Source organism: Peribacillus glennii, from assembly GCF_003429105.1.
Classification (GTDB): Bacteria; Bacillota; Bacilli; order Bacillales; family DSM-1321; genus Peribacillus; species Peribacillus glennii.
On record NZ_QVTD01000003.1, the window covers coordinates 1,209,878 to 1,440,563 of the forward strand.

The following is a 230,686-nucleotide window of genomic DNA, read 5'->3' on the forward strand; positions in this document are numbered from 1 at the left end:
GAACTCCGCGCGGACAAGCCCGTCTATTTATACTGCCAAAGCGGACTTAGAAGCGGCAGGGCAGGACAAATGCTGCACCGGAAAGGATACAAAGAACTGTATCACCTAAAGGGCGGCTTCAAACAGTGGAGCGGAAAAATAAAGAGAAAGAACTAATCAAAATAGGAATCAATCCCAGGTGCGCCAACGCGTTACCACACCGGAGGACTGATCCAATAAAAGCCCTTGTCAGCTGACAAGGGCTTTTGCTTATTACGCTTGATAGCGAAGAACAGGCTTTCGGGCTGCAAGTGTTTCGTCCAAACGTTTAATTACCGTGGTATGCGGTGCTTCCTGGACAACTTCCGGCGTTTCTTCCGTTTCTTTTGCTATCTGGATCATGGCATCGACGAAAGCATCCAAAGTTTCTTTCGATTCCGTTTCCGTCGGCTCAATCATCATGCATTCCTCGACATTAAGCGGGAAATAGATGGTTGGCGGGTGATATCCGAAATCCAACAACCTTTTGGCAATATCCAGGGTGCGGACGCCCAACTTCTTTTGGCGCCTGCCGCTTAACACGAATTCGTGCTTGCAATGCCTATCATATGGAAGATCAAAGTAAGGAGCCAGCCTTCTCATCATATAATTCGCATTGATCACTGCGTTTTCTGTGACAGCCTTAAGGCCATCCGGCCCCATTGAACGGATGTACGTATACGCACGTACATTGATGCCGAAATTTCCGTAATAAGGCTTTACACGGCCAATGGATTGCGGCCGGTCATAATCAAGAAAATAATGGCCGTCCTTTTCAGTCACCAGCGGTTTTGGCAGGAAGGGAATTAAATCGCTTTTCACGCCTACCGGACCGGATCCCGGACCTCCCCCGCCATGAGGGCCGGTGAATGTTTTATGAAGGTTTAAATGGACCACATCAAAGCCCATGTCTCCTGGACGGGCTTTGGATAAGACGGCATTTAAATTCGCTCCGTCATAATAAAGCTTGCCCCCGGCGTTATGGACGATTTCCGCCATCTCTAAAATATTTTCCTCGAATAAACCAAGTGTGTTCGGATTTGTCAGCATCAATGCGGCTGTATCATCACCAACAACTCGCTTCAAATCTTCAAGATCAACAAGTCCGTTCTCATCCGATTTTACCGTAACGGTTTCGAAGCCGGCAACCGTTGCAGAAGCAGGGTTTGTTCCATGGGCAGAATCCGGGACAATCACTTTTGTGCGGTCCGTATCGCTATTTGCTTCATGATAAGCGCGGATCATCATTAACCCTGTCCACTCTCCATGCGCACCTGCTGCCGGCTGGAGCGTAACCTGATCCATGCCGGTAATTTCAATCAAGTGTTCCTGAAGGTCATACATTAATTCTAAAGCACCTTGTACAGTCCGTTCATCCTGATACGGATGTACATGGGCGAAGCCATTCATCCTTGCAACATTTTCATTGATTTTCGGGTTGTATTTCATCGTACAAGAACCAAGCGGATAAAAACCGGAGTCCACTCCATGGTTACGATGGGAAAGAGCTGTATAGTGGCGCATAATGTCCAGTTCCGAAACCTCAGGCAATGCAGCCGCTTCTTCGCGGATATATTCAGATGGAAGAATATCTTCCATTGCAACAGCTTCCACATCCATTTCCGGAAGGCTAAAGCCGATTCGCCCCGGTGTGCTGATTTCAAATATTAATGGTTGATCCTGTTTATTCATGGCCATCCCCCAATTCTTCCGCTAATGCATCAATTTCGTCCTTCGTACGCAGCTCCGTAACCGCCACAAGCATATGATCCTTAAGTTCCGGGTAGACTGTTCCCAGATGGAAGCCGCCAATGATTCCGCTCTTGAAAAGCCGATCATTGACTTGTGTATATGAAGCAGGAAGCTTTACAACAAACTCGTTGAATGAAGGGCCGTCAAATATGACATCCAATCCTTTTGCCTTTAACGCTTTTTTGGCATAATGTGCTTTTTGAATGTTTTGCACTGCCATTTCCCTGACACCTGTTTTCCCTAGGGCAGTCATTGCCACCGAAGCAGCCAGGGCATTTAGCGCCTGGTTCGAACAAATGTTGGAAGTCGCTTTATCACGACGGATGTGCTGTTCGCGTGCCTGCAATGTCAGAACGAATCCACGCTGGCCGTTCTCATCCACTGTCTGGCCGACAAGCCTCCCCGGAACCTTCCTCACCAATTTGTTTGTTACCGCGAAATATCCACAGTGCGGACCTCCAAAGGCTGCAGGAATGCCAAAAGGCTGGGCGTCGCCTGCCACAATATCGGCACCAAGCTTGCCGGGAGGCGTAAGTGCACCAAGTGCAAGAGGGTTGCTTGAAACAATAAACATCGCTTTTTGGGTGTGTACGATTTCTTCAATTTCTTTAAGCGGCTCGATTCTCCCGAAAAAATTTGGGTATTGGACGATCACACCGGCAATTTGGTCACTGATTGACTCCTTCAGGGCCTCGATATCTGTTATCCCGTCCTTATAAGGGATTTCAATAACCTCTACGTATTGCCCCTTTGCATAGGCTTTGATTACGTCCCTGGATTCCGGATGGACCGCTGCGGACACAAGTATTTTTTTACGGCGTGTCTGTCCTGCGCTTAACATCGCGGCCTCCGCTAGCGCAGTACCCCCGTCATACATGGATGAATTGGCTACGTCCATGCCTGTCAATTCACAGATCATTGTCTGGAACTCAAAGATTGCCTGAAGCTCCCCCTGTGAAATTTCCGGCTGATATGGCGTATAGGCCGTATAGAATTCAGAACGTGAAATCACATGATCCACAATAACCGGTGCGTAATGGTCATAAACACCGGCCCCAAGGAAGGAAGCATGGCTTTTTACATCGGCATTCTTCGCCGCTAATTTTGTCATTTCTTTTAATAAGGAAGATTCCGATTTTGCTGGTTTAATATTGTATTCTCCCTTATATCTAACACTTTCCGGTATATCTTGGAACAGTTCATCAACAGTTGCGACACCAATCGCATCGAGCATTTCTTGTTTGTCTTGGTCCGTCATCGGTAAATAGCGATGTTTCATAGGAATAACCCTTCCCCTCTATTTTTTAGGTCGTTTATAAAAAGGTGTGGCAACCACTTTCGCTTTGAGTCGTTTAGAACGGATTTCCACTTCAACCTCCGTGCCGAGATCCGTAAACTCTTTCTTTAAAAGAGCCAAACCGACATTTTTCTTCAATGTAGGAGATTGGGTTCCGGTTGTCACTTCACCGGCCAATTCACCAGCTGAATAAACCCGATAACCATGCCGCGGGATTCCTCTGTCAATCATTTCGATCCCCACAAGCTTACGAGGGGCACCTTTTTCCTTTTGTTCGGTAAGCACCGCTTTTCCAAAGAAGTCGGCATTCTTATCTGTTTTGACTGCAAAGCCAATCCCAGCTTCTATTGGAGTGATATCAGCGCTCAACTCCTGGCCGTAGAGGGGTAGCTTAGCTTCAAACCGCAGTGTGTCCCTGGCACCAAGGCCAATTGGCTGAATTCCTTCTTGCTCTCCGGCTTCGAGAAGCTGTTTCCATAGCGTAACGGCATCCTCGCTCCTGCAATAAATCTCGAATCCGTCTTCCCCTGTATACCCTGTTCTCGACACCAGCGCATTGATTCCATTCAGGTCTACTTGATCTTTGAATCTAAAAAAACCAATTTCACTTAAATCAGTATTTTTAGACAATTTTTGCAGCACTATTTCAGCTAATGGCCCTTGAATCGCCAGCTGTGCAATTTCCGAAGAAATGTTGTTCAGTTCCACGTCTTCGACAATATTTGCCTGAAGCCAATTGAAATCCTTGTCAATATTGGCTGCATTGACTACCAGAAGATAGTTGCCCTCGCTTTTTTTATAAACGATCAGGTCATCCACGGTCCCGCCATTTGCATAGCACATAGCGGTATACTGTGCTCCTCCTGCCGAAAGCTTCAAAACATCATTGGTCAGCATCCTCTGCAGAAAAGCTATACTCTCCGGGCCTTTTACTTCGATTTCCCCCATATGCGAAACATCGAATAAGCCCACTTTCGTTCTGACGGTCTCATGTTCTTCCTTAATACTGGAAAACTGGACTGGAAGCTCCCAGCCGCCAAAATCAATTGTTTTTCCCCCGTTTTTCTTATACACCTGATATAGCGGCGTTCTTTTTAATTCAGACATCAAATTCCCTCCTTCATTCATGTGTTTCGGAAATCCCCGAAAAAACTGAAAAAAAGGACAGAGAAACTCCTCAAAAAATTGAGCAGTTCTCTGTCCCGGTACCTGAAAGTTTACCTAGAAAAGGTTTTCCCCTTTGGTGGCCCATCGTAATGGACGCTCTCCAGAGCTGCGTCCGGCAAGAGTACTTTTGCCTGAGAGATTCACTTATAAAGCTTGCTCCTTCGGCGCTACGCAGGTGTAGTCTCTCCCCTTGCCTTCATCCGCTTATAAATTTTTTTTGATTGGCCATACTAAAAAGAAAACTTGGCCTATCAACGAGCCTGGCAACACATGAAAAAAACAGGCCTGGATAATCCAAGTCATCTTAACTATTTAAAAGTTACTTTCATCCTACCATTAAGGACGATTTATCTGCAATCTTTTTTATAATGAAAACATAAAAAACTGGTGTTTAATCATAAGAAACACCCTTAATGTTCGTCTTTTAATAGATTAAAACGATTTCATCATGACTTCCGTTTATTTTATCCGTTTTTTTTACTTTAGGAGGTGGCATCATGAAAATAAACATAACTTCCGATACAGCATGGGGAGATGAATTCCTGGAAAGAATCAATGAAGACGGCCCCTGGGCGAACTGGGAGCTGTTCAAAATGGCTGTCCAAATAGAAGAACATCTGGCCATTCCCGAATTCGAAGGCCTGCAGGCACCAAAGCACCTTCCTCAGCTAAAGCCTCTTCCACACCAATTGGAGGCTGCAAAACAGGTTGTTGAAAACATGAATGGCAAAGCAATCCTGGCTGATGAGGTAGGGCTTGGAAAAACGATTGAAGCCGGACTTATTTTAAAAGAATACATGATTCGCGGACTCGTCAAGAAAGTATTGATATTAGTTCCTGCATCGCTGGTTACACAATGGGCTTTCGAAATGAATACAAAATTCCATATTCCCGCTGTGGTTCAGCACAAAAGCTATGTCTGGGATTCTTGCGACGTGATCGTTTCATCCATTGATACAGCAAAAAGAGAGCCCCACAGGACAATTGTCTTCAACCAGGAATACGATATGATCATCATTGATGAAGCTCATAAACTAAAAAATAATAAAACAAAAAATTATGCATTCGCCCAAAGCCTGAAAAAGAAATTCTGCCTTCTGCTAACCGCCACGCCGATCCAAAATAAAATTGAAGAAATCTTTCACCTGGTTTCCCTGCTTAAACCCGGCCATCTAGGAAACGCTTCTTTGTTTTCTGAAAAATACAAAGGCAGAGGCACGGCCATTAATGAAGATCATCATTTAAAAGAACTTGTCAACACTGTGATGATCCGAAATCGAAGGGCGGATACCGGGATTGAATGGACAAAGAGGATCGTTGAGACGGTCATTGTGGAGTTTACGCCAAGCGAACAGGCCCTTTATGACGCCATATCTGAATTCCGGCCGGACAATGCCGTGGGAATCGGCAGCACTTTCTCCGCCTTAACTCTCCAAAGGGAAGCCTGCAGCAGCCGGGAAGCGGTATTTTATACTCTTAGGAATATGGAAAAGAAAAATGAAAACCCGTCCCAGGAATTTCTGGACAAACTCGATAACCTATATGCAAAAGTTAATGAGGTGGAACAAAACTCCAAGGCCGAAAAGGCCGTGGAACTGATCAAAAAAATCAATGATAAAGTCATCATTTTCACGGAATACCGGGCAACCCAGCTGTATTTGCAATGGTATTTAAAACAGCACGGAATTACATCCGTTCCTTTCCGCGGCGGCTTTAAAAGGGGGAAAAAAGACTGGATGAAGGACTTATTCCAAAAGCATGCCCAGGTCCTGATCGCCACAGAAGCCGGCGGAGAAGGGATCAACCTGCAGTTTTGCCATCATTTAATCAATTTTGACCTGCCATGGAACCCAATGAGGCTTGAACAGCGGATCGGCCGCGTCCACCGCCTTGGGCAGGAAGAAGATGTCAGAATTTATAACTTTGCCACGCAGAACACCGTTGAAGAGCATATTTTGAAGCTGCTTTATGAAAAGATCAATCTGTTTGAAAAAGTGATCGGTGAGCTGGATGACATTTTGACCAAACTTGATATCAGCAACATCGAGGAATACCTGATAGATGTTGTCGGGGACTCCAGGAGTGAAGGCGAAATGAAAATCAAGATGGATAACCTATCTTCCATGATCCAATTCGCCCAGGAAATGAAGGAGGGAAAAAAACATGCAGCAACAGGAAATCCATGATTTTCTCATCAAATACTTTCAATCGAACAACTGCGAGATCGTGGAAAACAATTCCGGCTATTTTGTCGTTCAATTGACGATTGAAATGGATAAGGAATTGATGAACCGGCCATTTTACTGGCACTATCTTGAAAAAACCGGAGGAGAGCCAAACCCGATGAGGGTGACGATGATTACGGACCAAATGAAAACCCCTGAAGATCTAAAGGGGGAAAACATTCATTTCGGCTCGCCACGGCTTCACCAAATATTCGAGTCTACGAAAAGGCTGGCAAGCTTCATCAGGCTTTTCGAAAATATTAAACCATTTTCCGGAGGACAGTATCCGTTATTTCCATGGTTATGCCAAAACGTGAAAGTGTCCTATAAATGTGACCGAAAAAAAGACGTTTTTATTTCAGTGGGACTGAACTTGATAACCGGAGAAATATTGGAAAACTTCCACAACCGGATCCTGAACCTTCATGTCACTCCAAAAATTCCGGATTTCTCTTATACCCTGTCGCCGCTGATCATGCCTAGTAGCGGGTTAAACCGGTTGGACACCTACATTCGCCGTACTTTCGAAGGCGATGATCATTCATGGGCAGAGGAAGCGGTCAAAAGATGGGACAATGACCTGCAGCTGCTTGAGCATTTTTATGAGGAAATGGAAGAAAAAAATGAAACCTACTTTACTGAAAAAGAAGCCCTGCGTTCACAATATGAACCAAAAATCAATATTTCTGTTGTGAATGGCGGTCTTTTTTATCTTACTGAAAAAGCAATATAACCGTCTTGCCCTAATCACACATAATATAAAAAATGGCCCAACGCGCATGGTATGGGCCATTTTTTCACATTATTTTCGTTTCAGCAGCATCATAAAAGCAAACGGTATGATGCCAAACCAATTGCTCACAAAGGGTTCCTTGATTTGCTTCTTATTTTCCCGCTGCTGTTTCCTTTCGGATTTTGGTACAGCCATATAATTCACAAATTGCTGTGTAAGGAATTTGATATAATCATTTGTTTTCATACATACCACCCTTTAGACAGTATGCTCTATTTCCGCTTCGTTTATTCGTTTTCTGATATCTTTCACAATCTCATCCATTCTTTTTCCTGTTGTGTCCACGACAATCGGTGCCTCTAAATACAGCGGCAGCCGTTCCTCAAACATATGCCTCAGGTTGTTTTTCCGTTCCCCGCTCAAAAGGGGGCGTGATTCATCACTTGCAAGCCTCCTGGAAATTTCATCAGGTTCGCAATGCAGATAGACCCAATGGCCATGATTGGCGAGCCAAATCCGGTTTTCCCTTTTAAGGATAATGCCCCCGCCCGTTGTGATGATACAATTCTGTTTTGGCAAAGACTGAAGCATTTGGCTTTCCATATTCCTAAAGGCCTCTTCCCCCCGTTCAGCAAAAATAGCTGTAATGGTCTGCTGCTGTTGTCTTTCAATCTCCGCATCCGAATCAAAAACGCGCATGCCCATCGCATTCCCGAGAGCGATTCCAGCCGTAGTCTTTCCCGCTCCCATGAAACCCGTTAAATAAATGCTCCTCATCTTGTTCACTCCGTACTATTTTTCTACCCATTTTACCACTTTTTTTTGCGAGATGTCATAATGAAACAGCGATTGTGTCTTCCGTTCGTCTTTTGTACTGGCATACAGGAGGACTTTTACTACTTGATCGTCGGATGTACTGGCCTCAAAATAAACTTCACCCTTTGGATAAAAAAGGATTCCTTTCTTTTCCGCTAAGTGCCCGTTTATTTCAAGCTCTGCGATCAAGTCGCGGGATGCCAAACGGATTATCTGTTCCAGAATTAATTTTTCCTCGGTTTCTTTATAAAACTTTTTATCTGAAATGTAGCTTTCTATCGTAAAGAGGGTGAAAGATAAAAAGAAGGCTGCAATCATGGCAACTACAGGGTAAATGGCTCCTTTTTCATTGTCCATTTTCGGCCGCCCTTTCTTCCGGAAAAAACGGCCTTACCTTCCTGCTGAAAGATTTCCCCTGTTTATCATAAATGGTAATAGTGACCACCCTGCCATTGGTGTCGACCTCCAACCTCGATATCTCTTGAAGCATTACCTCATGGCCGGTACCATTCAACCGTCTTCTCACCTTATCCTGATACTGCTCAATTAATATTACATCCTCTTCAACTACGAGATAAAGCCTATTTCCCGTCACTTGCCTGCTGGTGGATATCCATACATCCTGCTTTAACTGGCTGATAAAAACCTCCCATTCTTTTTGGTTAATGCTGCTGCTCTGCTCTACAAGGCCCGTTTTGAAGAAAGTGAACAGGCCGGCTGCAAATGAAGAAATCACAATAAAAATCGATAGTGACACAAGCATTTCAACTAGAGTAAAACCATTATCTTTTCGTAGAATCACAAACGGATACATTTTTTTCTCCATGATTTTTATAATGAATGCAACCTCTTATCATTGCGAACACAGGCTCGGCCTCCCATTTCATATGATAGGTCTCCCCATTTTTTGTAATCGTTTCGTCCACTGCTTCGATCTCCCCCTCCATATAGGCTTGCAATTGTTCATATAATAAATGGATAGCCTCCATTCGAATCTTCACATCATCCTTATCGGCGATAATTTTCTGGTAGATCGGCAAAATCGAAAAGCAAATGAAGGAAAAGACAAAAAAGGCTGCCAGCATCTCTACAAAAATATACCCGTCAGAGTTTTTCAATCCTAAATCTTCCTTTTCCAATATTAAATGTGATTTTGTAATCCCCGTTCGCAGTCTTTACCTTCCACACTCCTGATTTTGTGATATTGCCATTGGATGCAAAGAAAAGCCTCAATTCCATCGTACCCTCCAGAAATTTTATGTCCCCCGGAATATCGCGTTCCAGCAACACCCCTTTTGAAACATTCCGGATATAGTATTGTCCGCCAGTCCCCTTCGCAGAAACAATTATATATACTTCTATATATTGCTGGTGGCTGATGGCATAGCTTTGTGCATAATAAATATCATCACTTAAATGGCGGAGAAAAAGCTCGGTATTTTGATTCTTCATAAAATGTGGAAACAAGCCTGATGCCAGAGAAATCACTAAAATAAAGATAGTTAGTACAATCAATATTTCCGAAAGAGTGAAACCTTGGCTTCCGAAAGAGTTCTTGATTACATGGATTCTATGGTGTTTGGGCAACGACCGATACATCTCCTTTGTCGTCTATCTTCACTCCATCCCCGTTCGGGCAGGAAGATTGCTTTAAATAACCAGAGCTTTCAAGCTCAGCAACGTTAGCCGGGAGCTTGTTTTTATCGATTTCATACGCCTGGACCTGTGCCTGGACCATTTTCAAAAAAGCCTCGCAGCCTTTCGATTGTATGGTTGACTGATGTTTTGTGATGTTAGGTACCGTTATGATCAACAATATCGAAATAACCAGCAAAACTATTAACATTTCAATCAAAGTAAACCCTTTTTCATTCATTCTTTTCCTCCTTATAATCCTCCCAGCAGTGAAAACATTGGCATTAACACTGCCAAGTAGATAGAAACGATCAATAATCCGACAATGGAAAACAGCAAAGGCTGAATGATGCGGATGGCTGCACCTGTCTTTTCTTCGATTGCAGAAAGGACATACCTGCTGTAATGGAACAGCTCAGAATCCAGCGTTCCATATTTTTGTCCGTGCGCCATGATGACGCTTAAATGTTTTTCAAAATAAGGTATTTCTTGAAAGATATCTTCGAGGGATTTCCCTTCCGTCAATTCCTGTTTAATCAGGCAGCATAATTTTTGATAGAATGGCTGGCTTGACTCGGAGAATAGGCGGATGCTTTCATTGATAGACAAGCCTCCGGAAAGCAATCCGCTTAATTGGCTGGAGAAAAACTGTGTGTCATACAGCTTGAGGAATCTTCCTATGAAGGGAATCTTATGAAGGATTTTACGCCGCTTCAGCGGGCACATCCTGGAAAACCAGTACTTCCTGCCAAAAAAGATAAACATTAGTGAAACGGCTAGAATGACGGGAATGGCAGGCAAAATTTTTGAAACAGCCAGGACGACCGTCAAGAATATATTCTGCTTCACTTCCATGGATTCAAAGAGCATTTGAAACTTGGGCAAGAGTGTTTCCTGAAGGACAATAAAGATATTGGCCACAAAGAAGAATAGAAAAAGAGGATAAATAAGTAGTTTTTTCATTCGTTCCAAATCTTCCGTCCTTTTCTGCCAAAAGCCGCCTCCTTCCATTAGTGCCTGCTCGATATGCCCATGTTTTTCACCATAGTAAATATAGCTCACTAATTGCGGATGAAAATTTATTGAAGCCAAAACGGCATGCAACGGGTGACCCTCTCTTAATTTCAGAAGCGCATCATTTAAATCTGCTGCTTTCTTCCTGGATTCCTGGAGCATTAGGAACTGTATGGCATGCGAGAGCGGATAACCGTTTTCAAGCAGTTCACCCAGCTTGATCAAGAATCGTGCCTGTTCCATGCCCTTCCATTTACTCCGTTTCATGCTCATGTACCCAACGGTCATATTCATCCGGGGTTACATACCCCATGACAACAGCCTTTGCAATCTCATCCTTCAGCTCACGGTAATGATACTCGGCATGCTCGCCCCTGGCTCTCTTTAAAACCTGGGCAAGTCCTTTGCCATGCAATAGCTCGTACACACTCGCCCGTTTATACTTCTTTCCTCCTGATACACATGCTGATGTACAGTCATTCCCCTTGCAATGCGGGCATTTTAATTCCAATAGCCTTTGTGCGGTCACCGCAATCAATGTCTGTTGAATTTCAACCCAGCTGACACCGAATTCAAGCAGACGAAAAATCGCTCCCTTTGCATCGCGGGTATGCATCGTTGTCAGTATCAAATGCCCGGTCAATGCCGCCCTAACGGCTATCTGCGCGGTTTCCGCATCACGTATTTCCCCTACCATGATAATGTCTGGATCATGCCTGAGTGCGGCTTTCAACCCGACAGAATATGAAATGCCCGCCTTTTCATTGATTTGTACCTGAAGCACCTGCTCAGACTTATTCTCAATAGGGTCTTCAAGGGTAATGACGTTGCGGTTGATCATTTCTTTTGCGTGATGAAGCAGGGAATACAAAGTTGTCGTCTTGCCTGATCCAGTGGGACCCGTGAATATGATCATTCCATGGGAATGCTTTAAAAGGGCCATTAATTTATTTGCGGTACTGCTGAAAAGGGAAAGCTGTTCTAATGGCAGGATGTTTTGCTGGGGAATTAAGCGGATCACAAGGCTTTCTGAAAAAGAGGCTGGCAGGGTGGATAAACGGAGCCCGATTGTTTTCTTATCAATGACCATCGTAATCGAGCCACTTTGGGGGCGCCTTTTTTCACCGATATCCATCGACGCGAGAAATTTCAAATGGGAAATAAGCCGATCTGATTCTTCCAGGGTGAGCATGTCTTGCGGGAAAAGCTTGTTATCGATGCGGAACTGGATGAGCGGGCCTTCTTTGCGGGGAAGAATGTGAATGTCCGAAGCTGACAGGCGGACGGCGTGCGTAAGGATCCTTTCTGCAGTTTTTTCAATCGATTCCAAATATTTTTCACCTCCAAATCTGTTTGCTAATGCAATTCGACGCCATTTTTCATTTTCCTTCTTTTTTCTGCAAAAAAAATCTTAACTGCATCGTTTCAGTTTGCAATTAGTTTTTCTTTTGTAATGTACTGTTTTCACCAAGCTGGATTTCATAATGTATCCATTCTTAGATAATTTGACAACCCCAAAAATACTTTGTTTATTTATTTCATTTGACTTGAAATGTGAACATTTTCTAAACATTGGAAATATATAGGTTTACAGGGTTACCACTATATTATAATGGAATAAATATCGAGCTCTATGAGGTGAAATGGATGGAACAAACGTTAAAAATAACAAACGTGTTATCTGACCCGACCCGCTATCATATCTACCAGTACATAACAAAACGGCATCAAGAGGTTACCGTACAAGATATAGCAGATTCATTCAATATTCATCCTAATGTTGCCAGACTTCATCTTTCTAAGCTGGAAGATGTGAACATGCTGATATCTAAAACGAAAAAAAACGGCAAGGGCGGACGGCCAAGCAGGCTCTACCGCTTATCGGAGGATGTGGTCCAGCTGCACTTCCCTTTCCGCGACTATCAGCTTTTATCGAAAATCGCCATTCAAACCATCCTTTCGCTGGGTGAAGAAGGAAAACAAGCATTATATCAGACTGGTAAACAATTTGGGTATGAATTGGCGGCAAAGAATACGGCATATGCCAACCAGCCAATCGAGAGCCTGCCTTTTGAACAAAAGATACGCATCCTGAAAAGCGCGGCTACCATGGCTGGGTTTTCTCCGGAATTGCATATAAATGAGGATCAGACAAAAATATATTTTCAAATCTTCAATTGTCCCTTTAAGGAAGTGGCCGTTAACGAGCCCGAGGTGGTATGTACGATGCATAACGCTTTTTTGAGCGGGATGTTTCAATCCTTGTTTGAAGCAGCCGAGGTTGTGGAAAAAGAAAATATGCTGGAAGGATGTGCCTCCTGTTCATACCAGGCAATCGTCACAAACTAGCTACAAACAGTGCTTTACATATTCTTGCCAACTACTTTATAATTATTTTGTATGAACATGATGGGGATAAAAGGAGGGATACAAATGGAGCGCATGTACAGAGTTATGGGGTTTTGGACAGGCATCATGGCTATTATGTTTTACCTTGGCGATATGTATACCACATCTATGCTTTTCTTCGGACAAACCGGATTCTTTGTTCTTTTAAGTTATTTGAAATTATCTGAACGTATGTATATCTACGTATTCGGCGCTTATTTAACCGTTTTCTTTGCCGGATTCACATACTGGACTACATTCATGATGGTTCCAGGAGCCGCCGGCGGCCATTAATAAAAGCATACATAGAACCCATGAAATGGCTTCATGGGTTTTGATTTTGCCTAATAAGAAAAATAAAGCTTTCCTTTACACATTAGTGTATCCGACTCCCAGTCTTCGCTCAAAAAGGAGCTATCGGGGACTTTGTTAATACCGGGAATAAAGCAAAGCTTTCTGTAATCCCTTTGGACTGCAGCAATACCCGAAAATAAGAGCTGATTCCTCCCGGTAACACCAGATTCCTAATAGCCCTGTTCCGTTTTGCGGTTTCCGAAAAGGGATTGGCATCTTGATGATCAAGAAGCTCCTTAAGGATTCCTGCCTTCAAAAGAAATTCCTGCTGCCCCAGAAGCTGTTCATTACTCAAGCCAAACTCTGAGCCGAACCAGGCAAGAGCATCGAAATGAATATGTGAGGTTAAATCCACGTCCCCAGGATTTACCAATACATTTTCCACCATCTGATGATTTTGATAGCCCCTGAGGCTCCCCTTTTTATGGAGCGGTTCCTTCCATTCCTCATTTGTATAGCCATAATCGATTGTAACAAGGAAGCCTTTTTGCAAATGTCCGGCAATTGATTTTAGGTATGATACCATCGCTAGCGGCACTTCTAACCGCTGCCCTTCTGACAATGAGATTTTCTGAACCTCCAAAAATGATAGAATGTCGGGATTCACAACTGGCTCCAGTATTTCTGCAAGCTTTCCTTCTTTCATACAAATGAATGCTTCATATAATAGGCCTTGTTTCTTTTCGATTACATGTACCGGCATGGCATCAAACAGTTCGTTGGAAAACATGATCCCCTCTATTACCGGCAGGTTTTCAATGCTTTCCAGAATAAATACTTGCTGAAAGTCCGAAAGAGCCTCTTTTTGTTTTTTCCGCTGATAGGGACTGACATCAATTATAAAATATTGGAGCTTGCCATACATGGCTGGCTCGTTTTGTCTAATGTAACTAAGGATTGAATGGGCAAGCCTGCCTGTGCCCCCGCCGATTTCACAAAATACCGGCGGCAGGCTGCACTCATTAACAGCGTGAATAAGCCACCTTGCAACTGTGCGGCCAAATGCATCCGCTAAATTGCTTGTTGTATAATAATCACCCTGTTTGCCAATTTTCTCTCTATTTCTCATGTAATAGCCGGTTACGGGCATGTAGAGCGCCAGATCGATAAAGTCACTGTAGCTGATTTTTCCATCCGGGGATTGGCCGATTGCTTCCAGGATCCGTTTTCCCATTCGTTTTCCCTCTTTTATGAAGGTGGTCACTGCTTAAAATCCGTTTAGGAAAGGATTGCTTTCCATTTCATCTGCAATTGTGGTCACTGGCCCATGGCCGGATAATACAATGGTGTCCTCTGGCAGGGACAATAGCTTGCTGTGAATGCTTTTCATGAGTTGATCATGGTTACCCCCCGGCAGGTCGGTGCGGCCTATGCTCCCCTTAAATAAAACATCTCCGGAAAAAACCATACCTTTTTCTTCTAAATAGTAAGAGATGCTTCCTGGAGAGTGGCCTGGCGTTTCAAACAACTTAAAAGAAAAGCTGCCAATCTGCAATTCCGTTTCAGCAGCAAGGATGTGGTCTGCCGGCTTCAAGCGGATCGGTTCGCCCGGGAAAAGCTGTGATCCATTCAAGGCAGGATCCAGCAGCCATTTTGCTTCCTTTTCATGGATATAAGCCGGAATTTTAAAGAATTCACGAACTTGATCCAAAGCCCCGATATGGTCAAAGTGGGCGTGAGTCAACAGAACAGCAAGAGGCTTAAGCTTCCTGGTCTGAATATATTGGATAAGCTTAGCCGATTCTTCTCCCGGATCAAAAATAATGCATTCTTGTTCATCATTGGAAAGTATGTAGCAATTGGTTTGTAATGGCCCCAAAGGGAGCTGATTCCATTTCATATTGTCCATCTCCATATTTTCATTTTGTCCGTCCGCCTTGTAAACAAAAGGTCTCCGGCAGCGTAGATTTTCCTTCTCTCCTTATATATTTCTATTTTACACTAAATGGGATATATTTTTAAGAAAGAGAATAATTGGAGGCATTATGCAAACGGTATTTGCAATAGAACTGGCATACACCCGCAGCGAATTCCCCGATCTATTTGAACTGCTTGCCGGGCAATCCGGGGGTTGTGATATTTTCGGCCCCTTCCTGATAGTCGGTTCAAGGGCGGATGCGGATTTTTTCAAAGAGGTAACCAATGCCGCTGATTCGTTCGTGGACAGTCACGAATTACTTTCAGATGGCTGTTTCATCCCTCTGGAACTATTCAGTGACTATGGTTTTCAAACAAACACGTCCACCTATCTTTTTAAAGAAAGCCTTTCATGTTTCCGAATTGCTTCAGGTGGGAAAACAGAAAGGGGGATGGCGCTCCTGGAACTGGACGAAATCTTGATTGCATCCTGGGATGACCATGGCCATATTCACTTTTTTGTCGATGAATTTCAGAAGGACCTGGTGCTCGGGCTTGCGAAAGCGTACGACATAGAAGTGTCATTTTTACATCTCGACAAATATTAAAAAAAACATTACACTATTAACGAATGCAATTTTTTACATATTTTCCACAGAGGCCAATGTGTCTCGGGGCAAAAATACTGCCCGGCAACGAATCATTATCTTTCAGTGAGGGGGCTAAAATATGGGCTTAATGATTATCTTCAGTCTTGTTACACTCCTGGGTTTATTTGCGGTTTTCAGCTCTTTTAAAAACAAAAATTTTTTGGGATTATTTTTCGCTGCGGGAACAACAGCCGTTATCGGCTGGTTTACCGTCATGACGATCATTCACCACGGATTCCCTGTTGCACACTAATCGAAAGCGCATTCTTGAATGAAACAAGCCATTTACAGGGATCGGCAGAAAGATTCGCTGTTGCGGATTTGAGTGCTCGCCGATTGGCGATCCTTTGAGAAAGCACAGCCGGACGAACAGAATGCGGGTCATACAGGCAAAGGACGTGGAGTACCTAGCCTGATCCTGTGTACTTCATTCCTATCTGCCAATAAAAAAACGGGGCGATTTTTCAGCCTCGTTTTTTTATTTCAAACGTTCCTTCACACTCTGCATTTTCTTTTCCATTGTGGACGGTTTATCACGGCGATCGTCTATCCTGATTGATGTCGCAACCCGGTCAATCCCCTTGGAGAAAGGAGATTCATGGATCTCCTGGATCACCTGCAAGACGACAGAGAGCTCGCCCTCGATTATTGTATTCATCGGTGTAAGCTGATAACGGATAGTACCATCTTCTTCATATCTTTTCAGGATTTTTTGAATGTCTGCCACATAGCTGCTGACACTGGGGCCTTCCGTACCAATTGGGATGACTGCTACGTCTGCTATTGCCAATCTACTCATCCTTTCTCGTTTCAATCAGTGAATATATTTTCTTATCCTTCATTTTAATTAGTTTTTCCTGCTGATGTCCATATAAACACCAGCTGCCTTCAGGCGAGCATGTTATGGGAGCATTTTCGGCCTCCTTCAGCAAGGTCATTTTATCGCCCGTTCGATAATTCACCCTGATCAGCTCATATGGCTCCCCGAACTTTCCTGCTTTGGCATCCATGTCAGGCACGAAGGTGTAAAAAGAATGTGTTGCTTCATTAAAGGTAAAATACGGCACCGCCGTTTCAGAAAAAGAACCGGATCGCGGCGCAGTGAATGAAAACATTTGTTTATTGCTGCCGTCAAAAAACTTATACACTGCTTGATTTGGCTTTTCACTCGTAACCTGTATCGCCATGAAACCTTCCTTCAATTTATGAAACTGAAGGACATCCAGCATTATTGTCTCTTTTTTCCGGCTCATGATATCCATTGAGATGAGAGGAGCGGTGGCGCCGAGATCATTCTTTCCCCAGTCCAGGTACATTAAACGGCCTCTTTCTTCCCATTGTGCGAATGGCTGCGGGAAATCCAAGGCGACTATCGATTTTTGTTTCGTATCAATCTTGTAATTGGTGAAGCTCCAGTCTTCAAAAAAGCTCGTTAAGAAAAGGACACCTTTCTCATAAGGATTCCAGGAATAGTCGAGCTCCTCCGAGGCGATGACTGCAGTATATTCTTCGGTTCCATCATTTGTCAATATATGGATGGCAGCTTTCTTTGCGGAAGATGAAGTATGTACCAGCACAAAATCCTTTGAAGGACTGATCGATACATTCACGATAGGTGCAATAGGCTGGTAAAAAATTTCCTGTTTGCCGCTTTTCAGGTTAAATACCATTAATTGCTGGAGTTCACTGCCAAACGGTTTTGCTGAATATAAGATCAGATCGGAATCCAGCCAACCGACTACAGCTTCAACTTGCATATTTTCCTCGCTGATCGGCTTTGGTATTTCCTTCTGGTAAATTGGTTTGGCATCAATGTCATCCAGTTTATCGATTGTACGGTCCTTTACTGGCTCGCAGGCTGATAAAAGAAGCACTAGTGAGAGTATAAGAAAAGGGTTTCTTGCTATATATTTAAACATAAAACTTGACTGTCGCCATGACATGCCAACGAAAGACCGAAGAAAAGCGATCTCTTCCGCACCTCCCTATATCATTTTGGCTTCATGATTCATGATTTTAATTATAAAACAAATGACGGGGAAATGCCGACATAAATTCCCGAAAATGGACTTACATATACAAACCTGCCATCAATATCCCCAATGTTTCCCGGTAGATGGTATCCATCTGCGATAATGGCAGGGGATTGATGCCTTTTCCGAGCTCAAGGGTAAAGCCGGGCCTCTGATATTCCTGAATGAACCAATCTTTAAAGCCAGCATGGCTGTCGACATAGCGTACGGCTTTGTAGCCGCTTTGTTTTTCAAATTCTTCGGCAATAAAAAAAGCATAAGAAGGTTCATAGCCTTCATATCCCCAATAGAATTCCCGGCCCTGAGTATGGAGGGCGATAACTTTCTCAAAATCACGCTTTTGGGCAAGTTCCATCATTGCAACTGCCTCAGGCTCAGATATCGGTGCTTCCCCCGGGTAATCCCGCGGCGAGGGAGCTTGGGGTTTTTTTCGTTTCTTCTCGATTTCCCAACTGGCTGGATACTGATTATTCAGATCCACTCCACGGATATTTGCTTTCCAGGCATAAAATTCCTCAGACCCCGCATTTATATCTTCAACATCGAACTTTCCTTCAGCCGCCCTGGAACCGTGGAGGACCAGGTCCACCCCATCCGGATTCACCATTGGCACGATCGAAATCTTCTTCCCTTCATAAATCGGCAGCGTGTAAAGGCCGTATAGAGGAAGCCCGGTAGAGAGGGAGATTAACAATTCATTAAGCCATCTCATGAGAATGGCCGACGTAATCCATTCATTTGCATGAAATGAGCCGTTATAGTGCACGATTTCACTGCCCTTCCCGATTCTCACTTCGAATATATCTTTCCCAAGGACACTTGTGCCGATGGTTTCTATTTCAAGAAATGGATAAAGCTTTTCCAGCCTCGTTAAATCCGATGTTAAAGAAGCATAATCATAGAATTTTTTCGTATTGATGACCGGACTGTTTATGTTTATGGGTATTATGACCTCTTGGCTGCCTATACCCAAACTCCCGTTTAAGAGCCCTAATGCATCAACAGAAATATGATAACTGTTTGCAATTTCCATAAACGTCAGCCCCATCGAGGGGATTTTCTTTTTTCTGAATCCTGGTATATGTATGAGCGACCCCTTTAGTGACTTTTCATTCGCGATATGTGGATTCGCATCCCTGATCAATTCAAGCGGAACATGAAAAAGCATACTGTAATATATGAATGAATCTCCATCTCTCCCGGATATTTTCACTCTGTTTCCCTCCTTCGCATCTACTGTTACACTTTATGAGGAAGACAAAAGAAAAATGTAAGGCTGCCGGACGATAAATGGCAAAACATAAGAAGAAAGACAGCCCCATGTTTTAAGGGCTGCCATTCGATGGTGTTTACTTATTTCTATGTTTCTTGTTCTTGTCGCCATAAAAACGCAAGAGATCTCCATATATGATCTTGTCTGAATATTCCAATTCCTGCTTTGCATTTTCTAAAAACGGTTCACAAAAAGTTTTTTCAGTGAGATCGCCTGTCTGCTTGTCATAACAGGTATCCAATGTATAAATATAGTCCTTTGTTATGAAACTGCCGTCACGGAGAACGGTCAGTTCCAAATTATCCTCGGAGAACAGATCGGTACCGAACTCAATGGTATCCTTTGTTTGTATGCCCAGCAAGTGAAGAAGTGTCGGTCTTAGGTCAACCTGTCCTGACACTTTGGTAATGGTTTTTCCTTCTTCTCCGGGAACATGGATGATTAACGGTACCCGCTGAAGCTGCACTGTTTCAAACGGCGTAATTTCTTTCCCTAGGAATTGGCCCAAAGCCTGGTTATGGTTTTCCGAAATCCCATAATGGTCCCCATAAATGACAATCACTGAGTTTTCATAAAGACCGGCTGCTTTTAAATCGGCAATAAATTGGCGGATTGCCTCATCTGTATACCGGACCGTAGGAAAATACCTGTTCAACGTTTTAGAGTTTGAATGGTATTCATCGATGGACCGGTCCTTCTCCGCCAACAGGAATGGAAAATGATTGGTAAGCGTAATGAACTTTGCATAAAACGGCTGGGGCATTTCCTTTAAGTGAGCAATCGATTGGCTAAAGAATTCCTTATCCTTAAGGCCCCAATTCACAGAATTTTCGGGATGGACCTGATAATCGTCTATGTCATAAAACCGTTTATACCCCAGTGATTTATACATGAGATCCCGATTCCAGAAGCTGCCGTTATTAGCATGAAGGGACGCCGTGAAGTACCCTTTTTCATTTAAAATTTCCGGCAATGCCCTGTATTGATTGTGTGAATGCGTAAAAAATACCGCTCCCCGCCCTAGCGGATAAAGTGAATTTTCCACGGTGAACTCAGAATCTGACGTTTTTCCCTGGCCGGTTTGATGGTAGAAATTATCGAAATAATAGCTTTCCTGCAGAAAGCGGTTTAGAAAAGGAGTGATTTCCTCGCCGTTCACTGTCTCATTAATGACGAAGTTCTGTGTCGACTCCATGCTTACCATGATGAGATTCTTCCCTTTGGCGTTCCCATATAACTCTTCATCCGGTTCTACTCTATTGGCACGGACATAGTTTTCAATTTCAGCCAGCTTGCTGCCATCGGCCACTGCCCTTTGCGCGGATGATTTTGATTGCAGGATTATATCATATAAATGGTAATTATAGGTTCCGATATTTTTGACGAGAATTTCCCTGTCGAATGTTCTCGTTAACAGTTCCGGGCGTTCGGCTTCGGATAAGCCAAGATTGAAACAAGCAAGACCTGCTGCTGCGAGGAAAAACACTTTTTTGGCATTGCTGGTGTAATTCTTTTCAGCCAGAAAGGCAGGCTTTATGTATATGATGAGAGCCAAAATCAATAAGTCAACGAAATAAAGCAAGTCAAGAGGATTGACGAGCTCTGTGACACTGCTTCCCAAATCGCTCATATTACTCGTTTGGAACAGGACCGGTATCGTTAAAAAATCATTGAAGAACCGGAAGAAAACAATATTGGCAAAGAGAACCGTTGTGAGAAACACACTAATTAGAAGCACATAAGCATTTCGTCGCTTTTCTTTAAAGAAAAGGCTTACACCAAAAACAAACAATAAAAAACTTAGAGGGTTAATGAATATAATGATTTCCTGTCTCCAGTTTTCTATATCAATGTCAAAATTCAGCTTATAGGCAATATAAGTTTTCAGCCATAACAAAGACACTGCCAGGGCCAATAACGAGACCCCGGACGAGGCGGTAGTCCTCTTCATTATACTCCCCCTTTGTCATTAGGGTCCTATTCTAACCGCATATGTATCAAATTCGATTATTGTCTCTTACCCCCTTCCATGGAATGATGAAACTCACCATGCAGGAAATAATGATAAATATTATAGGAAACCAGGAAAAACATAAGAGAAAGAAGCCTCCTTGTTACAGAAAACTTCCTCCCACTAGCTTTCTCTTTATCACACTGGTCTATTCGGCAACGTAACTTTTAACAAGCCAGGCCGCCCCGATAACACCTGCATCATTTCCTAAGGTAGCTATATCGATTTCCGTTGATTCCCTCACCCTTGGGAATGCGTATTGGCTGAACCAATCTTTCACCGGCTCCAGCAATTGGACGCCCGCTTGTGACACACCGCCTCCAATAATGATTTTTTCGGGGTTCAGCGCGTTCGCTACATTGGCAAGTCCAAACCCTAAATAACGGCATACTTTTTGTATTGTTTCTCTAGCTAATTGGTCACCCGCGTTTGCACACTCAAAAATGTCTTTTGAAGACAACTTTCCATTGTTATCCATAACATCCTGGAGCATGCTTGTTCCTGTAAATTGTGCAAGTGCCTCCCCGGCCAATCGGACAATTCCTGTAGCCGAAGCCACGGTTTCAAGGCACCCTTCTTTTCCGCAGTTGCAAAGAGCGCCATTTTCCGGTACCACAGTTATATGGCCGATCTCACCAGCTGCCCCGCTTATCCCATGAACCAATGCCCCATTGGCAATAATGCCACCTCCAACACCGGTTCCAAGCGTTACACACACTAAATCCTTTGCCCCATTGCCAGCGCCTTTCCACATCTCCCCAAGGGCTGCTATGTTGGCATCGTTGTCAATGAAGGCAGGCAGGGATGTTTCCACTTCAAGTAAATCCTTTAACGGGTAATCCTTCCAGCCAAGGTTTACGGCTTCATAGATTGAGCCATTCACGAAGTTCACCGGACCGGGTGCACCCATCCCAATGCCAAGGACCCTGCTTTTTGGCTCACCCAGCTTATCAAGCTTTGCATCGATGGCTTTTGCTATATTGACTGTGATATATTTTCCCTGTTCAGAGATGTCCGTGGGAATTTCCCATTTATGAAGGATTTCACCATATAAACTCACAAAAGCAAGCTTTGTAGTTGTTCCCCCTAAATCCACACCAATAATCCATTTTTCCATGTTACTCACCTTTTTTATAATTTATTTTGCTGTTTGTCTTTTTCAACTTGAATCTGATGCCTTAACAACAGAAGCGCTGTCTGCAGCTCCTTCGTTTCAATTAGTTGGGAACGGGATAATTCCTTTATCTCCGCTTCCATTAATTCCAGGTCAGCAACACGGTCGCCTGTGTAAATGAACGTTCCAAATCGTTTTAAGAATTGCTGGATGTCATATATTGTTTTCATGTTTTCCCTCTAAAAATAATTTTTCTATAAAAAGTATAAAGGAACGGATATTATCGTACAAGTGCCTCCGGGACGGTAGACAAAACAGGATTGTTTTGCCTCTCCATCATACTTGTCCATACACGGTCATATAGTAAAATATAGTAAAGTAACGTCGGTTGGGAGGATTTCTCTATGAAGATTCAGATAAAGCATGGATTGCTTGCTGTGCTGATTATCATAACCGCAGTGGTTTATTTCTTATACCTGAAGCCTGTCAGGGAAACGATTATTTTTTTTCCGCTTGACCCTTCCTTGCAGTTTGACATAGCTTCCACGGCCCTAGAGACAAAACAGGGAAACGGCTCCTATTCTATTAGCTGGTCCGAACTATCAGTTTTAAATACGCAAGCCTATTTACGGCAGGATATCTCACTATTGTATAAAAACGGAAAACTCGTTAGTGTCCTGAAGGATTGGAAGCAAAACTCCCAGTCGATCACACAGGCAGAAAGACTACCCATTGAGGAAAGTTCAATGTTTCAAGCCGTCACATTCCATTACGCCGAGGTGCATCCGTCCGAATCAGAAATATATAGCGCCCAAAGCTTGACAGGAGACCAGCTTTACGTGATCCGCTCGCCTTATTCCACCTTTCAGTCTTTTAAACACCCGACATCTGCTGAACAAAAAGAATGGAAGCTGGTTCTGGATCAAACGGCAAATTCCGTGATTACAGAAAGCCTGAATCAAGCTGTATCCGCCTTCGCGATCGACAGGAACCGATACAGCGTGGCTGCCCTTACTGATTTGAAATCAAAGCAAGGAAACCTCCTTACAGGCTATACGGAATCGAAGCAAAACGAAATTATCGGAAAGCTTTGGGAAGGACTTTACCGAAATTATGTATTAGGCATCAAACACGATAACGGCAATGAGCTGAGCCCTCTCGGAAGCAGCGTGCCGCTTTTGCTTGTCGCACAGGATAAAAAAGAGCTATTGGTTGTGTTCAGCGCCTCGGATGGATCTCCCGTCATGCTGCGTCAAAAGCTGCCTACACCCCGCTGACGCATCTCATCGAGCAGCTTTTGATACCTATATTCATCAGGACTTAATTGTGCCGCTTTTTTTGCATGGGGGCCGGCTTTATCTGACTGGCCTGTATCCATGTAAACTAGTGCCAAATTAAAGTGGGAAGCAGGAAAATTAGGATTCAGACTGATTGATTGTAAATAATAATTTTCGGCGGACTCTAAATTTCCCCGGCTGGATTCTAAATTGCCAAGCATGAAAAAAGAATAAGGAGCATCAGGACGTTTTGCAATATATTGTTTCAGGAGGTCTTCAGCCTTTTCTTCCTTATCCTCATCCAGGTACTTTTGGGCGAGCCGGGCTGTTTCATTGTCATTTCCATCCAATGCAACAGAAGAATATCCCATTTGCAGCAGCCAATATGTCAAGGAGGCAGTCGCAATGGCGAAGACAAATTGCCTGACAGGCTTTTTGCTTTTTGGAAGATGAACGATACCCGCAGCAAGGAAACCTCCAATCAGGCCGCCGATATGGCCTGCATTATCGATCCCTTCCACAGAAAAACCGAACCCCAGGTTAAAAAGAATCAAAATGATCACATTCATTCCCATAGTCCTGAAAAAAAGCTTCGGATGGGCTATCCCGAAATAGAGAAGAGCGCCAAAACAGCCGAAAATGGCTCCGCTAGCTCCCGCAGATAGATTCGAGTTGGTTAAAAAGCTGGCCAGCACCCCGGCAAAGCCGGCAAATAGGTATAAGATCAAAAAGCGCATCCGTCCATAGATCCTTTCCACTTCAGCACCGAGAAAGTACAAGGACAGTGTATTCATCAATAAATGGAGAAATCCAATATGGATGATGATCGGAGTGAAAAACCTCCACCACTCTCCCTGCAGGATCAGCGGGTTGTATTTAGCCCCAAATTCAATTAGCGTTGCCGAATTTGTGCTCCCGCCTTTCAGTTCCATCAGCAGAAAGATGGCTACCTGCAAGACGATAAATACATAAGTAAAAAACGGCTTCCCTGCTGAAAAAAGCTGTTGTTCCTCCTTTGTCCTTTGTACGGATGCGGAAAGGGCCGTTTGTTTCAAATAGGCGATTTGCCCTTCTTCCATTCCTTCAGCATCCGGAATCTTAAAGAGGAATTGCTTATCCAGGAGATGTTCGAGTTCCCGTGATTTGTCCTCATATTGGGACGTATCCATTATGTATGTATGAACCGTTGTCTTATTGTTGATAGCCGGTGAGGTTATCAAGTATTCATAGTCATCAACCGGGGCGAAAGATGTTACATAGATGTTTAACATCTTCAGCGGCCTTCTGATCAATTGCTTTCTGATTTGTTCGCCATTGAGTGCCGTTCTTTCGACGTCCCGCTTCAGCCAGTTAGACCAATCCAGGTCAACACGCATCAGCCTGATGATCGGGTAACCCTCCCCGCTGCTGTTTTCCAGCCAAATTTCCTCATGTTTTTCAGTAAGTGTAACCATGCGGTAACCATAACGGACCGTAAGCTCCTTGAGCATAGACCAAAAAATATAATCCTCTCTTAATCCCAATGCCGTACCTACTTTCCGGATACACTTCCCTTGTAATATTTCCTTATTCACTCACTTAAAACTATAGACGAAAATGCAGCAAATGTAAAAAAAACAGACCAATCCCACTAGCGAATTGGCCTGCTTGATGCAGTTTCCCCTTTATCAAGGGGGGAAGCTCATTCCGGTTTAAACATCCCCTGAACCATTTTTTCCCTGACTCCGGGCATATTCATGGAACTTTTCACAAAAAGTTTTCTTAAAATACTATTGGACAGAGCCGTATTCAAAAGCCTATACCGGTAACGGAAGCCTAAATAAACAGCTCCACCCATCATTGACATTCTTACAAGTGAACGAATCATAAACATCCCTCCTGTCCGTATTTTGCTCAAACAGGAGGTACTTTTATGAGGAGTAATTATTATTCTGGCCAAAGCGCCCATACTAAAATAATGTAATCAACAAAACAGCCAACAAAGAGGCAAGCGTGATTGATGAGAAGTTTATGACATCATTTGTAATGAGGCGTCCGCCTTTAACCAGCAACGTCTGCTGTCCGCAATGGATTGTCCTTTCAGTTTCCAGACCACATGCCCCGCAACGGAATCTTGCCTGTACCACTGCTCCGAGAAGAGTATCAGCCAAATTTCCGATAAACCCAAAAACTGCAACGAAAGCAAGAAGAGGATGCCATGGCAGTTTAAAAAGAAGAACCGCAGAAATTGCAATCAGCCCTGCCCCGACAAAACCGGCAGCTGAACCTAACAATGAAACAGCTCCTGAAGTTCCTCTTTCAGCCGGCTTTAACGTTAAAACATAAAAGGGACGACGCTTGCTCAAAACACCAATTTCTGATGCCCAAGTATCAGAGTTGGCAGCTGCTATCGACACAATGAATGCCAGAAGTGACGCCTCAGAGGGATGAAAAAAATGTATCCATGCACTAATTGCTGCCGTTCCCCCATTGGCAAGGACTTGCTGCCAATCCCTGGCATCCCCTTTTTCGAGCTTTTCTTCGATACTCTTTTTTTTTGAGGCCAAGAATTTTGACCACAAGCTTGAAGTTGCAAAAAAGATTCCTAATAGCAACAAGCCCGGCAGCTGAAAACCGATAGCGACTGAAATTCCGACAAAAACGGTGGCAAAGGCACCTGAAAAGGTAAGTGATTTAACCAGAAACCCTGCTAAAGCGGTAGTGACGATAAAAATGATATATAGAATATTACTAAGCATTACAAACGAATACCCTTTCCGGAGTAATAAGCTTGCCAACGGGTATATCATGCTTTTCAATTGGCAAAGCCGGTAAAACCTGTTCATTAAATGCCAGTGAAAGCGTCGGCCCATTATAATAAGGAAGAAACCGGTCGTAGTAGCCTCCTCCAAAACCAATGCGATATCCTGTCCTTGTATACCCAAGGCCCGGTACGATCAAAAGATCGATTTCTTCCCTCGGTGCTTCCGTTGTTTCATTCAAAATAGGTTCCTGCAGTCCAAAAAAGACCGTTTCAAGCTGTTCTAAGGAAGTGATTTTCCTGAACTGGATGGATTTTTCTTTGGGAAAGCATTTAGGCACAGCCACTTCTTTTCCCTGTTCCCAGGCTTTCTTAATGATTTCCCGGGTATCCACTTCCGGTACATTGGAGACCGTTACGCCAACAACCTTAGCTTTTTCCCACTCTCCCAGCTTAAATAGATTTTTGGCGATCTTGCGTGAGAGGGTGCGGTAATCAGGCTCACTGATATTCTGCAATACAGACTTCAATTGCCCGCGGATTTCCTTCTTCACTTCATTCATATATGTAGTAGCCTCCTTTTGCATGTAAAATAAAGAAAACTCGCCGGTTGGCGAGCCTTGAAAAGGGGTAGTTGAGGCGCACAGGATACGGGGCAAAGGCGAAGACATAAAAACGCGCACCGTATTTTTTGCCTGTGTTCTGCATTTCCTCGTAAACTTGGTACTGCGTCGCCTGAACATCGGTACGTGCCCCAAGTTTATATTTTCTTAAAGTGCAAAAAAAGCAACAGGAAAAATCCTGCTGCTTACTTTGTTTCACGGTGTACTGTGTTGCGTTTTTCTCTTGGGCAGTATTTTTTAAGCTCAAGACGATCTGGATTGTTACGTTTATTTTTTTTAGAAATATAGTTACGGTCTCCACACTCAGTGCAAGCTAACGTAATATTCACGCGCATGTGTATTTCCCTCCAAACATAAATGCTATTTCACATAGGACTTTTCTATAATAGCACTTTTCTATATGAAATGCTAGTCTGTTTTTTCGAGGAAAATATACAGTTTTTATAAAGCGGTATTTAAATATTCAAATTAGGGCCGGAAGCCAGAAGGCCATCGTTAATAAATTTTGCTTCTTCCTCTGTTGCGGCGGATATGACCCAAGCAATGGCTTCCGCAGAATCCTGCGTCATGATTGTGGTTTCGAAGGAAAACATGGTGCTTACTTCTCCCTTTGCAAGCGGGGAAAAAGAGAGGATACCTTCTTTCATGGACTTAAAGCAGCCGTTATGGTAAAGGTGTTTTTTTCCCTGGATGCAATATTGGGAAATGCTTTTTCCGTTAATTCCTCCACCAATCAAAGTAACGGACGCTTGGCCCATATGCAGGATCGCTTTTTCACTCGGACTATAGAAAGCGACTGCCTGCCGTTCTAATAAATTCTCATATTGGAACATGATTTTCGGCATAATCTTTTCTTTTGAGCAATTTTTGATCGTAAACTTGAAAAAGGTAACCGGATTCTTTGTATGGGTCTGAACCAGGGTCCTGACCTCTCCATTTGCATGGCTCGCTGATTCCTCCGTTACCCAGTCAAAGGTTCCATCCAGCCAAATTCCGGCTTTCAGGTTCTTCAGGGAAACTGCCTGCTTATATTTCGGTTGGTATGCTGATAGACTAATCATTGTTTTCCCCCTTAGATATGAATGATGCAACACAGGCCTTGTCTCTGTTGCCTGTCCCATGAACACATTGTATTTATAATCCACTGGCTTACGGCATTATTAATTTTCTAAAAATTCTATATCTTTATGGTAGCATTGAAATAAAAGACAGACAATGAACGCATTTTGTCGAGTTTACCCGCACCTTTATATGAGCGGAAAAAAGGGACTAAATTTTTTAGAACAGCGCAAAAAACGAGCAGTGTGATACATTTCGACATAACAAAATCAATTTTTTTGACAAAAACATACTTTTTTTATAAACGTAACAATTATCATGTCAAATGAAGCCCAATCTGCTAAAAAATTGTGTATGATAGAGTTTGGATTAAGTACCAGACACGGACGGGGTGAAAACATGGAAACAATTTTTATCATATTGCTGGCAGCTGCCATTTTACTACTTATCTTTTCTTTCTTTAAAAGGGACAATGTAAGAAAGCTTCAGGAAGAATTGGAGGAATTAACTCTTACGCATATGCAGGACATCTATCATTTAAAAAGGAAAATCAGGATCCTGGAGGAAGAGCTGCTGATCCAGGAAGACCCAGCAGGGGGACTAAAGCAGCCTCTTATTTCCAAGGAATCTTTGGCGAAGCAACAACCGATAAATGAGATACTAAAGGCCCAAGTATTATCTCTATACCAGCAAGGCCTTTCACTGGAGCAAATAACAAAACAATCCACCTTGTCAATAGAAGCTGTCAGAAGCATTTTGGAGGAAAACCGCACAAGGGGGCTGCATGATGAATAAAGGATCCATACGGGCGTTTGCTGCAGGGATAATATTGTCGACTGCAGTGATTGCGGGCTATCAGTATTGGTTTGAACCAAAGGATAAAGCAGGGATGGATCTCCACCATGCTAAAAACACACTGGAGCAAGAAGGCTTCCAGGTTACAAAGGAAACGGAACAAGAAAAGCCTCCTGAAACGGACAATGGACAGAATACAAAATCTGCGAAAAAGCAACAGGACAACAAAGATGTACCAGCGACAACTGAGAAAAATGCTAAAAAAAATGAAGGCACACAAGCTTCCGCTGAAAAGGATAAAGGACCTGCGGCAACGTACACACTGACGATTCAATCGGGTATGACATCAGGGGAAATTGCTCAATTGCTGGTAAAGGAAAACATACTAAAGGATGCATCCCTCTTTGAAGAGTACATGAATAAAAATGATTTATCGAAGCAAATCCAAATAGGTGAATACGTTGTTACAAATAACATGACAGTCCAGCAGGTTGCAAAAACGATAACAAAGTAGAAAAATCAAGTCATATAATATCATGACAACAGAGAAGGAAGACCCAGATCAGCTTAATTGGCAGCTGCCCCCTGAGTCTTCCTATCTATTTGTTATTCATTTAAGTCAAAATGGCGCCCTCTTACAAGGTAATAAATGCTCTCCGCAACGTTTGTTGCATGGTCTGCAGTCCTCTCGAGATACCTTGCAATGAAAGAAAGCTGTGTTACTTGCTGCAGATTTTCATTGGAAAGCCGCAGCAAGCTTTTAATGCTTTCCCCGTATAAACGGTCCACTTCATCATCCATTTCCGCGATGTTTCTTGCCATAACGACATCATCTTTTTCAAAAGCCAGAATCGAAAGGTGAATCATCTCAAGCGTGATGTCCTTCATTTGTCTTAAATGGGCAAGCGATTCTATGAAAGGCTGCTGGCCGATCCGGATAGCCGACTTGGCGATATTGACGCCAAAGTCTGCCATTCTCTCGATATCAGAAGCAATTTTGATCGCAGCAATGATCCTTCTTAAATCAATCGCCACCGGCTGTTGCTTTGCAATCAGCAAAATCGCGTATTCATTAATTTCTTCTTCGAGCATATCCGCTTTTGTATCGTCTTCAATGATTTCTAAAGCCAAATCCAGATCCTGATTCTCAAGAGCCGTAAAAGACCGGGAAATCGATTCAGATGCGAGATTTGCCAACTCGACTATCTTTCCATTAAGTTGTGCCAATTCCTGTTCAAACTTTTCACGTACTGCCATTCGTCCATTCAGCCCCTGTCTGTCGCTTATCCAAAACGGCCGGTAATATAATCTTCCGTTCTTTTATCAGCCGGATTTGAGAAAATTGTATTTGTATCTTTATACTCAATGACTTCTCCATTTAAGAAAAATGCCGTCTTATCAGAAATCCTGGCAGCCTGCTGCATATTATGCGTAACGATGATAATGCTGAATTCTTTCTTAAGTTCCTGTACCAGCTCCTCTACCTTCAAGGTAGAAATCGGATCTAGTGCTGATGTTGGTTCATCCATAAGAATGACATCCGGTTCAATAGCAAGGCATCTCGCTATGCACAGGCGCTGCTGCTGTCCGCCTGAAAGCCCGTATGCATTCTGGTTCAGGCGATCCTTCACTTCATCCCAGATTGCAGCGCCGCGCAGGCTTTTTTCAACGATTTCATCCAGGATTTTCTTATTTTTGATTCCGTGGATTTTTGGACCATATGCCACATTTTCATAGATGGATTTAGGGAACGGGTTCGGTTTCTGGAAAACCATTCCCACGTGTGTCCGCAATTCCTCCACTTTATATGATTTATCAAGAATATTGCGCCCCCGATATTTGATTTCACCGGAAGTCTTTACGCCCGGAACCAATTCAATCATCCGGTTCAAAGTTTTAATATATGTTGACTTACCGCAACCAGATGGCCCGATAATCGCAGCCACTTCATTTTCTGTAATATCGAGATTGATATTTTTCAAGGCATGGTTATCCCCATACCAAAGATTTAAATCCTTCGTTTCATACACCAATTCTTTATCGAATGTATTTATTTCGTTCACCTGGCTGCTGTCCTTTTTGTTTACCTCTGGCTTTACTATAGTGGCAGTCATATTGAAATCCTCCTTCATCCTTGTAAGAAGAGCGTTCGGCGCCCTTTTATAACGATCGTCGACTTACATTTGCCACGCCACCTCCTGGGCAACCTAGACGTCAACAAAGAAATTCTTCAAGAAGCGCTTCGTAGCGGAAAAAATCTTTGATTTTGTTTGGTGACATCCTCGATAAGCTGTGCTTCCCTTATGAGTAGTAGCGCTCCCGAAGCTTTCCTTGTCCAGTGCGAGCTCGGCCGCACCGGTTATTCGCTTAACCCCAAGGCGCATTTCACGCCAAAAAATACCATCTATCAATCTTAAAACTAATATCGTTTCTGAAATTTATTCCGGATAAATACAGCAATCGAATTCATGATGATCAACAGTACCAGGAGCACGATGATGCCTGCTGCCGCAACATGCTGGAACTCTTCCTGAGGCCTTGAAGTCCAGTTGTAAATCTGCATCGGCAGGACCGTAAATGTATCGAATACTGTTCTTGGCAAGAAAGCGATAAACATAGGGATACCAAGAACAACAAGCGGAGCTGTTTCCCCAATGGCCCTTGAGAGCGCAAGAATTCCGCCTGTGAGGATTCCCGGAATCGCTGCTGGCAGGACAACCTTTATGATCGTCTGCCACTTTGTGGCGCCCAAGCCATATGAAGCTTCCCGCATTTCCTTTGGCACGGAGCGGATCGCTTCCTGGGAAGCAACGATGATGACCGGCAAAATAAGCAAGCTCATCGTCAGCGCTGCTGCCAATACTGAACGGTCAAGTGCCAAAGCACGGACGAATATCGTTAGTCCAAGCAATCCAAATACGATCGAAGGCACACCTGCCAGGTTTGAAATGTTCACCTGGATAAATATCGTAAAACGATTTTTCCGCGCATATTCTTCAAGGTAAATCGCCGTTCCAACCCCTAGGAACAACGAGATTGGAGCAACTGTTGCCATCAGCCAGATGGTTCCGATAAACGCCGCTTTTACACCAGCCTCTTCAGGCTTTCTTGATGCAAAGTTCTGGAAAAAACTTAAATCGAGGTTGCCAAATCCTTGAGTGAATATCCGGTAGAGCAATACTCCCAGCACCAGCAGGCCAAATATTGTGGCCAGGAAAAACACACCTTTTAGAATGGAGTTGATTGCTAACCGGGTAGGCATTCTTTTTGCAACGATTTCTTCATTGATCAGTTTCATCAGTATTCCTCCCTAAACCTGAGAGAGATAAATTGTGCCAACAGGTTCATCAACAGCGTAAATACGAAGAGGGTCATACCGACCGCATATATGCTGTAATAAATTGTCGTTCCATATCCCGCGTCACCCGTAGATACCTGGACGATATAGGCGGTCATCGTTTGAATGGAAGTTGTAACATCCATGTCCATGTTTGGTGTAGAACCGCCGGCAACGGACACAATCATCGTTTCGCCTATCGCCCTTGATAATGCCAGTACGATAGAAGCAAGAATTCCTGAAAGTGCGGCAGGTAAGATTACTTTGATAGCTGTTTCAAACTTGGTTGCCCCAAGGGCAAAAGCACCTTCCCTGATCGAATTCGGCACGGAAGACATGGCATCTTCCGATAAAGAGGCAATCATCGGCGTGATCATGATTCCGATGACTATCCCCGGGCTCAGGGCGTTAAAAATCTCAAGAGAAGGAACAATCTTCTGTAAAACAGGAGTGACAAACGTCAAAGCAAAGAAACCATATACAATCGTCGGGATCCCTGCCAATACTTCCAGGATCGGTTTAATCATCCTTCTGGCTTTATCCGATGCATACTCACTCAAATAGATGGCTGAAGCCAAGCCAATCGGTACGGCCACAAGAGCTGCGATTCCCGTAACCTTCAAAGTCCCCATTATCAATGGGAGAATACCGAAGGATGCCTCAGTTTTCGAGAATGGATACCACTTTTTATCTGTCAAAAATTCTTTAAGCGGAATCTCCGTAAAGAAAGTGACTGTTTCAAAAATCAAAGTAAAAACAATCCCAAGCGTAGTCAATACCGAAATGATAGCTGTCAGAAGAAGCAGCCCAGGAACGATTTTCTCAAAACTGAACCCATTCTTGCGCTGTTGCTTCTTTTCCATGATCATGCGCTGGACTGAATTTTTTTCTGCGTTGCCAAGTTCCAAAATGAAAACCCCTTTCCATCCAAGACATGGCAAGGCGAGAAGCAAACATGCTTCCCTCCTTTGCCAAAATTGTTTTCTAATAAGCGAACCCCTTATTTTTGCAATTCTTTTAATTTTTCAAGGTCTTTTTTGTACTCCTCTTCAGGAAGCTTTACATACCCTACTTCTTCTGCCAACTCACCAGCGTTTTCTATTGCGAATTCAGCGAAATCAGAAACCTGCTCTTTATCACTGATTGATTTATTAGCAACGTATGTGAACAATGGGCGTGACAGCGGTTCATATTCGCCGCTTTTAATCGTTTCATGTGTCGGCTCTACAGGTCCTTTTCCATTATCAATCTTAACGATCTTCAAATTTTCCTTGTTTGCATCATAGTAGGCAAATCCGAAGAAACCAATTGCGTTTTTGTCCCCGGAGATTCCTTTTACAAGCTGGTTGTCATCTTCAGAAAGTGTTGCATTTGATACAATCGGCTGTTCCTCGAGGATTACTTCATTGAAGTAATCGTACGTACCTGAATCTGTTCCAGGAGAATAGAACTTGATTTCTTCTTTTGGCCATTCCGGACGGATATCAGACCACTTTTTTGGTTTTCCTGTGTCAACCCATAATTTTTTCAGCTCATCAACTGTTAAGTGATCGATGAAATCATTTTCTTTATTGACAACAACAGAAAGGCCGTCAAATGCTAATTTTAATTCTGTATATTCAATTCCCGCTTTTTCAAGTCCAGCTTTTTCCTCGTCTTTGATCGGACGCGATGCATTGCTCATATCAGTTTCGCCGGCTATGAATTTCTCGAATCCACCGCCAGTTCCCTTTACTCCAACTGACACTTTAACTTCAGGCTGTTCAGCCATGTATTCTTCAGATATAGCTTCCATGATTGGGAATACTGTTGAAGATCCATCGACTGCAACATTTCCGCTAAGCTGTTTGCCAGAGTCTGCAGCCCCTCCGTTCTTCTCCGAACTTCCATCTGAACCGCAAGCTGCAGTGAAAGCCATTACCCCGCTCATCATAGCTGTTAGTGCCATAAACTTAAAGCTTTTCATTTCTCGAATCCTCCTACGAGATATTAGTTGTTTTGTCCTACAAATACATAGTAAAGCTTTTGTATTAACGCGGTTTAAACAGTTTGTAAAGGTTATGTAAATCGTGTTTAGAAAAATGTAAAAAGGATAGAATTTAGGATTAATTCAGAGAAAAACAAAGGAATCTCACTAATAATGCGGTAGTGCCCTATTCAGAGGAACGTCGACTAACCTCACCCGCATCCTGTGGCAATCGTCGATGTGCACAACGGTCTTTGCAAGTTTGATCAGCATAAAGTGCAACCTGATATGAGGATTTTGTAAGGACCGTCAGCTAACAACCGGCACGTCCTGTGACGGATCGCTGACATCACCACACATCCCAGTGGAAAGGTCATGTAACGACGCGCCACTAGCATCTCCTGTGCGCTGGGGCAGGGTACGTTCTTATCTATTAAAAAACAAAAACGCCTCTAATTTAATAGAGACGTTTGGCGATACTAGTTCAATTACTAGTTTTGGTTTTGCTGGTTTTCGTTGGCTTCTTGCTGTGCTGCCGGCGTTTCCTTTGTGTCATCGATTTGTTCCGAAGTTGTCGTTTGGGCGGCCTTTTTTGCCCGCTCCTTCTTGAGTTCAAAATATTTGTCCATTACCTGCATGGCCACTTCCTTGTTCATGGAATGGCCCGGCTTGGATTGGTAGGCCCAAGGAACAACACAGGCAAAAGCCACTTCAGGGTTATCATAAGGTGCATAACCTACCAGCGTAAGATTGGTGGTTGGGACAGGTTCCGAGTATTTCTTCCGGTCAGGGCCATCATAGAAGGCCTCCGCGGTTCCAGTCTTTCCGGCCGGTTTGTACGATTTCTTGCCAAAGAATGCCTCCGCTGTCCCGCCCTTTTCCTGCATTACCTGCCTGAACCCTTCCTGGACGCGGGCAATTTCGCTTTCAGACATTGGCAATCTATTTAACACAGTCGGCTCTACTTTTTGCATCACAGGCCCGAGTTTATCGTGGTCATCGAGCGGATGGCGGATTTCTTTCACAATATGCGGTTTCATCCGGTTTCCGCCATTGGCGATCGCTGACACATATTGTACCATCTGAATTGGTGTATACGTGTCATATTGTCCGATGGAAAGGAACATTAGTTTACTTATTGACTCCTCCGCGCCTTTAAAGCCTGCCATTTCATTCGGCAGGTCGATGCCCGTCCGCGTTCCAAGCCCGAATTGAGCGTATATATCCCGCATAGTACTGAATGCAGCTTTATTAAAGCTTATCGGCTGGTTTGGTACATAGTGGCTGCCGGCAAGGTTAAAGACTGTCCTGGCCATATATACGTTCGATGATTTTTTCAACGCTGTGATATCATTAACGGGGCCGTAGTCGTGTACGGAGCCAAACGGGTTCGAGTTTTTGATTCTTATTTTCACATCGTTAAACACCGTTCCGGGCGAGATTGCACCTGTATGGAAACCGGCCAGCACAGTCGCACCCTTAACGGAAGATCCCATAGTGTAGGAGGTTGAAATATTTCCTAACGCGAAATCTTCAATCGTCCGCTTGCCTGTTTCTTCATCTTTCTTTATCTGCTTTCCGGCCATTGTGAGGATTTCCCCGGTATTAGGGTCCATCATTACGATAAAAGCGCGATCAAGCAGGCTTGTATTTCCTCTTGCCTTCGCTTCCACAAGCTCTTTTTCAAGGATTTGTTCCGCCGCAATTTGAAGGTCCGTGTCAATCGTAAGGATCAGGTCCTTGCCGCGCTCCCCTTTCGAAACTTCCTGGGTTTCAACCACATTGCCTGCCTTATCTTTAATATTTTTGACCTTTGCTTTCTGGCCATGCAGCACATCTTCATATGCCAGTTCAATATAGCTTTTGCCTACCCTGTCATTGCGGCTGTAATCCCTGGCAAGAAAATAATCGATATTTTCTTTCGGAAGGCCTTCTTCTGAGGATGATACTTTGCCAAGCACCGATTTCAGAGTTTTATCATACGGGTATGAACGGTCCCAGTCTGTCGTAATGTCTACCCCTGGGAGAGAATCAAGGTTTTCGCTTACTCTTGCAAATTCCTGTTTTGTTACATCTTTATTCTTTACGATTTGGGGAACCAGCTCCATCCCCCCATTAAATTCACGGAAGATGGCAAGTACTTCCAGTTCATCATCTGAAAATTTACTGATTTCCTGTTTTGTAATCCGTTCAAGCTGAACGTCGTATAAATATTTCTCGGGCTTCTTTTTTTCTTCCACCAAGTTTCGGTCTTTTTCAGTGATTTTTGCTTGCGCCCGTTCCGGGTACTTTAATATCCAGAAATCTTTAAGGTCACGTTCAGTTATTTTGCTCCGCCTCTTTTTGTTCGGTTTCATGTCGATGTACTGTGCCAATTTCTCGGCTGTTTCGAGCATTTCCTCCGATTTGGTGCCCTGATATCTTGTATAAGTAATGGCATCGAGCGGTACATTGTCAACCAGGACCTTAAGGTTGCGGTCGAACATTTTGCCGCGCGGTACAGGACTGTTCACCGGCACCTCTTCCTTTTTGTCCAGTTCGCGCTTGTAATCATCGCCGTAGACAATCTGGACGACGCCAAGCCGCAGGATTAAGACAGAGAATAAAACGAACACTAATAAGAAAAGCAAATTTAAACGAAGAGGAACATGCGTCTTTTTCTTCTTTTCCTTATTCACCTACAAGCCACACATCCTTCTTTATAATTCCTAATACTTTTCCATTTTATATAAAGATGCATTTTATTTCTAGATTATATTACTGGATTTTCATCATAAAAAAAGCAGGGGGTTTTTTCTCCCCTTACAAGACAATCTTTACCTTTCTTACGAAAAGGTAAATGCAAAGATGGCCGGCCCCGATAATCAATAAAAAAACCGGGAGGCTCTCCTCTGGCTTGAATAGGGTTACAGAGGCAATAAAACCTAAAATGGAGACGAAACGTCCAAGATGGATGAATACTTCCCGAACGACAATATATTCGATTCTCATCTCCGCTGCTTTCCAGGCAGTACCAATGACATCATAGGTCATTGATACGTAAGGGACAAGCAGGATTGGATATGCTATGGCAATCACGGCCGCATACATTAACAGCTTAGCGTAACTTACACCATACGCGACCAAAAACACAGAAGCGTATAATATGACCCCTCCTGCAAGAATCGCCTTTTTTCTCATTGACTCTTTTATGTAACGCGAGGCCAGGAAATACGCAACAAATGATATAGCTGAATTGATCAATCCGAAGTTCCCGATTGCCATTTCGCTTCCTGTTTTAATGAAAACAAAAACCGAAATAACAAACATGAACGTCCCTTCTCTTATCCCTTGAAAAAAATTGGCATTGGTGATCATCCGCCAGGACTGGTTATTTTTTCTTTCCCTCCATATTCTGGCGAACAAATAACTTCCTCCAGCCGGCCTTCTATCCAAAAAGAAGCTCAAAAGCACCGCAATGGAAAACAAAAATAAGGATATGCCGAAGATAATCGAGTAACCGGCGTTTTTTGCAAGATTCGAGATAATATAACCAGCAAGGACCGGGCCGACCATCCCGCCGAAAGATGAAAGGATACCCAAAAAGCCGTTGAAAAAGTCGCGCGTTTCCGGCTCTGTGATTTCAAATGTCAAAACATTGAATGCCAGCCAGTAGAACCCATATCCGACGCCAAGAAGTCCGCCGAGCAATACTAAAAAATCCGTAGCTCTGTCACCCACCAGCAGTACACAAAGAAAAAAACCTGACAGGAAGATGACCCCGAGCCGCAAAACGAAAATCCGGTCGATTTTCTTAGCCATGCGTCCTGCAAGGATGAACGTGAAAGGCTGAAAAAACACGACAGATAAATTATAAATGCCGATATCGAGAAATTCACCGGATTGCTTCCAGAGATAGACATTGACGAACGTATTCGATAAAGCGGTGCTCAGGCTGTATAAGCCCCCGATCAGCAGCAGCATATGCAAATCTTTATGTACCGCACCTCTTCCAAACCATTTTTTTAATATGCCCATTGTTTAACCTCTCCTTTTAATTCTTCAATAGTGTTTGAAGAATCAAAGGCATTTATGTTAGCAAAATACTCTTAGGTTCGGAAACAATGGGTTTTCCGTCCTGCACGTGATATAAATAAAAAAACGGGATCCCAATCGGGGCCCCGCCTTCTTACAAGCAAAGAAATTATTTCGCTGCACTGAAGCGTTTTGAAACCTCGTCCCAGTTTACAACATTCCAGAAACTATTGATATATTCAGGACGACGATTTTGATACTTTAAGTAATAGGCATGCTCCCAAACGTCTAACCCGAGGATTGGTGTCTTGCCTTCCATCAATGGATTATCCTGGTTTGGAGTGCTTGTTACTTCCAATTCGCCATTGTTTACAGCAAGCCATGCCCAGCCTGAACCAAAGCGAGTGGTAGCTGCTTTGGCGAACTCTTCTTTAAAGCTGTCAAAGCTGCCAAACTTTGAGCTGATGGCATCAGCCAATTCACCGGTAGGCTGGCCGCCTCCGTTTGGAGAAATGATCTGCCAGAATAAAGTGTGGTTCGCATGTCCGCCGCCATTATTGCGTACAGCAGTACGTGCAGATTCAGGAACTGCATCAAGATTGGAGATTACTTCTTCTACACTTTTGCTTAGAAGCTCTTCATTTCCTTCCAAAGCATTGTTCAGGTTTGTTACGTACGTGTTGTGATGCTTAGTGTGATGGATGTTCATCGTTTCTTTGTCGATATTTGGCTCCAAAGCATCATACGCGTAAGGTAATTGTGGAAGTTCAAATGCCATAATAAATTCCTCCCTATGTAAAAATAGTTTACAGGCAAAGGAAAACACAAGAAACCCGAACAGGATTTCCTGAATTTCCTAAAGCTCGTTAAACATAGAGTACCAAAGTTTGGAACCCGTTTCAAACGTTATGCTTTACTTTTTATTACAGTAAAACAACAAACAAAAAATAACCTACCATGAACAGTTGTATTAATGCCTTCGCAAAGACGCTGCTGATGAACCCGATCAATGACCCCACGCCGATTTTCACGGCTGTCCCCAGATTTGTCCTGTGGATAATAACTTCGGCAATGATGGCACCGATAAAGGGACCGATCAATATCCCGAATCCAGGGATGACAAAAGGTCCGATCAATATTCCTATCGTGCTCCCCCATATGGCCGCCCTGGATCCCCCATATTTTTTCACACCGATCATGTTTGCGACATAATCCGCCATGAACAAAAGGACTACAAGTAAAATTTGTATGACCCAGAAAACCCAATTGAACGGTTCAAAGGTGAGCAGAAATCCGTAAAGCAGGATTCCACCGAAAATGAACAGCACACTTGGAATCACAGGAAACACAAGCCCGATGAAACCGATAACGAACGCCGCTGCGATTAAAATCCAATAAATCGTATCCAAACAACATCCTCTCCCATCTTCATTTATTCCCTTTTCTTGTATTTGATAACCCTTTGTATGGTTTACGCAAAGAACACGAGCAAGGTTTCATACTTTTTGATCCCGCACCCGGAACTTACAAGTTGGTTTATGAAAACTATTCAAATTCCTGTGAAACCGCGCACTCACATTAATGTTAGATCAAGTGGAATTTTTCACTGCACACTTCTTTAGTTCCATATATATAACACTTTATGATTACAATTGGTTGTTTTATACAAGTATGCTAAGCTAAAATAAATTGTACGATTTTATGTAAAAGGTGCTGTGAACCATGAATATTTTCAAACAGTTATTTGTCAGCCTTTATTCTCCCAAAGACATTGCAGCGTTTCGGAATCAAGGAATAGGAAAAACGATTGCTTTTGTATTTATACTTACGATTTTCTCCGTCATGCCCCCTGCCTATCACTTTAGCACCACGATCAAGAGCGGGATTGAGGCTTTTGGGGAAACAGTAAAAGGAGAATTGCCGCCGTTCAAAATAGAGAATGGTACCTTGGACTCGGAAGTGGACGAACCTGTTACCATCAACAAGGACGGCTTCCAGATCACCCTTGATGACACTGGGAAATTGAAAGGGGGCGATATTGCTGCGCAAACGGAAAATGGCATAGGCATCCTTAAGCATGAGCTTGTATTTGTTACTGCCGGCCAGGCCCAGTCCAACCCTTATTCCATTTTGGAAGGCTTTTCGATTACAAGCGGAGAGCTTGAACAATTTCTTGAAAAAGCGGATTCCGCACTCATGATCGTCCTTCCGGTCATTATAGTTTTCATGTACCTGTTCACTACGGCGTTGAATTTCATCAAAATTTTATTTCTGGCGGTCTTTGGAATGATCTTTAAAAACAATTTGAAAAAAAACATATCTTATGGCCATTCATGGAGATTGACTGCTTATGCCATTACCTTGCCGACCATTTTCTTTGCCATCATGGATACATTCGAGGCCGTAGTCCCGTTAGGAATTCTCATTAGCTGGTTTGTTTCGCTTGTCATGCTTTACCTCTCGATAAAGGAAATCCCTGAAAATGAATCAGCAAAATAGGCGCCCCTTATGGGCGCCTATTAATTTTATGATTTTAGGTTTTTCGATCTGCTTCGTTAATATTTCGAACAATTCATGGAGCCTTTCCCCGATTTTATATGTATCTTTTAATTTGCGGGCCTGTTCATAAGAACTTGCCAGCCTATTTTAAGCGCTGGCACTTGTTTGCTGTGAATGCGAAACATAATATTCTGCAGCTTCCTCCATTTCAGGAATGGAATTATGGAGATCTTTAAGAACACCCTTAATTAGATGATGCAGCCCTGTTACTTCAGAAACAATCCTCCCCCAAACATCATGACTTTTTGCCTAAGGCGCCTCTTCGATATTGCTTTTTAGGCTGATTGCCATTCTGCCGAATTCTGTAGCAGCCTGATTCGTAATATTGTCCATTTCTTCAATTGTTTCACCAATTTTTTCAGCTGCCTTCGAGGATTGCTCCGCAATCTTTTTTACTTCAGTGGCAACCATGGAAAATCCCTTTCCTGCCTCCACGGGACTTCAATCGCGGATGGGTACAATTATCTACAAAAAATATGAAGAAACTGTTAAGATGTAGTTTTTTTTATAGAGATGCCCAATTTTGGGCATATGAAGGAATTTCCCCCATATATATTTAATAAGACTAGCAGGGGGAATGAAATGGATGAAACGGCTGCTGCTTTTTCTTACTGCATGTTTTTTTGGATTCATTGTTTATTTTGATTTAACCACTGGTACACTTCCGGCAATGGGAATAGTGGCCGTAGAAAAAGCAAAGGAATATCCGCGGCAAACCATAAAAGAAGTGTTGCCATATAAACAAATCACAGTAAAACCCGGAGACACTCTCCTTACCATCGTTGAAAGGGAAGAAGGCTCCTTACAGGTTGCAATCGAAACGGTTGTTGCAGATTTCCAAAAACTGAACAAAGGGCTAAGGCCGCAGGATATGCAGATTGGGGAAACATATAAAATACCTGTATATGAATAATACGAGGAATCATTTTAACATTTACCGAGTGCTCAGTGGAATTCTAATTCTTGTCAAGCTCAGCCTAACATTGTTACAATATTTAAGTGATCAAAAAATCTATATTATGATTTTTTCCTAAAGGAGAGAATTCACTTTGAGTGAAATTATACATCGAACAAAAACACGACCGATAAAAGTCGGCAATTTGACGATCGGGGGCAACAACGAGGTCATCGTCCAAAGCATGACGACGACCAAGACCCATGACGTGGAAGCCACAGTGGCGGAGATCAAACGGCTCGAGGAAGCAGGATGCCAGATCGTCCGTGTAGCGTGCCCGGATGAACGGGCGGCAAACGCCATTGCCGATATTAAAAAGCAAATCAATATCCCGCTTGTTGTCGATATCCATTTCGACTATAAGCTCGCATTAAAGGCGATTGAAGGGGGAGCGGACAAAATCCGCATCAACCCGGGAAATATCGGGCGCCGGGAAAAAGTGGAAGCTGTCGTAAAAGCAGCCAAAGAAAAGGGTATACCCATCCGGATCGGTGTCAACGCCGGTTCATTGGAGAAGCGCATCATTGAGAAGTATGGCTATCCAACGGCAGACGGAATGGTGGAAAGCGCCTTGCACCATATCAAGATCCTTGAAGACCTGGATTTTTACGATATCATCGTGTCAATGAAGGCTTCTGATGTCAATTTAGCCATAGAAGCCTATGAAAAAGCTGCTAAAGCATTTGATTATCCGCTCCACCTTGGAATTACGGAATCTGGAACCTTATTTTCCGGCACCGTAAAAAGCGCGGCGGGATTAGGTGCGATTTTAAGCAAAGGAATCGGAAATACTGTGCGTGTGTCCCTGAGCGCCGACCCGGTGGAAGAGGTTAAGGTGGCCCGGGAATTGCTTAAATCATTCGGCCTCGCGTCAAACATGGCGACATTGATTTCTTGCCCGACTTGCGGCCGGATTGAAATAGACTTAATTAGCATTGCAAATGAAGTGGAAGAATATATCCAAACCATTAAAGCGCCAATCAAGGTTTCTGTCCTGGGCTGTGCCGTAAACGGACCGGGAGAGGCAAGGGAAGCAGATATCGGAATTGCCGGCGCCAGGGGAGAAGGATTGCTGTTCCGCAAAGGGAAAATTGTGCGAAAAGTTCCGGAAGAGACAATGGTAGAGGAACTGAAGAAAGAGATCGACAAGATTGCCGAGGAATATTATGAAAAACAGAGAAATGAGCATAGTGGCGAGCCGATCGTTTAAATTGTTTTAATAAGAGGAAATGCTTGGATTCATGTCGAATCCAAGCATTTTTATGTGCCCTAGTTAAAAAAACGGGAGAATGAAAACACCTACAATGATCGATACAGCACCTATGCCGATTGCCCATGCACCGATCGTGTCGGCTCCTCTTCTGCGTGCCATGTATCCTAGCACGATGCCTACCGCTCCAAACAAGAAAGGCATCGTGAAGAGGGAAAGGATCGACAAGGCCAAGGCTGCATAACCGATTACAGAACCGGCAGCTCTTTGTTCTTGAGCTTGGCCGGAATCGGTCCTTGCGCCCGCGGTGAATTGCCGGGGCCCTGTAATCTCGGCTGCGGTTTCTTCTCGGTATTGATCCTGTTCTTTGGATTCCGTATTGGCAGCAACACTTCTTTTTGCCGTCGGATTGGTGTTCATCCCATCATCAAGTGTGGAATTATTGCTTCGGCTATCGCCCATAATGATCCCTCGCTTTTTTAAGATAGGAGCATTAATAGTGTACGTGGTTTTTATAAAAATCCTCTTAACAAAGGTTTCATTTCATGGATAGTATTTCTTTTTTTCCAGATAAGCGACAAGCACCCTCCCTGTTGGAACAAATGCTAAAATTAACACTTCCTGTTGCAACATTGGGACTCACACACTTGTATGTAGAAATTAGACATCAAAACATATTCAAAAATTTTTATACTTCTTGCCCTGTATAAAATGGCATTCGCATCGATAGGAGAGATAATGATGAAAAAACGCTTTGGTATCGACATAGACGGTACGGTGACCCGGCCTGATTCGATGATACCGTTCTTAAATAAAGCCTTTGAATTAAACCTGGCGTATGAAGATATAACGGAATATGAGCTGACTCCGTTCGTGGATATTTCCAGGGAAGCGTTCGCTGAATGGTTCACGAAAAATGAACCCGTAATTTATGCAGAGTCTGTGATTGCAGATGGAGCAAAGGAAGCGCTTGGAAATTGGGCAGCCCTGGCTGATTTTTACTTCATCAGTGCCCGCCGCAGCGATCTCTTGAGAGTCACGGAAACATGGTTAGGCAGGCATGAATTGAATTTCCACCATATTGAACTCATTGGTTCCCATGATAAAATTGAGGCTGCTAAACGTTTCAATGTCGATATTTTTTTCGAGGATAAACATGACAATGCAGTTGCCATTGCCACGGAATGCAACATTCCTGTCATTTTATTCGATACGCCATACAATCGGCTGCCCATCCCTGATCAGGTTATCCGGGTAAATGATTGGGGAGAGGCAAAGCAGTGGGTCGACAACTGGTTGAATGTTCAACATTAGAACCATTTTATACACATCAGATAACCCTGTGAAAAAAATTCACAGGGTTTAGTCAATTGATGCATTCCGGGCATCGGCCGTATATTTCAAACTTATGGCCAGAAATATCATATTCCTGCAAACTGGCCTCCAAACCACTCATCGGGCACGCTTCAATTTCCTTTGTTTTGCCGCAGTCCATACATATAAAGTGATGATGGTGATTTTCATGGCCGCAGGAGAACCGGAAATGCTTTTCTCCTGCCAATTCCGTCATTTCAAAAATTCCAAGCTCGACGAAAAGCGAGAGATTTCTATAAATGGTATCAAAGCTTAAACCTGGATAATCCTCTTTCATGGCCTCAAGGACATCCTTCGCCGTTAAATATTTATTGCTGTCCGAAAACAGCTGCAGCATTTCCTCCCGTTTGCCAGTATGTCTAAAACCCTTTTCCTTCAGCAGCTCCATGGCTGTGGCCACGTTCATTTCCCTTCCCCCCACTTTGTTTTCTTCCTTTTACCGATCAGGATTGCAGTTACCAGTAAACCTACCGCGATGATCACGATCGTCCCCCCCGGAGCGAGATCCAAATAATAAGATAAAAATAAACCTGCAATGACTGAAATTTCCCCGAACAGAATGGAAAAGAATATGGTTTGTTTAAAACCGTTAGCAAAACGGAGGCTCGCTGCAACTGGAAGAGTCATCAGAGCCGAAACAAGCAAGATCCCGACTATTCTCATTGATACTGATATCACCATCGCCACCATAATAATAAAAATAAAATGAATCCATTTGGAGGGAATCCCCGAGGCCCTTGCGTGTTCTTCATCAAAGGACAAAAGAAACAATTCCTTGTATAACAGGATTACCGTGAGGACCACAATAAGGAATACAGCCACCACTACCCACAAATCCGTTCGGCTGACAGCGCTGACGCTCCCAAATAAATACCCGTATAAATCCGTATTGAATCCTTCGGCAAGGGAAATGAAAATGACGCTTAATCCAATCCCGCCTGAAAGTATAATGGGAATGGCCAATTCCTGATAATGCCTGTATACATTTCTCAACCGTTCAATGAACAGAGATCCTGCCACCGAGAAAGCCATTCCTAAATACAAGGGATTTAGCCCCGCCAAAGCCATGAACCTTTTTTCAAGAAGCAAACTTAATGCTATACCTGCCAGTGTGACATGGCTTAATGCATCCGCAATGAGGGACATCCGGCGCACAACAACAAACACGCCGAGCAAAGGGGCAAGCGCTCCGATAATAATTCCTGTAAGAAACGCATTCTGTAAAAATTCAAATTGAAATATCCCCGAAATCATCGGTTTTTTCCTCCAAAAAATTAGTGATTGTGGCTAATCAACTGGACGCTGGTGCCGTACATCGTTGAAAGCTCCTTTTCATCCAATGAATGATACTCCTCCGCGTCGCCATGGAAATGCAGGCTCTTGTTTAAACAAGCGACATGGCTGACTTTATCTGTTACAGTGCCTACATCATGGGTGACAAGGATCAGGGTGATCCCTGATTTTTTATTAAGCTCCCCAAGCAATTGATAAAATTCATGAACGTGGCGGGAATCCACACCTACAGTAGGTTCATCGAGGATTAACAATTTCGGCTCGCTCACCAGGGCCCTCGCGATAAAAACCCTTTGCTGCTGTCCACCGGATAATTCGCCGATGTTCCTGTCCTGGAAGCCAAGCATACCGACTGACTTCAACGCATCCAGCACCTTTTCCCGATGCTTTTTTTTCGGAAAGGCAAACAGCCCTATTTTCTTTGTCAAACCGCTTTGTACCACTTCGAAAACCGAAGCAGGAAAACCGGTATTAAACGAGTTGGCTTTTTGGGAAACAAATCCGATTTGATCCCAGTCCTTAAACATGCGGATGTCTTCCCCAAAAAGCTTTATCTTTCCTGACTGCAGCTTTAACAGACCAAGGATCAATTTAAGCAATGTCGATTTTCCGGATCCATTTGGCCCTACAAGTGCCAGAAAAGCTCCTTCAGGAACGTTTAAGGAAACATGTTCAAGGACGTGGTCTTCTGCATATTTATAAGAAATGTCTTTGACTTCAATGATTGGCTTTTTCCGTGTATCTTCCAAAGGAATCTCACCCTTATTTCAGAATCATTACGATTTACAAAGAGTAGTATATAGGATATGGAGGCTATTTGTAAAGAAGCAGGCTTTTTACGTTTCATGCTGTCATCCAAATAATTTAGAGGATTGTCTTTGTTCACTCGCATGCCCTTGCTTCATATGTTAGATGCAGGGGGGGATTGTATGAAGTTATTTGAAATGATGATCAACCATAAAGTAAATACAATTACACCGGATGAGCTCCTGCGCCTGGCAAAGCAATATAATGTTAATCTTACAGTGGGAGACGCGAAGACTGTGGCTGGGATTGTAGCCGGAAAAAATATCAATGTTTTTAATAAGGCCGAAAGAATGAAGGCGCTGAAGCAGATTGAAATGAAAACAGGGCTCGCTACGGCAAATGAGCTCGAAGAAATATTTAAACAGCTGACAGCGAACCTTTAAAAAGAAAGCCTTTTTATTCAGAATTTTGGCTCATTCACTCTGCCGCTGTTTTTCGTGAGTGAGCCAAAAATCCATAGGTATGTCATTACCCCTTCATGATGTTATCGAGCAAATTTTCATTGAATTCCTTATTCCTGAGCATTTCAATCTCATGCAAATAAGGAGCTTTTTTATTTTTCTTATCTTCCCCTACAAAAGGCGTTTCCAGGATCTTCGGAATACCTGAGAGCTGTGGATGGTGGACGATATAGCTTAAAGCCTCAAAACCGATATGGCCGATGCCGATATTCTCATGGCGGTCCTTGCGCATCCCTACCGCATTCTTGCTGTCATTGATGTGCAGGACCTTAATCCTGTCGATGCCAATGATTTTATCAAATTCGTTAAGGACACCGTCGAAATCCTCCACGATATTGTATCCGGCATCATGGGTATGGCATGTATCGAAACAGATAGAAAGCTTGTCGCTTAAAGATACCCCATCAATGATCATGGCCAGCTCTTCGAAATTCTTGCCGCATTCCGATCCTTTTCCCGCCATCGTTTCAAGGGCAATCTGTACACCCTGGTCTTGGGTAAGGACCTCATTCAATCCCTCGACTATTTTTCGGATGCCTGCCTCCGTACCCTCCCCGACATGAGCGCCCGGGTGCAGCACGATCTGCTTAGCCCCGAGAGCGGCGGTGCGCTCGATCTCGCTTCTCAGGAAATTGACTCCAAGCTCGAAGGTATCCGGGTTTACGGAGTTTCCAATATTAATGATATACGGTGCGTGCACGACAATTTCATCGATTCCGTTTTGCTCCATATGCATCCTGCCTGCTTCGATATTCAGGTCCTCTATTTTTTTCCTTCTTGTATTCTGCGGTGCGCCGGTATAGATCATAAATGTATTTGCACCATACGACACAGCCTCCTTGCTAGCAGCTAGAAGCATATCCTTTCCGCTCATGGATACATGGGATCCAATTTTCAACATATCTTGCATTCCCCCAAAATCTATTTCTTTTTCTGGATGCGGCGCTGGCGCTTTTTGAAGTTTTCTACTTCCCGCTGGATTTTCTTTTTATACCCCGGCTTAACCTTTACGTGTTTTTTCACTACAGTCTTCGCCCTGGCATCGATGTCCGTTTCATGCTTCTTACGGTTTTTACGCTTGTTCCTCTCATCGATTTCTACCCATTCGCCATTTTGGATATCAATATTCTTAAACTCGATACCCATTTTTTCCAGGCGGTTCAGGGCATCCTCATCAGAGGTTTCATATATCGTGGCGGCGATGCCGGAATATCCCGCCCGTGCGGTCCTTCCCGTTCTATGGACATAAAAATCAAGGTCCGCGGGCAATTCATAATTTATGACATGGCTCACGCCTTCTATATCGATTCCCCGAGAAGCTAAATCGGTTGCAACAATATATTGGTACTCAAGGCTGCCAATTTGCTTCATCATTTTTTTACGTTCGCGCGGACTGAGGTCCCCATGGATACGGCCGACTCTCAGTCCTTTTTCTAACAATGCATCCGCAACTTCGTCTGCCATTTTCTTCGTATTCGTAAACACGATTGCAAGATAAGGATTATACTTTACGATGATATCGTGCAGAAGCTGATGCTTGTTTCTGTGGCGGAGTGGCACTAAAACATGTTCAATTTTTTCGGCCACTGCCTTTTTCGGATCGACATGGACATGCTTTGGATTTTCCATATATTTTTTCAAAAACGGTTTCAGCTTTTCTGGAATGGTAGCAGAAAAGACAAGCATCTGGATATTCTGTGCCATCCGTGATGCGAACTTGTCGATATCCTCAATAAAACCCATATCCAGCATAAGGTCCGCTTCATCGACCACAAGCGCTGTTGCGGAGTACACTTGAAGCGCTTGTTCATCAACCAAGTCTTTAATCCTCCCTGGCGTTCCGATTACAAGCTGCGGCTGTACCTTAAGCTTTTCAATCGTGCGCTGCTTGTCCGTCCCGCCAACTAGCAAGCGAACCTGCACCGGCTGTTCGGATGGAAAATGTTCTGCGATTTTTAGCGCTTCCTGATAGATTTGATTGGCAAGCTCCCTGGTCGGTGCGGTGATGATTGCTTGTACTTCTTCTTTGCTGGCATCCAGGTTGTTCATAACCGGAAGGAGGTAAGAGTGTGTTTTCCCTGTCCCTGTTTGTGATTGCCCAATCAGGCTGGATCCCTTTAAGGCAGAAGGAATGACTCTTTCCTGAATTTCAGTGGGCTTATCAAAGCCCAACGCTTCCACCGCTTCTATTAGATAGCTATGCAGCTTGAATCTTTCAAAATTATTCTGTTTCATTAAAAAACTCCTTTATAGCAAGGCTGGAAAAAGGTTTCAAACCTTTGACATGTCTTGTTATTATAATAAATCCAAGCGAAAAAAACTACCGTTACTTACATTTTGCATGTCTATACAGAAAAGAACACATACTTTCCATGGCCAAGGTGATTTAATCCCTATAAATGGCTCAAACATTTTTATTTTCACTGCATAATCTATTATGTATGCAACGGCCATTCATGGAAGGAGTGAAAATATGCCCCCAGGAAGAAAAAATGTGCAAGGATGGGGCACAGGGAGGCGGCAATCCTTTACAGGCTCCAAGAAAGGAAAAATACGCAAAGGGATTGGCACAGGGCAAAACAGACCTCTACTGGCGAACGGAAATCCCGCCGAAACCAAGGCAATACAACGCCAATCGAACGGCGGACTGATCTCTAAATTGCTTGGCAAAGGTAACCAGAAAAATCCCTCGCAAGCTTCATTATTCAAAAGCCCGTCAGGCTCGGCAACCTCTGGAGGAGATATTCTCCAGGCAATAAAAGACCCCGCCACGCTCACCACAATGCTCGCAAATACACAAAAAGTTCTCTCTGCAGCAGAGCAAATCGGGGCCATGGTACAGCAGTACGGCCCGCTGATAAAAAATTTGCCGGAAATGTGGAAAATATATCGAAGCATGAGCGAAACACAAGCCTCCGATGAACCTGATGAGGAGATACAGATACAGGAAAGGAAACGGCCTGATAAGCCAAAGAGAAAAAAAACAAAAGTGAAGGAAAGTTATCGCCAGCGGCTTCAAATAACCGATGAGCAAAAGGACAAAAAAAAACGTAAAAAAAAGAACTCTTCCTCTCCAAAGCTATATATTTAGAATCTGTCTGATATAATAAGCTTATACCTGAATGCAGCCTTATGCCTGCATTCTTTTCTTTTTACTTTGAAAACTCGCCGATTGCGAGCCTGCTAAAGTCAGGCCTACAGGACAAGGAACGCTTCGGCAGCGTTAGATTTTACGAAATAAAGCTGCAGCTTTGTGAGGGATGTGGGTGTCACACAGGCGAAGACATGACGCGGTGAATGTAGTCTGGGTTCTGTTATGATGGTAAGAATGTTTTTCTATGTTTCATGCCAAAAAAGAACAGGCATCTTTTCTCGCTTTATTTGCGTTAAAACGTTTATCTTCTTTAAAGGTCATTAGTACAAGACAACACATCGACTTTCTCCAAATGGTCGATAAATCGTGTTTGTGTATTGGTTTATCATTATTTTGTATAATAGAGCTCCGTCTTATATAATGTAGATGAGCAAGAAATTGTTTTCCGTTTGCGTAAAGGAGGAACACGATGAAGGTTATTAAAATATCACCCCGCGGTTATTGCTACGGCGTTGTGGATGCAATGGTCATCGCCCGCAATGCCGCTTTAGATAAAACCCTGCCGCGCCCGATTTATATTCTCGGCATGATTGTGCATAACAAACATGTGACCGACGCTTTCGAAGAAGAAGGAATCATCACGCTGGACGGGAAAAACAGAAAAGAAATCCTTGAAAAAGTCAATGGCGGAACCGTTATTTTCACTGCACACGGTGTCTCCCCGGAAGTAAGAAAAATAGCGGAGGAAAAAGGGCTCGTGACACTTGATGCAACCTGTCCGGACGTTACTGCCACACATAACCTAATAAAGGAAAAGAAAGACTCAGGCTATCAAATCATATATATTGGCAAAAAGGGGCACCCAGAGCCGGAAGGTGCCGTTGGAGTCGCTCCGGATATTGTCCACCTTGTCGAAACGCCAAAGGATGTTGAGGCGCTTACGATCGACAGTGAGCGGATTATTGTAACAAACCAGACGACAATGAGCCAATGGGATGTACTGGACATTATGGAAAAGGTACAAGAAAAGTATCCCCATGCCGAGGTCCATAAGGAAATTTGCATGGCGACCCAGGTCCGCCAGGAAGCAGTTGCCGAGCAGGCAGGAGATGCGGATGTACTGATCGTCGTGGGTGATCCGAAAAGCAATAACTCAAACCGCCTTGCACAGGTTTCGCAGGAAATTGCCGGAACAAATGCTCATCGCATTGCCGATATTAGCGAACTCGAGCTTGATTGGCTAAAGGATGCAGAAACAGTCGCTGTAACAGCCGGTGCTTCCACTCCGACCCCTATCACCAAAGAAGTTATCGCGTTCCTGGAGCAATACAACCCGGAAGATGAAACAACCTGGGTTCGGGAAAAGAAAGTTCCTCTGGGTAAAATATTGCCTAAAGTAAAAGCAAAGGCATAACGAAAACAGGCATTTCAATAATGCCTGTTTTTTCATGGATGCAGTACACAGGCCTAAGACCCCCTCGTCCTCGCCTGTGTGCATATCCTTTAGCTTACCCCATATTCCTTGTTTTAAATAAATTTGAAAGGATCAGTGTTCACCTCTGAAGCTATAAAATCAACCTCAAAGTTTTTTTCATTGCTGAGAGAAGTTAAAATGGCTGCGACACCTTTTTTCATAACCTTTTCAACATTATGCCCTGGATCGACAATATTCAGTCCGAGCATCATCGCATCATGGGCTGTATGATAATACATGTCCCCTGTTACGTATACATCCGCCCCCTTGAATTTCGCCTGTGTGATATATTTGTTCCCATCCCCGCCAAGGACGGCTACTCTTTTGATCCGGGAGTTCATGTCACCTACAGCCCTGACTGTATTTACATCGAGAGCAGCTTTCACATGGCCGGCAAACTGTTCAAGAGACATTTCCTCCCGTAACGTTCCGATTCTCCCCAAACCGAGCGGCTTCGGCTTATTCTCGAGCCGATAAACATCATAAGCCGGTTCTTCATAAGGGTGCGATTTGATCATCGCGGACAGCAGTTTCTTTTCGATCTCTTCGTGGAAAATCGTTTCGATCCTTACTTCCTCTACGTCTTGTGGTTTTCCCTGGGTTCCAATTGTTGGATTGGCGTCTTCTCCCGGAAGAAACCTGCCGATTCCTACCGAGGTAAAAGAACAATGGCTATAGTCGCCGATATTGCCAGCTCCGGCGTTTCCTAGCGTGTCCCTAACAAGTTGTTCCGCATCCTTAGGTACATAAACAACCAGCTTTTTGTAGGATGGGTGGTAGGTAGGAACCAGCACCTCGGTATTTTCAAGCTCGAGCGCTTCCGCAAGCAAATCATTCACACCGTTAATTGCAACATCCAGGTTAGTATGGGCCGCGTACACGGCGATATCATTCTTGATCAGCTTTTCGATGATTCTGCCGGCAGGTACATCCGTCATAATTTTTTTTACCGGCCGATATAAGAGGGGATGATGCGCAATGATGAGCTGGACACCTTTCTGAATGGCTTCATCCACAACTTCTTCCAAAACATCCAATGCGATCATTACCTTTGAAACCGGTGTATTCAGCCTGCCGATCTGAAGCCCGACCGGATCGCCCTCCATCGCATACCCTCTCGGAGAAAAGCTTTCGAACAAACCTATTATTTCCGCTCCATTTGGCACTTTCATTCCTCGATAGCCTCCTCTACCATTTGTATTTTTTTCACAAGCTCTGCTCGCTTCCCGTCAATATCCTGGCTTTGGCCCTTTTCTTCGAGCTGCTTAAGGATTTTTTGCCAATGTGCCTTTTCCAGAGACCATTTCTTCCGGAATGTGCCGTTTCGCTCTTCTTTGAGGAAAGGGCCAAGGAAAATGCCGGAATCCCGATTTTTTTGATAAGGGCGTAAAGGGTTCCCTTTTTCTGCAATCAAGATTTCATAGATTTTTTCATCTTCCTCCAGAATCTCTTCATTGATGAGCTCCCAGCCGTTTTCAATCAGCCATGTGCGAATGTTTGAAGCTCCCACATTAGGCTGCAGGATAAGCCGCTTGACTCCATGCAGTTTTTCCTTTCCACGCTCCAGGATATTCGATATCAGGCTTCCTCCCATTCCGGCAATCGTTATGCAGGTGGATTCATTTGGCGAAATAACATCCAACCCGTCCCCTTTTCTGACTTCAATCACATGCTCCAGCCCGGTTTGCTGTACCTGCTGGTGTGCGGACTGATATGGCCCTTCCGCAACTTCACCCGCAATCGCCCTTGAGGCCAGCCCACTTAGAATAGCATAACAAGGCAGGTAAGCATGGTCAGATCCAATATCCGCCAATACACTATTTTTCGGTATATGCTTCGCTACCCTTTCAAGGCGCTTTGATAGTTTTTCATGATTCATTTAATCATCTCGCTTATTGTTTATGTACGCTCCCACTTAGCATTGTAGTTGCTATCCATGTATTATTCAATTCTTCATAAGTGAATTATACCAAAACAATTTCAAGCAAGTACAATAGCTGTTTAAAGGCATTAGACACGACGTATCCCCGCAAACTTTAATGCGTTCGAGAATTGAAAACTTCCAAAACATAAAAAAGGCCGGGATCTCACAGGGAGACTCAGCCAATTCCGTTCATTATTTTAAACCATGGACAAATTTAGCCATCGCGTCCAGATTTTCTTCCGGCACCAGGCCTGCTGGCATTGCGCCTTTACCATTCTGAATAGTATTTTTCACTTCATCTTCAGACAATTTGCTCCCTATACCTTTCAATGCAGGACCGACTCCGCCCTGGTATTGGTCACCATGGCAGCTTACACAGTTTTGCTGATAAATGTCCTCAGGCTTTGCGGAAGCTGTCTGCTCAGTCTTCTTTTCGCCGCCTTCCTTCTCCTTTGCAAGATCCTTGGCATCCCCCAGGCCTTTAAAAGAAAGCATAAACATAAGTCCGATTCCGAAAACCATAATGATTACAAATGGCATAATTGGATTGCGATTCATTGATTTACCTCCCCTTATGTATAACTGCTCTTGAAAAAAATATATACAAACAAGTTATATTTTACTTGAAAACCGTTTCAAGGAAAAGCATAATCTAACAAGATATTGGACAAATTATCAAATTAGACATAATTGTTTCAAATATTTTCACCTTTTCTTTTTGTTAAATTGTGGTTTTTACTTATACTGAATTTTAGTAACCGACATATAATTTAGCCAGGAAGAAAGCGATGAGCCCTGTGCCCAAATACCCTGCGACCGTGAAGTAAGCCATCCCCAGTCGCTTGCCCAGGTATATCCATAAACCCGCATGGCAAAGCAAAAAGAAATACAAAACCCCGACCCTCCCCGGAGCAAAATGCTCCACTGAACTCACAGTAGCCAACAAAAAAAGCAATACGGCCCCTATAAGCGGAATATGATAAGACATCAGCCTTTTTGAAAAATAAGCTGTAATTATCAATAGGGCAAAGATCGAAAAGATTGAGGAACTGATTTGCATTCCATATGGCAATTGAGTAAAATAATTCAAAACCAGCGTTATCGAGATAATGGCTCCGATAATCAGATATGGAAGTCCCAATCTTCTTTTCCCGGGTTTGGCATATGGCTGATTTATTTCTTCCCCTTCACTGTAGAGCGCGAGCAAATATTCGCAATATTGATCAGGAAGCATGCGGCTGTTTTTCCAATAAAGTATTTCTTTTATGATGATTTTTTTACGCATTTCGTTCATGAACGCACATCCACATCACTTAAATTTTCTTATTATATCGGTAAAAAGCTTTTGTTTTTAAATGATAGCGTTTTCCAATTAAATGGAAAAGGAACCAACCAGAGGTTGATTCCAAAGGACATAATTTTATTCTAAGAAGTCTTTCAGCCTTTTGCTTCGGCTAGGGTGCCTTAGCTTGCGCAAGGCCTTAGCTTCGATTTGCCGGATACGCTCTCTTGTGACGCCAAATACCTTGCCAACTTCTTCGAGGGTGCGTGTGCGTCCGTCATCAAGGCCAAAACGGAGCCTGAGCACATTTTCCTCACGGTCCGTCAAGGTATCAAGAACGTCCTCGAGCTGTTCCTTTAAAAGTTCATAGGCAGCATGTTCGGATGGGGAGGTGGCATCCTGGTCTTCAATAAAGTCGCCCAGATGTGAATCATCTTCTTCACCTATAGGCGTTTCAAGAGATACCGGTTCCTGGGCTATTTTCAGGATTTCACGAACCTTATCAGGCGTCAAGTCCATGTCTTCCGCGATTTCTTCAGGAGATGGTTCACGGCCAAGATCCTGCAAAAGCTGCCTTTGAACACGAATCAATTTATTGATTGTTTCCACCATATGGACAGGTATACGGATCGTTCTTGCCTGGTCGGCAATCGCGCGAGTGATGGCCTGGCGGATCCACCAAGTGGCGTACGTACTGAATTTGAACCCTTTTCGGTAGTCAAATTTCTCTACTGCTTTAATTAGGCCCATATTTCCTTCCTGTATTAAATCAAGAAATAGCATGCCGCGGCCCACGTACCGCTTGGCAATGCTGACAACCAGACGGAGGTTGGCTTCAGCCAAACGCCGCTTGGCTTCTTCATCCCCCTCCTCAATGCGTTCCGCAAGCGAGATTTCTTCTTCTGCCGATAACAAATCCACTCGGCCGATTTCCTTTAGATACATCCGTACCGGGTCATTGATCTTAACACCTGGGGGAACGCTTAGATCATTAAGGTCAAATTCCTCTTCCTTATCCAGCTCCTGGGCATTTGGATCCTCGTCATCGTCTTCCTCACTCTCAGTAAGGACCTCAATCCCCTGATCGCTCAGGTATTCATAAAATTCATCCATTTGATCTGAATCCAGTTCAAAGCTTCCGATCCGCTCTGCGATCTTCTCAAGCGTAAGGGATCCGCGCTTTTTCCCTAGTTCGACCAATTGTTCTTTCACTTGATCCAGGCTTACTTCATTCTCAACCTCTTTGGAACGTGCTGGTTTCTCAGCCATATGTTCCCCTCCTTCAAAAACTTCCACTAAAAATGACCCGCTATAATAACTTTCGTAATTGAATGATTTCCATCGCGATCCGGGCCGCCCCTAAATGGTCACTGCGCCGTTCCGCTTCTTTTCTTTCTGCCTCTTTTTCTTTTATCTTTAACATTTTTTCATATTTCAACACTTGTTTTATATAATCTGTCAGCTCTTTATCCGAAACTTCATCATTCACTGACATCATTTCTATTTCAGATACAATCCTTCTGAGGTTTTGATCCGGCAGGTAAGACATGAAAAAGCTCGGATCCGGCTCGTGGCCTTCCTCATAAAATGCATATAAATAGGTTATGATTGCCTGGTGTTCATCAAGGTTAAACAGGTAGCCATCCATCATTTGCTGAATTTTGAATGCAGTTTCTTTGCTCTTAAGCATATGTGAGATCAACTTTATCTCGGCATTGTGATAGGCCGGTTTAAGCTTGTTTTCATATTGCAAGGTGATACTCCTGCCAAGGGGCTGCGTGAAATTCCCTTTCTTCTTTTCGGCGAAAAATATCTTCCTTTGCTGTTGTTCCAAAGCATCAAGCGACAAAGAGAATTCGGATGATAGCTGCCTAAGGTAATGATCTCTTTCGACCGCGTTCGGCAAATGGGAAATTTCGCTTAATACCTCTTCAATATAATGAATGCGTTCTCCTTCATTATTCAGGTTTTTTCCCTTTCGCAAATACTGCATTTTAAAAGCCATATAGGTTAAGCTGGACCCTATTACATCGGAAATGAAACTCTTTTCACCATATTTCTTGATGTAGTCATCGGGATCAAGGCCATCAGGCATAACAGATGCCTTCACCTGAAAACCTGCTTCCGCGAGCATATTTGCTGCCCTGTTTGCGGCAGCCAGCCCGGCCGAATCGGAATCATAACATATGAGAACATGATCGGTGTTTCTTTTTATCAATTTCAAATGCAAGTCTGTCAGCGCTGTCCCCATTGTCGCCACGGCGTTTTCCACGCCAGCGCGCACTGCAGAAATACAATCCGCAAAGCCTTCGAAAAGTACAACCTGTTCTTTTTTCCGGATATGTGGCCTGGCATTGTTGAAATTATAAAGCACTTGGCTTTTATTGAAGATTGGTGTTTCAGGACTGTTCAGGTATTTGGGTTCATCGTCCCCCAGCGCTCTTCCTGAAAACGCAATCGTATTTCCCTGGTGGTCCATGATAGGAAACATGACCCTGTTCCTGAAGCGGTCAAAATATTTTTCATCCCGATCCCTGAAAATGATCAAGCCTGCTTTTTCAAGAATATCGTCAGTATACCCTCTTTTTGTTAAAAATTTATAAACAAAATCCCAGGAATCAAGAGCATAGCCGATTTGGAATTTCTCGATGGTTTCGCTCGTAAACCCCCTGCCAAGCAAATATTCGAGCGCCTCCTGTCCCTCTTTTGTATTTACCAGTAAATGGTGGTAAAATTTCTTTAGAAGGTCATGGGCCTCCATCATCTGCCTTGAAGCTTCCGGAATATTTGATTTCGGCGCGCCCTTTTGAATGTTGATTTCAAGCGGGATATTCGCTTTCTCCGCAAGCGCCCCTGCAGCTTCGACAAAGCTGTAACCTTCGATATCCATTAAAAACGTAAAAATATTTCCGCCTGCACCGCAGCCAAAACAATGGAAAATTTGCTTATCGGGAGATACTGAGAAGGAAGGACTATTCTCACCATGAAAAGGACAAAGGCCGAAATAATTTCGCCCTTGTTTTTTCAGCTGAACATATTCGCCGATCAAGTCGACGATATCCACGGCTTCTCGAATCTGATTTATTTTTTCATCTTCAATTCGGGCATTAGACATCTTTTACACCTTCGTATTTCGGTGATAATTTTTAATTCGATATTTATTCTGTTTCTCCTGCAAAGTTCGACAAAATTTTTGATAGTGTTGTGATAAAATTTGATCGATCTTGTTTCGTGAAGGCTTTGGGCCCTTTTGTATGCTTTCCCTGTCTCCGCAATTTGGCAGATTGGTAACGCATGTCCAGCAGGGCTGCGATGTTGTTATCCCTGTATACCTTTCCCCTGGGCGAAAGTGCATAAACGCTTTTATACAGCAGTGTAGCAGCTAAACCGGTATCTGCCGTTACAACGATGTCACCCTTTTTAACAGCATTAGCTATATAAATGTCCGCCGCTTCCTTTTCGGCATCAACGTATACCCACTTCCCCTCCGGTTCATTCATCATGTTTTTATATGATGCAACAAAACAAACCGGGACTTCGTGCAATTTTGCACATTGGAGGATTTCAGCCTTAACAGGACACGCATCCGCATCGACGTAAATGGTTTGTTCATGGCCACTCTGATGTAATTCTACATCTTTCTGCATATTCCTTTTTTTCTCCTTCAATGTTTGTGGAGATAAAAAACGGATTTGTCGAAATTCATTTTATCCAATAACTTGACTTTCCATCCGTAATAGTTTATTCCGTATTGTACCGGTCTAAACCTTCATAATTCATTTTTCTCACAATTTTTTATTATAGTACATTTTAGGCAACTGTGCCATAATTAAAACCTGTAACAAGAGATTTTTTTGTAAAAGCGAAGACAATGGTGCAGCCCGGACATACGACATACAAAATGCGGGCCACATAGGAGAAGCCATAAGGACGTTAAGCACTTAGTCTTTTTTCAGTCCTTATAACATAAGAAAGTTTAATACTTTATAATCTGCAAAACAAAAGAGCCGGCACAAAAAGTGTCGGGTCATACAGGGCAAAACCCCTCAAAGGTAAACATATGTATAAAACACATTCATTAGAATAATTTTTACACGTATATTTACTATAAGCTTTGCCCCGCAACCTGTCCACAAATATGCCGGTTCCTTAAATATTGCGGTTTTGAATGATATGGATGATTGTGTTCGCGGTCTCTTCCACGGCCTTGTTCGTAACATCGATAATGGGACAATTTAATTTCGAAACGGTTTTTTCAAAATAGCGCAGCTCTTCCTTGATTCTTTCCATGTTTGCATATATCGCATGGTCATTCAGACCCAGTGATTTTAACCGTTCCTTGCGGATATGGTTGAGTTTTTCCGGACTGATCTTCAAGCCGAAACACTTCTCGGGCGGCACAAGGAATAATTCTTCCGGCGGCTCCACTTCCGGAACCAGCGGTACATTGGCCACTTTAAAGCGCTTATGTGCAAGGTATTGCGAAAGAGGGGTTTTCGATGTCCTCGATACGCCCACAAGCACGATATCAGCCCTGAGGATGCCGCGCGGGTCCCGTCCGTCATCATACTTTACGGCAAATTCTATTGCTTCTACACGTTTAAAGTATTCGTCGTCCAGTTTCCTGACCATGCCGGGTTCATTCAACGGTAAGGCGTCTCCCCTTTGCTGGAGAATATCGATTAAAGGCCCGATAATGTCATAGGCCAGGATACCTTGGTCTCCCGCCTGCTCCTTCATATAATGCCTGATATTAGGTTTCACTAAAGTGTAAGCGATAATCGCATTGTTCAATTTTGCAAGAGAGATTACTTCATCCACGTTCTGTTCATCTTCCACATATGGTATGCGCTTGATCGAGAAAAGCGGGCCGGCAAATTGGCTTGCAGCGGCTTTTGTGACTAACTCAGCAGTCTCTCCCACTGAATCGGATACAACATAGATAATTGTACTATTCATTTACATCCATCCCCCATGCATGACTAACCTATAAGCTCTCATTGGCAAGCGCCAAGAAAGCTTTTGTAATATTGGTCTTGGTAATTCTCCCGACGACTTCAAACCCTTGTTCTGTCTCCCTTACTACAGGCAATGCATCGATTTGCTTCTCAATCAGCTTATTCGCCACATCGATCAATAAATCTTCCTTCATGCACATTGTAATATTCGGCATCCTCGTCATGATGATATTGACCGGAATGGCAGAGAGCTCCTGCTTTCCGATGCTTGCTCGAAGCAAATCCTTACGGGACAAAACGCCCACAAGCAAAGATTTTTTATCAACGACAAACAAAGTTCCAATATCTTCAAGAAACATCGTGACTATCGCATCATATACAGAAATGCCTTCTCCGATTACCACAGGAATCGACTGATAATCTTTCACATGCAGTTTCTTTAAATTATCTGTTAACAGCTGGGACCCGGATTTCCCCGTATAGAAGTACCCGACCCGGGGCCTTGCATCCAGAAAGCCGGCCATCGTCAATATCGCCAAATCCGGCCTTAATGTGGCCCTGGTCAAATTCAGTTGATCCGCAATATTCTCGCCGGTTATCGGCCCATTGTCTTTCACAATTTGTAAAATCTGTTCCTGACGTTTATTTAATTCGATTTTAAACACCACCCTACTGCGCAGCCGCAGAGAAAAGTTAATATGCTATACTATATTTCAATATTATATACTATTTACCCGTTGAAGGAATATGTTTTTTAGGGCTTTTTGTGAACTTCCTTATGGATTTTGATAAAGGGTGCATTTATGAAACGAGAAAGCGGCCCGCCAAAGAGATTTCCCTCTTTACCGGGCTGCATTGTATCAGGAAACAAGGATTTTATTCATTGCAGCAAATCCGTTTATCAACTCGCTGATTTCCTTCATCAAAGAAAGCCGGTTACTGCGCAGTTTTTGATCTTCAGCCATTACCATGGTGTGTTCAAAGTAGTTTTCAATCTCCGTTTTCATTGAAACCAATAGCTCAAACTTGTCGGTTTCATTTGAAGCTGTCCGGTAATCTGTTAAAACCGACTGGTACTTATCATACAGAGCAGCTTCGGATTCATTTTCGAACAAGGATGGGGATACATCCGCCTTATTTTCGCACTTAACGGCAATATTCATAACTCTGCTTAATGCCTCAAGGCTCTCTTTAAACCCGGCCATTTGTTTTTTTGCATCTAACACAGCAGCCCTTTCTGCCAGGGAAGCAACATTGCCAATCTGATTTTCTAATATAGAATCGATCAGGTCATACCTGATGCCCATTTCGTTCAGTAAATGTTTCACTCGGGCCTTGAAAAACTGAACCAGATCCGCTAATGTTTCCGTTCGGTCTCTCTTAAGGATTCCTCTGGCTTCTATTTCTTCAAGGGAAGCAGCGATGATTTCTTCTAAAGTAATATCCCACTTCTTCTCGGCAAGAATCTGGACAATGCCGCTCGCCTGCCTTCTCAACGCATACGGATCCTGGGAACCGGTCGGAATAACCCCGATTGCAAAGAAGGCAACAATTGTATCCATCTTTTCAGCAACGCTTAGAATCGCACCTGGATCCGATGGCGGGATGCTGTCATCAGCATGCCTTGGCATATAGTGTTCATTGATTGCAGCGGCTACTTCTTTGGGTTCACCCATTAGCAATGCATATTTTTCGCCCATATACCCTTGAAGTTCAGGGAACTCGTATACCATGTGAGTGACTAGATCAAATTTAGCAATTTTAGCTGCACGGGCGGTGATTTTTGCTTCATTTTCATTTAACCTGAGCGCCGATGACAGTTCGCCCGTTAGCTTTTGTACCCTTATTGTTTTTTCAGCAAGTGTGCCGATTTCTTCATGGTATACAATGTTGTCAAGCTTTTTAAGCGTTGTGCCGATATCACGTTTTTGATCCTCTTTATAGAAGAATGAAGCATCGGACAATCTTGCCCTCAATACCTTTTCATTCCCTTTTGAGACTTTTTCGAGATAGCGGTCATCCCCATTTCTCACCGTTACGAAAAAAGGAAGTAGATTTCCGTCCCTGTCTTTTACAGGGAAATAGCGCTGATGTTCCTTCATGGAAGTAATTAATACTTCCTGGGGCAATTGGAGAAATTCCTCCTCAAAGCGTCCGAATAACACGGTAGGGTACTCGACAAGATTATTGACTTCTTCGAGCAGGTCTTCATCTACAGGAATGGCCCAGTCTTGATCTTTTTCAAGTTTTTCGATGCCTGAAAGGATCATATTCCTTCTTTTCTCAGGGTCTGCAACGACAAATTGCTCCAGCAACACCGATTCATATTGTTCAGGCGTTTTAATGACGGCGTCTCTTCCAAGGAAGCGGTGCCCCCTCGTTTCATTCCCCGAAGAAACATGTGTAATGCCAAAAGGAATCACGTCATCCCCAAATAGCGCGATGATCCATTTAATTGGGCGGATATAGCGTAAATCCTGATTGGCCCAGCGCATATTCTTCGGGAAGGACATACCGGTTATGATATCTTTTAATTCGGGAAGTAAGCTTATCGTTGGCTGTCCTTTAATGAATTTATCCACATAAACATATTCAATGCCGCCGACTTCTTTAAAATAGATATCATCGACCGATACTCCCTGTCCCCTCGTAAATCCAAGAGCCGCTTTAGACCAATTGCCGTTTTCATCCTGGGCAATCTTCCGTGCCGGCCCTTTGGCTTCTTCATTGATATCGTTCTGGGCTTCAGCCGTATCTTTTATCCTGACAGCAAGCCGCCGGGGAGTGGAAAACAATTGTACTGCTCCAAAATCGATTGATTTATCAGTCAGCCACTTTTCAATCTTCTCAGCCAGCTGCACCATCGATGATGTTACATAACGCGCGGGCATTTCCTCAAGCCCGATTTCCAGTAATAAATCACGCTTGCTCATTAATTGCCTCCCCTTTCTGCTTAAGTATTGGGAATCCCATCTTTTCTCTTTCTTCATAGAACGTCTTCGCTACTTTTCTGGCAAGATTCCGGCACCGGGCAATATATCCGGTTCGCTCGGTAACGGATATTGCACCTTTGGCGTCCAAAAGGTTAAAAGTATGGGAGCATTTCAACACATAATCATATGCCGGATGGACAAGGCCTTCTTCCATCTGGCGGTGAGCTTCTTTTTCATACATGTTGAAAAGCTGGAACAGCATATCCAAATCGGAAGTTTCAAATGTATATTTTGAGTGCTCGTATTCAGGCTGAAGGAATATATCCCGTACAGTGAATCCTTCCGTCCATTCCAGGTCGAAAACATTTTCTTTTTCTTGAATATAGGAAGCTAACCTTTCAATGCCATATGTGATTTCTACAGACACGGGCTTGCAGTCAAGTCCGCCGACCTGCTGAAAGTAAGTAAATTGCGTGATTTCCATACCGTCGAGCCATACTTCCCATCCGAGCCCTGCACATCCAAGCGAAGGGTTTTCCCAGTTATCTTCGACAAAGCGAATATCATGCTCAAGCGGCTCGATTCCAAGAGCACGAAGGGAGTCGAGATATATTTCCTGAATGTTGTCGGGAGAAGGCTTCATGATCACCTGGAACTGATGATGCTGGTACAAGCGGTTCGGGTTCTCGCCATACCTTCCGTCTGCCGGCCGTCTTGAGGGCTCGACATAAGCAACATTCCATGGTTCAGGCCCGATAGCCCGAAGGAACGTATAGGGGCTCATCGTCCCGGCCCCTTTTTCCGTATCATAGGCGTTCATGAGGATACAGCCATGATCGGACCAATGCTTTTGCAAAGTTAGTATCATGTTTTGAATATTCATACAGCACCTCCAAAAAGTTTGGTAACTCTAATCGGCAGCGTGCCGGGAGAAGAAAACGCAAAAACCCCCCGCCACTATGCCTAAAATGCATAGGGACGAGAGGTTACCCGCGGTTCCACCCTATTTGCCGAAAGACCGGCCTCTTTATCTGCTTTTGCAGCAGTCCACTTCGCTCCGGAACGCCTTCCCTGATTTTCCATATCCCGGCTCACACCATCCCGGGTTCGCTTGTATGGAGGATACCAGGTACTCCTCTCCATCATTGCAACAAATATTATGAAATAGATTTTAACCAACCAGTGAGTAAAAGTCAAGAAATGCATAGCGCGATAAACTCAGAATCAAGAAACCCAAGCCAAACGTTAAAGCATATCTTTCATCTTGTCCAGCTGCTTTAAGAACTTTTTTGATTTCAATTGCAAACCGGAATATTCATCATAATAAGCGTCAATCACACGCTGAAGCTCTTTTTTCGTTTCCGGCTTTACCGATATATTTCCAAGCCTTGCTAAATCAAAATAATAAAAAAGCCGCAAAAGCTTAACCGCTGAAGGGGAAATCTTAAAATGATAGGGATCCTTATGAACACATCTGTGGCAAATAAAACCGCCTTCACGCAACGAAAAAGAAAACTCCCCTTCCGTTTCACCACAAACCGCACATTGGTTAAGCATCGGTGCCAAACCATTTACCTGGAGCATCTTCATTTCAAAAATATATTTCAGAACCTCTGCATCGTAACCTTCATTTATGTAATTCAATGTTTGGTATAGCAATTCAAACAGAAACGGGTTCGGCTTTTTATCCTCCACGCTTTTATCAAGGAGTTCTACGATATAGGATGCGTACGCAGTGGCAAAAATGTCCTCCCGGATGGACCTCATCGAGTTCACCGTTTCACCCTGCTGCAGGCTGCCTAGCCCGCTTGATGCCTGGACAAGAAAATAGCCGTAATAAAAAAGCTGTGTGACGGCCGAGAGACGGCTGTTTGGTTTATTGGCGCCCCTGGCCATCGCACCAGTTTTTCCCCATTCACGGGTATATAGCGTAATAATTTTATTGCTTTCTCCATAGTCTGTTCGCCGTATGACAATGCCTTCACATTTTTCCAGCAAGCGATGCCACCTCCCAATCCTTCAGGGGGCAAGAGCAACTAAGTGATGGGAAAATCAATATCTGCTAGTTCTTCACTTGTACTGTCGGGTCGTTCCTGTCGCTCCACCTCTAATTCTTTAAAAAGAAGGTAGGTGTCGACATTGCCTGTCTGGCTGAACACTTTCCATGTAAAATCCAACATAAAAAAGCCCACCTTTCATGTGACTAGCATATTTAAATTCCAACCTTAGGATTATCTTGACCGTTCTCTCTCCAAATCATGAGAAGCAAAAAATGTTAGGAATAAAATTCGAATTTGCCTAGCGCCCCGCGCGTAAGGAACATCGATAAAACGTCTCCCACGTCCTCATGTCTTCATCGGTACTAGTACTCCCTGTAAGCCATAGCTGGAGAATATTAATTCTGGAATTAACCCTCTTTCGTAAATACAAAAATTAATATTCATCCTCATTGAAACCAAAATCCCGTAATTGGGACATCTTATTGCGCCAATCCTTTTGCACCTTCACCCAAAGCTCAAGAAAAACCTTCGAACCAAGAAGGTTTTCGATATCCACCCTTGCGCGCTGTCCTACTTCCTTCAGCATTTTACCCTGTTTCCCGATTACAATCCCCTTTTGTGAATCCCTCTCGACAATGATGGTTGCCATTACATTAATCGTCTCGCTGTTTTCCATTTTCTTTATGGAATCGATCACGACAGCAATGGAATGCGGGATTTCCTCGCGTGTGAGATGCAGCACTTTTTCCCGTATCAATTCAGATATTATGAAACGTTCCGGATGGTCGGTGACCTGGTCCGCAGGATAAAACTGCGGGCCTTCCGGCAGATGTTGTTTAATTTGCCCAAGCAAGGTTTCAACATTGTTTCCTTCCAATGCTGATATTGGTACAACAGAAGAAAACGGATATAAATGCTGGTACTTTTCAATCAGTGGCAGCAGCTGGTCGGGATGCACCTGGTCGATTTTATTGACAACGAGAAAAACCGGTGTCTTGACTGACTTTAGTTTCTCGATAATGAATTCGTCACCGCGGCCAAGGCCCTCGACAGCATTGATCATGAATAAAATCAAATCCACTTCTTTTAGTGTATTCGTGGCTACCTTCATCATGAAATCGCCAAGTTTATGCTTTGGTTTATGGATTCCCGGTGTATCGATAAAAATCATTTGAGCGTCACTCAGGGTGAGAACGCCCTGCACTTTATTTCGTGTAGTTTGCGGTTTATCGCTCATGATTGCGATCTTTTGGCCGATCACCCTGTTTAAAAATGTGCTTTTCCCGACATTGGGCCTGCCGATTATTGAAATAAATCCCGATTTATGTTCCTTCGACCCTGTATCATCAAATAATTTATTCATGTAAATCCTCCGGTGAAAAAGCTCCTGGAAGCAATTCCTCTACTGTTAATTCTTTAATATCCCCGTTTAAGTTCGTTAAAACAATTTTCATGCCGCTATCGCATAATTCAGATATGACCTGCCGGCATGCACCGCATGGCGGGACTGGCCTATTTGTATCCGCCACCACGGCAAGCAGCTTAAATTTTTTATCGCCTTCGGAAACGGCTTTAAAAAGCGCGGTACGTTCAGCGCAATTCGTCATGCTATAAGCCGCATTTTCAATATTGCAACCATGGTATACCCGGCCGTCTGTTGTGAGCAATGCCGCCCCTACTCCAAATTTCGAGTAGGGCACATAGGCTTTTTCCCTGGCTTTTTTCGCTTCTTCAATTAATTTCTCGAGTTCCATTGACAATCATCATCCTTTCGAAAAAAGGGGATGCAATCTAATTGTAACGCATCCTCACTTGTCTTGAATACCAATCTTAGGTTTAAAACAGCTCATTATCTTCGTCTAAAAAATTTTCGGCACAAAAATAATCAACCCAATAATCGTGGAAAATATTGCGTAAACAAACACTGCCCCGGCTGCAATATCCTTTGCCTGCTTGGCGAGCGGGTGAATTTCCCCGGTAATGAGATCGACGGTTCTTTCAATGGCCGAATTTACGAGCTCAAGTGCGATGGTACCAAAAATGGCTGTCAGCAGAAACAACCATTCCAGACGGGAAACCGAGAAGTACCATCCTATCAAAATGACAGCAATACCGGAAGCCAGGTGGATTTTGATATTCCTTTCTGTTTTAACTACCCCTGCGATTCCCTGCAATGCAAATGCAAAGCTCCTTAACAGCGAATGCCCCCGTTTACGCTTCTCTCGTAAGCCCATACTCATCTAAAATTTCCTTCTGTTTGCCAAACATAACTTTCTCATCCGCTTCATTCATGTGGTCATATCCCAATAAGTGCAATAATCCATGAAGGGCGAGAAAGCCTAATTCCCTTTCAAAAGAATGGCCATATTCCCCTGCCTGTTCTCTTGCCTTATCCAAACTGATGATAATGTCACCGAGCATCCGTGGTATATCCGCTCCAACGATTTCGACTTCATCTTCCCCCATTTCTTCCATAGCAAAAGATATCACATCGGTGGGCGCATCTTTGCCGCGGTATTCTTTATTGATATCCCTGATTCTGTTGTTGTCGACAAATGTGACAGAAAGCTCGCTGCCCTGCTCAACCTGTTCAAACTCTGCCGCAAATTGCAGCACGCCCTCAACAAGGCTCCTTGCTTCCATACTTATCTTTTCCGTTTCGTCAATAAAATCAATAATCAATATCATGGTTCCACCTTCTGTTCCAGTTTAGGGAGTTCAGGATACTCAATTCGCGAATGGAAAATGCCGTTGAGTGTTTCACATAGGGATTGCTTTACAATCCGCAATTCTTTCAACGTTATATCGCATTCATCAAATTGGTGATCATTTATTCTCTCGTTAATGATTTTCTCTACCAGATCTTCAATTTTCTCCGGAGTCGGCTGCACCATAGACCTTACTGCCGCCTCGACGCTGTCTGCTATGCCGACCACGGCAACTTCCTTCGTCTTCGCTTTTGGGCCCGGATAGCGGTATTCTTCTTCTTTAACATCTTCTCCCAGCTTCAAAGCTTTATGATAGAAAAATTTCAGCAGCGTGGTTCCGTGATGCTGCTGTGCGATATCGGCTATCTCCTGGGGTAACTTGTATTTTACTAGCATCTCGGCTCCATCAGATGCATGGGCTATAATGATATCCCTGCTCGTGGCTGGCGGAAGCCTATCATGCGGATTTTCAATATTCATCTGATTTTCAATGAATAATTGAGGACGTCTCGTCTTGCCTATGTCATGATAATAGCAGCCTACCCGGGCCAGCAGCCCATTCGCCCCGATGGCCTCGCATGCTGAATCAGCAAGATTCGCAACCATGACGCTGTGATGATAAGTCCCCGGAGCCTCGGTCAGGATTTTACGGAGCAGCGGATGGTTCGGGTTTGAAAGCTCCAAAAGCTTTATCGATGAAAGAATGCCGAACCCGGCCTCAAAAAATGGAAGCAGCCCGATTGTCAAAACTGAAGACGATATACCGGAAACTAGCGCGCCGGTCAGGTAATACAAATATTCCATTTTGGAATAATTCCCATCCATGATAAATAGAATGGCAAATAAAAGGGCAATGTTTATCATAGAAAGCAATAGGCCTGCCTGGAGGATTTTCGTCTTGAAGTTTTTCTTTGAAAGAATGATAATTGCGGCAAGCCCGCTGAACATAATATATAATCCGATGGAGGGATCAAGGTTTCCCGGGTTATCCCCGTTGAAGACGATTGTCCCAAACCCGCCGAGGATAGCCATAATGGCCGCTGAGAACCGTTCGTTTAACAAATTCTTGATTAACATAGCTGCCATGGCCGCCGGAAAATAAAAGCCCAGTTCATTGTATCCCAGTGACGAGATAATGCTGAAAATTTTCATCATCGAAATGGATAGAACAAGGACAATGCTGAATACCAGCATCTGGGTTATTTTCCTTTCTTCAGGATGATCGCCTAAATAAAAATAGTAGTAGATTGCCCCGAAAATAAGGGTGAGGAACAGGAATAGACCAAGATAGGGAAAGACTGTTTTATCGTTATCCATGAATCCTGCAAGCTCTAGCTGGCGGAAGATCTCCCGGTCAATCAGCTGTCCTTCCTCCACGATGATTTGCCCTTGAAGAATTTTCACCGGATCTACTGACTCTACCGCCTTTCTACGCTGTTCCTCCGTTTTATCCTTATCAAAGAACACATTCTGTATGATAGAATTGCGGGCAATGACAATGGAAGCATTTTTCAATTCATTATCCAGGCTCGCATATATCAATTCTTCTTCTGCCCGTTTTTTGGCATTTTCAACCTGACCGGATTCAATTCTTTCGTTCATCACATTGTTCACGGCCGTAATCGTCAAATCTTTGGAAATCTTAAGATCGGATTCATCTGCTTTTACTAGCGCAAGAAATACTGATTCGGGGATATCTTTATTCACTTCATCCGTCAGCTTTTCCCTAAGCATGGCTGCCTGCTCGGCAGGAGTCTTTGTGACTGCTTTACTATCCCCGCCAGCTTCCTCATCAGATGTTCCATGGTCCTTTTCGGTCTCAATTTTCACTTCAATCGCGGAATCATAAATGGAAGCCACCAGGTCGACTTTATTTTCCGCGTATTCTTTTTTTAACGTATTCACGTCAGGTACTTGAGTAAGAACTTCTTCCTTCGCTTGCTCAGTCTTGTATGTATCCTCAACTGTTTTCGTAGCCCTGATCGTTTGTTCGGCAGGCTTTAGCAGCTCTATATTCACTTTTTCGGGTTTGACGTTTGGATACATCATTAAATAGGTGTATGCACCCAGAATGACAAACAGCAAAATTTGAAAAAAACGGTTTCCGAGCAAATCCTTCAACCTGGTTAAATTATCCTGCAAAAAACTCAAGATTTCCCCCTCCTTTTCAAAAAGCGGAAGCGCCTAATTCCCAGGGATCGCCCACTAACCACTGCCACGTCCTGCCGCAAACATCGACATCACCCGAGGAATGCTTGCGAGAAACGCATCGCAGCAAAAAATCTTGTTTTTTTGGTGACGTCCAGTACAAGCCCGAGCAGCAAAAGATAGACCTCGGTCGGCCTAGTAAGAATCGTCAGATAAAAACTGTCATGTCAACTCCCTGTAATGAACGCTAACATCACCACATCGTGCGGAAACCCGGACGGGCCGGCTTATGACGATGAGGCCGACCAAGACGCCACATCCTTGGGCAAAGTCGACTCTAACAATTCCTATTCGCGGGGTAAGGCTGCGTAGCTGGACAACCCTAAAAATTATCAAAAGAAACTCATTAATAATAAGAGAACAAGAAAAATTATTTTGCTTAATTATGTAAAATGATAACAGTTTTCTCAGAAACTTTCATCCTGATTATGCATGCAGAAGAAAAATCCGCCCGGATGAGCGGATTTTGAAGAATTATTATTCATTTGTTTTTTCATAAGCTGAAATAATTTTCGCCACAAGAGGATGCCTGACTACGTCGCTTTGTTCCAGATAAATAAACGAAAGGCCGGGTACACCCTTTAGGATATCGGCTGCAGCTATCAGTCCTGACTTTACGCCCTTTGGCAAATCGATTTGTGATTGGTCGCCGGTAATAACCATATTTGAACCAAAACCAAGCCGGGTCAGAAACATTTTCATCTGGGCCTGGGTAGTGTTTTGGGCTTCATCCAGGATGACAAAGGCGTCGTCGAGAGTTCTTCCCCTCATGTATGCCAAGGGTGCGATTTCAATCGTTCCCCTTTCGATCAGCCTTTGGGTATGCTCCATGCCCATCAAGTCATGCAGTGCATCATAAAGCGGCCTTAAATACGGGTCAACTTTCTCCTTTAAGTCACCGGGAAGGAAACCGAGGCTTTCTCCCGCTTCCACCGCAGGCCTTGTCAGGATAATCCGCTTTACCTGGCCATTTTTCAATGCATTTATGGCCATGACCACTGCTAAATAGGTCTTTCCTGTCCCGGCAGGACCTATGCCGAAAACAAGGTCGTTCTTCCTGATTGCCGATATATATTGGCGCTGGCCGAGAGTCTTGACACGTATTGATTTTCCCTTGGCCGTTTTAGCGATTTCTTCTTCGTATAGTTCATGGAAGTATTCCAGGGTTCCCTTTTTGGAAAGTTCTATTGCGTACACAACATCGCGGGAACTGATATTAATCCCTTTTCTGATGACAGTAAGCAGTTCTTTTAGGATATTTTCTGCATGTGCCGCATTTTCCAGCTCACCTGCAACGGATATCCCCCCACCCCGGGTAATAATTGACACATTCAGTTCTTCCTCAAGTACTTTTACATTGGAATCAGCATTCCCCAATAGGGCGAGCGCTTCATTTGGCGATTCAAGTTCTAGATTTATCACTTTTAGGTCTTCTGGCATTCGTTAGTCTCCTTGGATGATCGGTTGTCCGGCCGCAATATTTTCAATAACCTGGTAGAGAATGATTAATTTAACTTTACCATTCTGATTGGTTGTGTGTAAAATTTTTTCTTTTTTTATTTCTGCATCAGCCGGCAATTGTTTTTTAAGATCGGCCCTGCCCATCTTGGCCGCTTCCTTATGGGCTTGCGCCGGGGTGTATTCCCTCACGATATCCTCTTTACTTCGTTTGGTCTCCGTCTTATAGCCTATCGGAAGTTCCCATTTCAGAAAGTGGAACGGCCTTACTGTCGTATCTTTCTCAAAATGCTTGTACCCTGGATCTTTAAAGCCCCAGATAGGAAGGGAAAAATTTCCGATTGATAAAAAATGCTTTGTCATTTCATCACCATTAAAAACAGAGAAGTTGGATTTCAACGGGACTTCAATAGTAGAGTTATACCACGTCTCGCCCAATATAACACCTCTCGCTGACACAACTTTAGGGGTGTCTTCTTTTCCAATTATTCCTGATACAAGGAGCTGCCCCTTGTATACATTATCGTTAACTTTAATCATAGGTTGTCCCTTTTCAACGAACATATCAGCAATAGTAGCTTTTTTCTTGGCCACCAGATTTTGTGGCGACAGCTTTTTTTCGGCCTTTGGCTGCTTTTTCTCAACAACCTGGAAATGGTAGGTTGTCCCTTTTAATTCCACACCTATCCAGGTCAAGGCGCTCACATTATCGGAAAGTTTCCGCTGGATCGTATCGACATCGTCAAGCAGGAACTGGACTTTTCCAATTTTCACACCCATTTTGTCTAATTCTTTTCGTATGGCATATTCCGTTTCCGGATTGGCGTTATGTATCTCTATGCCCCATACCATATTCGAAAGTACGAAGAGGCAGACCAGAAATGCAAGGCTGCCTGCCAAGAAGCCGCTGTTTTTCAGCAACCTCCTCAGCAGGAACGGCCCACCTTTCCCGCTTATGAAAGTCACTTTACAATCACTGCTCCTGACTGTCTCGCGAAGTTTCGGAACCTCTTTCAGGTCGATGCAGAATACAAGGGAGTCGGTTCCCGCGCGCTTAACATCCCATATAGGGATGCCTTTTTTTAGCAGAGCGTTGATCAGCCTCTCGGTTCCCTTTCCGTTTGCCTTCACTATTACATATCCCGTATAGAAGTTTGTCCATTGATTCTTCATCGGTTTCCTCCCGGTATCACTCTTTAATAAAATAAACCTGGTCTATTCTCCCCTGCAGCATGATTTCTTCAGGCAAGATTGTTTTGATGACAAATTCATTCCCCTTTATTAGAAGCTGGCCCTTTTTTAACATAAGCCGCACCTCCGTATCAGTAAAAGTAAGCAATCCTCTATGGTTTTCAATATATATATGCAATTGTCCGATCAATGTGATTCTCGGCAGGTCCATCATGACATCTTGCGGAAGGTCCATGGTTTTGACGAGCAGATTTTTAATGTTTTGCCCCCATTTAGGTGCCATAAAAAAGAACCCCCTTTCATCTCAAATGTATGAAATGAAAGGGGGTTCTAGCACAGTTTTTTCCGTAGACCGCAGAGCTTCACGCTATCTTCTTCTTCTCTGCTTTGATTTCGGCGGGCCAAGGACCTCCGCCATGATGATGCCGTCCATAAGTTTTTGCCTGTCAAAGCGCAGATCCGTTTGTTCGATAGGTATTTTGTTTTCCTCTGCCACTTTGTGAAACACCACTGATTGGTGTTTTGCATGGTCAGGGAGCATTGATTCTCTCGCTTGGTGCAGCTTGGCCTCGATATCACCGACCGCCTTTTCCAAATGGCTGCGGGATTGTTTAACGTCATCTTGCTGGCGTTGTGGCTTTTTTTCTGTTGATTTTTTTTCCGGATAATTTTCTTCCCAGGCTTCTTTAAGAATCTCCGGTATCTTTTTTCTCTTTTCTGTCTGTTCTGTTCTGGATGCCCCCCATTTCCCTATAACGGATGAGAGGACACCAATAACTATTATAATAACGGGTAGATTACTTATTAATAAATCAAATAAAAAGTCCATCCAACTCCCCCTTTCGGAGATCTGGCTGATCCATTATTTATTATCCTTTGGATCTTTTGATATCTTGCCGATGGAATCGCGCATTTCTGTATCAGCGGAGATATTTTGAATATTCATATAGTCCATGACTCCGATATTTCCTTCTTTCAACGCCTCTGCCATAGCTAATGGCACTTCGGCTTCAGCTTCCACAACCTTCGCCCTCATTTCCTGGACGCGCGCCACCATTTCCTGTTCCTGTGCCACAGCCATTGCACGGCGCTCCTCGGCTTTAGCCTGGGCGATCTTTTTATCAGCTTCCGCCTGGTCCGTCTGGAGGATCGCTCCAATATTCTTGCCGATATCTACGTCCGCGATATCAATCGAGAGGATTTCAAAAGCAGTACCTGCATCCAATCCCTTAGATAAAACAGTCCTGGATATCATGTCGGGATTTTCAAGTACCTTTTTATGATTTTCGGATGAACCGATTGTCGATACGATTCCTTCGCCAACACGGGCAATGACCGTTTCTTCTCCTGCCCCGCCTACCAGCCGGTCAATATTCGCACGCACAGTGATTCTCGCCTTCGCCTTTACCTCGATGCCATCCATGGCCACACCTGCAATGAAAGGTGTCTCAATGACTTTAGGATTTACGCTCATTTGTACGGCCTGCAAAACATCCCTGCCCGCAAGATCGATGGCCGCACTTCTTTCGAAGGAGAGCTCGATATTGGCTCGCTGTGCTGCAATGAGCGCGTTGACGACACGGTCAACATTCCCGCCAGCAAGGTAGTGGCTCTCGAGCTGGTTTGTTGTAACATCCAGACCGGCCTTATGGGCCTTAATAAGCGGATTTACCACACGGTTTGGGATGACACGCCTCAACCTCATACCGACCAGTGTAAAAATGCTCACCCTTACGCCTGCGGCAAGTGCGGAAATCCAGAGCATAACCGGTACAAATGTCAAAAAAACAGCAAGTACGATAATACCCGCGATAATAGCCAAAATTAATAGTATAGTTCCTGAAGCAAATTCCATTCCCATTCCTCCATTGCCATTTATTCGTTCACTTCTCTTACGACAATACGCGACCCTTCTGCCTTAATCACCCTCACAAGGGAACCCTTGGTGATAAAGCTCCCCTCTGTGACTACATCCACCCGTTCCTCGTCAATGAGGGCAGTCCCGGACGGCCTTAAATCAGTCAGGGCACGGCCCTGTTTTCCCATAAGCTCCAAGCGGTTCTGATTCGACACATAGCCTTTTTCTGTATTCGTTGAATCTGTTAATATAATCTTCTTAAAAAAATTCATTTTCCTTCTAAACACCTTTACGAATAGGATAGAAACCAAAATTGAGGCTGTAAGCGCAATGAAAATGGAAAGGGCCATGTTCACAACATTCCCTGAAGCCATGAACAAGCTTGCTATTACAGCAACCAATCCAAGCACCCCGGTAATGCCCCCGGGGAGGAAAAACTCAAGGACAATAAGGAACATCCCGATCACAAACAACGCAACTGTTTCATATCCAGCAAGCCCCGCAACAAGATGGCCGTAGAAAAATAGGATCAATGCTGTGATTCCAGCCAGGCCGGGGATGCCGAAGCCCGGAGAGAATACTTCAATCACAAGCCCTACAGCGGCGATTGTTAGAAGGAGCGGGACAACGAAAGGGCTGGTTAATAAACGGGCCAGCTTTTCGGAAAACGTTTCGTTTACATGCCGAATATCGGCATCTTCAAGGCCAAATTCTTTTAGCAGCACTGCACGTCCGGCTACAGTGCCTTCACTATAGCCTGCCCGTTCGGCTTCTGCAGCGGTCAAGGTGAGGAGGCTTCCTTTTTTTGCCTCGAACTCCGGAAGGTTCACCCCTTCCTGAGCCATTGCCCTCGCATACCTCGGATCACGCCCGTTTTGTTCAGCTGCTGTTTCCATCGCTGCGACCCAATAGGATTGCGCTTTTTTTTCGGCCATATTGCCTGATGAATCAATGACTGCGGCTGAACCCATTGTCGCATTTGGGACCATGTAAATCTCATCGGCATTTAATGAAATATAAGCGCCGGCGGACAGTGCACGATTGTTTACGAAGGCTGCGGTCCTTATCGGTGTTTCACTGATGAGCTTCCCGATCTTCCCTGCAGCATCAACCGCACCGCCAGGCGTATTGATATCAAGTATGACCAGGTCCGCTTTATTGCTCTCCGCTGTTTTCAATGCTCTTTTTAAGAAAGCATATAGCCCGTTTTCTACCGTATCTTCAACCGGTACAATATAGACTGTTTCACTCTTTGCCGAACTATATTGAGGAAACAGCGCAAAAGCAAACATCGTAAGTATCAAAACAAAGGCTGAGTGCCAAAGTCGCAAACGGGATTCCTCCTTTCGGCCTTCTTACCCATTCTATCTTTTCTTACGCAGCTACATCCAGAAAGTTTCATAAAAACAAAGATTTTAAAATCAATTATGTGAATTATTACACTACCCGTCGACCCGCTGGCCTATCTTAAGGCGAAAGCAGTGGCGCAGTCAGGCTCACAGGAGTTAGGTCTGACAGGTGTTGCTACAGATGCAGTCCACTTACCCTATGTTCCGCTTTTCCACTCAGGATGGTATTTTCTTACTTATCTGCCATGTGAAAAACCGCAAGCAATATGGATGCCTGCGGTTTAGGTTTCGAGTTTAGGATAGATGTTGTTGTACTAATTTGTTGACTACGGAGCCGTCTGCCTTGCCTTTTACCTGCGGCATCAAGGCTGCCATAACTCTCCCCATATCAGCTTTCGAAGTAGCATTTACTTCTTCGATCGTTTGTTTGATGATTTTATTAATTTCCTCTTCTGAGAGCTGCTCCGGTAGATATACCTCAACGTAGCCAAGTTCGGTACGTATTTTTTCCACGAGATCTGTTCTACCAGCATTTTCAAACTCTTGGAGGGAGTCTTTGCGTTGTTTTAATTCGCGAGAAAGTACTGTCAATTCTTCCTCTTCTGTCAATTCCTGCCTGCCAGCCTTGATCCCTTCATTTTGAAGGGAGGCTTTGAGCATACGGATAACAGAGAGTCTGTCCTTTTCCTTGTTCTTCATCGCTTGTTTCATATCATTATTTAAACGCGCGAGTAGACTCATTATTCCACCCTCTATTAGAATTTACGTTTTCTTGCAGCTTCAGACTTCTTCTTACGTTTAACGCTTGGCTTTTCATAGAATTCACGCTTTCTTGCTTCCTGAAGCGATCCTGCTTTAGATACAGTACGTTTGAAACGACGAAGAGCATCTTCAAGCGATTCGTTTTTACGAACGACGGTTTTAGACATCTCTTTCCCTCCCTCCGAAAACAACACACTAACTCAAAGTTGGCAACATGTAAAACATGTACTTAAATAGTATAATATATGCACTATGGCGGGTCAACTAAATAAGTAAGAAAACTTGCCAATCAGCGAGCCTTTTATGAAGGCGGGGAATTGGCATGGATGCATTAAAAGAAGACTCAAAAGCTGAAATGTCCCTATCTTCAAAATGTTCCTTTATGAGCTTGCCCGCGATAACAGACATGTTACCCCTATACTTTCCATAAGATGAAAAAAGGGGGAATCATTATGCGCGAGCTTCTTTTTTTTGCTATCTATATATGTATTTTTCTATCAGGAATGGCTTTACTGCGTATCGGCTTATTCAACCTCTCCGGCGAGCCGTTAAAGGCTGTTCTCTCTCAGGTAACAAATACACCTTGGAAGGGATTTGTCACCGGAACTTTCATTACCGGCCTTCTCCAAAGCAGTTCGGCGGTAATGGTAATGACGGTGGGTCTTGTTTCAGCAGGCAGTCTGGGTTTTCCTCAGACGATCGGAATCATCCTGGGTTCCAACATCGGTTCCACTTTAACTGCTGAATTCATGACGTTTTCCCTGGAAACATTAATCGTTCCCGGAGCGGTCACAGGTGCGGCCCTATGGCTAATCCCAAGGGTTGTTAGTAAGAGCATAGGGACCGCAATAATGGGGCTGGCCGCCATTTTCACGGCTATGAATGGTTTTAAGCAGCTCGCAGGACCGATCTCGGATTTTTCAATAACCGATACTCTGATACAAAGCATGGAAAACCACTTATTTATTGCGATTCTAACAGGCATGGTCTTTACTGCGCTCATTCATTCCAGTTCAGCAACCATCGGCATTGCCATGAGCTTTTTAGCTGGCGGGGAATTAACTGTATCCACAGGAATCGCAATCATGCTGGGATCCAATATCGGTACATGCATTACCGGATATATGGCCAGCATCGGATCCGGGGATGAGGCCCGATTTACAGCCTATGCCCATGTCTGGCTGAATGTTCTCGGGGTGCTGGCGTTTATTCCTTTGATTCGGCTGCTCGAAAGCTCGGCCGCTTTTTTTACCGCTGATAAAGCGGTTCAACTGGCACACGCCGGCGTTTTATTCAATGTCATCACATCGATGGTAGTTCTGCCTTTTTCCGGCCGATTTTCAAAGTTCATCTTTTTTCTTCATGGGCCGGCTTCCAGCCGAAAACCGTGAAAAAAGAAGATTAATAATCGGAATCTGCTGTCAAACCTTTTACGATGGAGACTCCTGCGCTGGCACCGATTCTGGTTGCACCTGCTTCGATTACTTTTTGGGCATCTTCAGCATTGCGTACTCCCCCGGAAGCCTTCACGCCGATGTCAGGGCCGACTGTTTTTCTCATTAGCGCTACGTCTTCAGCAGTAGCACCTCCAGTAGAGAAGCCGGTTGAAGTCTTCACGTAATCAGAACCCGCCTTTACAGAAAGCTCACACGCGCGGACTTTTTCTTCTTCTGTCAAAAGAGAGGTCTCAATGATGACCTTCGTGAGGGCTTTTCCCTTTGCCGCTTCTACAACAGCACGGATGTCCCTTTCGACAAGCTCATCATCCCTGTCCTTGACAGCACCGATATTGATTACCATATCCACTTCATTGGCCCCGTTTTCAATTGCATTCCTGACTTCGAACGCTTTCGTTTCCGGAGTGTTTGCCCCTAACGGGAATCCAATGACAGTACAAACCTTAACTCCTGAACCTTTCAGCAGTTCACTCGCATATTTCACCCATGTCGGATTCACGCAGACGGAAGCAAATTTATATTCGCTTGCCTCTTCACAAAGTACCTTGATTTGCTCTTTTGTCGCATCGGCTTTTAGCAAGGTGTGGTCAATGAAACCAGCTACATTATTCACCATATTTTATTATCTCCTTTCAAACCGGAACTACGTATAAATACCTTGTTCATACTATCACGTTTATCAAGCCAATACGAGCCTTTAAACATTGATATTCTAGTTATCTGCTTATCCGGTGGCAATTATGCCCTGGTATGGTAAAAGGCAGCGGCTTAATCTGCCGCTGCCCCATTCATACACCATTACCCGTTAACGGCTGCCTTAAATTCACGTTCATCTTTTACGACAGTTACAAATTGTCCTTCATTATACGGATAACCAGCCTTTGTGATTTTAACCTTGACGATTTCACCAACCATTTCTTCATTGGCAGGGAAAACGACCTTTAAATAATTATCAGTATACCCTACAAACAAGCCGCTTTCCGGTTCTTGATCAAAGCGTTCTTCAGGTATCACTTCCAAAACCTCTCCCTCGAAAGCAGAAGCATATTCTTTTGCAAGCTGATCGGAAAGGGAGATAAGGCGATGGACCCGCACGTTTTTCACTTCTTCATCTACCTGGTCTTCCATTCTTGCAGCGGGCGTGCCTGTACGCTTCGAGTAAGGGAAAACGTGCAGCTCGGAAAACTTATGTTCTTTAATGAAATGGTAGGTGTCCATGAATTCCTCTTCCGTTTCTCCAGGGAAGCCGACAATGACATCGGATGTAATGGCCAGTCCTGGAAGCGCCTTTTTAAGCTTGATTAAACGGTCAGCGAAGAATTCCATGGTATATTTTCTTCTCATCCTCTTCAAAACAGTATCAGAACCGGATTGAATCGGAATATGGAGATGACGGACAACCTTTTCCGATTTAGCAAGTACTTCAATGACCTCGTCGGTAATCTGGCTCGCTTCAATCGAAGAAATCCGGATTCGCTTTACCCCTGTGACTTGTTCTTCCAAATCACGAAGGAGCATAGCAAGATTATAATCTTTCATATCTTCCCCATAACCGCCTGTGTGGATCCCGGTGAGGACGATTTCTTTGTATCCCGCATCGACAAGCTGCTGCGCCTGGCGGATTACTTCCTGAGGATCACGTGACCTCATCAGGCCGCGAGCCCAAGGAATAATGCAGAAAGTACAAAAGTTATTGCAGCCTTCCTGAATTTTCAGCGAAGCCCGTGTGCGATCGGTAAATGCCGGCACGTCAAGCTCCTCATAGACGCGCGTTTTCATGATGTTCCCTACACCGTTAATCGGCTGGCGTTCCCGCTTATATTGCTCAATGTATCCGAGCATTTTTGTGCGGTCCTGAGTACCTACTACAATATCAACACCAGGAATAGCCATTATCTCTGCCGGTGATGTTTGTGCATAACACCCGGTAACCGTAATGACAGCATCAGGGTTTTTACGGATCGCACGCCGTATTACCTGGCGGCTCTTTTTGTCCCCTGTATTTGTAACGGTACATGTATTGATAACATACACATCAGCTGCAGATTCAAAATCCGTACGTTCATATCCCTCGGATTTGAACAGCTGCCAAATCGCTTCGGTTTCGTAATGGTTTACTTTACAGCCTAATGTATGGAAAGCTACAGTTGCCATGTTCAATCACCCCAATAATTCTAATTGATAGGAAACAGCACTTAACGCATAAAGCGGGGCTGTTTCTGTCCGTAATATTCTAGGTCCAAGCCCGCAAGCCAGAAACCCTGCTTCGATAAGCTTTTCTATTTCACCTTGGGTAAGGCCGCCTTCAGGCCCGAAGACAAAGAGAAGAGACTGCCCCGGCTTTAATTCACTCAGCACTGATGCAAGGGCACCGGTTTCCCCTCTTTTTGCTTCTTCTTCATAAGCGATCAGCTTAAAGTCAAATTCCTTTGAGCAAGTGAGCAAATCCGCCAATGTTTTAGGATCTGAAACATCAGGAATTATGGTTCTATGGGATTGCTCAGCAGCTTCCTTTGCAATTTTCTCAAGGCGTTCCGTTTTCTTCGCAGCTTTTTTTTGATCCCATTTCACAATAGAACGGGCAGCAATAAAAGGGATAAATTCGTGTGCGCCAAGTTCCGTCCCTTTTTGAACGATATATTCCAATTTATCCCCTTTAGGCAGCCCGCTCGCAATCGCTACCCTTACCGGCAGTTCATTATTATCATTCATCCATTCTATAACTGTTCCAACTACAGTTTCATTAACAATTTCTGTAATTTCACACAGTGCGGCCTGTCCGTTCTTTTTCACACAGATCAATTTGTCGCCCGGCTCCATCCTCATCACCCTGGTAATGTGATGGTAATCCTCACCTGTAATTCTGATGGAATTCTCCTGAACATCATTTTCCTGCAAAAAATATCGCTGCACGATTGGCACCTGCTTTTTAGATGTATTGAGGGAAAAATGGCGCATCATTATGCATGATAATGAGCGCCTTGGTTGTTTTAGTGGTTACGCTTCGCTATAAGGGCAACCCAATCTTCCATAAGGATGGTTTCTTCAATCGAAAAACCGGAAGCAATGATGGCATCCTTCACTTCCTGTTTCTTTTGCCCGATGATGCCGGAAGCAATGAAGTAACCCCCTGGGCTAACGACCTTTGCCACGTCATCGGTAAAACGGACAATAACTTCAGCAAGGATATTGGCAACTACCACGTCTGCCGCTCCATCAACCCCATCCAATAAATTGTTTTGCGACACAGAAACAACATCTTGTACTTTATTGAGCTTAACATTGATTTTAGCGGAAGCAACCGCCACTTCATCAAGGTCGAGGGCTGTTACGGTTTTAGCTTGCAACAAGGCTGCTGCTATGCTTAGGACTCCTGAACCGGTCCCGACATCTACCACTGTGTCACCTGGTTTCACCTTACGTTCCAAGGCCTGGATACACATCACGGTTGTTGGGTGGGTCCCTGTGCCAAAAGCCATTCCTGGATCCAATTCGATAATTAGTTCATCGCTTGAAACCGGCTCGTAATCTTCCCAGGTAGGCACGATGGTAAAGCGCTCCGAAATTTTTACGGGATTATAATATTTTTTCCAGGCGGTCGCCCATTCTTCTTCATTTACTTCACTGATCGATACCGCATTGCGGCCAAGGTCGATATCAAATAGAAGCAGATTGTTAATTGCTTCCTTAATCGCATCGACCGTTTCTCCAAGAAAACTATTGACCGGCAAATAGGCTTTTACAATAACACCTTCATCCGGGTAGTCGGCAGGATTTAACTGATAGATTTCCCCAAAGACATTTTCACGCTCTTTATGGAGATCATGCGGGTCTTCAATGACAACTCCACTCGCACCCGCCTCGTGCAAAATGTTGGAGACGGGTTCCACCGCTTCGTTTGTTGTATGGATTGCAATTTCAGACCACTTCATTTTCTACCACTCCTGTTTCTATTAATCACCTTTAAAAGCCCGCTTTACTTTTGCGAAAAAGCTTTCTTCTTGTTCATCGGGGGCAATTTGTCCGCTTATGTCCGCAAATTCCCTAAGCAGCTGCTTTTGTTTATCCGTTAATTTTCTTGGCGTCACTACGAGTATCACTATGTGCTGATCTCCCTGGCCATAGCCCCTGACATTTGGCACGCCTTTTCCTTTCAGACGGAATCGAGTTCCTGTCTGGGTTCCGGCAGGCACTTTCAGTTTCACTTTACCATGCAGGGTCGGCACTTCTATTTCATCTCCCAGCGCTGCCTGGGCAAAAGTGATCGGCATTTCGCAATAAACGTCATCCCCATCGCGCTCAAAAAATTCATGGGAGCGGACATGGAATACGACATATAAATCTCCCGCCGGCCCGCCGTTAATTCCCGGTTCACCCTGTCCGGATACACGCAGCTGCTGGCCGTCATCGATACCCGCAGGAACCTTGACCTGAATTTTCTTGCGCTTTCTAACCTTTCCTGTACCGCTGCATGTTGAGCATTTTTCAGGAATGATTTTTCCTGTTCCCTGGCAGTGGTGGCATGGCCGTCTATTGACAATCCGGCCCAGCGGAGTATTTTGTTCAACGCTGATTTGCCCGGTTCCGTGACAGTGTGAGCAAGTGTTCACTTTTGTGCCTGGCTTTGCTCCTGTACCTTTACAGGTTCCGCATTCCTCTTCACGCGGAATCTCGATTTCAGTTTCTTTCCCAAATACAGCTTCTTCAAAAGAAAGAGTCATGGTGTATTGAAGGTCGGCACCCTGGCGCGGAGCATTTGGATCCCTTCTTCTGCCGCCTCCGCCAAAGAAGGTGCTGAAGATATCTTCAAACCCGCCAAAACCGCCAAAATCCTGGCCGCCGCCAAAGCCCTGGTTTGGGTCGGCATGGCCAAACTGGTCATAATGGGCTTTCTTTTGATCATCGCTTAATACTTCATATGCTTCCGTTATTTCCTTGAATTTATCAGCTGCATCGGCTTCCTTGTTAATATCAGGGTGATATTTTTTGGAGAGCTTACGATATGCTTTTTTTATCTCATCTTTAGAAGCGCTTTTGGATACACCCAGCACTTCATAATAATCGCGTTTACTCATTGTTAATCCACTCCCGAATCGTTTCACATAAAGATAATAATATCATTTTTGAACCTTAAGGTGCAATAGAAAGAACGTTGTCCTGCTGGTGAGAACAAGGTAAAAAGGCAAACGGATTGCAGAAAAAAAGCCAAAGCCAAGATAACCTGACTTTGACTTTTGGTGAAATGGGTTACGCTGTTGTATTATTTTTGGTCGTCATCATTTACTTCAGTGTAGTCAGCGTCAACGACATTGTCATCATTTTTACCCTGTTCGGCCCCAGCGCCTCCCTGCTGGGCTTTTGCAGCTTCTTCATAAAGCTTCACAGTAAGGTTCTGGACGATTTCGTTAAGGGCATCTTTCTTTTCACGAATCTCGTTGATATCGTTTTTCTCGATAGCGGCTTTAAGGGCATCTTTCGCCTCATTCGCTTTTGCCACTTCAGCTTCATCCACTTTTCCTTCAAGATCCTTTAAAGTCTTGTCGGTTGTGAATACAAGCTGGTCAGCCTCATTGCGAAGTTCCACTTCTTCCTTGCGCGCTTTATCAGTTTCGGCGTTTTCTTCCGCTTCACGTACCATGCGATCGATTTCCTCATCGGAGAGGCCTGATGAAGACTTGATTGTGATTGCCTGTTCCTTGTTGGTTCCAAGGTCCTTGGCACGCACATTTACGATACCGTTCTTGTCAATATCGAATGTCACTTCAATCTGCGGAATGCCTCTAGGTGCCGGCGGAATGTCGCTCAATTGGAAACGGCCAAGCGTTTTGTTGTCCGCTGACATCGGGCGTTCTCCTTGAAGTACATGGATATCTACCGCAGTTTGGTTGTCGGCTGCAGTTGAGAACACCTGTGACTTGCTTGTTGGTATTGTAGTATTGCGGTCAATCAACTTAGTGAATACACCGCCCATAGTCTCAATGCCTAGTGAAAGTGGTGTTACGTCAAGCAGAACTACGTCTTTAACGTCTCCTGTGAGCACACCGCCCTGGATGGAAGCACCCATGGCCACTACTTCATCCGGGTTCACGCCTCTATGAGGTTCTTTTCCAATTTCTTTGCGAATTGCTTCCTGTACGGCTGGAATACGTGTTGAACCACCGACAAGAATAACTTTATCAATTTCTGAAGGTGAAATACCGGCATCTCTTAACGCCTGGCGTGTCGGACCCATTGTCCGCTCAACAAGCCCTGCGGAAAGTTCGTCGAATTTAGCTCTTGTCAAAGTTACTTCCAAGTGTAGCGGACCCGCTTCACCTGCTGTGATGAAAGGCAGGGAAACTTGAGTGGAAGTTACACCGGAAAGGTCTTTCTTCGCTTTTTCAGCAGCGTCTTTCAAGCGTTGAAGGGCCATTTTGTCTTTTGCAAGATCGATGCCATTATCCTTTTTGAACTCTGCTACAAGATAATCGATGATGACCTGGTCAAAGTCGTCCCCTCCAAGCCTATTGTCCCCGGCTGTAGCTTTTACTTCGAATACCCCGTCACCAAGTTCCATGATGGAAACGTCAAAGGTACCGCCCCCAAGGTCGAATACAAGGATCGTCTGGTCTTCATCCGTTTTATCCAATCCATAAGCCAAAGCAGCTGCAGTCGGTTCATTGATGATACGCTCTACTTCAAGGCCTGCAATTTGCCCCGCGTCCTTAGTTGCCTGGCGTTCCGCGTCATTGAAATAAGCAGGAACAGTGATCACTGCTTTCGTTACCTTCTCTCCAAGGTATTCCTCTGCATAGGATTTTAAATATTGCAGGATGATGGCAGAAACTTCTTGAGGTGAATATTCTTTCCCTTCCACCTCGACTTTATGGTCTGTCCCCATATGGCGTTTAATCGAAATGATTGTGTTGGGGTTCGTGATCGCCTGGCGTTTCGCAACCTCGCCAACCTGCCGTTCGCCGTTCTTGAATGCAACGACAGATGGAGTGGTGCGGTTTCCTTCCGGATTCGGAATTACTTTTGGCTCTCCGCCTTCCAATACAGCAACACAAGAGTTAGTTGTACCTAAGTCTATACCGATAATCTTGCTCATCTATTTCTTACCTCCAATTTATTTATGTAGTGATCATTCGTTCACTTTCACCATCGCAGGGCGGAGCACACGGTCTTTTAGCATGTATCCCTTTTGAAATTCTTCTACAACAACATTCGATTCAAAATTCTCATCCTGGACCTGCATCACAGCCTGGTGCATATGTGGATCAAATTCTTTCCCAATAGCTTCGATAGGTTCGATGCCTTCTTTCTTCAAGGCATCAAGCAAGCCTTTATAAACCATGTCCATGCCGTGAAGCAAAGACTTCGTTTGTTCATTGTCAGCTTCAATTTTAATTGCTCTTTCAAAATTATCCAGAGCTTGCAACAGGTCAGATGCTAAATCCTGTGCCCTGTATTTCCTGGCCGCTTCCAGATCCAATCTTGCCCGGCGCCTGGTGTTGTCAAAATCCGCCTGAAGTCTGAGGTAACGGTTCTCCATTTCTTCAACCTTCGCCTCTAGCTCAGCAATTTTCACCTGTGCCGGATCCTGCCCGCCAGCATCACGAGCTTCTTCTGAAGAGCCCTCTTCTATATCATCGCCCTCAGCAAAAATGGCTTCTGCTTCGGTTTCTTCAACTTTTTCATTTTCAGCAATGTTTTCATTTTTATTTTCTTCTGTCATTACTTTCACCTCCCTATAATAAATGCGGAAGCGCCCATATACCAATGATCGTGAACTATAACCTGCCTCGTCGTATGACGAACACTGATGTCGCCACATCCTGCGATGCTTATGGTTCGAGGCGACTTTGAACACACGTCCAGCGGCAGCGTCAAAACTAGCACGTCCTGTTCGTCGGGGCTGGGCGCTGGCCGACTACGAACGCCACTTCTATGACAACCTCGGGACTTGTACAGCCATTTACCTCGTAGCTGGATATAAATACATTGAAATTGATACGGACTTGCCTTTAAAAACGAATTTCCAATATTAAAATAATACATTAGTGAACGGGAAAGCAAAGGAAACGGGGAGCAGAAAAGCCCCCGCACCCTACCAATATTGCCTTTGCTATTGCTTTTGATACAGCTTTGTCAACAGGGTTGTCAAATCAGCTGTAAAAAAATGGAGCAGGCTGATAACCCTGGAGTATTCCATTCTCGTTGGCCCAAGAATTGCGATTGTCCCGACCTCTTCAGGCCCCATGGAGTAAGTGGCCGTAATTAGGCTGCAATCTTCGAGAGCGGAGTTATTATTCTCCCGGCCAATTTTCACATGGATACCGGCAGGATTCTGTTTCATCAGATCATAAATTCCCTTTTCCTGCTCGATCATTGATAAGAGCATTTTAACCTTATCGATATCGTGAAACTCCGGCTGGCTTAACATATTCGTTTTTCCACCGAAGAACAGCTTTCTTGGCTTGGAAACATTCAAGGTATCTGCCAGTGCCGTCACAATCCCGTCGTAGTTGTGGATATGCTGCCTCAACAGCACCACTATTTCTTTAAAAATCTTATCTTTCAATTCCATCAGGGGAACGCCTGTTAGCCGATCGTTTAAAATGTTTGCCATCTTTTCGATTTCATTTACATCAAAAGAAGGCGGCAATGAAAACATTTTATTTTCTACATGGCCCGTATTAGTGACAATGATGGCAATTGCTGTTTCTTTATTCAGCGGGACAATCTGGATCTTCTTAAGTTTGTTTTCCTTCACTTTCGGGCCCAGGGCGATGGCTGTGTAGTTCGTTAATTCGGACAAAATTTGCGCCGATTTTTGCACAATTTTCTCCATTTCATAAATACGCTCTGCAAACACGGATTTGATCTTTTGCATATCGGCCAATTTCGGTGCCTGCGGCGGCAGTAAGTGGTCCACGTAATATCTATAGCCTTTTTCTGAAGGGACCCGTCCAGAAGAGGTATGGGTCTTTTCAATGAACCCAAGTTCTTCAAGGTCTGCCATCTCGTTGCGGATCGTAGCTGAGCTAAAATTTATTTCGTCCTTTTTCGACAGGCTCCTGGATCCAATGGGCTGGGCGTTGAGAATGAATTCATCGATAATGACCTGCAGTATTAGTAATTGTCTTTCAGTCAGCATCATTGATCACCCCTGTTAGCACTCTATAAGCTTGAGTGCTAATACTATTAATAAATTATCAAATGACGTTAGTGATGTCAACGGTTTAGATTATACCCAAAAAAGATTGAAACACTTCGTTTCCAAGCAACTTGCCGCGATTGGTAAGCCGCACAAAACCGCCATCGATTTCAATCAAGCCCAGCTTTCGCTGTTCTTCGAGCGGATCCCCAAAAATCTGAGGCATTTCAGCAGAAAACTTGTTTTGGAAAGCATCCAACGACACACCCTCGGTCTTCCTTAATCCGAGAAACATTTCCTCTTCCATTTGTTCTCCGACGGGCACATGATGTTCCTCTACGAGCGGAAATTCCCCTTCCTCGAGAGGAGCCATGTATTTCTTTAAAGGGCCGTAGTTTGCAACCCTTCTCCCTGAAACGTATCCATGGGCACCTGCACCGAAACCGAAATACTCCTCATTGTTCCAATATGTGAGGTTATGGCGGCTTTCAAATCCGGCTTTAGCGAAGTTGCTGATTTCATATTGATTAAGCCCGTATTTTTCCATAGTTTCCATCAAACGTTCATACATGCTTGCTTCGAGATCCTGGGGAGGCAATTGCAATTTTCCCTTTTGCATCAAATTATAAAACACCGTTTTTGGCTCGACGATCAAGGAGTAACCGGAGTAATGGGGCAAATCCAGTTGAAGCGCTTGTTCCAGCGTATCAGCAAAATCCGCCATGGACTGGCCCGGAAGCCCGTATATCAAATCCACGCTGATATTGGAAAAGCCGGTGTTTTGTGCTTTTTCGATTGTTTCATAAACATCTTTGGCTAGATGCGTTCTCCCGATTCTTCTTAATAGCTCGTTATTGAAGCTTTGCACACCGAAACTAAGCCTGTTCACACCCGCATTATATAAAATCGATAACTTTTCTTCCGACAGGTCTCCCGGGTTTGCTTCGAACGTGAATTCTGTATGCTTGCCAAACGGCAAGGTTTCTTTGATTGCTTCACAAAGAAATTCCAACTGCTGTTCATTTAAAGAAGTCGGTGTCCCGCCGCCGACAAAAATGGTTTCCAACTGGTCCTGGGGGTATTTTTCAAGAGCAAGCTTCATTTCTTTTTTCAGCATATCCAAATACTTATCTACAGGCTGTCCCTGCAAGAATACTTTATTAAAATCACAGTAGTGGCAAATGTGTTCACAAAACGGGATATGGATGTACGCACTTTTTATCATTTCTATCACAACCTCCTCGCGGGGCGATATAAAAAGAGGTTAGATATCGGCTGAACGATAAATCTAACCTCCCTTATTTGGCATTTATTTTTTCGGTGTTGTATCGTCCATTTTTAATACAGCCATGAATGCTTCTTGCGGCACCTCTACAGAACCTACCTGCTTCATTCGCTTCTTACCCTCTTTTTGTTTTTCGAGAAGCTTGCGCTTACGGGAGATATCCCCGCCGTAGCACTTGGCAAGCACGTTCTTGCGCATCGCGCTGATCGTGGACCGGGCGATGATTTTTGTGCCAATGGCCGCCTGGATCGGAACTTCGAATTGCTGCCTTGGTATTAGGGTTTTTAGCTTTTCAACAATAACTTTGCCGCGGTCGTAGGCAAAATCGCGATGGACGATGAAGCTTAATGCATCGACTGTTTCCCCATTGAGGACAATGTCCATTTTTACCAGCTTGGATGTCTTATAGCCAATTAGTTCATAGTCAAAGGAAGCGTATCCCTTTGTATTGGACTTCAATTGGTCAAAGAAATCATAAACGATTTCAGAAAGCGGTATTTCATAGACGATACTGACCCGTGTTTCGTCCATATACTGCATGTCGATGAAAATGCCGCGTTTTTCCTGGCATAGCTCCATGATGGCACCGACGTAATCATTAGGGGCCATCATTGTAGCTTTCACATAAGGTTCTTCAACACGTTCAATTTTTTGCGGGTCAGGCATATTCGATGGGTTATCCACCTTTATCGCTGAACCGTCAGTCATGATGACCTCATAAATAACACTTGGCGCCGTTGTAATTAAATCAATCTTGAATTCACGCTCAATGCGTTCCTGGATGATTTCCATATGCAAAAGGCCAAGGAATCCGCAGCGGAAACCAAAACCTAAAGCCTGGGAGGTTTCAGGCTCGAACTGCAGTGCAGAATCGTTTAGCTCCAGTTTCTCCAAAGCTTCCCGCAAATCATTAAACTTGGCGGAATCAATCGGATACAACCCGCAGTATACCATCGGGTTGAGCCTGCGGTAACCCGGCAGTGCTTCGGTTGCACCGTTTTTCGCATTTGTAATCGTATCACCGACACGTGTGTCGCCGACGTTTTTAATGGCAGCGGTTAAGAAACCAACGTCCCCCACCGTCAATTCATCACTGTTTTGTTCCTTTGGCGTATGCACGCCGACTTCGGTCACCTCGAATTCTTTGCCTGTAGCCATCATCCTGATTTTGTCGCCGGGCTTTACAGACCCTTCGACAACACGGATATAGGCAACAACACCGCGGTAGGCATCATAGAAAGAATCGAAAATAAGCGCTTTTAACGGGGCATCCGGGTCGCCTTCTGGAGGAGGTACAAGTTCTACAACCTGTTCGAGGATTTCTTCAATCCCGATCCCGGCTTTTGCAGATGCGAGCACGGCTTCAGATGCATCCAGGCCAATGACTTCCTCAATTTCATTTCGGACCCGTTCAGGGTCTGCACTCGGCAGATCAATTTTATTAATGATAGGCAAAATTTCCAGGTTGTTATCCAATGCAAGATACACATTAGCAAGCGTCTGGGCTTCAATCCCTTGTGCGGCATCAACCACCAGAATCGCGCCTTCACATGCAGCAAGGCTACGGGAAACTTCGTAGGTAAAGTCTACATGTCCCGGTGTATCTATCAAATGAAAAATATATTCTTCTCCGTCCTTGGCTGTATATTTCAATTGGACGGCATTTAATTTAATTGTAATGCCGCGTTCGCGCTCCAGATCCATGGAATCCAACAACTGGCTTTTCATCTCACGCTGGGCCAGGGCGTTCGTCTTCTCTAAAATACGGTCAGCCAGAGTGGATTTCCCGTGGTCAATGTGTGCGATAATGGAAAAGTTACGAATTCTTGACTGTCTTTTCAGCTTTTCTTCTCTATTCAAAACGTTCACTCCTACTTATATGAGCACAAATACACTATTTTTCATTATAGCAGTACACATTGCAAGTTTCAATAAGAATCAAAAAGGGGTCAGTCCCCCGGTGCGTTAACGCTTTACCCCACCGGGGGGCTGACCCCATTATAGACTGCACTATATAAACATTTGTATCAAAACGGTAAAAAATGCGGTAATTGATTCTGATAGCTTCTTTCCAATGGTTGAGAAAAGGTTAAATGCCTTCATTTCCGCAAGTGTCTTTTTCTTTTGCTCCAGATCATGGCTTGTTACCTTTTGGCCGAGGAACGCAGCTTCCATGTCTCCATGATTCGATTCCTTTACGGTAAAGGCACTGTTCAATGCCGGGTCATCATAGCCTTTCATTTTCTTCATCCCTTGATTGGCATGCTGCATGCCTATCAAAATCCCGAAAAACAATACAAGCATTATGCCGAAACATTTAAGTGAAAACCGAATCATGAATGTCCATTCCTTTCCAACTCTATTTCGGTTCTGAATTACCAGAAGTATTGCCAACTTCTTTGGCGTCAAAATAATATTCGCTGAACACATCCGCGAAAGCGTCCAGAGTCAGGTACATCTCTTCAAAGGTATTATCCACGCCGCCAACTTCCAGCAGGATTGCATTCCCTGTTAAATCCTGGTTATAAACGCTGTTGTTCCGTGCACTATTATATTTAATGATTCCCCTTGAGAGACCAGGGTATTTTTTCTGGATTTCCCTATGAAGCTTACTCGCTAACGCATAGTTTGTTTCAGCATTCGGATTTTTTCCACCTATCACGAATACAATTTTCGCATAGTTTTTCCCATTAATGTTAATGGTTGTGACTTTTTTTCGCTGGGCATCACGATGGATATCAATAATATATTGAACATCCTTATTCGAAGCCATGGCAGTTTGGACAACAGCCCTCGACTCGGTATAGGATTTACTGTATTGAAGCCCCTTTTTCTTTAAACTGCCCGTGATATCGGTCTTGTCTACCGAAGCTCCGATGCCTCTTTCCTGAAAATCCTGGAGCAGCCTTTCTCCAAGCCTTGTAATATTTATTTTTGAATGCATCGCAAGATTAGGGTTCGTAACACCATTCAAATATGGCAAAAAAGATTCCCTATTGTGAGTATGGTAAATATGGACGACTTTTTTTCCATTGGTGGACACCGCGGGAGCTTTTGGCTCCGATTTGTCGTTATTATCAAGATCATCCACATTTTTGAGCGATGCCTCTTTATCGTCTGTTAATAATTCTTCCGGAGGTGATGATTCAATAGGCATGTTTGTGTAATTTGTCCCTTCGCCTGCCAGTAAGATTTCACTGTCGAAAATAGAGAATCCCGGAAGTTCACGGCCAAGAAGGCTTCGGGGATCATCCAACGAGATATTGGCCGACATTTTTAACATTTGGGTTGTAATACCTGCCGCAGGCTTTCCTTCTGGCATCGCCTGGAAGAAATTATGGTTTTCAGTTGCGATCATAGAAAAAAGCATTTTTCCGGAAAACTGGTTTGTTACCGAATGGACCGAATCTGAGGATATCCTGTACTCGGGCCTCAAAGATGTAAGAATCCCGCTAATGGAGAAAATTAAGAGAAGCAGTGCGAGAATTGATAGAAAACCTTTCATGATCAGTGATCCGTTGACTACTGCGAATATTCCGGTGTGCCGTTTCCTGTTCATCCTTCCACCCTTTCTAAAGCTTGTCTATTAATACATATGGCTTTAATAGAAAGAGTAGAACTGAAATGGTGATGACATGAACAGCCTTCCGGCGATTACCGGGTATAGTACCCTGTATTACTTTGGTCTATCGATTGGTGAAGCGCTGCGTTTAAACCTCCGGCAATCAAGTTCGCCATGTCTTCGATAAAGACGTCCACTTCCTTAGGTGTTACCATCAGATTATGTCCGATTGGGGAAAGGACCTCTGAAATCAGCTGCCGCTTTTCCTCGTCAGGGAGTGTTCCGACCATCCCCAGAAAAGTCTTTCGGTGTTCTTCGTCAGGCATATCCTCTTCTTTCAGCTTTTTCTTCTTTCCAAAGGTGAAACCTGACGGTATCAGTGAACGCGATGGCCGCCCTCCTTCCCGCATTTCATTGCCGAAATGCTTCAGGATGAAATCAATCGTATCGCTTGTGATGGAAACCGCGTCTACAACAGTAGGAACTCCAACTGCTATCACAGGAATCCCAAGCGTCTCCTTGCTTAGCTCCTTCCTTTTGTTCCCCACTCCCGATCCCGGATGGATTCCTGAATCAGAAATTTGGATCGTTGAGTTTACTCTTTCAATCGATCTGGCGGCAAGCGCATCGATGGCGATTACAAAATCCGGCTTGCTTTTTTCGATTACGCCATGGATGATGTCACTAGTTTCGATGCCGGTGATGCCCATAACCCCGGGTGCAACCCCGCTGACCTGCCTATATCCTTCCGCGACCGAGTCCGGCTGCAACTGGAATAAATGCCTTGTAATGACCAAATTTTCAACAACGGCTGGCCCCAAGGCATCCGGCGTGACATTCCAGTTCCCAAGCCCTACTACAAGGCAGCTGGCATCCTTTGGTATATTCAGTCTCTTTAAGAAATGGGCCATTTCGTCTGCGAATACCTTTTCTACTTTATTTTGCAATTCTGTATCTTGCTGGCGGATTCCCTGCACCTCGATCGTTAAATAACTTCCCTGTTTTTTTCCAAGCTCCCTTTCGCCTTCTGCAGTGATTTCAACAAGGGAAATGGTTAAATTGTCCACTTCTTTTTCTTTTATTATAACCCCCTGGATTTGCGAGATGTTTTTTTCCCCGGCTATGCCTTTTTGGGCAAGAACCATTTCCGCGGCCTCTACAGCCAGATCAGTCCTTACGGAATATTTGCTTAAGTCAAGGTTTTTGTTCATGACGGCCTCCCATGGATCGTAAATTTCATATACATTCTAGTATTTTCCATAGTTTCTTGTTGCCATTCTCTTATATTTCTTTTTTATCGATCAGTTTTTTGGTACAATATCGTGTAACGAGATAAAGCTCCTGAGCGCCGAACAGTATTTCCTTTTTTGAATCTTATTCTGGTATTGCATTACAGCGTACTGTCTGATACAATATCTTTTGTGCTATTTGAGTAAGGATTTGAAAGGTCGAGTTCATATAGTCTCGATTTCTTGTGTAGGAGGTGAACGGAATGCCAAACATTAAATCTGCTATCAAACGTGTAAAAACTAGTGACGAGAGCCGTGCTCATAACGCAACTGTAAAATCTACAATGCGTACATCAGTGAAGAACGTTGAAGCTGCATTAGCAAACAATGAAGTTGAAGCTGCGAAAGAAGCTCTTTTAACAGCTGCTAAGAAGTTAGACAAGGCTGCATCTAAAGGACTAATCCATAAAAATGCGGCAGCCCGTAAAAAATCTCGTTTAGCGAAAAGACTTAATTCATTAAACGCTTAATGAATGGCAATGAACGATCCGATTTTAGGGTCGTTTTTTTCTTTCTAAAAACGCAGGAAAAGGTGAGGGGATATCCCCTCACCTTTCGATTTTTAGCAGCAGCAGTTCCAAAGTCAATGCCTTATCTGCCTGGCCTGTTTTGATTTTATAATCCGCGTCGGCCAACTCGTTTATAATCCTTAACAATTCCGCCTCATGGAATTTGCCGGTTTTTTCAAGGGCCAGCTTCACCCTGTAGGGATGGATGCGGAGGGCTCCTGCGATTTTTTGCTGGCTGTAACCCTGTTTTGCCATTTCTTTTACTTGATACATAAGCCTTACCTGGCTTGCCATCACGCCAAGGATTTTAATCGGCTCCTCATTTTGCCTCAGCAGCTCATGAAAGATCCCGACAGCCTCCTCCACATTTTTTTGGAGCACTTTATCCACAAGTGTAAATACGTTTTGCTCAAGTGACTTCGCAACTAATTTTTCAACCGTGGCAGCATCAATCCGTTTTTCTTCATCCACGTAAAGCGCCATCTTATCTATTTCATTGGTAAGGATCATTAAATTTGTACCCGCAAGGTCCAGCAAGAGGTCGATGGCATTTTCATCAATTTGGACTGTGGATGCTGCTGCGCGTTCCCTTATCCATATTTTCAACTCGTGCTCACCCAGTTTTTTCGCTTCGACCGTTACCGCTTTCCGCTTTAATTCCTTGGTGATTTTTTTCCGCTCATCCAGCTTTTCGTACGGCGCCGTCAACACAAGAATGGAATATGGTGCTGGATCTGAGATGTAGTGCTCCAATTTCTTAACGTCATGCTCCACTTTTTGCCTGGACTTCTCTGCTGTTAAAAAAAAGGGATTCTGCATAAAAACGAGACGCCTTTCCCCCATGAATGGCAGGGTTTCCACATCCTCAAGGACTGTTTCGACTGGAGTCTCCTCCAAATCGTACTGCGAGAAATTAAAATCTGCTTCCTCTTCCGTTAACGCATTCTGCATCAACAACTGCTTTGTTTCATTTATTAAAAATGTTTCCGTTCCATATAATAAGTACACAGGTGCAAATTTCTTTCGTCTCAAGTCTTTCCAAACATCTAATACCACGATACCGCCTCTTTTTTATGTATTCATCTTCTTATGGTATAGGTGGTTTCGTAATTTGACAAGATAAATGGGAATCGGCCCATATAAGAGGCCAACTCCCGATCTATATGAACGCAGGAAAGAAAGGCCCGGGATACTTCCTTTTCCCGCGGTAATAAAGTCTTTTCATACCTCGCTCCTATAAAAAGAGCAGGCACATGAGTCAAGAAAGTCTGGAATGTGATTGAAACTGTTGTACTGCTTTGTACCTTTATTTTCACCTTCCAAATTGTAAACTATTTGTGACAACTCTTGTCAGTATAGGAAAATGAAAAGCAGAAACACTCAGATAATGTCTCGACAAAACAACTTCCACGTCCTTTTGATCGGTATTAGTAAATCCATGCAGGTGGTAACTCCGTTTAAAACGAAACAACGTTCATACAATCAAAGATTTTTCGAATAGGCGGGCTGTAGATTTTTTTTTTGTAATCGCTTATACTATTAGTGAAATAGGAGGGGTAGACATGAACGATTTTGAAAAGAATGTACAATATAAGGGTAACGACGCTATTGATTCTGCATGGGGATTTATTGTTTCTTTCGGATTTTTTGCAACTATGTTCATTATCGCTACCGTAATTCATTACGTCGGCTCATAATGGAACCGGGTACATAGGTAACTTGCTTCCCTGAGGCCCTAGATTCCTGCACATCAGCAAAAGGACTCTTATAGAAAACATAAGAATGAAGAATATTTGTATGAGCCATCATATAAGTATGCCGCTTGAGACTGAAGCAAAGCAGTCTCTTTTTTAATTGGCGGGGAGAAACCTAAACTATCCTTCCTGCATATAGCCAAGCACAGGCCTAAATACACCATGTTCTCTGGCATTTGCCTTTGTGACCCGCATCCCCACAAAGCTGCCTCTTTGTTTGTGCAATGTTATGCTGCTGACGCCTTCCTTGTCCTGTGAGCCTGACCGCTTATTTGCCTTCGCTTCTATAAAGGCTGGCCATCGGTCAATTTGATAATACTCCATACTATGGCAGGACGGTTGAAAAGGTTCCTTGTTTACCCTTGAAACGATATGTGATCCCGCCATTTTCGTCTGTACGGTACACCACGATTTTCCTTTTTTTCAATGATTTGGTTACTTGGGCGTGAGGATGGCCATATCGGTTTCCCTTTCCCGCTGATATGATTGCTGTCGTGGGCTTTAATACATCCAGAAGCAATTCCGAAGTAGAGGTTTTGCTGCCATGATGCCCTGCCTTCAAGATATCTGCCCTTATGTCAGGATATCTGCGGATGATTGCTTCTTCCCCTTCTACTCCCAAATCACCCGTAAAAAGCCATCGCTTTCCACCTAATTCAGCATAAATCACTATCGAGGATTCATTCTTATCTTCTTCAGCCCGAAAGGGATTCAGGATATAAAAAGTGTACGCTCCTGCCTTCCATTGATTGCCCATTTGCACGGTCTTCACACGTATATTGGAAGCCACGGCTAATACGTCGAATTGCCTCTTCAAGTATTCCTGCTCTGATCCTTTCCCAATTATCATTTCGCTTACCCCGATTCCACCCGCCACTTCCCTGACGCTTCCGATATGGTCCGCGTCCGGGTGGGTCAGGATTAACTTATCAAGCCGCCCTATACCCTTACTCTTAAGGAACGGCAAAATAATATCCGTCCCAGTGTTAAAGCTGCTCCTCCTCCGTTCCCATTCCTCCTGTTCAAAGTTGATCCGCCCTCCTGTATCAATTAAATAATTTCCCTTATCGAATGGCAGCCTAATAAATACCGAATCGCCCTGCCCTACATCGATAAAGGCAATCTCGCCTGTCGGGTCCAGTTTTTCGATATGCAGTTGAAAAAATAGCAGCAGGATCATCCAGGCAAAGCAATAGCCTGTTTTTACCCGCAAGGAAGCATCCCAACAAATAAACAATAAGAGCATGCCTGAAACTAGCAATATCATTATTATCATAGATGGCTTTCCAAAAGCCACCGAAGCAAGCGGGAGTTTGGACGCAAAATTCGCTGCTCCATTACTTGCCGAAATAATCAAACTAAGGAACGATAGGAATATTTGTCCTGCGGGTGGGAAACAGACATGAATGGCTAGGGTGACCGTGGAATATGGAAGGAGGAGGGAATAAAGGGGAACAAACAAGACATTCAAAAACACTCCCAGGACGGTTACTTCATAGAAGTGAAATAGGAGTATTGGAAGCGTGGCCATTTGGCAAATCAAGCTGACCAAAAAGAGCTGCACCAATTTACCTTCATACCGCTTTATGATCTGCCCCGACAAGATTATCGAAAAGGCCGCAGCAAAAGAGAGTTGAAACCCTATATTAAAAAGCATATACGGCTGCAGGAGAAGCAGTGCAAGATATACAAGGATAATCGATTTTGAAATCGACAGGCTTTTTTTATAGTATGAAAGCAAAAAAAAGATCATGGTCATTAGGCACGCCCGCCAAACGGAGGGGCTTGCGCCGGAAAGGATGACATAAATCGGCAGCAGAACAAGGATCGACAAACTCATTCTCTCTCTCGTAATGCCAATCCTGATTCCTGAATAGAAGACAAGCCCTGACAGGAAGCTCACATGGAGTCCCGAAATAGCAAGAAGATGCACAAGTCCAAGCTTTTGGAAAACGGTAAGTTCATTCTCATTGATTTCCTTTTGTTCCCCAAAAAGAAGAGCAGCCACATACCCCCCAGAATCCTCCGGGAAATTTCTTTCTATATAAGCCAATCCCTTTTGCCGGAGCTTCTTTATACCCTGTACGATATTATTGTGTCCATACGAACAGTTTGTTAATGAGAAGCGTTCAGCCTTTAATATCCAATGGGTCCCCTGCTGCCTTAAATATTGCTGGTAATCGAAGCTATTTTCATTCCGCCGGCTTTCCGGTTGTTCAAGCATACCTTGAACACTGCAGTAAAGCCCAGGTTCCATGTTTTGTTCAAGCATCAGTTTTTCGTCCTCCGCTTTAATGATATACCTTAGCTGGAGCTTCTCACCGGTATCAGATCGGACGGAGCCCCGGAGCATGTTCCCATCAATGTCCGGCATTTCAGAAAGAGTGATGTTAAAGGAGGTTTCTTGTCCAGTGAAGGAGGTAGTGCTAAGATGTTCCGAAATAAAAGCGGCGGTAAAGAAGAGCATCAAAGTCGCAGCCTGCAGGAGCACAGCACAAGCATTGCCTCTGTAGAAAACCAATAAGAGAAAAACCAGTGTACAAATGATAAATTCCCATCCGAAAAAAGAAAAGGCCGTTACACCAAGGGTTGCTGAAACGGCCATCAAAAGCAGGGTAGCCATAAGTCCTCCTGTCTAATTGCTTTGCACACCGAATAAAGCGTCTGCCTGTTTCAGAAGGGAATCCAAGCGCTTGTCCCCGGCACCGCTTTCCTTTAATTGTGAAAGCAATGAAATAACGAAATCATGTTTTTCTTTACCATTTACTTCAATGAGCAAAGGATTAGCCTGTACCTGTTCTGTGAAAACACCGGCTTTTGCGAAAAGCTCGATTGCATATGGGTGGTTTTTATAATCTTCTGCGTAATAAACGGTTTTAATCCCCGCCTGGATAATTGACTTGCAGCATTGCAGACACGGATAATGCGTCACATATATTTCTGCCCCGGCCGTAGGCACCCCGAATTTGGCGCACTGTAAAATGGCATTCATCTCTGCGTGGATCGTTCTGACGCAATGATTATCGATGACATAACAGCCATTGTCAATGCAATGGTCCCCGCCTGCAATGGAACCATTATAGCCCCCCGCAATGATCCGTTTATCCCTCACAATCGTGGCTCCTACAGTCAAACGTGTGCATGTGCTTCGCAGTGCGAGCAATTGGCTCTGAGCCATAAAATACTGATTCCAACTGATGCGTTCCATTACCTGCTCCCCTTTGTTAATGATCCGATTTCTTCCTTCATTCTACCCTGTTCCCATACATTTGTGTAGGGTTCGCGCCTATCCCCGTTATTTCACGGATATGGAATCCATTAATTTTTCGAATGTCTTGTCTCCTATTCCAGTGATATTCTTCAAGTCTTCAATCTTCTGAAATGGACCGTTCTTCTCCCTGTATTCGATAATCGCCGAGGACTTGGATGGTCCAATCCCTGACAGGGTCTCCAATTCGGCTGCTTCTGCTGTATTGATATTAACTTTAACTCCAGCACTTCCGCCATTTGCAGCGGATCCTGATATTTTTGCTTGCATTGATGCAGCCGAAGATCCAGGGGCTTCACCTATTTCCGGTACATATATAACCATTTGATCCTCTACCAGCTGGGCCAGGTTCACCTGATCTTTATCAGCCTTACCTGTGAAGTTCCCAGCTTGTGCAATCACATCTATTACCCGGTCACCATGTTTTGCAACGAAAACGCCAGGTGTTTTGACTTCCCCCTTTACATCTACTTTCATTATTTGCGGTTCTTTCGGTTCACCAGGAGTGCCTGATATTTTGCTTCCATCTTCAAAGCCTGTTTCTCCTGCTGTAAAACCCGGTTCCCCTTCCACGCTTAACACTCCTTTTTCCGTGACTTGGGGAGATTGCTGGTAAAAATAATAACCGGCAATTGAAATTACTAATATAAGGAAGAGAACCCCTAATTTTTTGTCTCTTGGCGTATTCATAGAATAAAAACCTCCAACTGTTTTTTCTGATTCTTCAGTCATAAGATTTCTGTCTGAAACATACTGTGTTATGAGAAGTTCCGGCTTAGAGAGGGGGAGATTTATGAAAGTCGGTGTAATTGGAACAGGAAATATGGGGACCATTCTCATTGAAGCACTGCTTGAAGCTGGGGCGCTTGCTCCATCTGATTTGACGATTACAAATCGTACGCTCTCGAAAGCGCTTGCCCTTAAAGATAAGCACCCTGGGATATCAGTGGCCAATTCTTGCCAAATAGCAGCCAAAGAATCAGAAGCCATTTTCATTTGTGTAAAACCAATGGAATTTTACAAGGTCATTTCAGAGATAAGGCCTTATATAGACAAAAATCAATGTGTCATATCAATAACCAGCCCTATATCAGTAAGGCAGCTCGAATCTATGCTTGAATGCAGCTGTGCCCGTATGATACCAAGCATTACAAACCGGGCATTGGCAGGGGTCTCTTTGTTAAGCTTCGGGGAAAGGTGTTCTCCTGAATGGGTATCAGCCCTGACTGACCTGGCAGCGAATATTTCCACTCCGATAAAGATTGAAAATGAAATTACCAGGGTGGCCTCTGACATAGTCAGCTGCGGACCGGCATTCTTCAGCTATTTGGCAAGGGCATTTATCGAGGGGGCATGCAAGGTAACGAAAATCGACGAAGACACGGCAACTCTATTAACGGAAAAAATGCTTTTGGGACTCGGGGAGCTCTTAAAAAAGGAAATCTACACGCTGCCAGCCCTTCAGGATAAAGTATGTGTGAAAGGCGGCATTACCGGGGAAGGAATAAAAGTGCTGGAAGCCGAAGTGGGGGAAATGTTTGAGCATCTTTTCCATGCGACACATGGTAAATTCCGTCATGAACTGGAAAAGATCGAGGAGCAATATGGAACTCAATACTAACATTCGCCAGGCAAAGATGTATTCCTTCTTCTAACCTAGAAAAATTTAATTAAAAAAGAACCGTTTTGTGTCTATGCACGCTGGGGCGCACCGCTTTTGGAGCGGGCCGGAGGGAAGCATAAACACGATAAAACGGTTCTTTTATATTTTCCTTGCAACAAATAAAATTCTTTCTGTCTTTTCATGTACAGGTACTTCTTCCAAATCCGAGAGTACTTCCAATACCTCAAATCCAGAATCCTCCAGCCACTTTTCATACTGGCCAATCGAATATGTACGCTGGTAGTGCAATTCATCAAATCGGTCGTACAGACCAGTTTCCCCATCAAGCACAAAAAAGCTTAAATCATGCTCCACGCTGTATGGTTCCTCACCCGGGAAACAGTCCCAGATATAGGATACTTCTATGTCATTGATTGCGAAAGTATGATTTTGAAATATGTACTCCATCTTATAGATGGAGTGGACATCAAACAAGAACAGTCCATTGGCTTTTAAGTGGCGGTGAACCCCGCTGAAGGTACGGGGAATGTCCTTTTGTTCACGAATATAATTCAGGGAATCACAGAAAATCGTGACAAAATCATATTCACCAAGACCTTCAAGTTCCGCCATATTTTGCTGGAAGAAGGGAATGGAAAGCCCCTGTTTGGCTGCCTTATCACTGGCAACAGCTAGCATTTCCTCTGATAAATCCACTCCCGAAACAGAAAATCCGTGCTTGGCCAGTTCAATGGTAAATTCCCCGGTACCACAGGCAAGATCAAGGCCTCTTCTACCTTCCGCCTGATATCGATCCATTCTCGACAGCAGTAAATATACCCATTTTTCATATGGAGCATCTTTCATTAAAAAATCGTAGACATGGGCAAAGCGTTCATACGTCATTGACTCAGTTCACTCTGCACATCCTCGATTGGTGCGTCTCCCCACAAACGTTCAAGATTATAATAGCTTCTTTCGTCGCGATGGAAAATATGGGCTACAACATTTCCAAGGTCAACCAAAACCCATTTTGCTTCATCGAAGCCTTCCATCCTTTCGATATGATAGCCCTTTTCTCCGGCTTTTTCCTTCATTTCCCGTGCAATCGCCTGTACCTGTTTGTCGGAGTTCCCATGGCATATCAAAAAGTAGTCCGCAACAAGCGAAATTCCTTTCATGTTCAACACAATGATATCTTCCGCTCTTTTATCATCCGCCGCTTTTACTGCTGTATTTAATAATTCTCTTTCATTCATTGAACCTTCTCCTTTTTTAAAATGAGGTCATTATAGGTGTAGAATGTATCAGGATACACTGCCTGGCTTTTTTTCATTAAAAAAAAGATCGTTTTTCGCAATGCACCTATAATCGCCTGGTCAAGGTCCGTTTTGGCTATTTCCCTGACGTCGTCCACACCGGGGAACCCCCTTCCAGGTTCGATATAATCCGCCAGAAACACGCATTTATCAAGCAGTGTCATGTTGATCCTTCCGGAAGTATGGTATTTAATGGCGTCCAGAACTTCAGGATCTGTTATGCCTGCTTCCTTTTGCACAAGATAGGCTCCCACCGGGGCATGCCATAGTTCGGAATTATAGCTCAACAAATCTCGATTCATGTTTTGTGTAAGAATAATTTCCTTCATTTCATCCTTTGGCCTGAATTTTGCATAATCATGAAAAATCCCCGCCAATTCAGCTTTTCCCGCGTCAGCGCCGAATCTTTCCGCAAGCATGATCGAAGTTTCCATCACCCCCAGCGTATGCTGGTAGCGATGCTCTGTTATCTGCTGTTTTACCAGCCGAAGTGCTTCCTCACGGCGCATACAGATCATTCTCCTCAATATAATGGATTACCCTCTCAGGAAGGAGGTATTTGATCGTCCTTCCCTTTTTTATTCTTTCCCGGATGTCCGAGGAAGATATGAACATCTCCGGAATATCGACCATCGTAATCGGATAATCTGTTTTTTCGTTATATGTGGGCCTTTTTACTCCGATAAAATGAATAAGTTTCATTAATTCATCAATTTTATGCCACATAGGCAAATACTCAATCATATCCGCACCGATAATAAAATGGAATTCATTTTCATGCTCCCTTTGCCTAAGGTCCTGGATCGTTTCATAAGTATAAGAGGTTCCCTGCCGTTCAATCTCGATTTTTTCGATTGAAAAACAGTCGTTTCCCTCTATTGCATAAGCAAGCATCGTTAACCGGTCTTCGTCGGTGACGTCCAAGGTTTTTTGCTTGTGGGGAGGGACGTGATTTGGCATGAACCTGATTTCATCCAAATCCAGGGCATTGAGCACCTCATTCGCGACGATCAGATGGCCAATATGTGGAGGGTCGAAAGTTCCACCAAGAATTCCTATTCGTTTCATCGTTTTTCCCCCTTATGGGAGCTGGATTTGTTTGTTTTCCCGTGATTCTTTATATAACACGATGGTATTTCCAATGATCTGGACCAACTCTGCCCGGGACCCTTTGGAAAGCGATTCAGCCACAGTGTCCCGGTCTTCGTCGCAATTTTGAAGAACGCTTACCTTTAACAGTTCACGCGCCTCCAGGGCATCCTCTATCTGCTTTATCAGATTCTCATTGACCCCGCCTTTGCCGACCTGGAAGATCGGGTTCAGATGGTGTGCTTTTGAACGTAAAAATCTTTTCTGTTTGCCAGTTAACATTAGATACCTCCTAGTTTCTTCAGCACGATCTCTTTCATTCTTACCGCATCAGGAAAAATCCCTGTCCAAATTTCAAAAGCCAGCGCTGCCTGATAGGCAAACATCCCTACGCCGTTTTGGATGTCGGCTCCGCTGGACTTTGCTTCAGCCAAGAACTTGGTTTCCAGCGGGTTATAAATAATGTCACTTACGAAAGCCCCTTTTTTTATGTTTGAGATATCAATTGGGGATGCGTCGATATGAGGGCTCATCCCAACCGATGTAGTATGGATGATAACATCATAATCCCCGAGGCCTTGTTCCGCTTCCGTAATCGAAAGCGCCCGTGAATTTTTAGGATAAGGGCAATCAACCACAAGCTTTTCCGCTTTTTCCCTAGTGCGGTTCGCTATATCAACATTGGGTGCTCCTTCTTTTACAAGGGAAAAATAAATGCCCCTTGCTGCGCCTCCCGCCCCGATAAGGAGAATCTTTTTACCGGCCAGCGGAGATTTATATTGGTCCGTCAAAGCTTGTAAAAAGCCATTTCCATCGGTATTATAACCGATTAATTTCCCTTCTCGATTCACCACTGTATTTACGGCCCCAATCGCCAGGGCTATTTCATCTATCTCATCGAGGAGAGGTATGATGGCTTCTTTATGTGGAATCGTTACATTGAATCCTGAAACACCGATCGCTTTCATTCCCCTGACTGCATCAGCCAGTCCAGCTCTCCGCACTTGAAAGTGGTGATAGCAGGCATTTATATTATGATTGGTAAACGCGTCATTATGAATCTCAGGTGACATTGAGTGCTCAACCGGATCTCCCATTACCCCGTATATCTTTTTCATTTCATCACCCAGCCATTAAATTAACGATTTTCGGATCATGACATTCACGCCTTTTGGAACATGGGCGGCGATCATAGCACCTGCTTCATTGACTGTAACCCAGCCAAGGCCTGAAAAGACAATGTCCGTTTTCGCTTCTTTTATCGTAAATTCCCGCTTGATCAGTTCCGGAAACTCATCCAGCTGCCGGGTCCGCGGAGGCGTAAGCATTTCACCGGCATGGTTTTCATATAGTTCATCCGCGTTTTCAAGCTTTGTTCGATGGATGTTCAATTCATTGGAGATATAGCATGTGAATGATCTTCTTCCTCCTGAAAGATAATCAAACCGGGCGAGTCCGCCAAAAAACAGGGTCTGCTGTTCGTTTAATTGATAAATCTTTGGTTTGATCTCCTTTTTAGGAGTTATGACTTTTAAATCTCGCTTATCCACAAAATGCGCCATTTGATGATGATTGATGATTCCCGGCGTATCGATTAAAGCTTTTCCGTCATCAAGCGGAATTTCAATCTTGTCAAGAGTGGTTCCCGGAAAATGTGATGTCGTGATAATATCTCCCTCTCCAGTCACTTCCTTGATCAAACGGTTAATAAAGGTCGATTTGCCGACATTCGTACATCCGACCACATAGACATCCTTCCCTCGGCGGTACTCATCGATCGCTTCGGCCGCTTCACGGATATGTTGGCCTTTAGCGGCACTGACCAAGAGAACATCAATGGGGTTCAACCCCAATTCCCTCGCAGATTCTTTCATCCAATTAATAACTTTAGAATGTTTTACGGATTTTGGCAGGAGGTCGGCCTTATTTCCAATCAACAGTACATCATTTTTTCCGACAAAACGGTGAAGCCCTGGAAGCCAGCTGCCATTAAAATCAAAAATATCCACAATTTTTACAATGAGGGAATCGGTTTGGCCCACTTCATTCAATATCTTTAAAAAATCATCATCTGTCAGCGAAACATCCTGTACATCATTATAATGCTTCAATTTAAAGCACCTCTGGCAAATAATGCTTTCCTTTTCAAGCGCTGATGCAGGGGCATAACCCAATTCGGCAGGATTTTCCGTTTGCACCTTTACACCACAACCAACACATACAATATCATGACTGTTCATTCATCTGGGTCCTCCCATTCAAGCATGCCTTTCCGTTTAAAAAATGTTAAAATCCTTCTTTCAACCATCCTGTTGAACTTTGTAATGAAACCGTCCGTACGGGCTACAGGCACAACTAAAATGGTATGAAAACCGTTACGATTTCCTCCCAAAACATCAGTAAGAAGCTGGTCGCCAATGACAACAGTTTCTTCCCTTTTCAGTCCCATATCTTTGATAGCCTTCCTAAAAGCTTTCCCCATAGGCTTTCGTGCCTGGAAAATAAACGGGATTTTCAACGGATCAGAAAAGGATTTCACCCTTTGTTCATTATTATTGGACACGATGGTCACTAAAATGCCATGTTCACGCATATTGTCAAACCACTTGATCAGCTTGGGAGTTGCAGTGGGGCGATCCCATTCCACAAGTGTATTATCAAGATCGGTAATGATCCCTTTTATTCCCTTTGTCTTCAGGTTTTCCGGCGTTATGTCAAAAATGGTTTTCACATGTTCGCTCGGCAAGAATTTTTTAAGCATGTCCACACCTCAATATTTTCCATACATTATTCCGTTTACATCATACCGAACTTTTGGTCTGGTTTCAAAGAAAGCAAGATAAAAGTATATCAATAAGTAGATGATTTGTATATATTTTCCCGTAATCAGGCATGCACCGAAGAATCAAAAAGCTATTTGACAGCAAACGATTTGCCAAATAAATTTTTCGACAAATTCCGGTTTAATTCCAGTTTGTGGATAAGTTTATACACAATATACACATTGATTTATGAAGATACCCGTGTTTTATAAACAAGTTAACCACAGGTTATCCACCGTTCTTTGTGGATAACAGAACGATTGTTCTGCCTGTTTTTATTTGGTAAAGTAAGGGTAATACTTCTAAGGTAACTTACATAGGTATGCAAGATAACTGTAGTTATTCCTTTTTTAAAAATGGAGGTGGAGGCGGCTTTGAATAAACTATCTGATGATCTGTTAATTGAGTCATATATTAAAGCATGCAAATTAAACTTAAGCATCGATTTTATTCGCCTCATTGAGACTGAAATACACCGACGTTCCCTAACTCACAAAATCAAAGTTTTAATTTGAGGCATATGCGGGGCTGGCGAAATATGCCAGCCTCCTTTTCTTTAATTATTCCTTACATACCCGATTTTTTCTCCAACTCGGATCTCTGATGGGATGGGCATGCTTTCAGAGAGATGGAATGTATCTTTCTCAAACAGAAGTACAACGGTGGAACCGAAACTAAAGTATGCAAATTCCTGGCCCTTTGAAAGATGCTCTGATTCGTCCGTAATAATGATGGAATTTACAAACATGGCCCCTACTTTTACAATTGCCATATGGCCGACTTCATGCTCGACCTCTGTGATATTCCGGTAATTTTTGGACAGTGTGGAGCGTCCGTATTTCATACCCATCCTGTTAACCGGATAGGACTTTCTACCTAATATGCGTCGGCTTATCACTTTGCCTGCCACCGGGGCATGGATGCGGTGGTAATGGCTCGGACTTAAATACAGCACCATGTATTTTCCATTGAGATACCTCTGTACAGAGGTGTCATCACCCAGCATTTCCAAAATGGAATATGATTTTCCTTTTACAACGATTTGTTTTTTCACATTAATGTCCCCAAAATCCTCAAGGACTCCATCTACCGGGCTTGCGACCGATCGTTCATCATCATCTATCATCCTGGCATCGGCTTTAAGCCTTCTGGTAAAAAAATCATGGAGACTTTTAAAGCTATGGATGTCATCCGCGATTTCTTCTTTATCAATGTTATACACTTTTGCATAACCTGATATTAAGCGCCGGCTCCATACAGACCGGCTAAACTTCTTCAAGGCAGCAGAAGAAATCCGGCCATTCGTCAATTCAATAAGGATTCGATAAAAAGGCTGAAGCAAACACATATCACCACCATAAATAAAATAATTCCTAAAGCCCTTGCATATGATATATAGAATAAAATATTATTATATAATAAAGCACTACTTCCGTCAGTCGCTATCCAGCCTGCGAAAGGAGGAAAAAAAGAATGATGTTTTTAGACGTGCTGGATCATACCATTAAAAAGCTGAAGTCCCAAACAGCCAATATTATTACGCTATCAAATCTATCCCTTGGGGGATTTGCTATAATTGCCGGTATCAATGGCGAGTTAAATTTAAGCTTATTGCTGATTTTTTTGGCCGCCCTTGCCGACCGTTTTGACGGCATGGTTGCCAGGAAATTCAATTGTGAATCAGAACTGGGGAAACAGCTCGATTCCATGTGTGATATTATTTCATTTGGCGTGGCTCCCGCTCTATTAATCTATCAGGGAATACTTCATGAATTCGGAGCACCAGGCACGTTTTTCACTGTATTCTATATTGGCTGCGGGGCATTCCGCCTGGCAAAGTTCAATATTTCAGAGAACAACGGTTATTTTACCGGCCTGCCTATAACTGCTGCCGGCTGCCTTGCTACATTAAGCTTTTTGGCAATCCCGTATTGGCATCCAGTATTTTTCTTATCATTGATGATTATATTATCTTTCCTAATGGTGAGTCCATTTAAACTTAAAAAGGTATAACAATCTCATTTTTTTCAGAAACGGTGCTTATCAAATGAAATGCCCTCCGCTTTTTGGCGCGAGGGCATTTCTATGTTTATCCGGCCTGTATCAATGAGTCGGTAAGCTTAAGAAACTCTTCTACATCCTTTAGGCAGTCAGCGACCGCTTCTTCCCAGAATTTACTGCCGGTCAAATCTATGTTTAGATGCTTGCACGCAAGATCTTCGACCGTCATGGATCCGGTATCACGCAGCAAGGAGATATATTTTTCTTCAAAGCCTTGCCCCTCTTCAACCGCCTTTCCGTAAATGCCCAGCGAAAATAAGAAACCAAACGTATATGGGAAATTGTAAAAAGGCACACCTGTAATAAAAAAGTGCAGCTTTGAGGCCCAGAATGCGGGATGGTATTCAGCCAGCGCGTCACCATATGCTTCCCTCTGCGCATCCAGCATGATTTCATTCAATCTGGCCGCACTAACCATACCTTGCTTTCTCTCTTCATAAAACCTTGTTTCAAACAGGAATCGTGCATGTATATTCATCAATAATGCGACAGAACGCTGGATTTTATCTTCCAACAGGGCAAGCTTTTGGGATGCACCTTCCGCTTGTTGGACAGCAGCGTCTGAGACGATCATCTCCGCGAAAGTGGACGCCGTTTCCGCCACATTCATTGCATAGGCCCGGTTCAACGGATGTGTGTCTTTTAGGGCATAGGAGTGAAAAGCATGGCCCAATTCATGGGCAAGCGTTGATACATTCGATGCCGTTCCGGAATATGTCATGAATATCCTGGATTGTCCGTTTAATGGAAAGCCTGTACAAAATCCGCCTGGCCGCTTATTTGGCCTGTCTTCCGCTTCGATCCAGCTGTCTTCAAAAGCCGTTTTTGTAAAACGTGCAAGCCTCGTACCAAATTTGGAAAACTGCTTTAAAATGAATTCTGCTCCATCCTGATAGGCCATAACATTCTGTTCCATAGAAGAAAGGGGTGCATCGAGGTCATACCAGCTTAATTTTTCGACACCAAGAAGCTTCGCCTTACGTTCCAGGAATTTAATCAGCGGTTCTTTGTTCGCGGTTATCACATTCCACATACTATCCAAGGTTTCCTTTTGCATACGGTTCATTTCAAGAGGCTCTTTCAAAATATCCTCCCAGCCTCTTTTCCCGTAGGTACTGAGGCGGAATCCGGCCAAATGGTTCAGGGTTTTCGCAAGGAGCTCACTGTTTTCTTCCCATGCCTTTTCCCAGGCTTGGAATACCTTCTCTCTCACATTCCGGTCCGGGTCAGAAAACTTATTTGCTGCCTGGCCTACAGAAAGGTATTTTATTTCGCCTTTTTCTTCGAACGGTATTTTAATTGTTCCTACGATGGTATCGTAAAGTTGGCTCCATCCGTGATAGCCATCGACAGCGAGCTGGTTGATCAATGATTCTTCTTCGACTGAAAGCTTGTCGCTTGCCCTCTCACGCCTTTCATTCAATATGTATCTAAATTCATTCAAAGGCGGCGTCTTCAGTAGTTCCTGGAAAAACTCTTCATCAAGCCCGGTAAGTTTTTGATCAAGATTAGTGAGCGCGTCTTGGAAGGATGCCGAGTATTGTGTCACTTTCGCGCGCAGCTCATGGGCTTTTACATCCTCGGTATTTTGTGCTTCGAGACAGCTGACAAATGCGCCGGCCTGCCGCATATTCACAGCGATGTCAGCAAACTGTTCCATCACATGGACCAATAAATGCCGATCTTTTTCCTCCGACATGACTTTCCAATTGCTAACAACATTGGTAAACCGATTGATATCATTATATAATTCTTTTAGGAATTGGGCGAATTCCCTGGACGAACTTCCTCCATTAAAAAAAACAGCTAAATCCCACGTCAGTGAATATGCCATCATGCACGCCTCCATTTCGATAGTTTAATTATAGTTCCTTTATCTGAATTTTTCTATTTTCGCATCAAAAACTCACCGACTGGCTGTGCCTCTGTTAGGGAAGCCAGAGGCGCAGCCAGGACACAGGCATGGTGAGCAGGACATCAGCATGTTCGGCACTTAGTCTGTTTCATGCTTACTCAGTTTGCCAAACAAAAACAGCCTTCCCCGGATTAGAAAGCTGCCTCTTTCGATCATCCTCTTCTCTTTTCTTTTTCCGCCCGGTAGAATTCATGGAACATCTTCATTAGGGCCCGTTTTTCGATCCGTGATACATAGCTCCGTGATATACCAAGCTCCTTCGCAATCTCCCGTTGTGTTTTTTCCTTTTTTAAATCAAGGCCGAACCGTCCAATGATGACTTCCTTTTCCCTCTCATCAAGGATATCGATGAATTCCTTGACTTTTTCAATCTCCATGTTTAATTGAATCGTATCGACAACATCCTCAGACTCCGACTTCAGTACATCGATCAAAGAGATTTCATTTCCTTCCTTATCCTGTCCGATAGGATCGTGCAGTGAGACATCTTTTTTCGTTTTTTTCGTAGCGCGAAGATGCATAAGAATTTCATTCTCGATACAGCGTGCTGCATATGTGGCCAGTTTGGTTCCCTTGCCTTCGGAGTAGCTTTCGATCGCCTTGATCAAGCCGATCGTTCCAATTGAAATTAAATCTTCCGTGTCTTCTCCGGTATTTTCGAACTTTTTGACAATATGGGCGACGAGCCTCAGGTTATGCTCGATCAGCATATTTCGCGCATCGCTGTCTCCCTGGGCCATGAGCTGTAAGTATTTTCGTTCTTCTTTCGCGGACAATGGTTGGGGAAACGCATTATTCTTTACGAACGATACTAATAAGTAGAACTCCTTGGCCAAATATCCGATCGCTGTCAAAAGATCCGGCATGCCTCCACCTCCGCTATTTTCTTTGGACGTTTGCCTATGTTTAAACCTATGCGAAGAGAGGCGTGTCTGTGTCTGTACCATAAGGAAATAGTAAAAGAAAAAAGCCTATGCCCCATTAAAGGCATAAGCTGATATCGGTCCATGATATTAATAGTAAGGTTATTCAGCCTCAACTGTTACTTCTGTAGCGATAACAACACCGATTACAGTAGTGACAACGAGCACCATAACGATTGAAAACATCGAAAACACTCCTTTTCGCTTCTTTAGCTTAATGTATCATGTTTTCGCCGATTCAAACGGAGAAGTATTTGAACATTCATTTAATAAATATCGACAAACCTGTGAATGAATCATTTGTTTTTACTTTGCACCAACCGATTGCCAGGATGACTGAGATTGGTGCAGTTAGCCGGTATCCTTCTGATCCCATAAGCAGCCCTTTGATCCGTTCATTAATTTTTCCATTTACATCTCCACCCTTCCGGTTATGTTTACCATTTGATTAAACATCAGAAATAACGATACTTCATACTTTTGTCGATGTATTCGTCACGAAGCTTTTGAATTTTTTCCTGATGCAAATATTCTTCGGCAGTCATTGTTCGTTTTTTAATTGTGATTGTAAAAAACAGCATGTTCAGTGTCATTTTATCACCTCATTCCAATCTAGAAATTGCGGTGCTCTAGTCCCCGGTCAACGTGTTCGTCATGCAGCCTTCTGATTGTTTCCTGGTGGTCGCAATCTTCGGCAGTCATTTTCAATCTTTTGAATGTTATCGTAAAAAATAGCAAGTTCAGTGTCATTTTTTATCACCTCCTTAACATGGAGCAGACCTTGTGCCCGTCAAATGGGTACAAAAAAGCCGCAGAAGAGAAAAGCTCCCCTGCGGCCATGGGCACAAAAAGGCCGCAGGAACACATTTCTTCCTGCGGCCGGTATGGTCTGCATAATCATTTAAAATAGAAAAACTCAGGTTAAATGAAATCTGCACCGTTCAGGTCGAATTTGTGTTGAAAAGAATATAAAGTTCTGGCATCCTTACAAGCGTGATTTGATTTAACTGTTGTATCCATCATTTTCTTCGACCTCCTTTTTGCAGTTTCATCTTACATTGGTAAGTATATCCAAAAGCAATAAGTTTGTAAACCCTTATTTTGCCTATTTCCATAAAAAATTTCGATTCCCGAAAAACTATTATTCTAACAAACTAAATTCGGGATCAAAAGAGCCTGAATACCATTTGGTATGGTATCAGGCTCTGAGTTATTATTATAAAACTTCATCATTATCCGAAAGAATATTTTTATATTTTTTGGATAACGTAAAAAAAATGGCTGAACCAATTAAAAAGACCACCGTTGCTCCCATCATTCCATAAGTGATAAACATGGTCTTGCCTTCAGAGGGTATGACACTGCCGAGATAGAAAAAAACGCTGACACACAGCAGGGTCACTGCAAAGCGTTGAAAATCCACCACTTTGCCGTGGATTTGTGACGCCCTGGTGTTTTCATTCTTCATAAAAACCACCTGCACCTTCTAGTAAACTTCCAAACCATTTTACCATGTAAAACGGCATGAAAGGCCCTGAAAATAATGGGAAAGGGGGTCAATCCCCCCTTTTGCAGGATATTTGCCGCATCTTTTTCCGGATTATTTCATACTTTCGACCATTTTTAAGATCAGTTGGGATGAATTTTGTGCAGCAGTCTCAAGGAATTTATCAAAGGAAATATTTGATTCCTTTCCGGCAATATCAGACAGGGAGCGGATTATCACAAAAGGGACGTTGAACTGGTAAGCCACCTGGGCGATCGCAGCGGCCTCCATCTCAACAGCATGCAAATCATTGAACTTGCCCCTTACAAACTCCACTCTGTCCGGATCACTCATGAAGGAATCACCCGTGACGATTAAACCTTTGACTACCTGAATATCCCTGATCTCCTTTGCCGCTTCAAGCGCTGTTTCTAGCAGTTTCTTATCTGATACAAATGCTGGAGGCATTTGCGGGACCTGTCCGTACTCGTATCCGAACGCCGTAACGTCAACATCGTGATGGCGGACTTCGGTGGAAATCACGACATCCCCGACATTTAATGAGGGCAGGTAGCCACCCGCTGACCCTGTATTAATAACTGCATCCGGCTTGAACTTTTCCAATAGGATCGTTGTGGACATTGCGGCATTTACTTTACCGATTCCCGACTTCAACAGGATGACATCCACTCCGTTTAACCGTCCTGTGTTGAATTCACACCCGGCAATCGTTACTTGTTCCAAATTTTCAATTTTGCCTCTTAGAATGGCCACTTCTTCTTCCATTGCTCCGATTATGGCAAGTTTCATTTTTACTACCTCTTCCTAAAGTTTCTCGGCCTCCATAATCCAAACAATATCATTGCAGCATACAAAGTGCACTTTAAAGTTATGATCTTCAAGTACTCTTTGTAAAAAAGGAATGGTTGTATAATATTCCGTTTGCAAATCCTTCGCTAAGGAAAGGAAGCCTGCTTTTACAGCTTCATCAATCGCTTTCTGATCTGCATCAGACGATTGATACATCGTATCTGCAAACACTATTTTACCACCAGCTTTTAATAGTTCGCCATATAGAGAGATGGCTTTCGTTTTTTCTTCATCGGTTAAGTGGTGGAAGGCATAGGTGCTGACGATGGTGTCCATCTTTCAGGCAGATGAAAACCCATGAAGTCCCCATCTATTATGTCCACTATCCCTCTTAATTTATCCAATGCTTTTTTCGCATTGAAGGTGATGGTCGTTAGATTATTCACGAAGTTGTAGTCAGTTACGTTCCTCGAGGACTAGGGGCTTCGCTGAAAAGGGCAGGTAGGTTAAAATGGAACTAACAGAACTAAGGAGGATCATTCATGAATTTTCATTTGGATTTAATCGAGGATAAAGTAGAACTTTTTGAAGCGGATTCGATAAAGGTACTTGAAGAAAAAATCCAATCGCAAATCGAGGCAAATAAAGCAATACTATTAGAGGTCCATCATGTATCACACCAGATGCACGTGACGGAAGAAGGGAGACGTTTCTATAGTGCTTTGGTGCATTTTAAAGCTAAACGGTAACAAAAGCAAATAGAGCAAGCACCTGATAAAAGGCGCTTGCTCTATTCCCACGATTAAAAACTATTTGACTTTAACGGGCTTCCAGCCTTCCCCGTCAACCCATTCCATGTGTACCTTATATTTTTTTTGGGGGTCATTTTTTGACGAAACGGTTCCCACCGCTTTATTCGGCGCTCCTCCATTTCCCAGCCACCAAATGGTCATATCGGAAGGGTCGAGGCCAGTACCGGCCGCCATGGCCTGTGTCATTTCATTCCAATCGGCCGAGCCTTTTTCAAAGGAGGTCACATGCTCGCCGGTTTGCGTTGTGCCAACCGGTTCCCCTACTTTGGGTTCTTTCTTCTTTTGTTCTTTCTTCTCTTTTTCTTTATCCTCTTGTTCTTCCTCCGCCAATTCTTCGTCGGCTGCCTCTTCATCCCCGCTGTCCAGTTCATCGGTATTCTGCTCTGCATCCGCCTGTTGTTCGTCTGAACCAGAAGCTGAGGTACCTTGTTCAGTTGTTGCCTGTTGTGCCGGAGTTTGTTTAGCAGGGCCGCTATTGGAAGCTGCCGTTTCTGTCTTGGATTCTTCGTTATTCCCGAAGAAAATCGTTACCGCTACAATCACAATCAATAAGGATACTAGCGCAATTGAAATATTATAAAATTTATTGACTTTTCTTTGTTTGTCTTTTCTGTTTAAACGTGAGGCTGCCATGGATATGTTCCCCCCTATCAATAGCTATTAAGCCTTATTCTATCATGTTATGCCATTTGATAGAAGCGATATCTCTCCTAAAGTCCGTCCCCGGAAAAGTCATTCAATGTTCCTATCCATGCTGACAGGATTGTCCAATTTATATATCTCTTTTACTATGTCTGCAAATAGCCTTGTCATGCCCGGCGTGCTTTCATCCGTATCCAAACTTACAGCGACCAGGGCGTATTTAGGATTTTTATATGGAAAATATCCCGCAAACCATTTGTTTAATTCTTTCTTTTCCATTCCGGTTTGTGCCGTACCGGATTTTCCTGCGACCTCATAAGGCAAATCCTTTAAATAGACCCCGGTACCGTTCGACCCTATCACCACTCCCCTTAACAATTGCTGTAGCTTCATGGCTGTGTATGGGGAAATCGTTTCTCCAGGTATTTTTTTATCGGGAAAGTCATATACCGTAGTTCCGTTATTGAATTCCACATTGCTGACGACCTTGACCATTTTTTTTTCCCCCCCGCGGGCTATCGTTGCCATCATATTCGCTATTGCGAGCGGGGTAACCTGTACATCCTGCTGGCCGATTGCTGTTTTGGCGATCATTTTTTTATCTTTTTTCAAATTGTGATCAGGGTGCCATACAATCCCTGGTTCTTCACTGTCAAATTGGGTCAAGGGGTTGATGTGATATACAGGGGCGCTCCAGCCCGCTGTTTCTTTAATGCCCAATTTGCTTGCATATTCATCGAAGATTTCAGGATTGGCAACCGATAATTCCTGGGCGATTTCACCGAAAGTCCGATTACAGCTTCTTGAAAAACTTTCTTCGAAGTCGAGAAATCCAAAATTGTGCTCCCTATCGGGCTTTCCATCTATTGTTAAATTACAATTGAACATTCTTGGGGGTTTCGCGATTTCAGCATCAATCGCCGCCGCGGCAACAACCGTCTTAAAAATGGATCCTGGAGTATCCCTCATCAGCATCAAATTCTTGTTCCCAATGTCTTCCGGATCATGTTTATTTGTTTTTGGCCTGGATACGAGTGCTCTAACTTCATTGGTTTCAATATCAATCAACACAATGCCGCCTTTTTTGATTTGATGTTGATCCACTAATCGTTCTGCTGCTTCCTGGATTTTTTTATCCAGCGTTGTATTGATCTTTACAGGGTACATTGGATTGGCCGGCTCCACATACTTTACGTCAACCCCGAATAGCGGGCCCCCTGTTCCATCTACGTGAAATACGAGTTTCGAATCGCCCTCTGAAAGCAGGAAATCATCAAATGTCCTCTGAAGTCCGTTACTGCCGACCCTTACTTCAGGCGATAATTCCCGTTCAGGATGAAGACGCTTTTTTACAGGCTCCGATTTGGTTGTAGTCCCGATTAATTGGGCTGCCGGCAAGTCTGCATCATATATTTTTTGCTTGACTGCGAACACCCCGGGAATTTGCAATTTATTGATGGCATCTGTTTGCCCGGAAGTAAGTTCCAATGGTTTCTTCCCGCCAAATGCAAATGGCTTCTCGGCTTTCTCTACGGCTTTCAGGAGTTCCTGCTCTTGTATTCCTATTATCCCGGCCACTTTTGCAGCCGGCCATATCATTTTTTTCAGGAATGGAAAAAGGACAAGTGCCGGAACTTCTTCATGAGCAAGCGGAATTCCCTTGTAGTCATAGAATTGCCCTCTGCCATCATCGAGCTTCAGCACCTGTGACCGTTGGTTGACGCTTGCCTCTATTAAATTAATATGATGTTTTGAGAAGGATTCTGTTTCAACCAGCTGTATCTGCACCAGCCTTCCCGCTAAGACAATCAATAACAAAAGCAGGAAATAGGCCATCCCTTTTATCCGTTTGCTTATCATTTCTCCCACCTCATACACAGTCTTGACGGAGGCAGGAGTTTTAAAACAACAATCAATGGAAATGGATATGAAGGACAAATTACCTGTGGAGCTGCATATCATCATTTATCAATTTAAGCTAGGCCCAGCAGTTAGACCAGTAAAAATGGGAATCTGTCCAAAATGGGGAATATCTATCTAAAAGGGGGATTATTCTGTCCAAAACCAAGAGAAGCTGGCCAAATCGAGAAGCTGGATTTTACAACCGGAATCTGATTTTCGAACCTGAACAAAATAAAAAGCAGCGGGCCAGATAAAAGGCCGCTGCATGAATAGGATTAATTCTACTTAATTGTAACAATTCGAACGTTCATTTCCCCGCCTGGAGTCTGGACGGTTACCTGGTCGCCGACCCTTTTCCCAAGCAGGCTTTTGGCGATCGGCGAGTCGTTTGAGATTTTTCCTTCAAACGGATCCGCCTCTGCACTGCCAACAATTGTATACGTTTCTTCATCCCCATTTGGAAGTTCAACAAATGTAACAGATTTTCCAAGTGAAACCGTGTCGGAATCCAAGTGGTCGTCTTCGATGATTTTTGCGTTGCGGATCATGTTCTCGATCGTCGTGATCCGCCCCTCGACAAATGCCTGTTCTTCCTTGGCAGAATCATATTCAGAGTTCTCGGATAAATCTCCGAAGCTGCGTGCGATTTTAATTCTTTCCACAACTTCTTTTCTTTTCACTGTTTTTAACTGTTCAAGTTCTTGTTCTAGTTTTTCTTTTCCTTGTTTTGTCATTGGGAACACTTTTTCTATAGCCAAACCCTTCACTCCTTCTATTCTTTACAGCGGGACTGTTGCCTGCTTTAAGTATTATGCAGTGTATTCGCTTACTTTGTAATTACGAAACCACTCTATATCTGTATTACCTGCCAAAGCCGGGATAAAAGTTGCGCGTCCTGGAATAGGGCGCGCATCTTACTTTTTAGAAAGCTCTGGATATGATATATGCCTTTAGATAGAGTATGACCTTTTTCCGGTTTTGTCCAGCCCTTCCGGTAAATTACCCGGAAATTTTCGGAATTACTTTAGGCCTGCCCTATCATTTATTTATGACATATTATTATAAAAATGACTTTTGTTCAAGAATTGTTTGAATTTTTGTGACCATAAGATCGATGGCAACATGGTTGTGGCCGCCTTCCGGGATTATGATATCCGCATAACGTTTTGTGGGCTCGATAAATTGGTTATGCATGGGGCGTACTACATTCACATATTGGTCGATCACCGAATCTATGGAGCGGCCGCGCTCTTTAATATCACGGAGCATCCTTCTGATTATCCTAAGGTCTGCATCCGTATCCACAAATAATTTAATATCCATCAAGTCTCTCAAACGCTCATCCTCCAGCACCAAAATGCCCTCCAGGATGATCACGTCCTTTGGATCGACATGGATGACCTCTTCCGAACGCGTGTGAATGGAATAGTCATAGACAGGTTTCTTTATCGGTGCATAGTTCAAAAGTGCATGGATATGCTCGATCAGCAAGTCATTATCAAAGGCAAGCGGATGATCGTAGTTTGTTTTTAACCGTTCCTCAAACGGGAGGCTGCTTTGGTCCTTATAATAATAATCTTGCTCCAGCATAAGGATGGAATGGCCTTTAAAGCTCTCGAAAATGGATCTCGTTACACTTGTCTTACCTGATCCGGAACCGCCGGCTACACCGATGACTACAGGCTTCTTATCCATATACTAGTTCTCCCTTCGCATCATGTTGTTTGCAAATACAGGCTTGTCCGCCTTAAAGCGGATGATTTGCAACGGATGGCGGGCAGCAACCAGTTCATTTCCTTTTTCATCCCAGATTGTATCAACGATCTGTGTGAAGTTTTCTATATCTGGTCCAAAGAACTCTATCTCGTCCCCTGGTTTAAAGAAGTTGCGCTGCTGCATCGTGACCATTGCTGTCTCTTCGTCATAATGCAGGACCAAGCCGGCAAAGTCGTATTTAGTTTGTTTGCTATGGTTCCCAAACATTTGCTGCTTATACCCGGGAGTTCCTTCAAAGAACGCGGAAGCCGCTTCCCGATTGGCGCACTTTTCAAGCTCATCCAGCCATTCCTGCTTAATCTTGAAGTTCTCGGGATCGGCACAGTATGCGTCAATTACTTTGCGGTATACGCTGACAACAGTGGCAACATAATGAATGGACTTCATTCTTCCTTCTATTTTCAAGCTGTCGATGCCGAGTTCAATCATCCTTGGAATGGATTCGATTAATTTCAGATCTTTTGGGCTCATGGCAAAAGCAGCATCTCCTTTTGAGAACAACGCTTCTTCTCCTTCTTTGCCCAATTCATATAAATCATAATCCCAACGGCATGACTGGCAGCAACCGCCGCGGTTTGAATCCCGGGCTGTCATATGGTTGGACAATGTACAGCGTCCGGAATAAGCAATGCACATGGCTCCATGGACAAAGGTTTCAATTTCGATATCGACCTTTTCTTTGATTTCCCGTATTTCCTCTGCACCAGTCTCACGGGCCAGCACAACCCTGTCCAAACCTTCCTCTTTCCAGTATTGGACCGCTTTCCAATTGGAAAGGGACTGCTGTGTGCTTAAATGGACCTCCACCTTTGGCGCAACACGGCGGCATGTTTCTATGATGAGCGGGTCGGCAACGATAATACCCGTTACACCTGCATCCTGAAGACCGATCAAATACTCTTCAAGCCCGTCCATATTCTCATTGTGGGCATAAATATTGGTAGTTACATAAATTTTTGCGCCGTATTTCTTTGCAAAATCGACGCCTTCCTTCATTTCTTCAAGCGTGAAATTTCCTGCATTTGAACGGAGGCCAAATTCCTGACCCCCAATATACACTGCATCTGCACCATAATGCACAGCAATCTTTAATTTTTCAAGATTTCCTGCGGGTGCCAATAATTCTGGTTTTTTAACAATCACGCGTTTTCCACCCGCGATTTGTGAAATTTTATCAGCAATAGCTTCCAAGGCTATTCCTCCTTGAATAAAATTGTCTTTTTAGAGCGTCTATACCCGGCGTAATGGACATCACCAAAAAATGAAAAAAATTTTTGGCTGCGAAGTACTTCGACGAGGCATTCTTTATATCGGCACTGCCACAGGATGCGACAGGAGTTGGCAGTTTAATTCCAACTAAAATCTAAATTCGCCCAAACAGCCGGCACTTGGCAGCAAGGCTCTTTAGCTTTTCTATTAATAAACGGTTTCCTTAAAGAAGAATCCTGTATCCAGTTTCCTGTCCCCGGGCTGGATTTCTTGAATCTTTACCAGCAGCGCGTCTTTTTGTTCTTCATATTGATCCGGATTTTCAGTGCAAAGGTCTATTGCGATGCGGTAAAGCTTTGTCGCTTCAATGATATATTCAGGTGTCTTTAGAACCCCGTCAATCTTAAAGGAATCGATGCCTGCTTCGACCATTTCCTGAAGCTCGTCGATGATGCAGATATCATTCGGGCTCATGATGTGGGTGCCATTTTCGTCTTCAAAAATGGGGTATTTGTTATTTCGCTCCTTGTCATGGAGGAACATATTTTTTTGCTCTTTCCTGTTCTCAATTTCCAAAGCCTTGCCTTGGTATTCAAAATAATTTCCAAGCAGTGTCCGCTTGGACTGGAACATGCATGTCATTCCGTGGACCTGGACCTCAATCTCCACCTCGGCATGTTCCCTCATTTCAATCAGTTCATCCATGCTAAGTTCACGGGCAGCGACCGCGCGGACTGATCCGCGGCGTCCCCAATAGTTCGCCGTATACCAGTTTGTGACCGTGGTCTCTGTATTCCAGTGAAGCGGCATATCAGGGGCGACTTCGCGGACGGCCATCAATACAGCCGGATCGCCAAAAATAATCGCATCTGCCTTAACTTCGTTCAGAAACGAGACATAGTCTTCAAGCTTCCCCACTTTATCATTGTGAAAGATGGCGTTCATTGCCACATAAACCTTTTTATCTGCACTGTGCGCAAGCTCTATTGCCCTTTGTACATCAGCTCTTGGGAATTCTCCGGCAAGGCGAAGTGCGTATCTTTGCTCACCCACTACAAAGGCATCGGCACCTGCCTCGATTAATCGCGGAATATCTTCAACACGAGCAGGAGTCACGAGCAACTCTGGCTTTTTCATTCACTCTCACCTCGATGTTTACTAATGGCGACACCATCGCCGATTGGAAGGATAACTGTATCATAAGCAGGATGGCTCATGATCCAGGCATTGTAATCCCTTATTTTCCTAACAAGGTTCCGGATCCTTTTGGGTTCAATTGCTTCGTCTTGTTGGGCTACCAAGCCCTTGAACAAAACATTATCGGTAACAATTATCCCGCCAGGTTCCAGAAATTCCTCAAACAGTTCAAAAAAGCGTTGATACTGTCCTTTGGCTGCATCGATAAAAATGGCACCATACGGACCATGTTCTTTGACAAGCGGGACAGCTTCCAACGCATCACCTTCAAGCAGAGTGATTTGTCTTTGCTTGCCCGCTTTTTGAATGAATTCTTTTGCTTTTGCAATCCGGGCTTCATCTCTTTCCAGTGTCACGATTTTCGTGCCGGATATTGCGTCAGCCATCCGCAAAGCCGAATATCCAATGGCCGTCCCAACCTCAAGTATCGCTGCCGGACGGCTCAAGCGTAATAGCTGCAAAAGAGCCTCCATTCCTTCCGGCTCCATGATGGGCACTTTATGGTCCATCGCATATCGTTCCATTTCTGCGAATAATCCCTGGCGCGCAGGGATTAGCGAATGAAGATATATTTCCATTTCCTGTTTCACTTTTATTTCCTCCCGAAGGATAAACATATGGGTTTCTAGCGCCATGAAAAAACTCGGCAAAAGCCGAGGGATAAAAAAAAGCGGAATCGCCTGATTAGGAGGAACGTCGACTAACTGCTGCCACGTCCTGTGACAAACGTCGACGTCAGCACATCCTGTGCAAGCCCGGCAAGCATAAGACGGACCTCGCAGGAAGACCTGTTTTCCGGAGAGGAGCGGCTTATGACCTCGAGGGGCTTAGGCGATGCAGCTAGACATGTACATCTTGCAACAAAATGATTTAGAAAAATTTCACTTTGATTATTTTAGCACATCTATCAGGGGAAAGTGAATATCTCTCCCCTATATAACATGTCAATTTTTGCTTGTTATGTGGTCAGCTTTTTTCTTGTTATGTTCATCAAGCGACACAGAATACAGTACATCTCCGCCTGGAGTGGCCAGGAAATATAGGAAGTTGGTGTTTGCCGGGTTTAATGCAGCTTCTATTGATGATTTCCCTGCATTGGCTATCGGACCGGGCGGCAGCCCTTTGTTTTTGTAGGTATTATATGGCGATACCACTTCCAAATCTTTGTAGTAGACCCGCTTTTGATGCTTTCCCTTCGCATAAAGGACAGTTGGATCGGTTTGAAGCGGCATGCCAGCCTTCAGGCGGTTATAGAACACCGATGCAATCTTGCCGCGGTCCACCTTTGCCGCAGCCTCTTCCTCAATTAGAGAAGCAATCGTGAGCAGTCTGTGCGGGGAATATTTCTTCTCGTCCATGGCGTGCCGATATCCGGAAAGGCTCGATTCCGTTTTCTTCAGCATCTCGGAAATGATCTTCTCCAATCCGGGGTTTTCCTCGGCAAACGCATATGTTGCCGGATATAAATAACCTTCAAGCGGATAGATTACATGTTTACTGTGAATTTCATCAGTCAATACCTTAGGATATCTTGCCTGCATTTTCTTGACGAATGACTTATCATTTAATTCTGCCAGGACGTCCTCTGGTTTTTCATTTGTATGTTCCGCAATGATGCCGGCGATTTGGACAAGCTGTTTTCCTTCTGGAACCGTGATTTTCAGGGCAGCTTGCTGCATCACTTTCCCTTGTTTGAGGCTCTCCACAATTTCCTGGAGCGGCATGGCAGCTGCGAGTTTATATTCCCCTGCCTGAAATCCTGCTTCATTCCTGAATTTAATGTAATACTTGAATACCCTTGCGTTCTTGATAATCCCTTTTTCCTCTAAGATTGTCGAAATATCGGTAACCGATGACCCGATTGGGATTTCAATGGTTTTAAGTGACTTATTCTGAGGGTCCCGAGGCTCCAGGGCGGATTTTATGTAAAAATATCCCCCTAAACCGGTCGCTGCCGCAAGTAACAGGATGGCCAGGGAGGTTATAAGAATGACTTTTCTCACTATCCTGGCTTCACCCTGCCTTTCGAGCATAGAATTCCTTATGAAATCTTTTTTTGATGCTTCTTTCGAATCTTTTTCAGCCATCTTTATTACCTCCTTCTTACAAGGCGGCTGCCTATAAACGTTATGAACTAACATTTTTACAATCTTCCGCTTATTATACTAAAATATTTGATTTTTTTCATGACCTTTCAACAAATACTGCGCATTTCCAGTTTAGTTAATGTCAGGCAAGATCATGATTTGGCAGATGATTGAATGTAAAAACCCCCGGTTCATCACCGGGGGCCGGAACAATTTATTGTTCGCCTTCTTCTTCATCCAGGTACGTGTTAAGCATTTCCTCGATCATGTCCCATTCTTCCTCGGTTTCGATCGGCTCGAGCTCGCCATCCTCATTGTCTTCGCTTGGTGTGAAGGAAGAAGCATGAATCTCTATTTCCTCATCATCTGCATCGGAAGAAATCGGATAGTAAAGTACATAGGACTTATTGAATTTATCGGAATCAAATGTGAACAATACTTCGCAAAGCTGCTCGTTACCGTTTTCATCTACAATTGTAATATGGTTTTCTCCGTGTTCCATTTCATTCACCTCATTAAAGTTTTGATTGGCTGTCCAGATATCCTTGCAAAATCATGACAGCTGCCATTTTATCGATGACCTTCTTGCGCTTGGCTCTGCTGACATCCGCTTCCAGTAGCACACGCTCTGCTGCCATCGTCGTCAACCTTTCGTCCCAGAGATACACAGGCAGGCCGAATTTTTCTTCAAGCACTCTTGCAAAAGCCTGGCTTGCTTCGCCTCTTGGCCCAATCGTCGCATTCATATTTTTCGGGAATCCAAGAACAATTTGGGATACTTCATGCTCTTTAATGATTTCTGCCAGACGCACCAAACCAAATTCTTTCTTGTTTTCATTGATTTTTATTGTTTCCAAACCTTGAGCCGTCCAGCCGAAAGCGTCGCTGATTGCCACACCAAGGGTCTTTGTGCCAAGGTCCAATCCCATTGTACGCATTAATATCCCTCACGATGGTGCTTTAAATACGCTTTGACCAATTCCTCAATGATTTCATCCCGTTCAAGTCTCCGGATAATATTTCTCGCATCCTGGTGGCGCGGAATATAAGCGGGATCACCGGAAAGCAAGTAGCCGACGATCTGGTTGATCGGGTTGTAGCCTTTTTCCTGAAGAGCCTCATACACTTGAAAAAGTACCTCTTTTACATCTCTTTCAAATGGTTCTTCCGGAAAATTGAATTGCATCGTTTTATCAAAGGAACTCATTCATTGCACCTCTTTTCGCGTTTCGAAGGGGAAACAACTTCATTTTATCGCAGCCCTTAGCGCACTGATTCCAAAAAGTATGTCCATCAGCGGATGTGAAAGTGAACCGCTGATGGATAATTTCCTTTATTGTACAACACTTCAAAGTGATTATGAAATGGATTTTACCCATTCTTCAACAAAATTAAGCGCTGAATCCAGTTTCTGAGGGTCTTTTCCGCCTGCCTGGGCCATGTCCGGGCGTCCGCCGCCACCCCCGCCGCAGCGTGCAGCTACTTCCTTGACAAGTTTTCCAGCATGAAAGCCTTGGGCGATATAATCCTTCGTTACGGCTGCAATCAGGTTCACTTTGCCATCCTGAGCACTCCCCAGTACTATAATGGCAGAGCCGAGCTTTTGTTTCAAGTCATCAGCCATTGCACGCAGATTGTTCATATCTGCTGCCTGGACTTTTGCTGCCAGTACGTTTACCCCATTCACCTCTTGGACTTGTGAAACAAGGCTGGATGCTTCAATATTGCCAAGTTTTGCAGCAAGGCTCTCGTTTTCTTTCTGCAGCTCTTTCATTTCGGCAAGGACACCCTCAATTCTGGATGGCAGGTCCTTAGGATTCGCTTTTAATTTTGAAGCTGCTTCTTTAAGGACAGATATTTGATCAGCCATCGCCTGGTATGCCCCTGCACCGGTTACTGCCTCAATACGGCGCGTCCCGGCTCCGATGCCGCTCTCTGAAACGATTTTAAACAGCCCGATTACAGCGGTATTCGGCACATGGCAGCCGCCGCAAAGCTCGAGGCTGTAATGGCCGACCTGGACGACGCGGACGATTTTCCCATATTTTTCTCCAAACAAAGCCATTGCGCCCATGGCTTTCGCTTCTTCGATATCTTTATATTCGATATTGACCTGAAGGCTCTGCCAAATTTTTTCATTGACGATCTGCTCGATCCGGTCCAATTCTTCCGGCTGAACCTGTCCAAAATGAGAGAAGTCAAAGCGCAGGCGGTCCGGTTCAACTAGGGAACCTGCCTGGTTTACATGTCCCCCCAACACATCCTTCAGCGCCTGGTGCAGAAGATGCGTAGCGGTATGGTTTTTGATGATTCGTGCCCGGTTTTCTACATGTACTTCAGAAACAACGGAAGCGTCCTGTTTTAATATACCTGATTCAATGACAACACGGTGCAGATTTTGTCCGTTCGGAGCCTTTTGGACATCCAAAACGGACGCCTTTACATCTTCGCTGACAATGAAGCCCTTATCGGCAATCTGGCCGCCGCTTTCTGCATAAAACGGTGTTTCACTTAGGATGACCTGCACTTCTTCACCCTCATCGGCTTGATCGATAAGTTCGCCGTTTTTCACGATTGCAGCAACCGTGCCTTGTCCTTCAAGTTGGTCATAACCGGTAAAGCTGCTCTCCACTTTGATGTCCCCAAGTACACCGCTCTGGATTTGCATCGAATCTACATCTTGGCGCGCTGATCGGGCACGCTCACGTTGAGCATCCATTTCTCGCTCAAAGCCTTCATGATCGACAGACATACTTTCTTCTTCCGCATATTCCTCGGTAAGTTCAACAGGAAAACCGTACGTATCATATAAACGGAATACATCGGAGCCCTGAATCATGTTGTTTCCCTTTGCTTTTTCCTTTTTAATTACGTCTGACAGAATAGCAAGGCCATCATGCAGTGTTTCATGGAAGCGTTCTTCTTCATTTTTAACAACTTTTGCGATGAATTCTGATTTACCCTGGACCTCAGGGTAAAAGTCATTCATGATCTCACCGACAACCGGCACCAATTCATACATGAATGGACGGTTGATGTTGATTTGTTTCGCGTAACGCACGGCGCGGCGCAGCAGGCGGCGCAATACATAACCGCGGCCTTCATTCGAAGGGAGCGCCCCATCACTTACGGCAAATGTGACAGTACGGATATGGTCGGCAATGACCTTGAACGCCACATCCTTTTCTTTATCAACACGGTATTTGATACCGGCTATTTCTTCTGTTGCATGGATGATAGGCATGAACAAGTCCGTATCAAAGTTGGTTGGGACTTGCTGAACCACTGATGCCATACGTTCTAGGCCCATCCCTGTATCAATGTTTTTCTTAGGAAGCGGCGTATAAGAACCGTCCGGATTGTGGTTGAATTGGGAGAACACCAGATTCCAAACCTCTAAATATCGTTCATTTTCCCCTCCAGGGAATAATTCTGGATTATTTGGGTCATCTCCATAATCCGGCCCGCGGTCATAAAAGATTTCGGTATTCGGTCCGCTCGGGCCTTCCCCGATATCCCAGAAGTTTTCTTCTAGACGGATGATGCGTTCGGCCGGTATGCCTACTTTTTTGTTCCATAATTCAAAGGCTTCCTCATCTTCCGGGTGAATTGTGACTGACAGCTTTTCCGGTTCAAAGCCGATCCACTTTTCATCAGTCAAAAACTCCCAGGCCCAAACAATCGCTTCTTCCTTGAAATAATCACCAATTGAAAAATTTCCGAGCATTTCAAAGAATGTGTGGTGCCGGGCCGTTTTCCCGACATTCTCGATATCATTCGTCCGGATGGACTTCTGTGCGTTTGTCATACGCGGGTTTTCCGGGATTACACGGCCGTCGAAATATTTTTTCAATGTTGCTACCCCTGAATTGATCCATAGAAGCGATGGATCATCATGAGGCACCAATGATGCACTCGGCTCAATGCTGTGTCCTTTTTCTTTAAAGAAATCCAAATACAATTGGCGAATCTGCGCCCCAGTTAACTTTTTCATGTTATTTCCTCCTATGTACTGAGTTTTAGGCAACAAAAAAACTCCCATCCCCTGACAGGGACGAGAGTTAGCTCGCGGTACCACCCTGATTATGAGCACAACAAAAAAAGCACTCATCACCTTCATCATGCCTTAACGCGGCAAACGATAGGTATTAGCTACACTCCGGATTAGCTTTCTGCTGTTCTTCATCTGGAATTTCTTTCAGCCGTGGAAATTCCTCTCTTCCGTGCATCGCACTCAAATGGGCTGCAGCATACTCGATCCTTCTACGATTTCATCATTATTGTTTTCACTCTTATGTAATGGATTATATTCACAAGCAAAATATTTGTCAATCATTGAAAGCAGCTCTGGCTCAGTCCGGAACCATTTCCTCCTTTTTCGAAAAATGGCTCCGGGCGTGGATCATGCAGACCTTGATCACAGCTAATATTGGCACTGCAACAATCAAACCGGCCACCCCGCCAATTTCGCCGCCGGCAAGTAACGCCAGAATGATGAATAAAGGGTGCATATGCAGGCTTTTTCCAACGATCAATGGAGACAAAATATTCCCTTCCAAAAATTGCAGGATAAACACTATCACTAAAGTGATCATCACCATTTTAAACGAAACCGAGGCCGCAATAATACCCGCTGGAACCGCCCCAATGATAGGCCCGAAGTAGGGAATAATATTGGTGATGCCAATAATGGTTCCGAGCACCAGTGGATAATCCATGCCAACAATCCAAAATAAGAGGGCCGAAATAGATCCAATCGCAGCGCATACAATAATCTGGCCGCGTATGTAACCACCGAGGGACTCATTGATATCACCCAAAAATGCGACTCCCTGTTTCCGCCATTTTTTTGGCGTTAAATACCATACCATTTTCTTTATCGAGTCAAAGTCTTTTAAAAAGTAAAATGCGATAAACGGGATTAAGGCAAACAGGAGAACAAAATCAAAAATCCTGGTAAGATACCCCATCACATTGCTCATCAGGTTTTCAAGCCGGCTTTCAAGCATGGTGATGGAATCCTCCATTCGTTCATGGACCCCAAACGGCCAGTGCGAGGTCTTGTTCTCAAAAACATAGACCCAATGCCTGTATTGCTCAGCCACCTTAGGTGCACTCTCCGACAATTCCCTGATCTGTTCAATGATAGCCGGTATCCCTTTATAGATGCCAAATCCCAATCCCCCAAAGAACAGCATATAAATGACCACGATGGCCAGGCCGCGGTTCATCCCTTTTTCATGAAGGATTTCAATGACCGGATGCAGTAAATAACTGATGAAAGCGGCAATGAAAAAGGGAAGCAAAACAGTAAAAACAACATTTATAACTGGCTGCCATACCGGTTGCAATTTGAGGAATATATAAATAACAAAAAATAATAATAGCAAAAAACCGAGCAGGTAAAACCATTTCATACGGATTTCCATCCTATCGCCTCCTATTATAGTGTTCGTGACGGGAGGTGATTTCATGCGAAAATGATTTTTTGGGTAGATATTGAAACTAAATATGAGGCTTTACTAAAAAAACCCTGCCAAATTGGCAGAGCCATAAAATCCGTGATGTTTTTATACGCTAAAGCGGCGTTCACTCTCGTCAAACAAATCATCAAGCGAGCTCAAGCTTCCATCTTCCTCTACTTGATGGGTATAAATCACGCCATTGTTTAAAGACATTTCAATAAAGCAGTTCCAGCAATAATATTGATTCACGCCAATTTTCCCAATATCTTTACTGCTGCAATTCGGGCATTTCATATCCATTCCCCGGACACCTCACTGATCATAGACAGAAATCAGGATGGCATCTTTCCCAAGCACCGGCGGGTGTTTCGATTCGACCAGGCGCTTGCCTTCCGTTATTTCAGAGAAAAATCCATCCGTCGTTTCATATGCTACGATTGTGCCCATTTTTTCCAGAAAAAATACATCGTGGAGCAGGCCCAGCTCTTCACCAGCCTCAGACATTAGCATTTTTCCGAAGAGAGAATCTGCATTGAATAAATAGTGGCCTTCCAGAGGATGGTTATCTGGAGACGCTTCCTCTTTTTCCACAATGATTCCATCCGGACCAAATGACCGGACATCATTCAATGAAAAGAACAAGTTTTTTTTAAAAAACGCTTTCCTGTGAACGATGATCCCTTCAATCTTTCCTGATTCGGAAAGGCAAATATCGTTGACACTACCTATGCATTGGCCCCGGCTGGTATATACCCTCAATCCTTTTAACAAAGAAAACGTCCTCAGGAGCAGTCCCCCTCTCCGAACGTTAATAGTATAAGGATAAGGGCTTTTCATTATGATGAGTAACGATTTCCAATGAAAAAAGACGACAGAGCGATCATACATTGGCTGCCGTCTTTATTTCCCCATAAAATCATAAGGTGTTAAATCTTCCATGCCGATCATCGGATCCGCCTTAAGCAGCTGTCCCAGATAATCCACTTCCGCATCTTCCTTTACGTTCTCTGTGTTGACAACTTCACCGGAAAGCGAATCTCTGAGCTTTTGCAGAAGCGTCGTTTTGCGCCTTTGTTCATTATTTCTCTCCACACCCATGCGGAGTGCTTCTTCTTCCCCGCATAATATTAAAAATTCTTTGCTTCGGGTGATGGCTGTGTAAATGAGGTTTCTGCGCAGCATCCTGTAATAGCTTTTCACAATCGGCAAGATCACAATCGGAAACTCGCTGCCCTGCGATTTATGGATCGAGCAGCAATAAGCGTGGGTAATCTGGGACAGATCCTGCCGCAAATAAGTCACTTCGATACCTTCAAAGGATACGATTAATTTGTCCACATTATCCGTGTTTTCCTTGGCAAACAAAATAGAGACGACTTCCCCCATGTCCCCGTTGTACACGCTGCTCTCAGGCTGATTCACCAATTGAAGGACCTTGTCGCCAGTCCGGTAAATAATGTCGCCAAACTTTAATTCCCGCCGTTTTTCATCTTGGTTGCCGTTGAAAACTTCCTGCAGCATCCGGTTCAAATTGTCAATTCCAGCAGGCCCCTTGTACATTGGGGCAAGCACTTGGATATCCTTCGCCGTATAGCCTTTTTTTCTTGCGTTCTGGACTACCTTTTCGACGACCTGGGAGATTTGGGCTGTACTGCACCGGATAAAGGAACGGTCCGCCTGCTGTTTTTCAACGTCGGCCGGCAGGCTGCCCCGTTTGATCTCATGCGCCAATTCGATAATCGATGATCCGTCTGCCTGCCGGTAAATATGCTCTAAAGCAACAGTTTGAACACAGCCGGAAGCAAGCAAATCCTTCAAAACCTGCCCCGGCCCAACAGATGGAAGCTGGTCCTCATCACCGACCAGGATGACCTGGATATGTTCCGGAAGCGCCTTAAACAACTGGTGCGCAAGCCATGTATCTACCATAGACATTTCATCGATTATTACAATTTTCCCGTTAATCGGATTATCTTCATCATGCGAGAACCCTTCACTGCCATTCCACCCGAGCAGCCGATGGATCGTGACAGCAGGCAGCCCTGTGGATTCTGCCATCCTTTTCGCAGCACGGCCGGTAGGAGCAGCCAAAATAAAAGGGAATGGGTCATCATCATTTTTATAATCATTGATGTCCATCGAAACCCCGTGCAACTCGCTATACAATTCGACGATTCCTTTAATGACAGTGGTTTTGCCGGTGCCCGGGCCTCCTGTAAGAATCAGCATCGGGGACCCGAGGGCAGTCTGGATGGCTTCTTTTTGTGCCGCTGCGTAATCTACACCAAGCCGTTCTTCCAGTTCCCCGAGCGCCAATAAAAATTCCGATTCAGGGAATTGATTTTCATATTCTGTTTGAGCGAGGATCCGGTTGATATTGGTGACAATCCCTTTTTCAGAAAAATAAAGCGACGGAAGGTAAACCCTTCTTTCTTCCACAATCACTTTTCCCTCTTCGCCAAGCTTGATGATTTCATCGGAAATTTCACCAAATTCAATGCGGTCCCGTTTATTTTCCTCAAGCAGCTTTTTCACGCTTTCCAGAAGCTGGTCTGCCTCCAAATAGACATTCCCTTCTTGAAGAGATTGCGTTTCCAGGGTATACAGGCAGGCAGCCTTGATGCGGTCTGGGTGGCTGCCGCTGATTCCCAGCTGGTATCCAAGCTCATCGGCGCGGCCGAATCCGATTCCCTCAATGTCTTCAACTAGCTTATAAGGATTCGCCTGGACGACCGAAATCGTATCTTGTTTGTATACCTGATAGATCTTCATGGACAATTGTGGCCCAAACCCATATTGATTCAGCGAAATCATGACCTGTTCCAGGCCCTGGTGTTCAATGAGGGTATCATACAAACTCTTAGCCTTTTCAGGCGATAGCTTGGGGACACTGTCCAAAAGGGAAGGCTGCTCCAGAATTTTTGAAATGGCATTCTCTCCGAGCGTCTCAACGATCACCTCGGCCGTTTTCTTTCCGATTCCTTTGAAAAGGTCACTGGACAGGTAGCTGGCGATCCCGTCCTTTGACTGCGGCATGTCCTTTCGAAAGTGTTCTACATGGAACTGCAGCCCAAAACGGGGATGATCCTTCATCTGGCCGAAAAAGACGTAGGTCTCATGCTCATGGATGCGAGGGAAGTAGCCTGTCACAACAGCTTCATTTTCATGATATTCGACATTGGTTTCATCGAGACGGATTCGGACAACCGAGTACATATTTTGCTCATTATGGAAAATCGTGACCAAATGTCTGCCTTTCATAAATGATTTCTCTTCTGCAAACAAATCCATGGAATTCTGTTGAACCAAAACTCTTCCCTCCTTTCGTTTAGGGCTCGCGTTTCAAAAACATTGTAAAGCTGGTTTCGCGTAAATCATTGTGTTTTCCGCTTAATTATTAAAATTTTTCGCTTAATAAGAATTCTTGGTAAATGATCAAAATTTTTCGCTCTGGTTATTCGCTGGGTCCTCTTGGTAATGGTAAACATTTTTTTAGTATGACTCTAGCCCTGCGCTAACAAGTCCTCCATCAATCTTTTGCCGTTCGCTGCAAGCATATGGTCCGGCTGGGCCTGTAATGCTTTTTCAAAAAATTCCAGGGCAGCCCGCGAATCTTCCAGATGACCTGCATAGGCTACACCAAGATTATAATAAGCATCCGAGTGTCCCGGATCCTTTTCGACAACTATGAACAACTCTTTGACCAATTCATCATACAGCTCAGAATTTGCGAGGCATAGCGCATATTGGAACCGCGCATCCACATCGTCCGGATTCAATTCGACACTTCTTTGCAGGTAAGGCATCGCGAATTTAGGCTGGTCCAGCTGCATTAACGTCAAACCCAGCATGAAATACGAATCACTGTTTTCAAGGCCGCAGCGTATTGCTTTTTCAAACATATCCTTAGCCTCGATCATTTTTTCGGCATCAAAATATAGGTTCCCAAGCGAATAATAGGCGGCAGCCGCATTTTCATCGAGCTCGATTGCCTTTTTAAAAAAATTGACGGCTTTGTCAAGCTCCCCTACAGCTGTCAATACATTCCCGAAATTAATATAGGCTACCGGTTCACCCGGATTTTCTTCAATCGCCTCTGAAAATACTTTCACTGCTTCTTCGTATTTTCCTTCTTGCATATATTGGATTCCTTGCTGGTTTTTGTCCATTACACTCACGCTCCATTTTTTCTACAGAAAAGTATACCACATGTTTTCCCGCAGGAAAAAGAGGCTCACCCTTTCTTTAAGGGCCAGCCTCTTTTCGATTATCCTACATATGTCAGTTTCTTGCCGTTCATGAAAACTTCATCGATCGTGCCGCCTCCAAGGCATACTTCGCCATCATAAAAAACGACAGCCTGTCCCGGAGTGACCGCGCGGATGGGTTCGTCAAAAATGACCTCCGCATTTCCATCAGCTTTTAAACGAACAGTCACTTTATTATCAGCCTGGCGGTAACGGAACTTTGCCGTACAGGCAAATTCCTCGGCCGGAGCCTGATCTGAGACCCAGCTTACGTTCACGGAATTGATGGATGTGGAAAAAAGCTTCTCATTATCGAAGCCTTGTCCGACATACAGGATATTTTTCTGCAAATCTTTGCCGACCACAAACCATGGGTCACCGCTGCCGCCGATGCCAAGGCCATGGCGCTGGCCGATGGTATAGTACATCAAACCATCATGCTTGCCCATTACATCGCCGTCGAGCGTTTGCATTTCACCTGGCTGTGCAGGCAGGTAGTTGCTCAAAAACTCTTTAAAGTTTCGTTCCCCGATAAAACAAATACCGGTTGAGTCCTTTTTGGCCGCCGTCGCCAGCCCTGCTTCTTTGGCGATTTCGCGAACCTCTTTTTTGTCGATGCCTCCGAGCGGGAACATCACTTTTTCAAGCTGGCTTTGGTCAAGCTGGTTCAAGAAATACGTTTGGTCTTTATTTTCATCGACCCCGCGGAGCATTTTATATTCTCCGTCCCGATATTCGACTTGCGCATAATGCCCTGTTGCCAGATAATCGGCACCCAGACTTAGCGCATGTTCGAGAAACGCCTTAAACTTGATTTCCTTATTGCACATCACATCAGGATTTGGGGTTCTGCCTGCTTTATATTCGTCCAAAAAGTAGGTGAATACCTTGTCCCAATATTGCTTTTCAAAATTGACGGCATAATAAGGGATGCCGATTTGGTTGCAGACCGCGATTACATCGTTGTAGTCTTCCGTTGCGGTACAAACGCCGTTTTCATCGGTATCATCCCAGTTTTTCATGAAGATGCCGACCACATCATACCCCTGTTGTTTCAGCAGCAGGGCTGCAACAGAAGAATCAACTCCGCCGGACATGCCGACTACGACACGGGTGTCTTTCGGTGCTTTATTCATCGTTAAACCCCTTCAATCTATTTATTTCAAGTCTTTTTTTCGACTATTATTTCACAAGCCTGTTTACGATTTTAACCGTTTCTAGCCCGGCTTGTCTTATTTCCTGCTCAGTATTGTTCAAACCAAAGCTGAAACGGATGGAATTTTTGGTCCTCTCAGAATCCTTGCCGTACATCGCCACAAGCACATGGGACGGGTCGATGGAGCCGGCAGTGCATGCAGAACCGCTTGACACGTTGATTCCCGCTAAATCCAAATTCACAAGCATCTGTTCCACATTCGTACCTGGGAAGCTGATATTGATTACGTGGGGAAGTGATCCATCTAGCTTACCATTTAATTCATGCGGGATGTTTGCCTCCTCGAAAACAGATAGCAAGATTTGTTTGAATCCGCGGTATTTCTCGGCTTTTTCCTCCATGGAATTCTGGGAGATTTTCACGGCTTCGGCAAATCCGGCAATTGCGGGGACACTTTCCGTACCTGCCCTGCGTTTGCGTTCCTGCTCTCCCCCATGAAGATGTGGCTGATGTTTAATTCCCTCTTTAACATACAAAAAGCCGATTCCTTTAGGCCCGTTTATTTTATGGGCCGAGACGGATAAAAGATCAATGGCCAGTTCTTTCACATCAATTTTTACCAGCCCGTATGCCTGTACCGCATCTGTATGGAAAAAAGCCTGGTGCTCCTTAAGCATTTGCCCGATTTCCCGTATGGGCTGGAGTGTTCCGACTTCATTATTTCCGTACATGATCGAAACAAGGATTGTATCTTCCCTGAGTGAATCTTTTAACTCATCCAGCGATATCATCCCCTGTTCATCAACAGGCAAATAAGTGACCTCAAAACCCTCCTTCTCGAGAAAATGGCAAGTATGAAGGACAGCATGATGTTCAATTTCAGTAGTGATAATGTGTTTTCCGCGATTCTGATAAGAATTGGCAATGCCGATCAGGGCAGTGTTATCCGCTTCCGTTCCGCCGCTTGTGAATATGATTTCGTTCCGCTGCGCATTAATGCTGCCTGCAATCAGCAGCCGGGATTCATCCAGAATATGCCTCGCCTCCCGGCCGAATGAATGGATGCTGGACGGATTTCCGAAATTCTGCTGCATCACTTCCATCATCTTTTCGATGACCTCCGGATGCATCGGTGATGTCGCAGCATGATCTAAATAAATACGTTCCATAATTTCGCCTCCAGTTAAAAGCGCAAGCTCCCTTTTATAACGAACGTCGACTTACTTCTGTCACGTCCTGTGGCAAACGTCGACGTCAGAACACGGAATGCTTCGAAGAAAGACTTCGCAGCCAAAAAATTCTTTGATTTTTTGGAGACATCCTCGAAAAGCTACCGCTTCCCTTCGTGCGATGTCGCTCACGAAGCGTTCCTTGTCCTGTGCAAGCCAATCAAATATAGTACATATAGTCTTCGGTTTTGCCGGTATCTTTATAATTGGCCAAGTCTTCCAGCGTTGTATTATCAAGGACGTCTTTAACCGCATCACGGATCCTGATCCACAGCTGGCGTTTCACAGGCTCTTCATCCTCAATTCCTTCAACGGGTGAAATCGGTCCCTCCAGGACACGGATGATATCTCCGGAAGTAATATTGGCCGGATCCTTGGCAAGAATATACCCTCCGTATGCACCGCGAATGCTCTTTACCAGTCCCGCATTTCGCAGCGGCGCAATCAGCTGCTCTAAATAATGCTCGGATAAATCATGGATCTGCGCAATCGTTTTTAATGAAGTCGGGCCTTCCCCATGCTTTTTGGCAAGCTCGATCATGATGGTTAAACCATAACGTCCTTTGGTTGAAATTTTCATTATCATACACCTCGAATTTTTCCAGCTTTACCTATAAATGAACTAAGTTATTATAAACCTTTAAATTATAGCATATACTTACGCACCTTGCATTGCTGCTAATCCAGACGAGTTGTTTCCTCGCTTTTTCCTGCTAAATAGTTTACTTTTATTATACAATAACACACTTTGGAGAGATGTTTATGTCCATCAAACCACTGGCTTTCAGAATGAGGCCTCGCACCATTGATGAAATCATCGGGCAGGAGCATCTGGTCGGCGAAGGAAAAATCATTTATCGGATGGTAAAAGCCAAGCAGCTTTCGTCGATGATTTTATACGGGCCGCCCGGCATCGGCAAAACCTCCATAGCGAGCGCGATTGCCGGAAGTACCCAATTTGCCTTCCGGACGCTGAACGCGGTTACAAATAATAAAAAGGATATGGAAATAGTGGCCCAGGAAGCAAAGATGTCGGGGAAAGTGATCCTGCTTCTGGATGAGGTACACCGGCTCGATAAGGCAAAACAGGATTTTCTCCTGCCTTATCTTGAAAACGGCATGATTACGTTAATCGGTGCGACCACAAGCAATCCATACCACGCAATTAACCCGGCCATCCGGAGCCGCTGCCAAATATTCGAACTGAAGCCATTAGAACCGGGAGATATGTCCAAGGCACTGGAGAGGGCGCTTCACGACAAAGAACGTGGCCTGGGCAAATATAAAACAAACGTCACTGAGGAAGCGATCATGCATCTGGCATCGGCAGCAAACGGAGATGTGAGGAGCGCCTTAAACGCCCTCGAGCTTGCCGTCATTTCCACTGAACCGGATGAGGAAGGCATTATTGATGTCAATTTAGCCACTGCGGAAGAATGCATCCAAAAAAAGAGTTTCTCACATGACAAAGACGGCGATGCCCATTATGATGTGCTGTCCGCATTCCAAAAGTCAATCCGCGGCAGTGACGTGAATGCGGCCCTGCATTATCTTGGACGCTTGATTGAAGCCGGCGATCTGGTCAGCATCGCACGCAGGCTGATCGTGATCGCTTACGAAGATATCGGGCTTGCGAATCCGCAGGCCGGACCGCGTGCACTCGCCGCGGTGGAAGCCGCCGAACGGCTTGGCTTTCCGGAAGCCAGAATCCCGCTGGCAAGCGCAGTGGTGGAACTGTGCCTGTCTCCTAAATCAAACTCCGCCTATAAGGCGCTGGATGAAGCCATTGCAGATATCCGCTCAGGCAAAAGCGGCGACATCCCTGATCACCTTAAGGATGCCCATTATAAAGGAGCAAAAGAACTGGGCCGCGGCATCGATTACCTCTACCCGCATGACTATGAAAATGGGTGGGTGAAGCAGCAATACCTCCCCGATAAACTGAAAAATAAAAAGTACTACCAACCGAAAAAGACCGGCAAATTCGAACAGGCACTGGCCGCCGTCTATGAAAAAATTGAAACCCCAGAGTCTGGTTCCAGGAGGAAGTAGGCTCGGGGGCTTTATATTATCTCAACTATGCAGTTATATCCCTCTTCACAAATGCCAGGAAAGAAATAACATGGAAAATCACAAAGTAAACCAAAAGCATGATTACGGAAAACGTAAGGGTCATTCCCTCCACCATTGGTACCGTTTCAAAATATTGATTAAGGTCGACATTTGCAAACAATAAGAATTTAGCCCAGTCAAATTTGGCCGCAAGTAATGCCGTAACCGTCGACCCTGATAATAAAAGGAAAATGGAAATCCCTATCGCCAGTGAGCTGTTTCTGAAGGCTGCGGAAATCATGAATGCCATCGTCGTGAACATCAATAAACCGACAGAGGATAATAAATAATACGCGACTAAATGTATTACCTGGTTTTTTTCAACCACTTCGCCATCCACATAGGCAAGGTAAGGTGAAGGATCGCTGATACCGAAGAATGCCGCGCCAACCACAAAACTTAAGAAAAACAGCAGCGAAAGCATCATGAAGGAAAAAAGAATCACGACCACATATTTGCTCAAAAGGATTTTCACCCTGCTGATCGGCCTGATCAATAACAGTTTGATTGTCCCCCAGCTAAACTCACTGGCAATCATTCCGGCCGCTACAATAATGGTGAAAAGGGCAATAATATCAATCACAAAAGACATATCTGACAGAAAGGACCAGACTGAGTAATCCTCTGTGGGAGGCATATTATGCTCGATCCGATAACTATTTATGGCGATTTCTTTTTTGATCATTTCTTTGTTTTGTTCACCAGGTACAGATTCAATGCCTTCTTCCATTTGCCTATTTTGCTCAGAAAGATCCTTTTTCCAATTTTGATTTGAAGCCTGTTCATAATCCGATGTCGAAATGATAATGGCAGCAGCCAATACAATCAGCACCACTATACCGACCATAATATAAGTAGCTTTTCTTTTGAAAATCTTGATCCACTCATTCACGGCCAGTCCCATCAGGCTATGCCCCCTTGTTCACCGGTAATTTCGAGGAATTTATCTTCCAATGTCTTATTGATTGGCGAAATTTCATAAATATCGATATCGTTCTCTACCAATTTTTTAATCATTATTGGGATGTCAGCTTCCGATCCATAGAATTGAATATTTTTGCCGCTAAGTGTTATACCGGTTTCTCCAAACGATTGGTTCAGGACTTCAAATGCTTTTTGGATCGGATTGGCATTTATTTTATAGCACTGCTTTTCTTCCTTCATGATTTCCCGTACATTTCGCACATCAACCATTTTGCCATTCTGGATGATGCCAATCCTGTCGCACATCATTTCCATTTCGGAAAGCAAATGGCTGGAAACGATGACCGCCATACTTTCCTCCCTGGCAAGCCTTTTTAAATAGTCACGGATTTCACGGATACCCGCTGGGTCCAATCCATTCGTTGGTTCATCCAGTATCAGCACCTTTGGGCGGTGAAGCAAGGCCTGTGCAAGGCCAAGCCGCTGGCGCATGCCAAGTGAATAAGTTTTCACCTTATCGTTTATTCGCTGGGATAGGCCTACGAGTTCCACTACCTCATCCATACGTTCCTTTGAAACATTCCCTGTCATCCTGGCATAATGCTTCAGGTTGTCGTAGCCGGACATGAATTTATACATTTCGGGATTTTCAACGATAGCCCCTACATTCTTGACTGCGTCCTCAAAATTGCTCTTAATGCTGTGCCCGCCGATATGTATATCACCCGAAGTAATCTTCATCAAGCCGACAAGCATGCGGATTGTGGTGGTTTTACCGGCCCCATTCGGTCCTAAGAAGCCAAATACTTCGCCTCTATATACGTCAAAGCTTATGTGATCGATAATCGTCTTGTTTTTGATTGTCTTTGTGACGTTCGATAATGAAATAACCGTTTCCAATTAATACCCTCTCCTTTTTCGCACTTAATCCAGGAAACTGTTCATCGCTAATTGGGATTTATACCCATCAACTCTAGCATTTCGCCTGCCTTTTGTCTAGAAAAATATGGAAATTATTACCGGTAATATTTTCCCATTGCTCCCAGTGAAGGTTTGTCCTGACAGTAATAATTTCTATTAATCTATATATAATTATTTAGACCAATTTAAACATCTAAAGGAGGATCATCTATTATGTCTTCTGAAATGAAACGCAGTCGCAAGAAAAAGAAAAAATGGCCCAAGGTTGCCGGTCTGATCTTCCTGCTTCTAATCATTGCCGGCTGCGCTTACGGGTTCTCGGTATATCATTCATTAACACGTGCAGTCGAAACCATGCATAGGCCAATCGACAGGGAAACCGGGAAAAGAACGAAAGAATTGACCCTTTCCCAAGATGAACCTTTTTCCGTTTTGATACTTGGTGTGGATGAGCGTGAAGGAGACAGGGGCCGCTCAGACACTATGATTGTCCTTGCCGTAAACCCGGAAACCGAATCAGTAAGAATGCTAAGCATCCCGCGTGACACACGAACGGAAATTGTAGGGCATGGCACTACAGATAAAATTAACCATGCCTATGCTTTCGGCGGAATTGAAATGTCAATGGACACAGTAGAACACTTCCTGGACATCCCGGTTGATTATTATATGCAAATTAATATGGAAGGATTTAAAGATATCGTCGATGCCGTTGGGGGAATAACCGTTAACAATGATTTAGATTTCACTTATGAAGGCGTTCATTTTAACAAGGGAAATATCACGCTAGACGGAGAAAAAGCCCTAAAGTATTCCAGGATGCGATATGAAGACCCAAGAGGTGACTATGGACGGCAATTAAGGCAGCGCCAGATCATACAAGAGGTAATAAACGAGGGGGCAAGCGTGTCAACACTGGCTAACTACGGTGATATTTTTAGCGCTCTCGGCAAAAACGTGAAAACGAATCTTGCCTTTAATGAAATGATAGAAATCCAACAAAACTACAGGGCAGCAGCAAAAAAAGTAGATCAATTGACAATTGAGGAAAAAGGAACAAAGATTAATGGCGTGTATTACGGGATCGTGTCTGATGAGGAAAAGCTAAAGATACAAAATGAAATGAAAGTGCAGTTGGGAATTAAATAACCTGCTGTTCAGCTTTTTTTTGCTTGCCAGTTTTTTTCTGTCGAAATACCCAAATTCGTGAAGCAGAATTTGTTGAACGGTTTATTGTTTCATTTTTAGGTTATAGCGGTATAAACTATATATGAAATAACCATTAATTTGGAATAATATCTAATGTTAATAGCCTATTTCTACTAATATTTGTCATTAAAAGGAGAGATTAACATGAAGATTACTGCTGGAAGCTGGAGAATGCTATCTAAACAGGAGAAATTGTTCATTTTACAGGCAATAAGCTATCGCTCTCAATTAAGAAAATCCTCATGAGTATAGAAAGAGATTTTGCTACTATTTTTAAAGTTATAATAAATACATGTTGTTTCTATATGCGGCTCGCTGCCTAGTATGCATTTGGGATTTTGGCACAACATGTCTGTTTCAGTATTAATTTCGTCAAACAGTCTGATAAAAAAGTACGCTGGTGGTTTATAAAAAGCCATTCTTGGGAAACAGGCAGCGGGTTTCTTTCATTTAATAATTATAATCCCACAATATCTTCCATTCCCCTTTTTCTTTGGCAACAAAACAACTTTGTTGTATGGAAAATTTTCCAAATCGACTGTTAAACGTTTGCGTAACAGACACTTCATATACATTCTTTAAAGTTTCGGACCCATCCTTCACTTTCCATGTTTTATGTTTCTGTGAATCACCGATTTCAAATCCGAACGTTTCAACTTCCATATGCTGCATGAAAACGTGAGCCCGGTTCTGAATATAATCCGCCTTATTTGGAAATTTTTCCTTCATCCCCGAATGAAATAGGTCCCACAACTGCCCAAATTCTCCTTCAGCTTCATACCCATAGAACTCCTCCACTACGTCCTCAGGTCCATTTTCAAAAAGTAGAAATACCCTAATGAATAAAATGATTGCTATGGAAATAACAAGGAAAAGCAGCAATTGCTTGTGCCTGCGTTTTACTTTCACCTTCAACTCTTCCTTTCGTACAACCTGCAGTTTGTATCATTTATATGGGAAAAGATTGAAGTTATGTACAACGTCGCGATAATGGGGATAAAAATCACTTACTGACAGAGGCGGCAAGCAGTAAAATAGCCTTTGTTTAAAAAAGGGGAGATTGAAGTGAGTAATTTGAAAGCCATCTTATGCTGGCTGGATGGCCACATAAATATAGCTTTTATTCAGATGAAAGCATTACATGCGGAAAGAAAAATCAGGGCTCTGAAAATTAATTCTTATGTAAATAGTAAACTTAAAAACCTTGTAAAAGTGGACCATTTTGCAGATGAATGGTTCATTTTCTTACGCTTCGATAGTTGTAAAAAAATAAAAGGTGCCAGTTTACTCAAGTCAATAAGTAGGACTGGCACCTTGAAAATGTTGATTATCTATTAGTTAAAATGATAAACTCCCCAGATATCCGGCGTTTCAGAGCCTATATACCATGCGGCTGCTCCGCCTAAATGGTTTTCCCTAACAATATCCATGCGAAGCTCAATGGATTTTTTGTCTTCCACCCAAATTTGATGCTTTTCTCCATTGGCTGTATACTCTACATAGTTTTGTTTGGTTTTTTTATCCCAGACCTTAACGAGTCCCTTTGACGAAATGATCTGCTCAGCCTCAGCCATCGTCCGATCGATGCTTTTCACGTTGTTTGTTGATAAATTGGTTACCCATTCCCTTGTGTAAAATGGTACGCCGAGAATGATCTTATGTGAGGGCACGTCATTCTTCAACAGGCGAATTCCTTCTTTGGTCCACGGCATGGAAGCCACAGATCCTGCTACCGGGCTGCCGCCCCAATGCTCATCATACCCCATCATTATGATATAATCCGCAATTTTTCCAAGATTTTTCCGATCTAAACTTCCCGACCAGAACGGGTCTCCATTTTCCCGCGTAACATCGACCGATACCAAAATGCCATGCGGTTGCAAAGCGTTTTTAAGCTCGCCAATGAATCGTACATAATCACGTTTGTTTTTAATATGAATATTTTCAAAGTCCACATTAATCCCATCGCTGCCCGATTGAACCAGAGAATCGCGAAGAGTTCTAACCACCTTTGCACGCTTCTCGGGGTCACTAAGAATGGAATCAGTCAGCACAGGGTCAAATCTATTCCCAAAAAGCGGCCAAACTTGTTTCCCCTGTGCATGGGCCGCCTCAATATATTTTGTATCAACGGAAACGGATACCATCGTGTCGGTATTGTTCAGTGAATACGTTCGGGGAGACACGACATTAAGATTTGGCTGGTTCATTTGTTTCATATAGGTGTCGGCACTGCCATTATATTTCCAGCCCATAACGATTTGCTTCTTCGCAGTTTGTTGAAGAAGGGATTTTTTTACCCAGCCCTTCTTGCCGCCTAACAGCTGGACCTGGCAATAATAATCAGGAATGTTAATCTTTTGCCTGATAGTAAGTATGGTTGTCTTTAAGTTGTTTAGCTTGGTTAAATCGCTTACCGTTACTCCGTACTTTACTGAGAGTTTGTATAATGTATCACCAGAAACCACCTTATGGACAGTATAATGTTGAGGAATTTTCAATTTCTGCCCAACGCTGATTCTCATAGTTTTTAAATGATTTGCTTTTTGAAGTTCAGCAACTTTAACTCCATACTGGTCGGCAATGATCCTTAGTGTGTTGCCTGATGCTACCGTATGCATGATTGAAGAGGCTGAATCGCCCGCTACAGTAGCAATGACCGGGTATTGCTCACCTTTCTTCAACACCGATACAATAGTAGAACCTTGTTTCGGCAAGGAATAAACATGTGCCTTTTCCACCTTAATCGTTCCTATGGAAAGGGTTTTTCCCGCTGCTCCTTCATTGTCCGGGAAAATGCTGACAAAGAGCAAGCAAAACACAATGAAACTACCAAAAATCTTTTTCATTCAGCGATTTCTCCTCGGAATATTATTTCAACTTTCCTAGTTTACTATCGCTTGAAGCTAAATGAATAGAGGTACTTTGTGGAAATGCAACAGAAAAATCACTAATAAGTAATAAGAATGTAAAAAAATTACATGCTTTAATCGCCCATTGGCACCGTATCTGATCGTTCAGATTTTTTTTTCACCTTACGAAATTCATTTGAAAACAGCTTTTTCTCATAAACATTCATTCCAAAGAACCACATCATTAATACATATAAAATACTGAATAAAATACATTGTATGATCAAGGACACCCAGGACGTACCTGGTATTACTAATAATGCGGCTCCTATCGTAATAGCACCAATCAATGATAGGAATAATCCGCTCAATAATTCTTTAAAAAATCTTGTAATATTCAATTTCACTTTATAATGATAATAAATATTCATTGCTACTATGTTGCCAAACACCAGGGATAGTGTTGTACCTACTGCCGCCCCCATGGAACCATATAATTTTGCTAAAAAGATACTAATAAATACATTAACAATGGAAATACAAAGATAAGCAACTGCCCGAAATCCATGCATATTTTTAGCTTGCAGTATGGATATACCGATGGTTTGGGTTAAAACGACCATAAGAGGAATCATGACTAAAAGCGATATCAGCCAAGAGCTTCCGTATTCAGGACCTGCCCACAGTAAAATGAACCTTTTTCCAAATAATATAAAACCGCCTAAAATAAACCCTAGTATTAAAAATTGCAACCGGCCGGTTTTAATTAGCAGATCTGTCAATTCTTCACCAGAAGCATCATTGACCACCATTTTTGTTATCCTGGGAAGAAACACACCGGAAATCGCGGTTGAGAAGGTAATGAAATATTGCCCGAATACCATACCAGTCGCAAAAATCGCAACTTCGCTTGTACTGGCTAATACACCAAGGACCATGTGGCCAATTCTCCAATAAATTTGATCAACCACCACGCTGATAAATATCAAGGAAGAATACGAGAAAATTTCTTTGAAGATTGACTTATCGAAGCTATGGGAACGAATTCGGATTTTCAATTTTAAAAAAGCATAGGCCATATTTAATAACATCAGTGAAATATTAAGAATCGCATCGACCATTACAATTGCTACTGCTTTGTATCCCAATGACAACAGAATCAAAATAACCGATGCTCTGATCAGTGTCCTTGAGATCGTCAGTACACGAGGGAAAACAAACTTTTCATACGCTGTTATGATTCCTGTAAACAAATTCATCGGCAATGTCAATGCAAGGTTAATAACCAGTATGAAAAACATTACTTTCGCTAGCTTAATCTCATTCAACGTCAGGGAATTTCCGAAGATAGTATCCAAATTTATAAATAGTACCGCGCCTATTACGAGAAGTACGAATGAAAGAATCGAATATAATAGGAAAGTTGAAAACAAAAAATTTTCTTCGCCTTTTTTATCATGTTCTGCGCGAAATTTTGCTACGAATCGAATAGTAGCGTTACCCAGCCCAAAATCCAGTACAGCTATATAGCCTACCAATGCACCTATAAGCATATATAAACCATATTCTGACTGCCCCAGATTCCGCATGATGAAAGGAGTGAGAATTAAATTTGTGATATTGGTAACCAGGAGTGATACATATGATAAGTAAACTCCAAACTTCAGCTGATTTATTTTCATCATTAACTCCCATACAACAATATCTAAACTGAACGAAGTCTAGAATTTTTTTAGTTAAGTTTCAAGCTATGACAAATAGTTATCCAATACTTCAAAATGTTTCTCAGCGTTAATGGCTTGATTAGAAACATCTATTACATTTGTCTCCATGCTCTTAAAAACATCTTCTGCCTTCAGTGAATCGATACTGCTAAAATCAGTATAATTCCCTTTAAAACCAACGTCGTTCATAACATTTGTCATTTTGTCGCTATAAACAATCGGAAAAACTGGTTTGTTATAAACCCAGCCTAAGATCATGGCATGGAATCTTGTCGCAACGCCAAAACTTGATTTAGCTATAATTTCTAATGTTTCTTCTATATTCCATTTATAAAAATGTTTATTTACCATCGTTACATATTGATCGGGAATCCTGTCCACTATTGTCTCGACAGCTTCTTTATCCCCTTCCAACTCACAAAAGGACATAAGAGTCACTTCATATCCTCTTTCAATAAAATAAACGGCAATATCTTTCATTTTTTTATAATAAACCTCATCGTAGTTGGCTAGGTTTTTTCTAGATGGCTTTATAACCGACATGACAATATGATTGTTTTTTTCCTGGTTAATGCCTTCCCTTCTCATTTGAAATAGGATATCACTTGCCATCCTGACATTAGGTAAGTCATTGAACTGATCATAGGAATATTTCTCTCTAAAACAGATATCCGTATAATCTTTAAACAGCTCCTTATATTCCAAATAGAAGTCCCGATCTTGAAAAGGCCCGAAATTCGCACCCAGAAGGAAGAAAGGTTTATTTCCGACTCTCATGTTCCTTACGTTTTGTAGAGCTTCTCTCCATTTTTCGCCCTGGATGAATAGGGAACCTCCAATATAGACCCCCATATCACAGCTTTGAGCGGCGAGTCTACGAAAAAAAGCCTTAGTTTTAAAGGCTTTAAGCGCAAAATTAATACCCCTTATCATAAAGGAATCCCTAGGAACAATCGTTACATTATTTTTTTCTTTAAATAAAGTTTTATATTCTTTCGGAGCGTATAAATAAAATTTTGTGTTGGGATACCTCTCACACAAGACTTTAATAAATAAATCATCACCTAAATTAAAAGTTGTATATGCATACACCATGACTTTTTTCATTTCATCAACCCTTTTTATAAAGTGACTAGAATATAATGTTTACACCATACCAACTTTGTTTCTGCTGCTATTTTTACTAGTGAATGTTTTTACTAAGTCAAATAACGGCCTAATTTTGTTCCGAGTAACACCTTTCAATTTAAAAAAGTAATAGATGCCGTTAATTGATTTATGTTGAATCAAGTATCCAATCAATTGTTTCTGTAGGTTCCCATCCTTAAAATACAGGAAGTTTTCCCGGACATAGTCATCGTTAATAATATTGCTTATCTGCCCTTTTTGTTCATTTGTAGTGAGGTTGCTGCCATCATGAAACAAATTACTAAAGCAGCGGACTATACTCTTGGCGTAAGTCGCTTCAACAAAATCCCTATTAACCCCTGTATAACTATTTGTTTCCTGTAATAAATCCCTAATCTGCCGGAAGAGCATTTGCTGATTTTCGAAATAGCCTTTTTTAAAGCTTCGTGTAAGGGAATTGTTATTAAAAATTATATAATTATATAATGGATCAGTAATGACACTTATCTGACCGCAAACCTTGATGTACGCAAGATTGAATAAAAGATCCTCACCCATGTTGAGCTCTTCTATAAAGCTTATATTAAATTCTTTTATGATATCTTTCACGTATAATTTGTTCCAAAGCGGATTAATCATTTGATTGTTATACAATTCTCCAAAGCATTCAATAAACTCAGTGTGTTGCAATGTACCCTGGGTAAGTGGAACTCTTTTTGTTATTGTAGTATTCCCATCATTAAGTTCTATTGAATGATAACCACATAGTACAAGTTGTACCGTATTGTTCATTGCTTCAACCAAATTTTTAGTCATATCCGCTTCCATACTATCATCAGAGTCGACAAACTGAATGTATGTCCCCTGTGCGGCTTTGATCCCATTATTTCGCGCAGCGGAGGGACCGGAGTTTTCTTGATGAATCACTGTTATACGATGATCATTTTTTGCATATTCATCACATATAAAACCACTTTTATCCTTTGAACCATCATTGACTAAAATAAGTTCCAAATTTTTATATGATTGATTTAAGATAGAATCTATACATTTGCTTAGGTACTTTTCTGCATTGTAAACCGGCATGATTATACTCACCAGACTTTGATATTCCATAATTGTTCACCTGCTTCATCTTATTTTGACTATTTCTTATAAATCTACACAAGGGTGAGCTTCAAAATATAGTAAGCTTGTAATCCTGAAAAATAGCCACCACAAGTCTCTAAACAATTTATGAACCTAAAATTGAACGAAACATCGTTCATTTAATCCTTTAAAATACACTTCTCTCTAGCCTATACATTTTCACTAATTCTCATCAGCAGCACTTCATTTTCCGTGTTTTGCTTTACCAGGTGGTAAAAATGGACACCTGGAAGTCATATTCATTGAATTGTTTTAAGTCTATATTTACTCTTGCTAGTATTGAGATTGAATTTTTCAAACTCCCGAATGCGTCTCTTACCTTGCTTGTCCACGCCTTTACTTTTAAAAACAATGAGTATTATAGCATGGTATGTTCTCTTACCGAGTTTCTTGTCGGAATCTTAATAAATATGTTGTAAGTCCTTTACTAATTATTAATATTACCCTGTAATATTTAAATGATTTTGTCATAAGCTTCGTCCGCCATTATTATAGAGCTCCATCTGTTTTCCTTGTTTTAAATAAAGATCAGTTTTTATAAAAAGCTTTATGAATAACAGAATGAGCAAAATAGTTAGCGGCCCGAAGTAATCTCCTGTAAAATGGTAGTAAATGACTTTTGAGGAGGCCTTGCATGAGTGAGTCAGTAGCGAAAGGAATCACGGAAACCTCAGATAAAATATGGACGCGTGATTTTATCCTGGTCTGTATGGCCAATTTTTTTATTTTTCTCGGCTTCCAGATGACATTGCCGACCATTCCCTTGTTCGTTGAGCATTTAGGGGGGAATGATCAACTGATCGGATTCGTGGTTGGAATCTTTACATTTTCTGCCTTGCTGATAAGGCCCTATGCTGGCCATGCTTTGGAAACAAAAGGGAGGAAATTTGTCTATTTGTTCGGGCTTGCCATTTTCGTCCTTTCTGTTGGATCATTCGGACTTGCAACCGGGATTATCTTCCTGTTTGCCCTGCGGATTATCCAGGGGATTGGCTGGGGTTTTTCGACCACTGCTTCAGGGACCATAGCGACGGACATCATCCCGCCAAAGAGGCGTGGGGAAGGCATGGGATATTACGGGCTCTCGGGCAACATTGCACTTGCGTTCGGGCCCTCGCTTGGTTTGTCTTTGACCGGAGCGATTAGCTTCACCCAATTATTTTTAATATGCGCAGCGCTGGGATTGGCAGCAGTTCTGTTATCATCAAGGATTACATATAAAAAAGCCGAACAACCGCCTGCCAAAACGGTACATGTCAAATGGGACATCTACGAAAAAAGTGCCTTACAGCCTTCGATCCTGCTTTTCTTTATCACGATAACCTTTGGGGGCATTGCCTCGTTTCTCCCGTTATACGCAGCTAAAGAGCATGTAGCCGGCATCCAATGGTATTTTCTTTTTTTCGCCCTTGCTTTGATGTTATCGAGGACGTTCGCTGGAAGATTATATGATTTGAAAGGCCATCGGGCTGTTTTCATCCCTGGATGCATGTTGATCCTGGCAGCGATGCTGCTTTTAGCCTGGCTGCCAAACAGCGGCATTCTTTATACGGCAGCTGTGCTTTATGGATTGGGATTTGGCTCCATACAGCCCGCATTGCAGGCTTGGTCCGTTGAAAAAGCGGAAGTTCGTCGTAAAGGAATGGCGAATGCCACTTTCTTTTCATTCTTTGACCTCGGAGTCGGGGTTGGGGCCATGGCTTTTGGACAGATCGGCCATTGGTTAGGTTACGGAAGCATTTATATTACATCAGCGTTTTCAGTGCTGATATCCATCATTCTTTATTTGGTTTTGCTTCGCAAAAACAGTGTTAAGGAAGCATAATTCAAAAAAAGCGGCATCCCCTTTTATCAGAAAGGATGCCGCTTTTCTTTAATGTCCACCTAGATAAGCCATCTTGATCTGTTCGCTTGCTGTTAAATCTTCCGCATCACCGGATAGGACAATTCGGCCGGTTTCTACTACATAGGCCCTGTCGGCGATGGAAAGCGCGAGGTTCGCATTTTGTTCGACGAGTAATATTGTCGTGCCAGTCTGGTTAATTTCCTCGATAATCCGGAAAATGGTTTTCACAAGCAAAGGAGCAAGTCCCATGGATGGTTCATCGAGAAGCAAAAGGCGTGGTCTAGCCATCAGGGCGCGACCCATCGCAAGCATCTGCTGTTCCCCTCCTGAAAGGGTACCCGCCTGCTGTTTCAAACGTTCAAGCAATCGCGGGAACAGTTCATATACCTTATCAAGATCCTGTTTGATTCCAGCTTTATCTTTGCGGAGGAAAGCACCTAGTTCAAGATTTTCTTCCACCGTCATATTCGCAAATATCCGGCGCCCTTCCGGGACATGGGAAATCCCTTGCTTCACGATCGTCTGTGCAGCCTTTCCTGCTATTGATTTTCCTTCATACAGGATTTTGCCGTGTTTTGGCTTTAAAAGTCCCGAAATCGTTTTTAACAATGTACTTTTACCGGCGCCATTTGCACCGATCAATGTCACGATTTCCCCTTCATTTATTTCCAGCGTTACACCTTTTATGGCCTGGATATTACCATAGAATACATCGATTCCTTCTACCTTTAACATTAGGAAACCTCCTCGCCGAGATACGCTTCGATAACTTTTGGATTATTCCTGATTTCTGCAGGCGTACCCTGTGCGATCAGCTGGCCGTGATCCAATACATAAATTCTTTCGCAAACACCCATTACAAGCGGCATATCATGTTCGATTAACAGGACTGTCAAGTTGAATTTCTCCCTTATGAATCCAATAAGCTTCATCAGCTCTTGAGTTTCCTGAGGATTCATCCCCGCGGCCGGTTCATCGAGAAGCAAAAGCTTTGGGTTTGCGGCGAGGGCACGCGCGATTTCAAGGCGGCGCTGCTGCCCATACGGAAGGTTTTTCGCTTTTTCATCCATGAAACGGTCAAGATTGAAAATTTTCAAAAACTCGACCGCTTGTTCATGCATTTCCTGCTCGCCCTTAAAATGTCCCGGAATCCGCAAAATGGAACTTGGAATCGAATGCTTTGCAAGGGAGTGATAGGCTACTTTTACGTTATCGATAACCGAAAGCTCACTGAACAAACGGATATTCTGGAATGTTCTGCTGATTCCTTTTCTTGTTATCTTAAAAGGCGGCTGTTTGTTCAGCCTTTCCCCATTTAGGGAAATGCTGCCTTCTGTTGGCACATAAACACCTGTAAGCAGGTTAAAAAAAGTTGTTTTACCTGCGCCGTTCGGCCCGATAAGGCCGACCAGTTCCCCCGGAAACAATTCTACGTTTACGCCTGATACGGCCTTCAAACCTCCAAACTGGATGCCGGCGTTGTCTACCTTAAGCAACGGTGTGTTGTTTGCCATCCCCAGGACCTCCCCCGATGTCTTTCTTTTTCTTGAAGAATGAAGTGAATTCTTTCGTACCCATTAATCCTTGCGGACGGTAAATCATCATGACGATCAGGATGATGCTGTAGATGACCATCCTGGTTTCAGGATAATCCTGAAGGAATGTCGAAATGATTGTAAGCAATATAGCTGCGATTACAGCCCCGGACATGCTGCCAAGCCCGCCAAGAACCACGTAGATCAAAATATCGAACGATTTTAAGAAACCGAAATTTGAAGGCTGGATAATATAGAAGTTGTGGGCATATAATGAACCTGCAATACCGGCAAAGAAAGAACCAATCACAAATGCGATAACCTTATAATAGGTTGTGTTGATTCCCATTGCGTCTGCCGCCGTTTCATCTTCGCGGATGGAGATACAGGCGCGCCCATGCGTTGAATTCGTGAAATTCCTGATAACCAAAATCGTGATCAGTACACACCCAAACACCCACGGCCAGGTAGTTAAATGTGACACCTGCATGCCGCTTGCCCCGCCAACATAATCAATATTCAAGAATGTGATCCGGACGATTTCCCCAAAACCAAGCGTCGCAATTGCCAAATAATCTCCCTTTAGCCGCAAGCTCGGAATGCCGATAATAAGCCCGGCAATCGCGGCTACAATCCCGCCAACAATGATAGACACAACGAATGGCTGCTCCATCTTCATTGTCATGATCGCGGAGGCATAGGCTCCTACAGCCAGAAATCCCGCATGGCCGATCGAAAACTGGCCGGTAATGCCAATGATTAGATGCAGGCTGACCGCAAGGATAATATTAATGCCCATAAAGAAAATCGTATTAATATAAAAACCATTTAAATAAGCACCGTTGATCAAAAATTGAATGACTGCAAATAGGATAATAGACAATGTGATCGAGAGCCAAAAACCTTTTGCACGTTTTAGAATAGTCATCGCTTTGTCTCCCCTATACTTTTTCTCTTCTATTTTTTCCGAACAATCCTGATGGAAGGAAGATAAGGATTAAGATAAGTACAATAAATGCCACCGCGTCCCGCCATAAAGAGTACCCTGCAGCACTAACGAGCGATTCGACAACCCCCAATAGCAATCCTCCAACCATTGCCCCGGGAATAATTCCGATACCGCCGAGCACCGCAGCAACGAATGCCTTTAATCCAGGGATTATCCCCATCAAAGGCTCAATCTTGCTGTAATAAATCCCAAAAATGACACCGGCAGCGCCTGCCAGCGCAGAACCGATCGCGAACGTAGCCGAGATTGTATTATTCACGTTGATGCCCATCAGCCTGGCTGCTTCAGCATCAAAGGAAACCGCACGCATCGCTTTCCCAATTTTCGTTTTATGCACGACGAACTGTAAAATGATCATTAGGACGACGGATGTAAGAAGAATGAAGATTGACTGGCTGTTGATCGATACGCCTAGAATCGAAATCTTTTCAGTTGGGAGCACATCTGCCGGATAAGCCTCCGGTTGTGCACCGCGAAAATAAATAAAGCCGTATTCTATGAGCAACGATACGCCGATTGCCGTGATCAATGCCGCAATCCTGGTCGCGTTACGCAATGGCTTGTACGCGATCCGCTCAATGATGACACCGAAAAGGGCGGTCACAGCCATTGTTAACAGCAGTGCTGGAAAAAAAGTCAAATCAAGTATCGTTATGGAATAAAAGCCAACGAATGCCCCTACCATAAAGACATCGCCATGCGCAAAGTTAATCAGCTTAACAATTCCATATACCATGGTGTAACCGAGAGCGATAAGGGCATATATGCTGCCGAGAGATATTCCGTTAATAAGCTGTTGTATCAGTTCCATTTTCGTCTCTCCTTGGATAAACGCTATTTTTAAAACTTCTTAAAATAAATAGGGGGACAGGCCCCTGTTTTCCAGAATCCTGTCCTGCCTATTGAAAACTCGAACCTCCTGCCTTTATCAGGGAGCCGAAATTCCGTATTAAGGATTAACCTTTGAATCAAATGTTTGTTTACCATCTTCATATTTAAGAATGGATGCCGGTTTAATCGGATCATGCTGTTCATTCAAAGTGACTTGTCCTGACACTAATGCAAGATCCTTTGTTTCCGCTAATGCTTCTTTGATTTTTTCAGGGCTTGCATCACCAGCACGCTTGATGGCATCAGCCAGCAAATATGCGGTGTCGTAACCAAGTGCAGCAAATCCATCCGGCGTTTCATTGTATTTAGCTTCATATGCCTTTACGAAATCCTGTACCTTAGGGTCTTTGTCAGCAGCGGAATAGTGGTTAGTGATGAACGTATTGTTCAATGCTTTGCCGCCAGCTATCTCAACAAGCTTCGGTGAATCCCAGCCATCGCCGCCCATGATTGGCACATCTATGCCGGCTTCACGGGCTTGTTTCACAATTAAGCCTACTTCTTCATAATAACCAGGCAGGAAGATGAAGTCCGGCTTAGCTGATTTGATCCGTGTAAGTGTCGCACGGAAATCTGTATCCTTGGCAACATATGCTTCTTCCGCTACAATTTTGCCGCCATTTTTTGTATAAGACTCCTTGAAGGCTTTAGCCAGTCCTTTTGAATAATCACTTGCGGTATCAATGAACACAGCAGCATTTTTGGACTTGAATTTGTCTGAAGCAAAGTTCGCAGCAACTGTTCCCTGGAACGGATCGATAAAGCATGTCCTGAACACCCAATCATTTACTTTGCCGCCCTTGTTCGTGATATCAGGGTTTGTTCCTGTCGGAGTGATTAAAGGGAGCTTGTTATCTGTCGCGATTTGAACCTGCGCCAAGGTGTTAGTACTCGTGGCAGCACCAACGATTGCAGCAACCTTATCTTGCGTTGCGAGCTTCAAGGCGCCGTTGGTAGCCTCGGCAGCGTCCGACTTATTGTCGACTTTGACCAATTCCAGTTTCTTGCCGTCGATTCCTTCTTTGTTGATTTCCTCAAAAGCAAGCTCTAATCCCTGAACTCCGGATTGGCCATAAGAAGCAACCCCGCCCGACAATTCCATGTTAGCACCGATCTTTATTGTGTCTCCGCCTCCGCTTCCGCCAGACCCGCCGCTTTTTTCAGCGCCTCCGCAGCCCGCCAGAAGAAGTGTGGCACTTAATGATAGTGATAACATTACACCGCCAATCTTTCTTTTTTTCATGCAATTCTCCCCCTATTTTTCATAGTTTTTGATTTTGCATATTCTCTAGAGTGTGTGATTCTGCGAGCTGAAATATGCAAAACTTTTAAAAATAATCAACCTTGCAAATAAAAATAATATTCTGAAAATATTCTACTCTATTCTAGGTAATTCGTCTATATATATTTTATAAATTATTATTTTGACAAAATCTCTATTACTATAGTAAAATGCGATTTTCTGCTTTAATCTATTAAAGCGCTTATACATCAATTATTCTTATATAGTTTTTAGCATATGTATCGTTATCGGAAATGTAAAAACCCAAGCTGTTTTCAGCTTGGGCTCAGCATATAGTATCCAATTATTTTTCGTCGCTTACACGCTCAATCCGTATATCTTTAAGAATTTCGCGGACAACCCAGCTGGCAGCTATCAAACCGGCTACCGATGGGACGAATGCATTGGAGGATGGCGGCATTTGGGCTTTCCTTATTTTGGCGGCATCGTTCCCTACCTCCTTACGGACCTCTTCCCTGATGACAATCGGGCTTTCATCGGAGAAAATGACCGGAATGCCTTTTTTGATTCCTTCTTTGCGAAGCTTCGTGCGTATCACCTTGGCAAGCGGATCTGTATGGGTCTTAGAAATATCGGCAATCTGGAATCGTGTGGGATCCATTTTATTGGCAGCTCCCATGCTGGAAATCATTGGGATGTTCCGTTTCAAGCATTCTTTCATCAAATGGATTTTATATATGATGGTGTCGGAGGCATCCACCACATAATCAAGCCCGTAGCTGAAGAACTCTTCATATGTTTCTTCCGTATAGAACATCTTTAACGAGATGACTTCACAATCGGGATTGATGTCTTTAATCCGTTCCTTCATCAAATCTGCCTTAAACTGCCCGACAGTGGATAACAATGCAGGAAGCTGCCTGTTTACATTTGTAATGTCGATATCATCCTTATCCACTAAGACAAGGCGGCCGATTCCTGAGCGGGCCAGGGCTTCCACCGCAAATGACCCTACGCCTCCAACACCGAGGATTGCCACTGTTGTATTCTTTAATTTCTCTAACCCTTCTTTGCCAATCGCTAACTCATTGCGCGAGAATTGGTGCAGCATATCTATTCAACTCCAACTGAAATCTCTTTACCCTATATCGTTCCCTTTCAAAAATATAACATAAACATCAATAAAAACAAGTTTTCCATAGGTGTCTTTTATTATCACTGATTATCCCCTTTTTCCTTCCTATTTTTATTTAACTCTTCCGTTCTTAATTAAGAAAGAAATTTAGCTTTATCGAAAATTAAAGAAATAGGGAAGCAGGTTATTCGTCCTAGAACTTCTTTTTATTATTTAGATAATATTGGTAGGAATAGTCTATATACGCTTTTCTATTTTCTGTGTACGATTTTCCTTGCGGGATGTTATTTTTTTGAATATTCTAAACTCGGATTAGGAGACTGATTATTTGAAAAAGAAGAAACTGATTGCATTGTCTTTAATTGGTTTAATGTCACTGGGCTCAATAACGTCGGTCGCCTTGCCTGCCGGCGCTGTTGGTGAAGGGCCAAATTACGGAGTTTAAAGAGTTCCAGCCTGATGTTTTTGTTGATGTCCATCACCGAGGGTTCAATACCGTAGCCGTCTGCCAAGCCTTTAAATACTTCATAAAGAGGCGCTTTGACTGTCTCCTAATAGAAACTGGCATAGGCACCCGTTCACTCAGAACGGATGTCTTTTTCATTTATAACGAAAAAACCCGAATTTAATTCACTTTGTAAAAAATGAATTAAATTCGGGTTTTTAAAGGGTGTAAGAGTCCCGATCGTGCCGTTTATGCCTTTGTTTTGAACCCGCTCTCCGCAGGTGGGTGCTCGGTTCCGCACTTTTGTAAGTCCTCTCTTGGGAGGCATTTACGCAGCCCGGAAACTTGGGGCTCCCGTAACTATAAGTGTTCGGTCAAAACTTATAGGTTAAAGAACGTACACATCAGGACTCTTACTAACTTGAGAGTATCATATCACACTTGTTGTTTTCGTTTCAAGCGAACAGAAATAGGAAATTTTTCACATTTTGAGCTTCTATTTCAATGTTTATTTTGCTTCCCCGGATGGCACCTTCTCCGGCTTTACCGCAAGTTTCAGATGAAGCTCTTCAAGCTGCGCCTCGCTCACTACACCTGGTGCATCTGTAAGCAAGTCACTTGCACTGGCTGTTTTCGGGAAGGCAATCGTATCCCGAAGGTTTGTGCGCCCTGCAAGAAGCATGACCAGGCGATCCAATCCCAGCGCAATTCCACCGTGAGGAGGGGTTCCGTATTCGAAAGCTTCCATCAAGAAGCCAAACTGTTCATTCGCTTCTTCCGGAGAGAAGCCGAGTACTTTAAACATTTTTTCCTGGATATCCCGTTCGAAAATACGCAGGGATCCTCCGCCAAGCTCATAGCCGTTCAATACAAGGTCATAGGCCTGGGCACGGACGCTTGCAGGGTCAGTATCCAGCTTTTCCAGGTCATCCCTTTCCGGCATTGTGAACGGATGGTGGGCAGCGAAATAACGGCCGGCCTCCTCATCATATTCCAATAACGGCCAGTCGACGACCCAAAGGAAATTGAACAAGCTTTGGTCGATAAGGCCTCTTTCCTTTCCAAGCTTTAAGCGGAGGGCGCCGAGGGCATCAGCGACAACGCTTTTCTTATCTGCGACAAACAGCAGCAAATCCCCCTCGGATGCTTCTGTAGCTTGCATTAACTGCTTCTGGTCCTCTTCGTTAAAGAATTTCGCAATTGGCCCCTTTAATCCATCTGCCTCCACTTTTAACCAGGCGAGGCCTTTTGCGCCATATACAGCGGCAAATTCCCCTAAAGCATCGATATCTTTTCTGGAGTAGTCTGCCGCACCGTTTTTCACGTTCAAGGCTTTTACTTCACCGCCATTTGCAACGGCGCCGGAGAATACCTTAAAGCCGCTGTCTGCAACGAGTTCGGAAACATTGATCAGTTCCATGCCAAAGCGTGTCTCCGGCTTATCCGAACCAAAGCGGCCCATGGCTTCATCGTATGTCATTCTTGGGAATGGAAGGCTCACATCCAGGCCTTTCACTTCTTTCATGACCTTTGCCATCATGCTTTCTGCCATCGACATGATGTCATCCTGGCTCATGAAGCTGGTTTCAATATCAATCTGAGTGAATTCCGGCTGTCTATCAGCGCGCAGGTCTTCATCACGGAAGCAGCGGGCAATCTGATAATAGCGTTCTACCCCGGAAACCATCAAAAGCTGCTTAAAAATTTGCGGCGATTGAGGCAGTGCATAGAATTCCCCTTCGTGAACACGGCTTGGCACCAAGTAGTCACGAGCGCCTTCCGGTGTACTTTTTGTCAGGATTGGGGTTTCAATATCCAAAAAGCCTTCTCCATCGAGGAAATCGCGGACTGCTTTTGTCGTTTGATGGCGCATTTTTAAGGCATTGAACATGACAGGCCGCCTTAAATCCAAATAGCGATATTTTAAGCGGATGTCTTCTGATACCTCCGTTTTGTCCGCAATGGCAAATGGAGGTGTTTTTGCTTCATTAACAATCTTGACGGCTTCGGCCTGAATTTCAATTTTTCCGGTGCTGATATTCTGGTTTACATTTGATTCGTCACGGGCAATAACAGTCCCTTGAATATCAAGAACATACTCAGTGCGGATTTTTTCCGCTATTTCCAGCGCTTCCTTTGAAACATCCGGGTTGAATACAACCTGGACAATCCCTGTCCTGTCCCGTAAATCAATAAAAATCAACCCGCCAAGGTCTCTTCGTTTTTGAACCCATCCTTTTAATGTTACCTTTTCCCCGATAGCTTTTTCTGTGATCTCGCCACAGAAGTATGATCTGCCAAACATCCCGTTTCCTCCTTAACCTTTTAGCTTCTTAAAATCTTCGACGAAGGAAGCAAGATCCATTTCTGTCTGGATGCCCGTTTCCATATCTTTTAGATTGATTTTATTATTTGATAGTTCATCATCGCCAAGGACAGCCACATATTTTGCATGAAGCCTGTCTGCTGATTTGAACTGTGCTTTTGCTTTTCTGTCGAGATAGTCCTTTTCCACTGTAAACCCTGCATTTCTTAGCTCGTATGCAAGCTTGACGGTATAATCCTGTGCTGCATCCCCTAGTGAAACGAGGTAGCAGTCGATTCCCGGATCGATCGGGAGTTCCACTTTTTCCGCCTCCAGTGCGGCAATCAACCTCTCAATGCTTAACGCAAAGCCGATTCCAGGGGACTCAGGGCCGCCTATTTCCTCAGCAAGGCCATTGTAGCGGCCGCCGCCACAAAGGGTCGTAATTGCCCCAAAGCCTTCTGCCTCGCTCATGATCTCGAAAGCGGTGTGGTTGTAATAATCAAGCCCCCGCACAAGGGTCGGATCTACAACAAACTCGATGCCCAAATCCGTTAAATGCTTTTGAACCTTTTCAAAGTAAACCTTCGATTCCTCATTCAGATAATCAAGAATCGAAGGAGCAGTTTTCATCAGCTCATGATCCCGGTCTTTTTTACAATCGAGGATCCGCAGCGGGTTTGTCTGCAGGCGATTCTGGCAGTCGCTGCAAAACTCCCCGATTCGCGGTTCGAAGTGATCGACCAGGGCATTTCTGTGATTAGTTCTGCTTTCCTTATCTCCAAGGCTGTTAATCACAAGCCTTAGCTTTTTCAATCCGAGCTCCCTGTATAAGCCCATGGCCAGTGAAAGCACCTCTGCGTCAATTGCTGGGTCCGCACTGCCAATTGCTTCAATTCCGAATTGGACGAATTGGCGGAAACGGCCTGCCTGAGGGCGTTCATAACGGAACATCGGCCCGATGTAGAAAAGCTTCACCGGCTGGTTTGCCCAACCGAACATTTTATGCTCAATATACGACCTCACGACAGCAGCTGTACCTTCAGGGCGCAGGGTTATATCGCGGCCGCCCCTGTCCTGGAAGGAATACATCTCCTTTTGGACGATATCAGTGGTGTCCCCGACACTGCGAAGGAATAATTCTGTGTGTTCAAATATTGGTGTACGGATTTCCTTATATTGATATCTTCTGCATAAATCACGAGCAGCATTTTCGATGTACTGCCAGATTTCCGATTGGCCAGGAAGGATATCCTGGGTTCCGCGCGGCATTTGTATTGACATGTTGTGTTCCTCCCTCTTGCAACTGAAATAGTTCGTCTATACAGCATGTAGTTGACGAACAAGATGGTTTTAGTGATAAAGGCTTGAATTAACCCGATAATCCACATAAATAAGCGAGAAGCTTAATGAATTAAGCGATACATTCAATAATTAAGCGAAAAAGCAGTTCATTTAAGCGGAGCGATTTTTTTCATGCTAACAGAAAAGAACACAAAAAAAACCCCCGTCCCTGTAACCATTACGTTACAAGGGACGAGAGTTGTTCCCGTGGTGCCACCCTTATTGAAGCAGGCGCGCGCGCATGCTTCCGCTCAAAAACAGTTAACGCCTGTCTACGTTCATCTCCTACTAAAGGGTTGCCTTTTTCAGAGCGAAGCCTACGGAGTGTTCTTTCCTTAAGCCATCATGTGGAAATGCTTTCAGCCCAGGGCATTTCCTCTCTTTTCATGTGGATCTTAATTACTCTTCTCCATCATTGGTTTTGAATTAGTATGTATTATATTTATCTAATGATAATGACGGATGCAGAAAATGTCAAGATAAACAGGGGAAATTGCACCGTCCATGTTTTCCCGCTTCCTAGGATCTGCCGAGGCGCCTCTTGAGATTTCTGGCATCCCGCATAGTAAGGCCGAATTCAGAAGCTAATTCGATTAAATTGGCTCCTTGTTCTTTTTGGATAAAATCATGAAAGTCGACACCCAATAGCTGGTTTTCCCCGTTTATGCTGGTTTGCCCTTTTTCACTGAATTTCATTTTAACACCCCCGCATTGAAATTATTTTTTGTCGGCAATTATCGTAAATATGAATCATAATTCCTATTCTTTCCTTACCGCCGAATTTTTTTCATTCTGCAGGAGGGTTTTTTAAAGAAAAATTGAATTTGTTTCTCTCCACCGATTACATCGTTTTATTTAGGGGAGATCGTAATGGCTATTTTGCATAAAGGAAAAACAGCCCTGTATTCGTTGCTGTTTGCCACCGCGCTTTATCCTATGGGACAAGCGGAAGCGGTCGAAAATGGCGAAGCGGTCGTGCAACGGAATCATATCAATATGCGTGAAGGTCCTGGAGTAAGTTACGAGGTTGTTGAAAAAATACCTTTTGGAATGTCCTTCACGATTGTGATGGAAGAAAATGAGTGGCTTAAAATCCGAACTTCGGATGGGACGGAGGGCTGGGTTGCGAAATGGCTGGCGAAAGCGGATAGGAACCTATCTGCCGATTCCGCTCAATCCATGGGAAAGGGCATCATCAAAACAGAGGATGTCAGGGTACGGACCGGGCCCGGCACTTCCCATAATCTTGTGGGCTCCTTAAAACAGGGAAGCACGGTTGAGATTCTGGCGCAAAATGGGACCTGGATCCAAATAAAAAATCAGGATTTGGCAGGATGGATTCTTGAAGATTTTATTGGCCAAAAAACAATCATTGTCAATCAAAAAACGGAAACATCAGCAGAAACGGTAGTGACAGAAACGATAAATGTCCGGACTCACGCTTCACTTCGAGGACAAGTGCTAGGGAAGCTTGAAAAAGGCAGCAAGGTGAAAATCAATACCGTGGAAGGCAATTGGGCAAAAATAGCCTATAACTCAGCTTACGGCTGGGTACATAAAGATTACCTTTCTTTATCGGGGAGCCCTTTGAATGATTCGCCTGAAGAAGGTTCAGAGAATGAGAGAAAAAATCCTGGCACTAAGGACAATAGGAATTTTATTGACAGGGACAAGGAACGAAATATATCTCCTCAAATTTCCTTAAACCAATTGCCTGCAAATGGCGAGGCAGTGATTACACAAAACGGCACCAATATAAGAACGAGACCTGACGTCCAATCTCTCATCATGGCAAGAACCTTTGTCGGGGACAGATTCAAGATTATTGGTTCAGAGGATGATTGGTATAAGATCCGGCTGGAAAGCGGTGCAACGGGATATGTGGCCAGCTGGGTCGTATCGGTTTCAGGGGATGCCCCACGAGTGAAGAGGCACGGCTCCGCGCAACATCTTTCAGATAAATTAATCGTAATAGATCCGGGCCATGGCGGAAGGGACCGGGGCACTAAAGGCGTGCAGGGGACTCAGGAAAAGAGCCTCACATTGGAGACCGCCTTGATATTAAGGGACAAGCTGGAGGCTGCAGGGACAACTGTCATTCTGACCCGGAGTTCGGATTACTATTTATCTTTGCCTGCTCGGGTGAGGGTTTCCCACTACCATAACGCAGATGCATTCATCAGCCTGCACTATGATTACGCAAGAAATCACCTGGTAAGCGGCGTCACAACCTATTACTATCATTCCTATCAAAAATCATTGGCTGCCTGCATAAGCAAATCTCTCGGTTCCTCGCTGCGGGTTATTAACAGGGGGTACCGATTTGGGGATTATCACGTCGTGAGGGAAAATGAAAAGGCAGCGGCATTGCTGGAACTTGGGTATTTGAGCAATGGGGCGGAGGAAACCAGGCTAAATTCCAAACAGTATTTGGAAAGTATTTCAACGGCTATATATACAGGGCTCGAGGATTACTTTAAGTAGCTCTATGCAGAAAGGATCTTTCCTTTCTGCAAAAAAAACCCTTGCCTAGAGCAGGCAAGGATTTTCATTTCTTTTCTTTGCTTTCCACAATGATGGTCACAGGTCCGTCATTGGTGAGCTGCACGTCCATCATGGCACCGAAGATTCCGGTTTCTACGGTTATGCCTTTTTTTCGGAATTCTTCATTCAGGAGCTCATACATAGGGTTCGCCTCTTCCGGCCGGGCCGCTTCCATAAAGTTGGGCCTTCTCCCTTTCCGTGTATCACCATATAACGTAAATTGGGAAATTGAAAGGATTTGGCCGCCTATGTCAAGCAATGATAAATTCATCTTTCCTTCGCTATCCTCAAAGATGCGAAGATTGGCAATCTTATCGGCTACGTAGGCAGCATCATCGGCATCATCACCGTGTGTTATCCCAACCAGCAGGACAAGGCCGTGATTGATTTCTCCAACGGTTTCCCTATTTACCAGTACTCTGGCTTCTTTCGAACGCTGTACTACAACTCGCATCGTTGGGCTCCTTAGTTCAAGATCCTTCTTACTGAATAAATGTCAGGGATCTGCTTGATCCTGTCCACGACCTTTTGCAGATGGCTGATATTATGGATGGATATCGACATATTGATCGTCGCCATTTTATTTCGGTCAGATTTGCCTGAAACCGCGGAAATATTTGTCTTAGTTTCATTGACTGCCTGCAGGACCTCATTGAGCAATCCTCTGCGGTCATAACCGTTGATTTCAATATCTACGTTATATTCCTTGCGTTCATTCAGGCTGCTTTCCCATTCAACAGGAATCAGCCGGTTTTCCGTTTCATTTCCTTCCACATTCGGGCAATCCGTACGGTGGACAGAAACCCCTCTTCCCTTTGTGATGAAACCGACGATTTCGTCACCAGGCACCGGGTTGCAACATCTGGATAAACGGATCAGCAAATTGTCAATCCCTTGCACCCGCACTCCGGATTCCCTTTTCTTGACCGTGTGGAACGATTTCAATTCGGAAACGGCACCGAAAATGTCAGGTTCCTGCTCCAGTTCTTTCTGTTTCCGCTGTTTTTCCGTCAGCCGGTTTGCAATCTGGGCGGCAGTGATGCCATTATAGCCAACTGCTGCATACATATCCTCTTCATTTGAAAAATTGAATTTCTCGCTCACCCGTTTCAGGTTCTCGGCAGTCAGGATTTCTTTCAGGTCGAAATCCATATTTTTAATTTCTTTTTCAACCAATTCCTTGCCTTTTTCGACATTTTCCTCACGCCTTTGTTTCTTGAAGAACTGGCGGATTTTATTTTTTGCCTGTGATGTTTGGGTCATCTTCAGCCAGTCCGGACTAGGGCCGTATGAATGCTTGGATGTCATGATTTCGATGATATCGCCGGTTTTCAGCTTATAATCCAGCGGCACCATCTTACCGTTCACCTTGGCGCCTATCGTTTTATTGCCGATTTCAGAGTGGATTCGGTATGCAAAATCAATCGGGTTTGAACCTGACGGAAGCTCTATGACATCCCCTTTCGGCGTAAAGATGAACACCATATCAGAAAATAGATCAATTTTCAGAGATTCCATGAATTCTTCTGCATTCGTTGCATCATCCTGGAATTCCAGGATCTCCCTGAACCAGGTTAATTTATTTTCCAATGAAGCATGTTCATTCACGTCCGCGCCTTCCTTGTACGCCCAGTGAGCCGCAACCCCAAATTCCGCGATCCTGTGCATTTCTGTGGTCCGGATCTGGACCTCTAGCGGATCCCCTTTTGGGCCAATCACGGTAGTATGAAGCGATTGATACATATTCGGCTTCGGCATCGCAATATAGTCCTTGAAACGTCCAGGCATGGGCTTCCAGCATGTATGGATGATACCTAGAACGGCGTAGCAATCCTTAATGCTGTTTACGACGATACGCACCGCCAGCAAATCATAGATTTCACTGAATTGCTTGTTTTGGAGCGCCATTTTTCGGTAGATGCTGTAGATGTGTTTTGGGCGTCCGGAGATTTCCGCTTTGATGTTTACGTCCGCTACACTCTTCTTTACAGCTTCAATCACTCCGTCAAGGTATTCCTCACGCTCGGCGCGCTTTTTCTTCATAAGGTTGACGATACGGTAATACTGTTGCGGGTTTAAATAGCGGAGAGCCGTGTCCTCAAGCTCCCACTTTATTTTGCTGATGCCCAGGCGGTGTGCAAGCGGAGCAAAGATTTCCAATGTTTCATTGGAGATTCGCCTTTGCTTTTCGTGGGGCAGGTGCTTAAGGGTTCTCATGTTGTGAAGCCTGTCAGCGAGTTTTATCAAAATGACGCGGATATCCTGCGCCATGGCCACGAACATTTTCCGGTGATTTTCGGCCTGCTGTTCTTCCTGGGACTTATATTTGATTTTCCCTAACTTCGTTACACCATCTACAAGCATTGCCACTTCAGGACTGAAGCTTGCTTCAATGTCAGCCAGGGTAACCTCTGTATCCTCTACGACATCATGAAGGAAGCCTGCAGCAACAGTTGAAGGATCCATTTCAAGGTCTGCGAGGATCCCCGCGACTTGGATCGGGTGGATAATATATGGTTCACCCGATTTTCGAAACTGCTCCCGATGGGCATTTTCTGCAAACTTATACGCTTTATATATAAAATCAGCATCTTCCTGCTGAAGGTATTCCTTTGTCCTGTCGACGACCTGATCGGCTGTCAAAATCTGCTCATTAGCCATGCAATCACCTTTTTATCCCCATTTACCTATCATATCTGTCTATAGGTTGAACGTCTCAAAAAAACATTATTGTTTTATTATCGAGAAAAAAGGGAGAGATGTAAAGGGATAAGGGGTTTTTTGTTGTTTCCATGGATTATTTATTTATAATTACCTTATACTGGAATTTTCCTGTTAGATAAAATATATGAATGCCATTTCTGTTCTATATGTAAAATCAATGTAACTGCATAAAGATGTTATTGTATTTATTTTTTATCTACCAAAAAGAGCACCCCTATAATAAGGAGTGCCCCTTTAGCTTTTCACTGACTAATATGTCAACAATGTCAAAACATCATATCCTTCAAGCTTATCTTTGCCATCCAAGTAGGAAAGCTCGACCAGGAAGGCAATCCCGGCAACTATTCCGCCAAGCTCTTAAACAAGCTTGATCGTCGCTTCAATTGTACCCCCTGTGGCCAAAAGGTCATCAGTGATCAAGACGCGCTGCCCAGGCTTGATCGCATCTTTATGGATGGTCAGTACGTCTTTGCCATATTCAAGGCCGTAGTCCACCTTGATGGTTTCACGCGGAAGCTTACCTTCTTTTCTTACAGGAGCAAAGCCCACGCCCAAAGAGTAAGCGACTGGACAACCAATGATAAATCCGCGTGCTTCAGGTCCTACGATAATATCGATTTCTTTTTCACGAGCAAATTCCACAATTTGATCGGTGGCATAACGGTATGCGTCTCCATTATTCATCAGTGGTGAAATATCTTTAAATTTGATGCCGGGTTTCGGCCAATCCGGGACAATTGTGATAAACTGCTTTAAATCCATTGAGTTGTTTCCTCCTCGAGGCATTCTGCCTCTTGTACTAATGTATCAAACCAATCAAATAATTGCTGATAAGAGGAATATAGGAGCTCCCGTTCCAGCTCAAATTGCTCTTTCTTTTTCTTATATGATGGCGCATCGCTCAGATCCCGTTTATTTGGGTTTTTATTGAGCGTAATTAATCCGTTTTCTATTGTAACAAAATCCAATTCAAAAAACACCTGTGAGATAAATTCAACCGTGTCCCGGGACCATCCGCGGTATTTAGCCAATTGGTCCCCGTACTTGTTCACGTCTAGCGGACCCTTTTTTGCAAGGTAGGCATAAAACCATTTAAAGTGTTCACGCGTTGGCATCGTGGAGAAAAAATGGTCCTGTTGCTGGTAAAAATGAACATAAATCCGGGATGGCCTTTTATGTTTCAAAGTGTGCTCCAAGATTTTTTTAGATGGGGGCATGTCCAGCAGGATCACATGGCTGCCTGACAGATTTACATTCCTTGCATCCTCTTCCTTGTTAACACGCACAATATTTTCATTTTCTCTAAGGAAAGGAAATTGTTTCAGCGTTTCGTCCGAAAAAATGATGACTTGGCGGTTTTCCTGCGGGATATCGGCAAGCCACTTTTCGACCCTGTTCATTCCCCTGAAATCGAATAGCTGCCAGTTCTCAATTGAGATATCATGCAGGAAAATTTGCGGCTTCCTGTTATTGTTCCATTCATTGACCGCCAATTCCCCAATTACCGAGATTCTGGAAAGAGGGGAAATATGGCTAAACAAATATCCAAGCCCAAAACCAACGCCATCAAGAAATTTGCCATCCTCACCAAGCTGAAGCTTTAAATGGTTTTGGTTGGCGCCGATTTTCCTGATTTCAGAAAGCGCTGCAGATTGGATCAATAGTTTCGGTTTCGGGTTATTCATTCCAAATGGCGCTAGCAATCCCATTTCCTCGATAGATTGAATCGTAACATCCTCAATGTCCGTTACCCCATCCAGCCTGGTGACAGGAGTGAAATCTTCTTCAGAGAGCTGCTCGTTTGCGAGACTGTTCAAGCGGGTGCGCAGATGGCCGACATCCTCGATTTTCAACGTCATGCCTGCTGCCATCGGATGCCCCCCAAAATGGGGCAAAAGATCCCTGCACTCCGACAGATTCTTAAACAAATCAAATCCTTCGATGCTGCGGGCGGATCCCTTGGCAAGACCTTTTTCCGGATCGAAGCTCAACACAATGGCCGGCCTGTAGAATCGGTCGACAAGCTTTGAGGCAACAATGCCGATTATGCCGGAATTCCACCCTTCCTTGCCGACAACGAGGACTCCGTTTTCGTCCGGAGGGAAATTTTCTTCCACTTCGCGAATCGCTTCCTCCGTGATTTCAGCCACAATCGCCTGGCGTTCCTTGTTGATTAGGTCTATTTCAGAAGCGAGTTCTTCGGCAATGACGGCATCCTCCGCCATCAAGAGATCCACAGCCGGGTCTGCTGCACCAAGCCTGCCTGCAGCATTTATTCTCGGCGCCAACCCAAAACCGATCGACTCTTCATTTAACGTGTCTTTTTGGATTCCTGCTTTTTGAATCAATGAAAGAAGGCCGGGACGGGATGTCTGGCGCAGCCTCTCTATACCCCGTGCTGCTATTAAGCGATTTTCCCCATATAACGGCACAAGGTCCGCAATTGTTCCTATTGCCGCAATTTCAAGCAAATCCTCCGGCAATTTACCCAGCAGGGCATGGGCCAATTTAAAAGCAACCCCGACTCCGGCAAGATCTTTAAATGGATATGTATTATCCTCAAGCTTAGGGTGTATGATCGCAAGTGCCTCAGGCAATTCAGGTCCCGGCTCGTGATGGTCGGTAATAATATAATCCATGCCTAGCTCGTCAGCAAGTTTTGCTTCATTGATGGCCGAGATGCCTGTATCAACAGTGATCAATAGCTGGACACCGGTGTCAGCGGCAAGCCGGAATGCTGTTTCATTCGGGCCATAGCCTTCCGAAAAACGATTCGGGATATAGAAGTCCACATTGGCTCCCATTTGGGCAAGCGTTGTCATCATTACTGTTGTACTGCTTACCCCATCCGCATCGTAGTCCCCAAAAATCCGGATCTTCTCGCCTGTCTCGATAGCCTGCCTGATTCTTGTTACGGCTTTATCCATATCCTTCATTAAAAATGGATCATGGAAGCTTTGTTCACTAATATATAAAAAAGACTGTGCGTCCTGGACGGTATGGATCCCCCGATTGACCAAAAGCCTTGCAACCAGAGGTGTTATTTGAAGTTCCGTAGCGAATGCTTGCACGATTTGTTCATCGGCAGTCTGAACGATCCACCGGGTTTTTGAGTTTAACATGATTTCACCCCTTAACTCACTAATTATACAAAAGGAGTGGAGGGGATTCAATTGCTATTCAAAATTCAAATTCTGGCTTTTTTCGATTTCCTGTTCATCTGCTAGTCCGGGTACCGGCTTAGATTCCAACTCCTCAATGATTCTTTCAAGCTTGGCTATTTTTCTTTTTAAACTCAAAATTTTCACTGCGTTTATCGAAAATACAATAAAACCGCCCATTAATACCGAACCAAGGACAACCAGAATCAAGGGCCATTCTGCTTTGCCGAAAAAATAATTAACAGTAACAGGATCCACGTTAATGACTGCAAAAAAAGAAACGATAATGGCAAAAATGATTCCAATTAAGAATATCCACTGGAATTTCATGGCCAGCCTCCTCATTTATTTCTCTTAACAGCATTATTCCCTCCCGTAAAGCTTTACCAAACTTATTTATAGGGTGGAAAAGAAGAATGATATTGTTCATTTGATTATCGTATGAATCAAACCGTTGATAAATCAAACTATAAAGGGCAAAAAAAAAACCAATCCGCAAAATAGACGCGAATTGGTCTCTTTTTTATTATACCTGAGCTTCCTGGCTCGGTTTTTTCTCTTTGTATGTGATAAGTACACCCTTTTTCTTTAATTCCTTACCCTTAAGGTCAAGCCATAATTGGGAGGCGATATAAAGGGAAGAGTACACACCAACAATCATGCCGATAAGCAACGCGATGGAAAAGTTTGCAATCGACGGACTTCCGAAAATCATCAAAGCGGCAACAGTGATGATAATCATAAATACGGTATTGAAGGAACGGGTCAAGGTTTGCCTGATACTCATGTTTACAATCTCTTCCAGCTCTTCAAGCTTCTTGATTTTCCGTTTTTTCCGCATGTTTTCACGGATGCGGTCAAACGTTACGATCGAATCATTGATGGAATACCCGATAATCGTTAAAATCGCGGCGATAAAGGTCAAATCGACTTCCAAACGCAGCACGCTAAAGAGTGTAATAATAAAGAACGCATCATGGAATAAAGAAATAACGGCAGGAAGAGCCATTCTCCATTCAAAGCGAATGGTTGCATACAGGATGATGCCCAATGATGATATAAAAACGGCAATGAGGGCATTTTTGGCAAGCTCTTTTCCGATTGTAGGAGAAACAGTGCTTATATTGGTGCCATCCCCTACTTTCGTATTGAAATAATCCTTCACTTCCGCTATCTCATCCTTATTTAATACCCCTTTAAAACGAACCACGCCTGTTTCATTATTGTCCCCTGAAATCACGATGTCCTCGCTTTCCAGGTTCAGCTTAGCCAGATGGTCCTTGACTTTCTCTTGTGTCAGCGATTCATTGGATGTAAATTCAATCCTTGTACCGCTTGTAAAATCAATTCCAAGATTCATCTTAAATACCGACAGGACGATGATACCAATTATTATAAACGCTGTGGAAATACCGTAAAATACTTTTCTTCTCTTTACAAAATCCCACTTATCGAACGGTGTCGGGAGCTCTGTAACGTCTCTTGTTTCAGAAAGTTCATGAATATCCTTTTTGTTGACGCCAAGCCAGGATGGACGTTTATTAAAGAACCTGCTGTTGATCCAAAGGCCCATGAATAAACGAGTTCCATAAACGGCTGTGATGAAACTCATTAAAATACTGATAATTAAAGTGGTCGCAAAGCCTTTAACTGAACTTGTCCCGTAAAAGAACAATACCGCAGCTGCCAGAAGCGTTGTTAAATTGGCATCGGTAATCGTCGCAAGGGAGTTTTTATTTCCTGCCGCATACGCTGACGGAACGGAACGTCCAAGCTTTAGCTCATCTTTTATCCGTTCATACGTGATGATATTCGCATCAACAGCCATACCAACCCCGAGAATCAAGGCGGCGACCCCAGGAAGTGTCAATACGGCATTCATCCAATCAAAAACTAGTAATGTAAGGAAAAGATAAATAGCCAGCGTAATGACTGCGATGAATCCAGGGAATCGGTAGTAAAAAATCATGAATGCAAAAACAAGGCTAATCCCGATGATGCCTGCGAAGATGGTTTCATTCAAGGCTTGTTCCCCGAATTTTGCACCTACGGATGTGGAATAAATTTCATCAAGCTCTACCGGAAGTGCACCTGCATTCAACAGATTGGCAAGTTCCTTTGCTTCTTCTATCGTGAATTGGCCTGTGATCATCACCGTTTCCGTATCGAATACTTCCCTGACGCTCGGATTCGAAATCATGTTATCCTGGGTTTCCGGTTTTTTTATGCTGTCTTTTCCTTCTTCAAAGTCAAGCCAGATCGCAAGCACGTTCGTAGGCTGCGGCATAGCTGAAATCTGTTCGGAAATTTTCTTGAACTTTTGCGGATCCTTCAAGGTGACCTGTACAACCGGGCTGTTATTTTCATCAAAGGTTTGCTGTGCACCGCCTTCTTTCAGGTCTGCACCGGTCATCATTTCTTTGTCATTGTGATCGCGGAAACTTAGTTTTGCCTGGGTGGAAAGAATCTTCCGGGCCTCATTTTGGTCCGTCACACCTGCAAGCTGCACGCGGATCCTGTCATTTCCTTCAATCTGAATATTCGGTTCGCTTACACCCAGGACATCAATACGCTTGGTCAGCGCCTGAGCCGTGCTGTTAAGCATCTTCTGTGTAACTTTTCCGCCGTCTTCCGGCTTCACTTCATACAACACCTCGAAGCCGCCCTGTAAATCAAGCCCTAGCTTGATATTTCCCAGTATCCCCTTTGAGGTGGTGCCAATCGTTGCGAATATGGCAATTAATATGATAAAGAACGCAACGATCCTGCTTCTTTTTACCATTATGTAATAGGCCCCTTTCTTCCTGACACGCCTTGTCTTGTTGTTAATTGTATTTAAAATGCAGAAATACACATTATTTGTCATAAGGCAAAAGCAACATCACTATTATGAGTGATATATATACTACTGTCAATTTAAGTTTCCTGCTTATAAATGCCTAGAAACCTAGTGTTATGACCGCTAAGACCTTCACCACTTCCTAACCTGGAAAAAAATGGATATAAAAAAGGTGTTTAGCCGTGAAGCAGCTCTTTCATTTCCTCCTGGGAAAGTTTGCCGAGCAAATCCGGCCCCCTATATGCCTCGATCGTCATAAAAGTCATAAACTGGCTGCCGCTAATCGACAGGATATCGCTCACCAATTGGTAAAGATGGATTTCAGGGCTGGGACGCTTCCATTTTTTTTGCACCAGATAAATCCAAATATCATCTTCTGTTACAGCTCCAAGGCCAAGCATGCTCAATTCTTCCGCCTTGCATATCAAAGCAGGTTTCACTTTCAGATAATAATTTTGATAAGGATGTGTAGCCATGGAAAACTCCCCCATACTCTTTCAAAATAATGCGTCCGTTTGCCAAAAACTTCTTTACGTTTATTTGCTCTTTTGAAAAGCCTGTCATGCTTTGTCCAAGTCGGTGCATATAAATAATTGTATATGATTTGAGCACTCTTGAGAAGGCAGGGATTGGTGGGAATGTCCAAATTTCTGAAAGGAACATTCATTCTTTTAATAGCCAGTTTAATTACGCGGGTTTTAGGATTCATAAATCGGATTGTTATCGCCCGTTTTATCGGAGAAGAAGGCGTAGGTTTATATATGATGGCTTTGCCTACTCTGTTTCTTGTCATTACCATCACACAGCTGGGGTTGCCTGTTGCGATCTCAAAATCTGTGGCCGAAGCGGATGCTTTGGGGGATGAGAAGAAAGTAAAGCGGATTCTTGTCGTAGCGCTCAGCTGCACCTTTGGATTATCGCTTATTTTTACGCCCGCATTGCTGCTCTTCGCTCCAATGCTTTCGGAAATTTTGTTTACGGATTCCAGAACAGTCTGGCCATTGATGGCCATTGCGCCGATTGTGCCAATTGTGGCCATATCCTCAGTGTTAAGGGGGTATTTTCAGGGCAAGCAAAATATGAAGCCGTTCGCTCTTTCTCAGGTTATTGAACAAATAGCCCGGATTACCTTCATCGCTGTACTGACTAAAGCTTTTTTGCCATACGGGATCGAATACGCGGCTGCAGGAGCCATGTTTGCCTCAATCATCGGTGAGCTTGTGGCCCTAGCATACCTCGTAGCCTCCTTTAAGCTGAAAAAGCACTTCAAGCTTAGGAATAACTTCTTTAAAATGGCAAGACAAGGAAAAGTGACTTTTGAAGAATTGATGAAAATCGCTGTGCCGACAACCGGGAGCAGAATGATTGGAAATGTATCCTGGTTTCTGGAACCTATAGTTGTCGCCCAAAGCCTTGCAATTGCAGGTGTATCAGCTACCGTTGCCACAAAGCAATACGGAGAGCTGACGGGGTACGCACTGCCGCTATTGATGCTGCCTTCCTTTGTAACAACATCTCTGGCTACATCCCTCGTACCGGCAGTTAGCGAAGCAAAATCTTTAGGGAATTACGGCCTGATCCAGCACAGGCTTGAGCAGACATTGCGAATCACTTTCATTACTGGTTCACTCGCAATGGTGATATTATTTGTATTTGCCGAACCTGTGCTGCAGATTATGTACGGCTCCTCAAATGCAGCTGTGTTCATCAAGTTCCTGGCTCCATTCTTCATTTTGTTTTACTGCCAGATGCCATTGCAATCCATGCTTCAAGCACTTAACCTGGCAAAGGCAGCCATGGTGAACAGCTTTATCGGCGCGGTTATAAAAATCGTCATTATCTGGCTTCTGGCATCTAAAGCAGATTTCGGAATAATGGGTGCAGCCATCGGAATAGCCGCCGGTACAATCCTGGTTACCTTTCTTCATTTTACGACCATTTTAAAAATCTTGCCGTTCAGGTTTAAGATCCAGACCTACCTGTTCCCGATCCTTATTTCCATTATTTCAGGCTTCTTGGGACACTATTTCTTTTACAGTGTTTTAACCGGCCACATTCTTCTTGTCCGCTTATTACTTTCCATTCTTGTGATTCTTACCCTGTTTTCTTCCTTATCAATTTTTACAGGAGTAATCAGAAAGGAGGAGCTCAAGCGTTTCCGGATAATCGGCTGGTTGTTTTCCTGACTTGTTATCCGGAACCGTATAGCTTATTACTTTTCATCAATATATAGTGTGCCGTTATCGTACATACAAAGGGAGATCCGCTTTATATCGTAATATCCTTGTTTTTGAAGCTGTTCGAGAAGCCACACATCACTTTTGCTGATTAGTCCCAAGCTTTCCTCCTGGATAATTCCATCTAACACCAAAGGGAAAGGGGAATTTTCTTTCGGGTTTTGGACATTGCTTTTTTCAATGACCGAAAGTTCGCCTGTAGGCTCTAAAATGGCGTATTCTACATCTTCTATGTTGAGGATGTTTTTTTCCCTGAGCTGAATGAGTAGGTCACCAAAATTATACCGCTGCTTTCTCATCACTTTTTCATCAACTTTTCCTTTTGCGATGATAATGGTCGGTTTACCATCCACCACCTCCCTGAATTTCTGGCTTTTTAAAGAAAGATACGCAAGGATTATTTGAATGAGAGCCAAAACAAGAATCGGAAAAAGTGAAAATAGAATCGGCCGTTTTGGGCTATCAATGGCCAATACCGCCATGTCCCCTATCATGAAAACCACGACTAAGTCGAGAACACTTAATTCGCCAATTTCCCTTTTCCCCATGCACCTGAAAATAGCCAAAAGAGTGAAATACAAAATAATCGCCCGGGATATGATCACGACGTATTCATGCACTAGATTCCCTCCCCCTTTTACCGAGAAATATATTAGGAGTTCGTTCATCTTCTTATCCTTGCCAAAATCCTTAAAATTTATGGTCTCATGGTCTAAAAGCTGAATGTATGAATATGCTTGTACAAAGATGAAAATCTATTTCTGCCAGTAAGCCAGGGAAGGGAGAGAGTAGCCATCGAATCGAAAAAAATGGGTACGGCTATTTTATATGGAGTAAGCAGCATATTTATTCTGTTTATTATTTCCAGCTTCGTTTTTGCTACCTTGCTGCGGTTTACCAGCATCACAGAATCATCCCTTACATATATCATTATGGCGGGGTCCTTCATTACGATGTTTATCGGGGGGTTCATTTCAGGAGGGAAAGGAAAAAAACAGGGCTGGGTGCTGGGCGGAAGTACGGGCTTGGTTTATATGGTGATCGTCATGTCCTATCAGTATCTTGGAAACGACTCTTTATTTTCATTAAGAGAGTGGATCTATCAGGGGTGCTTTGTGGTTACGGCAATGATGGGCGGGGTTCTCGGGGTGAACCTGAGTTCAGGCTCGCGGAATGCTTGAAATCCTAAAATTCTAAAAAAAACGGTATCCCTGATGGAATACCGTTTTTTTGCGTAAAGCTACGCTTGCTCAGGAGCGCTTTCCGTTACTTCGCGGATTGCCGACCTGTCGTATGTAAGCCTGCTTCCATCACCGCAGCGGATCACGATCTTTGATTCATCAAGGGAATCAATGATCCCGTGAAGGCCGCCAATCGTTACAATTTTATCACCTTTCTTCAACCCGCCCTGCATTGTTTGCACTTGCTTTTGACGCTTTTGCTGAGGACGGATCAAGAGGAAATAAAACAATACGAACATCAATACCAGCGATATAATACCACCATAGTTACCCATCTATATCTCTCCTTTCATCAATAGTCATTCAGAAGTTCTTTGCATCCGGCTTGTTGAAGCCATATTGCTCGAAGAATTCTTCCCTGAAGTCACCAAGCCGGTCCTCGCGAATCGCTTGTCTGACTTGCTCCATTAAGTTTAACAGAAAATGCAGGTTATGGTAAGTCGTTAGCCTGATTCCAAACGTTTCTTCAGCGCGGATTAAATGCCGGATGTATGCACGGCTGTAATTTTGGCAAACATGGCAGCTGCAGTTCTCATCCAAAGGCCCAAAATCCCTGGCATATTTAGCATTTTTCACCACTAACCGGCCGTTTGATGTCATCAGTGTGCCATTTCGGGCAATCCTGGTAGGAAGAACGCAGTCAAACATATCAATACCGCGGATCGCTCCGTCAATCAATGAATCCGGGGAACCAACCCCCATTAAATAACGGGGTTTGTCGGAAGGCAGCAGCGGTGTTGTAAATTCCAGGACTCTGTTCATGACATCTTTAGGTTCACCGACCGATAAACCTCCTACTGCATAACCAGGAAAATCAAGTGAGACAAGGTCTTTCGCGCTCTGCTTTCTTAGTTCCTCAAATTCACCGCCCTGGATGATCCCAAAAAGCCCCTGGTCTTCAGGACGGGCATGCGCAGTCAAACATCTTTCTGCCCAGCGGGACGTCCGTTCGACGGATTTCTTCATGTATTCGAATGTGGCCGGAAACGGAGGGCATTCATCAAAGGCCATCATTATATCGGATCCGAGCGCATTTTGGATTTCCATTGCCTTCTCCGGAGATAAAAATAGCTTATCCCCGTTAAGATGGTTCCTGAAATGGACCCCCTCTTCCTCAATTTTACGGAATTCGCTTAAAGAGAAAACCTGGAACCCGCCAGAATCGGTCAAGATGGCACGATCCCAGTTCATAAATTTATGGAGGCCCCCTGCTTCCTTGATAATATCATGTCCAGGCCTCAGCCAAAGGTGATATGTGTTGCTTAGGATAATCCCTGCTCCCATTGATTTTAGCTCTTCCGGAGACATGGTTTTTACAGTGGCAAGCGTCCCGACCGGCATAAACGCAGGCGTTTCAAAAGAGCCATGCGGTGTGTGTACAATGCCGAGCCTCGCTCCTGTCTGTTTACAAGTTTTAATATGTTCATAGCGTATTGCGGTCAAAGTTGTAACTCCTTTCAAGAGAGAGCCCGATTTCGAATTATTTGATGAACATCGCATCCCCAAAGCTGAAAAAACGGTATTTTTCTTTTACTGCCGTTTCATAGGCATGGAGCACGTTTTCCCTGCCTGCCAACGCACTGACAAGCATGATCAAGGTCGATTTCGGCAGATGAAAATTGGTGATCATGCCATCAATTCCTTTGAATTCGTAGCCAGGAAAAATAAAGATGTCTGTCCAGCCGCTTTCTTCCATAAAAACGCCATCATGTTTTGACGCGATCGTTTCCAGTGTCCTTGTTGACGTCGTCCCAACAGTGATGATCCTGCCGCCATTTGCTTTTACTTCATTCAAAAGCCGTGCCGTGCCTTCTGTCATCTGATAAAATTCCGAGTGCATTTCATGCGCATCCACGTCATCTGCACTGACAGGACGAAAGGTTCCCAAGCCGACATGCAAGGTGATGAAAGCAATATGGACGCCCATTTGCCTGATTTTTTCAAGCAGCGGCTCGGTAAAATGGAGGCCCGCTGTCGGAGCGGCCGCTGACCCTCGTTCCTTTGCATAGACGGTTTGATAACGATTTTTGTCCTCAAGCTGCTCTTTTATGTAAGGCGGGAGCGGCATGCTGCCCAGTTCATCCAACACCTCATAAAAGATTCCTTCGTATGAGAAATCAAGAATGCGGCCGCCATGCTCCAGGACATGTGTGCATACGGCCGAAAGCTTTCCGTCTCCAAACACAATTTTGGTGCCTTCTTTAATCCTTTTGGCAGGTTTGACAAGGGTCTCCCAAGCATCGCCTTCTTCCTGCTTCAGCAGGAGCACTTCCACATTTGCCCCCGTATCCTCTTTGCTGCCGTACAGCCGGGCCGGAAGCACCCTTGTGTCGTTGAGCACAAGGCAATCGCCCGGACTTAAATAATTCGTGATATTTTTAAAGATTTCATGCTGAATCTCTCCAGTTTCCTTATCGAGTACCATCAGCCTGCTTTCTTCCCTGTTTTCCAATGGTACCTGAGCAATCAATTCCTCAGGCAGATGGAAATCAAACAAGTCCACCTTCATTCTTTCCACTTCCTATCTTGCTGTATTAACGAAAACGGCTGATGAGATAAAGAACAGCCGATAAAACGATGCTAACGATTATGGATGTAACAAACGGGAAATAAAAAGTCGTATTCCCTTTTTTAATAAAAATATCTCCAGGAAGCCTGCCCAGGTTAATAAATTTCATCGCAAATCCAATTAGAAATATAATGGCTCCAATTGTCATCAAGAGTTTTGGCATACCTGTCATTTTTCAGGCACCTCCAAATTGAAGTGGCGGTAAACATGGTCCGTTACCATTCGTCCCCTGGGAGTACGCTGCAAAAAACCAATTTGAAGCAAATATGGCTCATACACATCCTCAATTGTATGTGCTTCTTCACCAATCGTTGCTGCTATGGTCTCCAATCCAACCGGCCCTCCGCGGAATTTTTCAATTATGCTCCTAAGTAATTTATGGTCAATATGGTCAAGTCCTAAACGGTCAACCTGCATTAATTCCAACGCATAATCTGCCAGTTCAAGGGTTATGGTGCCGTCGCCACGGACCTGGGCGAAATCCCGGACCCTTCGCAGCAGACGGTTGGCAATCCGGGGTGTCCCCCTGGACCTTCTGGCAATCTCCCCCGCAGCCTGGCCGTCCATTTCCGTATCCATGATCTCGGCAGTACGGACTACAATTTGCTTTAAGTGTTCTTCCGTATAATATTCGAGCCGGCTGAGGACGCCAAACCGATCCCTTAGCGGGGCGGATAAGGCACCGGCCCTTGTTGTGGCGCCGACCAGCGTAAACGGAGGCAAATCGATCCGGACCGATCGTGCTGAAGGCCCTTTCCCGATCACGATATCAAGACAAAAATCTTCCATTGCCGGGTATAGTACTTCCTCGACCGTACGGGGAAGCCTGTGGATTTCATCAATAAAAAGGACATCACCAGGTTCCAATGCGCTCAGTATGGCAGCGAGGTCACCGGAACGTTCGATGGCAGGCCCCGATGTTGTCCTGACATTTACGCCCATTTCATTTGCGATGATGACCGCGAGTGTCGTTTTCCCCAAACCTGGAGGCCCATATAACAAGACATGGTCGAGCGTTTCCTCGCGCATTTTTGCTGCTTCGATAAAAACCTGCAAATTCGCCTTCACTTTGTCCTGGCCGATATATTGGGCGAGGTTTTGCGGTCTCAGGCTTTGCTCAAAAGATTGTTCAGTCAGGTCGGCTTCCTGGTTGAAAATTCTCTCCTCCATCTTGCCACCCCTCTATCTTAACATCATTTGCAATGCTTTTTTGATATATTGTTCTGTCGTAAGTTCCTCATTTTTCAGTGTCTTGGCCACTTTCTGGACTTCTTTATCTGAATAGCCCAGCGCCTTCAATGCCTGGACCGCTTCGTCCAGCTCTTCTGAATAACCGCCCATACCTGATAAAGCTTTGCCATCATTGAACAGGTTAGGGAAATAGTCAGGGACTATATTCTCTAGCTTACCTTTCAAGTCAAGAATCATTTGCCGCGCCGTCTTTTTCCCCACACCAGGAAATTTCACGAGGAACGACTCATCCTCATTTTCAATAGCCTGCACCACCTGGTCGACCTTTCCTGAAGCAAGGATGGCAAGCGCCCCTTTTGGGCCGATCCCTGTCACATTCAGCAGCTTCGTAAATAAAGCCTTTTCTTCACGCGTCCCAAAACCATATAAAGCAAAAATATCTTCACGTACATGGTGATAGGTAAAAATTTGAACCTCGCTCTTCAGCTTTGCAGAAAAAATAAAAGGATTGGGCGTCATCACCTGGTACCCGATTCCCCCATTCTCCACAACTATGTATTCCGGCCCTACGTATTCTACGGCCCCTTTAATATAATCAAACAAATTCCTTCGCTCCCTGATTTTGCTGTACCATTCATTGTAGCACATAAAGCGATGATAGTAGAATGAAAACATCGAATTCCGGGGTCATTCCGGGGTCAGTCTCCCACTACTCGAACGCATTACCGCACCGGGGGACAGACCTCCAAATAAAAAACGGAACAACAGAGTGTCCCGTTTCTTATTTTTCAGTTTCAGGAAGTGAGTATGGCTTATACGCCTCTATGACTTGTTCATATCTGTTTTTGTTCAGAATCGGAATGCCCTTCAGCAGTTCCCTCTGTTTATACGTCTCCAGCTTGCCAATATCAATCTGGAAAAAAGAATGGATGATATGTGAATCTTCCGGTTTCCCATTAAAAATGGATAGGGTACCGTCTTGTGTTATTCCAAAAAAACCATTGGCTTTAAGCAAGGGAGAAATGTCATTTTCCTTTTTTTGAAAGATGACCCGCTCCTCATTTTGGTCGATGAGTTGCCAGTCGCGATAGCTTGCCCAAAAGTCCTCCATCGCAAGTATCTTCACCGTAAGTGTTTCTTCACTCATCTCGCCGTCCATGTACACCCTCTGTAGAATGACCTGTCGTTCCATTGGCCCGGTAACCTCCTGCGGATTTTCTCGATTTTCTGCAGAGGCTGTTGCCGTGACGAAAATGGATGACAAAGCCACACTGATTAATATGGTTAAAAAAGCTAGCCGGCCTTTCATTCCCATCACCTCTTTCATAAGGTGTAGTTCTATTTTTTTAGTTTGGACGTTTTTTGCGGTTTTAACCATTTTTTTAGACTAGAAATGAATCGACGTAGAATCCTGGATAAATAACTTCCGTTTACACAACCTTAAATGAGGAGGTGAACGAAATGCAAAATCAAAATAATAATCAGCAAGGCGCAGCAAAAAACGTGGCAAACACAATTAAAAATGGCGCCGATGTTGCCTTTGATGCTGCCCAAAACGCATTAAAAGCAACTGAAGACGTGGCTATGACTGCAGTTGATGCAACCGCTAATGTAGTCAACAATGCCACAAACAGTGTCAGAAACATGATGGGTAATGGTAATAAACAAAATGAAAATAACCAATAAACGCTGCATCCCAATAAAATACACCTGCCCTTTCCTGAAAGGGGCAGGTGTATTTCGGTTACTCAAGTAAAGTTGAAAGACAAAGGTCATCCTTATCACTGGAATAGTAGCCGGTCGAATTGGCTCCTCCATTTTGGATAACGGTATCTCCTTCGGCAGCACAACCGGAAAGTCCGGCCGCCAAAACCGTACACAGAGGAACTAGCGAAACAAGTTTTCTCAGTCCAAAATCCCCCCTTATCTACTTCATAAGCAGTCATAACGCACTGCTCCTCATAATAAAGGGTTTTTTTACCTGTAAGATGGCTAAAATTATCCGGTTAGCCGATGCACCATCCAGGCTAATGTACGGTTAAAAGCAATACGTTCCGGAAAGCTTTCTACTGTCATTTTCCAAACAGAATGGAACTGGGGGTGGCTGCCCATCCTGTTTTCTCTTAAAAGCCGGTTCCATTCCCTGAAAATATCGGTTGGAAACGCAAGGCCATATAAAAAAGCCACATTCGTTAATAATGGCTTCAATTGGTCATATTCCCCCAAGCGGTTCATGCTGTAGTTGATTGAAGGTAAAATTCTGTTGGCATATTGCAAATAATCGATTACAGCAGGAGCAATTGCGGCCAAGTCAAAATCGATGAGGCAAAGCTCCCGGTCATTTCTGCGGAGGAAATTATGATGGGCGACATCACCATGAATGATGGCGATCTCTTCTTTCTGGATTAGATCTTCAAACTTCCTCATTCCGTTCAAGGACCATGATGCCCAAGAAATCCATTCCAATAACAGATCCTCAGAAATAGTCCGGCTGATTTGCGGCAACATACTCTTGAATACCAGCAATCTTTCTTCCCACTTTTTCAGTTGGTTAAAGGTGGATACTTCTAAAGAAGAATCATGAGCAATCCGTTTAGTGGCTTGATGGAATTGTGAAAGCAGCCTAAGCCCTTCCTGTCGGTTTTCATGGTTGAAAAAATGAAATTTTTCGGGATGTGGTTTGATATATTCGATCAAGCCGTAGAAACAGCCATCATATTCAAACGGTGGAATCGAACTATAGAATTCGTAGGTTGCCGAAAAACCGGCGTACTTTAAAAGGGAAGTAAGTTTATGCTGGAAGTGCCATTTTTTTCGGTCGGCGAACTTTTTTACGATCAGTTTTTGGCCGTTATTCAGATGCAGCAAAAAAACTTGGTTCCGGATTCTTTCTATTTTCTTTGCAAATAGCTTGTGGCTTTCTATATAAGAGAGGAGACATGCGAAAAAATCACTGTCTCCTTTGTATTTATATTTCACTGCTTTCATCGGCGTATTCTGGAATGTCGAATGGCTGCTGCATTTGGTTCCATTCGTATGGCGCTGGTTCACCGGCATAGAAAAACGGCTGTACGGCCTGAGTATGACTATGGCGTTGAGCACCAAATGGGGTAATGTACTGTGACGGAACCGCCGCCTGATCAAAGCTTTCTCCTTGCCATTGCTGTTTCGCTGTTTCAAATGGCTTAATGAATGGAGGGACAAATTGCTGTTGGTTCAACAATTGCTCGGCTCCGTTATGAAGTTGTTGGCCCCTTTGCCAGTTCGGTGGGAACTGCTGCTGACCGGGCATGGACTTGTGTCCCAGGTTTAATTGCTGCCTGCCTTGCATCGGCTGGAACCCAGGGCTAAACTGCTGGTCAAAAGTGTCCTGGAAATCGGGAGAAAACGGTTGCTGGCCTGTCATATCATTGAATTGCGTTGTGAATTGCTGCTGACCCGGCATTTCCTCGAACCCTGGACCAGATTGCTGCTGACCCGACGTTTCCTCGAACCCTGGTCCAAATTGCTGTTGACCCGGCATTCCCTGGAACCCTGCACCAAATGGCTGCTGACCTGGCATTCCCTGGAACCCTGGGCCAAATTGCTGCTGACCCGGCATTCCCTGGAACCCTGCACCAAATGGCTGCTGACCTGGCATTCCCTGGAATCCTGCACCAAATTGCTGCTGACCCGGCATTCCCTGGAACCCTGGTCCAGATTGCTGCTGACCCGGCATTCCCTGGAACCCTGCACCAAATGGTTGCTGACCCGGCATTCCCTGGAACCCTGCACCAAATGGCTGCTGACCCGGCATTCCTTGGAACCCTGGACCAGATTGCTGCTGACCCGGCGTTTCCTCGAACCCTGGGCCAAATTGCTGCTGACCCGGCATTTCCTGGTACCCTGGGCCAAATTGCTGCTGACCTGGCATTTCCTGGTACCCTGTTCCAAATTGCTGACCTGGAATTCCCTGGAAACCTGGACCAGATTGCTGCTGACCTGGCATTTCCTGGTACCCTGGGCCAAATTGCTGCTGACCCGGCGTTTCCTGGTACCCTGATCCAAATTGCTGACCCGGCATTTCCTGGTACCCTGATCCAAATTGCTGCTGACCCGGCATTTCCTGGTACCCTGGACCAAATTGCTGCTGATCCGGCATTTCCTGGTACCCTGGTTCAAATTGCTGCTGACCCGGCGTTTCCTGGTACCCTGTTGCAAATTGCTGCTGACCTGGCATTTCCTGGTACCCTGGGCCAAATTGATGCTGATCCGGCATTTCCTGGTACCCTGGGCCAAATTGCTGCTGACCTGCTGCATGGTGGCTTAATGATTGAAACTGTTGCTTAGCAATGGATTTCTTCCCGGGCCCCCCGCATCCACAATCTTTTGCTTGTGCCAAGGTCGGGAGCTGTGATTGATGGTACGGATATGGAGGGTTTCCAAAATTGCTCATAAAAAAGCTTGAAGATTCTATGGACGATTCACTTCCTTGTTGGAACCCAGGTGTTGTGTACATTTGGCCAATTTCCGCCTGCGGTCCGGGAAAAAAACCAGACGAACCAGGCTGTGAAAAATTATTCCCAAAAGCAGGCATCGCTGTTTCAGGCATGGTCTGACCCTGATATCCCGGGAAATCCATATGTTGTGGATTCATTCCACCATAGGGATAAGGCTGTTGTGTTTCCATTGGTGAATAAAGCCCTTGCCCGTAAGGAGGGTGATCTTGTACGCCTAGAATCCCAGTTTGCATCTGAAAATCCAGCATTTCCGATGATTCTAACATGCTTGGATTCTCTTCATTATCAAAAAATTGGTTATATGGCTGCATGGGAGCACTCTGGGCCTGTGGAAAAGCCCATGGATAATAAGGCAGGCAAGATTCCGCACCAGGCATGATCGGTGTTACCGGGATGCATTCCGGTCCGGCTGGCTGGAAATCATGTATAGGCTGCACATCCTTTGCAGGTTTGAAATCCATTGCAGGCTGTACATCCTTTGCTGGCTTGAAATCCAATGCAGGCTGTACACCCTTAGGGCTTATGTCTTTCATGGCAATCGGCTCCACTTTTTTTGGCTGCTTTGGAAGCGGCGGCGGTGATGGGGGCTTTTGCACAGACACATTTGCCATATTGACCGTAAAATAATTATTGATATCAATATCCGGCATCACGGGCTGAGGCACAGGCTTTTCTTTGACAATCTCCTTAATGATCGGTTTTTCTTTAATAATTTCTTGAACAATGGGCTTCTCTTTTATTATTTCTTTAACAATTGGTTTCTCTTTTATTATTTCTTTAACAATTGGTTTCTCTTTTATTATTTCTTTGACGATTGGTTGTTCTTTTGGTGCAGGCTGTTCTTTGGCCGCTGGGGGTTGGGGCGCCATTGGCTGTTCCATTTGTTTCATGGGCTGAAGCGGCTGCTGGATCGGTGGCTGTTCCTTTTGCTGTTGCGGTTGTTGTATGGATGGCTGTTCTTTCAATGGCTGTGCAGGCTGCCCGATAGGTGCTTCTTTTACTCCATATCCTGGCTGGTTACCGGGTGCGATCATTTCTTTTTTTACGCTGCCTGATGAGCCCGGTATTTTAATTTTCATGCCTGGCATGATCATATCCGGGTTGCTAAGCTGGGAATTCATTTGCTTTAGCTCTTCGAAACTTACGCCGTACTTCTTTGAGAGCTTCCAAAGCGTATCCCCTTTTTGGACAATATGAATTTTCACGCTGTAAATCCCCTCCTATGCATATGTCCTTATATCCTATGAAGCGTTGGGCAAATTGCTATCATTTTCAAGAAAACTTATGCTTGAAAGGATATATTTATGATTGACGGGTACAGAAAAACCTGCTGGGTTTAGCACAAAAAAGGAGGGAAATCCCTCCTTCATCAAGGCGCAGGTGCTTTTCCTTTCAATTACATTCTCCTCTTGATTACTAGTATATTAAGCTCTTTCAAGCATTCTTTCCAAAGCAAGAAAGGCATTCTCCGCTGCCTCTTTTTCTACCTTGATAGGATTGATGATTTTCCCAGTTTGAATGGATTCAAGCGACCATAATAGATGAGGCAAATCGATTCGGTTCATTGCCAGGCAGGGGCACATATTTTCATTCAATGAAATGATTTTTTTATCCGGATGCAACGCAATCAAACGCTTTACCAGGTTGCTCTCCGTTCCGATAGCCCACTGTGTCCCTGAAGCTGCTTGATCAAGCGTGTTGATGATATAAGAAGTGGAACCGGCAAAATCACACAACCCTAAGACCTCCCGAGTGCACTCAGGATGAACAAGAATGCTCGCGCGATTGGGAGACAGGATCCCTCCAAAACTTTGACTGCAATTGGAAAAAGTGACAAAGCCGGAAAAGGGCTTATCCGGATTTCACTTGGAAAAGACACAACCCAATCTGACATAAATGGACTGGCCTGTACAATTTTCAAGATTGTGAAAGAGGGAATATGGCATCAGAATTCCAGGGGCTGTCCCCCAGCCCTGTAATGCGGTAAAATATCGGGGGACTGACCCCCGGCACGGTAATGCGGTGCAGCAGCGGGGGACTGACTCCTAAATGTGGACCGTCAAATGTGAGACTATAAGGAGAGCTGAGATGTCAGGAAAGAAAAAGTTGTTAGGAGAGGATCGGCTGGCTAAGCTTTTGGATATATTGCAGAAGAGTGATACGCCTGTGACAGGAACTGAGCTGGCGCGGATTGCCAATGTAAGCCGCCAGGTGATCTCGTCAGTGATATAACGCTGCTCAAAGCTAAGAATGAACCTATCGTTACTACCGCACAGGGTTATATGTACTTTCTCAATCCAAATACACACCACCGCTTTGAAAGGATTGTAGCTTGCCTGCATTCACTGACAAGGATTGAAGAAGAATTGAATATACTAGTAGACCTCGGCGTCACCGAAAAAATGTAAAAATCGAGCACCCTGTATACGGTGATTTGACGGCTTCAATCATGGTCAGCAACCGTAAAGAAGTCAGGAAATTCCTCGGCAAGATCAGAGAAACCAATGCTGCCTTCCTGTCTGAGCTCACAGACGGCATACATCTTCACACATTGATTGCCTCTTCTAAACAGGTGCTGGACGAAGCAGAGGCTGCTTTGGCGAATGCTTACTTACCGGTTCAGTAGCAGCGGGTGTTGATGCCATTTAACAAGCAGAAGCTGTATATGGCTTCTGCTTGTTTATTTACATCATCTTAGAATGAATTTCCGCAATGTCCACAGACTTTTCGACCATAAAGCTAGGGTAGCTGCCGAGAAGGGTAACATTGCACCCAAGCGCTTCCAACTCCGAAATCGCGCCCGGTATCAGTACTTCATCCATCTTCATTTCAAGATCAATAATAAAGAAATAATTGCCAAGGCCTGTTTTCATTGGCCTTGATTCAATTTTGGATAAATTTAGCTTTCTCCAGGCAAAGGCGGACAACACCTGATGTAGGGCCCCCGAATGATCTGCTGGAAGCATTACCATCAGCGTGGTTTTATCCCCCCGTCTTGTCGCTAGGCAATTTTCATACTGTATGTCCGATTTAGAAAGAACGACAAACTTCGTATGGTTGTGGCTGAAGTCATGAATATTGGGCCTTGTAATCGCCAGGCCATATTCCGCTGCCGCAAGCTCATTGGCGATGGCGGCAATTTTTTTCCCTGGCTGTTCCATTACCAACTGGGCAGCCGCTGCAGTGGATGTTGTATTCTCACACGGTATGCCTCTCAGTTCTTTGTGCAAAAATTTATGGCATTGGGCGATTGCATGTGAGTGCGAATAAATGACGTCAGGCACAAATGACGGAATATCATTATCTGGATGCACCATGAAGTGCTGCTGAATGGGCGTGATGATTTCTCCACTGATCGGCAGATTCACTTCATGGACTAAATAATCCAATGTAATGTTCACGGACCCTTCCAACGCATTTTCAATTGGCACGACAGCCAGATCCGCCTGTCCGTCCACGACAGCATCCATGCATTCAGGGATCGTGGCCATCGGGATTTTTGCATCGTCCGGAAAAAGCCGCGAAACCGCCAAATCAGTGAAAGTAGCTTTCGGTCCAAGAAAAGCGATACTATATGACATTCTGTTCTCCCTCTTTTGTTATAAAAAATATAATGTCTATGTTATGCTATTTTCCGACTTATTACAATAGTCTGCTTTCATCAATTGTTTCTAATCCACCACAATAAAAAAATGCCGCACAAATCACTGTGCGGTATCCATACTGCTAAGCTCCTGAACCGAGGACGTCAACTTTTTCAACAAATTCCATCTTTCCAAGCGTTGACAACAGTTCTTCTATTTCCACCGTCATTCCGCTTATATTTAGGGATAGGGTAACATTGGCTCTTCCCTGCAGCGGAATGGTCTGGTGAATCGTCAATACATTGCAGCCGAAGGAAGCTACAGTGCTTAACAACTGTGATAATGTCCCGGAACGGTCTTCAAGATAGAAAAACAAAGTGACCAGCTTTTCCTTTACGACCGTATGAAACGGGAAGACTGTATCCCTGTACTTATAAAAAGCGCTTCTGCTTAAATCTACCCGCCCGACAGCTTCCCAGACCGACTCTGCCTTGCCGCGCTCAATCAGTTCTTTTGCATCCAGCGTTTTTTTCATTGCTTCAGGGAGGACATCTTCACGGACCAAATAAAACTTTTTGTCGGTTTTGTTCAATATCCGCGCACCTCTTTTGCTGCTCGAACAGAGCGAAAATATGTATAAGCGCGAACCTGAAGGGGAAGAGATGCCCCCGGCCGCGCCTGTTTTAAGTAATTAATCGACAAACTCGAACTCATATTCGAGCAGGCGTACAATATCCCCGTCTTTTGCGCCCTTTTCCCTGAGAGCATCATCGACACCAAAGGAGCGGAGCTGCCTTGCAAACCGCCTTATGGATTCTTCACGGGTGAAGTCAGTCATCTTAAACAGCCTTTCCACCTTGAAGCCTGATACGACAAAGCTGCCATCCGGATCGCGTGTGATCGTAAATTCATCTCTTGCCGACTCATGCTTGTACAGCACACGGTTTACGTCCGTTCCTTCTTCCTCCATGTGCTCCAATGGAAACTCCGGTGTTTCCTCAATCTTGTCTGCAATCGCAAACAACAGCTCGCGAAGCCCTTCCCTCGTAACAGCGGAAATCGGGAAAATCGGAAAATCCTCCGTCAACTTTTCTTTAAAAGCTTCCAAATTCTCTTCCGCGCCTGGCATGTCCATTTTATTGGCAACAATGATTTGCGGGCGCTCAGTCAGCCTTAAGTTGTATTCCTTCAATTCTTTATTGATTGTCAGGTAATCCTCATACGGATCCCGGCCCTCAACGCTTGAAATGTCAATGACATGGACAATGACACGCGTCCTTTCAATATGCCGTAGAAATTGATGGCCAAGCCCCACGCCTTCGGACGCCCCTTCAATCAATCCCGGCAGGTCAGCCATGACAAAGCTTCGGCCATCCTCTGTTTCAACAACTCCAAGATTAGGGACAATCGTTGTAAAATGGTATTCCGCGATTTTCGGTTTAGCTGCCGAAACCACCGATAAGAGTGTCGATTTTCCGACACTTGGGAAGCCAACAAGGCCCACGTCAGCCAAGAGCTTCAATTCAAGCACGACATCGCGCTCTTGTCCAGGTTCCCCGTTTTCAGCTATTTCCGGGGCAGGATTGGCCGGAGTCGCAAATCTGGAATTTCCTCTTCCTCCCCGTCCGCCTTTTGCGATGACTGCCCGTTGCCCGTGTTCGACTAAATCGGCGATGACTTCCTTGGTCTCATCATCAATGACAACCGTACCCGGAGGAACTTTGACAACCATGTCGGGCGAATTTTTGCCATGCATGTTTTTAGACATGCCGTGTTCCCCGCGAGGCGCCTTAAAGTGGCGTTGATAACGGAAATCCATAAGCGTCCTTAATCCTTCCTCCACTTCAAAGACGACGTTTGCTCCGTTCCCTCCGTCTCCGCCTGCAGGGCCGCCTTTTGGCACGTATTTTTCTCTGCGGTAGGCAACAATCCCATTTCCGCCGTCGCCGCCTTTTACATATACCTTGACCTGATCGACAAACATGCTATCACTTCCTCTGTATGTATTCTTAAGCTGAGTTAAAATAACTGCTTATTTATTTTTGTTACAAGGGATTTCCATATAAAAATGAACTTCATCAATACCAAAATGGGTGACTTCCGTACAAAAACTCTCCTTCCAGGGCTGATTTAAAAAATCAAACAGGACTCTTTCATTTTCTATCGTACCCTGCAATTCAAAGGACAAACGAAGGTTTCGCTGTTTATTTTCATCTATGGAAACAAAAAGAACATTTTCACCATAATTACATAACGTCTGTGAAAGACTATCAAACAGGTTTTCAATCCATGATGCCATAAATTCATCAAGTTCGCAGCAGCCAAGCTCTAGGGATACCACTTCAAACTCAACCCGAAAAAGGAAAGACCTCCAGTTTGCTGTCAGGAGCGTTTCAACGAATTTCGGCATGTCCAGGTTGGAAAGCTTTGACTCATGCTGGCTTTCAATGATGATTTCTTCAATAATCGCCTTAACATGATCGATTCTGTTCAGATCGATATTGCCCTTGATCAATTGCATCTTGTTCAGCCAATCATGTCTTGAATGTCGTAAAACCTCAACTGTTTTCCATTCTTTATCCATTTGAAAGCTCCTACCAATTTTTTAGTAAAAGGTCGTATTTGCTTATGCTCTATCACGTTTGTTTTCGTGGCAGTCTGACATGAAAGCCGCCGTCCAAAATCTTCGGAATAAAAGCGAAGGCTTTGGACGATGGCAGAGCAATTCCCGAAAGGGTAATTATGTAAAAGAAAAGGACCCGCTCATAAACAAAGGGCCGACACCTTCATCACGATATACAGCTTTCGCAGGTATATGTGTTCAAGAGAAGGAGTCGGACCCTTTTTTGAGCCAGTCTCTATTCAAAAGATGCTATTATGCTTCTTGTGCAACTGGATATACGCTTACTTTCTTGCGGTCACGTCCGAAACGCTCGAACTTCACAACGCCGTCAACTTTCGCGAACAAAGTGTCATCTCCGCCGCGTCCAACGTTTTCACCAGCGTAGATTTTAGTACCGCGTTGGCGATAAAGGATAGAACCGCCAGTTACGAATTGGCCGTCCGCACGCTTAGCGCCAAGACGCTTCGCGATTGAGTCACGTCCGTTCTTTGTAGAACCTACTCCCTTTTTGGAAGCGAAGAACTGAAGATCTAATCTTAACATATGTTCCACCTCCTATTTATTCAGGATTATTTTAATATATTTTCCATATTCACGTTCAATCGTTTGAAGTGATATAAGCATGCCGTCCAAAAGCAGCTGAACCTTCTCTTGCGTGTCCTGCGATGTCTCATCTGGAATCACACAGCGGAGATAGCCGCCCTCGCCGCCCTGCTCAATCTCGAGGGGAACGCCAGTTAATGAAATGATGGAATTCACAGCCCCGAATGAAACTGCAGATACACCTGCACAAACGATATCTGAACCTTTTTTAGCAAAATCAGCATGTCCGCTTAAAGTGAACGAATGAATCCGTTCCGGCGAATCATAATCGATTGTTACCTTAATCATCGTTCAGCCTTATGCATTGATTGCATCAATGACAACTTTTGTGTATGGCTGACGGTGACCTTGCTTTTTACGGTTGTTCTTCTTCGCTTTGTATTTGAAAACGATGATTTTCTTCTGGCGGCCGTGCTTTTCAATCTTGCCAGTTACAGTAGCGCCTTCCACTAATGGAGCACCTACCTTCACGTTTTCGCCACCAACGAATAAAACTTTGTCAAATGTAACAGTTTCGCCTGCTTCAACGTCTAGTTTTTCAACGTAAACCACATCGCCTGCTGCTACTTTCACTTGCTTACCGCCTGTTTCGATAATTGCGTACATCCCTGCACCTCCTCATAATCACTAAGACTCGCCAATCACAGGCGCCTTGCCCATAAGGCAATTCTTTAAAGCCTGATCTGTGCGGTTGTAGCACGGATGCTACAAACATAACAGTAAAATTCTATCATAAAATCGAAATCTATGTCAATACGTTTATATAGAATCATTTCTGTGCCGAACGATTCAGTGCCTGTGTAATGCCATGGTGATCTCCTCGATGCTTCCAAACCGTTTTATCGTATATGGATTGTGCAGGCCTACAGGATATGTTATAAATATTTTCATGCCGATAGCTGCTTCAAGCGCTGGGCGGTATGCATCCCCTTCACCAAGCAGCACCTCTGCAGCTGCCTCGCTTATCTCTATCCAGACCGCCTCTTCATCCCGGTTCCGATGTTCCATCATTTCCCGTTCCAGCCTGAACGCTATCGTTTCAGGGCTGTCGATGCTGCCTGTCCCATCGCAGCAGGGGCAGGTTTTCTGAAGCTTCTCGCTCAAGGATGGGGACGTTTTTTTCCTTGTTAATTGAAGAATGCCAAGTTCGGTAAAACCGACGACCGTGGTCCTATTCTCATCGTGTTTGGTTTCCTCTATTATTGCTTCTATAATGGCCCTTTTATGCCTGCTATCCTTCATATTAATAAAATCAATCACGATGATCCCGCCAATGTTCCGGAGCCTGATTTGATTTGCAGCTACGCTTGCGGCCTGTAAATTCGTCTGGAGCGCCGTCTGTTCTTTCTCAGCTTTCCCTGTGTATTTACCTGTATTCACGTCAATCACCGTCAGGGCTTCTGTTTCTTCTATAATAAGGTAGCCTCCATTATCAAGCCAGACAATTTTCTTAAAAGTCCTGTCCAGCTGGGGCTCGATTTTTTCTTTGGAAAAAATATTTTCCCTACCTTTATAATAAACTGCTTTCCACGGCCCTTGCCGTACGGATAGCCACTCTTCCAGTTGTTTAAATCCCGCAAAGTCGTCAATGATTACCTCTCCGGTTTCCTCCGGCTTTATCTCAGTTTGGACACGTTCGAGAAAGGTGTCTTTGGAATAAAGCAAGCCGGGAGATTTTAATGCGGCGGACCGTCTATGTATGTCGGCATACGTTTCCCGCAGAGTGTTCAATTGCTTTAAGAATATTTCAAGCCCCTGATTTTCCATCGAGGTCCGGATAATTAATCCTTCATCGGTTCTCTTATGTTTGAAGGCAGCGTCCCGCCAATTTTGCTGGGAATGGGGGTCTTTGAACTTTTTAGATACGCCGACATAATCGATTCCGTATATGTATACAAGGTATTCCATTGATAGTTCGACCAAACCGGTCAGCTTGGCACCCTTGCCGGCTGTTTCATCCCTGGTGACCTGCACAAGGAGTTTTTCACCCTGGCGCACATACTTTCCGATCGGGCCCTCTTCCACAGGGTTGCCTGACTGAAAAGACGGCAGCTGATCACGGTGGAGAAAGCCGTTCTTCTTCTGTCCGAAATCGATGAATACAGCATCCATACCCGGCAGCACCTTCGTCACCTTCCCTAGATAAATATTCCCGACAAGGCTTTCCTGACTGGGGGGCACGACTTCCAGCTTCACCAATTTATTATTTTCAAGAACGGCGAACCTTTTTTCTCTTGTTGCCATGTTGACAATTATCTTTTTCATACAAACCACCTGCGTTCTAACCCCTTTTGATAAAAAAAAATCCCTTCTTAAAAACCAGGCTGATTTTTCAAGCCATTGTTTGAAGAAAGGATACCATACTTAATAGGAATATAATAGGTCGCCGATTTTCACATTGGTCATTTTATCGGAGAAATACGCGTGCAAAACTTCATTTTCATCGAGAGAACCGCGTTCCTTTCCATTTTTAAGAATAATGACTGGGTGCTTGCAGCCGCGCTGGAACTTTTCTAGTACTTTATGGATCTGCTCACTTTCCTCCACCCTTATCGGTTTAAGCACTGATAAATCACTATTCCTTCCGTAATGCCTTTCAAGCAAAAAGCGAATAAACGCATAATACCGCTGCTTCCACTCGATTCCAAGTGAAAAAGCAATAAAACCTGAAATAATCCATATGTTAAGGTTAAGTGGCTGGATCACGTTTACCAAACCAAGAAACAACAGGGCAAAGCCGGTTGAAAATAACAATGTCAAACGGTGTGCATCGATAAAGGAACGGTAAAGCGAAAGGCCCATGAATAATAACTTGCCGCCATCAAGCGGCCAAATTGGCAGCAAGTTAAAGCCGAGCACAGCTAAATTCAAATACATAAACTGTTGATACATTTCATACGGAACATATGAGAAAGAAGAGAGCACATACGCAAGGCAAATAAGCCAGACATGCTGAATCGGCCCTGCGAGTATGACAAGGCAGTCTTCCTTTAACGACTTGTTGCCATATTCCTCCGTTTCCACTGTCCCTCCAAAGGGAAGCAGGGAGATCGATTTAATTCTCCATTTAAAATGCTGTGCGGCAACCGCATGGCCAAGCTCATGAACAAAAACGGTTAAAAGCAGCATGAGCACAGCCGTAAAATGCGCAGTGAAGACGGCTATTCCAATCACGATCCAGAGCGTGGGATGAATCCGGACTTTCATGAAAAGCTGGAGGTATTCACTCAAATGGTATCACCTTTTTTGGGTCGATGAATGCATCATCTTTTTTTATCGCCAGGTAAAACGTTCCTTTGTTTTCATCATCATTCTTTGTCACTTTGCCGATTTCTTTCCCTTTTTTCACGGATTCATATAGTTTCACATCCACCGATGCAAGCTGCCCATACCACGATTCAGTTTTATCCCTATGCTGGATTACGATTGTTTTGCCAAGGTTCTCCTTGCTCCCGGCGAAAATGACAACTCCTTCATTCAAAGCTTCCACTTTGGCTTCTCCACCTGTTTCAAGAATAATGCCCTCTCCGTTGCTTTGAAAGCTCTCGGTAATTTTTGCTGTTGCGGGCAATGCATATTCATTGCTCAACTCTTCCTTTTTGGCTCCTGATTTCGTGTCTTCAGGCAAAAAGGCGATCGGCTTGCCAAACTTATCCTCATACCAACTAGAAACCGATGCAAACTGGAATTCCTGATTCATCGCATCCTGGACAAAGCTCCTTGCATCATCCAATTTTGCAGATGGGTGTTTAAACATCACGGCTATCAATAGAAATAGGCAAAGTGCAGCCAACGCTTTAAAATAGAAAAATTCTTTTTTAAACAGCGGATGATCCTTTTCCGAGGTACCTTCATATGCCGTGCTTTCAAATCCGTACCGATCTTCGGTCTCAATATTCATCCAGGAATCGTTCATACGTTTATTGTTCATTTTTCTCCGTTTGGCAATCCGGTCTTGAATCTCTTTCCTTCGATCCTTCATTGAGAAATCTACCCCCTGCTTTCTTTCGCATCACTTTTATAAAAAGTATGATGGCCTTGTCCAAACTATGACTGGCAAAGAATCAGGAAGTTGAATCTATGGTTTTGAATAGTGACCGTCTAGATCTGAACGCAAAGTAGGGTCATGATATCAGTTGTTAGTTCGGGAAATTCGATTTGTGTGTGGAATTTCAGGGATTGGAGGATTGGCGTTTGATGAGCTTACAAATATGGGAATCTTCTATCCGAAGCAAGCCTTGGATCTCCCCTGCTCAAACACCTGGGAACGAAGCGGGATCCGCCAGAACCTGCAGCGTCTCGGCCTTACTGAATATGTATCAGGCGGGAAGCTAAGCTGCAATGTAGGCTAGTCTCTCTTTTTTTGTCTTCCGCTGATAAAAAGCTTAGGCACTTTGATCTCACCCATACAAGTTAGGCAAAAATTTCAGGCTGCTTTCAAGACTTGAGTTCGGTTTCGGCTGCATTTAGGTGGTATTATAATTTTACCTTCAATCGTTTGCGATTATAATATCTCGTTCGAAATGATCCATACTGGCAAATTATTGTAAGTAGAGAAGCTCAGACTTTTGCATATTTATCTTGACCATTTAAACATTTTTCCCAGTTAGGATGTGCGCTGGAAGGTTTGCGATTTTAACAAGGTCCACCGGTCAATTCATGCTTTAGTTAAACATTACTTGCGCCTTAATTTTGTTTCTGATTTTTCTATTCCTTCTAAATGCCTTAATAAAATTTAATTTTTCCCCAAGTAAATTGGGCTATAAAAACACCCCGTAAATGTTAGTCTGGTGTCTAACATTTACGGGGCAGTTCACCGGATGCTTAAGCTTTTTGTTACCATCACAGCTACCTGTCAGATTCCGTTTTCATGGGTTTTAATGATTTATTTCATGGTTCATGGTATTGGCTGGAGTCATTCAGGAACCATGATTTGCCCATGTTTCCCGTTGCTTAATAAGGTCTGCATGATTATTTTTGACAACTGGCTTGGCTGGTAAGGCTTTACAAGATAATCACTGGCCCCAAGTGATAATCCACGTTCTCTGTCATCAATAGCAGTCGAAACGAAAATAGGAACATTTCTTAATTCCTTGGATTGCTTCATGTGTTTCATGATGAACCAACCGTCAACGTCCCCGTCTTCTAGCATAATATCAAGCACAATTGCATCTGGGGGTTCCATTTTCATTGCTTCAATTGCTTCCCGCCCATTCTTGAAATGACCGACATTAAATCCTGTTTCAACAAGCTCCTGCCTAATAAGGTCCGCTAGATTTATGTCATCTTCGATAACCATGATGTTGTAAAACAGCCCAGCTTCAGGTAAGTCTTGTTCCTTGTCACCATTTTTCATTTGAACCTTCGGGAAGGATAACGTAAATGTACTGCCTCTGCCATATTCAGATTCTACCGTTACCTGGCCATGATGACCCTTCATGATTTCATCGACGATGGACAGTCCTAAGCCGGTTCCACCGATTCTCTTCCTGTCGGAATTATCAATCCGGTAAAACTTTTGGAATAATTTTTCAATTGAATCATTGGGAATTCCGAGCCCCTGATCTGTAACATCAACCTTTATTTCATGTTCTGTTTGATAAATCTTAATAGCTATGTCTCCGCCACTAGGGCTGTATTTGACTGCATTATTGATTAAGTTCGTAAATACTTGCTGTATCTTCGATTTATCCCCAAGAATGATGTTCTCCTTCGATAAGGATTGTACTTGCAGCATGTGTTTGGATGTGTTAACTTCCTGGCTTTCCACAACCTTATCAATGATCGGCAATAAGTCCAGATATTTCTTTTCATACATCTGTTTGCCGGATTCCATTCTCTGGACATCGAGAAAGTCGTTAATAAGTGATGTCAATCTTTTCGCTTCATTGTAGATTGTTTGGAGATATTTTTTCTGTCGTTCCGGCTTCAGCTCTTTATTCAGGATCAATTCCGTAAATCCTAACACGCTGGCGAGCGGTGTCCTGAGTTCATGGCTGACCGTGCTGACGAATTCCGACTTCATTTGATCTACTTCGTATTCCTTCGTTATGTCCCGGTGTACAAGAATGGAACCAGCCCCCCCATTCCCGGTTGTAAGGGTCTCGCAATAGACTGTATAAACCTTTTTGCTGTCTTTTTTTGAATATTGGAATGAATAATCCTTCGCCTTTCCTGCCGCCGCATTTTCAACGGTCTCTTTCAGCATGCTTTCAAAGTTTTCTTCCTGTACCTGTTCCGACATCACTTTTGTCCATCTGTCCCATGTCAGGCCGGACATATTATCCACGGTAAAGGAACAGCCAAATAATTCGCATAGCTTCTGATTGACCTGAACAATTGTCCCTTCATTATTAATTAGCTGAATACCTTCCTGAACGGTATTTAATATGTCCTGATTAAGGCGCCGGTTGTGTTCCGTCTGTTCAAACAGCTTGATTTTTTCCAAAGAAATGGCGATTTGTTTAGCCAGTGTTTCATATTCATGGAGCTCTTTTTCACTGTAATCATGGCTAAACCTGCTGAAAACGAGAATGGCTTCACTTTCTGTTGATACGGATTGAACGGGGATATATAAGTCATAGCAAAAGTTTATGTTCTCATGATAGCCCTTTTCAACGGCTTCCTGCTCCCTCTTTATACAGAATGCACGTTTGGTGCTAAACAACCGTTCATGCATTCCATTCCTCATATTCTCCATGAATTGCCGAACACCTCGGTCTGAGATGCCAAACGATGCATAAGAATCATCAGATAATAACGCAATCATCCCTTTGTCGGCAGATATAATTCGTCCCATACTTTCGACGATTGTGCTAAGCAGTTCATTTTTATCCAGGGTGTTGGAGATTCCGTTTATGAGTTCGTTTCGTCGTGACAAGGATTTCTCATTTTCCTTTAGAATTACCAGTGCCTCTTCCAGCTCGATCTGCTGGGCATGAAGCTGATCCTGTTGGGCCATCAGTTCCTCGTTTTGTGCCAGTAAATTTTGTTCCTTATCCTGAAGACTTACTATCATTTTATTGAATGCTACTGATAAGGCACCCAATTCATCTGTTCTGGAATGCTGCACATTAATCGCTGCATCACGGCCAGCTGCGATTTCGTTTGCCGCATAGGCGAAATCACTAAGCGGTTTCCCGATATTCTTCACGATGATTCTGACAAAAATTTGCATGATCAGCAAAAGCAGAATGATAAAACTAACCAGCGCAATTTGGAGTATTGTTAGGTCATTTCTCAGATTTTCTGCATTTTGGTTTAGCTGGCGGTCCAATGATAAAGAGAAATCACTCAAATAATTTTGGAATTCTGTCACTCTCTTTGTCGCAGAAGCACTGGCTATACTTTTTACTTTATCCCTGTCCCCTTCTTCGAAAGCTTTAATTACCACCGGAAGGGTTTCATCAAAATAGTATTCTGTAAAGGTGAGAAGTTCACTGTAGAACTCTTGATCCTTTTTATCTTTAATTTCGCCTGAAAAACGGGAGCTTAGAATCCTGATATGGTTCTCCTGAGCCAAGGCATTATCTTTAAGCTGGACGTTATCAAGGGCTAAATATCCCCGGATATCGAATAACGCGGAATTAATGTGCCCGGATATTTCCTGGGTAAGTTGCCTTTTCTTAACCATCCTTTCCCTGTCATCGATATATTGTTTTCCCAGATTCTGTTGGAAATAAAACAAAAAAGAGGTCCCGATTAAGATCGACACAAGGAAACCCCACATCAGGTATACCACTTGGCGGGACAGGCTTTTTCTGATGTAGTTATTTATTTTCATTCAGGATGCCCTCGATTTTCGCCAAAAGTTCTAGGGGGGAGAATGGTTTTGCCATAAAGTAATCCGCACCTGCTACCAGGACTGCATCCTGTTCTTTTTGCTGGCTCTTCGCGGAAAGCATCATAATTTTCAAATCCTTTGTCGAATCATCACTTCTTAACTTCTCAATAATCTCCAAGCCTGTGTACACGGGCATCATATAATCCAATAGGACAAGGTCGTACTGATTGCTCTGAAGAAATTCGAGCGCTTCCTGACCATCTGTTGCTTCATCGATATCAAAACCTTCATCTTCAAGCATATCTACAAGCAGCATTCGCAATACTTCTTCATCTTCCGCCAATAAAATCCTTTTCATACTATTCCTCCTTAACCGAAGCATTTTTATATGCATCCTTCATGATGTAATACGAGTCTTTCAATCTTTCAAAATATCGGGCCTGTTCCCATTCATTCCATGTATAACGCTTAAACTCACTTATGGTAAATTGGCCTTTTTTGTTTTCGGGCAGGATCGCTGGCAGGCCCTCGTCATCAGCCGCGACCGCAGCAATTTTTATTCCCGCTATCTTTGTGGTGGACCCCAACCCGTCCTTCCATAAATCTCCCATCGCTTCTTTAAGGCTCGGATCTTTAATGTTTAACAACGCCCATGGAATACGAATTTCAACTGTTTGTTTATTCTTGCTGATGCTTATATCGGTTAAAGAATCATAATCTTTGCTATCAGGATTGCCATTTCCATATTTTAAAGCTCCGGTCTCATACTCTTGGAAAGGTATATTTTCATTGGTTGAAGGAATGGTCATTGCCTTGTTTAAAGCCAGACGGATAGGATGGAACCGGCCATTATTCTTTTTCGATGCGTAAGGAGCCTTTGGAATCATATTTACCGACTCGGCATACTGATAGTAAAAGCTGTCATAATAGCTATCCACCAGCAATTTTGATTGTTTCGGTCCATTCAATGTCAATACAAAGTCTATGCCATTATTGGAAGTTATCAAGGGAATTCCTTTCAGATTAATTTTTTTCTGGCCTTGGCCCGAAATTGTATCAAATAAGACTAACGTTTTATTTTCATTCCAATCCACAGGCTTCCGGTGATCCAATCTAATATGGACATAAGCTTCATCCGAAGTGACATACATGTTCTTTAAAAGCGAGTCCGAATCGGCACTCTCGTAAAAAGGAGGAATATTGTTCATTTTCCAGTCCGCCACATTGCCATCGGTATTCATGGCATGTCCCCGATTTCCTGGTTCAAATGCAAGCAAACCGAAGTGCTGTTCATTTGTTTGTACATTCGACCAGAATGGCCGCCTGTCCGGATTATCAAAATCCATAGTATTCCAGGTTCTTTTAAACCATTCATCCTGCCAGGTGAAAACCAATCCGCCGGCGTACCCTTCATGCACAATAGATTGGAACAGCCGGTTATTTATATCGCCCTGCTCTTTTTCGGAATGGAAGCCCTGGTCCAGACCAAATGGGTTTTGGTGGGTTAACCCCCTCGAAGCCGGTACCCCGAACTCGGCAACGAGCACCGGCATTTCGTGTACCTGGATCATATCATGTAGATAGCCTTCGTAATTGTTCTTTTTACCTTGATGGTCCACATAGTTGACATATTTTTTTTCATAATTCAAGAAATCGGGATAATATGGGTATATATGGTAAGAAGCAAACATTCCCGCCTGAAAGGTATCCTTCTTTTTGATATGGTTCGGGTTTATCGAAACCATATCTTCTTTTTTGGATGGTTCGGCAGGATGATTCAGTAAATCGGTCGTGACCCAATTGGTAAAGCTCATGGAATGTTGCCATTTATACTGACCTGCCTCATAACGGGCAGTAAAGTCCATCATGCCCGCAAGCCAGTTTTCAAAAGGTGTAGCGTTCTCTGTTTTAAAATATTTGCCATCAAACGTTTTTACATCAGAGTTTTTATGGTTACTTTGCTGTACAACCTCGGGATCCCACTCAATCCCCAAAATGTACCCCAAAACATATTTCGAAATATCTTTGTTGTATGCCCCTGCTGCATGCCCCGCTCTGGGGGATATAATAGCGTTGCCGTGGACGGCATCGACTATTTGTTTTATGTCATTGTGGAACTCCTTCGTTTGTTTTTCGGAAAAAACATTTTGTTCCGAAACCAGCTCTTCTTCATTAATCCAAATTCCATGAAAAACGTACAGCGGTTTTTTGGCCGTTTGGTTATATTCATAAAGAGCTTCGTAAAATCCCGGCGGGTGGAGGGTATAGACCCTGATGGCGTTTGCATTCATATCCCCAATCTGCTTGAACCAGCGAAAGTACTCATCCTTCTTTATCGCTGTTTCACCGGGAAACGAATTTGGCTTTGCGATTCCCATGTTCACTCCCTTAACCAGGACGTTCTGCCATTTCCCATTTTTCAATATCTGCAAATATTTATTTCCGGTATTGCTGTTTATCGCCAATCCATTTACTTTCTTGATTTCGATCTTTTCCTGTGCTTCCGTTTTATGCAATCCTCTTTCAAGAATCGCATTCATCATTGGCATATATGCAGTCCAATAAAAGGAATTCTTAGCGCCGATATATCGCTTCCATTCATTTAGGCCCTTGGTCTGGTAAATCTCCGGCACTTCTTTTTCGTCAGCAAAATCGCCGGCGAGATAGTAGGTTGTATATTTTGCATTCCGGTGATGGATTATCGCTGGAAAGGTTTGCGGTATACCCAATGATTTGAGTCTTGCTGCTGCGTGTTTCCCTATTGGGAGTCTATATTCCGCCTTTATTTCATCCGGATTGCGGGGGCTGATAATGTCAAACCAGTATTTATATTTGGATTGCAACTTTGTTTTCAGCAAGTCTTCACCACTATCAGTCAATGAAAACAGAAGTCCCTCGTCGGTGATCTCTTTTTTGGAGACGACTGCAACAAAACCGTCCTGATGGATAAAAACAAGCCCAGGACCGGAAAATCCCCACTTCTTTCCGTTGCTTTTCAGATAGTTTTTCTTTAACCAGTCGGGCACTTCATTATTTTCAAGATGCTCGAAATATCTTCCTGTCCAGCCTGTCCAATCTACATTTAACAAATTGGACATCTGTTCACGAGCTGTGCTGCCCGTTGGACTGGCAAATGCATTAAACTCTGCAATCATGGTCTTGTGTCCGGATGACTGCAATCCATTTTTTAGCTTCGTAACTTCGTCGGCTGTTAACCCGCCAAATACTTTTCTTGAGCGGTTTTCACTATCATTTGTGCTAAAGTCATCTTCGTACACACCATATTGATCTGTTAAATAGATAAGCTCATATTCTTTAAGTGAATCTGGCATCTCCTTTTCCTGTTTGCCTGCAGGCTGGTATCCAACGTAGTCCCGTGACTCGGAAAAAGCTGTACCATCAGGCTTGACATACCGCCCATTATTGAGAAGCCAAGTAAACCCTTTATGCTCCCTGTATGATGTGTCCGGAACTGTCTTATCCACGATTAACACGTTTAGCTTCTGTTCAGGGGTTAGACGCCAGAGCCAAAAGGGAGAGGTCAAAACAGCCAGGGTTAGCATAATAAGGCTGATGAATTTCCATTCGGATTTTGAAATTTTTTTCATTCAGATACTCCCTTTCGCTTCATTTCTCCCCAGCTGCTGTTGCCTCTGATAATGTTCCAGATTCCTTCCATTCGCCAAATGACTGTCAAGGGCCTGAACCAAAGTGTCTCAGTCAAGGAATATAAAAATAGCTTTATAATATCCGACACTTTTGGATACTTTCTCAAGCTCCATTCTTCCAGCAAAACGGCTGCCATGGAAAACACAGATCCGTATAGACACGAAAGCAAAAATATCAATATCGCAAACTCAAGATAAATTCCCCCGAAAAACAAAGAGAATATAATATACAAGTATCCGCAAAATTCAATAACCGGCCCGAAAAATTCGATAATCCAAAAATACGGAATGGACACGAAACCTATTGAACCGTATTTTGGATTAAATAATAGCTCCCTATGGGATGAAAGACTTTCAAACAAACCCTGGTGCCACCTTCTTCGCTGCCTTCTGAGATATTTTGCTTCTTCAGGAACCTCAGTCCAGCATACAGGATCAGGGACATATACAATTTTTTCCTTGCTCTTTTTTTCTTTTATTAAGCGATGAAGCCTGACAACAAGTTCCATATCCTCGCCAACTGTATCTTTTAAATAACCGCCTGCGCTGAATACCCATTGTTTTGAGAAAACGCCAAATGCACCTGAAACGATCAAGAGAAGATTATGGCGGGATAGTCCGATTCGGCCCATCAAAAAGGCACGTAAATACTCAATCGTCTGCATAATTACGAGCGGATTATCAGAAAGTCCGATATTCAGGATATTGCCATGGCGAATTTCACAGCCATTGGCAATCCGGATGCTCCCCCCAGAAGCAATCACCTCGCCATTTGAGTCAAGTATGGGCTTCATCACCTTGATAAAAGCATCGCTTTCCAGGATGGAATCTCCATCAAGTGAACAAAAGTAAGGATAATTGGAAAAATTAAGGCCAGCATTCAAGGCATCGGCTTTACCGCCATTAACCTTGTCAATTAAAAAAAGATGTGGCAAAATATCCGACTGGTATACAGTTTTGACTTCTTCTGTGTTAAGTGTTCTGCGAATAACCTTCTCCACCGGTTTCATTTCATAATGCTCGATCATCTTCTCCAATGTTTCATCTGTGGATCCGTCATTGACCACCACAACCTCAAAAACGGGATATTGGATACTGAGAAGCGAACGCACACTCTGTATAATTCCAGCTTCCTCATTGTAAGCCGGCACTAATATCGAAATCGGTTTTATATAAACTTCATGGGCATATTCCTCATGAAGCTTCTTAGAATCCAAATGGTAGCTTCGGCGCAGCTGTAGCATGGAAATCAATAAGATAACGGTATAAAAGCCTATGACCAACACCATATAAGCGACTAAAAACCAGCCCAATAGCACACCAAGTATAGATATTATATTCATGCTCCTATATAACCCCTTTATGAAGCCATTCCCATGCCATATCCCTAGCAAAGCGGTCTTCATCATACTTGCTAATATCGCTCAAAATTTCCCTGCCACCCGGGATAAATAACAATGAAGCAGCGGCCTCAGAGCGAACCCACCAGTTTTGGTCATGAAGCAGGCCGATTAACAAAGGAATGAAATGACTGTCTCTTACAATTCCAAAAACCCGTGCAGCAATCATTCTCTCTTCCCACCTGCCGGATTCAGCCAAAGGGATGAACTGCTCAGGATCCTTGATATATCCCAAGTTCACAATGGCTTTCATTGACCTGATTTTTTCTTCGCCTTGTGAAGAATTGAAGATGTGATTCAGAAAGCTGCTATAAGCAAGATCTTTTTTTAGACCTATTGCATCCAATATGGCATACTTCATATTTTCGTGACCATTATGGTAATTCAACACACATAAATCGAATAGTTTTTGGTCCAGCCGTAATAAAATGTTTCGGTAATCACTATCTGACAGAAAGGAAAACCTATTCAGGTAACCAATCAATTTCGGTTCTTGAAAAGATGCCAATATGCGAAGGGCCAATGTTTTTTCTTCGTTTGAGGACGAAGCGCTCTCCAGATTTTCAATAATTAACGGGAGCAGGCTCTTCATTCGAAAATCGTCAATATATGAAAGTGTATTCATTCGAATGCTCCAGCTTCGGCTCCTGAGCCGTTTCTTATATAGGTTTCCCAGGTGCTGTTCTGCGAATGCTGTTAATCGATCATCAATCTGCTTTTCTTCCAGCAATTCTGAAAACTTGCCGAGCAACTGCTCTACAGCTTTCTTTTTCACCCCAGTATCCGTCTGTAGTTCTCTAGATAATTTCCCGCCGTTTAAATAGTTGAAAAGTATTGTTTGGTAGTCTTCCTTGATCTTGTCCAAAATTCTCGTTTTCTTAATTTCCAAAGTCTTTCTAATAATCAAATACCCAAGTAAAATCAATAAAAGGATAATTAGGACCATGGTAGCCATTCCAATATAGAATATTTCATTTTTGAGCATTCATCTCACCCTTTTCAACAGCCTCTGAATACGGGCTTGGAGTTCTGTGATGCTAAATGGCTTTGTAACATAATCGTCTGCACCCAGCTTCAATGCACGGGCAATGTCATATTCACTTTTCCTGCCCGTAAGCATTAAAACTTTGTAGTGGTCACTGTGGGGCAGCTTCTTTATTTTTTGAAGTACTTCAAGTCCGTCCATTACCGGCATTACGCCATCCAAAATTAAAAAATGTTCCGCTGTATGATCGGCCCTTCCGGATTGAAAAAACGTCTGTCCATCCTCAAACACCGCTACATCCAATTCCCAATGGTCAAAATCCATGGATTGCAAAATCTGGTTTAACATCGTTCTAATAACAACATCATCATCGATTATCGTTGCATACATGATTTTCTTTTTATACGGGCCAAACGAAGCCTCCATCGTTTCAACCCTGGCACGGCCGTTGTTTTTGGCTTTATATAACGCCATATCTGCATTTTTAAAAGCACTCGCCGGAGTTGCGGTTTCTTCATACACTGTATATAGGCCAGCTGAAAAAGTTACAGAAAATGAATTATGATCCTTGACCTTAAAAACCTCGCGGGAGAAAAGCTCAATTAAATCAGTAAGCCGTTTTTTAGCTTCTGCACTGGTCGTTCTCGGAAAAATTATGACGAATTCTTCCCCTCCGTATCGATAAACAATATCGGTACTGCGAACGTTGACTTTAAGGAAAGCGGCAAACTCCAAAAGAACCCGGTCCCCGATTTGGTGGCCATAGGTATCATTCACATTCTTAAAGTGGTCAATGTCAGCAACAGCAAGAGTAAAAGGCTGTTTGGTCCGCTTAAATTCGTCAAAAAATCTTGGCAAGCTGCTGTCTAAAAAACGCCTGTTATAAACCTGTGTAAGTTCATCGATTAAAACGGATTGGTCAAAAATCTTTTTGCGTTGCAGATGGCGTTCTACTTTTGCAACAAATTCGTCTATATCAACAGGTTTGCTAATGAAATCATCAGCGCCCATTTTATAGGCATTGATCCTTGTTTCCTTATCATTCTTTGAACTGGTGAGAATCTTAGGAATAAAATATTTTTCAGTGTATTCCTTAAAAACGCTCAGCAATTGCAAATCGTTTTCATCCAATAAATCAATGTTAGAGACCATGCAATCAGGCTGCATATCAAAAAATTGATTGACGGCATTTTCCGGATTTGTGCTGGTGATCACCATCCAGCCTCGCTCTTCGAGAACATCTTTCAATACGATCAGCATTGATACATCATCATCTATTAAGTGGATTAAACTTGAAGCAAAATCTCTCTTTTTGTTTAGTTTGGAGTGTTCTTCAAAGTTTTCATATTCATAGGTCAACTCTATCAAATCGTAGAGGAATTTCCTTAATGATTTTTTATCCCAAGACACCTCACTGTCTTCTGTTATGTCATGCAGCAGATGTTCGGAAATTTGCTGCAAGCCTCCAAGCTGCAGTGTCCCCGAAGTTCCCTTGATTGAATGGAGGAACCTGTATACATCCTGTGCAGAAATATATTTATTCTCATCAGAATCGAACCATACTGAAAGTTGGTTTTTTATATTCCGAAACAAATGTTTCTTATACTTGTCCAAATCCACTTCTAATCCTCCCTGGCCTGGTTTTCCTTTTTTATTAATTGCAACAGACATAATGTTAAATTTAGGTCAAAGGTTTCAGAGTTTTTCTTTAGGGCATACTGCTCGCAGAATTTATGACTGCAATAAATCCCCCGAAGAATATGTCACCAATAATTCTAACTTATTCATAGTGATAAAATCGCTAATTTTCTCTCAATTCCTGATAAAAAATCACAATCGCAACTATAGACCCTATGTCAAAAGGCACTATGTGTGAAGATCCGGAAACGGAGACGGATTCTTTTCAACTTAGTGCCCATTAGACGGTTTATTAGTTTTGTACGCCAATGAAGCGGCGCGCTGTCTTTACTCACATCCCTAACAAAACCGTTCTGGTAAAGGACTTCCGTGCGATTTCAAAACCCCTCTGCTTGTGGACCCGGTAAACCATCCTTCAAATCCTATAATGTGTAGTCCCCGTTAAACATCGGCATCAGCTTTTCAACCCACTGTCCGCTGGTACTGCCTTCCATTCAAAACGAGCTCAAGTTGTTGCGAAAATACACACCCTTGTTTGAATCCGGGATATAAAATGTATCCCTTTTCACCTTCAGGCAGATGAGAGGGGGCAAATTTGTCATGGTCACTCCTCCTAACCACTCGCTTACTTCAAACCTGCATAATTGTTCCCTACTATCCTATGTAACAGATTTTGTCTCTTATATCTCATAAAAAATTTCAAGCAATTTAACGTGTAGTTGTGGGATTTTAGGTATTGTTGTAGTATGTCGATTTTTTCTGCAAATCCATTAATCCTTTGCAAAATCCGATAAAATTTTTATAAAAGGATGGAAATAAAAAGAGTGTACCATAAGGATACACTCAGGAAAGTTATCTGGCTCCAAAGAGAGCCTTTATTTTAGCTACAAATCCTTTTGGTTCGTCTTCCAGAGGCTGGAGCGGAATTGATTCCCCGAGGATTCTCCTGGCGATGTTCCGGTAGGCGATGGAAGCCCGGTTATTCGGATCAAGAGCGATGGGTTCTCCCTGGTTCGAAGCCTTGATAACCTGGTCATCGTCAGCAACGATGCCAATCAAATCAATGGAAAGATGGGCTGTGATTTCGTCGATATCAAGCATTTCGCCATTTTTAAGCATGTGGTTCCGGATCCGGTTGATGACCAGCATGGGCGGCTCGATATTTTCCTCTTTTTCAAGCAAACCGATGATCCGGTCAGCGTCCCGGACCGCGGACGTTTCCGGAGTAGTAACGACGATGGCTTTATTGGCGCCTGCGACCGCGTTTTTGTAGCCCTGTTCAATCCCCGCTGGACAATCGATGATAATATAATCGTAATCCTGCTTTAATTCCTCGACCAAACTCTTCATCTGTTCCGGATTCACAGCGGATTTATCGCTTGTCTGTGCTGCGGGAAGCAAATAAAGCAAGCCATCGAACCTCTTGTCTTTCACAAGTGCCTGGTGGATCTTGCAGCGTCCTTCTACTACGTCGACCAAATCATAAATAATCCGGTTTTCCAGTCCCATGACCACGTCTAAATTGCGCAGGCCTATATCTGTATCTACAAGGCATACCTTTTTACCAAGAAGGGCCAATGATGTTCCCAAATTGGCAGAAGTAGTCGTCTTTCCCACTCCACCCTTGCCGGATGTAATAACAATTGCTTCTCCCACGATTAGAGTCCCCCTTCTAATCTATTCAAAATAGGTCTATGTTTCTTCAATACTTGCAATTTATCAACGACGACCTGCCTGTTTTCATCAATGTAGGCACATTCCATTTGATGACCTTCCTCGGCATATCCGTCCGGAGCCCTGTTCACGATTCCGCAGATTCTTAACTGGGCAGGTTTCATCACCGATGCCGCAATGATTGACTCTTCATTGCCCCCTGTCCCTGCGTGGGCAATCCCTTTTAAAACGCCCATCACGAAGATATTGCCTCCTGCGATGACCGTACCGCCGGGGTTAACATCCCCGATGAGCAACAAATCACCGGGAACCTCCAATACCTGGCCTGACCTGACCATTTTAGCCACCGTTGCGATCTGGTTTTCTGCGATCCATTGACTCGCTTCTTCCTTAGTCACGACATTGGAATGAATCTCGTCAACAACCAGTTTCTTTTTTTGGCGGATTACTTCTTTTATCTTTTCCTTTTGGTTCTCCGATAAATATCGGTTGCCCGTATGTACTTTAACGGCGATCAAAGGATCATTTTCTTGAAATCGGTAGTTGGCAGAAAGCTTTGTGTCAAGCTCATTCAACAATTCGAGAAAGGAACATGAGTCGTCGAGATGCAATGTTAGCCCGTCTTTTGTGCCCTTTATCATTATATTCTGCTGTGATCTTTTATTCATGACGACTGTTTCACCTCTGGTGATAATATTCGACAGTGCCTAACAAATTTCCTTTTTCCCATGTCCGAAAAAGAGAAGGACCTTGTGCCGGCATGTTTTAAATTGTATCCAGCTTTGTTTCATATTTCTCCACCAGCTGCCTTAAAGGGAACGCAAAAAGAATAATGAAGGCCAAATTTAGCAATAGAGTAGGCAGGAGCCTGATTTCGGCAAACTTCTGATATCCCATATCCGCAAAGTGAATCAGCACATTCATCTGATAATCCGCCACTTCCAGCAGCCCGACGAAAAACGCGGTAACAAAAATCGCAACCAGTAAATTTGATTGCAGCACCTTCATCGTTTTGGAAAGAAGATAGGCAAGCGCGGGAAGCAGGAATGTATAGATCCCTAATATTTCCGTATAGACGACATCATAACAAATCCCAAGAACCAGAGCGTATAAAACACCCGTCCTTTTTGTTCCGTATATGGTCAGGAACGCAATAAATACCATGATAAAACGGGGGACGTAAATGCGGTCGCTGCCGAACAGCCCGCCCGAAAATAAATTGGCAAAAATACTTTCAAAAATAAAGAAAAGCAAAGCGGCAGCGGGAAGAATGAAGCGGCTCATTCCCCATCATCCCCCTCCTGTCCCGCATGCTGTTCTTCTGCAGACGGGATGTCACGCTTAACGACAATCACATTCCTAATATCATAGAAATCTGTTGCAGGCTTGATATATGCAGTTTGATTCAGGCCATACTGGTCGATTTTCACATCCACAACCTTCCCGACAACAAGCCCTCTAGGAAAGATGCCTCCATATCCGGATGTAATGACATTCGAGTTCTTTTTGACTTTTTTATCAAAGGGAATTCGTTTTAAGAGTACGAGCTGGGTTTTTTGATCATACCCTTCGATCAAGCCGTACGCATCTTCATTCCCCTGGATGACCGCCGAAATGCGGTTTTTCGGATCCATCGAGCTTAACAGCTGGACCGATGATGTGAATTTATTGCTGCTCTTTACTTTGCCGATAAGCCCCCCGGAAGTCTCGACCGCCATGTTTGGCTGAACTCCGTGCAGGGTTCCCTTGTTGATTGTGATTACTTCATGCCAGCGGGATGGATTACGCCCAATAACGGTTGCCTGGATATGGGAAGTTTTTCTGAGGTTATCCTTTTCTTTTCCAAGGATTTTGCGCATATCCTCATTTTCCTTCTTCAAATCCTGGACCTCCGTTTTTAATTTTACATATTCATCCAGCCGGGATTTCAGTTTTTTATTCTCATCATATGTATGCTGAAGGTCGTTAAGGTTGCGGGCGAATCCCGTTACCGTAGAAACAGGTTTATGGAATACATTTTGGAACCAGCCGGCAGTATCCTTTAAAAATTGTTCAGGCCAGGACAGCTGTTCCCTCTCTCTTAACGAAAATCCAATCAATGCCACGAGAACGATTATACTTGCCAGCAATAATATTAATCTTTTATTGAAAAACTGTGGCATGTTTTACACCTCTATTTATTTCGAAATTGCCCGAATGGAACCAATCCGCATTTCCTGAAGTAAATGAACATACAGATAAACGGGAATGCCCCTTTGAAGTCAAAGGAGCCCCGTTTCAAGTTTTTAAGACGGTTTTATTGTTAAAGGGTATTTTTATCTGGAGTGTCTTGCTTTGTTCTTGAATAAATGAATATGTTCCAATGCTTTGCCTGTACCGATAGCAACACAATCAAGTGGATTTTCCGCGATAAGGACCGGCATTTTTGTTTCTTCGCTGATCACCTTGTCCAAATTGCGCAGCAAAGCGCCGCCGCCCGTCAGCACGATTCCCCTGTCCATAATATCGGCAGCAAGTTCCGGCGGAGTTTTCTCCAATGTATTCTTAACGGAGTCAACAATCGCGTACACTGTATCGTTAAGCGCTTTGGATATTTCTTCTGCCGTGATTTCGATTGTTTTCGGAAGCCCTGTCAACAGGTCACGGCCGCGGATTTCCATATTGTCTATGCCTTCAGGATCTCCGGCTGAACCAATTTCCATCTTAATATTTTCCGCTGTACGGTCACCAATCATAAGATTATAATTCTTCCGGATATAGCTGATGATGGCATCATCCATTTCATCACCGGCAATACGGATGGATTGGCTTGTGACTATACCCCCAAGGGATATGATTGCCACTTCCGTTGTTCCGCCCCCGATATCGACTACCATGCTTCCCGTAGGTTCCCAAACAGGCAGGTTAGCGCCGATTGCCGCGGCGAATGGTTCCTCGATCGTATAGGCATCGCGGGCGCCAGCTTGCCTTGTTGCATCGATGACAGCGCGTTCTTCAACAGCCGTGATGCCGGATGGCACACAAACCATGACATAAGGCTTGCGGGCAAATACACCTTTATTCTGAGCTTGTTTCATATAGTATTTCATCATCGTTGCCGTTGTGTCGTAATCAGCAATGACCCCATCTTTCATCGGGCGCAGCGCGACCACATTACCAGGTGTACGGCCGATCATATTCTTCGCGTCATTCCCTACAGCGACAATGCTTTTTGTATCTGTCTGGAAGGCCACCACGGAAGGTTCCCTTACGGCAATGCCTTTTCCCTTCACATAAACAAGCGTATTAGCCGTCCCCAAATCTATTCCAACATCTCTTGTACCAATTCCTAACATCAGGTATCTCCCTTTCATTCACGATAGCTTTTAAAATAAGGATTTCAATTTAAGGTTCAGTCATTCAACAATAGAAGCTTCAATACATTTCCCCTCAAAAATCATAAACAATATTATATCGTATCGTCAAAGATTTTGATAGTCTAGATATAACCTTTTTCCTTTAGGCTCACGTACTTTTGCTCACCGATGATAACATGGTCTAAAAGCTCTATGCCGATTATTTTACCGCATTCAGCCAATCTTTTTGTCACGTCGATATCTTCTCTGCTTGGAGTAGGGTCACCAGAGGGGTGATTATGAAGACATATGATAGAGGCAGCCGACCGGCGAAAGGCTTCTTTAAATACCTCCCGGGGATGTACGATGGAGGCATTCAAACTGCCGATAAATATGGTCTGCTTATGAAGAACTTGATTTTTCGTATTCAAGTACAGGCACACAAAATGCTCCTGCGACAAAAAGCGCATTTCATCCATGCAATAGTTTGCACAATCTTCGGGTGAACGGATTACATACCGGTCATTGTAATTCAAACTGCTGATCCTTCTGCCGAGCTCGACAGATGCAAGGATCTGGATAGCCTTAGCTTCACCGATACCCTTGATTGCCGTCATCTCTTCGACGGAAGCATCCTTTAACAGCCTCAATCCTTCAAATGCCTTGATCAGCCGGTTTGCCAGCTGTATTACAGATTCATCCTTCGTTCCTGTTCTCAAGAGGAGCGCCAAAAGCTCCTGTGTAGAAAGACTCTGTGGCCCATCCTGCAAAAAGCGTTCCCTTGGCCTTTCCTCTTTAGGGAAATCACGAATTAACATTTTATTGTTCAATCTTTCAACCTTCCTCTCGTGATCGGAAGAATGCCCGTAAGAAAAGCTTGCATACCTTTTTACAACGTTTGACTTTCGAAAGCTTTTAATTCACGTGCTAGCCTGGATACAGGAAGCCCTACGACCGAAAAATAATCGCCTGAAATCCCCTTAACCATCAGGGACCCGTATCCTTGAATGCCATAGCTGCCCGCCTTGTCAAATGGCTCGCCTGTATCGAGGTAGGCTTCAATCTCATCCTCGGACAGCTCCCAAAAGCTTACTTCCGTTTTTTCAGCAAAAACTTTGCGGTCCTGGCCCTGGATAATCGCGACACCGGTGTAGACGCTGTGCACCTTTCCTGACAGCAATTGCAGCATTCTCTTTGCATCTAACCGGTCGACTGGTTTCCCTAATATCCTGCCTTCCACCGCCACGACCGTGTCAGCGCCTATCACGCAATGTTCCGGACGCATTGAGGCAGCTGCCATCGCCTTTCGCTCAGCCAGTTCTTTTACCGCATTTTCGGCATCCAGCTTAGGGTCAATCGTTTCATCAGTATTCGTATGGATCGTTTGAAAAGGAACCTGGAGAAATTGGAGAAGTTCTTTTCGCCGTGGTGATGAAGAAGCTAAAATCAGAGGATGCATACATTCACCTTACCTTACTAAAAGCATTTTGGGAGATACATTTCTATGGTACCAGATAATAGGACAACTAACAATTATTGATAACGAAAACCCGCAGATTGGCAAAAAGGCAAAGAACAGATGGATATTTTCACATATGCTTTTTGGGAAGTTCAGACATTCTTTTTGACCATGTTCGTCAATAAAAAAAGGAATACGAAATCCACATGGTTATGATAGGCAAAATCGCCACAAAACATGCTTCATTTACATTCCTATATACGACGATACCTGAGTATTATTTCCCGGAAAATAGGACATCATCTGACAAATTACTGACTTTCCATACTTTGATAGTTTTTCAAAAAAGCCAGAAGCTGCTCCTGGGCTGAAAGCAGCTTATCTTGATCTTTTGAAGTTTGAAAATCGCCAAGCAATTCAGCTGCTGCAGACAACTGTTTTTCCATCTCCTCAAGAGGTTCGCTTGTTTTTACCTTTGCTATTTTACCGGCATCCTTCAATTGTTGGTCAAGCTGTTTTTGATCAACCTGTAAATCCGGACCGTACAATAGCCTGGAGGTTATTTGGGATAACGAGCTATATAACGAAGAAAATTGCTTTACATACTCTTTTTCACCTTCTTTAATTACAGGCGCAAATGATATTTCTTTCCAGAAAAAAGCAAGCTGCCCTTGCTTAAAAAAGGAGGCTAGCGCCTTACTGTCTTCCAAACTGCCCGCTGTTCCGGAAAAAATATAAAACTTCCCGTCCAGTTGAAAAACTTCCGCTGGTATCCCTTTTTGTTTAATGCTTTTCTGCATCTGTTTGGCGCTGTCTTCAGTACTGAATACACCCCCCTGTACCAAATATGCGTTCATGGGGGAAGGAATGGTTTTTTCTGTTTTTTCTGCTGGTGCTGTGGATTTTTCAGCTGGTGAAGCCGTTGTAGGAGCAGACTGTTTTTGCACGGCATTCCTATCACTTGCTGTGATTGTTTTTAATATGATGAATCCAAGGCATGTTCCAATCAGGATCGCACATAGTATGGCGATAAAAGGCATTTTGAAGACATTGCTATCTTTTCCTGCTTTGCTTTTCTTCTTTCCGCCGAACATATATATAGCTGCTTTCTTCCCTTTGTTATTGGAAGCAGCGGTGTTAATTTCCTTTACTGAATACTCATCTTCCTCTGGCAAAATCCAGTCAAAGCTTTCCTCATCTGTCTTTTCTGCTGTCGCAGCTATTTGGTTCTCCGGAAGAAGCGGCCTGTCGCTTTCCAATTCTTCGAATGACTTCTCCTGTCCATTGATCTTGATCGTGATTCCCTTCCGGTTCCCGGACTTGTCCATCTCACAGGCTCCCTTCGCCATCATTTTCCTCATCCTACCATACAGGCAAAAAAAAATAACAAGACTTTTGTCGTCTTGTTACCAATAGGTTTCGCCAAATTTCTTAGTGGATTTTCACCTTTCTCTCATTACAATACTCGCTGGTTGACGAGCCTGGCCATGCGAAAACAGAAGCCCAGGCCGGACCTGCAAAATTGGGGTCACACAGGCCAAGGCATAAAGTAGAGGCGCATTTTAGACATTCTGCTGCATGCATCCCCTGTTCTGGGTGCTAGTCATCTTTCTGTGTTCAATTCCGGGTCATCGCTAAATGGATACCGTTTTTTGGCCGGTTCCGGTGCATCCATCGTTGGAAGCTGATTTTGAAGATCCGTTAGTCCAGGTGCATAGAAGGCAGATACAGTGATCTTGCAAGTTAAAGGTAAGGCAGGTGTTAATGCCATTGTTACTTCTTGTGTTCCGGCAAATGAAATCGAATCCACTGTAATGATTCTTGGCATGGCTTCCAGCGAATTGATGAATTCCTCCAGTTCAAAGTAAGAAGGAGACTCGACTTCCATGTTGACCGTAATCTTTTGGACACCTGCCGGCAGCTGGGTGGTTTCCTGTCCCTGATTTTGTGCAGCACCTTGTTCGGCGGGCTGGCTTTGAAATGGAGTAACATCAGCTGCTTCATCATTTTGACCGGTATTTGCGGCAGTTTGGGATTTCCCAGGATTTATGTGCGAATCGGAAGCGGAAGTGCCAGCAGTCTCTTCGGATGATTGTTCGGCACCGCCTTCTGAAAACGTCATGCTGGCAATAAAACTATCAGAAACAGTCTCTGCTTTTTCTAAATCTAGCAGCAATTGCTCAGTCAAAGGCTTCACAGGCAGCTGCTTTTGAAGTTCATCGGTGGTTTCGAACGTCTCATCATTTGTGTTGGACACCTTTGAATCCAAAAGTTCCAGCAATTTTTGTTCAGAGTTCAATTCGTTTTGTTTGATCCGCGTCTCGGCTTTCAGAGGATAGAGTATCCAAAAATATATTCCTGTGAAGAGAAGAGCTGCGATAAGGATGGCAGCTGCCAATAGAAAGGTTTGTTTTTTACTCTGTACGAAATTCATTCCGGCTTCACTCCTTCAGCAGGAGTTTTATCTTCCTCTGTTTTTTTCAGTTCAGCTGTGTTTAACTTTATTTCATAGCCCCCAACATACCGTGGTATAAAAGGGGCATTCCCTAATTGAATTTCTTGTTCGCCATCTACGGTTTCTGCCTGCCCTGGCCCCTCTTCTCCGACAGCCGCTGGTGCATTTTCTGGCACGTCCCCAACACTTTCTGCGGTCAAGTTCAGCAGCTTTGCCTCCATGACCCATTTTGATTCCGTCAACTCTTTCAAGAAATAAGAGGACTCCCGCGATGTATCAAATTGGACCATTAATTTGAGCGAACCAGTTTCACTGTATTCAAAATTTTGGATGAATCCTCGGTCAGGCAGCAAAGAGATGATGTGGCGAAGCACTTTAACCGTTTCAATCGGATATTTCTTTGTCCAATTCACCATTTTTTCTAGCTCGGCTGCACTGTTGGAGTTTTCAACTACTGCAATTTTTTGTTGTTCTGCGGCAGCAAGCTCTTTCGTTTTTTCGATTTGCGTTTGTAGGAAATCCAGCTTCTCGCTTTCTGCTTTATATTGATAATAAAAAAATACGCCTGAAACAACTGAGAGCAAAAGAAAAAGAATGGTGATGAATAGTAGACTATATTTTTTCGGTTCCTTTTTTGGAAGCAGGTTAATTTCAGCTAACACCTATTTCCCTCCTTTAAGAGCAAGGCCGGCAGGAAGATAATAGCTGCTTGCAAGTGCTTCGCCTTTAATTGTTTGGATATATCTTTTTTCGAGGCTGTGAACAGGGATGCTGAAACGTTTTTTCATCTCCAGGATGAAATCGTCCAAAAACGGATGATCACCGCTTATCAGGATTTTCGTGACGGATTCCTGTTCCTGGTTCAGTGAATATTTATAAAAATCCAATACTCTCTCAATCTCTGTATAGGTATGCCCGAGCATCTGCATATATTGTTCCTTATCGCCTGTATATAGTAAATAGCCATCATTATTGTTTCTGAGTGATGCCTTTTCCCACTGGTCTTCCCCGTCCGGAATGGGAATATGCCTCATGAAGATTGGCTTATCTTCTACGAAAATGCTGGCATTCACCGCTTGGAGGTCAAATTGTACAAGCATCACATGCTCATTCACCAATGAAGGGTCACTCAGATGATAGAGCCGGTAGAGCGAAAGCGGCGATATATCGGCGGCGATTGGAGAAAGACGGCAGGCTTGAAGCAAAGAACTATAGTCGGAAACTATTTCCTCAGGTGCCGCAAATAATAACAGCTCCCTCTTAACCTGATTTTGCCCGAGGATCACTGTATCAAAAACCGGATCTTCGAAAGGCAAATGAATGGTGGAGCCGAGTTCCAAGTAGAGATATCCTTCTATTTCATCATTTTTAACATCCTTAGGAATCATGATCTTCCGGATTACAATACAGGGATCCGGAACCAAAAAACGGACCTGCCGCTTGGAAATCTTCCATTCATCGATACATTGTTCGACAATATCCTGCAATGCGTCAAAATCGATAATCTTTCCGTCTTTGATGATTCCGGCGGGCAGATAGTATTCACCGCATGTTTGTATCACTGGGGGATTATACTGTTTCAACTCCGTGTACCGAATGACATGGTCTTTAAACACAATATTGGCAATTCGTTTTTTTCCTGTTAAAAATGATAGATCCATACAAGGCCCCTCTTACTTTCTTAATCATGATGCTGCGAAAAATTGAAAATACCAGTTTAGGATACTGTCTCCAAAGAAATAAGCAGCCAATGTACCGACGACAATGAATGGCCCGAACGGAATCGGGTGTTTCCGCTTAATAAAGCCTGAAAGAATCCCGATTACACCATAAAAAGCCCCAAGAAAGGTCGCTGCCATAAATGAAAGCAATACCAATTTGGTCCCTAACACAAACCCCAGCAGTGCGAAAAGTTTGATATCGCCGCCGCCCATACCTCCCTTACTGATCACGGCAATCAGGAGCAAGAGGCCAAACCCTACAGCCGCACCGAGCAATGAATCCCACCAAGGGTCCAGCGGGAGAAAGATTCGCATAAACAAAAAAACAACCGCAAAGAAAAGCAGTATTTTATCCGGAATAAGCATATAGGCAATGTCCGTTACAAAAATAATCATCAATAAGCAAATCAATGTCCAGGCCACAATCAGCTCCGCGCTCCAGCCCAGGAAATAAGGCGCTGCTGCGAAAAGCATACCGGTCATTAGCTCCACGATCGGGTAAAGCTGGGAAATGCGGGCTTTGCAGCCGCGGCATTTCCCTCCCTGAATTATGTAGGATAAAACAGGTATCAATTCAAATGCTGAAAGCGTCCGTCCGCATGACGGGCAGGCAGAACGCCGGGTTGTGAATGACTGCTTCTTCGGGACGCTAAGGCCTACTACGTTGAAGAAGGAGCCGAGGATTAGGCCTATTAACAAACTCAACAAATAGGATATCATTTATTTAATCCCTCTTAATCTCCATTACCTGTCACTGTATCTGATTCGCCACCGCCAGCTGGTGGAGTAGGAGCTGCAGCGTCTACCTCAACTTCATCACGAGTTAGATCACTCGCATTTTCATTGTCAATATAGACTGCTTGGTTAGCTTTTTTAAGTGTGACATTGTAAAAAGTTTTTGCTCCCTCTTTATTCACCGCAACTACAGATTCAGTAGGATGATAACTATTTGGTTTATTACTAGGATCTTTAATCGAATCAAGAAAGCCACCATCTTGTAATTGTGTTAGCGTAATAGATGTTGCAGTGGGATTCTCAGAAGTATACAATCTTGCAGCATTCGCCATTTGCTGTGCGTTAGCAATATGTGCATCCTTCTTTGAGTTCTCCATCAACTTCCCAATACTCGGTATCGCAATCGCCGCAATAATCCCCAATATAACAACAACAGCCAATAGCTCGATCAGTGTCAGACCGCGTTCATTTTTTAAATGTTTTTTGACAAAATTCATAGACTTTCCTCCTGTTTTGATAAATATTACTAAATTACTACATTTTTAATATAATACTATATTCTTCTATAAATATATAATCAAATTTTAACAGATTGTGGCAGTTTATTGGTTGTCTACCTGGTTAAAGATTTCGAACATCGGGACGATGATCGAGATGACGATGGTGCCGACAAGGCCTGCCAGAACTACGATCATTAAAGGTTCTATCAGTGATTTTAACCGGTCTGAGCTATTTTCGACTTCCCTTTCGTAGAAATCGGCCACTTTTCCAAGCATTGTATCCAATGAACCAGTTTCCTCCCCGATTGATATCATTTGAGTGACAAGGGGAGGAAAGGCCCAGTGCTTTTTCATTGGCCCGGTGATCGACTGCCCTTTCTCAAGCGAATTGCGTGAAGCCCGGATGACGCGTCCAATCACTTCATTTTCAACGACTTCTTCGACGATCGTCATTGCCTGGAGGATTGGCACCGAGCTTGAAAACAGCGAACTTAATGTCCTCGTCATGCGGGCGAGGACCGCTTTTTGCATCATATTGCCGAAAATAGGGATTTTTAGAAGAACCAGATCATAGTAATATTTTGATTTCTTATTTTTTTTTACCGCCATAATGCCTAGTATAGATAGGATAAAAAACAGGAGGATTACATACCAGGCTTTCTGCATGAAAGTGCTTGCATGAAGCACGAATTGAGTGATTGCCGGCAGCTCTCCGCCAAAGTCGGCGAACATATCCACGAATGTAGGCACCACCGACACAAGGAGAAAAATTACTACGCCGATGGCCACGATTCCTACTGTGGCCGGATAAGCCATTGCGGAAGTAATTTTCTGGCGCGTAGCATGCTGTTTCTCGTAATGGTCCGCCAGCCTCTCCAGCGTATCGTCCATGTTTCCCCCGGCTTCCCCCGCTTTCACCATATTTATCAACATCGGCGAGAAGATTTTCTTATGTTTCGAAGCGGCTTGGGACAGCGGATTTCCTTCGCGCAATTGCTGTTCGATATCCTGAAGCGCTTTTCGCAAATATTTGCTTTCTGTTTGCTGCGACAAAATATTGGTGGAATCCACTACGGAAACCCCGGCCTTTAGCAGTGTGGAAAACTGCCGTAAATAAATGACAAGATGCTGCAGCTTTACCGGGTTGCCGATCGTAATTTCTTTCGTAAACAGGGATTCGGGGACTTCGTTTAATTCGATAACGCGAATGCCTTCTTCCCGCAGGGCCTGCACTGCTTCCCTTCGGTTTGCCGCGATGACTGATCCTGTTTTTTTGCCGCGCTTATCCCTTCCTGTATATGAGAATTTAGCCATTTACTTCCACCTTATCCTGTAAATACGAAAATGCCGCTTCCTTCGAAATTCTCCCTGAATTCACCAATTCCTTGATGCTACTGTCAAATGTATGCATACCCTGGGCCCTTGACGTCTGCATGACATTAATAATTTGATGGATTTTTTCATTCCGGATCAAATTCGCGATCGCGGCATTATTGATCAGGATTTCTGTGGCGGCCCTTCTCCCTTTTTTATCATTGGTCGTAAACAGCCGCTGGGAAATAATCGACACCAGTACTGAGGCCAGCTGGATGCGTACCTGCGGCTGCTGGGCAGGAGGGAACACATCGATGATCCGGTCAATCGTCGAAGGGGCGCTTGAAGTATGCAAAGTTCCCAAAACAAGATGCCCGGTTTCAGCGGCTGTAATCGCGGTATGGATCGTTTCAAGGTCCCGCATTTCCCCTACCAGGATGATATCGGGATCCTGCCTTAGCGCCGCCCGGAGTCCATTCGCAAAATTATTCGTATCAAATCCGACTTCACGCTGGTCGATGATGCTGTTTTTGTGCTTATGTAAATATTCGATTGGATCTTCCAATGTGATGATATGCTTACGCATCGTGTGATTCATGTATTGGATCATGGAAGCGAGTGTCGTCGATTTCCCGCTTCCCGTAGGGCCTGTCACCAATACAAGACCCTGGGGTTTTTCGGCGATTTTTTTCAGGACCTCCGGCAATTCCAATTCTTCCAGTGACGGGATTCTCGTTGGCACAATCCTTATTGCCATTGCCACACAGGAACGCTGATAATAGGTATTCACCCGAAATCTCGATACGCCCGGGATCCCGTAGGAAAAATCGAGCTCTCCTTTTTCCTTGAAGGTTTCCCACATCGCCTCGGGAATTATGGCCTTTGCCATTCCTTCCGTATCTTCTGGCCTTAAACTGTCTTTCCCATATTTCTTCAGTTCGCCATTTAACCTCATGATGGGCGGGACACCAACTGTGATATGTATATCAGAAGCCTTCAATTCAAACCCTGCACGCAATAGATGGTCAATTTTCGTTTTCAATGAAATGCACCTCTATTCAAGTATCGCTACGCGAAGTATTTCTTCGGTAGTGGTCACGCCTTGCTTCACCTTAAGCAATCCATCATCTATCAAAAAAATCGTCTTATGCTTGATCGAAAGTTCACGCAGCTTTGTGAAGGACTCTCCGTTCATGATGATCCTCCTCATTTCGTCATTGATGACAAGAACTTCATGAAGGGCTATCCGGCCTTTATAGCCGGTCATGTTACAGGAGGAACACCCCGCACCTCGTGTGATACTCTCAATCTTTAATCCCCTTTTTGCAAATATCTCGATTTCCCTTCTGGTCGGCTCCTGCTTTCTGGCACAGTCACGGCAAACCTTGCGTACCAGCCGCTGTGCAACGATTCCGCTTAACGCGGAGGCAACCAGGAAGGGCTCTACTCCCATATCTGCCAATCTTGTGATCGTCCCAAGTGAATCATTTGTATGGATCGTGCTGAGCACGAGATGCCCTGTCAACGAAGCGCGGATGGCGACTTCCACCGTTTCTTTATCCCGGATTTCCCCAACCATGATGATATTCGGATCCTGTCGTAGAATGGAACGCAAACCTGCTGCAAAAGTCATGCCAACATTCGGGTTGACCTGGATTTGGTTGATGCCTTCAAGCTGATACTCTACCGGATCCTCTATTGTCAAGATGTTTACATCTTCACTATTCAGGCGGTTCAGGGCCGCATAGAGGGTAGACGATTTCCCCGAACCCGTGGGCCCGGTGATCAGCACGATTCCGTTAGGCTGCTCTATCATGTTTACAAAGCGCTGATGGTTCAGCCTGTTGAATCCCAGCTTATTAATGTCATTTAAAGAACTGCCAAGGTCAAGGATCCGCAATACAATTTTTTCTCCAAATACTGTTGGAAGCGTCGATACACGGAGATCGACCGGATGGAAATCCAAATTGATCTTAATCCGCCCATCCTGAGGAATCCGGTGTTCTGTAATATCCAAATTGGCCATGATTTTAATTCTTGCAATCAGAACATTTTGCATGTTTTTCGGCAAGGCTTTTTCTGTCCGAAGCACCCCATCAATCCGATAGCGTACGATCACTTTCGTTTCCTGCGGATCAATGTGGATGTCGCTTGCTTTTTCAGTAACGGCATTGGAAAGGATTTGATTAACGAGCCTGACAACCGGCGAATCCTCGTCCACTGCTATTTCTTCTTGTTCCGGCTCTGTCCCTGGGAGGTTGCCGAGAAGCTCTTCAAGCCCTTCATCCACATCATAATACTTTGAAATCGAGCGCAATATATCATCCTTGGTCGCTATCGCCGTTTCAATCTGAAAACCCGTTGCAAGCCGTAAATCATCCATCGCGTAGAAGTCCATTGGATCTGCCATGGCGACGAACAATTTTTCTCCCTCTTTTTTTAGCGGGATCAACAAGTTCCGTTTTGCCGTTTCTTTTGGGACCAGGCTAAAAAGCTTTGTATCGAACGGATAGCGGTACAAGCTGACATGCGGGATTCCCAGCTGAAATTCAAGTACCTCTATCAGCTGCTGCTCGGTAATGAACCCGAGTTGAAGCAGTGCATCCCCCAGCCGCTGGCCTTTGCTTTTTTCTTTTAATGCAGAATGAAGCTGATCCTCAGAAATCAGACCAGCTTCGACAAGTAAATCTCCTAGGCGTTTTCGGGTATGTGGCATCGGTTATCCCCGCTTTCCCGTTTATTTTTCTTCTCCGGCAGGCATGTCCGTTCCCTGCCCCGTATTATCTGAAGTTTGAGGTTCCGTCCCCTTTTCATCTCCTTCGTTGTCCTCTTCATCGACTTCTGTTCCGTCTTCAGATTCAGAATGAGCTCCCGGAACCGGCATAGGAACATTTTCATCTGTTGTAGAATCAGGAGTTTCCTGTTCCTCTTCTTCTCCTTCTTCTGCTCCCGTTTCCGCCTGTTCCGTTACCTGGACAGGTTCTACAGGGCTATGGACCACCACTTTGTGGACCGGGGCATAGAAATCCTCGGAAATTATTTCGGTTTTCATTAGTTCCCCGGACTCGCCAAAGATTTTACGTACCATTTTTACTAACAGGCCAGTTTTTCCGCTTTCTATCACCTGGGTTTCACCTGATTCCAATCGGGCATTATATTGCTTAACCGTTTTAGGCGTAAAGCTCTGCTCATCCTTTTTGACGATGGAATATTTGTTCAGGAATGGCTGTCCCTTTAATATGGCTTCCAGCTTGTTTCCCTTCAATGAGAGCTGCAAGGAATAGGCCGAATCATTCAAGTTGGAAAACACCAGGTCCATTTGCTTTTTTTCGTCAACCTTTGCTTCATAGCCAAGCTTTGCGTATGAAGGAAGTGCATTGCTGATATACCGTTCTATGATAGAAAAGTTGGTTGGCAGGATGGCCTGGTAAATGGCTGTACCCATTATGCTCAATGCTGATGAATGGTGCATTTGGATGTCCTTTTCCTCTACAAGCCGCAAAAACGAAAACTGAGCTTTTGCGGGGATCTCTACTGTACCCATCTTTTTTAACAGCGCCTTGATTTCATTCAGGCTGCCCTCTGCATTGACCGTAGCCTTCGAAATGGTTTCGCTTTTCCTGACAGCTTCCGGAATATAGTTTTCAAGGTGGAATGTATAGCCTGATTCGTCCAGCATCGTTGCCCCGATCAGCAAATCGGCAGCCAATTTCTTCGTATCGATTTCCACTGTGCCAAGGGAAATGGAAGTCCTATAGATCATTTCTTCCAGGACCTCTTGATCCACATCCACAGCTGCCAGGTTTTTTTGCCCCTGCTTAAGGGTTCTAAGCGTTTCTTCAATATAAAATTCGTACAAAGCGGTATCTGCCTCGGCTTTTTTCTCCTTATAGCTGAACGTGATTTTCGTTTTTGCCTTCCACTTCTCTACTTCTTCTTCTAGCAGCCTTTCAGCTTCGGCAGCGGTTTTTTCCGAAATATCTAAATGGCCAATAGCGGTCCCGGCCGCAAAGGCATCCGTGTTTTTGAATAAGGTATTGTAAGCCAAAGCGCCAAAATGCGAGAAACTGAATATATAAGCAGTTGATAACATTAGAGCAAGAAAGATCTTGATACTCTGCTGGTTTCCCACATCACACACACTCCTTGTTGATTACGCTTCAACATTCATCGACAAGCCGCCGATTACACCCTGGCGTTCCTGTTGTGCTCTCCTGATATCATCCTCCGTTAAAACAGTACCCCCGGAAAATAGCACGTTTCCTTCGCGATCTGCAAAATCCTTCAGTAGTTTTTTGCCATTTAGCAATTCGACTTGTTTTTCCTTTAAATCCGCACTTTCTTTTAAAACCCTCTCATCATCATTGGCTGTTTCCTCTTCTGGAATTTGATTCACCAGCTGTTCAGCCGATTCCAAGAAATGCTCAGAAGCATCTTCGGTAACGATTAAAATATCCTTGCCGTATGTAAGCACGGTTTCAGAAGGAAGGACGATTTCCTTTTCCTTTAGCTTGATGAGCATCCCGATGACATTCCCGTTTTCATCATCAATAAAGTATTCAAGCACTGATCCGAGAAGTTGTCCTTTACGGGTAATCACTTTGGCGTCTGTAATTTTTATCTTCTTATTTACAAGCTGGTTGGCGATCGGAATCTCATTCAGATCAATCACTGAATTTTCGCTTTCAACCGTTACCGCATATTCGCCGATCCCGATCACCTTTTTGAAGGGAATTGCTTTCACGCTTCCCTGCCAGTCTTCATGCTCAATCGTTAAAAATTCGACAGAACCCTTTTCAGGATTGATCACGAGTGTTTTGACGGTCCCGATTTCCTGTCCTTCTGATATACTGATGATTGGAAATCCTAATATTTCTGCGCTTTTTTTCATCTCTTTCATAAACTGCAGCTGTTGAAAAACGATCGGGTAACCTTCATATTTCACCATCAGTTCAGTAAGCGGGCCCTGCAATTTTTCTTTGCTTACTGATTGAAAATAATAATCGATTAAAATGCTTGAAAATGTATAGTAATCCTCGTATGACAGCTCCGGTTGCAAATAGGCCTTTAGCATTTCTTCAAACTCGTTTGGTTCCAGGATAGAACGGGCTGTTTCAATCTGGGACAGCATATTATTTAGTAACTCCCTATCCAGATTGGCTCCTTCCGGTTTCAGTTCTTGCAGTGTTGCACCATGTGACGGCAAAGCTGTCTTGGAGTCATTTTCATCAGCAGTAATTCCAGTCGAGTCTTCAGTTAATTCTTCTTCCGGCAACATTTCAACCATGGATTCTTCTTGGGAAACCTGGCCTATTTCCATTTCCAAACCAATCAGTTCATCATTCGAAAGATTCATATTTTCATAAATATTATCAGGGACAATGCTCTCATTTCCACCCGCCAATGTCTGGTTTTCTTCATCCGGAATAGATTCTAATTCTTCCGATGGAACTGGTTCATAAGCAGGATAAGGCTTAGTTTGATGAAAGTCGGCATTTTCTGTTATTTCCGGAAGAAACCCATCATCATTATTACCCTTTAATTCTTCAAGAATAAATGGCGAAACATCATATAGCTGGCCGGGTCCGGATTGTTCGCAGTCTTGCTTCTCTGCTATATTTTCATCTTCGAGCAGCTTTTCAATCTCCGCCATATAATACGATTCATTTGCCAATTCAGCTGCTGCCGATTCCCCGGATTCTGCATACACATGCAATTCTCTGTCATGTATAAAAGCAGTTTCATCATCAAGAAGCAACTCATCTATCGGTTCCTCGAAGCCGCTCAAATCCCCGCCGGGTTGAGGGGAATTCTCCAAAACTGGTAACTCGGACTCTCCAGAATCCAATACCCTGTTTTGTAAAAAAGCAATGTCATTATCAAATGGCAACTCGTCCATTGATTCCTCGAATCCACGTAAATCTCCGGCAGTCTTTGGGACATCTTCCAACACTGGTGCCTGATCACTTAGAGTATCAGAGAGATCAATCTCACTCCTACCAATCTCTAATGCTGCTTTACTTTGCTGTTTAGTTTCTATTCCTTCCGGCACTCCATTTTTTAGAGAATCAATGTGTAGTACATCATTAGGCAAGTAATGATCCAACAGTTCATTTTCTTTCACAAAAGCGTCTTCATGTTCATTTGAATCATAGGTGTGATAGGCTTCATACTCGCCATAAACACTCTCATGTGATGCCGCCGTTTCACCGAATGCGAGCAGCAGCTGTTCCGAACGTTTCCCTATGATTAGAGCGACCGGCAGCAATAACAGTATAGAAAACAATGCGGCTGTCCATAGAGAAAAAGTAAAGCTGGCCAACAAGCCAATTAATGAAACGAATAATGAAGCCCCAATTATCGCTATTTTTCCTTTCCCATTCAAACCGAGAGGCAAAAAATAGATAATTGGTACTAATAGAATAAGAGAAAGTGCCATAAAAATGAAAGTCTCCATTCTGCACCCCGCTTCTTAATAATTTAGCAACTTTATCATAAATAAGAAATTCTGCCTATTTTTCCTAATTTCAATTATAAAGTATTGTATAATAATTGTAAGTGATTTAAAAGTCTACAACTGAAGATATTAGTCAAATTTACATACTTTTTGGCGAAAAATGGGGGATTCGCGGTGAAACAGAAAAAACTGATGAATAACAAAGGCTTTACCCTCATCGAGCTTCTCGTCTCCTTTGTGATCCTTAGCATATTTCTTGGCGTAGTCGGCTCTGCCCTTCAGAACAGCTTCTCGCAAAACACTAGGGCAGACAATAAACTGAACTCTATTTATCTCGCAAAGAATACTTTGGAATATTACAAGAACCAGAGTTTTGAATTTACTCAAAGTCAATTAGATAAAAGGGAGTGTCAAGATCCTGAAACGGGTGCGAAAATGGGAATTGAAGTTGTACCCGATAATATTATGACACTTCCGGAAAATGAAAAAGAGAAACTGAAAAATTACCAAGTCTGTGTGGAATTTACTCAGCCATCAAATGAAAAACTTATAGATAAACTGATAAAAATTAAAATTAGGGTTTGGACGACGGTCAATGGCAAACTAACAAAATATGAAAACATTGAAGGATATAAAAGAAATGAAACTCAATGATAAAGGTTTGACCTTAGTTGAAGTATTGGTATCAATCAGCATTTTTTTTGTGCTGTCCTCCCTTGTCTACGGCATCTTTTTTTCATCGGTCAACAGCTCGAAAAAAGTGGTGGACCACAATGAACTGAGAAACGAGCTGGTGATGGTAGCTGAGCAGATTAATGATTTTTGCGACAATGCACAAGAGTTTAAAATTGATGAAGTTGTTAACGGGGAAGTAACTGCAATTCAAGTTGTGGATGTACATGATAAGGGGCAATCCACTCCTCTAAAAATAATAAAAAAGGAAGATGGGGACTTATTCTTAATTGAATCAAATATAGAAAGAATGATAAATAGTGATTATGCCACTGCTGAAAAAACAAGTTTGACAGTAAATAATGATGGAAATCTGGAGTTTAACTTTGTCATCAGCTTTAAAGACAGCACCCGGCAAGCAAAGGCTCAATCCCTTTTTACTATTTATGATGTGGAGGAGGGCGGCAATGAACCGACTCAATAATCAAAGAGGCTATGCCTTTATAGTTGTCCTGCTTTTTATCGTGTTAATTGGATTGACCACCATTACGCTTGCAGGGTTTGCATTAAACGCGCAAAAAACCATTCAGGTTTCAAAGACAACTGTGGAAGAGAAAATCGATTCTGAAATGGCTATGGATGAAGCAATGGCAAAAATCCAAGTATATTTGAATGGGATCAACACCCAGCTACAGGCATCCTCAGGTATCCAGCTACCTCACATGCATCAGAAATTGCAAGAAATGGTTATTCAATTGAATTCTGATAGTAACCAAGAATATTTCCTTTCAGCGCCACAAATGATCAATCCAGACAACCATGAATTTCTGCAAGTTAAAATAGACATTACCATACCAGAAAACAAAAAAGGAAAACTACTGACTAAATCTATTATCTTGACAACTGTATCTGAAATCTTTAAGTATAGTGTTTTTAGCAATAACGATTTGTATTTATATGGAAAATCCGAAATAAATGGAAATGTTTATATAGACAATAATTTGAGGCTTTCAGAATATGTGACATTTAAGGGACCTTTAGGATTTTTTGAATTTGGATTCAAGAACGGTTATCCTACTATAAACGGGCTTTTAACAATGAAACTGAATAATTATTATTATAATTATCGATATCCATTTATTAGCTCTGACCATTGGTATCCTATTCAAAATCCAGCTCAAAAACTGCCGGATTATTTTCGTAAAGCTCCTGAAATTAAAAATAACGCCGAAAATTTGACTCCTTTGGATGTAAGAGAGAGCATTGACTCAAAAGAAATACCTGAAGTAACGACAGCGGTACAATATAATGAATTAAGGATTAAACGTGGTCAAAAGGAAGTAATAAATAGCGATATTATTATAGAAAATGATCTAACGATTGAAGACAATGGATATTTAGAAGTTAATGGAAATATTTATATAAAGGGAAATCTTAAGGTAAGGCCGTCATATCGATATCATAATCAAGGACAAGCAACACTTAAAGTTCAAAGCAACAGCTATATTTACGTTGGCCTGAACGCTGAAATGAATAATGTTAACTTGGATGCACCAGTTTATATTAATGGCAGTGCAGAACTTTTCAATAATCTAAATACCAATAGTACCATTTATGCTAACTCAACTATTGAGGCTGTCGGGATGACGAAAAATATAGATGGAACTCTTGTCCTAATCAGTGAAGAAAATATTAGCCTTGCTTTTAACAATAGAGGTTATGATTCCAAGGATTTGAATGTATATCTTTATTCTAAAAAAGATATTGAGATTTGGGGTTATGGAGCCGAATTATTCGGTTACGATTCCAACGTTGTCCTTAATGGTGGCGTTTATGGAGAGAATATCTATTTAAAATCGATGGATGACCGGGTGAAAATAAACTATAAAGAAGACATAATCGATAATCCTCCTAGAGGCATACCAACTGTTCAAAAAATTTCCATGAAAGAATCGAAATCAACCTATAAAAGGGAATAAAAAACTTAGAGCCGTTCGCTCTAAGTTTTTTTATGATCTCATCCAACATACTTCGCAACCCTATTCCTCCCCGCCTGTTTCGCTCCGGTATACATGGCCCGGTCTGCGTGGCGGATGAGTGCCTGAGCGTCTTCAGCATCCAACGGCGCGGAGGCTAACCCGATGCTTGCCGTTATCGGAACTGAAAGAATGGTACGGGTATCGTCCAAATCCGAATAGACAGTAAAAGGTTTACTGGCAATGGTGTGCCTGATACTTTCAGCGAAGTCAAAAGCCTCCGATTTGCTTACGTCCGGCAAAAGGATCACAAATTCTTCTCCGCCATAACGGGCCACAATTCCCTTGGCCGGCATCAATCTCTCAAGACGGCGAGCCAGTCCGGCAAGGATATCATTTCCGCTCTGGTGGCCGTATGTGTCATTTACTGTTTTAAAATGGTCAATGTCGAGGAGAATTAATGAAAGAGTGCTAATTTCCCTGTTTTGCAATTTGATAAATTCGTTTTCAAGGGCATCTTCGAAAAAACGGTAATTATAAAGGTTGGTTAAGGCGCAGCGCTCACTTTTCTGCTTCGTTTCATGTAAATGGCGCGCATTTTCGATTGCCACCGCCAAATAGGAGCATAAAATATCCGTGATCATTAGGTGATATTGCTCATATGCACGTTTTCTTCCTGAAGCCAGGATCAATACACCCACTACCAATTCATTTCTCACAATAGGAACGGCGAGTAAACTTTCTATTGTTTCCGGCAGGATGCCAATATCAAGATGTTCCCACTCTCTTCTTTTATGAAAAATAACTCCTTTTTTCGATTTCCAAACAAATCCTGAAATCCCTTCTTTAAGTGTCAGTGGCGGGATTTCCTTCTTTTTTTCTATACCTTGTTCTGCATAACCCAAAAGATGGATTTCATTTTTCTCATTGAATAAATCAAGGATGTAAGCATTGTCAGATGGAATAATAGCAGGTATCTTTAAAACAAAGATGCTGAGAACCTCATTGACCTGCAGCCTTTGGGTCAGTTCATGGCCGAATTCCCCTGCCCTTTTCAAACGTTCACTGACTTCCTGGGAAGAGTTATAAAGCTTCAATACAAGGGCTATCCCTACTAAAGGGATCCCGCCAAACAATATCGAAAGATAGCCTAGCTGATCGTATAATATAAATAAGATCAATCCGATGGGAAGCACCACTAATGAGGCAATGAAATCCCAAACAGCATCCTTGGTGAACAGTTCTAGTTTCTGGCCGTTCAATATGTATCTTGAAACTGAAATGAAAAGCGTATTCAACATAAAATACACAAGCAGGTAAATCAATATTTTCCAAAAATTGGAAGGGCCTATAACAGCATCAAAATCATGTGTTCCGCCAATCCCATAGTAGATCATCCCGCTTACTACTGATACGAAGAAAAAAATCAAGGAATTCAACGGGAGGCGGTACATTTCATTTCGCCTCAGCCGAAGCATCAAAAGCATGAACATGAAGGAAATTTGCGTCAATATCATTTCGACAGCGAGCCCAAAAATCAGAAAGACCGCCAGTGATACCCCCTGCACTGACGAAATAGGTGTATTATTTATGATCATGGGTATGAAAGATAAAATGCACATTAACACAAGGAAAGCCAGGGTGTCCCAGCCGCGTCCGGTGATTAGGGGCGGAAAATGTTGAAATGATAGAGTGATTCCCGCTGGAATAATCATTAACCATGATCCCCAGACTACAATTCGTTTCTTTTTCACTACTTCCAATGGAATCACCCCTTTACATGACCACTTGTTTATACGGGAAAATTTAACAGAAAAGTGTCAATTAAAAGTAATTTTAACAAATTTTTATTGCAATGTCATACTGTAAATCTGTTGATTTTATGGCATGTCCTGAAGAATGACCTTGGTATAGGGCCTGGCCAGCGCCAGAAAATATAACGAGCCCGTGATGATAAGAGCCTCATTTTGCCCCAGGTTTTTGATGGCTGCTTCGATTGCTTTTTGCCAGCCTTTTATCATTTGTTTGCTATGGCTTTTACTAGATTCATTAAGAACCTCGGCACTAGCGGCACGGGCATGCGGAATTTCCGTAAAGATTGCCTGTTCGGCATAGACATCAAGGATGTTAATCATCTCTTTATAGTTTTTATCTTTCAGGGCAGTAAACACAAAACGATATTTTTTTTCTGGATAGGCGTTATGAAGTGTATCCATCAATACCAACATGCCTGCAGGATTATGGGCACCGTCCAATATGATGGGCGGGTTTTCCGATAACAGTTCAAAACGGCCCCTCCAAGCCGATTGGCGCAGGCCTTTTCGAATGCTTTCTTCATGAATGGAAAACTCTTGCCGTCCATTTAAAAGCGTAATGGCCGTTAACGCAAGGGATGCATTTTCCGCTTGATGCCAGCCACGCATCGTAAGCTGAACTTTTTCTAGCACATATTTGTCCATTCGAAATGTGAAGGACTGAGAGGTTTCATGTGTGTTCCAAGCCTCCAAGGCAAAGTCCCTTTCAAGCTGAAATAAAGGGGCATCCTGCGTATCAGCCTTTAACCTTATAATTTCTTCTGCTTGTGGGTTTTTCACGCCGCTGATTACTGGCACTCCTTTCTTGATAATTCCTGCTTTCTCCTCTGTTATCAATTCGATGGAGTCACCCAGGATATTGGTATGTTCAAGGGAAATAGATGTAATGATCGACAGGACAGGGGTAACCACGTTCGTAGAATCGAGCCTACCGCCAAGCCCTGCCTCAAGCAAAACAATATCTACGTCATTCTTTTTAAAATACATAAAAGCGATGGCGGTCAAAATTTCGAATTGTGTCGGTCCTTCCGAATCCTTGTCCATCTTCTCAATTGTTGAATAGATTTCATTAAAAACTGAAATAAATTCCGTGTCACTGATCATAGAATGATTTATTGTAAATTCTTCATTCACGCGTTCTAAATATGGGGAAGTAAAGGACCCAACGCATATACCGGCCTCAATCAATATTTCCTTGATATAATTCAGTGTCGAGCCTTTGCCATTCGATCCGGCTATATGAATGAATTTCATTTCAGCGTGAGGATTGCCGAGATAATCAAGAAACCTTTCCATCCGGGCCAGGCCAAAATCCATTCCCAGCTTCATCTGCCTCTGCAGTAAATATTCTTCTACGTCAGCCATTGTCTTTCTTTTCATATAAAAGCCTCCAATATTGCACTGCTGCTTACTTTCTGTAAAGATATATTTTACAATAGTTTTAGCAATTAAGTAACTATATCTAAAGGAAGTGCGGCGTAAATGGACGATTCGCAAAAAAGCTGCTGGATCATCATAAATGGTTATTTGCAGCAAGAGAAATTTTCCGATCTTGCGGTTTTTATCAAGGATGCTGCGGAGAGAAAAAGAGTGAAAGCAACTATCGTCAGGAATACGGAATTGATTCCGGTCCTTGCTAATGGGGTGGCCAAGTTAAAAGGCGATCTGGCAGAACAACTTCCTGACTTTATCATTTATATGGATAAAGATATCCCATTGGCCTTCCACTTAGAGTTGATGGGCCTGCCTGTATATAACAGCAGCAAAGCCATCGAGGTCTGTGACAGTAAAACAAAGACCCATCATGCCTTGGCAAACCGCGGCATACCAATGCCTAATACAATTTTCCCTCCTTTTACATACGAAGGAATCCTACGGAATGATTTTCAGACTTTCAGGGATATCGGAGCATGCCTCGGATACCCACTGATCGTAAAAGAAGCTTACGGTTCATTTGGCCAGCAGGTGTATCTTGTTGAAAACGAAACGGAATTGATTGCAAAGGTGCAAGAAATTGCCCATGTACCTTTTATGCTGCAGGAATTTGTCCAAAGCAGCAGGGGCAGGGATATACGATTAAACGTAGTGGGCGGCAGGGTTGTCGCTTCGATGCTCCGTACATCCGCGACCGATTTTCGGGCCAATGTCACGAACGGTGGAAAAACCATGCCTTATTCCCCAACAAAAGAGGAAGCAGAACTGGCAATCAGGTGCGCAGACGTACTTGGCCTGGATTTCGCCGGCATAGACCTGCTTTTTGGCGAAAATGGGCCACTGCTATGCGAAGTGAACTCGAATTCCCATTTACTGAATATCTACCATGCGACAGGAGTAAATATAGCAGATGATATGATCAGCTATATCTTGCAGAATGAAAAGGAGAAAAACCATGCATGAGCAGGGCTGGCTGATTTATTCAAAAGAAGATGCAGCGCGGAATATGTCTTATATTTACTGGATGATTGAAGAAGCCGGACAAATGGATATGAAGCTTTCCCTGCTGTTCCGGGAGGATTTTTCATTAGGGCATTTGTCATCAAAGCTAGAATTATTCCATCAAAAGAAATCGGTGCTCCTCCCTTCATTTGCAATCGTGCGAACGATTGATCCTTTTTTCACAAGGCAGTTGGAGCTGATTGGCGTAAGATGTTTTAATTCTGCGTTTGTCTCGGACTTGTGCAATAACAAAGCGAAAACCCATCAATTCATGGCGCAGCTTGGAATTCCGATGGCTGATACCATCTATGGCAATCGAGACCACTTTCGTCGGGAGGATGTCCTGTTGCAATACCCTTATATAGCTAAAGAAGTCTCAGGCCGCGGTGGAAAACAAGTCTATCTAATTGAAAACGAAAAAGAGGAGCATGAGTTGCAAGGATCCCCAGGCAAATGGATACTCCAAAAACCTGCCGTTTATGGCAAGGATGTACGGGTATTTATTGTTGGAAGGAAAATCATAGCCGCTGTATTGAGGGAATCGGAAACTGATTTTAAAGCAAATTACACCTTGGGCGGCAGCGCCTCGCTGTATGAACTGTCCGCTGAACAAAAATCTCTTGTAGAAAAAATAATTAATGTGGTGGATTTTGGCATGGCCGGTGTCGATTTTGTTTTTTCCGAAGAAGGCAGCTTTTTATTGAATGAAATTGAAGACGTTGTCGGCAGCCGGACGCTCAGTGCCTTGACAGATATTAATATCGTCAGGGAGTATTTACTGCATATCAAGGAAGAATTGGGAGATCAAGTATATTGATGGCTGATATATTCGGTTTTCCGCTGATAAATTAAAATTTTCGCTCATATATTGAAATTTTCGCTCATAAATTTAGATGCCGATCATAAAACTGGATTTTCGCTCGTGAATTCTGACCTTCGCTGATAAAGTGGTGGTCCGCCCCGGCATGTTTACTCTATGATAAAAAAGGATGAACCGTAACGGGTTCATCCTTTTTTACTTACAGTTGCTTCAATTCATGGATCCTGCTGATGACAGT

At 43.6% G+C, this 230,686-nt stretch carries 232 protein-coding genes, 1 other RNA gene, 4 pseudogenes, 2 riboswitches and 2 other annotated features (2 of these 241 cut by a window edge); of the genes and pseudogenes, 40 read left to right on the forward strand and 197 right to left on the reverse strand.

What is annotated here, in order from left to right:
• Positions 1-156: the end of a rhodanese-like domain-containing protein gene (locus D0466_RS07335; RefSeq protein WP_117321847.1), read on the forward strand. It extends 228 nt beyond the left edge of the window; the window shows 156 of its 384 coding nt (coding positions 229-384); its start codon lies off the left edge, out of view; the stop codon is at positions 154-156.
• 96 nt (positions 157-252) lie between these two features.
• Here D0466_RS07335 and gcvPB read toward each other — a convergent pair whose 3' ends face one another.
• The 3 genes from gcvPB to gcvT are packed head-to-tail and all read right to left on the reverse strand — an operon-like array spanning position 253 to position 4,174.
• Positions 253-1,710, reverse strand: coding sequence for an aminomethyl-transferring glycine dehydrogenase subunit GcvPB (gene gcvPB / locus D0466_RS07340; protein WP_117321848.1), 1,458 nt, complete (start codon positions 1,708-1,710; stop codon positions 253-255).
• Positions 1,703-3,049: an aminomethyl-transferring glycine dehydrogenase subunit GcvPA gene (gcvPA, locus tag D0466_RS07345; RefSeq protein ID WP_117321849.1), complete on the reverse strand. Its 1,347-nt coding sequence runs from the start codon at positions 3,047-3,049 to the stop codon at positions 1,703-1,705. The genes gcvPB and gcvPA overlap by 8 nt, the downstream gene beginning before the upstream one ends.
• Positions 3,050-3,067: 18 nt before the next feature.
• Complete coding sequence (gene gcvT / locus D0466_RS07350) at positions 3,068-4,174, reverse strand: glycine cleavage system aminomethyltransferase GcvT (protein ID WP_117321850.1); 1,107 nt, start codon at positions 4,172-4,174, stop codon at positions 3,068-3,070.
• An 88-nt stretch (positions 4,175-4,262) separates the two neighbouring features.
• A riboswitch (glycine riboswitch) is annotated at positions 4,263-4,340 on the reverse strand.
• Between the two features lie 3 nt (positions 4,341-4,343).
• Positions 4,344-4,434, reverse strand: a riboswitch (glycine riboswitch).
• Between the two features lie 297 nt (positions 4,435-4,731).
• On the opposite strand from gcvT, the gene D0466_RS07355 reads away from it, so the two are divergent.
• Together D0466_RS07355 and D0466_RS07360 are read left to right on the forward strand one after the other, a co-directional pair.
• The gene (locus D0466_RS07355) at positions 4,732-6,420 is read left to right on the forward strand and encodes a DEAD/DEAH box helicase (RefSeq protein ID WP_117321851.1); all 1,689 of its coding nucleotides are present in this window, start codon (positions 4,732-4,734) and stop codon (positions 6,418-6,420) included.
• On the forward strand, positions 6,398-7,192 hold the full coding sequence (locus D0466_RS07360; protein ID WP_117321852.1) for a YqhG family protein: 795 nt from the start codon (positions 6,398-6,400) through the stop codon (positions 7,190-7,192). The genes D0466_RS07355 and D0466_RS07360 overlap by 23 nt, the downstream gene beginning before the upstream one ends.
• Before the next feature lie 69 nt (positions 7,193-7,261).
• On the opposite strand, the gene D0466_RS07365 is transcribed toward D0466_RS07360, so the two are convergent.
• Genes D0466_RS07365 through comGA form a run of 9 tightly spaced genes read right to left on the reverse strand, consistent with a single transcriptional unit; the run spans position 7,262 to position 11,987 of the window.
• A complete protein-coding gene (locus D0466_RS07365) occupies positions 7,262-7,438 on the reverse strand; it encodes a YqzE family protein (protein WP_117321853.1) in 177 nt (58 codons plus the stop codon).
• Positions 7,439-7,450: 12 nt separating this feature from the next.
• Positions 7,451-7,969 (reverse strand): shikimate kinase, encoded by a 519-nt coding sequence (locus D0466_RS07370; protein WP_117321854.1) that lies wholly within the window; start codon positions 7,967-7,969, stop codon positions 7,451-7,453.
• Positions 7,970-7,984: 15 nt separating this feature from the next.
• Positions 7,985-8,365: a competence type IV pilus minor pilin ComGG gene (gene comGG / locus D0466_RS07375; protein ID WP_117321855.1), complete on the reverse strand. Its 381-nt coding sequence runs from the start codon at positions 8,363-8,365 to the stop codon at positions 7,985-7,987.
• A complete protein-coding gene (gene comGF, locus D0466_RS07380; RefSeq protein WP_117321856.1) occupies positions 8,355-8,834 on the reverse strand; it encodes a competence type IV pilus minor pilin ComGF in 480 nt (159 codons plus the stop codon). Before comGF ends, comGG begins: the two co-directional genes overlap by 11 nt.
• A complete protein-coding gene (gene comGE, locus D0466_RS07385; protein WP_117321857.1) occupies positions 8,791-9,126 on the reverse strand; it encodes a competence type IV pilus minor pilin ComGE in 336 nt (111 codons plus the stop codon). The genes comGF and comGE overlap by 44 nt, the downstream gene beginning before the upstream one ends.
• On the reverse strand, positions 9,113-9,523 hold the full coding sequence (gene comGD / locus D0466_RS07390) for a competence type IV pilus minor pilin ComGD (protein ID WP_142919902.1): 411 nt from the start codon (positions 9,521-9,523) through the stop codon (positions 9,113-9,115). The genes comGE and comGD overlap by 14 nt, the downstream gene beginning before the upstream one ends.
• A gap of 55 nt (positions 9,524-9,578) precedes the next feature.
• Positions 9,579-9,884: a competence type IV pilus major pilin ComGC gene (gene comGC / locus D0466_RS07395; RefSeq protein ID WP_117321859.1), complete on the reverse strand. Its 306-nt coding sequence runs from the start codon at positions 9,882-9,884 to the stop codon at positions 9,579-9,581.
• A gap of 11 nt (positions 9,885-9,895) precedes the next feature.
• Positions 9,896-10,924 (reverse strand): competence type IV pilus assembly protein ComGB, encoded by a 1,029-nt coding sequence (comGB, locus tag D0466_RS07400; protein WP_158555860.1) that lies wholly within the window; start codon positions 10,922-10,924, stop codon positions 9,896-9,898.
• The gene (gene comGA / locus D0466_RS07405) at positions 10,911-11,987 is read right to left on the reverse strand and encodes a competence type IV pilus ATPase ComGA (RefSeq protein ID WP_117321861.1); all 1,077 of its coding nucleotides are present in this window, start codon (positions 11,985-11,987) and stop codon (positions 10,911-10,913) included. The genes comGB and comGA overlap by 14 nt, the downstream gene beginning before the upstream one ends.
• A gap of 317 nt (positions 11,988-12,304) precedes the next feature.
• Here comGA and D0466_RS07410 point away from each other — a divergent pair, with 317 nt between their 5' ends.
• Together D0466_RS07410 and D0466_RS07415 are read left to right on the forward strand one after the other, a co-directional pair.
• A complete protein-coding gene (locus D0466_RS07410) occupies positions 12,305-13,006 on the forward strand; it encodes a helix-turn-helix transcriptional regulator (protein WP_117321862.1) in 702 nt (233 codons plus the stop codon).
• 84 nt (positions 13,007-13,090) lie between these two features.
• A complete protein-coding gene (locus D0466_RS07415) occupies positions 13,091-13,339 on the forward strand; it encodes a DUF2626 domain-containing protein (RefSeq protein ID WP_117321863.1) in 249 nt (82 codons plus the stop codon).
• A gap of 109 nt (positions 13,340-13,448) precedes the next feature.
• Here D0466_RS07415 and D0466_RS07420 read toward each other — a convergent pair whose 3' ends face one another.
• Both D0466_RS07420 and D0466_RS07425 read right to left on the reverse strand, forming a co-directional pair.
• Complete coding sequence (locus D0466_RS07420) at positions 13,449-14,573, reverse strand: class I SAM-dependent methyltransferase (protein ID WP_117321864.1); 1,125 nt, start codon at positions 14,571-14,573, stop codon at positions 13,449-13,451.
• A gap of 33 nt (positions 14,574-14,606) precedes the next feature.
• A complete protein-coding gene (locus D0466_RS07425) occupies positions 14,607-15,239 on the reverse strand; it encodes an MBL fold metallo-hydrolase (RefSeq protein WP_117321865.1) in 633 nt (210 codons plus the stop codon).
• A gap of 145 nt (positions 15,240-15,384) precedes the next feature.
• On the opposite strand from D0466_RS07425, the gene D0466_RS07430 reads away from it, so the two are divergent.
• Together D0466_RS07430 and D0466_RS07435 are read left to right on the forward strand one after the other, a co-directional pair.
• Positions 15,385-15,864: a hypothetical protein gene (locus tag D0466_RS07430; protein WP_117321866.1), complete on the forward strand. Its 480-nt coding sequence runs from the start codon at positions 15,385-15,387 to the stop codon at positions 15,862-15,864.
• A gap of 121 nt (positions 15,865-15,985) precedes the next feature.
• Positions 15,986-16,159 (forward strand): DUF2759 domain-containing protein, encoded by a 174-nt coding sequence (locus D0466_RS07435; protein WP_117321867.1) that lies wholly within the window; start codon positions 15,986-15,988, stop codon positions 16,157-16,159.
• A gap of 225 nt (positions 16,160-16,384) precedes the next feature.
• Here the strand turns inward: D0466_RS07435 and D0466_RS07440 are convergent, their stop codons facing one another.
• From D0466_RS07440 to D0466_RS07465, 6 genes are all read right to left on the reverse strand, one after another.
• The gene (locus D0466_RS07440; protein ID WP_117321868.1) at positions 16,385-16,696 is read right to left on the reverse strand and encodes an MTH1187 family thiamine-binding protein; all 312 of its coding nucleotides are present in this window, start codon (positions 16,694-16,696) and stop codon (positions 16,385-16,387) included.
• A 1-nt stretch (position 16,697) separates the two neighbouring features.
• Entirely contained in the window at positions 16,698-17,780 is a 1,083-nt protein-coding gene (locus D0466_RS07445) for a YqgU-like beta propeller domain-containing protein (RefSeq protein WP_142919903.1), read from the reverse strand.
• Between the two features lie 196 nt (positions 17,781-17,976).
• Positions 17,977-19,152: a M14 family metallopeptidase gene (locus tag D0466_RS07450; RefSeq protein ID WP_117321870.1), complete on the reverse strand. Its 1,176-nt coding sequence runs from the start codon at positions 19,150-19,152 to the stop codon at positions 17,977-17,979.
• 136 nt (positions 19,153-19,288) lie between these two features.
• Complete coding sequence (locus tag D0466_RS07455; RefSeq protein ID WP_117321871.1) at positions 19,289-21,163, reverse strand: LTA synthase family protein; 1,875 nt, start codon at positions 21,161-21,163, stop codon at positions 19,289-19,291.
• 208 nt (positions 21,164-21,371) lie between these two features.
• On the reverse strand, positions 21,372-22,340 hold the full coding sequence (locus D0466_RS07460; RefSeq protein WP_117321872.1) for an ROK family glucokinase: 969 nt from the start codon (positions 22,338-22,340) through the stop codon (positions 21,372-21,374).
• A 14-nt stretch (positions 22,341-22,354) separates the two neighbouring features.
• The gene (locus D0466_RS07465) at positions 22,355-22,567 is read right to left on the reverse strand and encodes a YqgQ family protein (RefSeq protein WP_117321873.1); all 213 of its coding nucleotides are present in this window, start codon (positions 22,565-22,567) and stop codon (positions 22,355-22,357) included.
• 174 nt (positions 22,568-22,741) lie between these two features.
• Between D0466_RS07465 and D0466_RS07470 the strand changes: the two genes are divergently transcribed.
• Positions 22,742-23,614, forward strand: a complete 873-nt coding sequence (locus tag D0466_RS07470; protein WP_117321874.1) for a hypothetical protein — start codon at positions 22,742-22,744, stop codon at positions 23,612-23,614.
• Here the strand turns inward: D0466_RS07470 and D0466_RS07475 are convergent.
• The 7 genes from D0466_RS07475 to D0466_RS07505 all read right to left on the reverse strand — a co-directional run bounded on the left by D0466_RS07475 (position 23,590) and on the right by D0466_RS07505 (position 28,038).
• A complete protein-coding gene (locus D0466_RS07475; protein ID WP_142919904.1) occupies positions 23,590-25,104 on the reverse strand; it encodes a rhomboid family protein in 1,515 nt (504 codons plus the stop codon). The two genes, D0466_RS07470 and D0466_RS07475, sit on opposite strands and share 25 nt — an antisense overlap.
• A 191-nt stretch (positions 25,105-25,295) precedes the next feature.
• Positions 25,296-25,481: a hypothetical protein gene (locus D0466_RS07480; protein WP_117321876.1), complete on the reverse strand. Its 186-nt coding sequence runs from the start codon at positions 25,479-25,481 to the stop codon at positions 25,296-25,298.
• Positions 25,482-25,563: 82 nt separating this feature from the next.
• Complete coding sequence (locus D0466_RS07485) at positions 25,564-26,352, reverse strand: DUF92 domain-containing protein (RefSeq protein ID WP_117321877.1); 789 nt, start codon at positions 26,350-26,352, stop codon at positions 25,564-25,566.
• Positions 26,345-26,917, reverse strand: a complete 573-nt coding sequence (locus D0466_RS07490) for a 5-formyltetrahydrofolate cyclo-ligase (protein WP_117321878.1) — start codon at positions 26,915-26,917, stop codon at positions 26,345-26,347. Before D0466_RS07490 ends, D0466_RS07485 begins: the two co-directional genes overlap by 8 nt.
• Positions 26,910-27,176, reverse strand: a complete 267-nt coding sequence (locus tag D0466_RS07495; protein WP_117321879.1) for a hypothetical protein — start codon at positions 27,174-27,176, stop codon at positions 26,910-26,912. The genes D0466_RS07490 and D0466_RS07495 overlap by 8 nt, the downstream gene beginning before the upstream one ends.
• Positions 27,163-27,312, reverse strand: a complete 150-nt coding sequence (rpmG, locus tag D0466_RS07500; RefSeq protein ID WP_117321880.1) for a 50S ribosomal protein L33 — start codon at positions 27,310-27,312, stop codon at positions 27,163-27,165. Before rpmG ends, D0466_RS07495 begins: the two co-directional genes overlap by 14 nt.
• 120 nt (positions 27,313-27,432) lie before the next feature.
• On the reverse strand, positions 27,433-28,038 hold the full coding sequence (locus D0466_RS07505; protein WP_117321881.1) for a hypothetical protein: 606 nt from the start codon (positions 28,036-28,038) through the stop codon (positions 27,433-27,435).
• 397 nt (positions 28,039-28,435) lie between these two features.
• On the opposite strand from D0466_RS07505, the gene D0466_RS07510 reads away from it, so the two are divergent.
• Together D0466_RS07510 and D0466_RS07515 are read left to right on the forward strand one after the other, a co-directional pair.
• A complete protein-coding gene (locus D0466_RS07510) occupies positions 28,436-28,831 on the forward strand; it encodes a hypothetical protein (RefSeq protein WP_117321882.1) in 396 nt (131 codons plus the stop codon).
• Positions 28,821-29,345, forward strand: coding sequence for an MltG/YceG/YrrL family protein (locus tag D0466_RS07515; RefSeq protein WP_117321883.1), 525 nt, complete (start codon positions 28,821-28,823; stop codon positions 29,343-29,345). The genes D0466_RS07510 and D0466_RS07515 overlap by 11 nt, the downstream gene beginning before the upstream one ends.
• 92 nt (positions 29,346-29,437) lie before the next feature.
• Here D0466_RS07515 and phoU read toward each other — a convergent pair whose 3' ends face one another.
• The 9 genes from phoU to D0466_RS07560 all read right to left on the reverse strand — a co-directional run bounded on the left by phoU (position 29,438) and on the right by D0466_RS07560 (position 39,557).
• Positions 29,438-30,088 (reverse strand): phosphate signaling complex protein PhoU, encoded by a 651-nt coding sequence (gene phoU, locus D0466_RS07520; protein WP_117321884.1) that lies wholly within the window; start codon positions 30,086-30,088, stop codon positions 29,438-29,440.
• A gap of 26 nt (positions 30,089-30,114) precedes the next feature.
• The gene (gene pstB, locus D0466_RS07525) at positions 30,115-30,945 is read right to left on the reverse strand and encodes a phosphate ABC transporter ATP-binding protein PstB (protein ID WP_117321885.1); all 831 of its coding nucleotides are present in this window, start codon (positions 30,943-30,945) and stop codon (positions 30,115-30,117) included.
• A 305-nt stretch (positions 30,946-31,250) separates the two neighbouring features.
• On the reverse strand, positions 31,251-32,129 hold the full coding sequence (gene pstA / locus D0466_RS07530) for a phosphate ABC transporter permease PstA (protein WP_117321886.1): 879 nt from the start codon (positions 32,127-32,129) through the stop codon (positions 31,251-31,253).
• Entirely contained in the window at positions 32,129-33,037 is a 909-nt protein-coding gene (pstC, locus tag D0466_RS07535) for a phosphate ABC transporter permease subunit PstC (RefSeq protein WP_117322256.1), read from the reverse strand. Before pstC ends, pstA begins: the two co-directional genes overlap by 1 nt.
• A gap of 131 nt (positions 33,038-33,168) precedes the next feature.
• Positions 33,169-34,134 (reverse strand): PstS family phosphate ABC transporter substrate-binding protein, encoded by a 966-nt coding sequence (locus D0466_RS07540; RefSeq protein WP_117321887.1) that lies wholly within the window; start codon positions 34,132-34,134, stop codon positions 33,169-33,171.
• A gap of 491 nt (positions 34,135-34,625) precedes the next feature.
• Positions 34,626-36,812: a peptidoglycan D,D-transpeptidase FtsI family protein gene (locus D0466_RS07545; RefSeq protein WP_117321888.1), complete on the reverse strand. Its 2,187-nt coding sequence runs from the start codon at positions 36,810-36,812 to the stop codon at positions 34,626-34,628.
• A gap of 124 nt (positions 36,813-36,936) precedes the next feature.
• A complete protein-coding gene (locus tag D0466_RS07550; protein ID WP_117321889.1) occupies positions 36,937-38,151 on the reverse strand; it encodes an MFS transporter in 1,215 nt (404 codons plus the stop codon).
• 166 nt (positions 38,152-38,317) lie between these two features.
• Positions 38,318-38,926, reverse strand: coding sequence for a superoxide dismutase (locus tag D0466_RS07555; protein WP_117321890.1), 609 nt, complete (start codon positions 38,924-38,926; stop codon positions 38,318-38,320).
• A 145-nt stretch (positions 38,927-39,071) separates the two neighbouring features.
• Positions 39,072-39,557: a DUF456 domain-containing protein gene (locus tag D0466_RS07560; protein WP_117321891.1), complete on the reverse strand. Its 486-nt coding sequence runs from the start codon at positions 39,555-39,557 to the stop codon at positions 39,072-39,074.
• A gap of 313 nt (positions 39,558-39,870) precedes the next feature.
• Between D0466_RS07560 and D0466_RS07565 the strand changes: the two genes are divergently transcribed.
• Entirely contained in the window at positions 39,871-40,647 is a 777-nt protein-coding gene (locus tag D0466_RS07565) for a DUF1189 domain-containing protein (protein ID WP_117321892.1), read from the forward strand.
• 309 nt (positions 40,648-40,956) lie between these two features.
• On the opposite strand, the gene D0466_RS07570 is transcribed toward D0466_RS07565, so the two are convergent.
• The gene (locus D0466_RS07570) at positions 40,957-41,142 is read right to left on the reverse strand and encodes a methyl-accepting chemotaxis protein (protein WP_142919905.1); all 186 of its coding nucleotides are present in this window, start codon (positions 41,140-41,142) and stop codon (positions 40,957-40,959) included.
• A 151-nt stretch (positions 41,143-41,293) separates the two neighbouring features.
• Between D0466_RS07570 and D0466_RS07575 the strand changes: the two genes are divergently transcribed.
• Together D0466_RS07575 and ispG are read left to right on the forward strand one after the other, a co-directional pair.
• A complete protein-coding gene (locus D0466_RS07575) occupies positions 41,294-41,620 on the forward strand; it encodes a LysM peptidoglycan-binding domain-containing protein (RefSeq protein WP_117321894.1) in 327 nt (108 codons plus the stop codon).
• A gap of 145 nt (positions 41,621-41,765) precedes the next feature.
• Complete coding sequence (gene ispG / locus D0466_RS07580) at positions 41,766-42,872, forward strand: flavodoxin-dependent (E)-4-hydroxy-3-methylbut-2-enyl-diphosphate synthase (protein WP_233522587.1); 1,107 nt, start codon at positions 41,766-41,768, stop codon at positions 42,870-42,872.
• A 63-nt stretch (positions 42,873-42,935) separates the two neighbouring features.
• On the opposite strand, the gene D0466_RS07585 is transcribed toward ispG, so the two are convergent.
• Positions 42,936-43,334, reverse strand: a complete 399-nt coding sequence (locus D0466_RS07585) for a DUF4190 domain-containing protein (RefSeq protein ID WP_407675613.1) — start codon at positions 43,332-43,334, stop codon at positions 42,936-42,938.
• Between the two features lie 279 nt (positions 43,335-43,613).
• On the opposite strand from D0466_RS07585, the gene D0466_RS07590 reads away from it, so the two are divergent.
• On the forward strand, positions 43,614-44,186 hold the full coding sequence (locus D0466_RS07590) for a 5' nucleotidase, NT5C type (protein WP_117321896.1): 573 nt from the start codon (positions 43,614-43,616) through the stop codon (positions 44,184-44,186).
• 52 nt (positions 44,187-44,238) lie between these two features.
• Here D0466_RS07590 and D0466_RS07595 read toward each other — a convergent pair whose 3' ends face one another.
• The 3 genes from D0466_RS07595 to D0466_RS07605 are packed head-to-tail and all read right to left on the reverse strand — an operon-like array spanning position 44,239 to position 46,288.
• Positions 44,239-44,652 carry a Fur family transcriptional regulator gene (locus D0466_RS07595; RefSeq protein ID WP_117321897.1) on the reverse strand — a complete coding sequence of 138 codons (414 nt, stop codon included), beginning with the start codon at positions 44,650-44,652 and terminating at the stop codon, positions 44,239-44,241.
• Positions 44,649-45,500, reverse strand: a complete 852-nt coding sequence (locus D0466_RS07600) for a metal ABC transporter permease (protein WP_117321898.1) — start codon at positions 45,498-45,500, stop codon at positions 44,649-44,651. The genes D0466_RS07595 and D0466_RS07600 overlap by 4 nt, the downstream gene beginning before the upstream one ends.
• A gap of 20 nt (positions 45,501-45,520) precedes the next feature.
• The gene (locus tag D0466_RS07605) at positions 45,521-46,288 is read right to left on the reverse strand and encodes a metal ABC transporter ATP-binding protein (protein WP_117321899.1); all 768 of its coding nucleotides are present in this window, start codon (positions 46,286-46,288) and stop codon (positions 45,521-45,523) included.
• A gap of 180 nt (positions 46,289-46,468) precedes the next feature.
• Here D0466_RS07605 and D0466_RS07610 point away from each other — a divergent pair, with 180 nt between their 5' ends.
• Positions 46,469-46,729, forward strand: coding sequence for a DUF2624 domain-containing protein (locus tag D0466_RS07610; RefSeq protein ID WP_158555862.1), 261 nt, complete (start codon positions 46,469-46,471; stop codon positions 46,727-46,729).
• An 85-nt stretch (positions 46,730-46,814) separates the two neighbouring features.
• On the opposite strand, the gene D0466_RS07615 is transcribed toward D0466_RS07610, so the two are convergent.
• Both D0466_RS07615 and D0466_RS07620 read right to left on the reverse strand, forming a co-directional pair.
• Entirely contained in the window at positions 46,815-47,708 is an 894-nt protein-coding gene (locus tag D0466_RS07615; protein WP_117321901.1) for a deoxyribonuclease IV, read from the reverse strand.
• 20 nt (positions 47,709-47,728) lie between these two features.
• Positions 47,729-49,042, reverse strand: a complete 1,314-nt coding sequence (locus D0466_RS07620; RefSeq protein ID WP_117321902.1) for a DEAD/DEAH box helicase — start codon at positions 49,040-49,042, stop codon at positions 47,729-47,731.
• Positions 49,043-49,280: 238 nt separating this feature from the next.
• Between D0466_RS07620 and vrrA the strand changes: the two genes are divergently transcribed.
• Together vrrA and D0466_RS07630 are read left to right on the forward strand one after the other, a co-directional pair.
• The gene (gene vrrA, locus D0466_RS07625; RefSeq protein WP_158555863.1) at positions 49,281-49,898 is read left to right on the forward strand and encodes a VrrA/YqfQ family protein; all 618 of its coding nucleotides are present in this window, start codon (positions 49,281-49,283) and stop codon (positions 49,896-49,898) included.
• Between the two features lie 472 nt (positions 49,899-50,370).
• On the forward strand, positions 50,371-51,315 hold the full coding sequence (locus D0466_RS07630) for a 4-hydroxy-3-methylbut-2-enyl diphosphate reductase (RefSeq protein ID WP_117321904.1): 945 nt from the start codon (positions 50,371-50,373) through the stop codon (positions 51,313-51,315).
• 113 nt (positions 51,316-51,428) lie between these two features.
• On the opposite strand, the gene D0466_RS07635 is transcribed toward D0466_RS07630, so the two are convergent.
• The 27 genes from D0466_RS07635 to rpsU all read right to left on the reverse strand — a co-directional run bounded on the left by D0466_RS07635 (position 51,429) and on the right by rpsU (position 76,173).
• Complete coding sequence (locus D0466_RS07635) at positions 51,429-52,547, reverse strand: Nif3-like dinuclear metal center hexameric protein (RefSeq protein WP_117321905.1); 1,119 nt, start codon at positions 52,545-52,547, stop codon at positions 51,429-51,431.
• Positions 52,544-53,254, reverse strand: a complete 711-nt coding sequence (locus D0466_RS07640; RefSeq protein WP_117321906.1) for a tRNA (adenine(22)-N(1))-methyltransferase — start codon at positions 53,252-53,254, stop codon at positions 52,544-52,546. Before D0466_RS07640 ends, D0466_RS07635 begins: the two co-directional genes overlap by 4 nt.
• A gap of 237 nt (positions 53,255-53,491) precedes the next feature.
• The gene (gene cccA / locus D0466_RS07645) at positions 53,492-53,857 is read right to left on the reverse strand and encodes a cytochrome c550 (RefSeq protein ID WP_117321907.1); all 366 of its coding nucleotides are present in this window, start codon (positions 53,855-53,857) and stop codon (positions 53,492-53,494) included.
• A gap of 193 nt (positions 53,858-54,050) precedes the next feature.
• Positions 54,051-54,593, reverse strand: coding sequence for a hypothetical protein (locus D0466_RS07650; protein ID WP_117321908.1), 543 nt, complete (start codon positions 54,591-54,593; stop codon positions 54,051-54,053).
• A gap of 126 nt (positions 54,594-54,719) precedes the next feature.
• Positions 54,720-55,850, reverse strand: coding sequence for an RNA polymerase sigma factor RpoD (gene rpoD, locus D0466_RS07655; RefSeq protein WP_117321909.1), 1,131 nt, complete (start codon positions 55,848-55,850; stop codon positions 54,720-54,722).
• 40 nt (positions 55,851-55,890) lie between these two features.
• Entirely contained in the window at positions 55,891-57,696 is a 1,806-nt protein-coding gene (dnaG, locus tag D0466_RS07660) for a DNA primase (RefSeq protein ID WP_117321910.1), read from the reverse strand.
• Positions 57,697-57,739: 43 nt separating this feature from the next.
• Complete coding sequence (locus D0466_RS07665; protein WP_117321911.1) at positions 57,740-58,228, reverse strand: YaiI/YqxD family protein; 489 nt, start codon at positions 58,226-58,228, stop codon at positions 57,740-57,742.
• 502 nt (positions 58,229-58,730) lie between these two features.
• On the reverse strand, positions 58,731-59,540 hold the full coding sequence (locus D0466_RS07670; RefSeq protein WP_117321912.1) for a pyruvate, water dikinase regulatory protein: 810 nt from the start codon (positions 59,538-59,540) through the stop codon (positions 58,731-58,733).
• 28 nt (positions 59,541-59,568) lie between these two features.
• The gene (locus D0466_RS07675; RefSeq protein ID WP_117321913.1) at positions 59,569-60,207 is read right to left on the reverse strand and encodes a helix-turn-helix transcriptional regulator; all 639 of its coding nucleotides are present in this window, start codon (positions 60,205-60,207) and stop codon (positions 59,569-59,571) included.
• A 192-nt stretch (positions 60,208-60,399) separates the two neighbouring features.
• Positions 60,400-62,472 (reverse strand): glycine--tRNA ligase subunit beta, encoded by a 2,073-nt coding sequence (gene glyS, locus D0466_RS07680; protein ID WP_117321914.1) that lies wholly within the window; start codon positions 62,470-62,472, stop codon positions 60,400-60,402.
• Entirely contained in the window at positions 62,459-63,355 is an 897-nt protein-coding gene (gene glyQ / locus D0466_RS07685; RefSeq protein ID WP_117321915.1) for a glycine--tRNA ligase subunit alpha, read from the reverse strand. Before glyQ ends, glyS begins: the two co-directional genes overlap by 14 nt.
• A gap of 80 nt (positions 63,356-63,435) precedes the next feature.
• Positions 63,436-63,618, reverse strand: a complete 183-nt coding sequence (locus D0466_RS21875; RefSeq protein WP_142919907.1) for a hypothetical protein — start codon at positions 63,616-63,618, stop codon at positions 63,436-63,438.
• A 99-nt stretch (positions 63,619-63,717) separates the two neighbouring features.
• A complete protein-coding gene (recO, locus tag D0466_RS07690; protein ID WP_117321916.1) occupies positions 63,718-64,470 on the reverse strand; it encodes a DNA repair protein RecO in 753 nt (250 codons plus the stop codon).
• Between the two features lie 38 nt (positions 64,471-64,508).
• The gene (locus D0466_RS07695) at positions 64,509-64,652 is read right to left on the reverse strand and encodes a YqzL family protein (protein WP_117321917.1); all 144 of its coding nucleotides are present in this window, start codon (positions 64,650-64,652) and stop codon (positions 64,509-64,511) included.
• A gap of 253 nt (positions 64,653-64,905) precedes the next feature.
• Complete coding sequence (era, locus tag D0466_RS07700; protein ID WP_117321918.1) at positions 64,906-65,835, reverse strand: GTPase Era; 930 nt, start codon at positions 65,833-65,835, stop codon at positions 64,906-64,908.
• Positions 65,828-66,226 carry a cytidine deaminase gene (locus D0466_RS07705; protein ID WP_117321919.1) on the reverse strand — a complete coding sequence of 133 codons (399 nt, stop codon included), beginning with the start codon at positions 66,224-66,226 and terminating at the stop codon, positions 65,828-65,830. The genes era and D0466_RS07705 overlap by 8 nt, the downstream gene beginning before the upstream one ends.
• Before the next feature lie 105 nt (positions 66,227-66,331).
• On the reverse strand, positions 66,332-66,712 hold the full coding sequence (locus D0466_RS07710; RefSeq protein WP_117321920.1) for a diacylglycerol kinase family protein: 381 nt from the start codon (positions 66,710-66,712) through the stop codon (positions 66,332-66,334).
• Positions 66,684-67,160: an rRNA maturation RNase YbeY gene (gene ybeY, locus D0466_RS07715; RefSeq protein WP_117321921.1), complete on the reverse strand. Its 477-nt coding sequence runs from the start codon at positions 67,158-67,160 to the stop codon at positions 66,684-66,686. Before ybeY ends, D0466_RS07710 begins: the two co-directional genes overlap by 29 nt.
• Entirely contained in the window at positions 67,157-69,331 is a 2,175-nt protein-coding gene (locus tag D0466_RS07720; protein ID WP_117321922.1) for an HD family phosphohydrolase, read from the reverse strand. The genes ybeY and D0466_RS07720 overlap by 4 nt, the downstream gene beginning before the upstream one ends.
• Before the next feature lie 534 nt (positions 69,332-69,865).
• The gene (locus D0466_RS07725) at positions 69,866-70,828 is read right to left on the reverse strand and encodes a PhoH family protein (protein WP_117321923.1); all 963 of its coding nucleotides are present in this window, start codon (positions 70,826-70,828) and stop codon (positions 69,866-69,868) included.
• Positions 70,829-70,831: 3 nt separating this feature from the next.
• Entirely contained in the window at positions 70,832-72,019 is a 1,188-nt protein-coding gene (gene yqfD, locus D0466_RS07730) for a sporulation protein YqfD (RefSeq protein WP_117321924.1), read from the reverse strand.
• Positions 72,020-72,035: 16 nt separating this feature from the next.
• Entirely contained in the window at positions 72,036-72,320 is a 285-nt protein-coding gene (gene yqfC, locus D0466_RS07735) for a sporulation protein YqfC (RefSeq protein WP_117321925.1), read from the reverse strand.
• 84 nt (positions 72,321-72,404) lie between these two features.
• Positions 72,405-72,866, reverse strand: coding sequence for a hypothetical protein (locus D0466_RS07740; RefSeq protein ID WP_117321926.1), 462 nt, complete (start codon positions 72,864-72,866; stop codon positions 72,405-72,407).
• A 33-nt stretch (positions 72,867-72,899) separates the two neighbouring features.
• Positions 72,900-73,892 (reverse strand): flotillin-like protein FloA, encoded by a 993-nt coding sequence (gene floA / locus D0466_RS07745; protein WP_117321927.1) that lies wholly within the window; start codon positions 73,890-73,892, stop codon positions 72,900-72,902.
• A gap of 20 nt (positions 73,893-73,912) precedes the next feature.
• Entirely contained in the window at positions 73,913-75,226 is a 1,314-nt protein-coding gene (locus D0466_RS07750) for an NfeD family protein (protein WP_233522562.1), read from the reverse strand.
• A 312-nt stretch (positions 75,227-75,538) separates the two neighbouring features.
• Positions 75,539-75,985, reverse strand: coding sequence for a GatB/YqeY domain-containing protein (locus D0466_RS07755; protein ID WP_117321928.1), 447 nt, complete (start codon positions 75,983-75,985; stop codon positions 75,539-75,541).
• Between the two features lie 14 nt (positions 75,986-75,999).
• Entirely contained in the window at positions 76,000-76,173 is a 174-nt protein-coding gene (gene rpsU, locus D0466_RS07760) for a 30S ribosomal protein S21 (protein ID WP_028391853.1), read from the reverse strand.
• A 285-nt stretch (positions 76,174-76,458) separates the two neighbouring features.
• On the opposite strand from rpsU, the gene D0466_RS07765 reads away from it, so the two are divergent.
• Entirely contained in the window at positions 76,459-77,397 is a 939-nt protein-coding gene (locus D0466_RS07765; RefSeq protein WP_117321929.1) for a Na/Pi symporter, read from the forward strand.
• A 10-nt stretch (positions 77,398-77,407) separates the two neighbouring features.
• Here the strand turns inward: D0466_RS07765 and deoC are convergent, their stop codons facing one another.
• From deoC to spoIIP, 12 genes are all read right to left on the reverse strand, one after another.
• Positions 77,408-78,079 (reverse strand): deoxyribose-phosphate aldolase, encoded by a 672-nt coding sequence (gene deoC, locus D0466_RS07770; protein ID WP_117321930.1) that lies wholly within the window; start codon positions 78,077-78,079, stop codon positions 77,408-77,410.
• 182 nt (positions 78,080-78,261) lie between these two features.
• Complete coding sequence (gene mtaB / locus D0466_RS07775) at positions 78,262-79,617, reverse strand: tRNA (N(6)-L-threonylcarbamoyladenosine(37)-C(2))-methylthiotransferase MtaB (RefSeq protein WP_117321931.1); 1,356 nt, start codon at positions 79,615-79,617, stop codon at positions 78,262-78,264.
• Between the two features lie 6 nt (positions 79,618-79,623).
• Positions 79,624-80,376 (reverse strand): 16S rRNA (uracil(1498)-N(3))-methyltransferase, encoded by a 753-nt coding sequence (locus D0466_RS07780; protein ID WP_117321932.1) that lies wholly within the window; start codon positions 80,374-80,376, stop codon positions 79,624-79,626.
• A gap of 77 nt (positions 80,377-80,453) precedes the next feature.
• Positions 80,454-81,395 (reverse strand): 50S ribosomal protein L11 methyltransferase, encoded by a 942-nt coding sequence (gene prmA, locus D0466_RS07785; RefSeq protein WP_117321933.1) that lies wholly within the window; start codon positions 81,393-81,395, stop codon positions 80,454-80,456.
• A gap of 21 nt (positions 81,396-81,416) precedes the next feature.
• Positions 81,417-82,538 carry a molecular chaperone DnaJ gene (gene dnaJ, locus D0466_RS07790; protein WP_117321934.1) on the reverse strand — a complete coding sequence of 374 codons (1,122 nt, stop codon included), beginning with the start codon at positions 82,536-82,538 and terminating at the stop codon, positions 81,417-81,419.
• A 185-nt stretch (positions 82,539-82,723) separates the two neighbouring features.
• Positions 82,724-84,553 (reverse strand): molecular chaperone DnaK, encoded by a 1,830-nt coding sequence (gene dnaK / locus D0466_RS07795; RefSeq protein ID WP_117321935.1) that lies wholly within the window; start codon positions 84,551-84,553, stop codon positions 82,724-82,726.
• A 33-nt stretch (positions 84,554-84,586) separates the two neighbouring features.
• The gene (grpE, locus tag D0466_RS07800; protein ID WP_117321936.1) at positions 84,587-85,180 is read right to left on the reverse strand and encodes a nucleotide exchange factor GrpE; all 594 of its coding nucleotides are present in this window, start codon (positions 85,178-85,180) and stop codon (positions 84,587-84,589) included.
• Between the two features lie 390 nt (positions 85,181-85,570).
• Entirely contained in the window at positions 85,571-86,602 is a 1,032-nt protein-coding gene (gene hrcA, locus D0466_RS07805) for a heat-inducible transcriptional repressor HrcA (RefSeq protein ID WP_117321937.1), read from the reverse strand.
• 85 nt (positions 86,603-86,687) lie between these two features.
• Positions 86,688-87,827, reverse strand: coding sequence for a radical SAM family heme chaperone HemW (gene hemW / locus D0466_RS07810; RefSeq protein ID WP_117321938.1), 1,140 nt, complete (start codon positions 87,825-87,827; stop codon positions 86,688-86,690).
• A gap of 84 nt (positions 87,828-87,911) precedes the next feature.
• Positions 87,912-89,747 (reverse strand): translation elongation factor 4, encoded by a 1,836-nt coding sequence (lepA, locus tag D0466_RS07815; RefSeq protein ID WP_117321939.1) that lies wholly within the window; start codon positions 89,745-89,747, stop codon positions 87,912-87,914.
• Positions 89,748-89,897: 150 nt separating this feature from the next.
• Positions 89,898-90,224 carry a YqxA family protein gene (locus D0466_RS07820; protein WP_117321940.1) on the reverse strand — a complete coding sequence of 109 codons (327 nt, stop codon included), beginning with the start codon at positions 90,222-90,224 and terminating at the stop codon, positions 89,898-89,900.
• Positions 90,225-90,246: 22 nt separating this feature from the next.
• Positions 90,247-91,170 (reverse strand): stage II sporulation protein P, encoded by a 924-nt coding sequence (gene spoIIP, locus D0466_RS07825; RefSeq protein WP_325048685.1) that lies wholly within the window; start codon positions 91,168-91,170, stop codon positions 90,247-90,249.
• Between spoIIP and D0466_RS23455 the strand changes: the two genes are divergently transcribed.
• Positions 91,151-91,477 (forward strand): hypothetical protein, encoded by a 327-nt coding sequence (locus D0466_RS23455; RefSeq protein WP_325048686.1) that lies wholly within the window; start codon positions 91,151-91,153, stop codon positions 91,475-91,477. The genes spoIIP and D0466_RS23455 overlap by 20 nt on opposite strands.
• A gap of 64 nt (positions 91,478-91,541) precedes the next feature.
• Here D0466_RS23455 and gpr read toward each other — a convergent pair whose 3' ends face one another.
• Complete coding sequence (gene gpr / locus D0466_RS07830) at positions 91,542-92,660, reverse strand: GPR endopeptidase (RefSeq protein ID WP_117321942.1); 1,119 nt, start codon at positions 92,658-92,660, stop codon at positions 91,542-91,544.
• Positions 92,661-92,941: 281 nt separating this feature from the next.
• Here gpr and rpsT point away from each other — a divergent pair, with 281 nt between their 5' ends.
• On the forward strand, positions 92,942-93,208 hold the full coding sequence (gene rpsT, locus D0466_RS07835; protein ID WP_117321943.1) for a 30S ribosomal protein S20: 267 nt from the start codon (positions 92,942-92,944) through the stop codon (positions 93,206-93,208).
• 78 nt (positions 93,209-93,286) lie between these two features.
• Here rpsT and holA read toward each other — a convergent pair whose 3' ends face one another.
• Positions 93,287-94,303 carry a DNA polymerase III subunit delta gene (gene holA, locus D0466_RS07840; protein ID WP_117321944.1) on the reverse strand — a complete coding sequence of 339 codons (1,017 nt, stop codon included), beginning with the start codon at positions 94,301-94,303 and terminating at the stop codon, positions 93,287-93,289.
• A 506-nt stretch (positions 94,304-94,809) separates the two neighbouring features.
• Between holA and D0466_RS07845 the strand changes: the two genes are divergently transcribed.
• Positions 94,810-94,944 (forward strand): YqzM family protein, encoded by a 135-nt coding sequence (locus tag D0466_RS07845; RefSeq protein WP_117321945.1) that lies wholly within the window; start codon positions 94,810-94,812, stop codon positions 94,942-94,944.
• A gap of 177 nt (positions 94,945-95,121) precedes the next feature.
• On the opposite strand, the gene D0466_RS07850 is transcribed toward D0466_RS07845, so the two are convergent.
• The 4 genes from D0466_RS07850 to D0466_RS07865 all read right to left on the reverse strand — a co-directional run bounded on the left by D0466_RS07850 (position 95,122) and on the right by D0466_RS07865 (position 98,959).
• A complete protein-coding gene (locus D0466_RS07850; protein ID WP_117321946.1) occupies positions 95,122-95,325 on the reverse strand; it encodes a hypothetical protein in 204 nt (67 codons plus the stop codon).
• Position 95,326: 1 nt separating this feature from the next.
• The gene (locus D0466_RS07855) at positions 95,327-97,624 is read right to left on the reverse strand and encodes a DNA internalization-related competence protein ComEC/Rec2 (protein ID WP_117321947.1); all 2,298 of its coding nucleotides are present in this window, start codon (positions 97,622-97,624) and stop codon (positions 95,327-95,329) included.
• Positions 97,625-97,636: 12 nt separating this feature from the next.
• The gene (locus D0466_RS07860) at positions 97,637-98,209 is read right to left on the reverse strand and encodes a ComE operon protein 2 (RefSeq protein ID WP_117321948.1); all 573 of its coding nucleotides are present in this window, start codon (positions 98,207-98,209) and stop codon (positions 97,637-97,639) included.
• Positions 98,210-98,296: 87 nt separating this feature from the next.
• Entirely contained in the window at positions 98,297-98,959 is a 663-nt protein-coding gene (locus D0466_RS07865) for a helix-hairpin-helix domain-containing protein (RefSeq protein ID WP_117321949.1), read from the reverse strand.
• A 103-nt stretch (positions 98,960-99,062) separates the two neighbouring features.
• Between D0466_RS07865 and comER the strand changes: the two genes are divergently transcribed.
• Positions 99,063-99,890 carry a late competence protein ComER gene (comER, locus tag D0466_RS07870; RefSeq protein ID WP_117321950.1) on the forward strand — a complete coding sequence of 276 codons (828 nt, stop codon included), beginning with the start codon at positions 99,063-99,065 and terminating at the stop codon, positions 99,888-99,890.
• 141 nt (positions 99,891-100,031) lie between these two features.
• Here the strand turns inward: comER and D0466_RS07875 are convergent, their stop codons facing one another.
• Genes D0466_RS07875 through D0466_RS07910 form a run of 8 tightly spaced genes read right to left on the reverse strand, consistent with a single transcriptional unit; the run spans position 100,032 to position 105,041 of the window.
• A complete protein-coding gene (locus D0466_RS07875; protein ID WP_117321951.1) occupies positions 100,032-100,778 on the reverse strand; it encodes a class I SAM-dependent DNA methyltransferase in 747 nt (248 codons plus the stop codon).
• Positions 100,775-101,131, reverse strand: a complete 357-nt coding sequence (gene rsfS / locus D0466_RS07880) for a ribosome silencing factor (RefSeq protein ID WP_117321952.1) — start codon at positions 101,129-101,131, stop codon at positions 100,775-100,777. Before rsfS ends, D0466_RS07875 begins: the two co-directional genes overlap by 4 nt.
• On the reverse strand, positions 101,128-101,700 hold the full coding sequence (gene yqeK / locus D0466_RS07885) for a bis(5'-nucleosyl)-tetraphosphatase (symmetrical) YqeK (protein ID WP_117321953.1): 573 nt from the start codon (positions 101,698-101,700) through the stop codon (positions 101,128-101,130). Before yqeK ends, rsfS begins: the two co-directional genes overlap by 4 nt.
• Complete coding sequence (locus D0466_RS07890; protein WP_117321954.1) at positions 101,690-102,259, reverse strand: nicotinate-nucleotide adenylyltransferase; 570 nt, start codon at positions 102,257-102,259, stop codon at positions 101,690-101,692. Before D0466_RS07890 ends, yqeK begins: the two co-directional genes overlap by 11 nt.
• Before the next feature lie 12 nt (positions 102,260-102,271).
• Positions 102,272-102,562 (reverse strand): ribosome assembly RNA-binding protein YhbY, encoded by a 291-nt coding sequence (gene yhbY / locus D0466_RS07895; protein ID WP_117321955.1) that lies wholly within the window; start codon positions 102,560-102,562, stop codon positions 102,272-102,274.
• The gene (aroE, locus tag D0466_RS07900; protein ID WP_117321956.1) at positions 102,562-103,398 is read right to left on the reverse strand and encodes a shikimate dehydrogenase; all 837 of its coding nucleotides are present in this window, start codon (positions 103,396-103,398) and stop codon (positions 102,562-102,564) included. The genes yhbY and aroE overlap by 1 nt, the downstream gene beginning before the upstream one ends.
• 15 nt (positions 103,399-103,413) lie before the next feature.
• Complete coding sequence (yqeH, locus tag D0466_RS07905) at positions 103,414-104,520, reverse strand: ribosome biogenesis GTPase YqeH (RefSeq protein WP_117321957.1); 1,107 nt, start codon at positions 104,518-104,520, stop codon at positions 103,414-103,416.
• Positions 104,517-105,041, reverse strand: coding sequence for a YqeG family HAD IIIA-type phosphatase (locus tag D0466_RS07910; protein WP_117321958.1), 525 nt, complete (start codon positions 105,039-105,041; stop codon positions 104,517-104,519). The genes yqeH and D0466_RS07910 overlap by 4 nt, the downstream gene beginning before the upstream one ends.
• A gap of 435 nt (positions 105,042-105,476) precedes the next feature.
• On the opposite strand from D0466_RS07910, the gene D0466_RS07915 reads away from it, so the two are divergent.
• Positions 105,477-105,617, forward strand: a complete 141-nt coding sequence (locus tag D0466_RS07915; protein ID WP_117321959.1) for a sporulation histidine kinase inhibitor Sda — start codon at positions 105,477-105,479, stop codon at positions 105,615-105,617.
• A gap of 41 nt (positions 105,618-105,658) precedes the next feature.
• On the opposite strand, the gene D0466_RS07920 is transcribed toward D0466_RS07915, so the two are convergent.
• Positions 105,659-106,444 carry a phosphatidylserine decarboxylase gene (locus tag D0466_RS07920; RefSeq protein ID WP_117321960.1) on the reverse strand — a complete coding sequence of 262 codons (786 nt, stop codon included), beginning with the start codon at positions 106,442-106,444 and terminating at the stop codon, positions 105,659-105,661.
• Positions 106,445-106,578: 134 nt separating this feature from the next.
• On the opposite strand from D0466_RS07920, the gene pssA reads away from it, so the two are divergent.
• Complete coding sequence (pssA, locus tag D0466_RS07925; RefSeq protein WP_117322259.1) at positions 106,579-107,115, forward strand: CDP-diacylglycerol--serine O-phosphatidyltransferase; 537 nt, start codon at positions 106,579-106,581, stop codon at positions 107,113-107,115.
• Between the two features lie 76 nt (positions 107,116-107,191).
• Here the strand turns inward: pssA and D0466_RS07930 are convergent, their stop codons facing one another.
• The 7 genes from D0466_RS07930 to D0466_RS07960 all read right to left on the reverse strand — a co-directional run bounded on the left by D0466_RS07930 (position 107,192) and on the right by D0466_RS07960 (position 112,633).
• Entirely contained in the window at positions 107,192-108,997 is a 1,806-nt protein-coding gene (locus D0466_RS07930) for a M3 family oligoendopeptidase (RefSeq protein ID WP_117321961.1), read from the reverse strand.
• A gap of 233 nt (positions 108,998-109,230) precedes the next feature.
• The gene (gene sigK, locus D0466_RS07935; RefSeq protein ID WP_117321962.1) at positions 109,231-109,944 is read right to left on the reverse strand and encodes an RNA polymerase sporulation sigma factor SigK; all 714 of its coding nucleotides are present in this window, start codon (positions 109,942-109,944) and stop codon (positions 109,231-109,233) included.
• Between the two features lie 512 nt (positions 109,945-110,456).
• A complete protein-coding gene (locus D0466_RS07940; protein WP_117321963.1) occupies positions 110,457-110,594 on the reverse strand; it encodes a YrzI family small protein in 138 nt (45 codons plus the stop codon).
• Between the two features lie 19 nt (positions 110,595-110,613).
• Positions 110,614-110,751 (reverse strand): YrzI family small protein, encoded by a 138-nt coding sequence (locus tag D0466_RS07945; protein ID WP_117321964.1) that lies wholly within the window; start codon positions 110,749-110,751, stop codon positions 110,614-110,616.
• Between the two features lie 466 nt (positions 110,752-111,217).
• A complete protein-coding gene (locus D0466_RS07950) occupies positions 111,218-111,469 on the reverse strand; it encodes a YrhC family protein (protein ID WP_117321965.1) in 252 nt (83 codons plus the stop codon).
• 132 nt (positions 111,470-111,601) lie between these two features.
• Positions 111,602-112,297 (reverse strand): 5'-methylthioadenosine/S-adenosylhomocysteine nucleosidase, encoded by a 696-nt coding sequence (mtnN, locus tag D0466_RS07955; RefSeq protein WP_117321966.1) that lies wholly within the window; start codon positions 112,295-112,297, stop codon positions 111,602-111,604.
• Positions 112,298-112,312: 15 nt separating this feature from the next.
• A complete protein-coding gene (locus D0466_RS07960; RefSeq protein ID WP_117321967.1) occupies positions 112,313-112,633 on the reverse strand; it encodes a class I SAM-dependent methyltransferase in 321 nt (106 codons plus the stop codon).
• A 206-nt stretch (positions 112,634-112,839) separates the two neighbouring features.
• Between D0466_RS07960 and D0466_RS07965 the strand changes: the two genes are divergently transcribed.
• Entirely contained in the window at positions 112,840-113,046 is a 207-nt protein-coding gene (locus D0466_RS07965; protein ID WP_117321968.1) for a DUF2536 family protein, read from the forward strand.
• A gap of 60 nt (positions 113,047-113,106) precedes the next feature.
• Here the strand turns inward: D0466_RS07965 and D0466_RS07970 are convergent, their stop codons facing one another.
• From D0466_RS07970 to cymR, 20 genes are all read right to left on the reverse strand, one after another.
• Positions 113,107-113,742 (reverse strand): DUF1510 family protein, encoded by a 636-nt coding sequence (locus tag D0466_RS07970; RefSeq protein WP_117321969.1) that lies wholly within the window; start codon positions 113,740-113,742, stop codon positions 113,107-113,109.
• Between the two features lie 99 nt (positions 113,743-113,841).
• Positions 113,842-115,611 (reverse strand): peptidoglycan D,D-transpeptidase FtsI family protein, encoded by a 1,770-nt coding sequence (locus D0466_RS07975; protein WP_117321970.1) that lies wholly within the window; start codon positions 115,609-115,611, stop codon positions 113,842-113,844.
• Between the two features lie 323 nt (positions 115,612-115,934).
• Positions 115,935-116,411 (reverse strand): transcription elongation factor GreA, encoded by a 477-nt coding sequence (greA, locus tag D0466_RS07980; protein WP_117321971.1) that lies wholly within the window; start codon positions 116,409-116,411, stop codon positions 115,935-115,937.
• Positions 116,412-116,712: 301 nt separating this feature from the next.
• Entirely contained in the window at positions 116,713-117,348 is a 636-nt protein-coding gene (gene udk / locus D0466_RS07985) for a uridine kinase (protein WP_117321972.1), read from the reverse strand.
• A gap of 3 nt (positions 117,349-117,351) precedes the next feature.
• The gene (locus tag D0466_RS07990) at positions 117,352-118,620 is read right to left on the reverse strand and encodes a peptidase U32 family protein (protein ID WP_117321973.1); all 1,269 of its coding nucleotides are present in this window, start codon (positions 118,618-118,620) and stop codon (positions 117,352-117,354) included.
• 225 nt (positions 118,621-118,845) lie between these two features.
• On the reverse strand, positions 118,846-119,775 hold the full coding sequence (locus D0466_RS07995) for a peptidase U32 family protein (protein ID WP_117321974.1): 930 nt from the start codon (positions 119,773-119,775) through the stop codon (positions 118,846-118,848).
• Positions 119,772-120,425 (reverse strand): O-methyltransferase, encoded by a 654-nt coding sequence (locus tag D0466_RS08000; protein ID WP_233522563.1) that lies wholly within the window; start codon positions 120,423-120,425, stop codon positions 119,772-119,774. Before D0466_RS08000 ends, D0466_RS07995 begins: the two co-directional genes overlap by 4 nt.
• 354 nt (positions 120,426-120,779) lie before the next feature.
• Entirely contained in the window at positions 120,780-121,922 is a 1,143-nt protein-coding gene (gene mltG / locus D0466_RS08005) for an endolytic transglycosylase MltG (RefSeq protein ID WP_117321975.1), read from the reverse strand.
• Positions 121,923-122,136: 214 nt separating this feature from the next.
• Complete coding sequence (locus D0466_RS08010) at positions 122,137-122,424, reverse strand: DUF1292 domain-containing protein (RefSeq protein ID WP_117321976.1); 288 nt, start codon at positions 122,422-122,424, stop codon at positions 122,137-122,139.
• Positions 122,425-122,437: 13 nt separating this feature from the next.
• Positions 122,438-122,860: a Holliday junction resolvase RuvX gene (gene ruvX, locus D0466_RS08015; RefSeq protein WP_199484515.1), complete on the reverse strand. Its 423-nt coding sequence runs from the start codon at positions 122,858-122,860 to the stop codon at positions 122,438-122,440.
• Positions 122,860-123,129, reverse strand: a complete 270-nt coding sequence (locus D0466_RS08020) for an IreB family regulatory phosphoprotein (RefSeq protein WP_117321977.1) — start codon at positions 123,127-123,129, stop codon at positions 122,860-122,862. The genes ruvX and D0466_RS08020 overlap by 1 nt, the downstream gene beginning before the upstream one ends.
• Before the next feature lie 150 nt (positions 123,130-123,279).
• Entirely contained in the window at positions 123,280-125,916 is a 2,637-nt protein-coding gene (alaS, locus tag D0466_RS08025; RefSeq protein ID WP_117321978.1) for an alanine--tRNA ligase, read from the reverse strand.
• A gap of 358 nt (positions 125,917-126,274) precedes the next feature.
• Positions 126,275-127,351, reverse strand: a complete 1,077-nt coding sequence (locus D0466_RS08030) for an AI-2E family transporter (RefSeq protein ID WP_117321979.1) — start codon at positions 127,349-127,351, stop codon at positions 126,275-126,277.
• Between the two features lie 141 nt (positions 127,352-127,492).
• On the reverse strand, positions 127,493-127,681 hold the full coding sequence (locus D0466_RS08035) for a hypothetical protein (RefSeq protein ID WP_117322262.1): 189 nt from the start codon (positions 127,679-127,681) through the stop codon (positions 127,493-127,495).
• 18 nt (positions 127,682-127,699) lie between these two features.
• The gene (locus tag D0466_RS08040) at positions 127,700-128,158 is read right to left on the reverse strand and encodes a PRC-barrel domain-containing protein (RefSeq protein ID WP_233522564.1); all 459 of its coding nucleotides are present in this window, start codon (positions 128,156-128,158) and stop codon (positions 127,700-127,702) included.
• 129 nt (positions 128,159-128,287) lie between these two features.
• Positions 128,288-130,678 (reverse strand): SF1B family DNA helicase RecD2, encoded by a 2,391-nt coding sequence (recD2, locus tag D0466_RS08045; protein ID WP_407675624.1) that lies wholly within the window; start codon positions 130,676-130,678, stop codon positions 128,288-128,290.
• Between the two features lie 212 nt (positions 130,679-130,890).
• Positions 130,891-131,556: a tetratricopeptide repeat protein gene (locus D0466_RS08050; RefSeq protein ID WP_117321981.1), complete on the reverse strand. Its 666-nt coding sequence runs from the start codon at positions 131,554-131,556 to the stop codon at positions 130,891-130,893.
• Positions 131,557-131,654: 98 nt separating this feature from the next.
• Positions 131,655-132,770, reverse strand: a complete 1,116-nt coding sequence (gene mnmA, locus D0466_RS08055; protein ID WP_117321982.1) for a tRNA 2-thiouridine(34) synthase MnmA — start codon at positions 132,768-132,770, stop codon at positions 131,655-131,657.
• 46 nt (positions 132,771-132,816) lie between these two features.
• Complete coding sequence (locus tag D0466_RS08060; RefSeq protein ID WP_117321983.1) at positions 132,817-133,959, reverse strand: cysteine desulfurase family protein; 1,143 nt, start codon at positions 133,957-133,959, stop codon at positions 132,817-132,819.
• A 220-nt stretch (positions 133,960-134,179) separates the two neighbouring features.
• Positions 134,180-134,599, reverse strand: coding sequence for a cysteine metabolism transcriptional regulator CymR (gene cymR, locus D0466_RS08065; RefSeq protein WP_117321984.1), 420 nt, complete (start codon positions 134,597-134,599; stop codon positions 134,180-134,182).
• A 182-nt stretch (positions 134,600-134,781) separates the two neighbouring features.
• Here cymR and D0466_RS08070 point away from each other — a divergent pair, with 182 nt between their 5' ends.
• Positions 134,782-136,071, forward strand: coding sequence for a replication-associated recombination protein A (locus D0466_RS08070; protein WP_117321985.1), 1,290 nt, complete (start codon positions 134,782-134,784; stop codon positions 136,069-136,071).
• Positions 136,072-136,096: 25 nt separating this feature from the next.
• On the opposite strand, the gene D0466_RS08075 is transcribed toward D0466_RS08070, so the two are convergent.
• Positions 136,097-137,038, reverse strand: coding sequence for an ABC transporter permease (locus D0466_RS08075; RefSeq protein ID WP_117321986.1), 942 nt, complete (start codon positions 137,036-137,038; stop codon positions 136,097-136,099).
• Positions 137,035-137,955, reverse strand: a complete 921-nt coding sequence (locus D0466_RS08080; protein WP_117321987.1) for an ABC transporter ATP-binding protein — start codon at positions 137,953-137,955, stop codon at positions 137,035-137,037. Before D0466_RS08080 ends, D0466_RS08075 begins: the two co-directional genes overlap by 4 nt.
• Positions 137,956-138,189: 234 nt before the next feature.
• On the opposite strand from D0466_RS08080, the gene tagU reads away from it, so the two are divergent.
• Positions 138,190-139,125 (forward strand): polyisoprenyl-teichoic acid--peptidoglycan teichoic acid transferase TagU, encoded by a 936-nt coding sequence (gene tagU / locus D0466_RS08085; RefSeq protein WP_199484516.1) that lies wholly within the window; start codon positions 138,190-138,192, stop codon positions 139,123-139,125.
• A gap of 510 nt (positions 139,126-139,635) precedes the next feature.
• Here the strand turns inward: tagU and D0466_RS08090 are convergent.
• Entirely contained in the window at positions 139,636-140,094 is a 459-nt protein-coding gene (locus tag D0466_RS08090) for a hypothetical protein (protein WP_117321988.1), read from the reverse strand.
• Positions 140,095-140,250: 156 nt separating this feature from the next.
• Here D0466_RS08090 and D0466_RS08095 point away from each other — a divergent pair, with 156 nt between their 5' ends.
• Entirely contained in the window at positions 140,251-140,523 is a 273-nt protein-coding gene (locus D0466_RS08095) for a hypothetical protein (protein ID WP_117321989.1), read from the forward strand.
• On the opposite strand, the gene D0466_RS08100 is transcribed toward D0466_RS08095, so the two are convergent.
• The 4 genes from D0466_RS08100 to D0466_RS08115 all read right to left on the reverse strand — a co-directional run bounded on the left by D0466_RS08100 (position 140,520) and on the right by D0466_RS08115 (position 146,005).
• Positions 140,520-142,034: a glycosyl hydrolase family 18 protein gene (locus D0466_RS08100; protein ID WP_117321990.1), complete on the reverse strand. Its 1,515-nt coding sequence runs from the start codon at positions 142,032-142,034 to the stop codon at positions 140,520-140,522. The genes D0466_RS08095 and D0466_RS08100 overlap by 4 nt on opposite strands.
• Before the next feature lie 137 nt (positions 142,035-142,171).
• Positions 142,172-143,722: an oligosaccharide flippase family protein gene (locus D0466_RS08105; protein WP_117321991.1), complete on the reverse strand. Its 1,551-nt coding sequence runs from the start codon at positions 143,720-143,722 to the stop codon at positions 142,172-142,174.
• Between the two features lie 63 nt (positions 143,723-143,785).
• Positions 143,786-144,868 (reverse strand): polysaccharide pyruvyl transferase family protein, encoded by a 1,083-nt coding sequence (locus D0466_RS08110; RefSeq protein ID WP_117321992.1) that lies wholly within the window; start codon positions 144,866-144,868, stop codon positions 143,786-143,788.
• A 39-nt stretch (positions 144,869-144,907) separates the two neighbouring features.
• The gene (locus D0466_RS08115) at positions 144,908-146,005 is read right to left on the reverse strand and encodes a glycosyltransferase family 2 protein (protein WP_117321993.1); all 1,098 of its coding nucleotides are present in this window, start codon (positions 146,003-146,005) and stop codon (positions 144,908-144,910) included.
• A gap of 667 nt (positions 146,006-146,672) precedes the next feature.
• On the opposite strand from D0466_RS08115, the gene D0466_RS08125 reads away from it, so the two are divergent.
• Complete coding sequence (locus tag D0466_RS08125) at positions 146,673-147,863, forward strand: MFS transporter (protein WP_117321995.1); 1,191 nt, start codon at positions 146,673-146,675, stop codon at positions 147,861-147,863.
• 48 nt (positions 147,864-147,911) lie between these two features.
• Here the strand turns inward: D0466_RS08125 and D0466_RS08130 are convergent, their stop codons facing one another.
• The 10 genes from D0466_RS08130 to D0466_RS22535 form a co-directional block, all read right to left on the reverse strand.
• Complete coding sequence (locus D0466_RS08130; protein WP_117321996.1) at positions 147,912-148,619, reverse strand: ABC transporter ATP-binding protein; 708 nt, start codon at positions 148,617-148,619, stop codon at positions 147,912-147,914.
• Positions 148,619-149,398, reverse strand: coding sequence for an ABC transporter ATP-binding protein (locus D0466_RS08135; RefSeq protein ID WP_117321997.1), 780 nt, complete (start codon positions 149,396-149,398; stop codon positions 148,619-148,621). The genes D0466_RS08130 and D0466_RS08135 overlap by 1 nt, the downstream gene beginning before the upstream one ends.
• Positions 149,373-150,347: a branched-chain amino acid ABC transporter permease gene (locus D0466_RS08140; protein ID WP_117321998.1), complete on the reverse strand. Its 975-nt coding sequence runs from the start codon at positions 150,345-150,347 to the stop codon at positions 149,373-149,375. The genes D0466_RS08135 and D0466_RS08140 overlap by 26 nt, the downstream gene beginning before the upstream one ends.
• Before the next feature lie 13 nt (positions 150,348-150,360).
• The gene (locus D0466_RS08145) at positions 150,361-151,239 is read right to left on the reverse strand and encodes a branched-chain amino acid ABC transporter permease (RefSeq protein WP_117321999.1); all 879 of its coding nucleotides are present in this window, start codon (positions 151,237-151,239) and stop codon (positions 150,361-150,363) included.
• 138 nt (positions 151,240-151,377) lie between these two features.
• Positions 151,378-152,562 carry an ABC transporter substrate-binding protein gene (locus tag D0466_RS08150; RefSeq protein WP_117322000.1) on the reverse strand — a complete coding sequence of 395 codons (1,185 nt, stop codon included), beginning with the start codon at positions 152,560-152,562 and terminating at the stop codon, positions 151,378-151,380.
• Positions 152,563-152,905: 343 nt separating this feature from the next.
• Positions 152,906-153,673, reverse strand: coding sequence for a tRNA threonylcarbamoyladenosine dehydratase (locus tag D0466_RS08155; RefSeq protein WP_117322001.1), 768 nt, complete (start codon positions 153,671-153,673; stop codon positions 152,906-152,908).
• Positions 153,674-154,371: 698 nt separating this feature from the next.
• Positions 154,372-154,556: non-coding RNA, 6S RNA (ssrS, locus tag D0466_RS08160), on the reverse strand.
• 94 nt (positions 154,557-154,650) lie between these two features.
• Entirely contained in the window at positions 154,651-156,447 is a 1,797-nt protein-coding gene (aspS, locus tag D0466_RS08165) for an aspartate--tRNA ligase (RefSeq protein ID WP_117322002.1), read from the reverse strand.
• Positions 156,448-156,459: 12 nt separating this feature from the next.
• Positions 156,460-157,731: a histidine--tRNA ligase gene (gene hisS, locus D0466_RS08170; RefSeq protein ID WP_117322003.1), complete on the reverse strand. Its 1,272-nt coding sequence runs from the start codon at positions 157,729-157,731 to the stop codon at positions 156,460-156,462.
• A gap of 245 nt (positions 157,732-157,976) precedes the next feature.
• Positions 157,977-158,216: a binding site (T-box leader), on the reverse strand.
• Positions 158,217-158,310: 94 nt separating this feature from the next.
• Entirely contained in the window at positions 158,311-158,487 is a 177-nt protein-coding gene (locus D0466_RS22535; RefSeq protein WP_199484517.1) for a hypothetical protein, read from the reverse strand.
• A 174-nt stretch (positions 158,488-158,661) separates the two neighbouring features.
• Here D0466_RS22535 and D0466_RS08175 point away from each other — a divergent pair, with 174 nt between their 5' ends.
• A complete protein-coding gene (locus tag D0466_RS08175; RefSeq protein WP_117322004.1) occupies positions 158,662-160,275 on the forward strand; it encodes an SH3 domain-containing protein in 1,614 nt (537 codons plus the stop codon).
• Positions 160,276-160,339: 64 nt separating this feature from the next.
• Here D0466_RS08175 and dtd read toward each other — a convergent pair whose 3' ends face one another.
• The 7 genes and pseudogenes from dtd to D0466_RS08210 form a co-directional block, all read right to left on the reverse strand.
• Positions 160,340-160,789, reverse strand: coding sequence for a D-aminoacyl-tRNA deacylase (dtd, locus tag D0466_RS08180; protein WP_117322005.1), 450 nt, complete (start codon positions 160,787-160,789; stop codon positions 160,340-160,342).
• 11 nt (positions 160,790-160,800) lie between these two features.
• The gene (locus D0466_RS08185; protein ID WP_117322006.1) at positions 160,801-162,996 is read right to left on the reverse strand and encodes a RelA/SpoT family protein; all 2,196 of its coding nucleotides are present in this window, start codon (positions 162,994-162,996) and stop codon (positions 160,801-160,803) included.
• Positions 162,997-163,308: 312 nt separating this feature from the next.
• Positions 163,309-163,821, reverse strand: a pseudogene (locus D0466_RS08190) (adenine phosphoribosyltransferase).
• Positions 163,812-166,181, reverse strand: a complete 2,370-nt coding sequence (gene recJ / locus D0466_RS08195; RefSeq protein WP_117322007.1) for a single-stranded-DNA-specific exonuclease RecJ — start codon at positions 166,179-166,181, stop codon at positions 163,812-163,814. Before recJ ends, D0466_RS08190 begins: the two are co-directional and overlap by 10 nt.
• Positions 166,182-166,235: 54 nt before the next feature.
• Positions 166,236-166,550: a LapA family protein gene (locus D0466_RS08200; RefSeq protein ID WP_117322008.1), complete on the reverse strand. Its 315-nt coding sequence runs from the start codon at positions 166,548-166,550 to the stop codon at positions 166,236-166,238.
• A 196-nt stretch (positions 166,551-166,746) separates the two neighbouring features.
• Positions 166,747-169,002, reverse strand: coding sequence for a protein translocase subunit SecDF (gene secDF / locus D0466_RS08205; protein ID WP_117322009.1), 2,256 nt, complete (start codon positions 169,000-169,002; stop codon positions 166,747-166,749).
• Positions 169,003-169,235: 233 nt separating this feature from the next.
• Positions 169,236-169,535, reverse strand: coding sequence for a post-transcriptional regulator (locus D0466_RS08210; protein WP_158555864.1), 300 nt, complete (start codon positions 169,533-169,535; stop codon positions 169,236-169,238).
• Positions 169,536-169,697: 162 nt separating this feature from the next.
• Here D0466_RS08210 and spoVB point away from each other — a divergent pair, with 162 nt between their 5' ends.
• Positions 169,698-171,245, forward strand: coding sequence for a stage V sporulation protein B (spoVB, locus tag D0466_RS08215; protein ID WP_117322265.1), 1,548 nt, complete (start codon positions 169,698-169,700; stop codon positions 171,243-171,245).
• 26 nt (positions 171,246-171,271) lie between these two features.
• Here spoVB and D0466_RS08220 read toward each other — a convergent pair whose 3' ends face one another.
• Positions 171,272-171,964: a DUF421 domain-containing protein gene (locus D0466_RS08220; RefSeq protein WP_117322011.1), complete on the reverse strand. Its 693-nt coding sequence runs from the start codon at positions 171,962-171,964 to the stop codon at positions 171,272-171,274.
• 69 nt (positions 171,965-172,033) lie between these two features.
• Here D0466_RS08220 and D0466_RS08225 point away from each other — a divergent pair, with 69 nt between their 5' ends.
• Complete coding sequence (locus tag D0466_RS08225; protein WP_233522566.1) at positions 172,034-172,477, forward strand: TIGR04086 family membrane protein; 444 nt, start codon at positions 172,034-172,036, stop codon at positions 172,475-172,477.
• A gap of 59 nt (positions 172,478-172,536) precedes the next feature.
• Here D0466_RS08225 and yajC read toward each other — a convergent pair whose 3' ends face one another.
• From yajC to D0466_RS08260, 7 genes are all read right to left on the reverse strand, one after another.
• Entirely contained in the window at positions 172,537-172,812 is a 276-nt protein-coding gene (yajC, locus tag D0466_RS08230; RefSeq protein ID WP_117322012.1) for a preprotein translocase subunit YajC, read from the reverse strand.
• 28 nt (positions 172,813-172,840) lie between these two features.
• Positions 172,841-173,980, reverse strand: a complete 1,140-nt coding sequence (tgt, locus tag D0466_RS08235) for a tRNA guanosine(34) transglycosylase Tgt (RefSeq protein WP_117322013.1) — start codon at positions 173,978-173,980, stop codon at positions 172,841-172,843.
• Between the two features lie 37 nt (positions 173,981-174,017).
• Positions 174,018-175,046, reverse strand: coding sequence for a tRNA preQ1(34) S-adenosylmethionine ribosyltransferase-isomerase QueA (gene queA, locus D0466_RS08240; protein ID WP_117322014.1), 1,029 nt, complete (start codon positions 175,044-175,046; stop codon positions 174,018-174,020).
• Positions 175,047-175,071: 25 nt separating this feature from the next.
• The gene (locus tag D0466_RS08245; RefSeq protein ID WP_117322015.1) at positions 175,072-175,278 is read right to left on the reverse strand and encodes a DUF2905 domain-containing protein; all 207 of its coding nucleotides are present in this window, start codon (positions 175,276-175,278) and stop codon (positions 175,072-175,074) included.
• A complete protein-coding gene (gene ruvB, locus D0466_RS08250; RefSeq protein ID WP_117322016.1) occupies positions 175,275-176,276 on the reverse strand; it encodes a Holliday junction branch migration DNA helicase RuvB in 1,002 nt (333 codons plus the stop codon). The genes D0466_RS08245 and ruvB overlap by 4 nt, the downstream gene beginning before the upstream one ends.
• A gap of 12 nt (positions 176,277-176,288) precedes the next feature.
• A complete protein-coding gene (gene ruvA, locus D0466_RS08255; RefSeq protein WP_117322017.1) occupies positions 176,289-176,900 on the reverse strand; it encodes a Holliday junction branch migration protein RuvA in 612 nt (203 codons plus the stop codon).
• Positions 176,901-177,078: 178 nt separating this feature from the next.
• Positions 177,079-177,624 (reverse strand): intercompartmental signaling factor BofC, encoded by a 546-nt coding sequence (locus D0466_RS08260; RefSeq protein ID WP_117322267.1) that lies wholly within the window; start codon positions 177,622-177,624, stop codon positions 177,079-177,081.
• A gap of 134 nt (positions 177,625-177,758) precedes the next feature.
• Between D0466_RS08260 and D0466_RS08265 the strand changes: the two genes are divergently transcribed.
• Positions 177,759-177,983 carry a hypothetical protein gene (locus D0466_RS08265; RefSeq protein WP_117322018.1) on the forward strand — a complete coding sequence of 75 codons (225 nt, stop codon included), beginning with the start codon at positions 177,759-177,761 and terminating at the stop codon, positions 177,981-177,983.
• A gap of 312 nt (positions 177,984-178,295) precedes the next feature.
• On the opposite strand, the gene D0466_RS08270 is transcribed toward D0466_RS08265, so the two are convergent.
• The 3 genes and pseudogenes from D0466_RS08270 to nadA all read right to left on the reverse strand — a co-directional run.
• Positions 178,296-179,285 (reverse strand): phosphotransferase, encoded by a 990-nt coding sequence (locus tag D0466_RS08270; RefSeq protein WP_158555865.1) that lies wholly within the window; start codon positions 179,283-179,285, stop codon positions 178,296-178,298.
• Entirely contained in the window at positions 179,266-182,001 is a 2,736-nt protein-coding gene (gene safA, locus D0466_RS08275) for a SafA/ExsA family spore coat assembly protein (RefSeq protein ID WP_158555866.1), read from the reverse strand. Before safA ends, D0466_RS08270 begins: the two co-directional genes overlap by 20 nt.
• 219 nt (positions 182,002-182,220) lie before the next feature.
• Positions 182,221-182,574, reverse strand: a pseudogene (nadA, locus tag D0466_RS08280) (quinolinate synthase NadA); the annotation flags it as partial.
• Between the two features lie 310 nt (positions 182,575-182,884).
• Between nadA and D0466_RS08290 the strand changes: the two are divergent.
• Positions 182,885-183,422: pseudogene (locus tag D0466_RS08290) on the forward strand (3H domain-containing protein).
• 58 nt (positions 183,423-183,480) lie between these two features.
• Here D0466_RS08290 and pheA read toward each other — a convergent pair.
• The 10 genes from pheA to D0466_RS08340 form a co-directional block, all read right to left on the reverse strand.
• Positions 183,481-184,377 carry a prephenate dehydratase gene (gene pheA / locus D0466_RS08295; protein WP_117322023.1) on the reverse strand — a complete coding sequence of 299 codons (897 nt, stop codon included), beginning with the start codon at positions 184,375-184,377 and terminating at the stop codon, positions 183,481-183,483.
• 145 nt (positions 184,378-184,522) lie between these two features.
• Positions 184,523-184,972, reverse strand: coding sequence for an ACT domain-containing protein (locus tag D0466_RS08300; protein WP_117322024.1), 450 nt, complete (start codon positions 184,970-184,972; stop codon positions 184,523-184,525).
• Positions 184,973-185,071: 99 nt separating this feature from the next.
• Positions 185,072-186,364: a GTPase ObgE gene (gene obgE, locus D0466_RS08305; RefSeq protein WP_117322025.1), complete on the reverse strand. Its 1,293-nt coding sequence runs from the start codon at positions 186,362-186,364 to the stop codon at positions 185,072-185,074.
• A gap of 48 nt (positions 186,365-186,412) precedes the next feature.
• Positions 186,413-186,964, reverse strand: a complete 552-nt coding sequence (locus tag D0466_RS08310; RefSeq protein ID WP_117322026.1) for a Spo0B domain-containing protein — start codon at positions 186,962-186,964, stop codon at positions 186,413-186,415.
• Between the two features lie 291 nt (positions 186,965-187,255).
• Entirely contained in the window at positions 187,256-187,546 is a 291-nt protein-coding gene (gene rpmA, locus D0466_RS08315; RefSeq protein ID WP_101635444.1) for a 50S ribosomal protein L27, read from the reverse strand.
• A gap of 12 nt (positions 187,547-187,558) precedes the next feature.
• Entirely contained in the window at positions 187,559-187,894 is a 336-nt protein-coding gene (locus tag D0466_RS08320) for a ribosomal-processing cysteine protease Prp (RefSeq protein ID WP_117322027.1), read from the reverse strand.
• Positions 187,895-187,903: 9 nt separating this feature from the next.
• Positions 187,904-188,212, reverse strand: coding sequence for a 50S ribosomal protein L21 (rplU, locus tag D0466_RS08325; RefSeq protein WP_117322028.1), 309 nt, complete (start codon positions 188,210-188,212; stop codon positions 187,904-187,906).
• Between the two features lie 14 nt (positions 188,213-188,226).
• Positions 188,227-188,309, reverse strand: a sequence feature (ribosomal protein L21 leader region).
• 86 nt (positions 188,310-188,395) lie between these two features.
• The gene (locus tag D0466_RS08330; protein ID WP_117322029.1) at positions 188,396-189,871 is read right to left on the reverse strand and encodes an Rne/Rng family ribonuclease; all 1,476 of its coding nucleotides are present in this window, start codon (positions 189,869-189,871) and stop codon (positions 188,396-188,398) included.
• A gap of 99 nt (positions 189,872-189,970) precedes the next feature.
• A complete protein-coding gene (locus D0466_RS08335) occupies positions 189,971-190,837 on the reverse strand; it encodes a M50 family metallopeptidase (protein WP_117322030.1) in 867 nt (288 codons plus the stop codon).
• Positions 190,830-191,588: a M23 family metallopeptidase gene (locus tag D0466_RS08340; RefSeq protein ID WP_117322031.1), complete on the reverse strand. Its 759-nt coding sequence runs from the start codon at positions 191,586-191,588 to the stop codon at positions 190,830-190,832. The genes D0466_RS08335 and D0466_RS08340 overlap by 8 nt, the downstream gene beginning before the upstream one ends.
• A gap of 178 nt (positions 191,589-191,766) precedes the next feature.
• On the opposite strand from D0466_RS08340, the gene D0466_RS08345 reads away from it, so the two are divergent.
• The gene (locus tag D0466_RS08345; protein WP_117322032.1) at positions 191,767-191,958 is read left to right on the forward strand and encodes a hypothetical protein; all 192 of its coding nucleotides are present in this window, start codon (positions 191,767-191,769) and stop codon (positions 191,956-191,958) included.
• A gap of 563 nt (positions 191,959-192,521) precedes the next feature.
• Here D0466_RS08345 and D0466_RS08350 read toward each other — a convergent pair.
• The 25 genes and pseudogenes from D0466_RS08350 to D0466_RS08465 form a co-directional block, all read right to left on the reverse strand.
• Complete coding sequence (locus tag D0466_RS08350; RefSeq protein WP_117322033.1) at positions 192,522-195,389, reverse strand: ATP-binding protein; 2,868 nt, start codon at positions 195,387-195,389, stop codon at positions 192,522-192,524.
• Positions 195,376-195,747, reverse strand: a complete 372-nt coding sequence (locus D0466_RS08355) for a response regulator transcription factor (RefSeq protein WP_117322034.1) — start codon at positions 195,745-195,747, stop codon at positions 195,376-195,378. Before D0466_RS08355 ends, D0466_RS08350 begins: the two co-directional genes overlap by 14 nt.
• A 1-nt stretch (position 195,748) precedes the next feature.
• The gene (locus tag D0466_RS08360; protein ID WP_117322035.1) at positions 195,749-198,997 is read right to left on the reverse strand and encodes a hypothetical protein; all 3,249 of its coding nucleotides are present in this window, start codon (positions 198,995-198,997) and stop codon (positions 195,749-195,751) included.
• On the reverse strand, positions 198,994-200,400 hold the full coding sequence (locus D0466_RS08365; RefSeq protein WP_117322036.1) for a glycosyltransferase family 2 protein: 1,407 nt from the start codon (positions 200,398-200,400) through the stop codon (positions 198,994-198,996). The genes D0466_RS08360 and D0466_RS08365 overlap by 4 nt, the downstream gene beginning before the upstream one ends.
• Positions 200,401-200,404: 4 nt before the next feature.
• A complete protein-coding gene (locus D0466_RS08370) occupies positions 200,405-201,412 on the reverse strand; it encodes a HEAT repeat domain-containing protein (protein WP_158555867.1) in 1,008 nt (335 codons plus the stop codon).
• Between the two features lie 30 nt (positions 201,413-201,442).
• Complete coding sequence (locus D0466_RS08375) at positions 201,443-203,113, reverse strand: GGDEF domain-containing response regulator (RefSeq protein WP_117322038.1); 1,671 nt, start codon at positions 203,111-203,113, stop codon at positions 201,443-201,445.
• Positions 203,114-203,403: 290 nt separating this feature from the next.
• Positions 203,404-203,682 (reverse strand): annotated as a pseudogene (locus D0466_RS23610) (bacteriocin maturation protein); the annotation flags it as partial.
• A gap of 250 nt (positions 203,683-203,932) precedes the next feature.
• Positions 203,933-204,736: a septum site-determining protein MinD gene (gene minD, locus D0466_RS08380; RefSeq protein ID WP_117322039.1), complete on the reverse strand. Its 804-nt coding sequence runs from the start codon at positions 204,734-204,736 to the stop codon at positions 203,933-203,935.
• Between the two features lie 2 nt (positions 204,737-204,738).
• Entirely contained in the window at positions 204,739-205,422 is a 684-nt protein-coding gene (gene minC, locus D0466_RS08385) for a septum site-determining protein MinC (protein ID WP_117322040.1), read from the reverse strand.
• Positions 205,423-205,519: 97 nt separating this feature from the next.
• Positions 205,520-206,038 carry a rod shape-determining protein MreD gene (gene mreD / locus D0466_RS08390; protein ID WP_117322041.1) on the reverse strand — a complete coding sequence of 173 codons (519 nt, stop codon included), beginning with the start codon at positions 206,036-206,038 and terminating at the stop codon, positions 205,520-205,522.
• Positions 206,035-206,916, reverse strand: coding sequence for a rod shape-determining protein MreC (gene mreC / locus D0466_RS08395; protein WP_117322042.1), 882 nt, complete (start codon positions 206,914-206,916; stop codon positions 206,035-206,037). The genes mreD and mreC overlap by 4 nt, the downstream gene beginning before the upstream one ends.
• A gap of 153 nt (positions 206,917-207,069) precedes the next feature.
• Positions 207,070-208,089, reverse strand: coding sequence for a rod shape-determining protein (locus D0466_RS08400; RefSeq protein ID WP_117322043.1), 1,020 nt, complete (start codon positions 208,087-208,089; stop codon positions 207,070-207,072).
• A 143-nt stretch (positions 208,090-208,232) separates the two neighbouring features.
• Entirely contained in the window at positions 208,233-208,907 is a 675-nt protein-coding gene (gene radC, locus D0466_RS08405; protein WP_117322268.1) for a RadC family protein, read from the reverse strand.
• Between the two features lie 71 nt (positions 208,908-208,978).
• Positions 208,979-209,548 (reverse strand): Maf family protein, encoded by a 570-nt coding sequence (locus D0466_RS08410; RefSeq protein ID WP_117322044.1) that lies wholly within the window; start codon positions 209,546-209,548, stop codon positions 208,979-208,981.
• Between the two features lie 311 nt (positions 209,549-209,859).
• Positions 209,860-210,900 carry an SPOR domain-containing protein gene (locus D0466_RS08415; RefSeq protein ID WP_158555868.1) on the reverse strand — a complete coding sequence of 347 codons (1,041 nt, stop codon included), beginning with the start codon at positions 210,898-210,900 and terminating at the stop codon, positions 209,860-209,862.
• 251 nt (positions 210,901-211,151) lie between these two features.
• Positions 211,152-211,982 carry a pilus assembly protein PilO gene (locus D0466_RS08420; RefSeq protein ID WP_117322046.1) on the reverse strand — a complete coding sequence of 277 codons (831 nt, stop codon included), beginning with the start codon at positions 211,980-211,982 and terminating at the stop codon, positions 211,152-211,154.
• The gene (locus D0466_RS08425; RefSeq protein ID WP_117322047.1) at positions 211,979-212,665 is read right to left on the reverse strand and encodes a hypothetical protein; all 687 of its coding nucleotides are present in this window, start codon (positions 212,663-212,665) and stop codon (positions 211,979-211,981) included. Before D0466_RS08425 ends, D0466_RS08420 begins: the two co-directional genes overlap by 4 nt.
• Positions 212,666-213,664 carry a type IV pilus biogenesis protein PilM gene (gene pilM / locus D0466_RS08430; RefSeq protein ID WP_117322048.1) on the reverse strand — a complete coding sequence of 333 codons (999 nt, stop codon included), beginning with the start codon at positions 213,662-213,664 and terminating at the stop codon, positions 212,666-212,668.
• 24 nt (positions 213,665-213,688) lie between these two features.
• Complete coding sequence (locus tag D0466_RS08435; protein ID WP_117322049.1) at positions 213,689-214,444, reverse strand: prepilin peptidase; 756 nt, start codon at positions 214,442-214,444, stop codon at positions 213,689-213,691.
• A 14-nt stretch (positions 214,445-214,458) separates the two neighbouring features.
• Positions 214,459-214,956: a prepilin-type N-terminal cleavage/methylation domain-containing protein gene (locus tag D0466_RS08440; RefSeq protein ID WP_117322050.1), complete on the reverse strand. Its 498-nt coding sequence runs from the start codon at positions 214,954-214,956 to the stop codon at positions 214,459-214,461.
• 105 nt (positions 214,957-215,061) lie between these two features.
• Complete coding sequence (locus tag D0466_RS08445) at positions 215,062-216,273, reverse strand: type II secretion system F family protein (protein ID WP_117322051.1); 1,212 nt, start codon at positions 216,271-216,273, stop codon at positions 215,062-215,064.
• Positions 216,266-217,315, reverse strand: a complete 1,050-nt coding sequence (locus D0466_RS08450; protein WP_117322052.1) for a type IV pilus twitching motility protein PilT — start codon at positions 217,313-217,315, stop codon at positions 216,266-216,268. The genes D0466_RS08445 and D0466_RS08450 overlap by 8 nt, the downstream gene beginning before the upstream one ends.
• A 12-nt stretch (positions 217,316-217,327) precedes the next feature.
• Entirely contained in the window at positions 217,328-218,989 is a 1,662-nt protein-coding gene (locus D0466_RS08455) for a GspE/PulE family protein (RefSeq protein WP_117322053.1), read from the reverse strand.
• A 21-nt stretch (positions 218,990-219,010) separates the two neighbouring features.
• On the reverse strand, positions 219,011-220,405 hold the full coding sequence (locus D0466_RS08460) for a VanW family protein (RefSeq protein WP_117322054.1): 1,395 nt from the start codon (positions 220,403-220,405) through the stop codon (positions 219,011-219,013).
• A gap of 21 nt (positions 220,406-220,426) precedes the next feature.
• Positions 220,427-221,164 (reverse strand): PRC-barrel domain-containing protein, encoded by a 738-nt coding sequence (locus D0466_RS08465; RefSeq protein ID WP_117322269.1) that lies wholly within the window; start codon positions 221,162-221,164, stop codon positions 220,427-220,429.
• 1,740 nt (positions 221,165-222,904) lie between these two features.
• Between D0466_RS08465 and D0466_RS08470 the strand changes: the two genes are divergently transcribed.
• From D0466_RS08470 to D0466_RS08480, 3 genes are read left to right on the forward strand one after another with little or no spacing between them, the layout of a single operon-like run.
• A complete protein-coding gene (locus D0466_RS08470; protein ID WP_117322055.1) occupies positions 222,905-223,384 on the forward strand; it encodes a type II secretion system protein in 480 nt (159 codons plus the stop codon).
• Entirely contained in the window at positions 223,371-223,886 is a 516-nt protein-coding gene (locus tag D0466_RS08475) for a PulJ/GspJ family protein (protein ID WP_158555869.1), read from the forward strand. Before D0466_RS08470 ends, D0466_RS08475 begins: the two co-directional genes overlap by 14 nt.
• The gene (locus tag D0466_RS08480; protein ID WP_117322057.1) at positions 223,870-225,381 is read left to right on the forward strand and encodes a hypothetical protein; all 1,512 of its coding nucleotides are present in this window, start codon (positions 223,870-223,872) and stop codon (positions 225,379-225,381) included. Before D0466_RS08475 ends, D0466_RS08480 begins: the two co-directional genes overlap by 17 nt.
• A 38-nt stretch (positions 225,382-225,419) precedes the next feature.
• Here the strand turns inward: D0466_RS08480 and D0466_RS08485 are convergent, their stop codons facing one another.
• The gene (locus D0466_RS08485) at positions 225,420-227,132 is read right to left on the reverse strand and encodes a sensor domain-containing diguanylate cyclase (RefSeq protein ID WP_233522589.1); all 1,713 of its coding nucleotides are present in this window, start codon (positions 227,130-227,132) and stop codon (positions 225,420-225,422) included.
• 126 nt (positions 227,133-227,258) lie between these two features.
• Positions 227,259-228,572 (reverse strand): bifunctional folylpolyglutamate synthase/dihydrofolate synthase, encoded by a 1,314-nt coding sequence (locus D0466_RS08490; protein ID WP_117322058.1) that lies wholly within the window; start codon positions 228,570-228,572, stop codon positions 227,259-227,261.
• 102 nt (positions 228,573-228,674) lie between these two features.
• On the opposite strand from D0466_RS08490, the gene D0466_RS08495 reads away from it, so the two are divergent.
• Both D0466_RS08495 and D0466_RS08500 read left to right on the forward strand, forming a co-directional pair.
• Complete coding sequence (locus tag D0466_RS08495; RefSeq protein WP_117322059.1) at positions 228,675-229,589, forward strand: ATP-grasp domain-containing protein; 915 nt, start codon at positions 228,675-228,677, stop codon at positions 229,587-229,589.
• Positions 229,582-230,445, forward strand: a complete 864-nt coding sequence (locus D0466_RS08500) for an ATP-grasp domain-containing protein (RefSeq protein WP_117322060.1) — start codon at positions 229,582-229,584, stop codon at positions 230,443-230,445. Before D0466_RS08495 ends, D0466_RS08500 begins: the two co-directional genes overlap by 8 nt.
• A gap of 202 nt (positions 230,446-230,647) precedes the next feature.
• On the opposite strand, the gene D0466_RS08505 is transcribed toward D0466_RS08500, so the two are convergent.
• On the reverse strand, positions 230,648-230,686 hold the end of the coding sequence (locus tag D0466_RS08505; protein WP_117322061.1) for a valine--tRNA ligase. It continues 2,613 nt past the right edge of the window; the window shows 39 of its 2,652 coding nt (coding positions 2,614-2,652); the start codon falls outside the window, past its right edge — the gene reads right to left on this strand; the stop codon is at positions 230,648-230,650.

Bases quoted from the DNA above. Each gene is read 5' to 3' on its own strand.
- gcvPB (WP_117321848.1), bottom strand. From the start codon at position 1,710: ATGAATAAACAGGATCAACCATTAATATTTGAAATCAGCACACCGGGG.
- gcvPA (WP_117321849.1), bottom strand. From the start codon at position 3,049: ATGAAACATCGCTATTTACCGATGACGGACCAAGACAAACAAGAAATG.
- gcvT (WP_117321850.1), bottom strand. From the start codon at position 4,174: ATGTCTGAATTAAAAAGAACGCCGCTATATCAGGTGTATAAGAAAAAC.
- D0466_RS07355 (WP_117321851.1), top strand. From the start codon at position 4,732: ATGAAAATAAACATAACTTCCGATACAGCATGGGGAGATGAATTCCTG.
- D0466_RS07360 (WP_117321852.1), top strand. From the start codon at position 6,398: ATGCAGCAACAGGAAATCCATGATTTTCTCATCAAATACTTTCAATCG.
- D0466_RS07365 (WP_117321853.1), bottom strand. From the start codon at position 7,438: ATGAAAACAAATGATTATATCAAATTCCTTACACAGCAATTTGTGAAT.
- D0466_RS07370 (WP_117321854.1), bottom strand. From the start codon at position 7,969: ATGAGGAGCATTTATTTAACGGGTTTCATGGGAGCGGGAAAGACTACG.
- comGG (WP_117321855.1), bottom strand. From the start codon at position 8,365: ATGGACAATGAAAAAGGAGCCATTTACCCTGTAGTTGCCATGATTGCA.
- comGF (WP_117321856.1), bottom strand. From the start codon at position 8,834: ATGGAGAAAAAAATGTATCCGTTTGTGATTCTACGAAAAGATAATGGT.
- comGC (WP_117321859.1), bottom strand. From the start codon at position 9,884: ATGAATGAAAAAGGGTTTACTTTGATTGAAATGTTAATAGTTTTGCTG.
- comGB (WP_158555860.1), bottom strand. From the start codon at position 10,924: ATGAAACGGAGTAAATGGAAGGGCATGGAACAGGCACGATTCTTGATC.
- D0466_RS07410 (WP_117321862.1), top strand. From the start codon at position 12,305: ATGGAACAAACGTTAAAAATAACAAACGTGTTATCTGACCCGACCCGC.
- D0466_RS07415 (WP_117321863.1), top strand. From the start codon at position 13,091: ATGGAGCGCATGTACAGAGTTATGGGGTTTTGGACAGGCATCATGGCT.
- D0466_RS07420 (WP_117321864.1), bottom strand. From the start codon at position 14,573: ATGGGAAAACGGATCCTGGAAGCAATCGGCCAATCCCCGGATGGAAAA.
- D0466_RS07425 (WP_117321865.1), bottom strand. From the start codon at position 15,239: ATGAAATGGAATCAGCTCCCTTTGGGGCCATTACAAACCAATTGCTAC.
- D0466_RS07430 (WP_117321866.1), top strand. From the start codon at position 15,385: ATGCAAACGGTATTTGCAATAGAACTGGCATACACCCGCAGCGAATTC.
- D0466_RS07435 (WP_117321867.1), top strand. From the start codon at position 15,986: ATGGGCTTAATGATTATCTTCAGTCTTGTTACACTCCTGGGTTTATTT.
- D0466_RS07455 (WP_117321871.1), bottom strand. From the start codon at position 21,163: ATGAAGAGGACTACCGCCTCGTCCGGGGTCTCGTTATTGGCCCTGGCA.
- D0466_RS07460 (WP_117321872.1), bottom strand. From the start codon at position 22,340: ATGGAAAAATGGATTATTGGTGTGGATTTAGGGGGAACAACTACAAAG.
- D0466_RS07465 (WP_117321873.1), bottom strand. From the start codon at position 22,567: ATGAAAACAATATATGACATCCAGCAATTCTTAAAACGATTTGGAACG.
- D0466_RS07470 (WP_117321874.1), top strand. From the start codon at position 22,742: ATGAAGATTCAGATAAAGCATGGATTGCTTGCTGTGCTGATTATCATA.
- D0466_RS07475 (WP_142919904.1), bottom strand. From the start codon at position 25,104: ATGCTCAAGGAGCTTACGGTCCGTTATGGTTACCGCATGGTTACACTT.
- D0466_RS07480 (WP_117321876.1), bottom strand. From the start codon at position 25,481: ATGATTCGTTCACTTGTAAGAATGTCAATGATGGGTGGAGCTGTTTAT.
- D0466_RS07485 (WP_117321877.1), bottom strand. From the start codon at position 26,352: ATGCTTAGTAATATTCTATATATCATTTTTATCGTCACTACCGCTTTA.
- D0466_RS07490 (WP_117321878.1), bottom strand. From the start codon at position 26,917: ATGAATGAAGTGAAGAAGGAAATCCGCGGGCAATTGAAGTCTGTATTG.
- rpmG (WP_117321880.1), bottom strand. From the start codon at position 27,312: ATGCGCGTGAATATTACGTTAGCTTGCACTGAGTGTGGAGACCGTAAC.
- D0466_RS07505 (WP_117321881.1), bottom strand. From the start codon at position 28,038: ATGATTAGTCTATCAGCATACCAACCGAAATATAAGCAGGCAGTTTCC.
- D0466_RS07510 (WP_117321882.1), top strand. From the start codon at position 28,436: ATGGAAACAATTTTTATCATATTGCTGGCAGCTGCCATTTTACTACTT.
- D0466_RS07515 (WP_117321883.1), top strand. From the start codon at position 28,821: ATGATGAATAAAGGATCCATACGGGCGTTTGCTGCAGGGATAATATTG.
- phoU (WP_117321884.1), bottom strand. From the start codon at position 30,088: ATGGCAGTACGTGAAAAGTTTGAACAGGAATTGGCACAACTTAATGGA.
- pstB (WP_117321885.1), bottom strand. From the start codon at position 30,945: ATGACTGCCACTATAGTAAAGCCAGAGGTAAACAAAAAGGACAGCAGC.
- pstA (WP_117321886.1), bottom strand. From the start codon at position 32,129: ATGAAACTGATCAATGAAGAAATCGTTGCAAAAAGAATGCCTACCCGG.
- pstC (WP_117322256.1), bottom strand. From the start codon at position 33,037: ATGATCATGGAAAAGAAGCAACAGCGCAAGAATGGGTTCAGTTTTGAG.
- D0466_RS07540 (WP_117321887.1), bottom strand. From the start codon at position 34,134: ATGAAAAGCTTTAAGTTTATGGCACTAACAGCTATGATGAGCGGGGTA.
- D0466_RS07550 (WP_117321889.1), bottom strand. From the start codon at position 38,151: ATGGGCATATTAAAAAAATGGTTTGGAAGAGGTGCGGTACATAAAGAT.
- D0466_RS07555 (WP_117321890.1), bottom strand. From the start codon at position 38,926: ATGGCATTTGAACTTCCACAATTACCTTACGCGTATGATGCTTTGGAG.
- D0466_RS07565 (WP_117321892.1), top strand. From the start codon at position 39,871: ATGAATATTTTCAAACAGTTATTTGTCAGCCTTTATTCTCCCAAAGAC.
- D0466_RS07575 (WP_117321894.1), top strand. From the start codon at position 41,294: ATGAAACGGCTGCTGCTTTTTCTTACTGCATGTTTTTTTGGATTCATT.
- D0466_RS07585 (WP_407675613.1), bottom strand. From the start codon at position 43,334: ATGGGCGATAGCCGAAGCAATAATTCCACACTTGATGATGGGATGAAC.
- D0466_RS07590 (WP_117321896.1), top strand. From the start codon at position 43,614: ATGAAAAAACGCTTTGGTATCGACATAGACGGTACGGTGACCCGGCCT.
- D0466_RS07595 (WP_117321897.1), bottom strand. From the start codon at position 44,652: ATGAACGTGGCCACAGCCATGGAGCTGCTGAAGGAAAAGGGTTTTAGA.
- D0466_RS07600 (WP_117321898.1), bottom strand. From the start codon at position 45,500: ATGATTTCGGGGATATTTCAATTTGAATTTTTACAGAATGCGTTTCTT.
- D0466_RS07610 (WP_158555862.1), top strand. From the start codon at position 46,469: ATGAAGTTATTTGAAATGATGATCAACCATAAAGTAAATACAATTACA.
- D0466_RS07615 (WP_117321901.1), bottom strand. From the start codon at position 47,708: ATGTTGAAAATTGGATCCCATGTATCCATGAGCGGAAAGGATATGCTT.
- D0466_RS07620 (WP_117321902.1), bottom strand. From the start codon at position 49,042: ATGAAACAGAATAATTTTGAAAGATTCAAGCTGCATAGCTATCTAATA.
- vrrA (WP_158555863.1), top strand. From the start codon at position 49,281: ATGCCCCCAGGAAGAAAAAATGTGCAAGGATGGGGCACAGGGAGGCGG.
- D0466_RS07630 (WP_117321904.1), top strand. From the start codon at position 50,371: ATGAAGGTTATTAAAATATCACCCCGCGGTTATTGCTACGGCGTTGTG.
- D0466_RS07635 (WP_117321905.1), bottom strand. From the start codon at position 52,547: ATGAAAGTGCCAAATGGAGCGGAAATAATAGGTTTGTTCGAAAGCTTT.
- D0466_RS07640 (WP_117321906.1), bottom strand. From the start codon at position 53,254: ATGAATCATGAAAAACTATCAAAGCGCCTTGAAAGGGTAGCGAAGCAT.
- cccA (WP_117321907.1), bottom strand. From the start codon at position 53,857: ATGAATCGCAATCCAATTATGCCATTTGTAATCATTATGGTTTTCGGA.
- D0466_RS07650 (WP_117321908.1), bottom strand. From the start codon at position 54,593: ATGAACGAAATGCGTAAAAAAATCATCATAAAAGAAATACTTTATTGG.
- rpoD (WP_117321909.1), bottom strand. From the start codon at position 55,850: ATGGCTGAGAAACCAGCACGTTCCAAAGAGGTTGAGAATGAAGTAAGC.
- dnaG (WP_117321910.1), bottom strand. From the start codon at position 57,696: ATGTCTAATGCCCGAATTGAAGATGAAAAAATAAATCAGATTCGAGAA.
- D0466_RS07665 (WP_117321911.1), bottom strand. From the start codon at position 58,228: ATGCAGAAAGATGTAGAATTACATCAGAGTGGCCATGAACAAACCATT.
- D0466_RS07670 (WP_117321912.1), bottom strand. From the start codon at position 59,540: ATGAATAGTACAATTATCTATGTTGTATCCGATTCAGTGGGAGAGACT.
- glyS (WP_117321914.1), bottom strand. From the start codon at position 62,472: ATGAGCAAGCGTGATTTATTACTGGAAATCGGGCTTGAGGAAATGCCC.
- glyQ (WP_117321915.1), bottom strand. From the start codon at position 63,355: ATGAATATTCAAAACATGATACTAACTTTGCAAAAGCATTGGTCCGAT.
- D0466_RS21875 (WP_142919907.1), bottom strand. From the start codon at position 63,618: ATGATGGAGAGGAGTACCTGGTATCCTCCATACAAGCGAACCCGGGAT.
- D0466_RS07695 (WP_117321917.1), bottom strand. From the start codon at position 64,652: ATGTTGGATTTTACATGGAAAGTGTTCAGCCAGACAGGCAATGTCGAC.
- era (WP_117321918.1), bottom strand. From the start codon at position 65,835: ATGAATAAATTATTTGATGATACAGGGTCGAAGGAACATAAATCGGGA.
- D0466_RS07705 (WP_117321919.1), bottom strand. From the start codon at position 66,226: ATGGAACTCGAGAAATTAATTGAAGAAGCGAAAAAAGCCAGGGAAAAA.
- D0466_RS07710 (WP_117321920.1), bottom strand. From the start codon at position 66,712: ATGAGTATGGGCTTACGAGAGAAGCGTAAACGGGGGCATTCGCTGTTA.
- ybeY (WP_117321921.1), bottom strand. From the start codon at position 67,160: ATGATATTGATTATTGATTTTATTGACGAAACGGAAAAGATAAGTATG.
- D0466_RS07725 (WP_117321923.1), bottom strand. From the start codon at position 70,828: ATGCCAGAAGACCTAAAAGTGATAAATCTAGAACTTGAATCGCCAAAT.
- yqfD (WP_117321924.1), bottom strand. From the start codon at position 72,019: ATGAAGAATCAATGGACAAACTTCTATACGGGATATGTAATAGTGAAG.
- yqfC (WP_117321925.1), bottom strand. From the start codon at position 72,320: ATGGCACCTAAATGGGGGCAAAACATTAAAAATCTGCTCGTCAAAACC.
- D0466_RS07740 (WP_117321926.1), bottom strand. From the start codon at position 72,866: ATGGACTTTTTATTTGATTTATTAATAAGTAATCTACCCGTTATTATA.
- floA (WP_117321927.1), bottom strand. From the start codon at position 73,892: ATGGAATTTGCTTCAGGAACTATACTATTAATTTTGGCTATTATCGCG.
- D0466_RS07755 (WP_117321928.1), bottom strand. From the start codon at position 75,985: ATGAGTCTACTCGCGCGTTTAAATAATGATATGAAACAAGCGATGAAG.
- rpsU (WP_028391853.1), bottom strand. From the start codon at position 76,173: ATGTCTAAAACCGTCGTTCGTAAAAACGAATCGCTTGAAGATGCTCTT.
- D0466_RS07765 (WP_117321929.1), top strand. From the start codon at position 76,459: ATGCGCGAGCTTCTTTTTTTTGCTATCTATATATGTATTTTTCTATCA.
- deoC (WP_117321930.1), bottom strand. From the start codon at position 78,079: ATGGTGAATAATGTAGCTGGTTTCATTGACCACACCTTGCTAAAAGCC.
- mtaB (WP_117321931.1), bottom strand. From the start codon at position 79,617: ATGGCAACTGTAGCTTTCCATACATTAGGCTGTAAAGTAAACCATTAC.
- prmA (WP_117321933.1), bottom strand. From the start codon at position 81,395: ATGAAGTGGTCTGAAATTGCAATCCATACAACAAACGAAGCGGTGGAA.
- dnaJ (WP_117321934.1), bottom strand. From the start codon at position 82,538: ATGAGTAAACGCGATTATTATGAAGTGCTGGGTGTATCCAAAAGCGCT.
- dnaK (WP_117321935.1), bottom strand. From the start codon at position 84,553: ATGAGCAAGATTATCGGTATAGACTTAGGTACAACTAACTCTTGTGTT.
- grpE (WP_117321936.1), bottom strand. From the start codon at position 85,180: ATGACAGAAGAAAATAAAAATGAAAACATTGCTGAAAATGAAAAAGTT.
- hrcA (WP_117321937.1), bottom strand. From the start codon at position 86,602: ATGCTGACTGAAAGACAATTACTAATACTGCAGGTCATTATCGATGAA.
- hemW (WP_117321938.1), bottom strand. From the start codon at position 87,827: ATGATAAAAAGTGCGTACATCCATATCCCGTTTTGTGAACACATTTGC.
- D0466_RS07820 (WP_117321940.1), bottom strand. From the start codon at position 90,224: ATGATTCGGTTTTCACTTAAATGTTTCGGCATAATGCTTGTATTGTTT.
- spoIIP (WP_325048685.1), bottom strand. From the start codon at position 91,170: ATGTTAAAAATGTCGGCCAATATCTCGTTGGATGATCCCCGAAGCCTT.
- gpr (WP_117321942.1), bottom strand. From the start codon at position 92,660: ATGAACAAAAACCTTGACTTAAGCAAATATTCCGTAAGGACTGATCTG.
- rpsT (WP_117321943.1), top strand. From the start codon at position 92,942: ATGCCAAACATTAAATCTGCTATCAAACGTGTAAAAACTAGTGACGAG.
- D0466_RS07845 (WP_117321945.1), top strand. From the start codon at position 94,810: ATGAACGATTTTGAAAAGAATGTACAATATAAGGGTAACGACGCTATT.
- D0466_RS07850 (WP_117321946.1), bottom strand. From the start codon at position 95,325: ATGGAGTATTATCAAATTGACCGATGGCCAGCCTTTATAGAAGCGAAG.
- D0466_RS07855 (WP_117321947.1), bottom strand. From the start codon at position 97,624: ATGGCTACCCTGCTTTTGATGGCCGTTTCAGCAACCCTTGGTGTAACG.
- D0466_RS07860 (WP_117321948.1), bottom strand. From the start codon at position 98,209: ATGGAACGCATCAGTTGGAATCAGTATTTTATGGCTCAGAGCCAATTG.
- D0466_RS07865 (WP_117321949.1), bottom strand. From the start codon at position 98,959: ATGAATACGCCAAGAGACAAAAAATTAGGGGTTCTCTTCCTTATATTA.
- comER (WP_117321950.1), top strand. From the start codon at position 99,063: ATGAAAGTCGGTGTAATTGGAACAGGAAATATGGGGACCATTCTCATT.
- D0466_RS07875 (WP_117321951.1), bottom strand. From the start codon at position 100,778: ATGACGTATGAACGCTTTGCCCATGTCTACGATTTTTTAATGAAAGAT.
- rsfS (WP_117321952.1), bottom strand. From the start codon at position 101,131: ATGAATGAAAGAGAATTATTAAATACAGCAGTAAAAGCGGCGGATGAT.
- yqeK (WP_117321953.1), bottom strand. From the start codon at position 101,700: ATGCGCCGTGAGGAAGCACTTCGGCTGGTAAAACAGCAGATAACAGAG.
- D0466_RS07890 (WP_117321954.1), bottom strand. From the start codon at position 102,259: ATGAAACGAATAGGAATTCTTGGTGGAACTTTCGACCCTCCACATATT.
- yhbY (WP_117321955.1), bottom strand. From the start codon at position 102,562: ATGTTAACTGGCAAACAGAAAAGATTTTTACGTTCAAAAGCACACCAT.
- aroE (WP_117321956.1), bottom strand. From the start codon at position 103,398: ATGAAAAAGATATACGGGGTAATGGGAGATCCGGTTGAGCACTCAATG.
- yqeH (WP_117321957.1), bottom strand. From the start codon at position 104,520: ATGAACAGTCATGATATTGTATGTGTTGGTTGTGGTGTAAAGGTGCAA.
- D0466_RS07910 (WP_117321958.1), bottom strand. From the start codon at position 105,041: ATGCTTAAAAAATTCTTGCCGAGCGAACATGTGAAAACCATTTTTGAC.
- pssA (WP_117322259.1), top strand. From the start codon at position 106,579: ATGTTTTTAGACGTGCTGGATCATACCATTAAAAAGCTGAAGTCCCAA.
- D0466_RS07930 (WP_117321961.1), bottom strand. From the start codon at position 108,997: ATGGCATATTCACTGACGTGGGATTTAGCTGTTTTTTTTAATGGAGGA.
- sigK (WP_117321962.1), bottom strand. From the start codon at position 109,944: ATGCCGGATCTTTTGACAGCGATCGGATATTTGGCCAAGGAGTTCTAC.
- D0466_RS07940 (WP_117321963.1), bottom strand. From the start codon at position 110,594: ATGACACTGAACATGCTGTTTTTTACAATCACAATTAAAAAACGAACA.
- D0466_RS07945 (WP_117321964.1), bottom strand. From the start codon at position 110,751: ATGACACTGAACTTGCTATTTTTTACGATAACATTCAAAAGATTGAAA.
- D0466_RS07950 (WP_117321965.1), bottom strand. From the start codon at position 111,469: ATGAAGAATGAAAACACCAGGGCGTCACAAATCCACGGCAAAGTGGTG.
- mtnN (WP_117321966.1), bottom strand. From the start codon at position 112,297: ATGAAACTTGCCATAATCGGAGCAATGGAAGAAGAAGTGGCCATTCTA.
- D0466_RS07960 (WP_117321967.1), bottom strand. From the start codon at position 112,633: ATGGACACCATCGTCAGCACCTATGCCTTCCACCACTTAACCGATGAA.
- D0466_RS07965 (WP_117321968.1), top strand. From the start codon at position 112,840: ATGAATTTTCATTTGGATTTAATCGAGGATAAAGTAGAACTTTTTGAA.
- D0466_RS07970 (WP_117321969.1), bottom strand. From the start codon at position 113,742: ATGGCAGCCTCACGTTTAAACAGAAAAGACAAACAAAGAAAAGTCAAT.
- D0466_RS07975 (WP_117321970.1), bottom strand. From the start codon at position 115,611: ATGATAAGCAAACGGATAAAAGGGATGGCCTATTTCCTGCTTTTGTTA.
- udk (WP_117321972.1), bottom strand. From the start codon at position 117,348: ATGGATAAGAAGCCTGTAGTCATCGGTGTAGCCGGCGGTTCCGGATCA.
- D0466_RS07995 (WP_117321974.1), bottom strand. From the start codon at position 119,775: ATGAAAAAGCCAGAGTTGCTCGTGACTCCTGCTCGTGTTGAAGATATT.
- mltG (WP_117321975.1), bottom strand. From the start codon at position 121,922: ATGGCTGAAAAAGATTCGAAAGAAGCATCAAAAAAAGATTTCATAAGG.
- D0466_RS08010 (WP_117321976.1), bottom strand. From the start codon at position 122,424: ATGGAACACGGAGAAAACCATATTACAATTGTAGATGAAAACGGTAAC.
- ruvX (WP_199484515.1), bottom strand. From the start codon at position 122,860: ATGCGTACAATGGGATTGGACCTTGGCACAAAGACCCTTGGTGTGGCA.
- D0466_RS08020 (WP_117321977.1), bottom strand. From the start codon at position 123,129: ATGAGTTCCTTTGATAAAACGATGCAATTCAATTTTCCGGAAGAACCA.
- alaS (WP_117321978.1), bottom strand. From the start codon at position 125,916: ATGAAAAAGTTAACTGGGGCGCAGATTCGCCAATTGTATTTGGATTTC.
- D0466_RS08030 (WP_117321979.1), bottom strand. From the start codon at position 127,351: ATGGAAATCCGTATGAAATGGTTTTACCTGCTCGGTTTTTTGCTATTA.
- D0466_RS08035 (WP_117322262.1), bottom strand. From the start codon at position 127,681: ATGAAATGCCCGAATTGCAGCAGTAAAGATATTGGGAAAATTGGCGTG.
- recD2 (WP_407675624.1), bottom strand. From the start codon at position 130,678: ATGGATTTGTTTGCAGAAGAGAAATCATTTATGAAAGGCAGACATTTG.
- D0466_RS08050 (WP_117321981.1), bottom strand. From the start codon at position 131,556: ATGGACAAAAACCAGCAAGGAATCCAATATATGCAAGAAGGAAAATAC.
- mnmA (WP_117321982.1), bottom strand. From the start codon at position 132,770: ATGAATAAAGCACCGAAAGACACCCGTGTCGTAGTCGGCATGTCCGGC.
- D0466_RS08060 (WP_117321983.1), bottom strand. From the start codon at position 133,959: ATGGAACGTATTTATTTAGATCATGCTGCGACATCACCGATGCATCCG.
- cymR (WP_117321984.1), bottom strand. From the start codon at position 134,599: ATGAAAATTTCAACCAAAGGACGTTATGGTTTAACCATCATGATCGAG.
- D0466_RS08070 (WP_117321985.1), top strand. From the start codon at position 134,782: ATGTCCATCAAACCACTGGCTTTCAGAATGAGGCCTCGCACCATTGAT.
- tagU (WP_199484516.1), top strand. From the start codon at position 138,190: ATGTCTTCTGAAATGAAACGCAGTCGCAAGAAAAAGAAAAAATGGCCC.
- D0466_RS08100 (WP_117321990.1), bottom strand. From the start codon at position 142,034: ATGAAAAAGATTTTTGGTAGTTTCATTGTGTTTTGCTTGCTCTTTGTC.
- D0466_RS08105 (WP_117321991.1), bottom strand. From the start codon at position 143,722: ATGATGAAAATAAATCAGCTGAAGTTTGGAGTTTACTTATCATATGTA.
- D0466_RS08110 (WP_117321992.1), bottom strand. From the start codon at position 144,868: ATGAAAAAAGTCATGGTGTATGCATATACAACTTTTAATTTAGGTGAT.
- D0466_RS08115 (WP_117321993.1), bottom strand. From the start codon at position 146,005: ATGGAATATCAAAGTCTGGTGAGTATAATCATGCCGGTTTACAATGCA.
- D0466_RS08125 (WP_117321995.1), top strand. From the start codon at position 146,673: ATGAGTGAGTCAGTAGCGAAAGGAATCACGGAAACCTCAGATAAAATA.
- D0466_RS08130 (WP_117321996.1), bottom strand. From the start codon at position 148,619: ATGTTAAAGGTAGAAGGAATCGATGTATTCTATGGTAATATCCAGGCC.
- D0466_RS08135 (WP_117321997.1), bottom strand. From the start codon at position 149,398: ATGGCAAACAACACACCGTTGCTTAAGGTAGACAACGCCGGCATCCAG.
- D0466_RS08140 (WP_117321998.1), bottom strand. From the start codon at position 150,347: ATGACTATTCTAAAACGTGCAAAAGGTTTTTGGCTCTCGATCACATTG.
- D0466_RS08145 (WP_117321999.1), bottom strand. From the start codon at position 151,239: ATGGAACTGATACAACAGCTTATTAACGGAATATCTCTCGGCAGCATA.
- D0466_RS08150 (WP_117322000.1), bottom strand. From the start codon at position 152,562: ATGAAAAAAAGAAAGATTGGCGGTGTAATGTTATCACTATCATTAAGT.
- D0466_RS08155 (WP_117322001.1), bottom strand. From the start codon at position 153,673: ATGCTGCACCAATTCTCGCGCAATGAGTTAGCGATTGGCAAAGAAGGG.
- aspS (WP_117322002.1), bottom strand. From the start codon at position 156,447: ATGTTTGGCAGATCATACTTCTGTGGCGAGATCACAGAAAAAGCTATC.
- hisS (WP_117322003.1), bottom strand. From the start codon at position 157,731: ATGTCAATACAAATGCCGCGCGGAACCCAGGATATCCTTCCTGGCCAA.
- D0466_RS22535 (WP_199484517.1), bottom strand. From the start codon at position 158,487: ATGAAATTCAGTGAAAAAGGGCAAACCAGCATAAACGGGGAAAACCAG.
- D0466_RS08175 (WP_117322004.1), top strand. From the start codon at position 158,662: ATGGCTATTTTGCATAAAGGAAAAACAGCCCTGTATTCGTTGCTGTTT.
- dtd (WP_117322005.1), bottom strand. From the start codon at position 160,789: ATGCGAGTTGTAGTACAGCGTTCGAAAGAAGCCAGAGTACTGGTAAAT.
- D0466_RS08185 (WP_117322006.1), bottom strand. From the start codon at position 162,996: ATGGCTAATGAGCAGATTTTGACAGCCGATCAGGTCGTCGACAGGACA.
- recJ (WP_117322007.1), bottom strand. From the start codon at position 166,181: ATGTTAAACTCAAAAACCCGGTGGATCGTTCAGACTGCCGATGAACAA.
- D0466_RS08200 (WP_117322008.1), bottom strand. From the start codon at position 166,550: ATGAAATTCCAGTGGATATTCTTAATTGGAATCATTTTTGCCATTATC.
- secDF (WP_117322009.1), bottom strand. From the start codon at position 169,002: ATGGTAAAAAGAAGCAGGATCGTTGCGTTCTTTATCATATTAATTGCC.
- D0466_RS08210 (WP_158555864.1), bottom strand. From the start codon at position 169,535: ATGGCTACACATCCTTATCAAAATTATTATCTGAAAGTGAAACCTGCT.
- spoVB (WP_117322265.1), top strand. From the start codon at position 169,698: ATGTCCAAATTTCTGAAAGGAACATTCATTCTTTTAATAGCCAGTTTA.
- D0466_RS08220 (WP_117322011.1), bottom strand. From the start codon at position 171,964: ATGAACGAACTCCTAATATATTTCTCGGTAAAAGGGGGAGGGAATCTA.
- yajC (WP_117322012.1), bottom strand. From the start codon at position 172,812: ATGGGTAACTATGGTGGTATTATATCGCTGGTATTGATGTTCGTATTG.
- queA (WP_117322014.1), bottom strand. From the start codon at position 175,046: ATGAAGGTGGACTTGTTTGATTTCCATCTGCCTGAGGAATTGATTGCT.
- D0466_RS08245 (WP_117322015.1), bottom strand. From the start codon at position 175,278: ATGACAGGTATGCCAAAACTCTTGATGACAATTGGAGCCATTATATTT.
- ruvB (WP_117322016.1), bottom strand. From the start codon at position 176,276: ATGGAGGAGAGAATTTTCAACCAGGAAGCCGACCTGACTGAACAATCT.
- D0466_RS08260 (WP_117322267.1), bottom strand. From the start codon at position 177,624: ATGAAAGAGGTGATGGGAATGAAAGGCCGGCTAGCTTTTTTAACCATA.
- D0466_RS08265 (WP_117322018.1), top strand. From the start codon at position 177,759: ATGCAAAATCAAAATAATAATCAGCAAGGCGCAGCAAAAAACGTGGCA.
- D0466_RS08270 (WP_158555865.1), bottom strand. From the start codon at position 179,285: ATGAAAGCAGTGAAATATAAATACAAAGGAGACAGTGATTTTTTCGCA.
- pheA (WP_117322023.1), bottom strand. From the start codon at position 184,377: ATGTCATATAGTATCGCTTTTCTTGGACCGAAAGCTACTTTCACTGAT.
- obgE (WP_117322025.1), bottom strand. From the start codon at position 186,364: ATGTTTGTCGATCAGGTCAAGGTATATGTAAAAGGCGGCGACGGCGGA.
- D0466_RS08310 (WP_117322026.1), bottom strand. From the start codon at position 186,964: ATGGATAAAGAATGGAAAACAGTTGAGGTTTTACGACATTCAAGACAT.
- rpmA (WP_101635444.1), bottom strand. From the start codon at position 187,546: ATGTTAAGATTAGATCTTCAGTTCTTCGCTTCCAAAAAGGGAGTAGGT.
- D0466_RS08320 (WP_117322027.1), bottom strand. From the start codon at position 187,894: ATGATTAAGGTAACAATCGATTATGATTCGCCGGAACGGATTCATTCG.
- rplU (WP_117322028.1), bottom strand. From the start codon at position 188,212: ATGTACGCAATTATCGAAACAGGCGGTAAGCAAGTGAAAGTAGCAGCA.
- D0466_RS08330 (WP_117322029.1), bottom strand. From the start codon at position 189,871: ATGAAAAAGATAATTGTCAACATGGCAACAAGAGAAAAAAGGTTCGCC.
- D0466_RS08340 (WP_117322031.1), bottom strand. From the start codon at position 191,588: ATGAAGGATCGAAGGAAAGAGATTCAAGACCGGATTGCCAAACGGAGA.
- D0466_RS08350 (WP_117322033.1), bottom strand. From the start codon at position 195,389: ATGAAAATAAATAACTACATCAGAAAAAGCCTGTCCCGCCAAGTGGTA.
- D0466_RS08355 (WP_117322034.1), bottom strand. From the start codon at position 195,747: ATGAAAAGGATTTTATTGGCGGAAGATGAAGAAGTATTGCGAATGCTG.
- D0466_RS08360 (WP_117322035.1), bottom strand. From the start codon at position 198,997: ATGAAAAAAATTTCAAAATCCGAATGGAAATTCATCAGCCTTATTATG.
- D0466_RS08365 (WP_117322036.1), bottom strand. From the start codon at position 200,400: ATGAATATAATATCTATACTTGGTGTGCTATTGGGCTGGTTTTTAGTC.
- D0466_RS08370 (WP_158555867.1), bottom strand. From the start codon at position 201,412: ATGGCTACCATGGTCCTAATTATCCTTTTATTGATTTTACTTGGGTAT.
- D0466_RS08375 (WP_117322038.1), bottom strand. From the start codon at position 203,113: ATGTCTGTTGCAATTAATAAAAAAGGAAAACCAGGCCAGGGAGGATTA.
- minC (WP_117322040.1), bottom strand. From the start codon at position 205,422: ATGAATAAAAGATCACAGCAGAATATAATGATAAAGGGCACAAAAGAC.
- mreD (WP_117322041.1), bottom strand. From the start codon at position 206,038: ATGAGCCGCTTCATTCTTCCCGCTGCCGCTTTGCTTTTCTTTATTTTT.
- mreC (WP_117322042.1), bottom strand. From the start codon at position 206,916: ATGCCACAGTTTTTCAATAAAAGATTAATATTATTGCTGGCAAGTATA.
- D0466_RS08400 (WP_117322043.1), bottom strand. From the start codon at position 208,089: ATGTTAGGAATTGGTACAAGAGATGTTGGAATAGATTTGGGGACGGCT.
- radC (WP_117322268.1), bottom strand. From the start codon at position 208,907: ATGTTAATTCGTGATTTCCCTAAAGAGGAAAGGCCAAGGGAACGCTTT.
- D0466_RS08410 (WP_117322044.1), bottom strand. From the start codon at position 209,548: ATGCATCCTCTGATTTTAGCTTCTTCATCACCACGGCGAAAAGAACTT.
- D0466_RS08415 (WP_158555868.1), bottom strand. From the start codon at position 210,900: ATGATGGCGAAGGGAGCCTGTGAGATGGACAAGTCCGGGAACCGGAAG.
- D0466_RS08420 (WP_117322046.1), bottom strand. From the start codon at position 211,982: ATGAATTTCGTACAGAGTAAAAAACAAACCTTTCTATTGGCAGCTGCC.
- pilM (WP_117322048.1), bottom strand. From the start codon at position 213,664: ATGGATCTATCATTTTTAACAGGAAAAAAACGAATTGCCAATATTGTG.
- D0466_RS08435 (WP_117322049.1), bottom strand. From the start codon at position 214,444: ATGATATCCTATTTGTTGAGTTTGTTAATAGGCCTAATCCTCGGCTCC.
- D0466_RS08440 (WP_117322050.1), bottom strand. From the start codon at position 214,956: ATGAATTTTGTCAAAAAACATTTAAAAAATGAACGCGGTCTGACACTG.
- D0466_RS08445 (WP_117322051.1), bottom strand. From the start codon at position 216,273: ATGGCTAAATTCTCATATACAGGAAGGGATAAGCGCGGCAAAAAAACA.
- D0466_RS08455 (WP_117322053.1), bottom strand. From the start codon at position 218,989: ATGCCACATACCCGAAAACGCCTAGGAGATTTACTTGTCGAAGCTGGT.
- D0466_RS08465 (WP_117322269.1), bottom strand. From the start codon at position 221,164: ATGAAAAAAAGCGCAGAAATATTAGGATTTCCAATCATCAGTATATCA.
- D0466_RS08475 (WP_158555869.1), top strand. From the start codon at position 223,371: ATGAAACTCAATGATAAAGGTTTGACCTTAGTTGAAGTATTGGTATCA.
- D0466_RS08480 (WP_117322057.1), top strand. From the start codon at position 223,870: ATGAACCGACTCAATAATCAAAGAGGCTATGCCTTTATAGTTGTCCTG.
- D0466_RS08490 (WP_117322058.1), bottom strand. From the start codon at position 228,572: ATGAAAAGAAAGACAATGGCTGACGTAGAAGAATATTTACTGCAGAGG.
- D0466_RS08495 (WP_117322059.1), top strand. From the start codon at position 228,675: ATGGACGATTCGCAAAAAAGCTGCTGGATCATCATAAATGGTTATTTG.
- D0466_RS08500 (WP_117322060.1), top strand. From the start codon at position 229,582: ATGCATGAGCAGGGCTGGCTGATTTATTCAAAAGAAGATGCAGCGCGG.